We start from the raw sequence: 229,834 nt of genomic DNA, 5'->3' as shown, positions 1-229,834 counted from the left end.
GTTCACGTTCATGATTGCGATGATTCTGGAGAAGGTGAAGTACAAGAAGGTATATATGTATCTGGTGCTGTTTCCGATTTATCTGCTGTCGTGGTATCCCATCACGGTATACGCGTTCTTCACGCAGAACAACAAGCAGTGGAGCCATACGGAGCATACCCGGGTTGTGCGCCTTGAAGAAGTTCAGAGCAAACAAGGCTAATCCAAAGTTTTTATGCCATTTGTGTTGACAGATGTTAGGATGGCCTGTTATACTATTCTAGTCTGTTAAACAGAATATCTGATTGCAAGCAGAAGCGCCGCTTCTCACCTGACCGACATGCGTTGGCTGGTTTGATCACGAAATCAATGAATGGATTCAACTTCATTTGTGAGATGAGTATCAAATAGGGATGTCGGTGGTTAACCCGTCATCCCTTTATTTTTTGCAAACAGGAACAACAAGTAATTTGGAGGTGGAGGACTATCAGTAAGGAACATATGATCAATGACGAGATTCGGGCCAAGGAAGTACGTTTGGTTGGTGCCGAAGGTGAGCAAATCGGGATCAAGCCGATTCGTGAAGCACTGCAAATGGCAATTGATCTCAATCTGGATCTGGTGAACGTGGCCCCTCAGGCGAAACCGCCGGTATGCCGCATCATGGACTACGGTAAATTCCGCTATGAGCAGCAGAAGAAAGAGAAGGAAGCACGGAAGAACCAGAAAATTGTGGACATCAAAGAAGTATGGTTCCGAGCCAACATTGAGGAGCATGATTATCAAACCAAGCTTCGCAATGTCGTTAAGTTTTTGAAAGACGGCGATAAAGTGAAATGCTCCGTGCGTTTCCGCGGCCGTGAAATCACCCATGCTAACATCGGTCAGAAGATTTTGGAGCGCGTGAAAACGGAAGTGGCGGATCTCTGCGTCATTGAGCGTCAGCCGAAATTGGAAGGCCGCAGCATGATTATGATTTTGGCTCCAAAAGCCTAAGAGAAATTAGAGGAGGAAGTACTACAATGCCTAAAATGAAAACACATAGCAGCCTGAAAGGCCGCTTCAAAATTACTGGTACTGGTAAAGTTAAACGTTATAAAGCTTACAAAAACCACTTGCTTTCCCACAAATCCAAGCGTGCGAAGCGCGTATTGTCCAATAGCCCTGTCATGGCGCCTGGAGATGTTAAACGTTTGAAGCAAGGTCTGGCTAACTTGAAATAGTAAACAACAATTATTGGGAGGTCTTTTGATATGGCACGAGTTAAAGGCGGATTTGTCGTTCGTCGTCGACATAAAAAAGTATTGAAGCTTGCGAAAGGTTATTTCGGTTCCAAACACCGCATTTTTAAAACAGCGAACGAGCAGGTTATGAAATCCCTCGTTTATGCATACCGCGATCGTCGCAATACGAAGCGTAACTTCCGCAAATTGTGGATCGTTCGTATCAACGCGGCTGCTCGTCAAAACGGTCTGTCCTACAGCAAATTGATGCATGGACTGAAGCTTGCTGGCGTGGACATCAACCGCAAAATGCTGGCTGATCTGGCTGTGAACGACCTGAACGCGTTCAATTCCTTGGCTACTGTAGCTAAAGAAAAAGTGAACGCTTAATTATACGTGTATGAAAAAACCGCCGTAATATTACGGCGGTTTTTTTTATTTTGCGTCCCCGCGCTATCATGCATCATTTCGGCGGCACGGGTGCTCGGCTCATGGAGAGAGTCGCCTATCTTTTGCTGTCGTAAGGGCCATGAAACAAGCAAGGGAACTCCTTCCGGAATAAATTGAAATGTATATTACCTGAGGAGGGATCTTATGCACAAGCCTGTCAGCAAGGCGAAGGTGAAATCATACGTGGGCAAAGAGATCGTGGCGTATAAGAAAAACGGAACTATGGTGACGGGCAAGCTGGTACGCGTCTCCGGCAACCGCCTTTATGTGGAACCGGCAACCAAGGGGAAAAAGGTGAAAACCAAGGCGATTATTCCGCTCGCATTGTTTGATCTTCTTGCCATTGGTACGGCACCTTATGCATATGGCGGCGGGTTTGGAGGCTACCCTGGCGGCTTTGGACCGGGTTACGGCGGTTTCGGGCCGGGCTTTGGACCAGGCTTTGGACCAGGATTCGGGCCAGGCTTCTTCTGGTAATTAGAGGAACCAAATCTTTTCCAACTCATAACATCGGCTGGGTTCGATCATTCTGGTCACCGTATAGCCAAGATTTCGGTAAAAATGAAGACCGGTGTGGTTGCCGATGTCCACCATGACTTTGGCACGTTTGCATCCGCGGGATACAGCGAAACGTTCGGCATGTTCCATCAAACGGACACCCCACCGTTTTCGCTGTGCGGTGGATGCGACGGCCAGCATATCGATATACAGCAGCTCGCCGTGCATCATGAAATGGATAAAAGCAACGATTTTTTCGTTATCCTGAGGCGAAGCGACAAGGGTCACGCCGCGCCGTAAACGAGAGGGAATATCCTTGCGGATGAGGTCCAGCTCTTTTTTGGTCATATGGGAAAGCGGGACGAGTTGGGACTCGATGAGCTGCAGAATCATCGGATCATCCTGGTCCGGTTTTCGGTAACGGATCATCGTGTTGTTTCCTCCCTTCACCGCGGTTAAGTCTGCTCCATTTATCATATGTAGCAGGGTTTCATAGGGTGTTTTGCTTCAAGGCGGCGGAGGAATTGCGCCCATTGTGAATGAAAACCTTTCATCGGAAGTAAAATAAATGTGTTGACTTCTGGATTGAATGAATCATATAATGTTTCTAAACATTTTAACGAATATATCCAATCGGCAATGATGAGGACGAAGTTTAAAGGGCTCTTTTGCTCAGAGAGTGGATGGATCAGCTGAAACCACCACCAAAACCCCTTTTATACGAGCTCACCTCGGAGCTGTTTCCCTGAAAGATGCTACGCTATGACTTTATCGCATTAAGTCGTAACAGCGTTTATTAGGGGGAATCGTCTTAGTCCGCGTTACGGACTGCAGATATTGAAGAGCTGTGTTCATGCGTTCTTCATACCTGCTGAGGCTCTGCACTGCGAGGTGTAGGGCAAATATGGGTGGTACCACGGAAGCTAAACCTTTCGTCCCTCACACGGAGATACTCCGGGTGTGGCGACGGAAGGTTTTTTTGTTGCTTGAATCATGGATGAAAGAGAAGAGTGCCAATATTTGAGAGGAGGATGACTGATGAGCGCGCAAACTCCAGAAGTGCGGTCTACAGAACAATTACGAGAGAAATGGTTGAAGCCTGAAGTGATTACCGGTTCGGAAATCTTGCTTCGGAGTCTTCTGCTCGAAGGTGTCGAGTGCGTCTTCGGATATCCGGGCGGAGCCGTCCTGTATATCTACGATGCGATGTATGGTTTTAAGGATTTCAACCATGTCTTGACCCGACACGAGCAAGGTGCCATTCATGCCGCTGACGGTTACGCCCGCGCAAGCGGCAAAGTCGGCGTATGCATAGCAACTTCAGGACCGGGGGCAACGAACCTTGTGACCGGTATCGCAACAGCTTACATGGATTCCGTTCCGCTCGTTGTTATTACCGGTAACGTTGCAACAACCCTGATCGGTACGGATGCTTTCCAGGAAGCGGATATTACAGGCATCACGATGCCGATTACGAAACACAGCTATCTGGTAAGGGACGTTAAGGATCTGCCAAGGGTGATTCATGAGGCCTTCCATATCGCCTCAACCGGTCGCAAAGGACCGGTGCTGATCGACATTCCGAAGGATGTATCCGCGGCAACCACGCTGTTCCAGCCGGAAGAGCGAATCCAGCTGAGAGGATATAATCCTCGGACGGTGCCGAACAAACTTCAGTTGGATAAACTGGCCCGCGCGATCGAGGAGGCCGAGCGTCCGATGATTCTTGCCGGCGGCGGCGTGATTTACTCCGGTGCTCACGAAGGACTGCACGAATTCGTGAACAAAACCGGGATTCCGATCACGACAACGCTTCTCGGCCTTGGCGCCTTCCCCACAGGCAACGATCTGTGGACAGGAATGCCGGGCATGCACGGAACCTACACATCGAACCATGGTATTCAGCAGTCGGATCTGCTGATCAACATCGGGGCAAGATTTGATGACAGGGTTACCGGCAAGCTTGACGGATTCGCGCCTCACGCGAAGATCGTTCATATCGACATTGACCCGGCCGAGATCGGCAAGAACGTGCCGACCGATATTCCGATTGTCGGTGACGTGAAGACGGTGCTTGAGATGCTGAACCCGATCGTTTCGTACGCTGCGAAAGCCGATGCGTGGAGAGACCAGATCCGCAAATGGAAAGCCGAGTATCCGTTCCGTTACGTCGATTCGGATACGGTGCTGAAGCCGCAATGGGTTATCGAAATGCTGAACGATACCACGAAGGGCGAAGCCATTGTAACGACTGACGTTGGTCAGCACCAAATGTGGGCCGCGCAGTATTACAAGTTCAACCAGCCGCGTTCCTGGATCACCTCCGGCGGACTCGGAACGATGGGCTTCGGATTCCCGTCCGCGATCGGGGCACAGATGGCGCATCCGGATCGCCTGGTCATTTCGATCAACGGAGACGGCGGCATGCAGATGTGTTCGCAAGAACTGGCCATCTGCGCCATCAACAACATTCCGGTGAAGATCGTTGTCATCAACAACCAAGTGCTCGGCATGGTTCGTCAATGGCAGGAGCTGATTTACGATAACCGTTACAGCCACATCGATCTGGCAGGCAGCCCTGATTTCGTCAAGCTGGCCGAAGCTTACGGTGTCAAAGGACTTCGCGCCACGACGAAAGAAGAAGCTCAGCGTGCTTGGGCCGAAGCGATGGAAACGCCGGGACCCGTCCTCGTTGAATTCGTTGTTGAGAAGGGCGAGAACGTGTATCCGATGGTGACGCAAGGGTCGACAATCGATCAAATGCTGATGGGGGATGCGTAAGATGAGTACAAAACATACCATTGCCGTACTAGTGAACGACCAGCCGGGTGTCCTGCAGCGCGTATCCGGATTATTCGGACGCCGGGGCTTTAACATCGAGAGCATTACCGTGGGGCAGTCGGAGGAAATCGGCTTGTCCCGGATGGTTATCGTAACCACTGGAGACGAAACGACGCTGGAGCAGGTAGAGAAGCAGCTTTACAAGCTGATCGATGTCATTAAAGTCATCAATCTGAGCTCGAAGCCGATGGTTGCCCGGGAGCTCGCCCTGATCAAAGTAAAAGCCGAGCCGTCGGCAAGACCGGAAATTATGGGCGTTGTCGAGACCTTCCGCGCATCCGTCGTGGATATCGGCACGACCAACCTGATGGTTCAGGTTGTCGGCGATACCGTCAAAATCGATGCGATGATCGAGCTGCTTAAGCCTTATGGCATCCAGGAGCTTTCCCGTACCGGGGTTACCGCGATGATTCGCGGTAACGCGTAATGATGTAACATTATTCTTTTTATCCGGATGACAAAGTTATTGCAATATAAGCGTTAGACACCTGCATGGCATGAGCGGGTGTCTCAGCAGATCGGGTAAGCAGCGGTCTATTGAGATACCCGCTCATCATGAAGGGTCTTTAAAATCAAAGGAGGACTTATACAAATGGCAATTACTACTTATTATGAACAAGATGCAGAACTCAGCGTGCTGAAAGACAAAACAATCGCGGTTATCGGCTACGGAAGCCAAGGTCATGCCCAAGCGCAAAACCTGCGCGACAGCGGACTTCAGGTTGTCATTGGTCTTCGTGAAGGCAAATCGTTCGACAAAGCGAAAAACGACGGTTTCGAAGTACTCCCTGTAGCGGAAGCCGTTAGCCGTGCGGATGTAGTACAAATCCTGATGCCGGACGAAACGCAAGCAGCGGTGTACAAAAACGATATCGAGCCAAACCTGAAAAAAGGCGCGGCACTGATGTTCTCCCACGGTTTCAACGTTCATTTCGGTCAAATCGTAGCTCCTAAGGACAACGACGTTCTTCTGGTTGCTCCTAAATCCCCGGGTCACATGGTTCGCCGTACGTACGTTGAAGGCTTTGGCGTACCTGGATTGATCGCAATCGAGAAAGACGCGACTGGACAAGCTAAGGCGATCGGTCTTGCTTATGCAAAAGGCATCGGCTGTACTCGCGCAGGCGTTATCGAGACTTCCTTCCGCGAAGAAACCGAAACAGACTTGTTCGGTGAGCAAGCGGTATTGTGCGGCGGTGTATCCGCATTGGTCAAAGCAGGTTTCGAAACGTTGACCGAGGCTGGATATGCGCCGGAAATGGCATACTTCGAGTGCCTGCATGAACTGAAGCTGATCGTGGACATGATCTATGAAGGCGGTCTTGCAAGCATGCGCGACTCCATCAGCAACACGGCGGAGTATGGCGACTATGTAACAGGCCCTCGCGTGGTAACCGAAGATACCAAGAAGGCAATGAAAGAAGTCCTGTCTGATATTCAACAAGGTAAATTCGCCCGCGACTTTATCCTTGAGAACCAATCGGGACGCGCTTTCCTGACAGCTACTCGCCGCAACGAGTCCGAGCATCCGATCGAAGTGGTGGGTGCAGAGCTTCGCGAAATGATGCATTGGATCAAAAAATAAGAATATATAGAATTCATAAGGAATTCTTCGGGGTTTGGGGCAGTCCGGCATGAGATGATGATGCTGCTGCCCGGACCCGTCAGATTAAGCAGCCGGCGGCAGGGGATTCTATCAACTGCCGCCGGATGTTTACGTCATGAGATAAACTTCAAGGAGGTGCCGACATGCGAAAGATTTATGTCTTTGATACAACGCTGAGAGATGGTGAGCAGTCTCCTGGCGTGAATTTGAACACTCGGGAAAAGGTGGAAATCGCCCTTCAGCTCGAAAAGTTGAAAATCGACCGCATGGAAGCAGGGTTTCCAGCGGCGTCACCCGGTGACCTTGCAGCTGTGAATGCAGTGGCACGCGCGGTTAAGGACGTTACGGTCATTGGATTGTCACGCTCCAGAGAAAATGACATCGATGCGGTTCGCGAAGCGCTTCAAGGCGCCCAGGACCCGTGCATTCACGTGTTCCTGGCCACTTCGCCGATTCACCGCAAGTTCAAGCTGCGGATGGAGAAGCAGCAGGTGCTGGAAACGGCGCAGGCTTCGATCCGTTACGCCAAGAAGTACTTTTCCAAAGTGGAATTTTCCCTGGAGGATGCGGGCCGGACCGAGCTTGATTTCATGGCCGAGGTCGTCGCCATGGCAGTGCGCGAAGGCGCCAATGTCGTGAACATTCCGGATACCGTGGGATATTTGAACCCTTCGGAATACGGGGCCATCTTCAAATACTTGAAGGAAAATGTTCCGGATATCGAGAAGGTTCAGCTGAGTGCGCACTGCCATAACGATCTGGGCATGGCCACGGCGAACACCCTTGCCGCCATTCTGAACGGGGCCGATCAGATCGAAGGTACGATCAACGGAATCGGTGAACGTGCAGGCAATACCGCGATCGAGGAAATTGCGATGGCGCTCGAGACGCGTTCCGAATTCTTTGGAGCGAAGACGGGGCTGGCCTTAACCGAAATCGCCCGCACGAGCCGCCTTGTGAGCAAGCTGACCGGCATGGTCGTGCCAGGCAACAAAGCGATTGTCGGCGCGAACGCGTTCGCCCATGAATCCGGCATTCACCAGGACGGTATGCTGAAGGAGAAGACAACCTACGAAATTATGACCCCCGAGTCCATCGGACTCAAAGAAAGTAAGCTGGTATTAGGCAAACATTCCGGCCGCCATGCTTTCCGGGAGAAGCTGCTGGATCTGGGTTATGAGCTGACCGAAGAACAGGTGAATGACGCATTCGCCAAATTCAAAGTGCTGGCCGACAAGAAGAAGGAAGTATCCGATGAGGATCTGCTGGCTCTGCTGGAGGAGAAACTGATCGATACGCCGGAGGTCTTCAAGCTGGAAACGATCTTTGTTGCTTACGGCAATGAATCAACGCCGACGGCGCGGGTGCGCATTGCAACAGAAGATCAGACGATTGAAGAAGAGGCCGAGGGCAACGGTTCCGTGGACGCGATCTATAACGCGATCGACAAGGTGACCGGAGAAGAGGTTACGCTTGCGGACTATTCCATCAAGTCGGTAACGCACGGCAAGGATGCCCAAGGTGAAGTGCATGTCGTGCTGTCCCAAAACGACGTGGCCGCGCAAGGCCGCGGCTTGAGCACCGACATTCTGGAAGCGAGCGCACGTGCCTACGTCGATGCGGTGAACGTCCTGATCGAGAAACGCAAAACGTTTAGCCGGCGCGAGCGCGCTACGCTGTAATCCATACTTGGCGTGGCGGGAGATCTGCTCTCCGCATGAGCGCTGAAGGTGAATGCCATAAAAAAAGAGGGGCCGCCATTGAAGCGGCTCCTCTTTTATTTGCTTTATTAAACAGTTGGCCAGACGTGGAATGCAGATATCAAGACACTAGCATCGAGCCTTAAACGGCCTCATAGCAGAGGGCCGATACCGGATTGATGCAGCTGATCAACGAGATAAGACAGGGTTTCGTTAAGGCGTCGATGCGGAGCCCGGATCTTACCAGGCGTAGGCCTGCGGGGCGGCGCCGCCCGGACCCGGGAATATTTCATCCAAGCGCTTCATCACGGAATCATCGAGTTCGATCTCAAGCGAGCGCAGGGAGCTTTCGAATTGCTCCAGCGTGCGCGGCCCAATAATCGGTCCGGTAACGGCCGGGTTCTTCAGCACCCAGGCAAGAGCGACGTTATCCTGCGGTTCGCCCAGCTCTTGGCAGAGAGCGGCAAACTGTTCCAGCTGCGCGCGGTGCTTCTCTACGCGCTCCGCATTGCCTCCGCTGCGCGAGCCTTCGATTTTTTTAAGGGCATTGCGTCCCAGCAGTCCCCCGTCCAGCGGACTCCATGGAATCACGCCGAGACCCAGCTGCTGCGAAGCGGGGAGCACTTCGAGTTCCGGCAATCGGCAGGTCAGGCTGTATTTGTGCTGCTCGGAAACGAGACCGAGGAAGTGACGGCTCTGGGCCGCGGCCTGCGCAACCGCAATCTGCCAGCCGGCAAAGTTGCTGGATCCGACATATCCGATTTTTCCTTGATTGACCGCAACCTCAAAAGCGCCCCACAGCTCGTCCCAAGTGACGGAAGGATCGACGTGATGCATTTGGTACAGCTCGATATGGTCGGTCTGCAGACGTTTCTGCGACCCTTCGAGATGACGGCGAAGTTTATAGCTCGACAGCCCGGCTTCATTGTTGGGGCCATCCAGAGGATCACTCATGGAACCGTAGAATTTAGTAGCCAAAACGACTTTTTCGCGGCGGCCCCCGCCTTGGTTAAACCAGCGTCCGATGATGGTTTCGGTCAGGCCCGAATTCTCGCCCCAGCCGTAGATGTTCGCCGTATCAAAGAAATTGACGCCGGCATCAAGCGCTGCATCCATGATGCGGAAGGCTTCCTTTTCATCCGTGGCAGGACCGAAATTCATCGTCCCCAAACACAGACGACTTACTTTCATGCCGGATTTACCTAGAGCTGCGTACTTCATAATCGATGATCACTCCTTGGTCGTTTAGGGTATAAGGCAAATTCACCCCTATTGTAGCGTATTGGCAGAAAAATGTAACTAACGGCGTTCGGAAACGTTGCACTGAAATCCGACTTGCGGCTCAGCTGTTCACGTCATTCGCCAAATTTAAAGAGCAAGAGCAGGGAGCAGAGAGTAGGGAGTAGTACCAAGTAGCAGAAGCAAGTAATAGGGATAACGGCGTAAGTAACTGAAGTATGAAGTTGAAGCAAGAAGCTAAGAAGCCGAAGCAAGAAGCAAGAGCAGAAGCAAGAAGCAGAAGCAAGAAGCAGAAGCAAGAAGCCGAAACAAGACAAGAAGCGGAAGCAAGAAGCAGAAGTAAGAAGCCGAAGCAAGAAGCAAGAAGCCGAAGCAGGAAGCCGAAGCAAGAAGCAGGAAGCGCAAGACCAGGAACAACCAAGAATCTCTTGAAGTCGTTACATTCAAGTGTTACCTACAAAAGCAAGAGCCGCCCTATTTTTATGCATAGGGTGGCTCTTCATCTCCCATCACCCTTGTGGTCAGGGAGATGTGCTCTCCTCCGGTGACATGGCAATTCATTAGCATCGAAGCAGTGGAGAGGACGAATCGATTCCGGAAAAGCGGAGCGGTCGCCTTTGGAGCCGAATTTCATCCCCTGACATACAATCCAGAAATTCGGCGACAACAGCGATTGGAGGAACGATACGTACTTGGAGCTTCCCACATTAACTCTTCGAAGCCCTCGCATAAACTGCTCTCGCATAAACTGCTCTCGCGAAATTAGCTCTTCGAGCTTCTGCACAACTTCTTTGACGCCGTCTCCCTGATCACATTCCCCCTACTTATAGGCAAAACGAATTAAGTTCATAGTTTCTATATCTTGGTCAATCGAGGGGGAAGTATGTTACAACAGTAACTAGATGATTAAATACGACCAGTGTATATATAAATAAGGAGTGACGAAGGATGGCAGAAACGAAAAAAATCGCGGTAATCGCGGGAGACGGCATCGGTCCTGAGGTAGTGGCGGAAGCGGAGAAAATCATTAAACGTACCGAAGAGGTATTCGGACTTTCATTCACGACGGAACATGCGTTGTTTGGCGGCATTGCGATCGACGAGAAAGGAACGCCGCTCCCGGAAGAAACGCTGAACGTATGCAAAAGCGCCGATGCGGTATTGCTTGGTGCGGTAGGCGGACCGAAATGGGACAACAACGCGAAGGAGCTTCGCCCGGAAACCGGATTACTCGGCATCCGCAAAGAGCTTGGCCTGTTCTCGAACCTGCGTCCGGCCGTCATTTTTGACTGCTTAAAGGATGCATCCACACTGAAGCCCGAGGTTCTGGAAGGAACTGACTTGATGGTTGTTCGTGAACTGACGGGAGGCATATACTTTGGCGAGAAGTTCAGACGCGAAGGTGCAGGCGGAGAAGAAGCGGTAGATACCTGCGTATACAATACCGCCGAGGTAGAGCGCATCGTGCATCAAGCCTTCGAGATTGCACAGAAGCGCCGGAAGAAGCTGGCTTCCGTCGATAAAGCGAACGTGCTGGAAACGTCCCGCTTGTGGCGCGAAACCGTAAACCGCATCGCCCCTGAATACCCGGACGTCGAGCTGGAGCACGTGCTGGTAGACAACTGCGCGATGCAGCTTCTGCGCCGCCCGTCCAGCTTTGATGTCATCGTAACCGAGAATATGTTCGGTGACATTCTGAGCGACGAAGCAGCCATGCTGACAGGATCCATCGGCATGCTGGCATCCGCATCCATGGGCGAAGGAGCTTTCGGTCTGTACGAGCCGGTACACGGTTCGGCTCCGGACATTGCCGGCCAAGGCTTGGCGAACCCGATCGCAACGATTCTTTCCGTAGCGCTTATGTATCGCCTCACGTTCGGATACGAGGATGCGGCTGACGCCATAGAACGCGCAGTTGCCGAGGTGCTTGATGCCGGACACCGGACGGCAGACATTGCCGTTGATAAGAGCAAGGCGCTCAGCACCACGGAGATGGGCGATTTGATTGCCGCGGCTATCCGTTAATAGAAGAAGCGTACGTTCAAGAAAACTTCTTATTTATAATAATTATAATAAAGTAACGTCTACAATCTTGACTTTGATTAGCCTCGATGATAACATTTCTATTAAATGTTCATAGAACATACCATGTAGAAAATACACGTATTTTCTTACATATGTTAAGGAGGAATTCAATCATGGCAGAACGTTTGGTTGGTAAAGCGGCTCCTGATTTCACGATGGAAACTGTATCAGGTGACGGTAAAGATTTTGGCAAAGTCAGCCTGTCCGACTACCGCGGCAAATGGCTCGTATTCTTCTTCTATCCGCTGGATTTCACTTTTGTATGCCCAACTGAAATCACGGCTCTCAGCGATGCTTACGATCAATTCAAAGCATTGGATACGGAAATCCTGGGTGTGAGCGTTGACTCGATTCACAGCCACAAAGCTTGGATCAACACAGCTAAAGAAGCTAACGGTCTGGGAGCATTGAACTTCCCGCTGGCTTCCGACATCACCAAGAACGTAGCTAGAGACTACGGCGTTCTGATCGAAGAAGAAGGCGTTGCTCTGCGCGGCCTGTACATCATCGATCCAGAAGGCGAATTGAAATATCAAGTTGTTAACCATAACGACGTTGGCCGCAGCGTAGAAGAAACGCTTCGCGTTCTTCAAGCACTGCAATCCGGCGGATTGTGCGCAATGAACTGGAAGCCAGGCGATAGCAACCTGTAATTCCATTTCATGAATAGCAACCCTCATTACCTGACGTTACGTCCAGGTAATGGGGGTTTTTTCACTCTTGGTTTTATTGGATGAAATAGGGGAAGACTTTTGTTTAGGAAACCGCGCTTGCGTTAATATATAATTAAATAAATAGGTTGGCCGGCTTATGATTAGGAAATCATGCCAAAATTTTAAATCAAGGTTTTTTTCATGAAGGAATTAGCCTGCCTGAAAGCGAATACAATATTGAAACGATTGAGAATCCACACAAGGAGGGTGAACGATATGAGTTTTTGCTGTGGGGCTAGTATGATGGGTACAAAGGGTACACTGAAGCATTATCGCACTCAAGTACATAATGTTCCCCTACTGTCTTGTCCGGTCTGCCATCGCGTCGAGGTTCATCATCGGGTTGAGAATGAGTATGAGATATTGGCTGAATATGCCCATGGTGACGGTGCATCCCAAGTGGATTTTCAGGATTACGTGATGGAAGATGAGGATGCCATTTTTGAGAATGTGGTCAATCGGGAGTCGGAGGATCCGCTCACGGTTGTTCAGAGTCAGATTGATATGTCGCTGGATCTCCTGGTGGTTGCCAAATGGATGGAGGACGAGAAGTGGCAGGGCGAACTGAAAAGACGGCTTGCCGTGATGAGCCAGCGCAGGCTCCGACTCCAGAAGCAGCCTTAATTAGGGATTAATAAAGCCTCGTGAATGCCCGGGGCTTTTTTAATGTTTCAAATCAAGCGGGTTTGGGTAATCATTTGCATTAGCTGTGCAATGACGGGTGTCATATCAATTACATAAACCCCAATACATAAGTAATGACAATGGTATTTTTATGCAATTATCCATTTTTCGACAGGATTTCTGATTGACGTTTCTTTGTTTCGATGACTATCATGGAAGGAAGCAGATTCGGGCTGCTTCTGATTCAGAGGCGGACAAGCTCATTTTTTTCGCATGTTTTTTGTCGGTTTGGTGAGTTCAACTTTTCAAGAAAAGGGGGAGCCATCTTGTTGAGTCAAATCCGTGAATCTGAGCTGCAGGCAATTCGTTCATTTCATTCCAGTCAGCTTATTAGAAACAAGTATGAGAACATACTGGAGAATCTCGACAGCGGGATTATCCTCTTTGATAGTGATGGAGTGTTGGCATTTGTTAACGTGCAGATGGCAAAACTGTTAGGCGTATCCCGTAAATCGCTGACAGGCTGTACGCTGACCCAGCTATTGCGTCATCCCCAGCTCTCCAGATTCAAGAAGAAAAAAATACTTCGCATTTTTCGGGAAACGGTATTCCATCGCCGAAGATTCCATGAATTGGTTGATGAATTCGGCAGATCGTGGCTGATCACGATGACGTATGGGGACCAAATGGAAGGCGACTTCCTGATCAGCGTGAAGGATGTATCGGATTTCAAACGAATTGAGCAAACCGCTTATCAGAACGATAAACTGGCCATGCTGGGAAAAATCTCGGCTTCCATTGCCCATGAAATCCGAAACCCGCTGACATCCATTCGAGGCTTTATCCAGCTGCTGCGTCCGCATCTCGTAAGTTTGGGAAAGGACGAGTATGCCAGAATCATACTAACGGAGATCGATCGCGCAAACGATATTATATACGAATTTCTCAATTCCTCCAAACCCTCGGCTCCAGAGACCAAGATTGTATCCGTATCCTCATTATTGAAGGAAGTTGTTCTATTAACAGAGAGCGAAGCCTTGATGAAGGGATGCCAGATCAATCTGCATACCGATAAGACCCCACCTGCGTTTATTTCCGTTGATGTCAAGCAGATCAAACAGGTGATTCTGAATATTATTAAAAATGCCCTCGACGCCATAAATGAGCATCATGACGAGAACATTACCGGGATGATTGATATTTCAGCCCGTGACACGGGGAAACATATTAACATTTGCATTTCGGATAACGGGGGCGGCATGGATCAGAATACGCTGAACCACCTATTTAATCCCTTTTTTACAACGAAAGAGAGCGGGACGGGACTTGGTTTGTCCGTGAGCTACAGCATCATCCGAAACCATGGCGGCACCATTGCCGTGGATAGCCAGATTGGGGCCGGGACCGAGTTTGTGATCACGTTTCCCAAGCTGGACGTGTCGGAAGTCTAAGAGGATATGCAACCGATTTGAATACAAGAGCAGCTGTTCCAATGGAATGGCTTTTTCTTTTTTAGGAGGAGAAGAGACATGAAATGGACATTTGAAAGCAATTTAACAGCCGGGCAAGTACAAGCGGATGCCATCATCGTTCCCGTTACTAAAAAACAAGCGAAGGAGGGCGGCATTTCCGCGGCCTGGGACCCGTTATTAAAGCAGTTAGCGGAGAACCGGCTGTTCGACGGCACCGCCAACCGGTCATTCGTATGGCCGGAGAGCATTTCGAGCGGATCGCGCCTGTTAATGTGGGTAGGCCGTCCCGAAGGTATCCTGACATCCGAGCAGCTGCGTTTGGTTGCAGCTCAAGCGGCGAAGGCGGCCGTAAAATCGGGAATACGCAGCGCGGCCATTCAAATTCCGCATACGATGGTCAGCTTCACCGCCGAACAGACGCCCCGCGACGCGGCTCAGGCTTTAACCGAAGGTTTTATCCTGGGAAGCTACCGGAAACCGCATTATAAACGAGATGCTTCCGAACATACGGATTTAGAAGAAATCCTCTATTATATAGAAGGAAATGCGGAAGCGGAATTTGAAGCCGCGTGGAAGGAAGGCATGTCGCTGGGCCAAGCGATTGGAGAAGCAACCTGCCTGGCACGAGATTTGACGAACCTTCCCGGCAATAAACTGTTACCGGAAGACTTGGCCCAGAAGGCGCTTCAGCTGGCGAAGCGGTACGGCTTCGAAGCACAGGTCCTGGATGAGGAAGCCATGGTCGAGAAAGGAATGGGCGGTCTCTTGGCCGTAGGGAAAGGCAGCATACATCCGCCGCGCATGATTACGATCCGTTATCAGGGACGGGAGACATGGGACGATGTGATCGGCCTGGTCGGCAAGGGAATCACGTTTGATACCGGCGGCGTTTCGCTGAAGAGGGCAGCCGGGATGGAGGATATGATCAGCGATATGGGCGGGGCGGCTACAGTGCTGGGCGTTATGGAGGCTCTCGGGCGTATTCGCCCCAAGGCGAATGTCGTGATGGTGATCCCGTCTGCGGAGAACGTGATGAGCGGCGGCGCCTTTAAACCAGGCGATATCGTGACGACGATGAGCGGCCGTACCGTCGAAGTGCTGAACACGGATGCCGAGGGCCGCATCGTGCTCGCGGATGGATTAACCCATGCCAAACAGCTCGGCGCTTCGCGCCTGATTGATGTGGCCACGTTGACCGGGGCCGTCGTTTCGGCGCTTGGGGATATCGCCACCGGGGCCGTAACCAATGACGAAACCTTTTTGCAGGAGCTTATCGCTTCTTCCCGTAGGGCCGGCGAAAAAATATGGCCGCTCCCATCCTATCCGGAGTTTTGGGATAAATTGAAGAGCGAGGTGGCGGATTTGCGAAATCAAACCGGGCGAGAAGGCGGGACGATCACGGGCGGTCTTTTTGTGGGCACGTTTGCTGACGGGCTGCCTTGGGTTCATTTCGACATTGCAGGTACGGCTTACTTGTCCAAGGAGCGGGGCGTGGATCCCAGAGGGGCAACCGGCGTGCTCGTCCGAACCATCAGCGACTGGATACTCCGAGAGGCCGAGGCCGTCAAGGATTGATGCACATGTTATGCTTTACTTTTCAACCGGCATTCAAGTATGATGAAGAGAAAATTGCCGAGAGGAGTTTAGCTTAGAATGATTAAGAGTAGTCAGACAAAGATTGTAGACTGTACCATTCGCGATGGCGGATTGGTGAACAACTGGGATTTTAGCGTAGAATTCGTGCAAAATTTATATGCAGGCCTGAATGAGGCTGGCGTGGACTATATGGAAATCGGTTATAAAAATTCGCCTAAGCTGCTAAAAGGCGCTGATCAAGCCGGCCCTTGGCGTTTTTTGGATGATGAATTCCTTCGAGAAGTTATTCCCCATAAAGGTAAAACCAAACTGTCCGCACTGGTCGATATCGGCCGGGTGGATGAGGATGATATTTTGCCGCGCGAGGAGAGCCTGCTGGATCTCATCCGGGTTGCATGTTACATCAAAGACGTGGATAAGGCGCTTGCGCTGGTTCAGACCTTCCATGATCGCGGTTACGAGACGACGCTGAACATTATGGCCCTCTCCAACGTGATGGAGAATGAGCTGCTGGAAGCCTTTGAGATGATCAGGGAGAGCGTCGTGGATGTGGTGTACATCGTCGATTCTTACGGAAGCCTGGATCATAAAGACATGGAATACCTGGTAAATAAGTTCAAGACGCATCTGCCGAACAAACGTCTTGGCGTTCATACCCATAACAATATGCAGCTGGCGTTCTCCAACACGCTGGTAGCCGCCGACCTCGGCGTTGAGCTTCTGGATGCGTCCGTGTACGGCATGGGCCGCGCGGCCGGCAACTGTCCGACCGAGCTTTTGGTTACCCACTTGAAAGGCACGAAGTACGAGCTGCGCCCGGTACTGGACATTATTGAGCGCTTCATGATCCCTCTTCGCGAAAAAGAGGAGTGGGGTTACATCATGCCCTACATGATTACAGGCACCCTGGACGAACATCCGCGCTCCGCAATGGCACTTCGCGCTTCGGACGATAAAGACAAAATAGTGGATTTTTACGATAAATTGACGACGCCGGAAGTGACGTTCGACAAAAAGAAGTAAGGATGGCTAGGGCGTCCTTGCATCTTATATCAGTGTATGAAAGAGCAGCATCTTTCCCCATTCGGAAGGGTGCTGCTTGCTTTCTAGTGCCTATGATACATTTTCCATAAAATACATGTTGAAATTGCGTGTCACGCATGGTATATTTATTTTTGTCTTCAAAAGACAATATGTTGATTATCGGGACGTAGCTCAGCTTGGTAGAGCACCTGGTTTGGGACCAGGGGGTCGCATGTTCAAATCGTGTCGTCCCGATTCGCTTATGATTTAGGACCTCGCAAATAGTAATCGGCATATGCTCCAAAGCATAGCGTCACTTTTGTAGGTGGATATGCGGGTGTAGTTCAATGGTAGAACTCCAGCCTTCCAAGCTGGTAGCGTGGGTTCGATTCCCATCACCCGCTTTTGCATTTGTAACACCTGAAACCCTTGCACCACAAGGGTTTTTCTTTTACCCTTTTTTCGACAAACGACTGACTCCATTGGTATCGTGGGGCAACTCATGGGGCAATTTGCTGCCTTTTGGGGCGCAACCCCTCTAAACGATCGGCTGCCTCTCTACTAATCGATTCTGATTCATGGGTATAGATATCTGCAGTCGTTCCGATCTTGGTATGTCTCAGTCTTTCCTGGATCGTTTTTAGATCGGCTCCACTTTCACGGAGCAGCATCCCTGCAGTATGCCGTAGACCATGAAGCTTTACGTGTGGCAACTTATGTTTGGCCAAAAAGCGCCTCCAGGTCAATGTCGGAGTAGACGGGTAATACATAATGCCTTGGCCACTGTGAAAGATATATTGTTTATTCTCGCCAAGCCATTTTTTGCAAGACAGCTTTTCTTTCTTCCATATCCGTTCGTAGCGCTTCAGGTCCTCCATGTACCACTGAGGCATGTAAACCCATCCTTCTGATTCCTCTGTTTTTACCTCGGTTTCGATCTTGTTCCCCTCTTCATCAAAAGTGATTTGGTCTTCAATCCATATAGCTCCACGCTCATAATCAACATCAGACCATTCCACGGCCAAAAATTCGCCTCTTCTGTAGCCTCCAAGCATAACGCCAGTGAAATAGAGCCTCCACCGGCTAGGAAGGGCGTACAGGGCTGTCAGGAGCGTCTCAACCTCTGTACGTGTGTAAACTTTCTTAACCGATCGCATTGCCTTCTTCTCTTTTTTTCCTGCAGAAGGTCGCTGGACACCTTCTATAGGATTCTCGGGTATTAGCTTCCAGTCAAAGGCAGCATCAAAAATGGACTTAGCGGCTTTATAAATGTTCAGTTTTGTATTGGTCGCCATAGGGCTTCCGTCTTTTTTTGCTAAGTCTGCAAAGAAAGTAACAAGGTGTAAAGGGCGGATTTGATCGAGCCGACTTTGGCCAAACTCAGGTATGAGATAAGAGTTAACATATCCCATTACATTTCGGATCGTATTTCCCCCCATGTTCTGATTTGCGTAACCCTGCTTCCATTTAGGCACGAAATCAATAAACCTCATTCTTTCCGGTTTTATAACATGTCCTGATTCAACCTGATCTGCCCATTTCGCCAGCTCCAAAGTGAGCCATTGCTCCGTTTTTCTAACTGACTTTGCAATGTCGAGAGGCACCTCGACTACATGCGATTTTTTAGGTCTTGAGATCTTTGAGGGATCACGGGCGACGAGCTTGTACTTATTGCCACCTAGATGTTCCTTCCAAGCCATTTTTTTCATCACTCCAAACATATGTTCTATTTTTATGTATAATGAACAGCCTTGCAGCTGGAAAGCGCAAAGATTACCTAGTAAAAACAATGAAATTCTTTAGGTATGTTGCAACGTAAAAGAAACTCTTCTTTGGTTTCGTATGGGAAAGGGCAGTTTTCACCTATTAACAGATGGACAGCGAAACGGTTAGCTTCCCGCTCATACCTGTTAATTGAGAATAAAGTGCCCCGCCTTAAAAACGGCATGTTTATCTTTGGGTGAAGCTCAGTATGTCCTAATTCATGACCGCATGTGAACCTGGCTAAAAACTCGTTAAGTCTGTTGTTTATGTGGATACTAGAAATTCTATTTGATTTATAAAAATAGCCATAGATATTACCCAAGTCTTCGTGAATGACAACGATGTTTTTGGCTCTAGATATCTCAAAAGGATCATTGCTCCCTAGACGTTGGATTAGCTTACTTGCATGCAATCGAGGCAAGTCCATGATATATCCTCCAAGGTTAGTTTCGGAATTTTTTAGGAGTGAATTTCTTCTTCGCCATCTCTTTAGACATTCTCAAGGTGTTTTCTAGCGAAATTCTAAGCAGCTCCCGATCTTCTTCATCCATTGGTTCACCCATGAAGGCAAGTGTGCTTTCACTTTCTAGGTCAGACATTAATCTATTTAATTCTTCAGCAATATCACGCTTATCTTTTTCGTTAAGAGAAAAATAGTTTTCTTGAACTTTATTCTCCGATCTACCTAATAGATAGTCTGTAGTTGTGTTAAGTATATCGGCTATCATTTGAAGATCTGCACTTGATGGAGTAACTCTATCATTTTCGATGTGTCCAAAATTCGAGCTCCCCATGCCCAATTGTTCAGCTACTTGTTTCTGAGTGAATTTTGCCTTCTTACGTAAGGTTCTTATTCTTTGTCCAAGAGACATTGGGACAATCCTCCTAAAAAAAATGTATTGTAAATACAATAAAACGGGTTGACTGTATTTAAAATACGATTTATACTAGGGTCATATCGGAGGTGATGCTTATGAAACGAGCGGCATTAAAAGAAGCAAGGGTATCATTAGGCCTTACCCAAATCAAAGCCGCTGAGTCTTTGGGTGTTCACGTAGAACACATTCGTAGTCTTGAATATGGCCGGGTCAATCCGAGCCTGAAATTAATGTTCAAGATATGCAATTTCTACAAAGACTCCCCCGAAAAATTGTTCCCTGATTTGAATAAATAGTATTATCAATACGACAATTGTATAATAACGTATTTTAATTAGGGTGTCAATTAAATCGGGCCATATTTTTTTACGATAAAACCGTATTTTAAATACGATTTTGTTAGGAGGACTTATATTGGAGACAACCGCATTTATTGAGGCTATCAGAAATGATATAGCAGCAGAGCTAAAGCAGGAGATATTGGCCGAGTTACAGCCAGAAATAGAGCGTAGGTTGTATGCAAATATCTTTGAATTCAAAGAAGCGATGCAATACTTAAAAGTATCTGACAGCACCTTGCGAAAAATGGTGAAGGAGGGACAAGTCCCATACTTCAGGCAAAGAGGAAACATTTATTTTAGACAGATTGAGCTTGATAAAAATATCGATTCTATTATGCATTCTAAAATAAGTTAGGAGGCATGGTATGTCACCTGAACGCTTAGAGCAACGCCGTATTGTAAATGCCCGTTTGAATGAGATCCACAAGGTATTGAGTAGAGCGCATTTCTTAGATGATGTTGGCTTTAACTTGATGAGTAATGAAGCCGCTCGGCTAGAAGCAGAACTTCGGAGAAAGGAGGGTGAGGACCTTATACAGATTGATCCAGGAGAAGAAATTCAGCTGTGTGATACAGAGGCTAAAAATGAACAAAGATCACGTCTGGGAAACGTGATCTAAGTCGGAACATTAAAAAATATTGTTTGCTCGATTATACCAAATTTGAGATGGCTCAACAAGTCATCATAGTTGGATTCAGGGTTTTTGGATCAACGTCACGCTTATGTCACGCGTGACGTTGCCGTGACAACAAGAGCATGTCACAGATACATGCAACATAAGCCGGGAGGAGGTCACGTTTTGGCGTGGATTGAAAGTCACCAGGCATTGGCCCAACATCCCAAAACTAAAAGGTGTGCACGTAAATTAGGTATCACTATACCAACAATGATTGGGCACCTTCACATGCTTTGGTGGTGGGCGTTGGAATACGCCCCAGATGGTGAATTATCAAAGTTTGAACACGACGATATTGCTGATGCAATGCAGTGGGACGGTGATCCAGACATGCTGATTCAAATGCTCATTGATGCAAGATTCGTTGATCAGGTGGGCAATGAGCTGAATATCCATGATTGGTTTGAATATGGCGGACGGCTCTTTGATAAAAGGGAGAAAAACAACGAGCGGAAGAAAAAGTCACGCGAAAAATTAAAGCAATTAAAAGAAAGTCACGATAATGTCACGCGTGACACATCTGTGACTGATGATAGTGTCACAGGGCTACAAGACAAACACAACATACACAACAATACAGAACATAACCAACATAACCATACAGAACAACAACCAACAGAACCAAACCCGATCAATCCAGTCGGTAGTAGTCGTCCTGAATTTGAGACGAATCCTTATAGGATGTTTGAAAATGAAGGATTCGGGACCATTAGTCCAGTGATCAAAGATCAGATCGATGACATGTTGATAACCTACGGTGGACGTTGGATTTGTGAGGCAATGAAGCGAGCTGTAGTAGCCGGTAAACGAAAGATATCCTACGTTGAAGGCATTTTGAAAAACTGGAAAGCCGAAGGCATTGACGAACCTTGGACAAAGGAGCAGCCAAAGAAACGGACAGGCTCTCAAAGTAGATCAGGGAAACCCTCAATCCCTATCACGACTAACGAGCCACCATCCGACACGAAAGTAACTGATGAACAAATGGCTGAGATGATGGAGTTTGCACGCCAGATGTCGGATAAACCAGATGCGTAAATATTGGCTTAATAAAATACAGGCAAAAGAATCCGGTATGCCTTGTCTGATCCCTCGACAGATCGAGATTAACGGTGAGTGGAAATGGGAAGGCAAATGGGCGGGTGCGCCTGAACCTGTCGCTGATATACTGCTGCCGTATAAGCGCTGCTCTCAACTTGGTTGCCCGGTAGGCGTGAAGGAAAGGCCTTCAGCATACGTATACTGTTCCGGTGAACTGAGCAGTTACCGTTATGTGCCGCTGTGGTCGAGGTTTATAGAGCAGATCGATGTGAGTAAAGTGAATGATTTGGAACTACGTGTATTGAACCGCCGGAGAGGCGATGGAGTAAGAGATAAATCGAAAGGGTGAAGTGAGATGGAACAAGCAGTGAAGAAGCTGCAAGACGAAATCACGAGCAGCCAAAGCAACCCCTATATCCAGGTTATCGGTAACTTTTTGATACAGCATGTACAAGCCAATCCAGACTGTGCACACAAGGTCATAGATAAAGACAAGAGTATTTCCAAGAGTCTGGAAGCGATGAAGAAAGAGGCCATGAAAAAGCAATCAAACGGTATGGCCATGTTAACGGATGCGGAAGGATATGCGATTGTCTTGAAATACTTCGGGATCGAGGGAAAGCCTGTCAAAACTGTACAAGTCATTCAACCAGAACCTGAAGTTTCAAGATTCGATGTAAAACTTGATGAGTTCTTGTGAGGTGAGCGTGATGAACTATGAAGAATTCAAAATGCATTTTCCTACTCAGGTCAGTAAGCGATTGGTTCGATATGTGACAGACACCGTTTTAAAAGATAGTCGGTATTTGTTTTACAAAACAGTAGTAGGCGTTCAATTTGCTTACTGCACTCATTGCAAAAAGCGGCATAGGTCTGAATCGAAGTTGAAGCATAAGCAATTGGTATTAGCAACCTGCCCACACTGCAAGTCCAAGTGTAAGGTAAGGTCATCAGGCATGGGGAGAAAAAAAGTGCACGATGAGGCCGTACTGGTTTGGTACGAAAAATCAAAGGTCAACCCACAAGCTATTACGGCAAGAATCATTTCAGTGGTCCGAGATTACAGTGGAGATTACAGAGAGGTTCAAACCCAGTACAACATCAGTTACATGTACTTGTTTGAACCAGGTAGAAGCATCATGTTTTCAGGCTATTCGAAACTTAAAGGTAAGAATGTCTATTCAGGATTTGATATTTCGTTTTCGTCTAGATTCTGGAGCAAGCATGTATCGAAGGACAACATTAAACAGGCAGTTAAAGGAACCCCATTTCAGTATTGTACTTGGGAAAAATATACGAGATATCCGAATTATCGATACATCTCGGACATGACAGAATTTTTTGACCTAGCATCCAGATATCCATGTATTGAATACCTGACCAAGACGGGATTTGAGAACTTGGTATTTGCGAAGCTAATGAGAGATCAGACTTATGGAGCGATTCACTGGAATGGTAAAAACATCTTTGAAGTTCTTCGGTTGAATAAGTCGGAACTGAATGAAATTAGAAAGTCAAAAATGAAGCTTAAGCCTATAGAGCTTAGATACTACCAAAAGTCAAAAAAGAAAAATCTTGAATTAAGTATTCAAGAGGCTGTGATGCTTTCAGAATTAGAGACACCAATATTCAAAGAATACATGGATGATATTCAAAAATTAACATCAGAAAAGAAAGCTGTGAAGTACATTCTAAAGCAGCTTCGGACCGATCAGTATAGGCATGGTTATAACGTAGTTGTGGATTGGAAGGATTATATGTCCCAATGCAGAGAGTTTAGGATTGATCTTTCAGAAGAGAAAAATCTATTTCCTAACAATCTCCATAGCGCCCATACCAAATTAACTGCTCGTATGAAAATGAAAAAAGACAAGGTTATAAACAAAAAAATCATGGATAGAACGGAAGCATTAAGAGGGTACTGTTTTGAGAAAAACGGTCTTTTGATAAGACCGGCAGAATCAACAGCAGAGTTATTCATTGAAGGTAGGTATTTACAGCATTGTGTTGGACAATACGCGGATCAGCACGCCTCTGGAAGAACCGCAATATTTTTTATACGAAGATGTGAAGAACCGGACAAACCATTCTACACATTGGAATTGCGGGGAAATCAAATTGTACAGTGCCAAGGATATAAACGTGTTGCAATGACACCAGAGGTTGAGAACTTTGTGAATCTATTCAAACAAGAAAAGCTTATGTCAAACAAGAAAAAAATGGAGGTTGCCGTATGACAACACAAATCATATTACGTTCACCCGAGGTTATCGCCGCTGAAATAAGATCCATCGACCAACAAGCAAGGCAGTATGTACTTCAATCTGCTATTGATATTGGCAAAAAGTTAAAGGAAGCAAAAGAACTTGTTACCCACGGAGAATGGGGCGGCTGGCTCCAAGACAATGTAAATTACAGCCAGTCAACGGCCAATAATTTCATGCGGGTGTCGGAAGAGTACGAGAATTCCCAAACGCTTGCGAATTTAAGTTATACGCAAGCTGTCGCGTTACTCTCCATTCCTGCCGAAGAACGGGAAACCTTTGCGGAAAAGAACAAGGTAGAAGATTTGTCAACGAGAGAATTGCAAACCCTCATAAAAGAAAAAAAGGCACTGGAAAAACAATTAAAGAAGGCAAATGAGCAGACTGAATATGAACGACTGGAACGCGAAAAGCTGGAAAGCAGCCTGACCGAAATGCAACAGCAGAACGGCATGAACTATGAGCTTGCTGAACGTTACAAGGCCGATCTGGAAGCAGCTCAAAAAAGTGGAGATGTCGAGCAGGTTAATGAGATTCAAGCCAAACTGAACGAAAAAGAATCTGAGCTTGTGGACACCAAGAAGAAAATAAAGGAACTTGAAAAACAGCTCAAGGCCAAGCCGATTGACATCCCGACAGCTGAAGTTATCGAAAAGGTTCCTGAAGATGTGGAGAAAGAGTTGGCCCAGCTGCGAGAGCAAGTGAAGCGAAACGAAAACAAAGCCATGGCCAAATTCGCTGTGATTTTCGAAACGGTAGTCAAGGACTTTGATAATCTACTTGGTGCACTATATGAGATCAAAACGACAGCTCCTGATGAACACACTAAATATCTGAATGCAGTCACTGGCCTGCTTGGACGAATGTCAGATAAAGCGAAATGAGTACCCTTATCCCAAAAGCAGCTCAAATGGTCGATGACGCACTAAGTCCATTGATTCGTAAAGGTTGCAGGATTGAGAATTTGAAGCTGGTGGTTTGCCCATCAGCTCCGATTTCTCAAAAAAAGACGATAGATACTAGGTTCGGAGTATTACGGGTAGAACCTGGCATGTATGTTCCAAAAGGGGTGGCTTACTTAATTGAAGATCCACTCCGGAAAGGATTTGGATTTGCTTGGGTTTCAAAGAGGAAAGAAATCAAGGAGGCGTGACATGAGAATCGAAAAATTAAAAACTGGCCGAACATACGTGTATCGTAATGGATTGTTGCGCCGGTTAGAAAAACTAGAAGAAAAAGACGGTACTTTCTCGGCTGGCTTTATACCGATAGATCGAAAAGGAAACGAAGGGCAGCTGCGATGGTCGAAAGCCGAAACGTTCGCTCATCGAGCGTTGGGCGAGGCGAAAGCATAATTATGAATGAAAGGAGCCAACTATGGGGGCAGCGGTGGTTCAAATGGAAATATACCCAAGCGTGACGGAATCCGAGCGAAAAACGGTGAAAAAACTATTGACCAATTATCCAAAGCTTTCCCGTCAGGTTAATGATGTGAGGCGGAGAGATCCAGAAACCCTAACGCCCCAGCAGCAAAAGGTACTAAATGAGGGCGGTCGGATATTAGATGAAATAAATGTTGCTGTTGGGCTGATTATAGATGAGGAAGTAAAGAAAATTTTTGAACATAGATACATCAAAGGTGTTAAATATTCTGGAACGATAGACGCATTCTGGTCAGAGCGTGGCCGTAGTGAAAAAACGATTGACCGCCGAATCGGGGTCGGGGTAGATACCATTGCGGAACATTTGAAGTTATGTGGAATCATTGGGAAAAGTGACGGTAAACTGACGCTGGAATGACGGCGGTTTGACGCCAAAGTGGCGGTGGATTAGTTATACAGTAGGCACATAGAGAGGAACTCAACCTCTCCGGTGTGCCTACTGCCCGTTATCGCGGTAGGAACTCGGCCGCGCTGTGGGATGGAACGATTCATCCTTAGACGTTCATCGTCAAGGGTTCGGTGTGAGGTGGGGTTTGATGCCCCGAATCCGCTCCATCCGGGCGGGATAGAAATACGGATTTTTTCATGGCCTTCAGGTTTAGGTAGGTTCGAATCCTATCAAGGCCAACTAACAAAGGTTTCATAACCTTCTCCTATAGCTGCCCTTTCGGGGGCAGCAATTTTATTTACAAATGATGAATAAAACATTTGCATAGTGATATCATATATGATATCATAAAGATATAGGAGGTGAGCAATGGCTAGGATTGATAAGTTAGTCGAAAAAATGAAAAACCGCCCTAACGGGATACGGTTTGAGGAATTAGTGAAGGTACTCGACCATTACGGATACATACTGATACGAACCAGAGGTTCACATCACATCTTCCGAAATGAGAGTGGCGACACGTTTCCCATACCAAGGCAAAGTCCCGTTAAAGCGGTGTACGTCATAGACGTACTGGAGAAAATAGGGGAGTGACAGCTCCCCTGCTTCTCCAATTCTCATTTTATCCTAGCCTAAATTGAATGGCAAACCAGTCCAATAGCAAAAAAGATTTAGCGTATTACTTGGCACTTCCTTACACCATGCAGATTAGACACACAGTTGATGAAAGTGGATCTTACTATGTGGCTTCTGTTCTGGAATTGGATGGATGTAAAAGCCATGGAAATACGCCGGAGGAAGCATTGGCCATGGTGAAAGATGCTATGGTGGGTTATTTGGAAGTAAAACTAGAATTCGGTGATAAGATTCCAGAGCCGGTTGAAGAACATGCATATAGTGGGAAGTGGCTACAACGGGCTCCAAAATCTTTACACAAGCAGCTGATGGATGAAGCTGCAGCGGAAGGGGTTTCCTTCAATCAATACTGCTTGTATAAATTAAGTCGCTGATAAGCGGCTTTTTTTATTTCATTTGAAAGGGGATGGAAGAGTCATAATGCTTGAGGATTTTCGATGTAGTAAATGTAATAAACTTCTTGGTAAGATAGAGGGCAAAGCGGAGATTGTATGCACACGATGCAAAGTGCTCAATGCTTTCGATACATCATCTCAACAATGTAAGGAATCAAGGGCTAGGTGGTATGATGAACGGTGGGCAATAACCAGAAAGAGAAAGGTAGATGCAGATAGCTGCTCACAATGCAATTCATTATCCAATGACGGCACTCATGATCGATGTAAGCTGTACGGTAATGCTATCATCCTTGATGTAAATGAAAAGAACTGTGAGCAAAGTGTTCGATGAACCAGAGACCCAAGAGGCCCAGTGTTCAGTTAGCCAATTCCATGGCTACTGAGCGCTGGGCTTTTTTTATTTCCACTATTATTCCCGAGGTATTGGGAAATCGAAATGAGGCGGTGATATGAAATTTGTTCAGCCGGTCCGAGACCAGGAGGTCTTAGAGGACATCAAGGATTTTCTAAGAGCAACCAACATGAGGAATTACATTATGTTTTCGATTGGCATAAACACAGGCTTTCGGATCAGTGACATCTTGCGATTACGTGTAAGGGATGTCATGGGTTCGCATATCTCCATTACAGAGAAGAAGACGGGCAAGGGAAAGCGTGCACTCATTCAGCCGGATTTGAAACGGGACTTGAATGACTACATTGCCGGGAAGGCTCCGAACGAATACCTGATTAAAAGCCGGGAAGGGTGGAACCGTCCGATTAGCCGATCCATGGCCTATAAGATCATGCGGACCATTGGCGATGAATTCGGCCTTTCGGAAATAGGTTGTCATACACTTCGAAAAACGTTCGGATACATCTTCTATTATGAGACGACCGACAAGGATATCGGAATGCTGATGAACTATTTCAACCACTCTTCTGAGAAGGTCACCTTACGTTATATCGGGGTCGAGCAGGACAGCATGGATGCAGCGTTAAAACGGCACAGGGCTTGATCAGTTCTCCATATTAAGGATAGGTGGAATTCATTTGACTGAACAGGTTCAAAGGCTTACAGGGCAAGGTAGAGCGGTTAGATAACGAGTTACACACAATGTACAGTATGAGTAATTCAAAAGGGACATTATGTAACCCTTGAGAGGGTGATTTCAGGTGGGGTTATCGCCTAAAAAACCATGCAAGAAACCTGGATGCGGTGAGCTGACCAGAACGGGTTTTTGTTCCAAACACAGTGCATTAGAAAGAAGATACGACCAAGAACGCGAGTCATCGGCAAAGCGTGGTTATGGTCATCAGTGGCGTATAGCTCGGGTGAACTTCTTAGCAAAGAATCCGCTGTGCGTGCTGTGCCATCAGGCTGGACATGTTACAGCTGCCACGGTAGTGGACCACATCACGGCCCACAAGGGAGACATGAAACTATTCTGGAATCCCGAGAACTGGCAGGCGCTGTGCAAGTTCTGTCATGACGCTAAGACTGTTAGAGAAGATGGAGGGTTTGGGAATGGACGAGTTTAATTTTCCGTTGATTCAGAAAATCAGTTACCTAGATCAGCTGACTAAGCTTCTGAATGCTGATTGTTTAAGTGCTTTAGGGCAAGCAAGTTTCCTTGGGAGAGTCGAAAAAGTGTGTGACTCAATTGAGGAAGAGCTAGGTCTGGCAGAGGCCCCCCAGGGGTCAGAAAAAAATAATTAAATCCCTATAGACCGCGGCCCCCTCAAATGCAAAAAAATGTCCCCGTAGTGAAATCGGGAAAAAAGGAGGGAGAACATTGGCGAATCCAATTGTGAATTTCAATCATATGCAAGTGGGGAAGAAAGGCGGCGGAAAAAACTGGACCAAAAAGGAAGTGGAGGCCAGAGAGGAAGCGGCGAAGAAATTCAATCGAAAGAAGAAGCTCAAGCTGCGTATTCCTGAATGGTTGGATGACTCTGCTCGAAAGGTATGGAGAAAAACGGTGAAGGACATGGAGGAATTCGGTGTCCTGGATAAAGTGGATGAGGATGTACTGGGCATTTACTGTGATGCCGTGTCCAAGGTCCAAGAAGCGAACCGGCTTATTGATGAGCATGGCTATACCGAAACCAATAAATCAGGCATCCAGGTTCCAAATGCGTATGTCCAAATGTCGCAACGTTATGCAGGCATCGCCCTATCCTATTCTAATAAACTGGGATTGAATGCAGAGTCTAGGGCGCGGCTTGCAAAACGCCAGGTGGATGGGGAGGATGATCAAAATGCAGAACTCTTCGATTGATTGGGAGGATCTGCATCCAACACATCAATACGCCGCCGAGGTTGTTTTAGGTAAACGTCTGAGCTGTGAGATGGAGCGCCTTGCTTGTCAGCGTCATTTAAACGATCTGCAGCGGCAAGCAACGCCTGACTTTCCTTACGTTTTTGATGAGAGCCGAGCCGACCGTATTTTTGATTGGTTCGAACGCTGCTGCCGTCATGTACGAGGGCCATTTAGCGGGGACCTTATTCAGTTGCTTCCTTTCCAGAAATTTGATTTGGGCAGTGTGTACGGCTGGGTACATATGGATTCAGGCAAACGCCGGTTTCGTAAAGCGTTCCACATGCGGGCAAGGGGGAATGTAAAGTCCACGGAAATGAGCGGACTGGCTCTGTATGGCATGATGGGCGATTGTATTTATCCGCCTGGCGATCCTACGAATAAGCGGTACGAAGATAGCCCGGAAGTTGAATGTGCGGCTGTCGATAAGCAGCAGGCGAAACGGGTTTGGTTGGATGCAGCAAAGATGGGGGAGAACAGCCCGGACATTGCCAAGCGCCTGAACATCAAAAAAACCTACGTGGAACACCGCTCCCGTGGCGGCTGGATGCGACCGTTATCCAAAGATACCAAGAACAAGGACTCCGGCGCTCCGTGCCTGGTCATCATCGATGAATATCACGCACACCCGACCTCTGAAATCGTGGATGTCTCCTATTCCGGGTTCGGGAAACGGCTTCAATCGCTCATGCAGATCATCAGCACAGCGGGAAAAGACGCTGAAAACAGTCCATGCAAAAAGGAATACGATTTTTTATGCATGATGATGCGCGGCAACCGACCCATGAATGAAACCTATTTTTGTATGATTCGGGAGCTGGACAAGGAAGATGACCCGCATAATGAGGCATTATGGCCCAAAGCGAACCCGATTTTGCAGGAAGAAAACGAATATTCAGAAGAATTACTGAAGCAAATCCGTGTAGAGCATGACGAGGCGTACCATTCCAATGATCCGACGAAAATTAGGGAGTGGTTAACCAAACGCGTGAACCGCTGGCAGTCTGACAGCGATCAGAAATACATGACCAGTGAGAATATGAACAAATGGAAGTCCCTTGCCGTGTCGCAAGCGGACTTTTTTAAGTTGGTGCGCGGCGTGGAGGTTTGGAGCGGTCTGGACTTATCGAAGACGACCGACTTAACCGCCGCTGGTTATGTGTTCCGCTTACCCGAAGGACGTTACGCCGTTACAGCTCATGGATTCATGCCAGAGCAACGGGCAACGCAGCATGAACACAGTGACCGGGTACCCTATCGCCAGTGGGCAGAAGAAGGGTGGTGTACCCTGACGCCTGGTGAGGTGGTGGACTATAGCTTCATTCAGTCCCATATGCAGAAAATGGAGCAGGATGAATTCTGGTTTGTGAAGGAAGTTTGTTACGACCCCTACAATGCCACGCACTTTACGCAGCAATTGGAGGCGGAAGGGTACGAGCGGGTCGAGATCCGCCAGGGCGTACAGACGCTTTCGGAGCCGACCAAGTTTTTCCGTGAATTGATCCTGCAGGGCAAGATTGTTCACGATGGAAGTCCACTCTTAACCTGGTGCCTGGCCAATGCTATTGAGGTTATCGACAACAACGGCAATATCAAGCTAAGTAAAAAGCATAAAGACGACAGTCAGCGTATTGATTTGGTCGCGGCGATCATCAACGCCATGGTTCGGGCGATGGTTGGCGGTGGCCGCATCGATTTGAACGCCCATATCATGGATGAAGACTTCTCGTTCTAGGGAAGGGGGTGAAAAACCAATGAAAAAAGGCGTCTTCCGCCGCTGGCGTGAACGGCGTTCAGATGATGATTCGCTGCTAAATCCAAAGCAATGGCTTTTGGATCTCTTTGGCGTGTCCAACACGACCAGCGGGGAGAGAATCACCAATGACAAGGCGCTGCTGAACAGCAACGTCTATACTTGCGCGTCCATTTTGGGCGGGGATATCGGAAAGCTGCCTTTCCAGGTTTTTAAAAAGAAAGGAAGCGGGATCGAAAAGGACACATCCCATCCGGCATCCCAGTTGCTTGGCGCACGCTCGAATCCATATATGAGCGCCTATATCTTTAAAGAGCTGATGCAAGTCCATGTGACGGTATGGGGCAATGGATATGCCAATATCGAATGGGAAACCAGCGGAAGCAATAACGGTCGGCCAAAAGCGCTATGGCCCCTTGACCCTTCCAAGACGGATGTTCATGTGGACAATGTGACCGGGGAAGTTTGGTATGTGACTACACTCCCGAGCGGTGAAATGCACAAGCTCCGGCATACCGATGTTTTACACTTCCGATCCATCAGCAAAAGCGGATTGAAGGGGATTACACCCATCTCGGTCATTCGGGAGGAATTGGGCGTACAGCAAGCACAGCGTAAGTTTCTAGGCTCCTTCTATGCAAATGGAACAGCCACACGCGGCATATTGCGGCTACCTCAAGGAACTTCCCTGGACAAGCCTGCCAAGGATAAGGCGCGGGATGAATGGCAAAAGGCGAATTCCGGACTGAATAACGCGCACCGCATCGCGATTTTGGATGCTGGGATGGAGTACCAAAATTTAGGCATGCCCCTCAACGATGCACAGTTTATTGAGACAAGCAAATTCGGCATTAGTGAAGTCGCTAAGATTTACAAGGTGCCAGGTTACAAGCTGGGCCTGACGGACGTCAAGTTTTCCAATATGGAAAACCAATCTTTGGAGTATGTGAAAAGCACCCTGCAGCCGATCATCACGAATTGGGAACAGGAGTGTGATTTTAAGCTGTTCACGGAACAAGAGCGCCGGAGGTATTACACGAAATTCAACGTTGCCGGGGAACTCCGAGGCGACAGCGCCAGCCGGGCCGCTTATTACAAAGAAATGATTGCCATGGGTGCCTACAGCATTAATGAAGTCCGTGAGTTGGAAGAGCGGGACAACATCGGGGAGATGGGCGACCGTCATTTTGTCAGCCTGAACTATGTCAGTCTGGAAAAGATGGACCAATATCAAGCGCTGAAAGCCGGTCTGAAAACCGAGAAAGGAGGTGAGTAGATGGATGAACAGGTAAAGCTGTTTATACCAGCGGATAAAATTGAAATTCGAAGCACCGAAAATGAGGGAGGCGCTACAACCCGAACCGTCGTCGGTTATGTCGTCAAGTTCAATCAGCGGAGTCAGCTGATTTGGGGCGAATTTTATGAACGGGTGGCGAAAGGAGCTTTTGCACGCAGCCTGCAAGAAAATACGATTAAATCATTTTGGAATCATCGGAGCGATTTTGTTCTCGGTTCTACCAAAAATGGAACGTTGCGGTTATGGGAGGACGAGGTAGGCCTAGCCTTTGAACTGGACTTGCCGAATAACAGTTGGGGAAATGATGCCTACGAGTCCATTCAGCGTGGGGATGTAGATGGGGTTAGCTTTGGATTCTATGTTCGAAGTGATTCATGGCAGTATCTGAAAGATGAAGATGTGTATGAGCGAACTTTGCTTGATGTGAACTTATTCGAAGTTTCTCCCACTCCTTTTGCCGCATATCCAGACAGCGAAGTCAATAAGCGAAGTGTTGAGCAGCTGGGCATTACAACCAAAGAACAGCGAAAGCATGAAAAAGAAAAATTGTTACTGGAACTTGACCTGTTAGCTATCGTCTAACGGGTCTTTTTTATATCCAAATCCAATATACGGAGGTACCACCATGGACGAAAAAGAACGCGAATTACGCCAGAAGCTGGCACAGAAATTGGAAGAAGCCCGCAGCCTGGCAGGCGAGGGGAAATTGGATGAGGCCAGAGCAGCGAAAGATGCGGCCCAGGAGCTTAGAAAGCAAATTGAATTGCTGGTTGAAATCCGTGAGAGCGACACGACAGCCGTAACAACTCCGATTGTCGAGCCGGAAACACGGACCGAAGGCCAGGACAAGTCCGCACAGTATCGAAACGCCTTCCTCAAAACCCTTCGAAACAAACAATTGACTTCGGAAGAACGAACATTGATTGAGGAAGGTTTGGAAGAAGTCCGCGCCGGCATGCAAGGGGGGACGGATGAGGATGGCGGTTTGCTTGTGCCAAAAGACATCAGTACCCTCATTAATGAAAAGAAAAGGGATTTAATTTCCTTGGAAACTTATATTACCGTGGAGCCGGTTTCCACGCGAAGCGGTTCCCGTGTGATTGAGAAAAACGCAGATATCACCGGATTTACCGAAATTACGGAACTGACGGATTTGGACGACATGGACAATCCGAAATTCGCACCGCTTTCTTACAACATCAAGGACCGCGGGGGGATTCTTCCACTCAGTAATAGCTTGCTGCAGGACACGGACCAAAACCTGATGTCCTATTTGGCACGCTGGATTGCCAAAAAATCGGTCGTGACCCGGAATCAACTGATTCTGACTCTACTGAACACTAAAACGAAGGTTCCGCTTGCGAGTCTGGATGATATCAAACATGTATTGAATGTGGATCTGGACCCAGCGATTAGCCAGGGAGCTATCATCCTGACGAATCAGGACGGGTTCCACTATCTTGATACACAAAAAGACAGTGACGGCCGCGATCTGCTGCAGCCAAATCCTTTGAATCCGACTCAAAAAATGTACAAGGGAAAACCAATCGTTGTCATGGCGAACCGTTTCTTGCCAAGCGCAGGCACGACCACCAAACTGGCGCCTATGATCATCGGGGATCTGAAAGAAGCTGTCGTCTTGTTTGATCGGCAGCAATATTCCATCGCATCCACGAACGTCGGCGGGAAGTCCTTTGCCCGTAATTCGACAGACGTCCGTGCCATTCAGCGTGAAGATGTAAAGGAGTTTGACTTAGACGCCGTGGTGTACGGTCAATTGACGATTAACTAAAGGATGAGGGGCCTAGCCCCTCGATTGGAGGGATAGCATGTACGCAACCAAAAACTATAAGGAGCCCGGCGGTCAACGCTGGGTGATTCAGGGTGAACTTGCTTTGGAAGGCGAGGGGAAAATCACAAGGGACGGAAAGGCACTTGTCCTCGGCGCTGACGGCTCGACAGGACCGAAAGGGGCGGAAGGACCCTCTGCCTACGATATCGCCGTAAAACAGGGATATAGCGGCTCTGAGAAGGAATGGCTTGCTTCTCTCATTGGACCTGCAGGGGAAACGGGTCCGCAAGGTGAGAAAGGCGAAAAAGGGGAGCCAGGAGCCAAAGGTCCGGCAGGCCCTAAAGGAGATCCGGGATTCCCGACAGAAGCCCAGTGGAATGAGTTAGTTGGTCGTGTGGCTGCACTTGAGGCATTGCAAGGGGGCAAGGGTTAATGTTGACCACATTACCCCGTCTGAAAGGAATGTTAGGCTCAGTGGCCGATACGTGGGGGGATGACATGCTGACGCTGCAAATTGCGTCAGCCTCTGCTTCCATTGAAAACCGCTGCAAACGACAATTCAAAAAACAGCGTTACACGGAACAGATTAGCGGGGATGGGAGATCCAAGTACATCAACCTTCGGAATTATCCGATTCATAGCGTCGAATTCCCAAGCGATTGGGATTATCGGTTGCTGGATGATGGCAGGGTGTACCGTGAAGCGGGGTGGCCGACAGGTGACCATAATATCCAAGTCAACTATATCGGTGGGTATGTGCTTCCAGGCGATGCTACGACCGAAGAGCCGCGCACGCTCCCGGAACCATTGGAGCTGGCTTGTTTGCTTTTCGCGCAGCTGCTGCTTCGAGATCCGGGTATCCGGTCGGAACGGGTGGGAAATATCAACGTCACCTATGCAGATACGGAAGCAGATGGGCGCTTGCCTTCGGCGGTCGAGTCGTTAATTTTGCCTTACGTGGGGCTCTGGGTATGAGCAGAAGGAGACGCACTCGCTATAGACGCGCGAATGTCGAGGTTACCCAGTTCATGAGTCCCCTTGATTTGATTGATCGGTTCATGCCCCTGGTGTCCAAGGAAGTCCATATAGGAATGCAGGGAGATGAAGAGCTTGCGCTCATCGCTGGCGTGCATGAATATGGGTCCGTCAAAATGAACATTCCTGCCCGTTCTTTTGTGGGAACTGGGAAAAAGAAAGGCCAGGTGCCCATAGGCAAGCTGGTCCGTAAATCGTTAACTGACATTGCCCTAGGCAAAATGAGAGCAGAAAGGTTACTGCAGGAAATAGGGGAGCTGGGTCTGGATCGGATGCAAAAGAATTTCGACCGGATCAAGCAGCCCGGCCTATCCCCTATTTACGCACGCCGTAAGAGCGGCAAGAAACTGCTGATTGAAGATCAGGACCTACGAAACGCCTTAACCTTTGAAGTGACAAGAAAAAGGAGGTAGACATGCGCTTTCGCTTTAGTCGCATCCTGCGAAAATACGAATTGCCATATACCCTCATCCGCCAGGTTGAGGGCCATTATGATTCCGTGGGGGTCTATGTGCCACCACAAGATATCAAGCTGCCCCTGAGAGGTTCGGTGCAGCCGATGGGGGATTCATTTCTGCAGGAAGATGGTGGGAAGTACAACGAGGACGACCGCATGTTGTTTTCCTCATACCACCACCAGAACGGGGATGTCATTGAGTTTGAAGGGCGACAGTACACCATCCACATGGATGATAACTGGTCCGCCTATGATGACGTATCCGAATACAAAATGAAACGGGTGAGTACGCATGATCCAGTTTGAGTTGATTCGCCAGGTTCTTATAGAGGGCTTGAACACTCATTTGGGTGTACCGGTCATTGAGTTGGATGGCAAGGGAAAGCCGCCCCCGTTTCCATTTATGACGTATAGCTTTACCGATGAGGGAAGCCCCATTGGTCATATGGCGGTAACAGCTGAAGGGGATAGGCTTATTCATTCCGGCACGGCCACGCTCAGTGTGGCCTTCCAAAGTTACGCCAAAAGCCGTCTGGAGAGTGTGAACCAGGCCAACCGCGCCCGTGATTGGCTCATGACGGACGGACATTGGCTCCTGAAGGATATGGCGGGCGCGGTTATCACCGAGGTGGGAGCCACCCAAAATAATGATCTGCAGATTGGGGAGGAATGGGAGCGCCGGAATGGATTTGAACTCAATTTACGCGCGCCAAACGTCATTGTCCAAGCTTTACAACCAATAGAAACAGCGAATTTGAAAGGAGTAGATACACATGGCTAAAGATGTAACGGTCATTATTGACATCGAGCGCCCAACGCCAAAGCTTGGATTTGGTAAGCCCCTCATCCTGGGTACAAGTATGACGGGTTCCGCATACAAAACCTATGCGGACCTGGAAGGGGTGAAAGTCGATTTTAACGAGTCTACCGAAGAGTACAAGGCCGCGAAGGCGTTACTGAGCCAGGGGGATGATTCCCCGGCCGAGATTGCGATTATGTGCCGGAAGACCGATCAGCCACTATCGGAAGTTTTACCGGGGGCGTTTGACCAAGATTGGTATTTCCTCATTGCCACCACAACAGATATCGACAATGTGGGCGACATTGCGGAAGCCATCGAGCAAAACAATTCACGACAATTCTTTATCCGGTCGTCCGATCTGATGGATGTGGGTGTGCTGGCCGGGACGGATCACAGCCGCAGCACGGTCCTTTATCACAAAGACATCACCAATTACCCGGAAGCCGCTTGGGTGGGCCGGGCCGGTTCTGCTGACGTGGGTTCCTTGACCTGGAAGTTTAAAGGACTGACGGGCATTGCACCCATGCAAGTATCAGACACAGAGCTGCTTGCGATTCATGCAGCCGGAGCGAACACCTATGTAACCAAGGCCGGGAAGAACCAGACGAGTGAAGGCAAGACACTCAGCGGGGAGTATATCGACATCATTCATGCGAAAGATTACGTCAAGTTCAGCATCGAGCATGGTGTTCAGACGCTATTAAACAATGCGCCGAAGATCAGTTTTGACGATACCGGTATTGCTCAAATTGAGGGTGTGGTACGGACGGTGCTGCAGCGTGCGTTTAACCAGGGCATTATTGCAGCGGATAAAGATGGCCAAGCGCTGTATGGAACCAATTTCAAAGGCCGGGCCGAAGTAGATCCAGCAGACCGCGCCGCACGGAAATACACGGGCGGGGAATTCTGGTTTGAGCTGGCCGGAGCGATCCACGAAACAACCATTCGCGGCCAAATCAGACTATAAGGGAGGATGAAATAAGATGCCACAAGCTACAACTTTTGATGCCAAGTCCGTCACGGTGACGGTTGGCGGTGTGTTTCTGACGGGGTTCGCTGAATCCATGGTCGAAATCGAAAAGGATGAAGACAACTACGAGGTCAAGGTAGGGGCGCAAGGCGATACCGTGCGGACAAAGGTAAATAATCCACTCGGTACCATCACGGTAACGCTGCTGCAGACAAGCCCGCAAGTGGCGTATCTGGACAAGCTGGCCAACACCGGTGAGCTGGTGCCGGTATCGGTCATCAATGCCGGACCGCCTAAAGAGACGGTGACGGTTTCGGAGGCGTTCATTAAAAAGCCTGCATCCCGCAGTTATGGCAGTGAAGCGGAGGACCGCGAGTTTGAATTCCAGTGCATGGACATGTTGTTCAACTAATCAAATACAAAATCTAAATTAGAAGAGGATGATTATCAATGGCAAACTTCAAACAAAAGAAATTCACAGCTAAAAACGGAACCGTATATACCTTCCAGCATCCGGGAGTACGGAACGTCACGAAGATTACGGACCGGGTGAAGAACAAACACGGCGTCCCGTTGGATGAAAGGCTGGCTGATGAAATGTTGACACATGTGGTGGTCGAACCGAAGGTGCGCATGGAAGACTTTGAATCCTACACCGATTTGACCGAAGTGGTAAGTGAGGCCTTTGCCTTTATTACCGGCAGAGAACAGGAAGCAGCCGATGACGATCAGCAAGCAGGAAGCTAAAGAACGGGCAAGCCGAAACTGGCTGCAGTGGCGTTTGCTGCTTAGTGATATGTCCATCACTTACAGTGATTTAGATCTGATGGACGATGACGATATCTTAGAAGCAAATGCAGCGCTGGATTTGTATATGGAACAGCAAAAGAAAATGGAAAAACGGAAATAGACGTCCATCATCGGGCGTCTTTTTTGCTGTTTCGGGAGGTGATACCACATGGCTGGCGGAATCATCGGGAATTTGATGTATGCCGTAGGCTTTAAGGTCAATACGAATGGGCTAGGCGATGCAGAGAAAAAAACGTCCATGCTGACCAAAAGTGTGGTCGGACTTGGCCTGGCTGCATCGGTAGCAGCTGCAGGGATTGGGATTGCCGGTATAGCAGCCGCTAGTGATTTTGAAAAATCGATGTCTCACATCCAAATGGCCACGGGCGCTGCTGCAGAGCAGATGGAAGAGACGCGCGAAATCGCAAAAGACCTTTATGCGCAAAACTTCGGATCGGATTGGCAGGATCTAGGCAGCTCGATTGCAAGCGTGCAACAGATTACCGGAGAGACCGGGGATGAGCTGGAAAGCACAACCCGGAATGCATTGCTGCTCCGGGATGCTTTTGGCATTGAGGTGAACGAGTCCGCGCGTGCTGCCAAGACGATGATGGAGAACTTCGGCATCTCATCCGAAGAAGCGTTTAACCTGGTAGCTCAAGGGACACAGAAGGGTCTTGATTTCTCGGGTGAGCTTATCGATACCATCAATGAATATTCGTTGCAGTTCAAGGCGCTTGGTTTTGATGCTAACGAAATGTTTGATACGTTGGCAGCGGGATCAGCAGAGGGCGCATTTAATTTAGATAAAGTAGCGGATGCCGTCAAAGAATTCGGTATCCGGTCCAAGGATGCCGGAGACAAAGGCGCGATTGAAGCGTTCGAAATGCTCGGACTTAATGCGGATCAAATGATGCGCACCTTTGCTGCTGGCGGACCAGCTGCGAAAGATGCATTTACGCAGATTACCCAAATGATTGGGGATATTGAAGATCCCGTAGCACAAAACACCGTAGCGGTGGGTTTATTCGGGACCCAGTTCGAAGACCTGCAGAAAGATGTCATTACGGCTATGGGGTATGTGGATAGTCAGTTTGATATGACCAAAAACAGCATGGCCGAGCTGAATAAAATCAAGTTCAACAAGCCGGGTGAGGCTTTTGCTATGTTCGGCAGGCAATTAGAAACCGGTATCCTTATCCCGATTGGGGAAAAGATGCTGCCGTTTCTGAATCAGTTTGGCCAATGGATGTCCGATCACAAACCGCAAATTGAAGCGATCGGGAATGCGATCGGGGATACCATCGGGAATGCGATTACGTTTGTCGCGGATAAGGCGAAAGCGATATATGAATTTATCAGTGGCAATTGGGAAACGATCCGGGAAACGGTCATGGATTTGGGCATTGCCATGATTGCCCTAAAGGGAACCTTTGTGGCTATGAAGATTGTCAAAACGATTACGGTACTCATGAAGGCATTCCGCGCCGGTACGCTGGTGGCCACAGCGGCCCAGCTAGGTCTGAATGTGGCGATGCTGGCAAATCCCATGACCTGGATTGCTGTCGGGATTGCCGCCGTCATTGTCGGCATTGTGTTATTGATCCGGCATTGGGATAAGGTCAAAGCAGTCATGGGCCGGGTTTGGAACTGGACGAAATCGGTATTTGGTGTGATTGGTTCCTGGTTTAAAGCGCGTTTCAATGAAGCTTATACCGGCATTGTCGGTGCCTTTGGCAAGGTGGGTTCTTGGTTTAAAGGCATTTGGGAAGGGATTAAAGCTGTCTTTGCGAGTGTTGGTTCTTGGTTCGGTGGAATCTTTACTGGAGCCTACCAAGCCATAGTCAATGCATTTGGGGCTATTGGCGGCTGGTTTAGATCCAATTGGGAATCCACCAAAATGGTCTTTTCCACGGTCGGGACCTTTTTCGGCAATATCTTCACGGGTGCGTATGAATCTATCAAAACCGCATTCGGCGGTGTCAAAGATTGGTTCGGTAGTCTATGGGAAGGCATCAAAGGTGGTTTCACGGGCTTTATTAACACCATGATTAGTGGCATTAATAGACTCATCAATGGACTCAACAAGATCCAGATTTCCCTTCCGGACTGGGCAGGCGGTCAAGAGTTTGGTATTAACATTCCGAACATTCCGATGTTGGCCAAAGGCGGCATCGCCACCGGGCCGACACTGGCCATGATCGGGGAAGGAGCCGAGAGCGAGGCAGTATTACCACTCTCCAAATTGGAGGGCTTGCTGCAGCAGCCGCGAGCGCCAAAAGAAGCACGCCTGGAACCGGCCGCGCCAGCTCGTTATACGCCGACTACTGCCGCGATGCCACCGATTGAAATTACGATCAACGTTCCAGCAGGTTCCGGTAATGGCGGAACGGCAGCTGCAGAACATACGGCACAGGTGATTGCCGCCGAAGTGAAACGCCAGGTACAAGAAATCTTTGAAAGTGCCGGGCGCATCTTGAACGTACAGGGGGCGGCGATCCATGGCAACAATTAACGGGCAGTACATTTTGATTGAAACCGAGGACCCGGTGTATGCCAACGAGGTAACCGAGCAGCCGGTGGAAAAAGGGGTTGCTATCTCGGACCATGTGCAGCGGCTTGGCCGCTCGATGGCGCTTACTGGGTATGTGGTAGGTCCGAATGCATCGAAGATCCGCGCAGACCTCATTAACCTGTCAGACAAGGGCAAGCTGGTCAGTTATGTTGGCCGGAATGCGTTTGTTGGGGTAATCACGGATTTATCTACCAGTCACACCTACCAGGTAGCCAATGGGTACGCGATTTCCTTCACGTTAAAGGAGATTCGCGTGGCCGAAACATCTGCTGCAGGCAAACTGCCTGCCCCTGTTCGTTCCCAGGCTGCACCGATTATCAATTCAGGTACCAAAAAGAAAAAATCGAAGGCCAAGAGCAAATCCGGTAAAAAAAGCACGTCCAAGAGCAAGAAAGAGAAGGAAGTAACGCAGAAGGTCAAATTTAAACCGGGAAGCAAGTGGGGGTGATTGGGGATATGGAGTATGTGGACATTGAAAAGGAATTAATTCCGTACCGGTTTGACATCGACATTGCCGAAGAGACGTATACCTTTGAGGTCCAATACAATGCAGAGCATGACTTTTTCACGGTCGATCTTGAACAAGATGCCGAAGTGCTGGCGGTCGGGGTCAAGCTGGTCTATGGTGTGCCGTTATTTGGAGATATCCAGGATTCCCGATTCCCCGCCTATCCGCTGCTGCCGCTGGATTTGGCCGGAGAAAGCCAAGCGGTTACCTGGGAAACATTGTCCGAGCGCGTATTTCTGTATGTGATTGATGAGGGGGCGGTGAGTGATGGCTAATTTCGGTCGTGTGGTGGAAGTGATGGTAGCCGGGATGACCTTTTCCATGGACAAGTTCAACATAGAAGGCACCGTCCCTTTTGATGATGATACCTTGCCTAATGAGTCCGAGATTAAAATATGGAACCTCACAGCCGAGACCATTAATAAAATCAAGCGTGGCGACACGCTGATGATAAATGCCGGTTATGTTGGGGATGTGGGTGTCATTCTCCATGGATTTGTTTCAGCCGTGCGCAGTCGCCGGGAGGGCGTAGACAAGGTGACATCCATCTATGTCATAGATAGTGAGGATCTGAGCAAGCGCACCCTGAAAGACGTCAGTTACAAAGAGGGGACGTTGGCCAGCTACATTATCAAGGACATGGCTGGCCAGATTGGATTGCCGATTGCTCAATTTGAGCTGGTGAGGGATTACCGGTATATGGACGGTTACACTGCATCCGGTGAGGTAACCGGCATTATTGCCAAAGTGGCGGAAGACTGCAAAACTGCTGTGTATATCAATAAAGGTCGTTTATATATCCGTAACCTCAAGCGTGGTGCTGACAACCGTTTCAAACTCTCTGCAGACACGGGGTTAATTGGTGTGCCGGAATATCAGGAGGATGACGAAACCAAGGGCTATCAAATTACCTCACAGCTGCAGTACCGAATTACAACCGCATCCGTGGTAGACCTGACCAGTCAAACCTTCACAGGTCGTTTGTATGTTCGCAGCGGCGCCCATACGTTTTCAAGAACCGGAGACTTTACCACCGCTATGGAGACCATCTTATGAGCCGGAACGACCCAGCGGGGACGCTGGCCCGGCTCCTTAACGGTCATACAGGTAAACAGTCAGGCGGTATTCACGTTGCGGCCATCTGCCGCGTGCTGTCCTTTGATTCATCGACCTGCAGGGCAACGGTGCAGCCGCTGATTCGCAGCGGCAAGGATGATCCCGCCCCGATTACGAATGTGCCTGCAGTCGGTCACCGGTATTCGGTCAATGGCGGAACCGAGCAGGTATACAAGCCTGTTCTTCACACAGGAGATGTGGTACTGGTGGTGTATGCCGATCAAGAGATTAAAAACGGATTGGCCGGACAAGTGGCCAGCCCGGACAGCTTGCGCCAGCATGATAAAAATGATGCGGTGATAGTCGGGATTTTCCCTGGATCACTGTAGGGGGGAAAGCGATGCAATCATTACTGCTATCTGCAGGGGATTTGGTTCTGGACGGGGATGAATTTGTCTTGGTGGATGGAGCTGCAGAACAGGCCCAATGTGTTCGGATTACATTGAGTACGAATAAAGAGGAATGGTTTCTTGATCCTGACTTGGGGATTCGTTTTGAAACATTTTTAGGTAAGGGGCTAAGTCAGGAAGAAATGATTGAGGAACTTCGTCAAGGTATCCACCAATTGGATTTTATCGATACGGTGGATGAGATTTCAATAAACCAAGATCCGAAAACGCGCAAGCAGCTCATTACGTTCACGGCCACCACCACAGATGGCAAAACATTGAATCAGGAGGTGGAACTTGATGGCATTGGATCGAACAGGCTTTAAGCGTGAGCGCTTCGAAGATGTGTTTTCCAGTATGGAAGAAAAGGCCCGCGAAACCTTCGGGGAAACGATTAATACATCAGCACGGTCACCGCTGGGTATCATTTTGCGTATTGTGGCCTGGGTGATAGCCAGGCTTTGGCAGGATACGGAAGACGTTTATAACAGCGCCTACGTTAACACGGCGGAAGGGACCAGCCTGGACCGGCTTGGACCGTATGTGGGCGTAACCCGAATTATGAATCAATATGCCGTAGGGAAAGTGGAGCTAACCGGAACGCCGGGATATATCGTGCAGGCCGGGTTTCGGGTGGCTGCAGGCGAACGGTATTTTGAAACCGATGATTCCGTAACCATCGGCAGTAATGGAAAGGTCATGACCAACATCACAGCGATTGAACCAGGGCAAACAGGCAATGTTGCTGCAGGTATGATTACCGAAATCGTGAATCCGAATGCCGATGTCACAGCGGTTACGAATCCGGCTGCAACCGGGGGCGGACGTGAGAAGGAAACCGACCAGGAGTTCCGGGACCGCTTTTCCCTTTCCGTTGCTTCGGGGGGGTCAGGTACCGTGGATAGTATTCGCGGAGTTCTCTTATCGGTTCCGGGTGTGCGTGCTGCAGCAGTTATTGAGAATACGGCCAAAACACCGGATGCGGAGGGAAGGCCGGGGAAGTCATTTGAAGCATACGTTTTGGGCGGTCAACCGGAGGATGTCGGGGCCGCAATCTTTTCCAAAAAAGCAGCTGGCATTGAACCTTATGGAACAGAGAGTGTTACGGTGACGGACCTCGCGGGTTATCCGCATGAGGTCCGTTTTTCGTATGCCCGCGTGGAGCCGGTGAGGCTTCGGGTGACGGTGACCAAAAACAGCAGCTATCCCCTTGACGGTGCGGCCATGTTGAAGACGGCCATGATTAAATATATTGGCGGTGAAGACGCGGACGGCCAGCTGTATTCCGGCCTTTCTATGGGGGCACCGGTCATTCATGCACGACTGGTGGCCACCGCTTTAACCATTCCTGGTGTGTCTGATGCTACCGTAGAAGTTTCTACGGATGCCGGTGTGACATGGCAGGAGGACAACATACCTATTTTGCGCCAATCCGTGGCCCAGGTGGATGCAGAGTTCATAACGGTGGTGGAATCATGATTAAAGAATTATTATCCCGCCTGACGGACGTGTATCGCAAGGATACCCAAAGCAATATCGGAAAGCTGATGGCTATCTTTGCCCATGAACTGGAACGCCTGCAGGCCACGCAGCAGCGTGTCAAAGCATGGCGTGATATTGACTTGGCCGAAGGGACCACACTGGACCGGATCGGGGCCAATGTCGTGCAGTCGCGGGGCGTGGCCACCGATGAAATTTACCGGATCTTGATCAAGTCCAAAATCGCCCGGAATCTATCCCAAGGGGATATCAATACAATCATTCGGGTATTAGCAACGGCGTTAAATGTACCACCATCTGAAATCAAGATAGCCGAAAAGTACAATGACCCGAATGATCCAGAACCCGCCGCAATTAGCATTATTCAGCTACCACTTGCGCGAATCAATGCAGTGGGGATGAGCGCTTACCAATTTGCCCGGATCGTACAACGAACGGTGGCGGCTGGCGTGCGGGTGGGCATTATCGAGCTTACAGGAACCTTTGCGTTTTCATCGTTGCCGGATGAAATTGAAGTCGATGACAAGGCCGGGTTTAGTGACCTATCCGGGAGTATAGGCGGTTATTTGGGTGCCATGTATGATCCGGCAGACGATGTTGATTTGCCGATTTAAGGAGGGATACCATGAGTTTCAATGAAAAGTTACCCGAATGGGGTAATACCGGCACGGAGCCACCTGCCAATAAAAAGCAAGCCGGATTTTTACCCGGAGAGAAGCCACCAGCGGATTGGTTTAACTGGTTGTTCCATCGAGGATATAAAGTCCTGGAAGAAATCAGAAATAAAGTGGAGCTTATTGGCAATAAAGGGAAGCCAGGCGGGTATGCAAGTCTGGACGGCAGCGGCAAGGTGCCTGTCGATCAGATACCGGTAAATGAAGTGTTAGAAAACACGGTCGCACAACATACAGAAGAAATTAACCAATTAGAGGACCGCCTGGATACCGAGCAGCGCCAGGACGTCGTACTTAACGCTGGGCTGCAGATCCTTAACGCACAACGGCGCGCGGCCTTTTCGCTGAGCGGGATTAAAGGACGCACGTTGGTAAATATGTTGGGTCGAATGGGCGAATTAGATAGCGTTACAAATTTGGGTGAGTTTCAAGCAGACCTAGCTATTGAAACTACTGATAAAGTACAAGGAACTGGAAGCTTAAAAGTTACAATAGAAACAGGAAATCCAAACGGTGCTGGATTTATTGGACAAGTTAGTTTTTTATCAGGGAAATATTATATTATAGCCGCTGATATTAAAAATATAAGTGCAGCCAATGGATGTGCTATTACTCTTTCAGGCGGGGGAACTTCAAGCGGTTATATTACGGATAAAACAAAATGGACAACCGCATTTGTTAGATATACTAGTGCAGTAGATATCAAAATTAATTTAGATTTTGCAGTTTGGGGAGCTGGTGGAGAATCTGGATTATTTGATGCTGCTCGCGTTTATGAGATTTCAAAAGCAGCGTATGACGAAATTCCTAATATGACTCGTGAACAAGTCGCTGCGAAGTATCCATACGTCAATAGTGTTCAGCCTGTACGAAATCCGTACTCGATCCGTTACGGGCAGAATTTGGCTCCTACACTATTTGAGGGTACTACTACTAATTTGAGTATAGTGTCGGCTCATTCTGCCTTAGTTAAATCAACGGGATCAACGGTAGTGAACTATAGTTCCAGCCTCATACCTGTTATGCCTAATACTACCTATACACTCCAGGCGAAAATCTATCAAAATGGTGTAGAAAGATACGACCAAATTTACGTTGATGTATTAGGGCTCGACGAGACAGGCGTGTCTGTATTAGACACAATCGGAACTGCAATTGGTGGTGGTGGAACAAGTAATGGGATAGATACATTCTCTACTCCGGCTAATGTCAAAACTATGACAGTTCGTATTGTATCGCCCGATAGTGCCGCTGTCAGTGAGTATGTTGTCGAAAATATAATGCTCACACACAGCTCGACGCCTAAGCCGTTCAAACCGCGTGAAGACTCTATGCTAGCATTGCAAACGGACTTATATGCTAATCCGCTGACAGGCGCAAATGCTGACGAAGTGTTCGAGAAAGACGGTCAGTATTTCAAGCTGGCGAAGTGGAAGAAAGTCGTTTTGGATGGTTCGATAAATTGGGAATATACTAGTTTCTATTCTGGCTTTAAAGGAGTTAGGTATGTCCATAATTATTCGAATTTTTTAGAGCGACAGGCATTAGGCGTTAAATTTGACGGAAAAATAATTCCTGATTATCAAAGCGTTCAGGCCCCTGATAAACAAACTGTAGACGGATTGCACACATATGTATGGATTTCTAACACAGACAGCGGATGGGGCGATAACTACTCGCCGACAGCCGACGAGATCAAGGCGTATTTTATGGGCTGGGTCATGTATGACGGCTCACTTGCAAATGGGAACGCTGGGCCGGATAGTCCGCCAGGAAATGTATATAACGGTACTGGCTCGAAAGCTTGGTGTTATCGCTCTGATGGAGTGTCCCGAACCTTCACAGGACCAACAGCAACGTTGCCAACAACCCAAGCTCCAAACTGGACGCCTTACCAACTCGTATATCCGCTTGCAACGCCAACGGTCGAGCCTATCGTTTCCGAAGGTATGCTGACGTTTAACGAAGGCGACAACCAGATTGAGGTTGGAACGGGGATTGTGGTTCGGGAGGGTGCGAAGTTCGTTTGGAATGGGTCGGGTTCCTTCACTTTTAATTCCAACGTGCTGGGCGCGGCGTATGCAAGATTCAAAGTTAAGGATTTTATTGAGGTTTTTGAAAACAACAAGCGAAAATATGGAACCGTTAGCACAGTACGGACGATCAGTAATGGAACAACTCTTGATATACCTGATGCGATTTATGACAAAGCTGCCGCATACACCGTCACATACTTGATGCTGGACAAGTCACCTATCGTCCCATTCACCGGATCGTACGCCGCCAACGAAAAGGCCATACTCCAAGAGTTGACCGATACCGTGCAGCAGAATGCAACGGCTGTATCTGTGCTGATGAATAAGAAAGTGGATAAGGGCCAACCTGGATGGATTGCGCCGACGTTGTTGAACGGGTGGGTGAACTTTGGGTCAGGCTACAACCAGGCCGGATATCAAAAAAATTCAGAGGGGATTGTCCGATTCCGGGGAGTGATTAGGAACGGCACAGTCGGGCAAACACTATTTGTCTTACCTCCAGGATACCGCCCGTTAAACCCTATAATTCTTGATGCAATATCCCATAATAACTCAACATATATTGCATCGGGAATTAAGATTTACCCTGACGGAAGGGCTGTGCTAGAGGTCGGCTCATTTTATCACTTATCCCTCGAAAGCATAAATCCGTTTCCAGCTGAACTATAAAGGAGGTATCACATGAAAGCCGTACCTAAAGTAAATACAATCGGCCTCTATTTAGAGGACACGCTCATGGACGATGCCTTTTCCGGTGTCGTCCCTTTTTACGCGCAGATCGAGCCGCAGCCGCCCACCGATCCGGACGAAGCCGAGCAGGAGCCAGCGCCAGAAGTAGAGCAGCCAGCGGAAACGCCGGAACCTATCCTCGCCGGATATATTGTCGGAATCCCGGTAACTCCCGGCTTATATCGTCCGCGCTTCGATCTTGTGGCGTGGGAGGCGTATCAGGACGCAGAAAGCGCCGCGAAAGCGGCGTACAAGGCGGAGTATGATCGTTGGACAGCGTTACCCGAGGAAGAACGCGGGGAAGCGCCAGTCTATCAGGCTCCGGCGCAACCGACGTTATGGTTCGAAGGATTAACGCCAGAAGAGCTCGAGGAAATCACACGACCGCAGCCGCAGGAGACAACCGAGGTGGATCTTTTGAAAGAGCGATTAGCGGCCGCCGAAGCTCGAAATGAGCAGCTGGGCGAAGAAAGTACAATTAACCAACTGGCGTTAATGGAACTACACATGATGATTCTTGAGTTGAAGGAAGGGGGGAGCACCATATGATTAGTGTTTACGTGAACATGATTGTAAAGGGCGTCATTCAGTTGGAAGACGTTCCGGATGCTTGCCGGGAGGACGTGGGTCATGCGCTCAATCAGGAGTAGGCTGGCCAAGCTACTTATCCAGTGGTCGGCATATCTCTTGAAGGGAGGTGATACCATGTTGGCAGTATACGTAATGATGATTCACAAAGGCGTAATTACAATTGATGCAGTTCCAGTGGCAAGCCGCGAAAAGGTGCGTGAAGCCCTGGAAATCGGCGGTATGGACGTTAACGGAAATATCATTTAACTGGCACGCTAAACCGAGCGTGTCTTTTTTTATGCCCCTGGGTGGTCCGGGGGCTATTCTATTAGAGATACAGGGGGAAGGACGATGGAGAATGAAGTCGTTAAATACTTTCTAACACAAGGACCATTTGCCTTGCTGTTTGTATGGCTGCTAATTTATGTGATGCGAGCCAACAAGGAACGAGAGGGTAGATTACAGGATTTGTTGGACAAGTTTAGTGATAAATATGACGTGATTATCGGAGAACTTCGAGACATCAAAGATCGATTTCCAAGGCACTGATAAATAAAAATTTGAGAGGTTGTGTGAAATATGGAGTGGAACATGATTTTTGAATTGATCGATCCACGGCTGCTTATTGTTGTGGCCGCATGTTGGGTTATTGGTTGGGTTCTGAAGAAAACACCAAAGGTTGCGGATTGGAGCATCGTATACATTGTGATAATCGTTGCTGTCTGGTTGACGATCGGTCTGCTTGGATGGTCGGTTGAAGCGATCATTCAGGGAATCCTTGCAGGGTCCTTTGCTGTATTTGGACACCAGGCAATCAAGCAAACGAAAGAAGGGATTAAGTCATGAGGAAGGTATGGCTCGATGGCGGCCATGGTGGTAAAGATCCGGGAGCTGGCGGTAATGGTCTTCAAGAAAAGAACATTGTTCTAACACTTTCACTCGAAATCAAAAAGCAGCTGGAACGTGATTATGAGGGCGTTGAAGTGCTACTCTCTCGGTCAACGAATGTATTCCTTGAGTTGTCCGAGCGGACAAATGCAGCAAATAAAGCAGGCGCAGATATCCTGGTATCGCTCCATTGTAATGCAGGTGGTGGAGATGGAGGGTTTGAGTCTTTCCGTTATACTAGTGCTTCGACTGCTTCACGTTCTCTGCAAAACGTTCTTCATACCGAGATTGTGGCAGCTTTGAGGCCTTATAACATAATTGATCGTGGACAGAAAGCAGCGAACTTACACATGTGCCGTGAATCTAAGATGCCAGCAGTCTTAACCGAAAACCTGTTTATCGATGTTACAACCGATGCGGCAAAGCTTAAACGTCAGGATGTCATTGAGGCATTGATTAAAGGTCATATCGTTGGGATTGCAAAGTACTTAGGACTGAAGAAAAAGGAGGGCACGGCAGGGGTGAGTGATAAGGTGAATGTCGTAGTGGACGGAAAGCAGATCAAGGACGGAAAGCTAGTGGACGGTGTAACCTATGTACCACTCCGGGCGGTAAGCGAGGCGCTCGGTGCAAAAATAGATTGGGATAACAAGAGCAAAACGGCCACGATTACAACTATTTGAGTATTTACAAATTGTCCCAAATGAAATAAAATGATTCTAACATTAACGGTAGCACCGTGGTGTAAACCGATGGCATCGGTAAAAGAAACCTCGTTAGCGCTTAGGCTGACGAGGTTTCTTTTTTGTGTTATACTTTTGGGGCAACATGGGAACGCCTGATCTTATTGAATAATGAATACGAATTGGTCTTTAGTGGAGAGGTATTTTCTGCTTGTATTAATCTCGATAACTACTAAAATAAGGGTAGTTAAAACAATTGGCTTATATAAAAAAAGTAGGTGGCCAAGATGCAGATTATAGATGCTGTGAGACCTATTCAAGGTGTAAATAATGGGGTTACAAGACCTTTTGTAATTCAGTGTAATGACGGGAATTATTATTACACAAAATTCAAAGAGAACCCTGAAGGAACAAGAGTATTAGCAAATGAATATGTATGTGCTAAGATAGCTGAAAAATTTGAGCTTCCACTTGCTTCACCGACGTTAATTAGAGTAAGTGAAGAGTTCATCCATGATTTCGGTAATGTAGTTTCAGAACACATACTCGCTGAACAAATATCAGAGGGCATTCATTTTGGTACACAAAAGGTTAATAAAGCTTTTCCTATATTAAATTCGAAAATGCTTGAACCTGCTCGAAACATCCATATTGTCCCTGAACTTATCATATTTGATCAGTTGATTTGTAATACAGATCGTGACAGCAATGGGGGGAACCTAATTTTCGATCAAGTCAACATGGAAATTGTTGTGATTGATCACTCCCATGTTTTTGAAATCGGCGCTCTATGGAATGCGCAACAGTTATCCTTAAGATGTGGCGATAAGTTTATTCCATTTACCTCAAATGGATATATTTTCAGGAAACTAGTGCCTTTTGTTAGAGGGAATAATCCTTTTGATTCAATATTGAATAAAATGTCAAGAATGACAGATGAGGATTTATGGCATATTATTAGTACAATACCTGATGAGTGGTTGATCTCAGAAGAGGATAAGGCAGCATTACATACATACCTTTGCGATCGTCTGCATAGGATAAGTGAGTGCTTGCCTATATTAAGTCCGATATTACCTTATTGGAAAGGAGGGAACTAGCCGTGAATAACCTTTGCAAATATGCTGTACTTAGATATGTCCCGGATGAGAATAGAGAAGAATTTATAAATATTGGGATCGTTCTTCATTCGCCAGAAGAGAGGCATATAGATTGTTTAATCACAAATAATTTTTCTAGAGTTTCAACATTTGATGACGAAATCGATATCCCATTCTTGAAAATCATACTGAGTGGGGTTAAAGAAGATTTTTCGAAAAGTTCAACGGTTAGTGGTCCATCCTTTGAGGCATTAGCGGACTTGTATTATTTAGATAAGGCAACATCAATATACGCAAACCAATTACAATTTTCTAAGATACATCAAATCAGGTCTTCCGATTTTGAAACTGATTTACATGATTTATTTAAAGTATATGTTCATTATGAGGTGCATAAAAAATCAAGACTTACAGAGCAAGAAGTAAAATCAATAATGAACCGAGTTATAAGAAATAAAACAAATTATCTTGGAACGGCACTAGCTAGAAATATACAATTTGATATAGGTGCTGAATTAATCGAATTAGATTATGCTTATAAAGCAAAAAATGACAGGATAAAAGTTATTAAGACATTTTCCTTTGATTACACTGATCGTGGGAGTAAACAAGCACCTCAATTAGCAAAAGAATGGGCATATAATTTCAATAAGTTGAAATCAAAAGGGAAGAGAAATGATCTTGGTGAAATCGATCTAACAACACTCATTTATGTTAATAAATTAACTAAAAACATAAAAGTGGCACTGGATATTATTAAGGAAGAAGCTACCACCTACGAAGCTAATAATCAACACCAAATTGAGTTATTTGCTGATAGAATGATTCAAGATATTGATCAAGAGAACATTAAAATAAACTCATAAAACTAAGCCTTATAAGCCCTTCCAACTTGGAAGGGCTTATATTTTTCACAAATCCCCTCTATAATACAAACATACATTCGCATAAGGGGAGGGGTAAAAAATGCTCCCGGATTCTGAGCGTAAATTACTTCGAATATTGATCAATTACCCGAGTCCAGTACACAAAAGCCGTATGCCTGATTTTAAGCGGTTAGAGGCGATGACCGGACGGAGGCGTCAGGAAATACTGAGGGGGCTTCAGTACCTCGACGATAACGGATATATTGAGTGGCCGGATAAGAGCACGACAGAGGGGATCGAGGTCATCAAAAATGATGTTGAACATGCTCCGAAGCCGCGCCGGAACAACATTGCCTATTGGACACACTATTGAAATATTCCCAAGCGATTGAGAATATGAAAAGGACCCTGCCAATGATAGCAGGGTCTTCCTATTACTTAGCTTCTAACTCCCATATTGCTGGGTCCCCACCTAATGATGCAAGCGCCTCATAATGTAATTCCCATGTACCATCTTGTACCGGAACATCAAAGAATATTGCTCCCTTTGCTTTCTTCCCCCCTGGCAGATCGGAAGACAATTTTTCCTCTTCTCCTGGTAGAGCTGTGCCAAGCTCAAATCCATCAGTGTCATATAATTTGAATTCCATTGAATCAACGAAGACATTATCTGTATTTGTGTTTTCAACAATTACATTTATTTTTACGGCGTGATCTTCTTTTAGAGGTTCAAACTGATTCATTCTCCCCTCAAATTTTGCAATATCTACAACGGTAATCTTTACGCCGTCTACATTCAATGTCTCTCCGACTTTCGCTTTAGTTACTTCTTCCTTAACCGGTTCTTCTACTGGTTCTTCCTTAGTCTCTGGTACAGCCTCCGATTTATCGGTTGTTGATGCGCTGTCTAGTTTAGCTTGTACCTCGGGGCTTGCTTCTTCCTTTACTACGGTTTGTTCCGTACATGCTGTTAATAATAAACTGCCTAGAACCAATACAGATCCCCACTTGATAAAAAGTTTCAAAATTACTCCCCCTATAATATTACAAAATATAACAATGAGTATATCAAATGTAGGTAGTATTTACCATGACTAAATACCCCATGGTCATATGATTAGAATTATTTAGCTTAAGTACCGAGGCTACAGTGCTGACTTACGGACGAAGGTGAATTAAACAAAAAAGCCGAATAGTAGATACCATTCGGCTTTTTGCTATTTAACTAAAATGGGGCAAAAATGGGGCAAACTATTTATTTCTATTTAAATTATATAAACAACTAAAAACTACTTAAAAGTTCTGACATCCCTTTTATTGCTGGATATCTAACGCTATAAACTGTTATGAACTAAGCTTGAAACCAGCCTTCCAAGCTGGTAGCGTGGGTTCGATTCCCATCACCCGCTTATAGTTAGACGGGAACCCTTGGTACCAAGGGTTTTTTTGTTGCTTCATTGCATAACTGGCTGCAGAAGCTGCTTGTTATCTTAGACGGGGCAAAGTAGTAAATCCTTGAGATATCAAGGATCTCTGGCTGTTATAGGATGCAGGCTCCGCAGATAGTCCTTTTACATTTTAGAAATATCTGTTATAATGGCCATAATTTCATTCCAAGAATGCGAGGTAACCTAGTCCAATGAAGTAAGACACCCTTTTCTCTAAAACAACTGCATGTAGTTTTGCAGGCGTTTCTCTACGGCGGTAGAGGGAGAGATTTGGCGTGTCTGAACAATGTGACTGGGGTGCCTCTTTTTGTTATGTCTGAAACGGTACTCTGAACCAATACCAATCACATATACGGAACGGATAGCTGCTTTTGTTGACGGGCGAAGGTAAGGACCTTTCATCTCAATACCCGTCAGGGCTGGCCTGGAATGAACAGCCGAAGAATTGAGCAGTGGCGCGCATTCGTCCCGTTATTCAGATCCAAGCGAATCCTCTCTCATAACAACCGCCGCAGGCCATCGCCTGCGGTTTTTGATGTTTTTCACAGAGAGAGGATGAGGCGATATGACAATGATTCTAAAAGCGAAGGATATAAGCATGGAACTTCAAGGAAAGCCGCTGTTTGAAGGCATTCAGCTGGAAGTGGCCGAAGGAGAGCGAATCGCGCTGTATGGGCGTAACGGTACCGGCAAAACAACGCTCCTCTCCATCCTGGCCGGTGAGCTTGAGCCGACCTCCGGCGTTGTGGAGGCGATCCTTCCAAGAGAGCGCTGGGGTTGGTTGAGACAGCAGGATGAACCGGAGGAAGGCGATATGAGTGCGATCGATACGGTGCGCAGCCGCAGTCATCCAACGTTATGGGAGCTGAAGCTTCGGCTTGCGGGAGTCGAGCAGCGAATGAACGGCGGCAGCGCTGCGGAAATGGAGCAGCTGCTTGAGTTATATGGCAATCTGCTGGAGCGTTATGAATCCCGGAACGGTTTCCAGTGGGAGACCGAGGTGGAGAAAGCGATGACGATGCTGGGCATCGGGCCGGAGGTGTGGCCGGTGTCCTATCGCGAGCTGAGCGGAGGCCAGAAGACGAAGGTGATGCTGTCTGCGCTCCTGGTGTCGGCCCCGAAATTTCTGCTGCTTGACGAGCCGACGAACCATCTGGACAGTGAAAGCCTGGTCTGGCTGGAGCAGTGGCTGGTGTCGACCTATAAAGGAACGGTGCTGTTTGTATCTCATGATCGGGAATTCATTGATCGGGTGGCGACCGCCGTCTGTGAGCTGACGTCGGAGGAACTCCGGCGTTACCGGGGAGGATACACGGATTACCGGCGCGAAAAGGAACGCGAGCTGCGCGAGCAGGAGACGCTTTATCGCAAGCAGGAGCTGGCCCGCAAGGCGCTTGAGGAGTCGATCCGAAGATACGAGGAATGGTTCCATAAAGCGCATAACGCGGCCGGGGACGTGAATGAAGTCAAGATCACCGCCAGTTTCTACAAGGCCAAAGCGAAGAAGAACATCTCCAGATACCATGCCAAGGAAAAAGCGCTGGAACGGCTGGAAGCCGAGCGGGTGGATAAGCCGCGCAGCGGGCCCAAGCTGAACATGGAGCTGGAAGGGGAGGCATTCGGCGGCCGAACCCTGGTCCAAGTGAAGGACATCTGTTTTGGATACGGAGATCAACAGCTTTTTAATAAGCTCACCTTCTATTTGAACCGCGGCGACCGGCTGGCCGTAAGAGGCCCCAACGGAAGCGGAAAAACGACGCTGCTCAAGCTGCTGCTGGGGGAGATCGTTCCGCAGGAGGGCCGGATTACCCGGAATCCTTCCGTCAAGATCGGCTATTTTTCGCAGGAGCTTGAGGGGCTTGAACCGGAAACCACGCTGCTGGACAGCCTTCTTGTCATTCCCGGCATGACGGAGAGCCGTGCGCGTACCCTGCTGGGCTCGTTTCTCTTCAGGAGAGACGACGTGTTTAAGAAGATGGGACAGCTCAGCATGGGGGAGAAGTGCAGAACGGCTTTTCTCAAGCTGTATTTCAGCGGGGCGCATCTCCTTGTACTGGATGAACCCTCGAATTACCTGGACGTGGACACCCGAGAGGTGATTGAACAGGTGCTCGTAAGCTTTCCGGGCGCAATCGCGCTTGTATCGCATGACCGGTATCTGGTGCGCAAAATCGCGAACCGGCTGCTTACGCTGAAGCCCGGGGAAGCTCCCGCATGGTTCGAGGGAAGCGTTGGCGAGGAGGAGGAACAGGCTGCGCGAACCGGGGTGATCAAGGGAGATACCGAGAAGGACAATCGCCGAATGGCGCTCGAGTACCGGATTCAGGAATTGCTGGGGTTATCCGCTGATGGACTTGAGGCCGGGGACGAGGCGAGCTGGCTCGCCGAAATTAGGGAGCTGCGGGCCGAGCTTGCCGGGCTTTTGTCGGATTGAGCCCAAGGATCCCGATTAAAATCGGTCCGATGAGGTTAAAATGGGGAAATGAAACTTGCCATATGCCGAAAGGTTGCATATAATAAACCCTATATATTTGCATAAGTTCTAAATGCATGGATGGAGAAAAGTAGCCAGTGCCTCTTTACAGGGAAGGGATGCCGTGGATTGAGAGTGTCCCTCAAAGAATCAGGCTGGTGAAGTTCGCTCCGGAGCAGTTCCCTGAACACGGCAGCCCGCCGGTTGAGTAGGGGATAACGGGTCCGATTCGTTACGTCGGTCAAGTGAGCATGATGAGGCATACTCGTGCCCAAGGCTTTTACCGTCTTGGTTAGGGTATGATGCATGTTAACAAGGGTGGTACCACGGTCTCTTCGTCCCTTTTCGGGAGGAGAGGCCTTTTTTGTTTTCAGAACAATGATGGAGTTTACAAAGGGGTGTGCGAATAGCCATGAAGGAAAAATTGGAAGCTTTAAAGCAGGAAGCATTGGCGCAATTGCAGGATGTTACCGATCCGCAGCAGCTGAATGATTTGCGGGTGAAATACCTTGGCAAAAAAGGGGCCCTGACGGAAATCCTGCGCGGCATGGGAGCACTCAGCGCAGAGGAGCGTCCCGTTATCGGCCAGGTGGCCAATGACGTTCGCGGCGCGATCGAGGAAGTCATTTCCGGCAAGCAGGAAGCGTTCCTGCAGCAGGAAACCGAAGAGCGTCTGCGCGCAGAGAAAGTGGACGTGACCCTTCCGGGTCGCAAGCTCAGCCAAGGTGCGGTTCATCCGCTCAGCAAGGTGATCCAGGATATCGAGGATATTTTCATCGGGATGGGATACCGCGTAGCGGAAGGACCCGAGGTGGAGACGGACTATTTCAATTTCGAGGCGCTCAATCTGCCGAAGAACCACCCGGCACGCGACATGCAGGATTCCTTCTATTTGACGGAAGATCTGCTGATGCGGACCCAGACTTCCCCGGTGCAAGCCCGGACGATGCTGTCGATGCAAGGAAAAGCTCCGGTCAAAATCATCTGTCCCGGACGCGTATTCCGCCGGGACGACGACGACGCGACCCATTCGTTCCAGTTCCATCAAATCGAGGGCCTCGTGATCGGCGAGAACATTCGCATGAGCGATTTGAAAGGGACGCTGCTGCAATTCGTTCAGGAAATGTTCGGCGATAACACGCAGATCCGTCTGCGTCCAAGCTTCTTCCCATTCACGGAGCCCAGCGCGGAAGTGGACGTATCCTGCGTCAAATGCGGCGGCAGCGGCTGCCGCGTATGCAAGGAAACGGGCTGGCTGGAGATTTTAGGCTGCGGCATGGTTCATCCGAAGGTGCTCGAAATGGGCGGCTATGACCCTGAGAAGTACAGCGGATTTGCTTTCGGTATGGGGGTTGAGCGGATTGCCATGCTGAAATACGGCGTGGATGACATCCGCCACTTCTTCAACAACGATACGGCATTCTTGAATCAGTTCACGCGGATCTAATTTTAACGATAAAGGGAAGTGAATAGACAATGAGAGTTTCAACCGATTGGTTGTCCGATTATATTTCGCTCGAAGGCGTAACCTCAGAGGATTTGGCTAGCCGCATTACATCGGCCGGCATTGAAATCGATGTGATCGAGAAACGGAATCAAGGCATTAACAACGTGGTCGTAGGCTACGTCAAGAGCAAGGAGAAGCATCCCGATGCCGATAAGCTGAACGTGTGCGTCGTCGATGCGGGCCAGGAAGAAGATCTCCAGATCGTATGCGGAGCAAAAAACGTGGATGCTGGCCAGAAGGTGCCGGTAGCGCTTGTGGGCGCGAAGCTGCCGGGCGGGCTGGATATCAAGAAAGCCAAGCTGCGCGGCGTGCTGTCCCAAGGCATGATTTGCTCAGCCAAGGAACTGGGCATGAATGACAAACTGCTGCCCAAAGAGCTGCAGGAGGGGATTTTGGTGCTCCCGGCTGACACGGAGATCGGGAAACCGATTGTGGATGTGCTGGGCCTGAACGATGAAATTCTGGAGCTGGACCTGACGCCGAACCGTTCCGACTGCCTCAGCATGCTGGGCACGGCTTACGAAGTGAGCGCCATCCTCGGCCGCGAGCTGAGCCTGCCGAACCCGGAGAAGGAAATGCTGGAGGTTCATGATGCAGCAGCCGATCATATCTCGGTTACGATCGGCGCGGATGAGCAGTGCAGCCATTATGCTGCACGCTATATCACGGGGGTAACGATCGCTCCTTCCCCGCTGTGGATGCAGAACCGGTTGATGGCAGCCGGCGTGCGTCCGATCAATAACATTGTGGATATTACCAATTATGTGATGCTGGAATACGGCCAGCCGCTGCATGCTTTTGATGCGGATCAGCTGAAAGACGGGGCGGTTCACGTACGCTTGGCTGAGGCCGGCGAGACGATGGTGACGCTGGATGGCGCGGAGCGGCGTCTGGAGCCGCATATGCTGGTAATTACGGCAGGCGGCAAGCCGGTGGCCTTGGCTGGCGTTATGGGCGGTCTGGACTCCGAAGTAACGGACGGAACGGTGAATATTTTCCTGGAGTCGGCTAAATTCGATGGCGGCACCGTCCGCAAAACCTCCCGTCAGCTGGGACTTCGCTCAGAGGCAAGCTCCCGCTTCGAGAAGGAAGTGGATCCCGCCGCAGTGATCCCTGCTTTGAACCGAGCGGCTGCACTGATGGCGAAATATGCCGGCGGGTCCGTGCATCAAGGAATCGTCGAAGCAGGAAGTGCGCAAACCGAGCCGTCCGTGATTACGTTGTCGCTGGAGAAGCTCAATCGTTATCTGGGCACGGAGCTGTCTTTGCTTGAGGTCAAAACGATCTTCTCCCGACTGCATTTCCCTAGCGGGGATGCGGGCCAGGGATTGGTGGATATCCAAGTGCCTTCCCGCCGCGGCGATATTACGCTCGATGTAGACCTGATCGAAGAGGTTGCCCGCCTGTATGGCTATGACAACATTCCGACCACGGCGATTGAAGGACCGACGACGCCGGGGTCGTTGACGGAAGCGCAGGCCATCCGCCGCTCGCTTCGCCGTCTGCTGACGCACAGCGGATTCCAGGAGGTTCTGGGTTACTCCTTCATTCATCCGCAGCAAGCGGAAGTGTTCACTTCCCTATCGGAAGGCGGGAAGGCGGTTAAGCTGGCGATGCCGATGAGCGAGGACCGCAGCGTGCTGCGTACCAGCTTGCTGCCGCAGCTGCTGGATATCGCGGTGTATAACCATAACCGCAAGCAGCCGGACCTGGCCCTGTTTGAAATAGGGAACCTGTTCCACACGCAGGAGGAGACGTTGACAAAGCAGCCGCAGGAGCGTCCGGTTCTCGGTCTGCTGCTGTCAGGACGCAAAGGCAGCAAGCAGTGGAACGTCCAGCCGGCCAAAGTGGATTTCTTCGATTTGAAGGGTGCGCTTGAAACGGTGCTCGATTATCTCGGCATTCGCGCTGACGACATTTCTTATGAAGCGAACGGGCCGGCAGGCTTCCATCCGGGACGTTCCGCTTCCGTTTACGTAGGTCAGGCCGAGAACAAACATCTAATCGGCGTGCTCGGACAAATTCATCCAAAGACGCAGCAGGAGCTGGATTTGGAAGATACCTATGCCGCCGAGATCCTGCTTGAGCCGCTCTATGATCTGACCAATGCCCGCGTCGCTTACCGCGATCTGCCTAGATTCCCTGGCATGGAGCGTGATCTTGCCATCGTGGTGAATGAGGAAGTAGAAGCCGGTTCCCTGATGCAAGTCATCAGAGAGAACGCCGGAGAGCTTCTGCAGCAGATCCAGGTGTTTGACGTCTTCACGGGCAGCAAGCTGGGAGAAGGCAAGAAGAGTGTTGCGATCTCCTTGACGTACCGCCATCAGGAGCGGACGCTGACCGATGAAGAGGTTGCCGGGGTTACGGAAAAAGCAGTCGCCGCCCTTCAGCAAACTTTTGGCGCAGAATTAAGAAAATAGCAGGAATTGTGAACGTCCGCATCGAATCCATTACATCAGAGATTCGATGCGGGCTTTTTTGCTCTAAATTGAACTGGGATTTGCATCGGAAGGCCCGCAGGGTTCATAATTATAAGCACAAAACTGTGTTATCATATACCACACTTCGGTCTGTACTCTAGAGGTTCGTCTGTAGATGTTATCTCATATATAATGGATGCAGAGGATAGACCATTTCAGACATCATAGAATTTACACATAATAGAAGGAGGGCACAATTTTGACTACATCTGACCGTAAAAGCGTTACCGTAGACATCTACGGAACTTCCTATAAACTCGTTGGAAACAGCAGTGATTATACCAGACAGGTAGCCAATTACGTGGATGATCGCATGCGTACCATCTCCAAGGCGCACTCCCGATTGGATACCCCGCGCATTGCCGTCCTTGCCGCGGTACATATGGCTGAAGAAGCTTTGCAGAAGCTGGAGTATCAGAACGAGGCCAAGCAGATGACGGCCGAGCGGAATGAGCTGAGAACGGAACTGGCCAAGGTGCAGGGACTTCAAATCGAGCAGCAGGAGAGACATCGTCAGCAGCTGGAGCAGCTGGAACGCAAGCTGGCGGAGCAGACAACGCTGGCTGAAGAATACAGGAAATCCAAGGAGAACCTGACGGCGGAGTCGGAGCGTACGAAGGAGCTGCTCCAGAAGGAATCGGACCGCGTGGCGGAACTTCTGAAGGAGAAGCAGCAGCTTGAGGTGCGTCTTAAGGAGCAGCGCGAGAAGCTGGAGAGCGGCCACAAGCAGGCGATGGAAGATATGAAGCGCCGTTATGAAGGGCAAATTTCACAGTCGGCGCTCACGCATAAGCAGGCCGTCGAGAAGCTGGAACAGAGTTTGCGGACTTCAGCGAAGCAGGCTGAAGAGAAGCTGGCGGAGCAGTTGAAGAAACAGGAGAGCACTTATAAACAAGAGGCGCTTCTGAAAGAACAGCAGCACTCGAAGACCGTGCAGGATCTGAAGCAGCAGAATTCGAAGACGGTGCAGGATCTGAAGCTGGAGCACTCGAAAACCTTGCAGGATTTGGAGCAGCAGAACTCGAAGACCGTGCAGGATCTGGAGAAACAGCTCGCCGAGCAGCGCAATCGCGGCGGCCAGCTGCACTCGCGGTTAACGACCGCGGAGAAGGAACTGAACACGGTAAAAGCGGAATCGGACAAGCTGAAGGAAGAGCTCCATTCGTCCAAGCAGCAAGCTGAAGCTTCCTCGCAGGAATTGCGTTCCTTCCGTACGAAGGCGGAAGGGCTGGCGAAGGAACTCGAGGCCCTGAAGCAGGAATCCGGCAAGTCGGAGGAAGAGCGCAGACGTCTGCAGAAGCTTGTGGTGGATGCGAATCAGACCTCCCGCAAGCAGCAGGAAGAGCTGCAGCGTCTAAGCAGCGAGCTGCAATCCTGGCGGACGCTGGCGGATCAGCGCAAGGAGGAGACCGGCGAGCTCGAGATGAGAATCGTCGAGCTGATGGAATTGAACGAAAGCCTGGAAGAGGGAATGAAGGGGCTTCAGGATGAAATCCATGTGATGAAGGACGAAGCGGACCGGATCCTTTCCGAGCGGCGAAGCGCCCAGGAGGAATTGAAGGAGCTCCAGCTCCGCAACGAAGAGCTGGAGAAACTCACCCAGGACGCGGGAATCCGCGAGGAAGAGACCGGCAAACTCTACGCCATGCTGGAAGAAGAATACGATACGGTGTCGAATCAGCTCGATGAGCTTCGCAAGAAGGCGACCGCCAGCGAAGAGCGTGCAAGCGAACTTGCCGAGCAGCTGAGGGAGTCCGAAGAGCGCGCCGTTCATTGGCAGGACCAATACCAGCAATGGATGGCGGAACGGGAACAGCTGGCTGCAGACAGCGAGAAGCTCGCCGCAGAGCGCGATGAGTGGAAACGAACCAAGCTTGCGCTGGAAGAAGAGCTTCAGTCCTGGCAGCAGGAGATTGCATCCGCGCGTCAGGTCTGCGACCGTCTGGAAGGCGAGAAAAGCCAAGCGGCACAGCAGTATTCCGAGCTTGGCGAACAGTACGAGCTGGTTATGCACCAGTATCGGCTGCTGCAGGCAGAACAGGAATTGAAGGCGGAGCAGGCCGCGCAGCTTGAAGAAGAACACCGCAAGCTGAAGGAAGAGTATGCGAAGCTCCAAGTTGAATATAATGAATGGATCGAGTTGATTGAGCAGGATCAGCGTTAGGCCATGACGAAGATGTGAACCTGAAAAAACCTCCGGATCAGAGAGAGGAAACTCTGGCGATCCGGAGGTTTTCATTTTGCATAGCAGGCCCTGCTATTCTTCGACGATCAGTTTGGATATCATTTTGCTGTGACCGGCTCCGCACATAATGGAACACGAAACCTCGAATTCTCCTGCCTTGTCAGGCGTAACGACGGTTGAGTTGTTCTTTCGGTCCAGCTGCAGGCCAAGCGCAGGAATCATAACGCCGTGGTTGCCGTCTTCGTTCTCGTAAGTAATCTTGACGGGCACCCCTTTTTTGAGGTGATATTCGGCTTGGTCAAATTGGAAGTTGGAGCCTTTAATCACGAGTTCTGCTTCCGGTGCCACGCCGGTATCCGTGATCCCCGAATTGCCCTCGGACTCTTGTTGGTTTCCGCCGCAGGCCGCCAATACAAAAAGGAGCATACATGAAACAAGTAGTGCTATGCCTTTTTTCACTATAATCTCTCCTGACTATGAAATAATTGTGAAAATTAATTTCCAATCTTTATGATAGCTCAGAACGGGAGTCGACGCACATGCCTGTTATGAAAAATTGGTGAACGTGAAGCGTTTGCAACGAATTTTATGGATTTACGTTATAATGAAGGGGAAACATAGTCAAAGAGGACGGGAACTTGCTCGAACACGGACAACCCCCTGTCATATAGCAACAGGGGGCAGTTGTGGGGAATGCATCGATGGATTTAACCGCGAACCGGGATCGTTCAGGAAGAGCTCCGTCAGGATCCTTTGACAGAAGCGGGCGGCCTTCTATCTTATTCTTTGCGGTTTTTGCCTGCTTCAAACGGGGTGGAGATCGGAATGAACAGATCGATGATCCCGATGACCAGTGCAGCAAGCAGAGCACCCAGAATGGAGACGCTAACGCCTCCGACGATGAACTGGGCCAGGTAAATGACAAGCGCGCTCACAATGAAGCCCACGATGCCGCGCCCAAACGGCGTGACTTTTTTGCCGAAGATGCCCTCGATAGCCCAGCCAAACAGGGCGATGACGAGTGCAAGCAGCAGGGCGCTTCCGAATCCGCCGACGGAGAATTGAGGGACGATCCATCCGACGACCATAAGGACGAGAGCCGCTACGATAAATCGAACGACATGCCCGAGAAATTGCATGGTACCTGCCTCCTTAGAATAAGACTGGAATGTTACGCAGAATTTATTTTGTTCAATCGGACGTTAGGTTATGTGTGGAAGGATTTTGGATTCCATGGCGATTTCGCATGGCGTTCGATATAATATAGGCATTGATTGAGAGGAGTTGTGAACTTCTTGAACGACAAGATTTTGCACACTTTAGAATACCGGAAAATTTTAAATACATTGACGCAATATACCCAAACCTCCATGGGAAGTTTGAGGGCTGAAAGGTTAATGCCAGAGACCGACCTCGAAGCCGTGAAGGATCTGCTCGCGGCCACCGACCAGGCTTACACCGTAGACAGGCTTAAGGGCAACCCGTCCTTCCGCGGCATTACCGACATCAACGATGCTTTGAAGCGGGCTCGAATCGGAGGCACGCTGAATCCGCATGAATTGCTTGCCACGTCGAACACGATTCACGGGTCGCGACGAATCAAACGGTTTATCGCTGCGATTCATGAGGATGAGAAGATTGATATTCTCTTTAATTTAAGCGATCTTATTTCGGAGCAGAAGCCGCTGGAGGATGCCATTCGGCTCTGCATCGATGAAACGGCCGAGGTGCTGGACTCCGCAAGCGCGGAGCTGTCGCAAATTCGGAGGGAGCTGCGAGGCGGAGAGGTACGCATCCGCGAGAAGCTGGAATCCATGATCCGTTCGCAATCGGTGGCGAAAATGCTGCAGGACCAGCTGATTACGATTCGCGGCGACCGATTCGTCATTCCCGTCAAAGCGGAGTATCGCTCCCACTTTGGCGGTATCGTACACGACCAGTCCGGCTCGGGCGCGACACTGTTCATCGAACCGGAGTCCATCGTGGCGATGAACAACAAGCTGCGCGAGACCCGGATGCGGGAAGAACGGGAGATTGAAGTGATTCTGCAGAAGCTGACCGCCCAGGTCGGCGAACAGGCTGAACTGCTGTCCATCGACGTCGATCTGATCGGGCAGCTCGATTTTATTTTTGCCAAAGCCCGTTTAGCTCATGTGATGAAGGCTTCGCTCCCGCGGATGAACGACAGAGGATATATTAAGCTGCGCAGAGGCAGACATCCGCTCATACCGACGGACCAGGTCGTGCCGCTGGACGTGGAATTGGGCAATTCCTATACCTCCATCATCGTCACGGGCCCGAATACCGGCGGTAAGACGGTTACGCTCAAAACGATCGGTTTATTAAACCTGATGGCGATGTCCGGACTGTTTATTCCGGCCGAAGAAGGCAGCCAGATGTGCGTGTTCGATGCGATCTACGCGGATATTGGCGATGAGCAAAGCATTGAGCAGAGCCTGAGTACCTTCTCCAGCCATATGACCAACATCATTCGCATTTTAAGCCAGATGACGCCGAAGAGCCTGGTCCTGCTCGATGAAGTGGGGGCGGGGACCGACCCGGCGGAAGGTTCGGCTCTGGCGATTTCCATTCTGGAGCATATCCACCGCATGGGCTGCCGCATGATCGCGACGACGCACTATTCCGAATTGAAGGCATACGCCTATGAACGCAAAGGCGTGATCAATGCCAGCATGGAGTTCGATATCAATACCCTAAGTCCGACTTATCGGCTGCTGGTGGGCGTTCCTGGACGAAGTAACGCGTTTGCTATTGCAGAACGTCTGGGATTGCCGGGATCCATTCTGGAATTCGCCCGCGGGGAAGTGAAGGAAGAGGATCAGCGGGTGGAGCATATGATTGCGTCCCTCGAGGAGAACCGGCATACCGCTGAAGTGGAGCGTGAGAAGGCGGAACAGGTCCGGAAGGAAATGGAGGAACTGCGTCAACGTCACCAGCAGGAGCTTCAGAAGCTCGAGGAGCAGAAAGACAAACTCGTTGATAAGGCTCGGGCGGAAGCAAGACAGATCGTGGACAAGGCGCGGAGCGAAGCCGAGGAGATCATTGCGGACCTGCGCAAGATTGCCCAGGAGGAAGGGGCTTCCGTTAAGGAGCACAAGCTGATCGCGGCCAGAAAGCGCCTGGATGACGCCGAGCCGCAGCAGGGCAAGAAAACGGGCGGCCAGCGTTCTGCGATGCAGCAGCGCAGCATCGAGCCCGGGGATGAGGTTCGGGTATACAGCCTGAATCAGAAGGGGCATGTCGTGGAGATGTCCGGCTCGAAGGAAGCCGTCGTTCAGCTTGGCATTATGAAGATGAAGGTCGCGCTGGACGATTTGGAGCTGCTGTCGAATCAAGCCGCCAATGCCAAGCAGGCACCGAAACAGCATGCCACCGTCCTGAAGCGGACCCGCGATGCCAACATCCGGAATGAGCTGGATTTAAGGGGAGCGAACCTGGAAGAAGCCTTGATCGAGGTGGACCGGTTCATTGATGAGGCGTTTTTGGGGAATCTGGGACAGATCTACATCATTCACGGCAAGGGAACCGGCATTTTGCGAACCGGCATTCAGGATTATTTGCGCAAGCACAAACATGTCAAGAGCCATCGTTTAGGCAATTACGGCGAAGGCGGCAATGGCGTTACGATTGCCGAGTTGAAATAAGAAATCAGGAACCGTTTTCTCCTTCAATCGTATAACATATCATCAATAGGGTTCAAAACGATGGGATGCGAAAGGTGCCGCATCCCGTTTATCAGGGAGGAAATAAGGGAATGACGGAAGCGATTGATCATTTGCTGACCCATCCGCTTGGGGTGCTCGTCGGCTATTTCTCGGTTGCGATACTTGCACTTATTGTTTACTTGTATTGCTTTGAATTGGTTACCAAGTACAATTGCTGGGATGAAATACGCAAAGGAAATGTTGCCGCGGCCATGGCGACCGGCGGCAAGGTCTTTGGCATTTGTAACGTGATGCGGTATAGCATCACGGCGAATACGTCCATTTACGGCATGATTAAATGGTCGTTCTTCGGGTTTATACTGCTTTTATTGGCTTATTGGCTGCTTGAATTCTTGACGCCTGTGTTTTCGGTCGATGAAGAGATTGGCAAGGATAATCGGGCAGTGGGCCTGATCGTGCTTCTTATCACCGTATCTTTGTCTTACATTATTGGAGCGAGCATTACTTAAGGGCTTCGGGAGGAAAAGAACGATGAAATATTTACCGCGGATATTGTTTGCGGCAGCCATGATTTTTTTCGTGGCAGGTATTGTATACTTAATGTCTCAATAAAAATAACGTAAACAGGGCCATTCATGGCCGTTTGAATAAAGAAAGGGATGAATGACCGATGGAACCGACGGTTTGCCCATGGTGCCAAAGTGAGATTGTATGGGATGAGGAGATAGGTCCCGAGGATACCTGTCCTCACTGCGCGAATGAGCTTAAAGGCTACCGCACACTGAATATCGCATTGCAAGATGAAGATGAAGAGGACGGCGGGGAGGAATATGAAGAGGCTTATGAGCCTTCCGACGAGGAGGCGCGCGATCTTCATCGCATCTGGGGCTCCGACCATGAATCGCTGTCATCGCTTCGCACCGTGGATAAGTACGGGGAAGATCACGATCTTTTTGCATTCGAGGAGACGGTGGAGGGGATCCTGGACCAACAAGAGGAAGTGCCCGAGTGTCTGCATTGCCGAGAGTATATGCTCCATGCAGGAACGCAGCGCGTGAGCGGAGAAGGCTTCCAGCCGGTTCACGCACCCTTGATCCAAGCTCCCATTCTGCAGCCTCCGTATGATCTGAACGTTTATGTATGTCCCGGATGCTTCCATGTGCAGTACAATTTGGCAGAGAACGACCGGCTTCGGATGATCAAGAGTTTTATCCATAAAAAGGAATAGAGTTGCGGAGCGGCGCTGTTGCCGATCCCGCGGATGACTTAAGGAAACTGCCGGCGGCGGTTTCCTTTTTTTTGTTCATGAAGTGGAGCGCGAAGGGGTAAAATACCTTGGACTTCAAGTGAAAGGGCAAGGGAGGAACTGTATATGAAGTTGACAAAGGACCCCCAGGCTATGCTTCTGTTATCGGTTCATGGGTTGTTTATTCTATCGAGCGCATTGTCGGGTACGTTCCTCAACGTATACTTATGGAAAAGCCGCCAAGATTACACCATGCTCGGCTGGTTCACGATTGCGCAGCAGGTGGCGCTTGGCCTGACGTTCTGGGCCGCCGGCAAATGGGTGAAGGAGCATAACAAAATGAATGCGCTTCGCCTGGGAATTGCCGTGTCCGGCTTGTTTTATCTATGCGTGCTGTGGGCAGGGAGGGACGCCGTCCATTACATTTGGCCGCTCGGCCTGCTGTTCGGTGTGTCTTTAGGATTGTTCTGGTTGGCCTTTAATGTGGTTTACTTCGAGGTGTCGAGTGCGGAGAACCGGGACTGGTTTAATGGCTGGATCGGGCTCTTGGGCTCCATAACGGGGATTATCGGTCCGTGGCTGGCAGGCTGGATCATCACGCTGATGCATGGCGATCAGGGCTATCGGTTTATTTTTACCGTGTCGATGGCCATCTTCGCCGTAACGGTGGTCATGAGCTTTTTTCTGCGCAAAAGGCCGGTTCAAAGCGATTATCACTGGCTGGAAGGGGTAAGCCGCCTCAAGGAGGGCGGTGTTTGGAAATACGCGGTATTAGGCTTGGCTGTTCAGGGAATCCGGGAGGGCGTGTTCTCCTTTCTCATCACGCTGCTTGTTTTCGTGGCGACGGATCAGGAGTCCAAGCTGGGGCAATTCGCGTTGATTACTTCGGCCGTTTCACTGGTCAGCTACTGGGCCTGCGGGAAATGGTTCAAGCCCAAATTCCGTAAAACCGGCATGCTGGTTGGTTCCGTATTGATGCTGCTTGTCATCATGCCGCTGCTATTTACGGTCAACTACACTACGCTGCTGGTGCTGGGAATCGGGACGTCGCTCTTCATTCCGCTGTACATGATGCCGGCTATATCGGCCAGCTTCGATCTCATGGGCGTGAATCAGGAAAACGTGGAGAAGCGGGTGGAGCTGGTCGTGCTCCGGGAACTCAGTCTGACGATAGGCCGAATCACGGGCTTGCTTGTTTTCATTCTTGTACTGTCATTCAGGCAGGATACGTTAACGATAACATTGCTGCTGCTGTTTCTGGGGGCATCCCCCATCGGATCTTGGCTGTTCATACGAAAGCTGTTTCCTAGCAAAGGACAAGCCGCCTGAGCCTGATGGCATCGATGTGAGACATGGAGATCATGCAATGAGCGAAAGTTGGATAACGCAGGTCAGCGACGTTCTTTTAAAATAGAAGGCCGCGACGCGGAGGCAAATCGTACAAACGCAAAGAAGGTATCTCCAAGGCCGCAGGGCCTGTTAGGGGATACCTTCTTAATTTATGTGAAGTTCAGGTCGATCGGACGCCTCAGCGAGAACCATTTCAGTTCTTCGGGCTCTCTGCCGGCAATCGTCTCGGCCAGGAGGTCGGCGGCGATCATGCTGTAAACCATACCGTTTCCGCCATAAACCTCGATGAAGTAGCTGTGCGGATACTGCGGATGTCTGCCGATCAGCGGGATGCCGTCTTTGGTGGAGGCAAACACGCCAGCCCAGCTGCACGCCATTTTCACGTCCGTCATCGTAGGGAACAGCTTATGAATTTCATTCAGCAGTCTCTGGCTTCTTGGCTCGGCGTATTCCTCCGGTTTGCCTGAAGGAGGCAGCGGCTCATCCAGTCCACCGGCCATGATCCGCCGGTCCGGCGTTGTCCGGAAATAGAGATATGGACGGTCGGTCTCCCATATAAGAGCCCGCTCATACCACGAAGACAGATCGTGAACAGGCTCGGTCATAATGGCATAGGTATTGAGGAGATCCACTTGATAATCCGGCTTCCATTCTTGGGTGCTGTACCCGGTAGCCCAGATCACGTGTTTGGCTGAAACGCTTCCCAGATCCGTCATGACGGTGACATCGTTGTGTGTATACCTGGTTTCTTTCACTTCGCTGTTTTCATAAATTCGCAGCCCCTGATCGCCGGCATCTTGAAGAAGATGATGTCCGAGACGGTAGGGATTGACTTCGGCATCGCCGCGGGTATAGATGGCGGCTTCCTTTGAGAACGGAAATTTAGCCTTCACATCATCGCGGTTCCAGTACTGCACGTCGAAGCCCTTGCGTTTGAGGAGGTCATACTCATGACGAATCAAGCCGATATCTTGAGGGTTGCTGGCATAGTAGAGGCTGCTTCGAGAGATCAACCCGGAATCCCTTGACAACGTATTCGCGATTTCAGTGATCCGACGTATGGCATTTCTGCACATCATGTAGAAAGCGGTACCCCGGTCCTCGCCAAAATGTTGAATCAAATTCGAAAGGGGACAGTCGTTGGAGATTTGCAGCAGTCCCGTATTGGCGGAAGTGCTGCCCTCGCATACTCGATTTTTCTCCAGGAGAATGGCGTCGACGCCTTGCACGCTCAGGACATAGGCCATCAGGGCACCGCTGATACCGCCTCCGACGACCAGCACGTCGCAGCTAAGCCGGTCCGAGAGCACGGGATATTTTTTTACCGGTTCGGTGTTTAAATATTTCCAGGGCGTTGTTCCGCCGGTCAGTAACATGATCCATCCCCTCCCATCGTCACATCGCAATTAGTTTGGTCGTTCCTTCCGCATTTCATGACATCTTGCGACATAGATTTGTACAACGGTGGCATACTAGGTCCTGTCAACCTAAATGGAAAGGGGAACAACGAACCGTATGACACCCAATCAGCAATTACAGCCTCTCACTTCAAAAGAGCTGGATTATATCGTGGACTGCATCTCCAACGAGACCATGCTGGCCAAGCATTGCGCCGCTACGGCTGCAGCCAGTCAGAACCCTGCCATTCAGCAGGCACTGCTCGGATTCGTCAAGCGACATGAGCAGCATCTTGATATGTTGGTGAACTCCCTTCAGACCCACAGCAGCGTTGCGCCCAACCAGCCGCAGTAAGCAGACAGTGCATAACCTACAACCCCAAGGAGGAACTACGATGGCAACCCCTAACGGATCTTCATTCCTGCCCGAAGAGGATTTGCTCAGCCCGATACTGGGAGAGCTGAAACGGGCCGTTCGAGAATATACGACAGCCACGACGGAAGCCACTTGCCCTGACGTGCGTCAAATGTTTACCCATTTGACCACGGATACGCTGAGTCTGCAAGGCGAATTCTTTAATATGATGAAGCAGCAGAACATGTACACCGCAGGCACGCATGCGCTGAAATACGACGTGGACAAGCAGCATAAACAAGCGCAGCAGTCCGTACAAAAAACTCGGGAAACGATAAATCAAAAAACTTCAAGCATGGGCGCGTATGCGCACAATCCGAACGTTGAGCCCCATGCAACCAATGTATCCCCTGCTTCTTATATGTAATGTAACCCAACCATCTATGGTTAACGCAACGATTTCGCCGATGACACCTCCAGCATTCGCTGCGGGCATGCATCGGTTTTTTTCTTTTGCACATCCCGTGTAAGTTATTGTAATATAAGTATTAATCTCTGTTCCGACAAAACCGTGTGTCACGAGCGGTTATTCGGAATAAGTGCTGGAGGATACGTACATGGAAGAGCTAAGCGAATTGAAACTGAAGGTGCTTGACCTGCTGAAAGAGGACGCGAGAAGATCGCCGGCTCTACTCTCTACTCTACTCGGTGTAGAAGAGGAAGAAGTAAAGACCTCCATTGCGGAGCTTGAACGAGATCACGTCATTGTCAAGTACGCCACCGTTGTCAATTGGGGCAAGGTGGAGGACGAGAAGGTTACGGCGCTGATCGAGGTTCAGATAACGCCTGAGCGCGGAAGAGGCTTTGAAGGAATCGCGGAACGGATTTATTTGTTCCCGCAGGTGAAGTCGGTTTATTTGATGTCAGGCGCCTACGACCTGCTGGTCGAAGTGGAAGGCGGTAACCTGCGTGAGGTGGCCAATTTTGTTTCCGAGAAACTGTCGCCTATTGATTCTGTATTATCGACCAAAACGAATTTCATTTTGAAAAAATATAAACAAGACGGGATTATTTTTGAAGAACGTCAAGAAGACAATCGTCTCCTGATCTCGCCGTAAAGGAAGCGTGTGCTATGATTTTGAACGAACAGCAGCTTGCAGAAAATAACAGGAAATCGATGAGCTCCTATTTGGCGCCTAGAGTCAGGGATATTCAACCCTCCGGAATCCGGAAATTTTTCGATCTCGTCAGCGGAAACAAGGATATTATCACGCTAGGCGTCGGGGAGCCTGATTTCGTTACGCCGTGGCATGTACGAGAAGCGTGCGTATATTCATTGGAACGCGGGTTTACGGGCTATACGTCCAATGCCGGCATGCCGGAGCTGAGGGAAGCGATCGCGGAATATTTGAACGACAGCTTCCATGTGACCTATAATCCTGCGAATGAAATCATCGTAACCGTGGGCGGCAGTGAAGCGATTGATCTGGCGCTGCGGGCCTTGATTGTTCCCGGAGATGAAATTCTGATTCCGGAACCGTGTTACATTTCGTACTCGCCGATCGCTTCAATCGGCGGCGGCGTGCCCGTCGGCATCGAAACGACGGCGGAGCATCATTTCAAACTGACGGCCGAGGCGCTGGAAGCGCAAATCACGCCCAAATCAAAGATTCTGATTCTCTGCTATCCGAGCAATCCGACAGGGGCGATCATGACCTACGAGGATTGGCTTCCGATTGCGGAAGTGGTGGAAAAGCACGATCTGATTGTGATATCCGATGAAATTTATGCCGAACTCACGTATGAAGGCAAGCATGTCAGCTTTGCCTCGATGCCCGGCATGATGGACCGCACCATACTGGTGAGCGGCTTTTCGAAGGCGTTTGCTATGACCGGCTGGCGTATGGGATATGTGTGCGCCCATACGGATCTCATTGCCGCCATGCTGAAAATTCATCAGTATACGGTCATGTGTGCACCGGCCATGGGGCAAGTCGCAGCGCTTGAAGCATTGCGTAACGGCATGGGGGAGAAGGACCGAATGGTTGAATCCTATAACCAACGGCGCAGACTCGTTGTGCAGGGGCTGCGGGAGATCGGTCTGGATTGCCACGAACCCCAGGGAGCGTTTTACGCCTTCCCAAGCATCAAGGGAACGGGACTCGGCTCGGAAGAATTCGCTCAGCGATTGCTGACCGAAGCCAAAGTGGCCGCAGTGCCGGGCACTGCCTTCGGGCTTGGCGGGGAAGGTTTCATTCGCTGTTCTTATGCTACATCCATTGCTCAACTGAATGAGGCATTGGAGCGAATGGGCAATTTTGTTGAAAAAATAAAGTAGGCAAGGAATTCGTTGAACTTTTTCCTTGAATTAACAAAAGATTCACTTTTCATTGACGAAAATTATGTTATAATTTTATTTTGGGGGCAGAATTTTACTTTCCAAGGAGGGATCACCAGTGTTTTGTGATTATGAATTGTCAAACTACCGTGGTGATTATACGGCTGAAGACAATAATCACGGTAAATGGTCAATTAAATCAGCCAAATCCACTCCTCAGGAAATTACCTTGGAAGACGAAATTCACATGCTCCGCCGGAAGATGGAGCAAATATTTCTGGAAGAGCAGTCCTTCACGTCGGAAATTGTGATCGAGATCAGCAGTTTGCTGGATCTGAAGATCAACGAATATATGAAGGCCCATCCCAAAAAGAAACTCTAAAATATTTCACCATTAAATAATACAAGGCTGTTCCTAGAGTGAGAATACTCGTGGTTCAGCCTTGTTTGTGTTTAAAACCAAACGCAACCTAAAGCACTTCCCTCTAGGCGTTATCGGCCTTGGGTTTATTCGGCCGCAGCGGGAACGTGATCCGAAATTATGCTATAGTGAGCATAATAAGATGTTATGGTGTTCGTTCTAGATATGAAATGGAGGAAGATGTGATGAAGGTATATACAAGAACGGGAGATGCGGGGGAGACTTCGATTATTGGCGGTCGCGTGCCCAAGGATGATCCGCGCATCGAAGCGTACGGCACGATCGATGAATTGAACAGCTTTGTCGGTCAGGCCGTGTGCTTGGCCAAGGAAGCCGATTTTGAGGAGCTGTATCTTCAGCTCGTTCAAATCCAGCATGAACTGTTCGATTGCGGCTCGGATCTGGCTTATGCGAGGCCGCGGGAGGATAAACTCAAGGTCGGTGCCGAGCTTGTGGATCGTCTGGAGGCGTGGCTGGATGCATTCGAAGAGAAGAACCCTCCGCTTGAGCGCTTTATTCTGCCGGGCGGAAGCGCCTTGTCTTCTTCGCTGCATGTATGCCGGACCGTATGCCGCCGCGCAGAAAGGTTGACCGTTACGCTGCAGCGAACCACCGAGATCAATCCGGAGGTCCGCCGGTACTTGAACCGGTTGTCCGATTATTTCTTTGTTGCCGCACGGGCAGCCAATGTGCATGCCGGGATACCTGATGTTGAATATGAGCGAAGCGGAAAGGTGTTCCGGTAATAGATGAGTCTGTACTATCCGCCAATCCGCTATGTCGTGCCTTCACACGAAGACGGCATGCTGCTTAAGACCATTTTGCAAAAAAGAATGGGGGTATCCCGCAAGCTGCTCTCCCGCCTCAAATTGACGGAGCAGGGCATTATGCTGAACGGGACCCGCGTATATATTAGCGTTAAAGTGCAAGCGGGCGATTTGGTCGAAATTCGGATGGAGCAGGAACGTTCCAACGATATGCTGCCCCAGCCCATGGAACTTCATATTCTGTACGAGGATGAGCATCTGCTTGTCTTGAACAAGCCGGCAGGGGTCATCGTGCATCCCACGCATGGGCATTACACCGACACGCTGGCCAACGGCGTCGTTCATTATTGGCAGGAGAAGGGCTGGAATTACCGGTTCAGAGCGGTTCACCGGCTCGATCAGGAGACTTCCGGCGTACTGGTAATCGCGAAGAATGCGTATATTCATCAGCATGTTTCCGAACAAATGATTGCCGGCACCGTCGATAAGAGGTATGTCGCTTTTGTGCATGGAAGACCTTCTTCGCAGACAGGCGATATTGACGGTCCGATTGATCGGGATCCGTTGGAGCCCCACCGGCGCATCGTAACTCCGGAAGGATATCCTTCGCTTACGCGGTATAGGGTATGCGAAACATACCCCTCCGCATCTTTGGTTGAATTGAAGCTCGAAACAGGCCGGACGCATCAAATTCGGGTGCATATGCTAAGCATCGGTTGTCCATTGATCGGAGATCAGATGTACAGGCATCCCGTATACAGCGATCAGGAATTGTTATCGAATGCGCCGGAGAGGGATGAGGATTCCCATGGGGCCGTCGGGTCATTGGATCCGTTAGCCGCAACGATCATGAGGCTGGACGGCTATATGGACAGGCAGGCGCTGCATGCGGCAAGCCTGACGCTGATGCATCCGATAGAGGGGAAGACGATGGTATTCACGGCCCCGCTACCTGAGGACATGAAATCATTGAGATTAGCGCTCGCGCAAGAAGCTGTCACTTCATTATGTAACACTACAACATTAGAGGGAGAACCTATTGAATGAGCAAACTGAAAGTATATCAATATCCGAAATGCGGGACTTGCCGCAACGCCGTGAAATGGCTGCAGAACGAAGGACATGAGCTGGAGCTTCAACATATTTTCGAACAACCGCCAAAGAAGGACGAGTTAGCCGACCTGATCGCCAAGAGCGGACTGGAGCTAAAGAAATTTTTCAATACGAGCGGCGAGGTATACAAGGAAATGAACCTGAAAGACAAGCTGCCCGGCCTTTCCGATGAGGAGAAGATCGAACTGTTGTCTTCCAACGGAAGATTGATCAAGCGTCCGATCGTGACCGACGGCGACAAAGTAACCGTTGGCTTCAAAGCGGAGCAATATCAGGAGGCATGGCAGAAGTAACGGTCGTTTTTGGGATATGACAGACACAAAAGACAACCTGCGACAGTGATTGATTACGAGAGTCACGGAATCGGTTTGCCGAAGGGCAGCCATTCGCCGGTAACGATGTCGTCCTGCTGATGAAGGCAGAGCATTCCATGGTCTTTCGACCATCGGAATGTTCTTTTTTTGTGAGCAGCCCGCGATAGGAAATTCAAAGAAATACCCTGTGACAAGCCCAAGTCCATATAAGGATATGGTATAATGACAAGGTATATTTTAAGGTTATACCAGAGAAGTTAAAGTTAGGAGCGATTATGACCGTGATACCCAATCCACAACCATCCTTAATGCTCGTCGACGGGATGGCTTTATTATTTCGTGCTTATTATGCAACCGCGTCCAGCGGTTATATCCGTCGTACCAAAGCGGGTGTGCCGACCAACGCGATTTACGGTTTCCTGCGGTATATGTGGGATGCCATCGATAAATTTCAGCCTACCCATGTGGCTTGCTGCTGGGATATGGGCTCAAAAACATTCCGCACGGAGCAATTCGCCTCGTATAAAGGCAATCGTCCGGAAGCGCCGGATGACTTGGTTCCGCAGTTCTCGCTGGTTCGCGACGTGACGGAATGCCTCGGGATCCCGAATCTGGGCGTTGTGGGTTATGAGGCCGATGACTGCATCGGTACGCTTGCCAGACGGTTCGGAGATAGCATGAACGTCATGATCCTGTCGGGCGACCACGATTTGCTTCAGCTCGTGAACGATTCGACTTCGGTCATCATTATGAAAAAGGGGCATGGCAATTATATGCACTATACACCGGAGACGCTTTATGCCGAAAAGGGTCTTTCTCCAAGACAGGTAATCGATGTAAAAGGCCTGATGGGAGATACGAGCGACAATTATCCGGGCGTACGCGGGATCGGCGAGAAGACGGCTGTCAAGCTGATCCAGGAATATGAATCCGTGGAAGGCATCCTTGCCAATCTTGATTCATTGACCAAAGGGGTTCGCACCAAGATCGAAGCGGATTTGGAGATGCTGCATCTGTCCCGGGCCCTGGCCGAAATTCATTGCGAGGTTCCAATGGAATGCGAGCTCGATTTGTGCCGCCTGAGCGTGGATCACGAACGTGCGTTAACCAAACTGGAGGAGCTGGAAATGAAGAGTCTTGGCCATCTTTTTGGGGTGGCGGTGGTTTCCTAGCCGCTTCAGTCGAAGGTGTCGTACCGGAGACATCCGCAGCAGGCCGAGGCACTTCTTCAATTCACCAGGAAGCCTGAAATCAGCGGCGTCTTCATGGTGGCTGGATCGTGTTTGTGGAGCCGTCGTCGTGACCATGACGAAAATGATCGGCTCGGGTTGCCGGAATGGCAGTCGATAAAAACATCACTGCGGTCCAGCATCAGTGCCTTTATACTGGAATCAGCGGCGGCACGCTGGATGTCCCGGCGCGCGTTTGTCGGCAGAACGGCCGGCGAAACGCCGCGGCTCGGAACGGGCAGAGGCAGAGAAAGAGGCAGGCAGACTTGACGGGAGCACAATGTTTACATATGCTTCGAATAGAGCTTGTTAGCAACCATATAGAGAACAAGGCACAGCACATCGTGGAGAGGATGGAAGAAGCATGAGTTTACTTGGAGCAATTGAAGCAGGAGGAACCAAGTTCGTTTGCGGCGTGGGTACGGAGGATGGAACGGTTGTGGAGCGAGTGAGCTTTCCGACGACAACCCCTGAAGAAACCATGGCAAACGTCTTTAACTTTTTTGCGGATAAGGATATAGAGGCGATCGGAGTCGGTTCGTTCGGACCGATTGACCCGGTGAAAGGCAGCCCGACCTACGGCTGCATTACAACGACGCCGAAGCCGCATTGGAGCAATTACAATATCGTCAAAGCATTGGAAGAGCGTTTTGACGTTCCGATCGGATTTGATACGGATGTAAACGGAGCTGCTCTTGGAGAATATACGTGGGGGGCGGCCCAGGGACTGGACAGCTGTCTTTATATCACCATCGGAACGGGAGTGGGAGCAGGCGCCGTGGTATCCGGCGAACTGATTCACGGCCTGTCCCATCCGGAGATGGGGCATATTTACGTCCGCCGTCATCCGGAAGACAAATATGAGGGGACCTGTCCTTATCATGCAGACTGTTTGGAGGGGCTTGCTGCGGGACCGTCTCTTGGCAAACGCTGGGGTGTTCCCGGCGTGGAATTGACGCCGGATCATCCGGCTTGGGAGATGGAAGCTTATTATCTCGCTCAAGCGCTGATGAATTATGTCCTCATCTTGTCCCCTCAGCGGATCGTGATGGGTGGAGGCGTGATGAAGCAGGAGCAGCTGTTCCCGCTGATCCGCACGAAGCTTCAAGAGCTGCTGGCAGGATATGTTCAGCATCCAAGCCTTCATGACGGGATCGATCAATTCATCGTTCCGCCGATGCTCGGCGATAATGCGGGTCTCTGCGGCGCATTGGCATTGGCCAAGCTGGCAGTGGATGAAGCCAAGAGCATTCAAGCTTAGCCTGATTTCTTATATAGGGCAAGTTCAAAATGGATTGGATTCTATTACAGATTATGGTATTATAGTTTCAACAGTATAATGTATGGAACGAAGGAAGCACCTTTCTTGCCGCTGCGCGGAGGAGAGGTGCTTTTTTGCGTTGTCCGCCTTTATGCTGATTGCGTAAACGGGAGGTTATCGAGGGATGCAAATTGTGTTCATGAATCGGATGAGCGGAGCGGATGAGTCAGGTCATCTCCGTTCGGCCCAAGTATGGATCGGCGAGGAAGAAGGAGGATGGCGACTCGGCTGGCGGAATATGGAACCGGACGGTGAAGTTTCCGATGACGAATGGTATGAAGGCAACTCATGGAATGAGCTGCTATGCGTGTATCGGCACCAGCTTGCGAAGAAGCTCGGAGAAGGCTTCCGCCCGCTAATCGAAGGGGTATTCCATGAACCTGGGGAGACCGGGAGCAAGAATCTCGGCACTCAGAAGCTGCAGTGTTACAGCGAGCTGTACGGATCGGAGGAGCTGTACACGGAGCTGTGCGCCTGGCGCAGGAGAAAGGCAGCATCCGGAAGAAAAGCGCCCTATTTCATTGCCAGCAACCGGGTGCTGCGTATGATCAGCGCTTTTGTTCCCCAGAGTGAGGAAGAGCTGCTGCAGCTTCCGGGAATCGGGGTTAGCAAGGCTTCGGAGCACGGGGTGGAATGGCTGGAGATTACGACGAAAACCGAGCGAACCACCACGTTTCCACTGGATTGGGTGTATACGCAGCTGCCGGAAGAGGAGTTCTTGTCCTGGCTGTATAAACAGAAGGAACAGAGATTTCAGCAGGAGCTTGAACGCTTCCGAACCCGCCGTGCGATGCTGATTGGCATAGCCGAGGGCGCTTCGCTGACCGAGCTTGAAGCGCGTACCTCGCTGTCGCGCCGGGATTTGGTCGAGGAATTGGAAGGGCTTGAGAAGGAAGGCTATGATACGGAGCAGCTGCTCCAGGTCGAATTGAACACGATGACGGCTGCGGAGCAGGAAAACGTATGGAAGGCGTTTGAAGAGTTGGGCGATACGTTTCTTAAACCTGTGTTACAGCGGGTATACGGACAGGGACAAGCGGAGAACGCAGAAGCAGAAGAGCTGGGCGGAACGGAGAGGCTGTATGAGCGGCTTCGTCTCATACGGATCCGCTTTCGGCGCGATCAGCCCGGCAAAGCGAATGCCGGTTAATCTGCCTTAAACGAAGTCAGGACGGATTCTCCCGGTTGCAGGGAGATCCGTCCTGATGCTAATTCGCCGTGCTTGTAGATTGAGTTTGAATTGCGGCCGTTCGTATGAACCGTTGTGATCCGGCCAGTACTCTCCCCTTTGACCAGGGTGCCTCATATCCAATCTTTTTTACGGAACAGGTAAAACATGAGCGCGCCGGCAAAAACCATGATGCCGATAACCACATAATAGGAATATCTCCAATGAAGTTCCGGCATATACTCAAAGTTCATACCGTAGATGCCCGTAATCAGCGTCAATGGAATAAAGATCGTTGTAATAGCGGTAAACACGCGCATGATTTCATTGGCCCGATTGGCGATACTGGATTGGTAAGCTTCCCGAAGGTTCCCCATGAGATCCCGATAGGTCTCGAACGTTTCGGAAATTTTAACGGCATTTTCATAGATATCGCTGAAGTATTTCTGCAGCTGGTCATCGATCAGCCGAAGATCTTTTTTGTTGAGCGTATTGATAACTTCCTTCTGAGGTCCAAGCACCTTCTTCAACCAAAGAATCTCGCTTCGCAGACCGATGATCTCGCTGAGATGGGATTTTTTGGTATGCATCAGAATGTCTTCCTCCAGCTTTTCAATCCGCGCTTCAATTCGGTCCCCTACGGAGAAGTAGTTGTCCGTGACGAGGTCGATCAAGAGATAGAGGAAGCGGTCAGGCGTGCTGACTTCATCCTCCCAGAGTAGCGGTTTGACGGTGCGGAGCTCATGGATCTTTTGCTTGGTCACCGTAATAATAAAATGCCTGCCCAGGAAAACATTCAATGCCCGAAGGAAAATCTCTTCGTCGTCAAACCGGATGCTGTTCACGACGATAAAATAGTGGTTCTCGTATATTTCAATTTTGGGACGCTGCTCCTCTTCGCTGAGGCAATCCTCAACGGCAAGATCATGCAGGGAGAAGAGGGGCTGCAGTTCGGCTAAATCATCCACGTCCGCATCCAGCCAGTAGAAGCCGCTGGCCGGAGCTGTCAGCGTCATTTCGATGTCATCAACAGGGGTAAATACGCCCGAATCGACCAACCGGATTTTCATCTGATATCACTCCTTTGTCTAATCCAAGCTGCTTAAGTCAAGCAGTTAAGGCACAGGATATCAGCCCACCGGTGTACGGGCATAAATCGAGGAAGGTTAGAATACGATAAAAAGCGCATGAAAAATAACGCTGCCCTCTGCCGGTAAGCTGATCTTGATCCTATGCGGTTGTGCGTCTTGTGCATCCAGTTTCTGGCTCGGGTCACCGTCCATCTTCCATGTCACCTCTTTCATACTCGGTTTTAAACAGCACTTGTCTAGTATAACGCCGGGTGTAGGACCTTTCAAGTGAAATCCGGAGCAGTCCAAGGGCCATGATATAGGGTATGGAAACCTTTGGTGAAGTGTGACAAACTCATGAAAAGGTTCTTGACGAAAAATTGAGGATGATTTAAAGTAGGTATCAATTACGAAACAATTCCAAACAACTGAATAAAGCGAAATCTTATCAAGAGCAGGTGGAGGGACTAGCCCTATGAAACCCGGCAACCGGCGGCAACATCGCACGGTGCTAATTCTTGCAGGAGATACGACGATTGTATAAGCCGTTGTATAGCCTGACAGATGAGAGAGGCGCATTGTGATACGTATATGATGACCTTTCTCTACTTCGAGAAAGGTCTTCTTGCGTTTATACAGTCTAACGCTCTTTCTCACAGCTTTATGGATGTATCATTTCATATTTCGAAGGAGTGAGCCGAGATGCCAATTAAAATTCCGGATGCCCTGCCGGCAAAGGAAGTTCTGGCTGGAGAAAACATTTTTGTCATGGATGAGAGTCACGCGTTTCATCAGGATATCCGCCCGCTGCGGATTGCGATCCTGAATTTGATGCCAACCAAGGAAACGACGGAGACCCAGCTGCTGCGATTGATCGGCAACTCCCCGCTCCAGGTGGATGTCGTCCTTCTTCACCCGAGTTCCCACGTATCGAAGAATACGTCGGCCGAGCATTTGAAATCATTTTACAAAACCTTTGAAGAAGTGAAGAACCGTCGTTTTGACGGCATGATCATTACAGGAGCTCCGGTCGAGCAGCTGGAGTTCGAAGAAGTGAATTACTGGGATGAGCTTACTGAAATTTTTGAATGGACCAAGACCCATGTAACCTCCACGCTCCATATCTGCTGGGCGTCGCAAGCCGGGCTTTATTATCATTACGGCGTGCCGAAATACAGCCTCGAGGAAAAGTGCTTTGGCGTATTTCCGCATACGATCAATGAAGCGTGTACCAAGCTGCTCCGCGGATTTGACGAAATGTTCTTTGTTCCGCATTCCCGTCATACGGAAGTTCGGCGCGAAGACATAACAGGCGTGGATGATTTGGTCATCCTGTCCGAGTCCGAGGAAGCAGGGATTTATTTGGTATCCAGCCGGGACGGCAAGCAGATTTTTGCCACAGGGCATTCCGAGTATGATGCGGACTCCCTGAAATGGGAGTATGACCGGGACGTTGCCAAAGGCATGGACATCGCGCTGCCGCGCAACTATTACCCGAACGACGATCCAACAAGAACCCCTCCGTCCATATGGCGCGCGCATGCAAACTTATTATTCACTAATTGGCTCAATTACTATGTATATCAGGAAACGCCATATGATATCGGTCCGCAAATTTAAAAGCGTACGGGAGGAGAGTTTGTGATGGAGAAGAAACCTTTGAATATAGAGAGCCGGCTGGCACAGATCGGATCGGTGCAGGAACCGGTAACGGGAGCAGTGAATTTTCCGATTTATCAGGCTACGGCATACCGCCATCCTAAATTAGGCCAGAGCACGGGGTTTGATTATGCCCGCACCAAGAATCCGACCCGTTCGGTACTCGAGGATGCTTGCGCCGAGCTGGAATCCGGTGACGCCGGCTTTGCCTGCAGCTCGGGCATGGCGGCCCTTCAGACGATTTTTGCGCTGTTCGGTCAAGGCGATCACCTGATTGTGTCGCTCGATCTGTACGGAGGGACGTATCGGCTGCTGGAGCGGATCATGTCCAAGTTCGGGGTAACGGCAACCTACGTGGATACGAACGACTTGGATGCGCTGGAAGGATCCAGACGACCGAACACGAAGGCCGTATTTATCGAAACGCCGACCAATCCGCTCATGATGGTTACGGATATCGAAGCCGTCTGTACGTGGGCAAGACGCCATCAATTGATCAGCATCGTGGATAATACGCTGCTAACCCCGTATTTCCAGAGACCCATCGAGCTTGGGGCGGATATCGTCATACATAGCGCCACCAAGTATCTGGGAGGGCATAACGATGTGCTGGCAGGCATCATCGTGACGAAGGGCAAGGAATTATCCGAGGAGATGGCCTTCCTTCATAACTCCATCGGGGCGGTGCTGAGTCCTTCCGATTCCTATCAGTTAATGAGGGGAATGAAGACACTCGCGCTTCGCATGGACCGGCACGAATCGAATGCAACCGCGGTGGCAACCTTTTTGACAACCCACCCGGCGATCGGCGAGGTGTATTACCCTGCTCTGCCGGATCATCCGGGGCATGAGATCCAGAATCGCCAATCCAGCGGCAACACGGGCATCTTCTCCTTCAAGGTGAAGGACGCCCGCTATGTCGAGCCGGTGCTGCGGCACATCAAACTGATTGCATTCGCAGAAAGCCTCGGAGGCGTCGAGTCCCTGATGACATACCCGGCGGTCCAGACCCATGCGGACATCCCGCTTGAGATTCGGGAAGCGATCGGCGTGGACGACCGCTTGCTTCGGTTCTCGGTCGGCATCGAGCATGCGGATGACCTGATCGCGGATTTGGATGCTGCGCTGGGCGCGGCTATGGCAGAAGTGGAAGGGAGCACGGGAGCATGAGCATCGATAAAGGTCTATCCGGCTTGGGAACGGAAACCAAGCAGGTATCAGTAAAACAGGGACACCAAGAAGAACTTCGTTTCGAGACGAAACTATTGCATTTCGGCGGGGAAATCGACCGGGCAACCGGCGCCTCAAGCGTTCCGATCTATCAAGCCTCGACGTTTCATCATGAAGACGTCTTTAACCCGCCGCTGCACGATTACAGCCGTTCCGGCAATCCGACGCGGCAAGCGCTGGAAGATTATATCGCCCTCTTGGAAGGAGGCGTGCGCGGCTTCGCTTATGCATCCGGCATGGCGGCGATCTCCAGCTCGTTCATGCTGCTGTCCGCGGGCGATCACATGATCGTGACGGAGGACGTATACGGCGGAACCTACCGCCTGCTGACCAGCATACTGAGCCGTATGGGCATCGAGAGCACCTTCGTCGACATGACCGATCTGGAGCAGGTGAAGGCGGCCCTCAAACCGAATACAAAAGCGGTTTATATGGAAACCCCTTCGAACCCGACCTTGAAAATTACCGACATCGGCGCCGTCACGGATTGGGCGAAGGAGCAAGGCCTGCTTACCCTGCTGGACAATACGTTCATGACGCCGTTCTATCAGCGCCCGATCGAGTTCGGCGTGGATATCGTCATCCACAGCGCAACCAAATTCCTTGGCGGACACAGCGATGTGCTGGCAGGTCTCGCCGTAGCCAGAACCCAGGAGCTGGGAGACCAGTTGAAACAGCTGCAAAATGGTTTGGGCACGGTGCTTGGAGTGCAGGATTCCTGGCTCCTTATGCGGGGCATGAAGACGCTCGGCACTCGGATGGCCCACTCCGAGCAAAGCGCGGCCAAGCTGGCGGCCTGGCTGCAAGGGAGAAGCGACATTGAGCAAGTGTATTACCCCGGCCTCTTGAATCATCCGGGACGGGAAGTCCATGAGAAGCAATCGAGCGGTTACGGCGCGGTCATCTCCTTTGACGTCGGCTCAGGCGAGCGTGCGAAGCAGGTGCTGAACCGCGTGAAGCTGCCGCTGGTAGCCGTCAGCCTGGGAGCAGTGGAAAGCATCCTGTCGTATCCGGCGATGATGTCCCATGCGGCCATGGGCGAGAAGGTTCGGCATGAGCGCGGCATTACCGACGGTTTGCTCCGCTTCTCGGTCGGACTGGAGGATGTGGATGACCTGATTGCCGATTTGGACCAGGCCTTTTCTGCCAGCAACTAAAGATTTTTATGAAGCAATGAACCTCATTTGAAGATTTGCCAAATCATAGAATTCGGCATCCTGTCACGGACGGGATGTCGTTTTTAATGGCGGAATGTGGTAGGATGGGATAGATGAAGTTTTACTGGCGATTTGTATTTTGTTTTAAGTAGGGAGGCTGCAAGAATGAGTGCGGTAAACCGTATATTGGATAAAGCTTTACGCGGTGAGCGTTTAAATTTGGAAGATACCGTGACCCTTTTTGAGAGTGATGAGATCGAGAAGATTGGCCATGCGGCGGATGTGATGACCAAGCGCCTGCATCCGGATCCCATCACGACGTTTGTTATCGGCCGGAATATCAACTACACCAACATATGTGATGTATTCTGCCGTTTCTGTGCTTTTTATCGCAGACCCGGCTCTTCCGAGGGCTATGTTCTGCCGGATGAGACGATCTTCCAGAAGATTCAGGAAACCGAGGACGTCAACGGTACTGAAATTTTGATGCAGGGCGGAGTCAATCCGGATTTGCCTTTCAATTATTATACGGATCTGCTTCGTAATATTAAGAAGCGGTTCCCTAACATTACGATGCATTCCTTCTCCCCGGCGGAAATCATGAAGATGGTGGAGATCTCCGGGCTCACACTCGAAGAGGTGATGCGCGAGCTTCACAGCGCCGGTCTGGATTCGCTGCCTGGCGGCGGCGCGGAGATTCTGGATGATCGCATCCGCAAAAAAGTCAGCCGTTTGAAAGGTACATGGCGGCAATGGATGGATGTCATGCAGACGGCCCATAAGGTCGGCATGAACACGACGGCTACCATGGTGATCGGTCTGGGCGAAACGATGGAAGAGCGTGCGCTACATATGCTTCGCGTGCGTGACGCACAGGATGAATGCATCCAGAACGGGTATGACTCCAAAGGCTTCCTTGCCTTCATTCCGTTTACCTTCCAGCCGGACAACACGAACCTCAAGCGCGAGCGCGAAACGCCGGAAGCGTACCTGAAGACGGTAGCCATCGGCCGGCTTGCGATCGACAACGTGCCGAACCTGCAATCGTCCTGGGTAACGATGGGGCCTGAGATCGGCAAGCTGTCGCTCAGTTACGGCTGCAACGACTTCGGCAGCACGATGATGGAGGAGAACGTGGTGTCTTCCGCAGGCGCCGTGTACAAGGTCAACATTGAATCGATTATTCAATTAATCCGCGAGACCGGCAACATTCCGGCTCAGCGCAACACCCGGTATGATATCCTTCGCGTGTTCGAGGATAACAGCACCGTGGAGCGCGACTTCGTAATGCAGAACTAATCGCATAATTTATAATCCGCAAGACGGGCCGACTCGGCCCGTTTTTTATTTAGATATCAGAAAGTATACACTCAAAAAGCATGAACCTTCCTGATATCGCAATAAAAAATTACAGAAAAGAGCGGCAGGCCCTTCATGGAACGTGCGTTGATAAACATTTTTAATATGCGCGCCGGGACTTGCTTGTTTTTCCAAGCAGGAGTTCCGTATATACCCGAGCGGGTCCCCATATACTGAAAAGGGAACTCGAAAGGAGTGATTCCATGGAACTGTTCAGCATTTCTGTCGGTACGCGGACGGAAGACGAGAAAAAGGCGTTCCACCGCATATTGTCAGACAAGCAGAAAGAGCTACATAAACAGTGCAAGCCGCTCAAATTCACATTCAGCGCTTCGAATGACCGCGTGATTTGGACGTGCTCCGGCAAGCTTCCGCTGTCTTCGTGGACCGCATCGGCCGACACGCTGCGCCGGCTTGCTGCCGAAGCGGTCACGGCTTACATTCTGGAGGAGAAGGAGCAGGAGATTGCTGCACGGTTAATGTTCTCGGAATTCGAGTTTGATGATGAGGAAGAAGCAGGGCGGATTTTGCAGTGGTTTTTGATGCTCCTGCAAAAAGAAGAAGGCCCGTCCGGGGATTTCTGGCAGAGCCGCAAGCGCAAGCTGTACGAAGGCATATATCAATGCCTTAACGAGGCGCCGGAGCTCAATCTGGACGGTTTCATGACCTTCAGGCTCCAGTCCTATGAACAGGAGCTTCGCGAGATGGCCGAGTACGCGGTGGATGAGTTCATGCTTGATCAGCAGTATGAGGAGTTCGTAAGCCTGCTGAAATATTTCGTTTATTTTCAGGAGCCGAAAATGCCGCTGGTTCACGTCATTCATAAAGGGGAAGAGGACTTTTTGCTGCTGGACGGCAATCTTCGCCCGATCGAACGCCCTCGTGACGACGGACTGGTTATGGAAAGGCTGGACCAGGAGATGGAGATTGAGGATATGGTCGTCAGCACGCTGATTTCGGTATCTCCGGCCCGCATGATTATCCACACGAGACAGCCGGAGCTTCCCGTCATCGCAACATTGGCCCATATCTTTGATAACCGAGCCGAAGTATGCTGCAGCTGTCCGGAATGCAGCGCGCTTCTGGGAAGCGGACGAATGATGACTTGACGCACCGAAGCGGTCAGGATTATAATTACTGATAAATTCACGTAAAAGCTCTGACAAAGACATGAATCAATCCGGATCCGACCGCTCAGAGAGAGGAAACCTCGGCTGCAATTTCCTCCGGTTCGCCATTGATTTACCCCTTTGTAGCTGTGTCGTCGAACCCGCAAGTCATCAAGAATGCGGATGAGTAGGCTTCACCGGTTCATGACCGTTACTCAATGCTGATGAAGGATCTTAATCGATTATGTACCGGGTACATAAGAGGATGGAGAGATCGAATTAGGGTGGAACCACGGGTATAACACTCGTCCCTTCGCGGGACGGGTGTTTTTTGCATGTTCCGGTATCCTTCGCTGAAGTCCAGGCGGGCTTGTGAACAGCCCAAGGCCTTGCTTCACGGGGAGACTAACGCGTCCTTCATATATGGAAGAAACGTGAAAACTTTTTTGGGGAGGAATACAAGGTGGCTATTAGCATTAAACTGCCTGACGGCTCCGTACGGGAGTATGAGGCCGGCAGCAATATCGAGGATGTGGCTGCGTCGATCAGCAGCGGACTGAGAAAGAATGCCGTTGCGGGAAAAATGGACGGGATCGTCGTGGATCTATCCACTCCGCTTCAGGACGGTGCGTTGATCGAGATCGTTACGCAGGATACGCCCGAAGGGCTTGAGGTGATGCGCCACAGTACAGCGCATTTGCTGGCTCAGGCAACCAAGCGTTTGTATGGACAGAAAGAAGTCAAGCTTGGCGTCGGGCCGGTCATCGAAGACGGCTTCTATTACGACATGGACCTGGAAGAGCCTTTGAATCCGGAGGATCTGCAGAAGATCGAGAAGGAAATGGAACGCATCATCGGCGAGAATCTGCCGATCGTCCGCAAGGAAGTGAGCCGTGCGGAAGCGCTGCGCATTTTCGGCGAGCTTGGCGATCCATACAAACTGGAGCTGATCAACGCCCTGCCGGAGGACAGCATCATCACGATTTACGAGCAGGGCGAATTCTTCGACCTTTGCCGAGGACCGCACGTCCCTTCAACCGGCAAGATCAAGGTGTTCAAGCTGATGAACGTGGCAGGCGCATACTGGCGCGGCGACAGCAAGAACAAAATGCTTCAGCGTGTTTACGGTACGGCGTTTGTGAAAAAAGCGCAGCTCGACGAGCATCTTCGCCTGCTGGAGGAAGCCAAAAAGCGCGACCATCGCAAACTGGGCAAGGAATTGCAAATGTTTACGTTCTCTCAGCTCGTTGGACAAGGCTTGCCGATCTGGCTGCCTAACGGCGCGAAGCTGCGCCGTACCCTGGAGCGTTATATCGTGGACATGGAGGAACGCCTGGGTTACCAGCACGTGTACACCCCTGTACTCGGAAACGTGGAACTGTACAAAACCTCCGGTCACTGGGAGCACTATCAGGAAGACATGTTCCCGAAAATGGAAATGGACAACGAGGAGCTTGTTCTGCGTCCGATGAACTGCCCTCACCATATGATGGTGTATAAGAGCGATATGCACAGCTACCGGGATCTGCCGATCCGCATTGCGGAGCTTGGCATGCAGCACCGCTACGAGATGTCCGGCGCGCTGACCGGCCTGCATCGCGTGCGCGCGATGACGCTGAACGACTCGCATATTTTCTGCCGTCCGGATCAGATCAAGGAAGAGTTTGCCCGGGTCATTCAGCTGATCATGACGGTCTACAAGGACTTCGGCATTCACGACTATCGCTTCCGTCTGTCTTACCGGGATCCGCAGGATACCGAGAAGTACTTCCAGAACGACGAAATGTGGGAAATGTCCCAGCGCATGCTGCGTGAAGTAGTGGAGAGCCTGGACATGCCGTTCTATGAAGCCGAAGGCGAAGCTGCCTTCTACGGACCGAAGCTTGACGTTCAGATCCGCACGGCACTGGGCAAGGAAGAAACGCTGTCCACGGTCCAGCTCGACTTCCTGCTGCCTGAGCGCTTTGAGCTGGAATATGTCGGCGACGATGGCCAGAAGCACCGTCCTGTCGTAATCCACCGCGGGATTCTGGGCACCATGGAACGCTTTACGGCATTCTTGCTTGAGAATTTTGCAGGGGCGCTGCCGTTGTGGCTTTCCCCGGTACAGGTCAAAGTCATTCCGGTATCCAACGCCTTTGAAGACTACGCGAAGGAAGTGGCCGAGAAGCTTCAATTCTCCGGTATTTCCGTAGAGCCGGATCTTCGCAACGAGAAGCTGGGCTACAAGATTCGCGAAGCACAGCTCGAGAAGATTCCATACATGTTCATCGTTGGCGAGAACGAGAAAAATGCCGGAGCGGTTTCCGTCCGCAAGCGCGGCGAAGGGGACATCGGGGCCCAGCCGCTGGACGAAATCATCCTCAAGCTGCGTGAAGAAATTAACACCCATGTGGTTTAGTTTAGCCGTAAAAGATAAGTAACCGAGGAAACAAACAGACCTCTGCCATGACGTATATTCTATTCGGGAAGTGGGAACCCTCGCTAGTAAGGGGGAGGTATTCACATGATCCAATGGAAAACATGGCAGAGGTTTTTTGCTGGTTTTATTTTATCAGCCATCTTGTTCAGCGCAGGCTCTACGGCAGTAGAGGCCCGCAATTTGATTCTAAGCGAATCCTACGAATCGACGGACACCCGAAATGTGTATGATCCATCAGAGGAAATACATGGCTCCGATTACGTTGAAATGTCTCGCTTCTATGCGCTGCGCGTGGTAGGTTTTAGTGATATGAATAGATATTTGGAGGTTCCAAGTACGGGGCCGAAGACCAGCGAGCCCGGCAAGAAACGCGAGTCCATGCCGGTGCTTGCCCCGAGGGAGGACCAGGTGCTGCATACGGTGAAGGTAACCGCTACGGGATACACGGCAGGTTACGAGTCGACCGGGAAGAAGCCGGGACATCCCCAGTATGGAATCACCTACTCCGGGGTGAAGGTCAAGCGGGATCGAAATACGCTGTCTACGATTGCCGCGGATCCTGATGTGTTTCCGCTCGGCAGCATTCTCTATATCCCCGGCTATGGTTATGGAATCGTAGCGGATATCGGGTCAGCCATCAAGGGCCAGAAGATTGACCTCTATTTCTCCACCACCAAGCAGGTGTTTAAGGAGTGGGGGAAAAAGGAAGTTGAGGTGCAGGTCATTAAAACCGGAAGCGGCAAATGCACGGAAGCCATGCTGAGAACCTTGGAGGACGCGATTGAGACCTATCGTTTCCTGCCTTCATCCGTGCTGGAGGAAGCCATTTAGGGTAATTTTGCTGCGCGTCTTTGGCAGTAAACATTTAAGAATAATGACACCCTGTTCATCACATACTACTTTTCGGGGGCCAAACCCCTGAAGAGGATGATGGTATCGCAAATGAACAGGGAGGTGAATATTGTGGCTAAAAAGAACAAGGTGCAAGAGAACTTTAAAACACCTAACGAAAAGTTTAACGCTGAGTTTGCTGAAGAGACCAGCATCGCCAGCAACCCAAAAGGGAACTCCAAAGTACAGGAGAACTACAAAAAACCGAACGAGAAGTTTGACGCTGAGTTTGGCGATCTGAACACACCAGGGGACCATTCTGCAAACCGTTAAGGTGTAGATGTCAACGCCCGTTCGTGCAGCAATAAGACCTCCGCTTAAAGCGGAGGTCTTTTATTATGGAATCATATCCATTTATATCCAGTGACTCGGTCTCGAGACCGAGATCAACTTCATTCCACCGCCGCTAACCCGTTCATCGCAATATGTTGTACACTGTAATTAAGAAAAAATAGAACTGGAAGGCTAGGGGATGACCATGAGTAGAAAAGGATGGAGCCAGCTTAGCAACGGATTGCTGCTCATCGGCATTGGTGTGGTGTTTCTTCTCAATCAGCTCGATATTATACATGTGGACCTTGGTTATATATTCTCGACATTTTGGCCGGTGTTCATCATCTGGTTCGGGCTGCAAAGCTTGATTTATGCCCGTGGCGGAGCATTGTGGGGCTCGATCGTACCGATCGTGATCGGATCGTACTTTCTCGGAAGAAATCTGGACATGGTCCATTTCTCTTTCGGCGATTTGATCAAATACGCGATTCCGATCATCCTGATCGGGTACGGATTGCAGGTTATTTTCAAACCGAAGGATCATACGCCGCCGCCATCACCGCCAAGTCCGGATGATTTCGGCTCGCATCGTCGGGACGATTACGATATCCCGGAGCCGCCTGAAGCGCGTCCGCTGGAATCCTCCCTGGACGAAGAATTTGAGCGAAGATTCGGCAAGCCAGACAAGGCTGACAAGGCTTATGAAGAGCCGGAGTTCGAATCAAGAGACTCGCACGATTCAAGCAAAGGGTACCGCTGGCAGGGACAGCAGCATGAGCGCCCGCGCCAGGAACGTCCGGATCGCAGCAAGTTCAGAGTTCATGTGGATTTTGACGATAACGGCAAAAGCTACGGCGACGGATCGGAATATAAGGATGAACACCACCATCATCAACATCATCATCACCAATCTTGGCATAGCCATGATACGGTGAACAAGTCCTCTTTTATCGGGGACGTGCACATGGGGAAGGATTATTTCCAGCTGAAGCCGACGAATATTTCGCAGTTCATCGGTGATACGGTACTGGACCTGACCAAAGCTCAAATTCCTTACGGCGAAACGAAAATCAATATCTCGGCGTTTATCGGGGATGTCAAGGTGTTCGTTCCGAACGATTCGGACGTCGGCATTCATGTCACGACCAATTCCTTCATCGGCGATATGAAGGTGCTGGAGGAGTCCCGAAGCGGCTTTATGAGCAATGCCGGCCTGGAAAGCCCGCATTACAGGGAAGCGGGCAAGAAAATTCGAATTACCGTGAGCGTATTTATCGGTGACGTCAAAGTGAATAGGGTAGGTTAATCGTTATGATGGGGATATTGAAAAATACCAAATGGGTGATATTGTTTTATTTTCTGTTGATCGGAGCCGGAGTTGCTGTTTTCCTGTACACAGCAAACCAATCTGGCTACATACATATTGAAGATAACCGGCTGTGGGTGTATTACACGGTCGGTGTACTTCTGTTTACGGGGATTGCGGGATACATCGCGGGACAGCGCATCCAGCGGCCGCTGGATCTGCTTCATCTGAACATGCTGCAGGTTGCCAAAGGAAATCTGAACGTGCGGCTGCCTGCCATGGAAGACGGGTCTTTTGCCAGAGTATACGATGAGTTTAACGGGATGACGGAAGCGCTGGAGAAGAAAATGAAGCTGCTGCAGCGCCTCGGCGAGCAGGATGTCATTGAGAAGGAGATTGCCGCGGAAGCCGCGGTCCTCGAGGAACGGCGCCGGATGGCAAGGGATCTGCACGATACGGTCAGTCAGCAGCTGTTCGCGATCCACATGTCGGCTTCATCCCTCCCGGCGGTACTGAAGCGGAATCCGGAGCAGGGGGACAAAGTGCTCGGCCAGTTGATCGAAATGTCCCATGTGGCGCAGAAGCAGATGCGGGCGCTGATTGCGCAGCTTCGGCCCGTGGAGCTGGAAGGCAGAACCCTTGAAGAAGCACTGGAACGGTGGTTTCCGGATTACTGCCGCCAAAACGGCCTGAAGGGCATGAAGGATGTCGAGCTCTACGGCGGGGTGTCGGATGCCATTGAGCATCAGCTCTTCCTGATCATCCAGGAAGCGGTGGCTAATATCGTGAAGCATGCCGGTGCAGGCCTTGTCAGCATGTCGCTTCGCGAGGACCAGAAACGCGTGATTTTAAGCATCAGCGACGACGGTGTCGGCTTTGACGAGGTGGCAGGCAAGCAGGGATCGTACGGGCTGTCGACGATGCGCGAACGGGCCGAAAAGCTTGGCGGACAGGTCGATATTATAAGCAAGAAGGGCGCGGGAACGACGGTGCGAGTAAATATCCCGTTATTTGAGGCCGAGGGCAATACCGGAGCGGCGGAGGAAGAGAACAAGGATGAGGAAGTGCTGGCTGAGCCAGTGGAATAGAGAGGGGACAACAATCATTATGGGTACGATTCGGATATTGCTGGCTGATGATCATGATATGGTTCGCATGGGGTTAAAAACATATTTATCGTTGGATCCGGGGTTTGAAGTGATCGGAGAAGCAGCGAATGGCCAAGAGGTCGTCGATATGCTGAGAAACGGGGAGGAGGCCGACCGGCCGGATCTCATTCTAATGGACCTGATGATGCCGGTGATGAACGGGGCGGAGACCACGCGCGCGGTTATGTCCGAATTCCCGGATCAGAAGATCGTGATTCTGACCAGCTTTCTAGAAGATGAGCTTGTGGTCGAGTGTATTGAAGCGGGGGCAGTCAGCTACGTGCTTAAGACGGTTTCGGCTGACGAGCTCATTTACGCCCTTCAGGGAGCGTTCCGGGGCATGCCGGTCATGACCAAAGACGTCTCGGAAGCACTCACCAGGGGAATCCGCCGGCATATGGTGAACGGGGATGAATCCGGGCTTACCGAGCGGGAGAAGGAAGTGCTGCTCCTGATTGCCGAAGGCAAGAGCAACAAAGAGATCGGCGAAGAGCTGCATATCAGCATCAAGACGGTCAAAACCCATGTCAGCAATCTGCTGATGAAGTGCGAGTTGGAGGACCGTACGCAATTGGCGATTTATGCCCACCGGAAGGGCTGGGTCAAAATATAGCAATATGTTCTTTTGGTGAGGTATGACCGGGAAGCGTCCCGGTTTTCTTTTTATCTGCCTTTTAATTGTTTTTAAGGTACTATTAAGGTTTATAGTACACAATAAGAACAGTTAATCAATTAGACCACTTGGAAGCAAGTGATTTTAATAGGAGGTAGACCAATGGACGACCAAAGAAAGCGTTACGGGTATCCGGATGATGAGGGAATGAACAGCGAAGCGAATAACAATGAAGCAACGAGACGTGAGGAAGCATCCACGGAGAATTCTTCTTATTACTATTCTTACGGACCGTTCCAGTCCATATCGAATAACCGCGACGATGAGAAAACGGAACGGCCTTACCAGAGCCGGGAACCCCAGGAAGTGGAGGTTACCGCTCCGCAGCCCGTTAAACCGATTCCATCTTCCGGCTTCTCGCAGGCCCATTCCTCCGGAAGCCAGGGTGGCGGCGGGCCTGTGGATTCCATGAAAAGAAACAAAGAGTGGAACTACAGCCAGAAGCCCAAAAATTCCGTCAAGACCGTGCTATTGTCTTTCTTGGCAGGCGTCCTCGTCATTTCGAGCCTGATGTTTGCCGCTGACCGAACGAATCTGTTTACGCCGGATGCGGCGTACTCATCAGAGCCAGCCCAAGAAACTTCGGCTAACGTCCAGGATAACGGCGGAGCTACTACCGCATCAGCGATGATTCCATCGAATCCTGGCGACGTATCGGCAGTGGTGGATCAGGCGAGTCCGGCCGTCGTGCTGATCGAGACGCTTGTAAACAGCAGCAATAGACAAAGCACGAATCCGAACATGAACGATCCGTTCTGGTACTTCTTCGGCGGCGGTCAATCGAGCCAGGAAGGCAATGGCGGAAACAGCGGAAACGGTGGAAGCAGCAACAACGGAGGTCAGGAATCCCAGCTTCAGCCTTCAGGCATCGGCTCGGGTTTCATCTTTGAGAAGTCGGGATACATCTTGACGAATGAGCATGTAATCCATGGCGCAGATGTGATTCAAGTGACGGTACAGGGTACCAAAAAGCCTTATGAAGCGAAGCTGCTCGGTTCCAGCTATGAGCTCGATTTAGCCGTTTTGAAAATCGAAGGGGCGGATTTCCCATCAGTACAGCTAGGTGACTCCGACTCGCTGAAGGTTGGTGAATGGCTTGTTGCCATCGGCAACCCGCACGGTTTTGAACACACGGTAACCGCTGGTGTACTTAGCTCGAAGGAACGCGAGATCGATATTCAAGGCACGAACGGCGAACAAGACCGCAATTATGAGCACCTTCTCCAGACCGATGCTTCGATTAATCCTGGCAACTCCGGCGGACCGCTCCTCAATCTGAAGGGCGAGGTTATCGGAATGAACGTAGCCGTCAGCGCGGAAGCGCAAGGGATCGGATTTGCGATTCCGTCCAGCACGATCAAGGAAGTTGTGGAATACCTGAAGAACAATGAGGAAATTCCTAAAGAGCCTGTTCCGTTTATAGGGGCAACCTTGGGAACGGTCACTCCGCAAATTGCTCAGTCCCTGGGCACCGACGTAACGGAAGGTTCTTATGTTGACGGTGTCGTATTCCGATCGCCGGCTTATGAAGCGGACCTGCGTCAATATGACATCATTGTGGGCGTAGACGGGACGAAATATCCGACCTCAAAGGATCTGACCGAATTCATACAGTCGAAGAAGGTTGGAGATAAAATTACGCTGAATGTGGTTCGTAACGGCAAGAATATGGATTTGCCGTTGACGATTGGGGACCGTAATAAGTTTGATCTTACCCAACAGCAGCAACAACAGCAACCGTAACCCTGGATAGGCGTGACAACAAGCGGAAGGGACCGTTCCCTTCCGCTTGTCTTGTCCTTGAAGCGACCGATATAATGGGATTGTAACGTCGTACTAAATATAACGCTAAGAATATAGAGGAGATGCCGCTATGCGATCCCGGGTATTGATTGTAGATGATGATGAGAAGATTATTTCCATGCTGCGCAGAGGGCTTGCGTTTGAGGGCTATGACGTCCTGACCGCATCCAACGGAGCAGAAGGATTGAAAGTGATATTGAGCGAGGACCCGGATGTCGTCGTTCTGGACGTGATGATGCCTCAGGTCGATGGATTTGAAGCGCTGCGCAGACTCCGGGAGGGCGGAAGCACGATACCGGTGCTGATGCTGACGGCAAAGGATGAAGTGGAGAACCGGGTAAAGGGGCTGGATACCGGAGCGGATGATTATCTGGTCAAACCCTTTGCGCTGGAGGAACTGCTTGCCCGCGTCCGGGCTTTGCTGCGCCGTAAAACCGGAGATGATACTTCTAACCACCGACTGACCTTCGAGGATCTCGTGATGGATACCGATGCGAGGGAGGTCATTCGCGGCGGGCAGAGACTGGAGCTCACTGCCAAGGAATTCGAGCTGCTGCATCTGTTTATGCAAAACCCGAAGCGGGTGCTGTCCCGCGATTTGATTATGGATAAAATATGGGGCTATGACTACAGCGGGGAGTCGAACGTGCTGGAGGTTTATATCGCCATGCTCCGGCAGAAGACCGAGGAACATGGAGGTAAACGGCTGATCCAGACGATCCGCGGAGCCGGCTATATTTTAAGAGGAGATAACTAGCATGTCCATTCGGTTAAGATTGACAGCATGGTATACCGGCATTTTGTTCGTGACACTGCTGATATTCAGCTCGGCGGTGTATGGGTTTGTCCATTTGTATACGTATGAGGAGTTAAAGCAGCGGATTGTCCAAGAAGTCAATAAAATTGGTGTGACATCTGATGCAGTGTCATTACTACCTGACCGTTCTTCCACTATAAATATGGAAGCAGCTGACTTATACGTACAGCTGTATACGTTCTATAATGGAGCTGTTTGGAGATCGGGAAATATGGAGTTTAGCGGCTTGAGGTTTGAGAATCCAACCGTTGAAAGAGCCTTAAATACTACGAAAAACGAATTTAAGCGGTTTACGGTAAAGGGTAATTCATTCCTATTATTTGAGGCACCCGTATTTGAAGAAAGGACGGGTAAACTTTACGGTTGGCTACAGGTCGGGGCAAATACACGCACAATTGAGGAAACCCTGGACCGGCTTCAATCCATCCTCATCATGGGCTCGGCAGCGACACTCGTGATCGCTTCAACCCTAGGATTATTCTTAGCCCGGAAATCCATGAAACCGATCGGCAAGGTCACGGAGGCAGCGGAGCAGATCCAAAAAGGCACCGACCTTAGCGTACGGATCGAATACGACGGGCCTCAGGACGAGATCGGTCAGTTAATCGGCACGTTTAACGGGATGCTTGAGAGGACGGAGAGCTTCTATAAAGAGCTTGAGGATGCCTATGCGGCGCAGCGGCGCTTCGTATCGGACGCTTCCCATGAACTTCGGACCCCGCTGACCACCATTCGGGGGAATGTGGATCTTCTGCAGAAAATGTGGACGGTAGCTCCCGGCGAGAGAGCGGATATGGACGAGGAAATGATCAAACAGATCTCGGTCGAAGCGGTAGGCGATATATCCGATGAAGCGAAGCGGATGAGCCGGCTGGTGAACGATATGCTGTCCTTGGCTCGGGCCGATACCGGCCAGACGTTTGAGCTGGACCCGGTGCCGCTCCAGCCGTTGGTTGAAGAGGTTGCACGGCGCGCTCATTTCCTGGAGAAAACCGCAGAATGGCATGTCGGAGAGCTGTCTGTCCTGAACGGTGTTTATGTGGAAGGAAATAAGGATTATTTACAGCAGATGCTGTTCATTTTTATCGAGAATGCGTTCAAGTACACGCCTGAGGGTGAGGTTAGTCTGGATGTTGTTCTATACAAAGGTCAGGTAGGCTTGCGGATTTCGGATACGGGAATCGGTATGGATAAGGATGAGGTTCCGTTCATATTCGAACGATTCTACCGCGCGGATCAGTCGAGAGGCATCACGAGCGGAACCGGACTCGGGCTGTCCATCGCCAAATGGATCATCGATGAGCATAAGGGCTCTGTCGAGGTCGTTACCCGAAGAGGGGAAGGCAGCACCTTTATCGTCTGGCTCCCCGTCGTCTTTGCTCCTCCCCTGGAATAGGGTATAATAGACTAGATCGCTTATGTATTACTACGGAAAGCAGGTGGGGATCATCGAAGTCTTGAAAATATCACCGAGAGGTTATTGTTACGGTGTCGTCGACGCCATGGTCTTGGCGCGTCAGGCGGCGCAGAATCTGGACCTTCCTCGGCCTATTTATATATTGGGCATGATTGTGCATAACAGTCATGTCACGCAATCCTTTGAGGACGAAGGCATCATTACCCTGGACGGTCCGAATCGGATGGAAATCCTGAGCCAGGTGGAGAGCGGGACCGTTATTTTTACCGCACACGGGGTCTCTCCCGAAGTACGCAAGCTTGCGCGGGATAAAGGGCTGACCACGCTCGACGCCACTTGCCCGGATGTGACGAAAACCCATGATCTGATCCGAGATAAGGTAGCCGACGGATATGAGATCATTTACATCGGGAAGAAGGGGCATCCCGAGCCGGAAGGGGCGATCGGGATCGCACCGGAACACGTGCATCTGATCGAGAAGGAAGAAGAAATTGAACAGCTTCAGGTAAAAACATCCCGAATCATCATCACGAACCAGACCACGATGAGTCAATGGGACATCAAGCATATCATGAAGAGCCTGCTCGATAAATTCCCGGGAGCGGAGATTCATAATGAAATTTGTCTTGCAACGCAGGTGCGTCAGGAAGCGGTAGCCGAACAAGCCGGTCAGGCGGATTTAGTGATCGTGGTAGGAGATCCTCGCAGCAATAACTCGAACCGTCTTGCGCAGGTATCCGAAGAGATAGCAGGAGTACCGGCCCACCGTATTGGCGATGTGACGGAACTCAAACGCGAATGGCTTGAAGGAGTAGGCAAAGTGGCAGTTACATCAGGGGCATCAACACCGACTCCGATCACGAAGGAAGTCATCGCCTATTTGGAACAGTATGAACATGATCAGCCGGAAACTTGGGAGATCAAGCGTACGGTGAATATGAGTAAATTGCTTCCGCCTGTTCGGGTGAAGAGCAAATCATAGTTAATGCCATCACAAGCTTATTTTTCAGACCCATCGCAATGATGTTTGCGGTGGGTCTTTTTACGTTTATGGAAAAGAATCGCACCCAGCATTTCACCCTCGCAAATATTCCATGCCGTGTAAGCGTTTCAATTCTCGATTGAATACTATCATTTTTCGTTGAATAGGCAAATGTTTATATTCGATCGTTTATTCTACAATGTTAGACATCAGGTAAACTTCATGGCATAGAACACACGGGGGGTTGGACATGGCGCAAATATCCGTAGAACAGGAACCTGTTCCGAAACGGAAGAAGGAAAGCTTATTGCTTCGCTTTGCTAAACAATGGGATATACAGTTAATGGTGCTTCCTGCACTGGCACTCGTTTTTGTGTTTAGCTACATACCGATGTACGGTATTTTAATGGCTTTCCAAGACTTTAACATTTTCAAGGGGATGGGCGACAGCCCGTGGGCCGGATTCAAGCATTTCGAAATGTTTTTTGAATCGCCGGAATTCATGACGGTCATGAGAAACACGATTGTCATCAGTTTGCTAAAGTTTCTTATTGGTTTCCCGGCACCGATTCTGCTGGCTCTTATGCTAAATGAAGTTCGACATATGTTCTTCAAGAGACTGGTGCAAACGGTCAGTTATCTTCCACACTTTCTGTCCTGGGTTATCGTCTCAGGCTTTGCGATTTCGCTCTTATCAACGGATAACGGCAGCGTGAACATTTTGCTGCAGAAGCTGAATTTGATCGAAGAGCCGATCAACTTCCTGTCGCTACCGGAATATTTCTGGGGAATTCTCGTAACGACAGGGGTTTGGAAAGAGATTGGATTCTCCTCCATCGTATACTTGGCGGCGGTTGCCGGGGTTGACCCGCACATGTATGAAGCGGCTGACATGGATGGTGCAAGCAAATTCAGGCAGATCTTCACGATTACGCTTCCATCGATCATGCCGGTCGTCGTTATTTTCATGATTCTTGCCATTGGTAACTTACTGACTGCAGGCTTCGAAGACATCTTGCTCTTGGCTAAGAACCCGGTATTGCGAGAGGTATCCGACGTTATCGACACATATGTCTATCGAATAGGTATCGAAAACTCCCGATTCTCATATGCAACGGCCGTAGGCTTGTTTAAAGCGGTGATCAGCGTCATGCTTCTGACGATTGCCAACTTGATTGCACGCAAATCAGGAAACAGCTTATGGTAAGAGATCATTATGAGGAAGGGAGCGGGTAATAGTGGTACGTCTAGCATTTGGTGACAAAGTGATGATGGTCATCATTTATATCTTCTTGGCATTCTTGGCCTTTGTAACGTTTTATCCGTTTTGGAACGGACTAGTCATTTCATTTAACTCAGGTTCAGATACGGCAATGGGGGGCGTTACCTTCTGGCCCCGTGATTTTACGCTTGAGAATTACGGCATCGTGTTTCAGGATAACCGGTTGCTGAACGGTTTCAAGATTTCGGTGCTTCGTACCGTAATCGGAACGATTTCCTCCATTCTGGTAACCTCCATCTTCGCATACGGGATGACCAAGCGGGAGCTGATCGGCCGCAAATACTACATGATTATGTGTATCGTTACGATGTATTTCGGCGGCGGCTTGATCCCGACGTTCATGCTCGTTCGCGGTTTGGGGCTGATGGATTCCTTCTGGGTGTTCATTATCCCGAGTTTGGTAAGCGTGTGGAATATGATCATCTTTCGGACATTCTTCAACGGCCTCCCAAGCGGTCTTGAAGAGTCCGCCAAAATCGACGGCTGCGGCAACTGGGGCATTTTCTTTAAGATCATTCTGCCTCTGTCCGGTCCGGTCATCGCAACATTATCGTTGTTTACGGCGGTTTCCCATTGGAATGAATGGTTCTTGCCGAGTATCTACATCAATAACGAGAACTTGCTTCCGATTCAGACCATGCTTCGTCAAATATTGAACTCCAATATTATGTCTGAACAGATGAGCAACCTGGATTCCGCTTCGCAGGCGGTGCTCTCCCGGATGCAAAGCGTAACCTCCAAGTCGTTGTCCATGGCAACCATGATGGTGGCAACGCTTCCGATTATTATGGTGTATCCATTCGTACAGAAGCACTTCGTTAAAGGTGTTCTGGTAGGTTCCCTGAAAGAGTAGGGAAAACAAAGCGTGTTGTTTGAAGCCTTAAGCTTTAGACATAAATATCAAGTGTAAAAACGAAAGGGGAAATTAGAGAATGAGGTTGAGAAAGAAATCGCTGACCACGTCCATGACGGCTTTGCTTGCGGCAGCGCTGATGCTTTCTGCATGCGGCGGCGGCGGTGGAACCAAGACTGCTGATCCTTCGCCTGCAGGCGAAAACGGAACCAGCACGCCTCCAACGGAGGCATCCGACAAGTTTGTGCTTGGCGAAACACCGCTTGAGTTCAGTTTCTACGGCCATTATAACGAGTACACCATGCCGCCATGGGGACAAGACGAATCTTCGAAATGGATTAAAGAGAACAAGAAGGTAACCGTCAACGCGATCCATTCGCAAGGTAACGCCCAGCAAAAATTCAATACCATGATCGCATCCACGGAGCTTCCGGATGTGATGTGGATGGACCGTGGTCCGGACGTAGAGAAGCTGCGTCAAGCCGATATGCTCGTACCTTTCGATGAATATCTTGATAAATATCCTAACCTGAAAGAGTGGATGGGCGACGAAGGTCTGAACATGCTTCGCTCTCCGGACGGCAAGCTGTATCAGTTCCCGAACTGGTATACGAACCAACCGAACGGTAATGCAGGTTATGTTGTAAACAAGAAGATCTACAAAGAGCTTGGCGAGCCGAAGCTGGAAACGACGGATGATCTGTATGAATACCTGAAAGCCGTCAAAGCGAAATACGGCGATCAAGTGGTTCCTTATGAGCCGCACGTACAAGGTCAAGGTATCGAGGTGCTGTACTCTGCATTCGCAGAAAACGCTCTGACTCGTTGGATCAGCATCCGCGGTGTGCCTAACGGCGATAAGCTGACTTCGATCTTTACGGATCCGATTTTCCGCGAGTCGATGCAGTATTCCGCGAAGCTGTTCCGCGAGAAATTGATTTCTCAGGATGCCATGACCCAAACGGCTGACCAAGTAAAAGAAAAAGTGAACACGGGACGCGTTGCTGTGTATGCCGCTTCGAGCCCGACGGAAAATGCAATGAACGCCCACGCTGAATTGACGGCGAAGGATCCGGAAGCCGGTTACTTCATGATCTGGCCGATTCACAAGGAAGGCCTTGACAAGAACAAGATCTTCCCTGGTACTTATACGCAATTGGGTTGGAACGTAAGCGTCATTACGAAATCCGCTAAAGATCCCGAAGCGATTTTCGCATTCTTGGATTGGTACACTGGTCCTGAAGGCCAAAGCGTTCTCATGTGGGGGCCTCCAGGAGGATATTGGGACGGATTTGAAGAGGATGGCGTAACACCGAAGTTCACCGAGAAATATGTAACGGATGCTGCCGGTCTCGGCAAGCTGCAAGCCATCACAACGAATCTTCACTGGAATGGTAACACCGTGTTTGTTGATACAGCGAAAGCGAAATACGAGAGCACGTTGCCGGAAGAGCAGCGCAACTGGTCCACTCGCTGGCAATATGAAGTCACTTGGAAAACTCAAGCCAATGCTACGGAGTACATTAACCTCGATCCGGCTCCGGACAGCGAGGAAGGAATTATTCGTCAACGCGTAGAAGATATTTTTACGGAATCCAGAGCGAAAGCCCTGTACGCGAAGGATGATGCCGAAGTGTTGGCAATCCTCGACAAGGCTGAAGCCGATGCTCAAGCTGCAGGATACGATAAGCTGCTTGCATTCAAAACAACGAAATGGCAAGAGAACGTTGCTAAAATGAAAGGCCAATAATTAATTTTTGCTTAAACCAAGAAGGGTATGCTGCTTATGCAGTATACCCTTATCGGAATTTATGGGGGAGATGATACCCGTGTATAAAGTGCTGCTGGCAGACGACGAAATACTGGACCTAGAGGGCATGAAAAGCTTTATTCCATGGGAAGATCTCGGAATGAAAGTGATCGATTCGGTCAATAACGGCTTTGCTGCTTGTGAGGTGCTCGAAAGTGAGAAGGTCGACATCCTCGTTACCGATGTACGCATGCCGAACATGACCGGGCTTGAGCTAGCTCAGCGGGCACTGAAATTGCAGGAGGAGCTCCGGATTATCTTCGTAAGCGGTTACCAGGACTTTGGTTACGTGAAGCAGGCGATTGCTTTGAACGCATGCAGTTATGTGTTAAAGCCGATGGAGGACCAGGAGCTGATCGATGCATTAACGAAGGTTAGAATGGAGCTGGATCGTCTTCATGAACGCAAGGAGACGGAGGAAGCTTACCAGCAGATGATCCCCATCCTCAAAAATCAGTATCTCCTGCAAATCCTTCAGCGGCCCTATGACGGAGCCATCCTGGACATTATCAAGCGGGAGTACCGGCTGACAGAGCTTCATTGGCCGGTCTGCGTCATTCTGCTGGAGCTTGATAATGTGAGCACCTGGCGAACCGGCTCGCTCGATTCCGAGGAAAAGCTGAGTGCCATAGAGGAGTATTTCACGAGACTGCATAAACGGCTTGAACAGCGCGGCTTTGAATATATATGCAAGGTAACCGATCAGCGAACGGCCGTACTCCTTAACGGGGGCCGGGGCAAGGAAGAGATTCAAGCCCTGCTGGAGGAATTAAAACGGGAATATAACTATTCGATGACGGTCGGGGAAGGCAGGGCCGTCCATCAGCTGGAGCAGCTTCACACGTCGTACATGGAGGCTTTGGACGCGCTGGATTATAAGATGTTCCGGGGCAAGGGCAAATGGATCCTGTACAGCGAGGTGCCGACCGAGGACCGGGAAGACGTAAAAAGCCTCGACATCCGTCTGGATGCTTTATTTACAGCCATGACGGAGTATGATATCGTTCGTATCTATGACGAACTGGAAGCGATTCAACTGCTGGCATCCAGCATCCGATCCAAGTTCACCATACGCAATTTGGCCGTGTATATCATGGTGAAGCTGGAAGGACATCTGCAAGCGATGAACGAAGAGTTATATCGCATGGCAGGACTGGAGCTCAAAAACCTGGATATTCTGCTTCAATTCGAAACGATGGATGATATTTTCTCATGGCTCCGCATGAAGGCAATGGAAATTTCGGAAATGCTCAAGAACCGCAAATCAACCAAGAATGGCAGGCTGGTCGAAGAGATTATAGAGAATATCCAGGCTCGCATGCACGAGAATATTACGCTGCGGGATATGGCGAACCGGTTTTCTTTTTCACCGAATTATCTCGGGGTGCTCTTCAAGGAAGAAACCGGGCACAACTTTAGCGATTATGTAATCAAGCTCCGGATGGAGCGCGCCAGGGATCTCCTCAAGACGACCAAGCTCAAAATATATGAAATTGCATCACAGACAGGTTATCAGTATCTGCCTTATTTCAGCAGGCAGTTTAAGGAAATGTATGGAATGACGCCTCTGGAATACCGGCGCAAGCACTCGTAACTAGCAAAATTCAGATTAGATATGGGGTCAAACAGGCTATGGCGGGGAAATTCGAACGAATACGGGTCAAGATACCTTTCGGATACAAGTTAATGTTTTCGTACTGCGTATTTATCATTATACCGGTGCTGCTTGTCGGTCAGATTGCGAATCAGGTCTTCGTGAAGTCCACCCGAGAGCAGACGTATAACAACATTCAGGGCACGCTTCATCAGATGAGCGAGAACATATCATATAAGATGGAGGACATGATCCGGATATCGGATATGCTTTATTTTGATACGACCTTTAACAGCCGTCTGCGTTTTACCGAAAGCGCTTGGATAAGCTATGACACCACGATCAACGTGCTGATTCCGAAGCTGGAGACCGCGGTAAGCACGGCGAACCGAAGGATCTGGTTATCGATCTACCTGCGCAACGACGACCTTAGGGAGATCTATGACAGTTATACGTATACGGACCCGCTGGACTCCAACAAACGTCTGTTTGATATTTATCAATATGATAGGCTGGAGGAACGGTCCTGGTATAAATTATATCCGAAGGAAGAAAATTACGGCGTAACCCTGCAGTGGAAGCAGATTGAGGACGATGTGAGCAACGGACGCATATCCTTGCTGCGGCGGCTTGTGGATATCAGTTCGACCATCAAACCGCAGGAGATCGGGTTCATGCGGATGAACGTCAGTATGACGGACCTGTTTGAAAGCATGGATTACAAGAAGATCGGTGACGGGACCGCATTGTATTTATCGGATGCACAGGGCCGGGTCGTTCTTTCATCAGGGGGAAAATCCACAAACGTTTTCAAGGAGAAGGAACTTCGCAAGAACGGGGACCTTCTGATTCGGAAGCCCATTCCCCAGCTCGGCTGGGATTTGATTGCCGTCGTGCCTGCTCAAATCGTGGAAAAAGACACGGTCAAAATACGTAATCTAACCTATCTGATCTGTCTGATCTGCATCGGTATCTTCTTCGTGGTCAGCATCGTGGTCTCCAGATATTTCAGCCGCCGGGTGTCCAAAATCGTATCCGTGCTGGACTCGTTCCAGGAAGGCGAATTCCATAAACGGGTATCCTTTAAGGGGAATGATGAATTTACGCATATTTCCTCAGCCTTGAACGATATGGGCAGCAACATCGGCAAACTGATCAATGAGGTGTATCTGGCCGACCTGCAGAAAAAGGAAGCAGAGCTGGAGTCGCTGCACGCGCAGATTAATCCGCATTTCTTATACAATACCCTATCCTCCATCAGCCGCCTCGCGCGGTTCGGGATGCTGGATAAACTGCAGCGCATGGTAATGGACCTGGCGAAGTTTTATCGTTTGTCGCTCAACGACGGCCGGAACATCATATCCGTGAAGAATGAATTGGAACAGGCCCAAGCTTACGTGGACATTCAAAAGATTAAATACGACGACCGGATGCAGGTTACTTATGATTTTGAGCCCGAGGTGGTCCGGTATGAAACCGTGAAATTGATTTTGCAGCCGTTTATCGAGAATGTGCTCGAGCATGCGTGGACCGGAGACTATATTCATATCCGGATAACGGCCAGATTGCTGGAAGATGCTTTGGAATTCAAAATCATCGATAATGGCGTCGGTTTCCCGCCCGGCCGCGTGCTGGATAATACAGGGGGACAGGATCTGACCAATGCGGGTTACGGCATACGAAACGTAGATCAACGGATCAAGCTTCACTACGGCAGCGAGTATGGGGTCACATTATTCAGCCGCGCCGGTATCGGGACAACGGTAAGAATTGTCATACCGCTGGTGAAGCGAACCGTAGCGGAAGGACGCAACAAAACGCTGATGTAACAGGCGAGGAATATCTCCCGATCGTGATGGCCTGAAGAATGGGCTTGACGAGGGGAGATTTTTTCTGTATATTTACTTTATCGATTAAAAGCATAAAAGCTTAAAAGCGAACAAGTGCGAAAGTGATTATCCATGGATTGAAATCAACATCGAAATTGGAATTCATTCAGAAAGAAGGTTTATTTATGATCGTCATTACATCCAATCAAATATCAGAGGAACAAGTTCAGCATATCGTTACCGAAATTGAGAAGGAAGGGCTCCAGGCTCACGTATCGAAGGGGGCGGATCGCACGGTGATCGGCCTGATTGGCAGCGTGAACCCGAAGCTTGCGGAGCATCTTCGCCAAATGAAGGGCGTAGAGAATGTAGTTAAGATCTCCAAGTCCTACAAGCTTGCCAGCCGTGATTTCCATCCGGATGATACGGTGATCGATATTAAGGGAACCAAGATTGGCGGCGGCAATCTGGTTGTCATGGGCGGCCCATGTGCCGTCGAATCCGCGCAGCAGATTGATGAAATTGCGCAGCTGGTGAAAGCAGCAGGCGGACAAGTGCTAAGAGGGGGCGCATTTAAGCCTCGTACGGGTCCTTACAGCTTTCAGGGCGTTGGCGTCGAAGGTCTGATCATGATGGCGGAAGCCGGGCAAAAGCATGGCCTGTTGACCATTACAGAGGTGATGACGCCCGAATACGTCGATATCTGCGCGGAGTACGCCGATATTCTGCAAGTGGGCACCCGCAACATGCAAAATTTCGATCTGCTTCGGAAACTTGGCACCTGCGGCAAACCGGTTCTGCTGAAAAGAGGCTTCAGTGCAACTTATGACGAATTCCTGAATGCAGCGGAATACATCCTGGCCGGGGGCAATCCGAATGTCATGCTCTGCGAACGCGGAATCCGAACATTCGAAACTTATACCCGCAATACGCTGGATTTATCTGCCATTCCTGTTTTGCAAGGATTGAGCCACCTTCCGGTCATCTCAGACCCGAGTCACGGAACGGGCCGGCGCGAGCTGGTCGAACCGATGTCCAAGGCATCCGTCGCGGCCGGAGCCGACGGTCTTATCATTGAAATGCATACGGATCCGGACAACTCGATGACAGGCGACGGGGTCCAATCCCTGTTCCCGGACCAATTCGCCGCACTGCTTAAAGACTTGGAGAAGCTGGCTCCATTGGTGGGGAAGAGCTTTGCCACGGCCAAAGCGCCTGCTTCTGAATTCGCGCGCGTATAACACGTGTTACATGCTATAATGATATATTCGAGCATAGCGGTAAGAACACAATGAATGGCTTCGCCATCCCCTAATTTATAGTAGAAGGCACCTGCATTTTTACCGCAGGTGCCTTTTTGCTGCATTTACTTTAATTGGTTTTTCGTGTCAGATAACATGACACTGTTTTAAAAAATACCTTACATAGGTATTGACGTCAGGTTATCTCCCGGCATATAATGACGAAAAGAAATCGAAAGATTATGAACATTGTTAAGCTGTTTAAGTCTTAATGTTCGGAAATTGGGAGGAAGAGACATGTCGGTAGAGAAAGTATTGCAAACCATTAAAGAGAACAATATTGAGTGGGTCGATTTTCGTTTTGTAGACTTGTCGGGACGGGTGCATCACATTAGCTTGCCGGCTTCAGAAGTAGACGAAGAAACTTTCGTGAACGGGGTAGCGTTTGATGGATCTTCTATTCCAGGATTCCGCGGCATTGAAGAATCGGATATGGTCATGATGCCTGATCCGGAGTCTTGCTATATTGATCCGTTTACTGCACACCCTACACTTAACATTATGAGCAACATCTATACTCCGGAAGGCGATGCTTATGAGCGTGACCCGCGCGGAATCGCGGCTCGTGCCGAGCAATACCTTCAAGAAGCCGGCATCGGAACGGCAGCCTTCTTCGCACCGGAATCCGAGTTCTTTCTATTCGATGAAGTCCGCTATGAAAGCTCCATGAACAGCTCCAGCTACTTCGTAGACTCCGAGGAAGCACAGTGGAATACGAACCGCAAGGAAGAAGGCGGCAACCTGGGTTTCAAAGTAGGGGTTAAGGGCGGATATGTTCCTGTAGCGCCAGTGGATACTCAACAGGATATCCGCAGCGAAATGTGCCGTCTCCTCGACGAAGCAGGTCTTCGCGTTGAGCGTCACCACCATGAGGTGGCAACTGCCGGCCAGGCCGAAATCAATTTCCGTTTCGATACATTGAAGAAAACAGCTGACAATTTGTTGATCTATAAATATATCGTGCATAACACAGCCCGCCAATACGGCAAAACGGCTACGTTCATGCCGAAGCCATTGTTCGGGGATAACGGTAGCGGCATGCACGTTCACCAATCCATTTTCGACGGCGACACTCCGCTGTTCTACGAAAAAGGCGCTTATGCGAACCTGAGTGAAACGGCGCTGCACTACATCGGCGGTATTCTGTACCATGCGCCTGCCTTGATCGCTTTGACGAATCCGAGCACCAACTCCTTCAAACGTCTGGTACCAGGCTATGAAGCACCGGTTAACCTCGTATTCTCCAAGGGCAACCGTTCTGCCGCAGTACGGATTCCGGTTGCTGCCGTAACGCCTAAAGGCTGCCGCATCGAGTTCCGCACACCGGACTCCACTGCGAACCCTTATCTTGCGTTCTCTGCTATGCTGATGGCCGGTCTGGACGGGATCAAGCGCAAAATCGATCCTACCGCGCTCGGTTACGGACCATTCGATAAAAACATTTACGAACTATCCGACGCCGAGAAGAAGGAAATCCGCAGCGTACCGGGTTCCCTGGACGAGGCATTGGATGCACTTCAAGCAGACTATGAGTTCTTGACAGAGGGCGGCGTATTCACGCAAGAATTCCTCGAGAACTTCATCGACTTCAAGCGTGCCGAAGCCAAAGCGGTTAACATCCGCGTTCATCCGCACGAGTACTCCCTGTACTACGATATCTAATCAACAGGATTATAAAAGAGCCTGGGGCATCATGCCCCAGGCTCTTTTTGGCGGTATACACTCGTGATTGGAACCAATCCTAAGATGGCTCTGAAAGGCAAGGGGCTCATTAAGAGCCTAGTGCCCTGGCTGCCCCTTTGCCCGGATGTTTATCCGAAATACCCGTAGTGATGCGTGTTGCTCCCGCAAGATTCGCGGACGATGAGCTCGGGCTCGACGACAAAGGAACTGACGGGGGACTGTTTATGGATGAGGTCGTAGAGCATGAGTGCCGCCAAGCGGCCGATTTTCTCTTTGTTTTGCCGAATCGTCGTTAGTTTAGGCGTTGTGTACTTGCAAGCCTCGATATCGTCGCAGCCGATGATCGACATGTCGTCAGGGACATTCAGACCATGTTCTTGAAGCGCTTGGATGGCGCCGATGGCAATCTGATCCGAGGCCGCAAAAATGGCGCGGGGGAGGGATCCTGCCTTAATCAGCCGTGTCATCGCTTTATATCCGCTGGCCTCATAGAAATCATCCCCGTTCAGGAACCACTCCGCGCGGGCCGGAAGGCCGAAGCTTTCCATGGCGTTGCGATAACCCGCCTCTCGCATATTGGAGATTTCGGACTCCTTGCTGCCGCCAATGAAGCCCAAGTCTCGGAAGCCCTGGAGATAAAAATGCTCCACGACCTTCGAGGACATCTTGTAATTGTCGGACATGATATGACCCGACATTTCGCCGAACAGCTCAATATCCACCCCGATGCAGGGAATATCGCTCTCATCCAGCTCCTTAATCGAGGGCTCGATTTCCTCGCCGGATATAATGACGCAGCCGTCTACCTGATAATGGCGGCACCGTCCGAGATAGTCGGCATCCTCCCCTTGGAATTTCTCGTTCGAAAAAAACAGCAGATCATAGCCGAGAACGCCCATCTGCTTCTTAAAAGAATTCAGCACCTCAACAAAAAACGGGTGGGTAAAATCAACGTTCAGCTTTCCCGCAAAGATGACGCCGATTAGATTGGATTTTTTGGTTGCTAACGTTTTTGCGGAATTGGAAGGGGTATATCCCGTTTCTCTCATAATTTCCAACACGCGAGCTTTGGTCTCATCGGATACATCACTGTAGTTGTTGATAATTTTGGAGACGGTCGATACGGAGACCCCTGCCATTTTAGCGATTGTTTTGATGTTTAACGCCATGCGAAACGCCCCTTATTCTGTTTATAATGTCATTTCATTATTTTCGTTGATTTTCGATAATGTTTATCATGAATTTCCTTTATGCGTAATGTTTAGGGACAGAAAAGTTATGAGATACGTGTTTTCTGTCTAACTAAGGAGTGTGTTTTGAACGAATTTCCCATGATCCAATGAAATGATGACGGTTCACCTATGCATAAGGGCTTGTCCAAGCCAAGGTTTACCATCCGGATGCCATGTTATACCACACGGGTTCGAAACAGTTTCGTAACTCAGTGTATCTGCTTTAGCGAGGTAAGTCAATGAAAGAGAACAGGCATAAGGCTTGTCAGAGCAAGAAAAAAGGATTGTCTCTGTTCGGTGAGAGAAAAGTATCGGGAACGATAAAAAAAGCTTTGACAAACAAAATATTATGCGTAATAATAGGCCTTACGAAACCGCTTTCGGTATAATTCGCTCAATTACGAAAATTAATAATTATAGTTTCGTAGCATCAAGATTGTACAGGCCAAGAAAAAGCGGAAACATGAATCCGGTTTCATAATGAATTGCAATTTAATTTCAGGGGGTAACGAACAAATGATTAAGAAGTTATCAGCATTACTTTTGGCTGGCGCTCTAACCTTCTCGCTGGCAGCTTGCGGAAGCAGCGATTCAGCCGATCAAGGCGCACCTGCCAAAGGCGATAAAAAGGTCATCAAAATTTTACACTGGAAACAAGATAACATCAATAAAGCGATTGAAGAGATCAATAAGAAATTTGAAGAGAAGTATCCCGAGTATACGGTAGAGTATACCACTACGGGTCCGGATGACGAATACAAGCAGGCGCAGAGAGCAAGAATCACCGCCAATGACGTGGACGTCCTGGCCGATTTGTCGGGAATGAGACTCTCCCCGCAGGAATGGACGCCGGGCGCTAAAGTACCCGATTGGCAGCAATGGATCGATACCGGATTGATTGCGGATTTATCCGACCAAGCCTTCATTAAGAATTATAACGCAAACGATATCGAAAAAGCCGGAACTTATAACGATAAAGTATATGCCGTTCCTACAGGCAAGGTTGCGATGTCCGGTCTCTTCTACAATAAAGAAATCTTCGAGCAGAACGGCTTAAGCGTTCCGAAAACGTGGTCGGAGTTCATGAAGCTGAACGATGACTTGAAAGCCAAAGGCATCACACCGATTGTTGTAGCAGGTAAAGACGTATGGCCTTTGAAACTTCCGGTGTTCGCCCTGCAGGCCAAAATCCTGGGCGGCGGAGACCAGCAGAAATGGATCGAGGGCGTGTGGAAAGGCGAGACGGCTTATAACGATGAAGAAGCCATCGAGGTTTTGGAAAAAATGAAGACGCTTCAAGACAATTACATGATCGACGGCTTCATGGGGATCGATTATGCAACGGCGCCTTCCTATTTTGCAACAGGAAAAGCTGCGATGCTGGCTGACGGCTCTTGGGATGCCCCAACCGTTGCGGCAGCTAATCCAGAGTTGAAATTCGGTTACTTCCCGCTTCCGGCCACCGAGGATGCAGCGAAGAACGCCTCCTTTGTCGGCAAGTATGACGTAACATGGTACGCGGCCGAGAAAGGTCCGAACAAAGAAGGAGCCCTGAAGTGGCTTGAATTCTTCTCGGAGCCGGAAAATTACACGACATTCGTGAAGGCAGCCGGATTCATTCCGACGCAGGACAACATTCAGACGGAAAGCGACTTCATTGACAATGAACTGACTCCTTATCTCGGCGAGTTCGAATTGGCGTACGAAATCATGATGATCAACCGCCAGAATATCGGCGAGCATCTGGCTGCAGAAGGCGTTCACACGGAATTCCTGGCACCGGGCGGACCTTATAAAACGGCAAAAGAGCTGGCTGACATTCAGCAAAAAGAATGGGAAGCTGCCGCTCCGAAATAAAACTTCTTCTATTATAAAGAGACTTGTATAGAAAGAACCATACTGTAATCGGGGTCTGTGCAGCAGGCCCCGACATGCATTGAAATGGATTTGCGAGGTGAGAGAGATGTATCCATTTGGAAAAGGGTTTAACCGCTTCATACCGTTATTGCTGCTATTGATACCGATGGCGTTATACATCGTTTTTTATTTCGGGCCTTCGATCCTGACGGTCATCTATTCCTTTACCGATGTGAAGAACCTGCCGGGCAGCACCTATCAATTCGTCGGGCTTGATAATTACAGGGAGCTCTTCTTCTCAGGGAACTCGGGCGAGCGGTGGCGCTCGATCGTAAATACCCTGATCTTCATGTTCGTCGTGACGATTGTGCAAAACGGGGTCGCCCTGTTTATCGCCGTTATCATTAACCAGCGGCTGAAAGGCGATTACTTCTACCGCGCGGTATTCTTCCTGCCGGTCGTACTGGGCGTAGCCGTGGTTGCGCTGATCTGGGGCATGATGTTCGATCCGTTGAACGGACCGGTCAACCGCCTTTATGACGCTCTTTTCGGCTATCAGGACATGTTCTTCGGCAGCTTTACCCATGCGTTCGGTTATATTATTTTCGTTCAGATCTGGATGTACATGGGCTACTCCATGCTGATCTTTCTGGCTGGCCTCCAATCCGTTCCGAAGGATTTATACGAGGCGGGTCATATTGACGGCACCAACAAGTGGCAGTCTTTCCGCCATATCACCTTCCCCCTGATCGCTCCGTCCTTCACGGTGAATATGCTGTTATCCATTATCGGCGCCATGTCGACGTTCGATATCATATTGGCGACAACGGACGGTCGTTTCAATACTAGGACGATGGCTTACGACGTGTACAAGGAAACGTTCCGGGGTAGCTTGGAAATGGGCCTTCCTTCGGCACTGTCCGTGATCCAGTTCCTGATTATTCTCCTGTTTGTCGTCGTAGCCGTCAGGCAGACGCGTAAGAGAGAGGTGGAATATTGATGCGAAATTCCAAAACCACGCAAATTCTCTCTTATGCCGTCATAGGTTTGCTGCTGATTCTGTACGTCGTTCCGCTTCTGCTCGTCTTCAATGTATCGCTCAAATCCTTCAACGAATACTTGCTCAACCCGATCGGAATCGTGAAGAACATCGAATGGGGCAACTATTCCCAGGCATGGTCCGAAGGCAATTTCGCGGGTTATTTTGCGAACAGCCTGATCTATACGGTGACGGCGACGGTGCTGACCATCATCGTATCGTTGTTTGCGGCGTTTCCGGTCGCACGCGGTTACGTGATGTGGAGCGGCTTTATCTACATGTTCTTTTTGCTGTCCCAGTTCCTTCCGAACCCGATGGTTGCGCAGTATAAATTGATGCTGTCCTTCAAGGAAAGCGTTTCGTTCTTCGGGTATGATACCAAGCTCGGCTATATCCTGCTGAAAACGACGGGGACGGGCGTGGTGTTCATGATGTTCGTCGGTTACATCAAGTCGATCAGCCGCGATTTGGATGAGGCGGCAGGCATGGATGGCTCCGGCTATATCCGTTACTTGTTCCAGATCATTCTGCCGCTGATGAAGCCGGTGATCGCAACGGGCGTCATTCTGACCGCGATCGGAATCTGGAACGATTTTGTCGGGCCGATCATGTACCTGCCGAGTCCATCCAACTATCCCATTACGTTCGGCCTGAAAGAATTCAGAGGGCAGTACGGGAATAACTGGCCGCTGCTTGCATGCGGAATTACGATCGTGGCCGCACCATTGATCATTCTGTATACGTTCATACAGAAGTATCTGGTGGACGGTGCCCTGGCGGGAGCTGTCAAATCCTAAGGCATAGAGGGGAAGAAAAAGCGATATGAAATCAACGGGATGGAAGTTCGAGGGGGATCAGGGCGTCTTTACGCTGCGTCATCCTGAACTTCATAACTATTTATATTTTCCTTTGGTCAACGAGGCGGGCATGATGTCGGCCATCACGCCGAATCTTCACGGCGAAATGACCAGCAGCCACAATACGTTTTTGATGTCGCCGGTATCGGTGGAGGATCTTCATAATTCCAAGTCCGCGCGCAACTTTTGGGTGCACATCGACGGGCATGGCGCATGGTCCGTATCCGGAAACTCCGCCAAGCAGAATGCGAACCGGTTCATGCATCAGGAAGAAGAGGGCCAATTGGAAGCCGGGTTCCTATGGCACAAGCTGAAGCGGATGAACGGGGAGGCCGGGCTGCAAACGGAAGTTACCAGCTTCGTGCCGGTGACGGATGACCAGATCGAGTTAATGAAAGTAACGCTGACCAATGTAGGCCAGCAGACGCTTAAATTGACCCCTACCGCGGCTGTTCCGCTGTATGGCCGTTCGGCGGATGATCTGCGGGACCATCGTCATGTGACATCCCTGCTGCATCGGATTTATGTCCATCGGGAAGGGGTCGAAGTGCAGCCCGTGCTCTCGTTTGACGAACGGGGTCACCGTATCAATCGCGTATCCTACAGCGTGCTGGGTGCGGAGGGGGACGGCTCAGCCCCAATCGGTCATTTCCCGGTGCTCGAGGAATACATCGGGGAGGGCGGAGCTCTCGATTGGCCTGAGGCCGTCATTGCCAATAAGCCGGCATATGCGCAGGCCGGAGACTCCATGGAAGGGTACGAGGCCCTTGGCGGCCTGCGGTTCGCGGAGGCGGAGCTGCGGCCCGGTGAATCCAAAGCCTATGTTATGGCAATGGTCATAGCGAAGGATCGCGCAGACATCGAAAGGCTGTCCGAAACGTATTTATCGGAGAAGCGGTTTGATGAGCTGCTTGCGCAGAACGAAGCCTATTGGAATGAGAAACTGAATACGGTATTCTTCCAGACCGGTGATCCGCAGCAGGATCTATGGATGAAATGGGTTACCCTGCAGCCGATCCTGCGCCGTTTATACGGGAATTCCTTTCTTCCTTATCATGATTACGGCCGAGGTGGCCGCGGATGGCGCGACCTGTGGCAGGATTGCCTGGCCTTGATGATTATGGAGCCTGCCGAGGTTCGGTATCTGCTGCTCAATAACTATGCGGGCGTCCGGATTGACGGAAGCAATGCTACGATCATCGGCACGAAGCCGGGCGAATTCGTTGCTGATCGGAACAACATTCCGCGCGTATGGATGGATCACGGCGCTTGGCCTTTCATGACCACGCTGCTTTACATCGATCAGAGCGGGGATATGGATTTCCTGAAGCAGCCGCAGACCTATTTCCGCGACGTATTCGTAAAACGCTGCCAGGAGAAGGACGCCGGGTGGCTGCCTGAGCACGGGAATCGACTCTTGACCGTCAGCGGCGAGGTATACGAAGGTACGGTCCTGGAGCATATGCTGCTTCAAAATCTGGTGCCGTTCTTTAACGTCGGCGAACACAACAACATCAAACTCGAGGGAGCCGACTGGAACGACGGTCTGGACCTTGCTCCGGGCAGAGGGGAGAGCGTGGCCTTCACGGCGTTTTATGCCAGCAATTTGATGCAGCTTGGCGATCTGCTGCTGGCGTGGCAGGATACGGAAGGCGTCGAGCATGTGGAAATAGCGGAGGAAATGGCGGTGCTTCTCGATTCGGTGACGGCTCCCGTCTCGTACGAGGACGTACAGGGCAAGCTGAATTTGCTGGATAGCTATTATGAGGCCGTCAAGGCGTCCGTGACCGGGAACAAACGGAAATTCAGCATTGCGGACGTTGTGCAGGATTTGAAGCTGAAGGCGGATTGGCTCATTCAGCATTTGCGCTGCAACGAATGGATCACGAGCCAAGAAGGGTACTCCTGGTTTAACGGGTATTACAATAATGACGGCGCCCGCGTGGAAGGCGATCATCCCCTGGGCGTGCGCATGACGCTAACAGGCCAGGTCTTTGCCGTCATGGGCGGAATTGCGGACGATGAACAGGTAGGGCACATCACGAAATCGGTTGACCGTTACTTAAAAGACCCTAGCATCGGTTACCGCCTCAATTCGAACTTTGGCGAGATCCAACAAAACCTCGGGCGGGCATTCGGCTTCGCGTTCGGACATAAAGAGAATGGGGCCATGTTTAGCCATATGAGCGTCATGTACGCCAATGCGCTTTATAAGAGAGGTTTTGTCCAAGAGGGCTACGAGGTATTGCGTTCGATTTATGATCTGAGCCAGGATTTTGAACGCAGCCGCATGTATCCGGGCATTCCCGAGTACATTAACGAGAAGGGAAGGGGGATGTATCCCTACCTTACCGGGTCGGCAAGCTGGCTGCTGCTCACCATGCTGACCGAGGTGTTTGGAGTGAAAGGGAACCGTGGACATCTTCGCCTGGAACCGAAACTAAGGTCTGCTCAATTCGATGCCGACGGCCACGCCACGGTCACTACCGGGTTTGCCGGAAAACAGCTTCAAATCGTATACGGCAATCCAAACCGGTTGGATTACGGAAGCTATGCGATTCAATCGGTTACGCTGAACGGTGAAAAGATACAGCTGCGCAGTCAAGATCCCGGGGCAGTCGACCTGGATCGCAGCATGCTGTCCTCGTTATCCGGCAGCGAACGGGCTTTGATACACGTCGAGCTTGCCTGATCCGCACTTATAAAAATTTCGGAAGCCCTGGCAGACAAGTCGGCCGGGGCTTCTTCATCATGAATGGAGCGATGGTTTGTGGGACATCAACTAGCGAACGGACGATTGGAAGTCGAAATAGCGAAAGTCGGACGTTATCAAGGCACGCGTTTTGACCGCACGGGTTTCATCACCCAGGTGAAATTGACCGAGAGCGGCCATACCTTCTGTGTTCATGAGTTTGCGGAAGGGTTTAACCCGCAGGCCGGGTCCGGGTTATGCAACGAGTTCGGACTCCATGAAGGGATGGGGTACGCGGAGGCCGAAGTTGGAGATTGGTTTCCTAAATTAGGGGTGGGCCTTCTTAAACGGGTCAGCGAGGCCCCGTATAACTTTCAGTATGCGTATCCGGCGGAGCCTTTCGATGTGGATGTCATTTCGGGTGAGTCGAACATCTCCTATACGGTTCGTTCCAGGAGTATAAACGGCTATGCAGCAAGATTGGTGAAGAAGATCTCGATTGAAGATACCGTATTAACGATAGATTACGAGCTTATTAACGAAGGAAGCCGAAGGATCGATACGGAGGAGTATGTCCATAATTTCATAGGGATCAACGAGGAAGCGGTAGGACCCGAGTATAAGCTGAAGCTGCCGGTCCCTGTCCGGTTTACGGAGGTCGAATCTGACTATACCTCGGACTTGCTGTCTGTCCAGGATAACGAGATAGGCTGGACCGCCAGACCGCATAAGCCCTTCTATGGAAGAATGAAAGGCTTCAACGGCGGCGATTATCCATATTCATGGGAGCTGACGCACAGTGCCTGCAGGGCGGGGGTAAGGGAGATCAGCGATTTTCCGGTTGCGCATATGGCCCTGTGGGGGACCGGACACGTTATTTCGCCGGAAGTGTTTGTTCGATTAAGCCTGGCCCCCGGAGAAAAGAGATCTTGGAGCAGAAAGTACCAATTCTTCTGCTGGTAACCGGAACAATTTAATGTGAATAATTACACTTGAAGGTCTATGGGATTGTTGCTATGATTAGCGTTAATTAGCATTCATAGTAGAGAAAGGGTGGAGAGTCTTTTGAGCAAGAGAGCATACAATTTTAACGCAGGACCTGCTGCATTGCCGCTTGAAGTGTTGGAGCGCGCCCAGGCCGAATTCGTCAATTACGGAAATACCGGCATGTCGATTATGGAAATGTCTCATCGCGGCGCCGTTTATGAAGCCGTTCATAACGAAGCGCAGGAGCGCCTGCTGTCCCTGCTGGGGAATCCATCCGGTTACAAGGTATTGTTCATCCAGGGCGGCGCAAGCACGCAATTCGCCATGATTCCGATGAACTTCCTGGGTCAAGGCCAGGTTGCGAACTACGTGATGACGGGAAGCTGGGCGGACAAGGCTATCAAAGAAGCCAAGCTGATCGGCGATACCCATGTGGCGGCATCTTCCGAAGAGAGCAAATACATGACTCTGCCCCGCATTCAAGACATTAAGCTGTCGGACAATGCAGCTTATCTCCATCTGACTTCCAATGAAACCATTGAAGGCACCCAGTTTAAGGAATTCCCGGATACCGGTTCCGTTCCGCTCATCGGTGATATGTCAAGCGATATTCTCAGCCGTCCATTCGATATGAACCAGTTCGCGATGGTGTATGCGGGTGCGCAGAAGAACCTTGGACCATCCGGCGTGGCGGTCGTGATCGTCAGAGAGGACATGATTACAGATTCTCCTAAACATCTGCCGACTATGCTTCGCTACAATACGTATTTGAAAAATAACTCGCTGTACAACACGCCGCCTTCTTTCGGCATTTACATGATCAACGAAGTGCTGAAGTGGATTGAGGAGAAGGGCGGCCTCCAAGGTGTTCAAGCGTTGAATCGCAAGAAAGCGGGTCTGATCTATGATGCCATCGACAGCAGCGAAGGCTTCTACCGCGGTTGCGTGAACGCAGAGGTGCGTTCCGATATGAACATTACGTTCCGTCTTGCCTCCGAGGAGCTGGAGAAGGAATTCGTGAAGGCTTCGGAGCAAGCAGGCTTTGTAGGCCTCAAGGGCCACCGCAGCGTCGGCGGTTTGCGGGCTTCCGCGTATAATGCCGTTCCTTACGAGAGCGCTCAGGCCCTCGTGGAATTCATGCAGGAGTTCAAGAACAGCCACAGCTAATTTCATGAGATCAGACGACGATAACCTTCCGCCAAGCTGGCGGAAGGTTATTTCTGGATATCCCGGGAATTCGGAATGGAATCGGTTATAATAAGAATAAAATAAAACAGAAGAAAAGGTGGACTTATCAACATGGCATTACACATCGTACTAGTCGAACCGGAAATTCCAGCGAATACGGGCAATATCGCCAGAACCTGTGCCGCCACGGGCACGCAACTGCACCTGGTCCGTCCGCTCGGCTTTAATACAGACGACAAGACGTTGAAACGGGCCGGACTGGATTACTGGTACGCCGTACATATTGAATATCACGATTCCTTTGAGGAATTGCAGGCGCTCTATCCGGAAGGGCGTTATTTCTACGCTACGACGAAGGCTACCAAGCGTTACATGGACATCGAATATCAGGATGGGGATTTTTTGGTGTTCGGCAAAGAAACCAAGGGATTGCCTCCGGAACTGCTGGCCGCAAATGCCGAGCATTGCATCCGCATGCCGATGACGGATAAGGTCCGATCGTTGAATCTGTCCAACTCCGCGGCGATTATGGTATATGAGGCACTACGCCAGCTGGATTTCCCGGGTATGGAATAAGAACAGCTGAAAAATCGCGCATTTTTGGGGAAAATCATCCAGTATACCTAGTTGATGTTGAAAAAAACTAAGAAATTCTTAACATCCAGCAGGATTCGACAACTTTTTATCGAACTATTATACTAGGCCCTTGTTATCAGTTCTGGAACTGTGGTGTCAGAAATCACTTGTTGAAAATGAAAGAGGTGTACAATCGTTATGAAACCTGCTGGTGTTGTCCGTAAAGTTGATCAGCTGGGAAGAATCGTTCTGCCTAAGTCTCTGCGCAAGAGATATCAAATGAACGAGGGGGATCCCGTAGAAATCCTTGTACAGGGGGACCATATTATATTGGAGCGCTATCGCCCGAAATGCGTCTTCTGTGGCTCCATGGACGGCGTAAGCGAGTTTAAGGAGCGCTATATCTGTTCGCAATGCATGTCCGAAATGCAGCAGCTTCCTAAACATGCCTAATGTCCTTATATGTGAACGATGAAATTCCTTTTGAGCATCGCTGATGAGCGGTGCCTTTTTTGTCCGAAAAAAAATAAAACTCCCCCGATATACGAGGGAGTCGCCTTACAGGCCTTTGGTTTTGTCATCGTTGTATGCCGCGGTCCAAATGCCAACCATATAAAGGGCGAATACGAGCATGACGATCCAAAATGTTAATGAGAACGACATTCATGCCACCTCCTGCTAAGCTAACTTTATTATAACCACCTTGGGCCAAAAAATAAACGAGAATATGAGTGCCGACTCTATCATTTGAAAAACAAGAAGTGCGTGGGTACCGGCCGCAGACTGCCGTCCGACGGCTTGTTCACGACGCGTCCGTTCAGAACAAGGGATGCGGAACCGCCGCCATCCAGGTTATAGGCGTCGATCACGCCCATTTTTTTCAGTTTGGTTTGCAGCTCTTGCAGCGTGGCTCCCGATTTCCCCTTCTCATCATATCCTTCGGTAACGAGGATGAGCAGCTGATCGTCCTTGTAATTGCCGATGACCGTGCGTGGTGCCCGACCGGGAGTCGTTTTCCATTTGTCCGGGATCGTCGTTTTTCTGCCGTTTTGGAGCAGCACCGGCACAAAGGTGGCCCCGAACATCGGATCGAGCCGGTCAAGGTCGCTCTGGCTGTAGAACTTGCCGCCGATCAGCTTGCCGGATTTGCTTAGGCCGACAAAGGCCAGATCCTTAAAGCTCGGTTGAAATCCCGAGACGTATTTGCCGTCGTAAAAGGTCGTGCTCAGCGGATGTCTGCCCCCGTTCCCGTCAGCGTATCCGCCGGCATTAATCCCCGCAACGGCGCCATGCCGGCTTACGGCGCGCATCGTGGTTTCGACGGATCCGGGTCTGCCGCTTTCGCTGCCGAGCGACATCTTCATTGCGGAAGGGTCCTTCAGTTTGACCTTCATCGCATAGCCATGATAGGTGCCCGGATTGATCTTGTACAATTCGATTCGAATCCGGTCGCTGTTGACCGTCTCGATCGGGACACCCAGTTTGGCTGTAATCCGGCGATTATAGATTTGCTCCGGCCGCGCGGCCTGTGATTCCGCTGTTTGCAGAATGGTTCCTACCGTAGCGGTCGTCTGCCGATAGAGCTTGGCCGTTTTTTCAATGGAGGATATCGTCTGTTCTGCTGAGACTGCAGCTTGATCCAGATCCTGCTTGATCACGGCGGATTGTTCCGATATGCTGCCCGACGGTATGTACTCCGCGGTTTCGTGCGACAGGCGCGGCGGCTCGGTAATTAACCACATGCACAGCAGCATCCCGATAAATGGTGCAATGGCAAGCATAAACGTGCGGTTTAACTGTTTAGGACGGATATACTTCAGTTTTCTCACTTCAGCAGCTCCATCTTGCGTTCCAGCTCTTTCAGCTGTTTCTCGACTTGGCTTAATTGACTGTACAGTTTGTTGCTGTTGTCCGTCTTGCCGCTAGCCTGATCCTTGGTAAAGGTCAGAAGCTCATTAAACGACTGAACCTTGCTCTGCATCTCGTCCATTTCCTGAACCAGCTCGTTAAACCTTTGATCGTACTCCGCTTTGAATGCCGCCATCTCCTGGCGCGTATCCTGCTGCAGCTGCACCACGACTTGCTCTTTCAAATGATTGCTATATAGGTAGGCTGCGGTGGTACCCAGCCCGATCAGCACAATCCAAAATACCCAGAACCATTTGGCGGATGGCCCCTTTTGATGCACTTCCTCACGGGATTTATAGGGGGTATTGTTTTCCGGCTCCAACATTGGCATTTCATCACCCCTCAAAATCTATCATTTTTTCCAGGTATCATTCTATCATGTCAGGATTACTTTCGCAAAGACGAACCAATAGCACTTGTTTTTATGAAAAAGAGATTGCTTAGAAAGTTAGAGTGGGATACAATCTGTATAGATTTGATTATCAATTAGGATACATATAAGACATTCGCCATGCATGCCGTCATAATCCCTGCGCCTATAGGATTAATTAACCTTTTTTCTATGCGAATAACGGCTGGAATTTGCGTCTGTCCATATCTGCAAACAACGGGAATTCGCATGACGGTAACGCAAGGAATTGACGGCGCTTACTTAATAGAGATGCTAGAGAGCCAAGTTTGTTGATACAGGAGGTCTATTAGAAAATGAATCAGGTTTGGCGGGTAGTTATCGTCGGAAGTCAACCTACAAGCATGCTGGGAACGAAATTGATTTTGGAAGAGCAGCAGGATCTGCTCGTAGAGGGAATGACATCCTCGGGTTCGGAAGGGCTTCGAATGGTCGAGGATTTGCTTCCTGACTTGGTACTATTGGATTATCATTTGTCGGATCATACGTCCGAAGCGGTGTTGGAGCAGATGAAGCTGCTGTCACCGAAGACCCATGTCGTCATTATGACCGATAATGACGGGCTTCCCTTGCTCCAGTCTTTGATCAGTCGCGGCGCGAGCGGTCTGTTGTCCAAGCAGGCATCCACTTTCCAGCTCATACATATGATTACCGGACTACGGGAGGGCGTTGCCTCGCTGCCGCTCGACTGGGTAAGGCAAGGCATCTGGCCGCTGACGGCCTCTGCGATGAACGAAGGCGGGCTCCAGCTCTCCGAGACGGAGGCTTTTATAATGGAACGGATCGTCCAGGGCATTACGTACGACAAAATCGCCATGGAAATTCAGGTAAGCCGCCGCTCGATCGACAACTACCTTCGCAAAATATACGTGAAGCTCGGGGTTTCCACCCGTGCGCAGGCCATCGAGAAGTATGCCCTGTACACCCGCCAAGGCAGGCAAATTTATGCCTAATGCAGGATTAAGGTTATAATATATAAATATCAGGAATACCTTTTAGAGGTTATATAAGAGGCTCCTGAATACAAAACCGAGGTTTTGATAACGGTTAGAGGGGGGACTTCCATGCAGTATTCCTTTGCTTCCCGTGCACAGACCCTTTTGTCATCCCCGCTGCGCGATATCAGGGAACTTGCGAAGCGGGATTCTTTTATTTCCTTGGCGGAAGAGCTGCCGGCCGAAGAGTTATTCCCTTTGCATTCTCTGGCGGAGGCGGCGACATCGGTGCTGTCCGAGGACCCGCTGGCCCTGCAGTACGGTGAGGCGGAAGGCTATGGGCCGCTCCGCGAGTGGCTGAGCGAGGACTTCTCCCGGCGGAAAGGCCTGAGCGTCCAGCCCCAGCATATTTTGCTGACGACAGGCACCCAGCAGGCCATCGATTTGCTGGTCAGGGTGTACGTGGACCCTGGGGATCCGGTGCTGGTGGAGAACCCGACCTCCCCCGGACTGCTTCAGGTGCTGCGTCTTCAAGGTGCCGTCATCGTTCCTGTCGAGGGAGATCATGACGGGATGCTGCCCGAGCATCTGGAGGCCATGATCCGGCAGCATAAGCCGAAGCTGCTTATGGCCGCGCCTAATTTTACCAATCCGACCGGCGTCATGTGGAGTTTGGAACGGCGTCAGCAGGTGCTGAAGCTATGCGTCTCGCATGGGCTTCTTGTCGTGGAGGATGATTCGTACGGCGACCTTCATTTCGCGGATGCCAAGAATGCGAAGCCCCGCATTCCTTCCATCTTCTCGCTCGAAGAGCCGCAGGGAGGACATGTTCTGTATGTAGGCTCTTTCAGCAAAACCGTAGCCCCCGCGCTTCGAACGGGATGGGCCGCCGGGAGCCGGCGATTGATCGAGATGATGACGGCCGTGAAGCAGATGGCCGACTGGCAATCCAGCATGCTCAACCAGCGGATGCTGCACCATCTGCTGGAATCGAAGCATTTTAAGCTGGAGGATCATATCGGCATGCTTAATCGGGAATATGCAACGAGGCTCAAGCTGATGGTGGAGCTGCTGAAACGCAGCGCATGGAAGGATTCGAGGTACGCGGTACCGCCCGGCGGGATGTTTCTCTGGGTGCAGCTGCCCCCAGGATTGGACGGGGATGCGCTCCTAAGGGCGGCCTTGCTGAAGGGAGCGGCATTCCTTCCGGGCTCGATGTGCTCGGCGGCAGATCGAACGAGGGAGTGCATCCGGCTGAATTTTACGCATCCCGGGCGGGATGAGCTGCTGCTCGGCATGAATCTTATCAGCGAAGCCGTGATGGAATTTACGGCCCGGAATTAGACATGGAAGATTTCCTTTTACGAACGCATTGAACATAGCAAAGCTGCAGATCGAGCCAGGCTGATAGGCTCAATCCGCAGCTTTTTTTCATGGGCGGATTTGTATGGGTTTCAAGATCCGGTCTATATTCAGTCATTATGATTTCAATACGGTGGCATAGTCTGCCAAGGCCTGCACGCCTGCCGGCGTCAGCACGTAGCGTCCGCGGCTCACCCGGCGGAACCAGCCGTAGTAGTTGCGCTGCAGAATGTCTGCCGCCGAACCCACGCCGCTCCGATCCCGCACAGCCGCGGGAGAAATGCCGGGCGGCACTGCAGGGACAGCTTTTTCTTGGAGCTCACGCCCATCGGGAGCCGCTTCGTGCATGCTGCGCTGCTCCGCTTCCGCTGCATTCATGGCAGCAGCAACGCGCAGCGTTTTCTCGCGGTAAGCCGTCACCAGCTTGGCCCTCGTCACTCCGCCCGTGTTGTAATCACCGCTGCGCTCCCGAAACTCGTACAGCAGGCGTTCCTTGCGCCTAATGGCGGTGCGGCCCTTCTGCACGGCCATCTCCGGCTCGCAGAGCACCTCGACGAAGGGCGCCTTGGTTTTGTAGAAGGTGACCGTGATGAGCCCCAATCCCAGTCGTCCGCAAAGCCCCGTCAGCTCCGACCAGCGCTGGTTGACCGCTCCTTTCTTCGCCCGGCTCTTCTCGACGGCCAGGTATACGTACGGGGTCAGCTTCAGCCGCTCAATGCCCTGGAGCAGCAGGGCCAGATTGAACGTTTTTTTCAGCTCCACGATCAGCGGTTCATCGGCGCCGTCTTTCATGCCGACCAGATCGCAATTTCGTACCTCGCCTTTGACTTCATATCCGTTTAATTCAAAAAAGGCCTTCAGGGGAGCGTACAGCTCGGCTTCATGCTTTATCGCCATGATGACTCTCCTTTTAATCGAAAGTTGCTAATGTTACGTCAATGTAATTTCAGTATAGCATGGGGACTGCTTTCGCGGCGTACCCGAGTGTAGAATGAACCGGTGGTTAGATAAAAAAGCATCCGCGTGACTTCGAAAATAAGGTCAACTATTCCAAGCAAGCCGCATAGGTATGTAATACACTTTTTCGATAATGGAATGTTTTCTAATGACGCTGTGGAATGGAAGCCAATCCCCATAAACAGACTCATAGGAGGTAGCGATATGGATATTTTCGAACGCATAGCATCGTATCGGGCAGAAGGCGACCGTTTGGCGTGGAGCGGCACATTCAGGGAATACATTGAAATACTTAAGAAGGATCCCTCTCCAGCCATGACGGCCCATGCCCGTGTATATGACATGATCGAATCCTACGGTTTCGAAGAGAGCGGGGGCCAGAAAAAATATAAGTTTTTTGAACAGGAAATCTTCGGCCTCGACCGGGCTGTCGAGAAACTCGTGGAGGAGTACTTCCATTCTGCAGCCCGCAGGCTCGATGTGCGCAAACGCATACTGCTGCTTATGGGACCTGTCAGCGGCGGCAAATCCACGCTTGTCACGATGCTGAAGCGCGGCCTCGAGAAGCATTCCCGCACCGACCGGGGAGCGGTATACGCGATCGCCGGCTGCCCGATGCAGGAAGAGCCGCTGCATTTGATTCCGATGGAGCTAAGACCGGAGATCGAGAAGGAGCTCGGCGTCCGAATCGAGGGGAATTTGTGCCCGGCCTGCCAGCTTCGTCTTAAAACCGAGTACGGCGGCGATATCGAAAAGGTTGAAGTCGAGCGGATATTAATCTCCGAGGAGAACCGGGTCGGCATCGGCACGTTCAGTCCGTCGGATCCCAAGTCGCAGGATATTGCCGATTTGACCGGCAGCATCGATTTCTCCACCATCACGGAATACGGCTCCGAATCGGATCCGCGCGCCTACCGGTTCGACGGCGAGTTAAACAAAGCGAACCGCGGTTTGATGGAATTCCAGGAGATGCTGAAATGCGACGAAAAATTTCTATGGAACTTGCTCTCCCTGACCCAGGAAGGGAACTTTAAGGCGGGCCGGTTCGCGCTGATAAGCGCGGATGAGCTGATCGTGGCCCATACCAACGAATCCGAGTATAAGGCGTTCATTGCCAATAAGAAAAACGAGGCCCTGCAATCCCGGATGATCGTCATGCCGATCCCGTATAATCTGCGAGTCAGCGACGAGGAGAAGATTTACTCGAAGCTGATCGGCCAAAGCGACATGAAGCATATCCACATCGCGCCGCACGCGCTTCGATCTGCCGCGATATTCTCCGTCTTGACGCGTCTGAAGGAAACGAAGAAGCAGGGCATGGATCTGATCAAGAAGATGCGCATGTACGACGGGGTGGAGGTTGAAGGTTATAAGGAAGCGGACCTGAAGGAGATGCAGAACGAATATCTGGAGGAAGGCATGTCCGGCATCGATCCGCGTTATGTCATCAACCGGATATCCAGTGCTTTGATTAAGCAGGATCTTCAGTGCATTAACGCGCTGGATATGCTGCGGGCGATCAAGGATGGGCTGGATCAGCATGCGTCCATTGCCAAGGAGGAGCGGGAACGCTACCTGAATTTCATTGCCGCCGCTCGCAAGGAGTATGACGATCTGGCCAAGAAGGAAGTCCAGAAGGCTTTTGTGTATTCCTTCGAGGAGTCCGCCAAGACGCTGTTCGAGAATTATTTGGATAACATCGAAGCGTTCTGCAACTGGACGAAAATCCGCGATCCGTTGACCGACGAGGAGATGGATCCGGACGAAAGATTAATGCGCTCAATCGAGGAGCAGATCGGCGTCTCGGAGAACGCAAAGAAGGCGTTCCGGGAGGAAATCATGATTCGTATCTCGGCTTATTCCCGCAAGGGCAAAAAGTTCGAGTACCATAATCATGAGCGCCTTCGGGAAGCGATTGAGAAGAAGCTGTTCACGGACCTCAAGGACATCGTCAAAATTACGACCTCGACCAAAACGCCGGATGCCGTGCAGCTGAAACGGATCAACGAGGTAAGCTCCAGGCTGATCGAGGAGCACGGGTACTGCCCGGTATGCGCCAATGAGCTGCTGCGTTACGTGGGCAGCCTGTTAAACCGGTAAGACCGAATAAGGAATAGCATAAGCGGAATGTCTGGAGAAGCCGCCCGTGGAACCGGGTGGCTTCTCCTCGTTTGGAGGGGATTGCCCGATTGTATGTGCAAATCTACACACAATTAGGACTTTGGGATTATGCCGAGGTGGTAAATATAGGCTATAATGGACCCTAAGTACTTGAACCTGTGATATGGATCACCTATTTAGGAGTGGATTTTTCGAAATGATTGATGTTTCCCCGAAAAGACGCCAGCAGTTGGAGTATATCGGATTGGACGAGCAGGGATTGGAGCTTCTCGCAAATCATCGTGAGGTATTTGCGAAGGTGGTTGAAGAGGTCGTGGACCGGTTTTACGCGCAGATCGGAACGCAGCCGCAGCTGATGCAGATTATCGGACTTACCTCGACCGTGGAACGGCTTAAGGAGACCCAGCGGGTGTATTGGATGTCGCTTGCTTCAGGAAGAGTGGACGATGCTTATATTGCCGAACGGATTAAGATCGGACAAGTTCACTCCAGAATCGGCCTGACCACGGACTATTACCTTGGAAGCTACATGGTTTATTTGGATATTGCCGCCGATTTATTGAAGAAGCTCGTACCGGATCAATGGATTCAAGTGGTGCATGCCCTGAGCAAAATGTTTAACCTGGATTCCCAGCTCGTATTGGAAGCTTACGAAATGAAAGAGAAAGAGAAAATCAGCAACCTGGCTTCGGATCAGCAAAAAATGTTGGAAGCGATTACAACCGCGGTTCAAGAATTGACGGCCATGATCGTGGAACTGGATCAGAGTGCGGCGCTGATGGCCGACAACGCCATGAAAACGGCGGAGGCGCAGGATAAGGCGCATACGCTGACTTCCGAGCTGGGCGAAGAAATTTTGCATATCGAGCAGATGGGAAGTTTGATACGGGAAATTTCGGATCAGAGCCACCTGCTTGGCTTGAACGCGGCGATCGAGGCTGCCCATGCCGGGGAGTTAGGCAGAGGCTTCGAGGTGGTTGCCGGCGAAGTGCGGAAGCTGGCCACCAACTCCAAGAAGGCGATGGATGAGATTCAGGACAAGGTCAGCGGCATTATTCGCAAGCTGGGGCTCGTGGAGCAGGAATCGGAGAAAACGTCCATGAACGCGCGTAATCAGGCAGCAAGCTCGCAGGAATTGGCCGCCTTCGTGAAAATGATGGAGAAGCTGGCCGATGATTTGGAATCGCTTCAACACGAATATGATATTCGGAAGCACGATATCGAGATCGAAACCTCATCCGAGAAGGTCAGCGTATAACAGGGGTCAAGAAGCGAACGGTTGATGTGCCTATATGTAAACGAACAGCAGCACCCGCGAATGGAGCAATCCTACTCATCGCGGGTGCTGCTGTGATTATACCGTTGTTTTGCTGCTTCAACCGCCGTTAAATAAACCGTCGATGCAGCTTCTTGCCGTCATAGGAGAACAGAATCGGTTTGCCTTCGATGATGCTGTGCAGATGCACGGGTTTGCCCCAGAGCCGGTAAACATAAGGGATGGTGCGCTCCATATACTTCAGGTCGAGCTCAATGCCCTCGTACAGATGCTTGATCATCAGCTCGCCGGAACGGAGATGATCGCCGTCGGTCACGACGAGGAACGGCGAGCCGCCGTTTACGCGGGAGACGACCAGCTGATCGCGGATGTTCTCCCATGCCTTGTCGGTGATTTTCCACTCCGGGCCTTTTTTCTCGAAGACATAGAGGTCCAGGTCCTCCACGAGTTCCTTTGTTAAATAATTGCGCAGGAAGGAAATATCGGAATCGTATTCGCGTACATCAAACATCTTCTCCCGATCCCAGCGGCGCTCGATATCCTCGAAGATTTTCAGTCCGAGGTAGTAGGGATTCAGGCTGTGGCGCGACGGCTGCACGACCGAGGCGTTGAGCTTGGCGAACTCCACCGTTTCCTCGCTGGTCAGGTCCATTTCCCGCAGGATGCGCTGATGCCAATACGAAGCCCAGCCCTCGTTCATGATTTTGGTTTCCATCTGCGGCCAGAAGTACAGCATCTCCTCGCGCAGCATGCTCATAATGTCCCGCTGCCAATCCTCCAGAATGTCGGAGTGCTCCTGAATGAACCACATGATGTCTTTTTCCGGCTCGGGCGGGAAGCGCTTGGGCGCCGCCGGCGATTTATCGGTTTGTTTGTCGCCGTCTTCGTCCATTTCCCATAAATCGTCATACCGGCCGGGAGGCTTCTGCCGCTTGGCTTCCTCCTTCTGCTCCTGCATCCGCCGTGCCGTGTAGCGCTGTTTATCGAGTTTATCGGGCCTCACGATATGGGGATCCACATGCTCCTGAATCGCCAGCACGGCGTCGATGAACTGCTCAACCGCCTCCGTGCCGTGTTCGATCTCATAGCGGGAGATGCGCTCCGCCGTGGCGGACATGCTCTCGACCATATTGCGGTTGGAGACGGAGAAGCGGGCGTTGTTTTTGAAAAAATCGCAGTGTGCAAGGACGTGGGCGACAATGAGTTTATTCTGGATCAGGGAGTTGCCGTCCAGGAGAAACGCATAACACGGATTGGAGTTGATCACGAGCTCGTAGATTTTGCTTAGGCCGAAGTCGTACTGCATCTTCATTTTATTGAAGGTTTTACCGAAGCTCCAGTGGCTGAACCGGGTAGGCATGCCGTAGGCGCCGAAGGTGTATATGATGTCTGCCGGGCAGATCTCATATCGCATAGGGTAAAAATCAAGGCCGAAGCCTGTAGCGATCTCGGTAATCTCCGCAATGGAACGTTCCAGTTCCGCGATCTCGTCTTGGTGCACGAGAATCCCCCCTTCGTCATTAAAAACATGGTTCTTATCATTTATATGGAATCCTGCAGCAGATATGCGGGCAGAAGAGGGGGCGCCGGGAATATATACAGGCCTCTGTCAAAATTTGTGCATCATCTCGGTCTGCAGACTTAGTAACCTGCCCGACTATGTAACGGTGACCCCCAGAATGCTTTGCGTTATAATGGGAATAATCCAGCGGTTTGGAAGAGTTACCCATTTATTAACCGATGGATAATAAGATGAGGTCAGGGAGGCAAATGAATGATCGATTTTCCTAAGCCCGATGTGGAGCAATTTTTTCAAACGTATGGCATTCGTACCTTCGGAATCAGTGCAGACGAGTCACGGCTTGTATTCAGCAGCAGTCTAAACGGAAAGTTCAATTTATGGGCCATGGAGTTAGAAGGGGAGACGTCCTACCCTTATCCGCTTACATACAATGACCAGATCGCAAGCTTCATTAAGCTGGACCCGGAAGGGCGGCATATCTTGACGGCGTTTGACCGCGACGGGAATGAGAATTATCAGTTTCATGCGCTGCGCTGGAACGGCGGCGAGCCGATGCCTTTGTTCGAAGGGGCGGATGCGGAGGACAAACATTATTTCGTGCATCTGTCAGAGGACGGCAAGCGACTGTATTATGTCACGTCGAAGGGGAATCCGTCCTTCCTGAATTCGCGCGTGTATCATCTGGACACCAAGGAGGATCATTTGCTGCATGAGGGCGAGGCGACATCGACCGAAATGTGTGCCGTGAGCCCCGACGAGAAAACCATCGCGTATACGAAAATGTATGCCAACACCTACTATGTTAGTTACGTGAAGCGAGAGGGCGAAGAGCCGCTGTGCTTGACGCCTACGCCTGAACAGGTGCATATTTCGGGGGATGTGCTGTTTGTCAGCAATGACCAGGTCATTTTTGCAACAGACTATGAATCCGAATTTTCTTACGTGGCCCGTTACGACATCCCGCAGCGGAAGTTTGAACCCCTGTGCCGCATCGACCGGGAGAGCATCCAGCTCTTGCGCTTCCATAAGGATTCACGAACCCTGTACATCGTTACGGAAAAAGGGGTAGAGGATCGACTATATGCCTATTCCCTCGACGGCGGTGAGTTAACCCCCATTCCTCTTCCATCGGACATCGTGGAGCAGCTGAACGTCACGAAGTCCGGCAATCTGTACCTGCTCGCCCGGGGTGCGGTGAAGCCGCTTAACATTTACCGTTATGCAGGTGGCTCATGGAGCCCGATCACAAAGAACGTGCTGACAGGGTTGACCGATGAGGACTTAGTGACGCCGGATGTCGTGACGTATCCATCTTTTGACGGAATGGAGATCGAGGCCCTCCTGTTCCGCGCCAAAGACAACGTGGCCAACGGTTATACGGTGTTTTGGCCGCATGGCGGCCCGCAAGCCTCGGAGCGCAAGCAGTTCCGCTCCATGTTCCAGTATATCCTGGCCAAAGGGTATCACATCTTCTGCCCGAACTTCCGGGGAAGCACCGGTTACGGCAGCTCCTTCGTGAAATTGGTGGAGCAGGATTGGGGCGAGGGACCGCGCAAGGACTGCTTGGCAGGCATGGATTGGCTGTTCGAGCAAGGGATTTCGAGCCGCGAGAAGCTCTTCGTGATGGGCGGAAGCTACGGCGGTTATATGACCCTGCTGCTGGCGGGCCGGAATCCGGATTATTTCAAGGCGGCCATCGACATCGTCGGGGTCAGCAACCTGTTTACCTTCTACGATTCGGTGCCGGAACACTGGAAACCGATTATGGAGCGCTGGATAGGCGATCCGGAACGGGATAAAGAACGCTTCATCAAGGATTCGCCGATTACGTATCTGGATGATATGGTGAACCCGATGCTCATCATCCAGGGAGCCAACGATCCGCGCGTCGTTAAAGAGGAGTCCGACCAAATCGTCGAGGCCTTGAGAGCCAAGGGCCGTGACGTGGAGTATCTTGTGTTCGAAGACGAGGGGCATGGGATTACGAAGAAGGCCAACGAAAAGATCGCTTATGCACGGATGGTCGAATTCCTGAAGCGCAATCATTAAGCATCGCATAAAAAAAGAGGCATGCCCGAGGTCCAAACGGACCCTGAGGCATGCCTCTTCCTTATTGACCCGGATGATCCAGATCCTCTCTTGGATTCCAGAGCTTGATTCCGTCGTCCTCCAGTATGCCCAAGGTCACGTCCGAGATGTTCGGATCCTGGGTCAACAGGGCGTTGATTCTCATTTTGGATTGCCCGGCCTCGGCAAGGGTCATCCCTTTTTTCAGCTCAATGTAGGCTTCCACATGATAATTACGGCCTTCCTGCAGAATACGCAGACGATTGATGTCACGAACATCCGGATCGGCAAGAATGATTCCGGAGATTTTCTCTTCCACGTCCTTCGGAGCGGCCACCCCGATTAAACCGACCATGTTGTCATATCCGACCTTAAAGGCTACGCCCACCATCAGACAGCCGATCAGGATCGTGGCGATTCCGTCCAGGATGAGGAAATTGAAGAAATGCGCGAACACGATGGCGATCAGCGCGAAGAGGGCACCAAGCGTTGCAACAATATCTTCATAGAACACAAGCCGTGTCGGCGGGGCGGCGCGGCCGGCATTTTTGAAAGCGGCGGGCAGCAAGGAAAGTCCCGATGCTTCGGCGCGGGTTTCCTTCATAATTTCTTTCATGGCTTTAACCAGGATGGAACCGTCAATGATAACAGCAATGGCCAGCACAATGAAATTGAGCCAGAAATTCGTGGCTTCTTCCGGATGTTTTAACAGCTTGAAGCCCTTCAGTATCGTTTCATAGGCCATGATGGTGACCACGATCACCGCGACCATGCAGACCAGGTTAATGACCCTGCCAAAGCCCGTGGGGAACTTCTTGGTCGGCTTCCGCTCGGCCAGGACGCTGCCTACGAATACGAATCCTTGATTCACGGCATCGGCCACCGAATGCATGGCGGAGGCAAACATCGTCCCGCTGCCGCTGATGGAAGCGGCAATCCCCTTGATGATGGCCAATCCCGTATTGCCCAGTGCGGCAATGGCGGATGAGGTATTTCCTTTCTTAATGAGCTGCCATGTGTTATTCAATCCAAACCCTCCGTCTATAATGTCGATTTTTAGTGGAATCCGAAGTATATATTATCATATCATGCCAAATTAAGGATATCCCTCTCTTTTTTAGATGAGATAAGATTACACAAAAATTACTTAACATGTTTTTTGTTACATTAAACATGATTTACTCATATCTTTATTTCTTGCCCAATACATTAAGAATATAGTGGAAAATAAAGGATGGGTGAAGCGTAGGAGGTTGGTTAGCGGTCTTTGGCATGAAGTGGAGAATCGTTTGTAACCCCTTGATAATCAAGCGGGAACTGCCTTGCAGCAAAGTGAATAAACATGAGGAGGAAATGTTATGAAAGCGTTAACAAGTCCGGAGGCAGCCAAAGGCAAGGCGAACGAGGAATGGGGCCTGATCATATGCTCCAGATGCGATGAGATGGTGGACACGATTCCAACCGACGGAGTGAAAATCATTTATGGATTTTGCGGAAAAGGGGAATGCAAGGGCACGGACTTTCAGAACTGAGTGATCGTGGCGATTAGCGGAATGAATAACGAGCATGCTTAAGGGAGGAATTTTCCTGAAAGCATGCTTTTTTTTGGATTTATAACCTTTTTTGATGGGTATAACAAAAATTATTGATACTTTATTATGCATTTTTAGACGAAAATATGTTGCATATATATTATATATGACGTATTATATCGGCAAGTAGAGGAAATGCACGCAGGAGGGATCACTATCGAACTGACGACAAGGCAGCAGGATATCGTCGATATCGTAAAAAAACATGCACCCATTACAGGAGATCAGATTGCGGAGATGCTGAATGTCAGCCGTGCCACCCTTCGCACCGATTTATCCAAGCTTGTGGTTCTGGATTATATTGATGCCAAGCCCAAGGTCGGGTATTTTCTGGGAAAGCGGGGAACGCGCGACCGGGAGGAAAAGTTTCGCCTTCTCAAAATGAAGGTCGGCGATCTGCACGGCGTTCCGGTGATAGTGCGTGAGACCACGACGATTCACGAAGCCGTTGTATCCTTGTTTCTGGAGAACGTGGGAAATCTGATCGTTACCGATGCCGACGGCCATTTGGCCGGTATCGTGTCCCGTAAGGATCTGCTCAAGGTAACGCTTGGCAACCCGACGGCCTCCTCCATGCCGGTAAGCCTGATCATGACCCGCCGGGCCAACGTAACAACGGTCCAGCCGGAAGACACGGTGCTGGATGCCGCACGAAAAATCATTAATCATCAAATCGATAGCCTGCCGGTGGTCGTTCCATCCACCACGGGAAATCCGGGGGAGCACTGGAAGGTTGTCGGCCGGATCACAAAAACGAATATTATCAAAATGCTGCTCGACATGGTAGCCGAGGAATAATGGGAGGAATCGGATGAATCAGGCATTAACTCATTTCATAGCAATCTGTTCGGACTCCATCGGGGAGACGGCTGAAGCGGTTGTTCAAGCCACCCTGCGCCAATTCGAGCTTCCGAATACAGAGGTTAAACGTTATATGAACGTTCGCGACGAGGAAGAATTGACCGAATTGATGGAGGAGGTGGCAAGGCGCGGAGGATTTGTGGCTTATACGCTCGTTCAGCCGGAGCTTCGCGAGGTCATGCGGGAAGAAGCCGTCCGGCTCAACATTCGCACAGTGGATATCATGGGGCCGATGATGCAGGCCTTTGCCGACACGTTCAACGACTATCCCAAGCGGCTGCCGGGCCTGCTGCACCGCTTGGACGACAGCTATTTCCGGCGGGTGGACGCGATGGAATTCGCCGTCCAGTATGACGATGGCAAGGATGTCAGCGCCATTTTGAAGGCGGACATCATCCTGCTGGGCGTATCCAGGATCTCGAAGACGCCGCTGTCGATGTTTCTCGCACATAAAGGGTACAAAACGGTCAATTTCCCGATCGTGCCGGAGATGTCGCCGCCTTCCCAGCTCAGAGAGGTCACGAACGGCACGATCATCGGGCTTACGATCGAGCCGGAGCATCTTCTCAAAATCCGCAGCGAGCGCTTAAAGGTCATGGGACTGCCGCATCAGGTGCAGTATGCAGCCCTAGAGCGGATCCAGGAGGAGCTGGATTACGCCTTGTCGCTGTACGAGGAGCTCGGGTGTCCCGTCATCGACGTCACGGATAAGGCGATTGAGGAATCCGCAGGACTGATTATGAATTATCTGAAATAAGCAGCATCGGTTAGGAAAATAGCAAAAGGAGGGATTCAATCATGGAGAGTTCATTAGCATTGGAGCTTGTAAGAGTGACGGAGGAAGCAGCGCTGCAATCCGCCCGCTGGACAGGAAGAGGTGACAAGAACAGTGCTGATGAAGCCGCAACGGTAGCGATGCGCAAGCATTTTGATTCCGCAGCGATGGATGGGGTCGTGGTCATAGGGGAAGGCGAGATGGATGAAGCGCCGATGCTGTATATCGGAGAGCGCGTAGGGAATCGCAAAGGTCCGAAGATGGACGTGGCGGTGGATCCGCTCGAAGGAACGGAAACGGTGGCGAACGGGCTGAACAATGCGTTGTCCGTGATTGCCGCGGCTCCACGGGGAACCCTGCTGCACGCGCCCGATATTTATATGCATAAACTTGCGGTCGGCCCCGAGCTTGCGGGCAAGCTGAGTTTGAATGACCCGATTGAGGTTACTCTTCGAAAAGCATCGGAGATCTTATCCAAGCCGCTGTCGGAGATGACCGTGTCCATTCTCGACCGCGAGCGTCACAGCACGATGATCAGGGCTTTGCGAGAATCCGGGGTAAGGATCAAGCTGCTGAGCCACGGCGATGTCATGGGAGCGATCGAGACCTGCACGGACAGTGAGGTCGATCTCTACGTGGGCTCCGGAGGGGCACCGGAAGGCGTTCTGGCCGCAGCCGCCTTGAAATGCCTGGGCGGAGAAATCCAGGGACGGCTTATACCGGAGACGCCGGAGGATTTCGTCCGATGCCAGGGCATGGGATTGAAGCATCCCGAGCAGCTGCTGACGATGGAGGATATGGTGGGACGGGAAGGCGTGCTGTTCGTAGCCACCGGCGTGACGGCCGGAGATTTCCTGCGCGGGGTTAAATATATGCCGGGTCAGCGGGCCGAAACGCATTCGGTCATGATGTACTCCGGCACGAGAACCGTCCGTTATATCCGCAGCGTCCATCATCTGTTCCAAAGCAATGAAACCTTAGCCGCCGCTGCATCTTCTTGATGGATATGGGCGGCATCCGCTAAATAAAAGGCACTCCAAGGTTAGTCGACCTTCGGAGTGCCTTTATGCGTTGTTAACGGTTTGGCAAATCGTGCGCTCACCCGTGCCTCTTACGCCCGAGCATCAGCCAAGCTCCTCCAAGCACAAGCAGCACAGCGATGACAGGCTGAACGACCGAGAGGTAATTGAGTACGGGTCCGATCGAGAATACCACGAAGAACAGCAGCGACAGGACGGTCAGAATGTTAATCGGGATGAGCAGCCACTTGTTACGCGAACCGAACCAGTAGAACTCGAACAATCCGGCCGCAACGGCAAGAATAAAGCCGGGCCACATCGACCCCCAAGAGTCGAACAAGGAAGCGATTTGGCTGACAATACCGGCTGTGAGCAGAATGCCGCCCGGTATCAACAGCCCGATTCCCTGACGTCCGACCAGCGAGAAGTACATCCAATGAAAAAACAGGCCTAACGGGATCACGAACAGGGTAGGCCAGAACGTGGCAAAGATAGAACCGGCGCCTACGGTACCGCCTTGGTTCAAGAGCAAGTATGCGCCAAGCAGGATGAGCAGAGGTGCTAAGATTGTACGTTTCGTCATACAAACTTCGTTCCTTTCCTTATATAGATTGATTATTCCAAGAATACCATGCAAGGGATGGGGTGTCCTCGGTCCTTCGGGGAATGTTTCACCTAGACTTTAGTCTAGGATGGACATGTGTAACCTATTGGCAGCTCGTTTAATAAGTTCCTAAACGTTCTGCTTAGACGAAGGACAGAAAAGACAGTCCTGCAGAAGAGAACAACAAAGCAGAACTGTCGTCGGATATAAACAATTTTATGATGGCTTCTTGGTATACATCAGTCCGACGGTTTGAGGACCGCAGTGGCTGCAAATGACGCAGCCGGCCGTAGAAATGCTGACCTGTCGTGCGCCTGTCTTTTCCTGCAGTTCCTTCTGCAGGAAACGGGCTTCCTCCTCGGCCATGGTATGTACAACAACGATCAGATCATTGTCCATCTTATCCACTTGAGCCAGTGCATTCTGAATCATTTGATCCAGCGCCTTTTCTTTTTTGCCGCGTACCTTGTAAGCCGGGATCATGCCGCCGTCCACGACTTTGATCACCGGACGGATTTTGAGCAGGCTGCCAATGATGTTTTGCATGCCGGAACAGCGTCCGCCCTTATACAAATAATCCAGCGTATCGACAACGAATTCGCACTCCACTTCGTTTACGGTACGGCTTAATAGCTCCACAATTTGCGGTATGGACGAGCCTTCATTGGCCGCGTGAACAGCCTTCATCACAAGCAGTCCGATACCGGAGGAAAGATTGCGCGAATCAAACACGGTAACCCGCCCTTCGGGCAGCTCGCCTGCAGCTATCAACGCATTTTGGTAGGTGGAAGAAAGCTCTGACGAAATGCTGAGGAACAGGATATCCTCACCCTGCTCAATCGAAGGCGAGAAGGCCGCAATGAAGTCGGACGGAGAAGGTGCCGCTGTTTTGGGCAGGCTGCCGATCTGATCGACTTTGGCATACAGCTGTTCCGGTGTAATGTCGACTCCATCCCGTAAGGATTGTTCTCCGAATACGACGTAGAGCGGAACGATGCCGATATTATATTCGTCTATCCACGAAGGTGGTAAGTCGCAGGTGCTGTCAGCAAAAATTCTAATTTTACCAGGCATGAACATCTCCCTTTATCAACTATTTGAGTCTGTATTACTACTAGAATACCTTGTTTGATCAGAAAAGGAAATGCTCTTGTCGTTTTGAACGCGAATGCGAAGGAATCGCCCAAAAAGCGGGAATTGCGCAACATTAACCCCAGGATTCCCGTTAATCATAATGGAGGTGGTTATATGGCAAAGCAAAAGCGTTGGAGCAAAATAATCACAGCAGCTGCCGCAGCTATGCTGCTCATGGCAATGACGGCATGCAGCGGCGAAGGCCCGACTTCTCAGCCGCCGGCGGATCCGAATCCGGTCGAGGAGCCCAAGTATGAGATTAAGCAAGGAACCGGTACTTACGTAGGTCAAATCGACAACAATTCGATCGAAATCGAGACGGCCGATGGTCCGACCGCATTCCGGCTGGGCGAGGGGATGGATCAGATCATATCCAAACTTCAGGGAGAAGAGTCCGTCTCCTATGAGTATAGGGAACAGCCGGTTGAAGGCGAGGAAGATTTGAAGCAGTTGATCCTCATCAAATTGACGGTGGACGACGAAGGCGGCGGCTCGAGTTCCGAGAACGCGCAGCTTCCGGAAACCAAGGATTTCGAGCTGGAGCTGGAGGGCATGAAAGAAACCAAAACAGCCAAACTGGCCGAGGGTGACGGCTACGCGCTGTATATTTTCGATATTTTTTCCTTCGATGCAAAAACCAACAGGCTGACCATGAATGTGGACCAGGATTATTACGTCGAGCTTACGAGGCTGCCTTCGGATTACAATGCGGACATACTCAAGCTTGAGGCGGAGAAGGAGCTTGCGGAGGTTGGCAAAGTCCATGAAGCTGAGGGCAGTGAAAGGCACAAAGTCTTGAAGGATGCATCCGTGTATATGATAGGCGAAGGCGAGGGCCTCACGAAGATGTACATTGTGGATGAGTTTGACGGACAGGGTTATATTTTCCGCGTAAATAACCCTCACCGCGAACCTTCCGAAGGATTTGCTACACATGCTTTTACATCCTTGAGCTCGATTGTTAATCGATAATGTCATGCAAACAGCCCCTGTCGTTTGGCCATAAGGCCAAGCAGCAGGGGCTGTATCGATATTCGAGGGGGTCCGACGTTACTTGGACGTCTCTAAGTATTGCTTAATGAATCGCAGTGCATTCGCATCGCGTTCCGTGCCTTCGCGAATCCCCGCAAACATTTCTTTCTTCAGGACGGGCAGTTCTTCGCCAAGCGGGCTGCCCATAATATCCACGGCATACACATGCTCCGCGCCGTCTTCCTCATTTGTACCCTTCACCAGCATTTCCGGGGTAAGCAGTTCCTTCAGCTCGCCTTCGACTTCCGCTTCGAGCGGGCGTACCATGCCTTGATTGCCAATCCAATCAAAGGCGGTTTGATCCATGATATACAGGTCGGGACGTTCGGTGGACAGCACCAGCAGTGCCTTTTGCAGCATGGCGGCATCCTGCGGATTGTTGGAATCCAGGGGAGGCACGTAGTTAATGTTAACGGTTACGCGTTTCCAATCGGGAAATTGGGCCAAAATCGCGTCTTCGATCGGTTTAAGGTCCTGTCCGCCATCCTGGCTCATATAAGAACCGAGGAACATGACTTCCAGGTCAACCGGGGGCAGGCTGGCCAGCCGTTCCTTCTCTGCCTGATGGTTGAAAATGCTGATCACGATATAAATGAGAACGCCCACCAGGGCAATGCCGCCGAGCACGTGGAATTTATAATAACGGAAGAAATGGTCGGTTTTCTCCGCCGTCCCGGCAAACCTCTTGTATTTGCCGTACCGTTTCTGATTCATCTCTTCCAAAGCTTTGCGGTTCTCTTCTTCCAGGATGAATTTATAGGCTTTGGTGATTTCGGCAAACTCGGCTTCGATCTCTTCCGCCCGGTCCGGCTCCCGCCTTTGATGCGAACGGGTTTGGCGCATGAGCAGCGTATATCGGTCGTCAAGCTGTTCCTTGGTTGCATCCTCCGGCAGACCGAGCCGCTCATAGGCTTCTTTCAGTTGGTCCATTCATGTCACCTCTTCTATACTGTGAGAGTTTCCTAGTTACCAGTATATAGCGTAGAGGCAGCAGGTTACAAACGTTTATGAGATGTTTCGACGCTTCTCGGCTTGCTATGGGGCAAACTGTCATCCATAAGAGGAAACCATCCAATTTTGCAGCTTGCCAGGATGGTAAATCATTCATCGATTTTCTGAATGATTGTGAATGTTTTTGAAAGTTTTAGATTGTTTTTTGAGACGAATATGATACTATAAACTGTAGAGGGGGATTCATTATGCTGACGGAAGAAAGATACCGAATCATATTAGAGCGCTTACAACAGCGCGGTGTCGTGAAGCTGCAGGAATTGGTAGAACTCCTTGAAGCTTCGGAATCGACGGTAAGGCGAGATTTGATCGACCTTGAAGAACGTCAATTGCTAAAGCGTATTCATGGCGGAGCCGCTCTGCCGAGCCCAAAGATACATGAACCTGGAATTGAGGAAAAAACGTTCAAAAACATTCAACAGAAAAACGCGGTTGCCCGGTTGGCTGCTGCACAGGTTGAGGATGGAGAAAGCATTTACCTGGATGCGGGTACGACCACGCTAGCCATGATTCCGTTCATCGACGCCAAAGACGTCACGGTTGTCACGAACGGTTTATCCCATATCGAAGCGTTGGTCAGCAAGCGGATCAAAAGCTATCTGCTGGGCGGCATGATGAAGATTCATACCAAAGCCGTCATCGGAAGCATCGCGCTGCAAAATATGGACAACTTCCGTTTTGACCGGTGCTTTCTGGGCACGAACGGCGTGGATGCGGAGATGGGCTACACCACCCCCGATCCGGAAGAAGCCTTGATCAAGCGGCGGGCCCACCAGCTGTCCGCTTCCAGTTACGTCCTTGCGGATTCCAGCAAAATCGGAGAGGTTTCCTTCGCCAAATTGCTGGACCTGAGCGAAGCGACGCTGATTACGGAGTCCTTGCCGGAATCATGGAAGAAGGTCATTTCACAGAAAACCAAAATAATTGAGGGATCATGATGATATATACGGTTACACTGAATCCTTCCATTGATTACATCGTGGAAGTTGAGCATATCGAGCTTGGCGGATTGAACAGAATGACCCGGGACATGAAGTTTCCGGGCGGGAAAGGAATTAACGTATCGCGTGTGCTGAACCAGCTGGGAGCCGATAATACGGCAATCGGTTTTCTTGGCGGTTTCACCGGCCGTTATATCGACGAGATGCTCGGCAAGGAAGGAATCCGCACGGATTTCGTGAACATCTCGGACGATACCCGCATCAACGTTAAGCTGAAGCATGGCGGAGAGACCGAGATCAACGGCTTGGGACCCGATATCCGGGAAGAGGAAACGAAAGAGCTGCTCCGTAAGCTGTCACAGCTTGAAGCCGGCGATATCGTTGTGCTGTCAGGCAGCGTGCCGCCTTCGCTGGGTTCGGACTTTTATGGCCGTCTGATCGAAGCGTGCCGAAAGGGCGGCGCCGAATTCGTCATGGATACCACCGGTGAGGCTCTAATGAGGGCATTGGCCTATAAGCCGCTCCTTGTGAAACCGAACCACCACGAGTTGGCCGAGTTGTTCGGCGTCGTCATTGACTCAAGGGAGCAGCTTGTGGAGTACGGACGGAAACTGCTTGAGAAGGGTGCTCAGCATGTCCTGATTTCCATGGCCGGAGAAGGGGCGCTGTTCATCACGGCCGATCGGGTCTATCACGCCCATGTTCCGCCGGGTACCGTCCGCAATTCGGTCGGTGCCGGAGATTCGATGATTGCCGGATTCGTCGGCACGCTTGCGAAGGGCCAGGGCCCGATCGAGGCATTCCGGACGGGGGTCGCCTCTGGAAGCGCTACGGCGTTCTCGGACGACTTGGCGGCAAGGGAAGCGATTGATGAGCTGCTTCCTCTGGTTAGGATCACGGAGTGGTGAGCCGCTTCACATCGAATAACCGGTAATGGGCGGTTATGGCGCGGTTATCACCACGAAGATTTCAAGGGAGTGTGAGTCACATGAGAATTACGGATTTAATGATACAAGAAACGATGATCATGGATCTGAAGGCGGTCACGAAGGAGGCTGCCATCGATGAACTGATCGGGAGTCTGTCCGCCAGCGGGCAGATCAACGATCCGGTTTTGTTTAAAGAGATGATCCTGAAGCGTGAAGCCGAATCCAGTACGGGGATCGGCGGCGGCATTGCGATGCCCCACGCCAAGACGAAAGCGGTTAACGAGCCGACCGTCGTGTTTGCCAAGAGCAGCGGGGGCGTGGATTTCGAAGCGCTGGACGGTGAGGCGGCGCATGTTTTTTTCATGATCGCCGCCCCCGAGGGAGCGGGGAATACGCATCTTCGTACCCTTGCAGCGTTATCGAGGCTGTTGATCGATGCGGAATTCATCGCGCAGTTGATGAAGGCGGAGACGCCGGCGGAGGTAACGGCTTTATTCGACTCCAAGCAGGCGGTTGAAGAAGCCGCCAAGGCTGAGAGGGAAGCGGCCAAAAAAAGGGAAGCCGCACAAAAGGAAGCGGAGAACAAGCATCGGGAATCCGGCATTGCAGCCCAAGCTGACCAACGGGATGTTTCTGCCGTGGCCTCGACTCCGTTTGTGGTTGCCGTAACGGCTTGCCCGACCGGCATTGCCCATACGTTTATGGCCGAAGACGCCCTTAAGAAGAAAGCCCAGGAGATGGGCGTCGAAATCCGGGTGGAGACGAACGGCTCGGAGGGCGCGCAGAACGTATTGACGGAAGAGGAAATACGCAGGGCCTCAGGCGTCATCATTGCCGCCGACAAAAACGTGGAGATGGCCCGCTTTAACGGAAAACCCGTTCTCCAGCGTCCTGTCAGCGACGGCATCCGCAAATCGGAGGAGCTGATCCGCAAGGCGATGGGCGGCGAGGCGCCGATCTACCGCAGCGATGGCGGCGGTGAGCCGAAGGCGAAGGACGCGGAGAAGGGCAGCATAGGCACGAAAGTATACAAGGACCTGATGAATGGTATTTCGCACATGCTGCCGTTTGTCGTGGGCGGGGGCATTCTTCTGGCCATCTCCTTCCTGATCGAGCAGCTCGCCGGCGAGGATCATCCGCTCTTCCAGCTGCTGCAAACGATCGGCGGAGGAGACGGTGCCTTCCACTTCCTGATTCCGGTTCTGGCGGGCTTCATAGCGCTCAGCATAGGCGATCGTCCGGCGTTGATGCCCGGCATGGTCGGAGGCCTGATGGCCCTCAATTCCAATTCGGGGTTCCTTGGCGGTCTTGCGGCAGGTTTCTTGGCCGGTTACGTGGTTATCCTGCTGCGCAAAGCGTTTGCGGGGCTGCCCCGAGCGCTTGACGGCTTAAAGCCGATTCTGTTGTACCCGGTCGTCAGCCTGCTGATTACCGGAACGATCATGTTCTACTTGTTCGATCCGTTCTTTAGCTGGATCAATCTCGGCCTGATTGATATTCTTAACAATTTGGGCACCGGCAACGCGGTGATTCTCGGTCTGATTCTGGGCGGGATGATGTCGATTGATATGGGCGGTCCCTTCAATAAAGCGGCGTATGCATTTGCGATCGGCGTATTCACATCCAGCGGCAACACGAACGGAGCCATGATGGCTGCGGTCATGGCCGGCGGGATGGTGCCTCCGCTGGCCATTGCTCTGGCCACGACGTTCTTCAAGCATAAGTTCACGGAGCAGGAACGCAAATCGGGCGTGACCAACTATGTGATGGGCCTTTCCTTCATAACGGAGGGGGCGATCCCGTTCGCCGCGGCCGACCCGCTGCGCGTACTGACATCCTGTATTCTCGGTTCCGCGGTGGCAGGCGGGCTGACGCAGCTGTGGAGCATCAACGTTCCGGCCCCGCACGGGGGAATCTTTGTCGCTGCTCTTGCCAATCATGCGCTCCTGTTCCTGTTCTCGGTTCTCATTGGTTCGGCGATCTCGGGTGTGCTGCTTGGCGTTTGGAAGAAGCCGCTTGAACGAAAATAGACTCAATTACACGGGTTCAGGGTGAGCCATTAACTTACCTTCGACCCGTTTTTTCTTATGACGGCAGGCCCTGATTTTCTGATATGAGAACGCTTAGGAATGGTGTGCCGAGCGGGAATCAACGGAGGATCCGCGATTCTCTTGGGGAACAGAATCTATGAACATCCGGATTTCTACTGGGTACGTCATGGTATAATCGAGTCATGTTAGGAACAGGAAGGAGAGAGGACAGAGATGAGAGAACAGAACAGCAGCAGCCGGGGGCCGGAGCAGCTGATCGATGAAATCAACCGGACGTCTACAACCGATGGGATGGCGGCCGTTTGGTTTTTGGGTCAGGAGAGCGTTGTCCTGAAGGGCGGGGAGGTCGTCATCTATATCGACCCTTATATGTCAGCCGACCTGGAACGCAAAGCGGGATTTCAGCGCGCGTTTCCGGCTCCGCTGCAGCCGGAGCATATTACGAATGCAAACATGGTCCTGATCACCCATGAGCACGATGATCATATGGATCTCGGAACGATTGCGGTCATCGCCAAACAGAATCCGGAAACAGCGTTTGTTGCGCCGGCATGCTGCCATGAAGCGATGCGCGGTGCCGGCGTGGCGCCGGAGCGGCTGTTTGCGGCCGTATGCGATGAATGGCAACAGTTTGACGGCTTTCGTCTGATGGCGATTCCGGCTGCCCACGAGACCTTGGATGAGCATGAAGAGTTTGGACACCGATTTGTCGGTTACCTGGTGGACATCCAGGGCGTGTTGATCTACCATGCGGGAGATACCGTAGTCTATCCCGGATTGGTGGAAAGGCTGCAGGCGCACTCCATTGATATCGGGATGGTGCCGATCAATGGGGGAGATGCCTTCCGCCGGAAGGACGGCATCGTCGGGAACATGGGCTTCCGGGAAGCCGCAGAACTTGCCGCAGCGTCGGCATTCGATTTGACCATTCCGATGCATTACGATATTTTTCCATGGAATGGAGAGAAGCCGGGGTACTTCGTGGATTATTGCTATGAGAATCATCCGTATATGAAAACCAAAGTGATGGCGCGCACCGAGCGTTTGCTTTATGTAAAAGCCGAATAAGCGATAGACATTCCGATGGAATTTTTTTTCAAATGCGGGACAGCGAGTTCGCAATTTTTCGAAATGACAAGCATATGAATAAGACATGCCTTTATAAATGGAGATGTGGGATATGCTGTCATTTCGAAAACATGTCATTATCGTGATCGGAAGCTTTCTGATCGCGATGGGGACCAATTTTTTTCTTGTCCCGCATAAAGTTCTGGATGGCGGAGTTATCGGGATTGCTCTGATCGCCAACTACGTGTTTGACCTACATATCGGATTCGTAATCATTTTGTGCAGCATCCCCATGTTTATCGCCGCCTGGATGTTAAATCGCGAAATCTTTTACAATAGTCTGTCAGGCATGCTGATATCTTCGTTTGTCATCGATTTGCTCTCCCCGTTGCAAACGGATTTTTTGCGTTTTTTTGCTCCCCATGTGATTATCAGCGCGCCCATAGGCGGTGCGTTGATCGGGGCCGGGCTAGGATTGATGCTGAGGAATGATGCAAGCACGGGCGGAACGGATCTGTTGGCTCATTTTCTGGCAAGGTATTTGCCATTGAATGTAGGCGTCATTATTTTGCTGATGGATGCCGTCATCATCGGATTCGGAGGCGTTCTGCTCTCGGGAAGCACCTTGGTGTACTCCATTCTGACGATTGTTGCAGGCGGTTTTACAACGGGCATGATTACACAGAAACGATGGTTCGGAAAGAGAAGGATCTAATAACAGACAAGCCTATCAAGATCGACTTGATAGGCTTGTCTGTTATTTATGAAGATGAACATGCAGCGAACGCCATCTATGAACTACTACGGCATGTGCATAAAGATTATTTATGGGAGGTTTGAGCTTCCTTAAAGGCGTGGATATAAGCACGGGCCTTCTCCGTAATCAAATTGAAGTCTCCGCTCTTAAGCGCGTCTTTGGTCAGATCGGACCCGATTCCGACCGCGAATGCCCCGGCCTTGATCCATTCATGCAGATTGTCCAGATTCACGCCTCCGGTCGGCATGATATTGGCCTGCGGCAGCGGGCCCTTCAGAGACGGTATGACGGACGGAGAGTACAGATTACCCGGGAAGAGCTTAACGACATCGACGCCAAGCTCAAGCGAGGCCACGATATCATGGACGGTAACGGCACCCGGCATGACCGGAATGCGATATCGGTTGCAGAGCATAATCGTATCGCGGTCGAACCCTGGGGAGACCACGAACTCGGCACCGGCCAGGATCGTGATTCTGGCCGTTTCTGCATCCAGAACCGTACCGGCTCCGATGATGGCATAGTTGTCCGCTTGCGGGTCTTTGGAAGAGTACATTTTGGATAACGTCGTAATGGCTTCCGTAGCGAACGGTACGGTCATGGTCACCTCGATGACCTTGATCCCGCCTTCAATCGCGCGTTTGGCAATCTCTACAACCTCATCGGGAGAATCGCCGCGCAGGACCGCGACAACGCCAGCCTGATGGATCTGTTCGATCAGTTTCAATTTTTTCATGTTATACACTCCTTCTTAATCTATGCATTCTATTAGATGATGGCTTGATATCCAATCATAGCGGGTCAACGTTCGATATGGGCGGCATTTCCTCGCCGCTGTTGAACTTCCTCCCAGGTCGGAAGCGCTTCCCAGTCACCTGGGGCTTGGATGACCAGGGATCCGGTTAATCCGCCTAGGGACAAGGCCTCTTCCGGTGTCCAGCCTTTGGCGATGCCTGCCAGGAAGCCTGCGCAGAAGCCGTCTCCCGCGCCTACGGTATCCACTACGTTATCCACACGCTCAAAAGGAAGGGAGTAGGTCCCGTTTTCCAGAACAATAACGTTGTTTCCGTCGAAACTCTTGATCACGGACATGCCGGGGAGCTGACGCAGACGGTCCAGGATCACCTGCTCGTCCTCCGTTTCGAACAACAGCTTGCATTCATCATAGCCAGGGAGGAAATAATCACAGCTTTCGGCAAGCTCCAGCAATACGGGGCGAGCCTCCTCAATGTTCCACAGCTTCAGCCTGAGGTTCGGATCAAAGCTGATCTGGACGCCATGCGTTTTGCATACGGAAATGACATGCCGTATCGTCTCCAGGCAGCTGCTGCTTAAGGCGGCGGTGATGCCCGTGAAATGAAGGATGCGGGCCTTGGCTATGTATTCGGAGTCTACATGGTCCGGCGTCATTTGGCTGGCGGCAGAGCCTTTGCGGTAGTAATAGACGGAGGATTGACCGCGAACGTTCTGTCTCAGCATAAGACCGGTCGGTGCCGCATCCGTTTGTCTGGCGCTGGAAACATCGACCCCTTCACCTCGAAGCGTTTTCAAAATGCCGGTTCCGATCGGATCGTAGCCGAGCTGGCCGAACCATCCGCTGCTGCAGCCAAGCCTGGAAAGCCCGATGGCGAGGTTGCTTTCGGCGCCGCCGAAGGACTGGGCCATGGTTCCTCCCTGGCCAATGCCCCGTGTGCCTTCGGGATATAATAATCCCATCGATTCACCGAACGTGATGACATCGATAGGACGCATACCATTATTCATAGAATTACCCCCTTATATTCAGTCTCCGTTATTAACACTTTACCCTGATGGTGATGATAACTCAAATAAAAAATAACACAATGTAAATAACCTCCTATCCGGGAAAGATAGGAGGCATGCATGGGCTTTCAGCATAGGAGAAAGCAAAAAAACAATGCTTAGAAACCTTTATACTGCGGCTCTTCCTGTTCAAGCTGCTGAACCCGCTGGGCTACTTGGTCTACGACTTGCTGCGTTTGTTGTGCCGCGGTAGTGAACAGATCCTTGGCATTTTGATCTTGCGTAGACAGCGCAAATTGCTCAAGGCTGGCCTGAGCGCTTTTTAAGGATGAGAGGCATGTTTTCACATCGGAAGCTACGGTCATTGGTTTTTATCACTCCTTTCATGCGTATTAATGTACGCATTTTGGAGAAGAACATGCATGAAGCATGGAAGGAAAATAATGGTGTGATTTCAATTAGGATATTTGACAATAATCTATATAGTGATTGCTATGTCATTACATCGAAAGGAAGGTCGTTGTTGTGCCTCAATGGTTAGAAATCGTACTTAGAACCTTATGCGCTGTGGTTGTGTTGTTTCTGATGACGAAAGTGCTGGGCAAGCGGCAGGTTTCGCAACTTTCTTTTTTTGAATATTTAACGGGAATTACGATCGGTAGCTTGGCCGCCTATATCTCCTTGGATCATGAAGCGAACTGGTATTTGGGATTAATTGGGCTGGGCGTATGGGTAGGCTGTTCATTACTTATTGAATTCCTGCAACTCAAGAGCAAGAAGGCCAGGGACTTTATCGATTTTAAGGCGACCGTGCTCATTAAGGACGGCAAGATATTAGAAGACAATTTAAAGAAAGAAAGGCTGACTTCCGATGAGTTAATGGAGCAGCTGCGGAAAAAAGACGTGTTTCAGGTCGCCGACGTGGAATTTGCCATCATGGAGTCCAGCGGTGAGATCAATGTCCTGCAGAAGCGTGAAAGTTTGCCTTTGACTCCCAAGGATCTAGGTATACAGGTAGCGGCGGAAAAAGCCACACAGGTTGTGGTTATGGATGGTAAAGTTATGGATGAGCCGCTGCGCGTAATGGGGTTCAATCAGGGATGGCTGGTCGAAGAGCTTGACAAACAGGGCGCTAAGATCAAGGATGTATATCTTGCCCAGGTAGACACTTATGGACAGCTGACCGTCGATTTGTATGATGATCAGATCCAGGTACCCCAAAACGAGGAGCGGAAGCTCTTGTATGCAAACTTAAAGAAATGCCATGCGGATTTGGAATTGTTCAGTCTCAGCACGAAAAGTAAGAAAGCCAAGAAAATGTATGAGGAGAGCTCCAAACGGATGGAGAAAATTTTAGCGGATGTTCAGCCGATTCTGAAGACGTAATGGATGTCGCCGAGTCATAAATCCGCAAAAACCGGAATAGGATATTTTTGTGTATCACAAAAGGAGCCGGTTGCCGCCGACTCCTCGTACAGCAGATCTTCGCCCGCAAGGTGGATATTTGCTTGCAACCAGACGTAAGAAATAGATTCATCTGTTCCAGGACGGGTCTATTTCTTATTATGGAAGGCAAGGATCGAAACGACCAGAGTGGCGAACGAGATCATTAAAGCCAAAGCTTCATTCACGCCCATGCCGATCACCTCCTGCTGCCACCCTTGCTTAGCTGGTCTACTGTACTATATAATATGCCAATTGCTTACAATAAAAGAACCTTTTTGTAGGAAGCGCTTACATAAAATGTTGGTTTTTTGACGAGATCAGAAAGCATAAACATCGGTTAGGTATCATACTTTCTGAGAAAATTTCTCCTTAACCATGTTGATCCATAAGATGGGAGCGGCTGACGGCCGCTCTTTTTCATGTTGAATTTCAAAGACGAACAGGATGGAAGGGGGGGGATTACAAGTTCTAGACTCTCAAGCGGTTTTTTGGTCAGGCTTTGGTCTTGATTTTGGTTTACGCTTACGTTTACGGAACAGGGAGGCAATCCAATAGAAAATCGGGATTAACTCCATGAGAATGAAAAATACCGCCATCCCGAAGGAATTGAAGTCTTGCTGAAAAAGGATCGGATTTTGCGAATACTGGTACGCAATTACGATAGCGGTTCCCCCAATGATCGCGATCAGGGGACCATCCATTTGCTTCAGGTTAAGGAGTTTCGCCATACACCTTACGCTCACGTGGATAAGAAAGGCACTGTGGAAGAACATCGAGCTGCTCCATAACCCAATGATCAGCGGATCGGAATTGCCGAGGAACCCGCTGGCTGCACGCATTAATTCGACGAGCGGATACTGCATCTCGCGCCCTAGATAGGGGCCGAAATTCAGCAATGCCGATGCCCATTGGAGCATTACGCCTATGGTGACCAACAGTCCTGCCGCAGCAAGGTTGCGAAAGGATTTCTTGTTGAATTGGATATAAGGAGCGAGAAAGAGGAACACGATCCATTCCGCGAAGAATGAAAGACAGAACAAACTGTCCTTGATCGCCGACTCATAATTGTGATGCCTGACCATCGCGATCATCATATCCCAATGCGCTTCCTTGAAGAAAAACATATTCATGGCAACAATGGCAACAACGATGACAAGAAACAGCCCGTCGGAAATATAAATCATCGTCTCCATGCCCCACCTGGCGGTAACCATAACGACCAGGCCCACAATCAGGAGGATGAACCACTGGGGAGATTCCCGCATGTAATTGGTATCGAAGAATAACGTGAAACCTTCGATATCCATCCCTATGTAATTGATAGACCAGAAGAATACCAAAGCGACGATCGGGAAGTGAATCCATTTGCTGACCAGGGCACTGCCAAAATTGATCCAGGGTTTCCGAGGATCCCACAGCCCGAGTTTCAACATAAACCACAAGAAGACCAAACTCATCGCATAACCACCCAAAATCGCAGCCCATCCCAAATATGCCGAGTTCCACAAGAGAGGAGTGACTAGAAATCCCGTAGGTATGGCGTTTAGATAGACAAATCCGAAACGAAACAGCTGCCAGGGAGTATTTCGCATGTTGGGTTCGTACATCCTTTCCGATTTTAAGTTCTTATAACTTATCCAGCCAACCGAACAGCAGCATAATCAGATGGTTGGGGGTCAGCCACTCGCGAGAGAACAAGGCGAATATATTCCAAACGGTACATGCAAGGATCAGGATGAGCATCGTCCACTTTTCGCGGGATCCCTTTGCCTTTTTCTTCGCGACATACCATTCCGCCAAGGCGTATACGAGAAACAGAAGAGCGAGCATCGGTCTGCCTCCTTATTTCAGTTTCGATTTGAGTATGGCCCCGAAGTTCCGTACCTTGATGTCGGCATCCACCTGGATCTCCACTTCGTTTTTGTAATAGTCGGGCCAGTTGGAGCGAACCTGATGCCAATGATCCGGATAGTTCCAGTCCACCAGCATCCCGAGCTGCAGAATGTCTGCTCCTACTCGTTGCGAAGTATGAAGGGCCTTTCTTAGATGACTTGCTATTTGATCATTGAGCTCATGCTCTATGATCTCTTTCGCCTGGAGGGTATCCAACTGCTTTTGATTTTTTTTGTATACGACATCTCCCGTTCCTTTTAACTTTATTGTGAACACTGGATGGCCAGAAACCATGCGCACGGATTTGCTAGAACTGGTTGAAATCAGGAAAACGCTGGCCTTCCCTTTTTCATTCCATGAAACGGTATATAGGGGGGCTTTTAATTCGTTCACTCCCCAGCTGACGGCAAGCGACTCCTCCATAGGAAGGGTGGCAACCAGCTTATGATTACGGAACAGCGCCGTGCCTTGAATTCCCGTCCACGGCTTCAGCTTCTCTTGGTCAGCGACCATGGGTTTCATGCCTGCCGCCAAATAGGTCAGGGCATACCCTTGATTGCCCGACTCGGCATAGAGGCAATCCTTCAGGTTCGTGGTGATCATGTTGTGCTGGTCCGCAAACCGGATGAGCACCTCCGAAGGCATCTGTTCAAAAACCGGCGTCAGCTCGGCGACTTTTTTCGCGTCTCCGGGCGCAACCATGATGTAAATGCTCATATTCGTTGTGGGTTCCCGTTGGAGCCAATCCATCAGATCCTCTAATCCGGCTTCCGCGTAGCTCTTGCCAACGACAACAACCTTAGTGTGGCTGAAGTCGAAACGCCGTGAAAGATCCCGTTGGATCAGGTGGAGGGCATCCTGCACGGTGGTGGAGGATTTGGTTACCATGGCATACGGATCTCCGCCGCCCTTTCCGCCTGCTTGACGCCCGGATGTGAGCCGATTCGGCAAGGGAGCGCTGATCGTCACTTCCACGCTATCGTCTTGCGGACCCTTATTCACGTACATGGCAAAAACGAAGGTTTGTTCATTGATCTCAACCTTGGTCATATTGAAGCCGCAGCCTGTCAACAACGATAATGGCAGCAGAATTTTCAACCATTTGAGTAGAAGCATTATCGTTTTCGTCTCCTTAAATTGTTGGATGATGCATAGGTTTTAGGCCTGTTCTTCATCAGCATGGACGGCGCCCGCACGAAGGTGTCCTTCCATTCCGATAAGACAAGGGGGGCAACGGGCTGCAGATACGGCGTATTGAACGACTTCAGGGAAGCCATATGTCCATACACCAGGAAGGCGGCCGTAAACACGCCGATCAGACCGAGCGTTCCTCCAAGTATGAGGATAGGAAAGCGCAGCAAGCGGAACGCCAGCCCCAGCTCGAAGTGCGGAATGATGTAAGAAGCGATGCCCGTTATCGAAACCACGATGACCATGGGGTTCGATACGATCCCCGCTTCCACCGCGGCCTGTCCGATGACAATGGCGCCGATGATGGATATCGTCTGCCCGACGGGCTGCGGGATACGGGTCCCGGCTTCCCGCAGCGCTTCAAAGGTCAGTTCCATGATCAGCGCCTCCGCTAAGGCGGAGAATGGTATGTTTTCACGCGATGCGGCTAAGGTGATCAGCAAATCGGTTGGTATGATGGATGGCTGAAAAGTTGTGATAGCGACATACAGGGCAGGCATCAATAATGAAATTATCGCGAACATGAACCGGACGATCCGAATCCAGCTGGAGGAGAAGAAGCTGAGATAATAATCCTCGGACGACTGCAGCAGGGAAAATAGGGTGACGGGCACGATCAGCGCCGACGGCGTTCCGTCCTGCATGATGCCGACCCGGCCTTCGAGCAGGGACGCGGCAACGGAATCGGGTCGCTCCGTGTATTGAAACTGAGGAAAGGGGGATTTTACGCCTTCCTTCATTTGCTCGGACAAGGTGCTGATCCCAAACGTCCCGTCGATGGACATGCTGCTCAGCTGCCGGTCCACTTGAGCAACGATTTCAGGTTTGCACAAACCGTCGACATACACCATGTACACGGCGGTCTTGGAGTAGTCGCCGATCTGGTAGCGCACGGTTTTGAGATCCGTATGTTTGATTTTGTGCCGGAGCAGCGATAGATTTGTTCCGATGTCTTCGATAAACGCTTCCTGCGGTCCGTTCACGACCAGCTCGTTCTGAGATTCCGAAACCGCCCGCTTCTGATACAAGACGATGTCGAACAAATAAGCCTCCGCCAATTGTTCCACAATCACAACGGCTCTGCCTTCAACGATCATATCGGCAATATACTCGGCCGAGGAAGAACGCTCGAACGGAACCGACAGCATGTCTCCGCGATCCATGCGGTCAATGAAATTAAGAAAATCATGCTGAACCTTCGCAGCTTCTTTAATCAACGGTTTGACGATGTATTCATGCAGGGTGCTGATATCCACGATAGGTTCAATGTAGATGACGGTACACGTTGATCCATGGAGACGCAAGGATTGGTAGATGACATCTTCGCAATGTTCCAGCCGCATTTTAACAGGATCGAGCAGCGCGGGCCGTACCTTCGATTTCATTGACACTTCCCTCCTTTGCCGGTATATAGTAAGGCTCATCCTCTTTAGAATGCCGTACTTTTAGCAACTTATACCGAATTTTCCAGAGATAACAGCTCATAGCTGAAGGGGAAATCACGAATAGACCGAGACAATTGAGTTTGAACGGTATAAAAAAAAGCGCCCGGAATAGAATTCCGGGCGCTTTTACAGGGGGAGCTTCGGGCTAATGCTTCGATTTTCCTCTGCGAATGGATTCTTTGATCTTGTGGAGCAAGGGTTTGCGGTAGACGGAGAGCATGATTCGCAGCAGAATGTAAAGAATCAGCGTAGAAAGAACGCTGTTGATCAAGGCGCCGACGAGAAAGTTAACGCCCATGTCGCCCAACCTGCCGAAATGGTCCGTTTCAACGATATAATCCGTCTCCGGAACGGGAACCGTGAGCGCATCTTCGATTTCGAAGGTCGCCGGAAACGTAGTGAACAGGTGCACAAACACGCCGATTCTATAGTTTAGATAGAACAGGATCGGCCACAAGACGGAGCCTGCGGAGGCCGCAAGGAAGGCGGAGGGGATGTTCCCCCTTACCATGCGAGCCAGCAGCGGAGCCAGCAGCAGATCGATGCCAAAGGTGGGATACCAGCAAGGGAAGAAGCCGACGGCAAAGCCGAGAGCGATCCGATGGTCGCTATTTTGCATGCGAAGGGTCCGGAGAATATAGTATTTCAGACGTCGAATGTATTTATGAAGCAAAACCGTTTCCTCCTGCGGGTACTGATGGGATATAGATATACTGGGGTCTCTTGCGCAGCATTCTATGGGATCCTATTTATAATAGGAAGAACTTTCAAGAATTATATAGTAGACGCTCGCAAACCGTCAATCCAAAGAAGATCGCAAAGGAATATATGCGTGGAATATTACTTTGACATGCATAGTAATGTGCGTTATATTATACCCATTCCATCCGTTAGGAGGTTCGGGTATTTGATTGAACCCTTACATAACAGTGACTTGATACGCGGCAATATTGATACCTTTATTTTGCATGTGCTATCAGACGGAGACAATTACGGCTATCAGATCATTAAGGAGATCGCGATTCGAAGCGGGAATCGATTTGAACTGAAGGAGCCTACATTGTATTCAAGTCTGAGGAGGCTGGAGAAGCAGGGATTGATACGCTCCTATTGGGGAGAAGAAACCCAGGGCGGGAGACGTAAATATTACAATCTCAGCCAGGAGGGAATGAAGCGCTTGCTGCGCAACCAAGAAGAATGGAAGGCGGCACGCGAGATTATCGATGTTCTGATTGGAAACGGGAAGGAGCTGAAGTAGCAATGACCAACAGGCATGACCTCGAGATTTTTGTGGATCGCCTATTCGCGAATCAACGCAAAACCAAGGAAGTTGTCGATCTGAAGAACGAGGTTCTCAGCAATTTGGAGGCGCGGGTCACGGATTATATGGAGAACGGCATAGCATATCAGTCGGCGATCAGTCTGGCGATCGAAAATATGGAAGACATCGAATCTCTGATTGACGACAACCAGAAAATTTACAGCTACCGTTTCCGTCATGACCTCCTTCAGAGCGCCCTTATTTATTCCTTGCTGGCCTGGATCGCTACCATTCCGGCCCGGTTTTTGCCAAACGGGATATGGGTGAACACGCTCCTCCTCTGTTTGGCTGTATTAACCGGTGCGGCGTATCTTTCCATGTCACGGCATCTGAAACGGTATGAAAAGCAAACAGCCGTCATCAATGCACGCAAATTGAACCAATGGAGCAAGTGGGCATGGTGGCTGTGGTCGATATTTATCGTGGTTATCTCTATGTATACCTTCGTGATTCAATACGGCAGCGATTTATGGTTTGGGCGAGAACTGTCGGTCGATGGGCCTTATTCGTTCTACGTGACCGTCATGCGGTATGTTATCCCGATGACGTCGGTCATCATTCCGCTGCTGGTCCAAAAAGCTTATAAACTAACGTTTCAACTTGAGGTGAATGAACCATGAGCAGAAAGAATTGGCTGATCGTTGTCCTGCTGCTTATCGGCATCGGGGGCATGGTGGCGCTGGAGGGATACATTAAGCCCAAGGCAAATGAACAAGCGGTTCAGTATGAAGCGGAGCAAAATGATCCGTTGACGCACGATATACGGAATTCGCTGAACTTCGCCAGCCCATATATGGGCAATGCCGGGAACCTGATCAATTTGAATGCTTCGCTTCCCATGCGTGACATTGAGCGCACATTTCAGCTGTATCCGGAGGAATTGACGGCCGAGCTTCGGTTCAAGTCCAGGGTCGGCGATCTGAAAGAGGACATGCTGAAGCAGACGCTGGTCTATAATTCCACTGCGAATTTTGCCATGATTGATAATTTGGATACACTGATCTTCAAGTTTGAAGACCGGTCCTTCACCATCCGTCGGGATGAGGTGGAGGCATGGTATGGCATCGGGACGGGTCTTGCGTCCTTGCGGGAAGCCGTGACATGGGAGAAGGAAGTTCAAACCCGTCTTCACGATAACAAGTATGTCAGTGAATACGTAGATAATCTCATCGAGATCAAGAATCTATAGAGCTAGACCGGAGGGGAGTGAACGTGATGGGTTCAGATCAACGCCAATTCATCCTGGGCGCTTTTCTGATGAATTACGGCCATCATATCGCTGCATGGCGGCATGCCGATTCGGCAGGAGTCGGGGCGATGGACTACGATTTCTATAAACGCTGCGCCCAAGCAGCCGAACGCGGAAAATTCGATATGGTATTCCTTGCGGACAACAACTCGATCCCGTTGATCGAGGATTTACGGACGAATGTCAGTTTTCTGCAGCCTGAAGCGCTCACCATGTTGAGCGGCCTCGCCGGGGTGACGGAACGTATTGGATTAGCCGGAACGGCATCTACAACCTTCAACGAGCCGTACGGATTGGCCAGGCGTCTGTCTACGCTGGATCATATCAGCGGCGGCAGGGCCGCCTGGAATGTGGTGACCTCCACGAAGGATGCGGAGGCACGCAATTTTGGATCGGCGGAATTAATGGAGCACGAAAAACGGTATGAAAGGGCGGAGGAATTTCTACGAGTCGTGACCGGATTATGGGACGGCTGGGAGGACGATGCCCTTGTATTGGATCGGCAAAAGGCGGTCTTTGCCGATACGGCACGGATTCATCGGGCGCATCATGAAGGTGAGTACTTCAGGGTGGAAGGGCCCTTAAACATGCCGAGATCTCCGCAGGGGAGGCCTGTCATCATTGAAGCGGGAACCTCGGCTGCCGGAAGAAGGCTGGCGGCTCGAACGGCTGATGTCGTGTTCACGGCCTGCGAGAGTAAGGAGGATGCGATCAAGTATTACCGCGAGTTTAAGGACTTGCTCATGGAGTATGGACGGGAGAGGGAAGAGGTAAAGGTTCTGCCGGGACTGCAGATCTTCCTTGGGGACAGCGAAGCCGAAGCCATGGCATATCACCGGACATTCAGCGAGCTCATTCTGCCGGAGGCAGGGGTGAAGTATGTGTCCCAGCTGCTGAATGCGGATTTGACGGGATATCCGGTAGACGGCCCGCTGCCCGATTTGCCGCGGGAAGGAAACAGCAGCCGGGCGATCATGATTATGGATATGACCGCGAAGTCAGGGATGAGCATTCTGGAGCTCGGCCGGCATTACGCGGTGTCGAGGGGACACATGACGATGGTTGGCACTGCGCGGCAAGTTGCCGATATGATGGAGGATTGGTTCCGCAGCTTGGCTTGCGATGGATTCAACATAATGGCCCCTCTGCTCCCGAGCGGGCTCGAACAGTTTGTGGAGCGCGTAGTCCCGCTGCTTCAGCAGCGGGGGCTGTTTCGCGAGGAATATGCGGGCAGGACGTTACGAGATCACCTCGGGCTGATCCGGCCGCAAACCCAACATGAAAAATAATTGACGACAAAATTAGACGGTGTTATAATCCTACTTAACATATCGGAAATGATAGAATTAGATGCTTTGTTTATCTACCTAACCAACGGAGATGAACGAGACGTTCGATTCTAAGGGCTTCATGATATTTATAACGCTAATATGATTGATGCACATTCTACCGGACAACCGGAGATGCATCCTTGGATAAGTTGTGATCCGAGGGGTGTCTCCGGTTGTTTTTTTATGAATCTAGCAAAGTGAGGGGTTGTCATTATGCAGTATAGAACACTGGGCAGAACCGGGGTTCAAGTGTCGGAGGTAAGTCTCGGGACGATGTCTTTCGGGCGCTGGATCGATGAGAGGGCTTCGGCCGCCGTATTGGATCAAGCGCTTGGTTCCGGCATCAATCTGATCGATACGGCTGACGTGTACGGCACGGGCATGGATAACGGAAACGTCAATCAGCTCGGGGAATCGGAAGAAATTCTGGGCAGGCTGCTGAAGGAGCGAAGACAGGACATTCTCCTGGCAACCAAGCTGCATAATCGCATCGGACCCGGCATCAATGACCAGGGCCAAAGCCGCTATCATATTTACCGTGCGCTGGAGAACAGTCTTGCCCGGCTCCAAACGGATTATATCGATCTCTATCAAGTACATCGGTTTGATGAGTTAACCCCGCTGGACGAGACGCTTGAGGCGCTTACGGATCTTGTACGGCAGGGGAAAGTGCGTTACATTGGCTGCTCGAACTACGCGGCTTGGCAGCTAGCCAAAGCCCACGGCATCAGTGCGCTGCATGGCCTTCGCCGGTTCGAGAGCGTACAGCCGGAATACAGCCTCATTACTAGAGAGATTGAACGCGAGCTGATTCCCTTTGCCCAGTCCGAGCAGGTCGGGGTTATCGTGTACAGTCCGCTCGGACGGGGCATATTGTCCGGCAAATATCGGGCGGGCGAAGCTCCCCCAACGGACTCGCGCCTAGCTGCAGGCGAGCAGCGGTTACGATTGCTGCTGAACCAGCGGCATGCGCTTTCCATCGTGGAAGGGATCCGGCCGCTGGCCGAGCAGCGGGGATGGACGCTTCCGCAGTTCGCCCTGAATTGGGTGCTCAGCCGCCCTGGCATCACGTCAGCCATTGTCGGGGCATCGAAGCCTGAACACATCGCGGATACGCTGAAGCATTCGGATGAACGGCTGACAGAGGAAGAACTGCAGGAGATCGACCGCCTGACGGAGGAATTCCGCGGATAAAGCAGATATAACGCCAGTACCTATTCGGCATGATCATGATCAACCATAACCAATATGGATCAGGAAGGTGACACAACCATGAGTTCAAAACGTCGTCAATTGCATCTTGGATTGTTCTTATTCGGGACGGGCTATCATCCCGCGGGCTGGAGGCTGCCCGAAGGCAAAACGGACGGGGCTTACGATCCCCAGTTCCTGAAGGAGGTCGCCCAGAAGCTTGAAAAGGCCAAGTTCGATTTCTTTTTTCTGGGGGACCGATTGGCCACGAGCGCGGATATGCAGCATTTATTCCCTTCCCAAATGACGCGGCTGGAGCCGTTCACCATGCTGTCCTATCTCGCAGCGGCAACGGATAAAATCGGTTTGATCGGCACGGTGAACACCACCTATGCCGAGCCTTACAACATCGCACGCTTCACGGCATCGCTGGATCATCTCAGCCGGGGCCGGGCCTCATGGAATGTCGTGACAGGCTCCGATACGCGGGCTGCGCTGAATTTCAGCCGGGAGAAGCATTGGGATAACGCCAAACGATACGACTACGCCGAGGAATTCATTGAAATCGTCAGCGGGCTGTGGGACACCTGGGAGGATGACTCCCTTCCGCGGGACAAAGCAAGCGGCGTGTTCGCCGACGGCAGCAAGGTGCATGCCCTGGACCATGTCGGCGAGCACTTCTCCGTCGCCGGGCCGCTGAACATTCTGCGTCCGATACAGGGACAGCTTCCGCTGATCACGGCAGGAACCTCCCTGCGCAGCCAAATGCTGGCGGCCCAATATTCCGACATGGTCTTCACCGGAACGAACGTCAAAGAAGTCGCCGTGAAATTTTACAAGGAAGTGAAAGGGCGCCTGCCGGCGTATGGAAGGGAAGCTTCGGATTTGAAGGTCCTTCCGGGGCTGGTTCCGATCGTGGGCCGGACGGAGGAAGAAGCACGGGCCAAATATGCGGAGCTGAACGAACTGGTGGTGACCGATTTCGATCTGGGTCCCCTTTCGGATAAGATCGGAATCGACCTGAGGGGATATTCGCTGGAGGATCCGCTGCCTGACCTATCCGCTTCGGAAGCCGCGCTGCACTGGGCCGACTTGGCCAGAGGGGCGAACGGACGCGAGGATATTACGATCAGGGACCTGTTCTATTTCTTCACCGTCACGGTCCGCGGGCATCTGCTCGTGGTCGGCAGCGCGCAGCAGGTAGCGGATATCATCGAAGAGTGGTTCCGGGATGAAGCGGCCGACGGGTTCAATGTTTGCCCTCCCTATATGCCTGGCGGTTTGGATCTGTTCCTGGAGCTGGTTGTGCCGGAGCTTCAGCGCAGAGGCTTGTTCCGCACCGAGTATGAAGGCAGCACCTTCCGGGAGCATTTGGGACTGAGCCGCCCAAGGAACCGTTATGACCTGATTGCAAAGGGGTGAGCCGGATGGGAACGAGGAATGCCAAGAAATTCCCCGGCATCTGGGCAGGTCAGGGGGCATTGCTGCTGGTCATACTGGGGATCTGCGAGGTTCTGGTTCGCACGGAGACCGTCAGCAGCTTGTATCTGCCTGCGCCTTCCCAAGTATTCCGCGAACTGTTCAAGCTGTTCGGTGACGGGGAGATCTGGAAGCACCTGTACGTCACATTGGGCGAGTTCGTTGCGGGCTACGGCATTGCGGCCATTGGCGGGCTCGCCGTCGGCATGGCTCTGGTGCTGATCCCATGGGCGGAGCGGTTCTTCCGGCCGTACCTTTCGGCGCTGATGGCGATTCCGAAGGTGACGATCGTCCCGCTGCTGGCGCTCTGGCTCGGGATCGGGATCACGCATAAAATATCGATTGTTTTCCTGTTTTGTTTCTTTACGATCACGGTCAATACGATGACCGGAATCAAACAGACGGCGGACAACCATCTGAAGGTCGCCAAAGTATTCGAGGCGACGCGCTATCAGACCATCATGAAGGTGATATTGCCATCGGCTGCGCCCACCATTTTTGCCGCTCTCCGAATTTCGGCCGCTACCGGACTGGTCGGGGCGCTGTTCGGGGAGATGCTGGCGTCGAAGGATGGCCTTGGCAATATTCTCGTGAAGGCGACATCGCTGTACAATACCGCACAGGCTTTTGCCATTGTAGCGCTGGTTACCGTCGTATCCGTACTTATCATTTCATTGATCGATTTGTTGGAACGCAGCGTTTTTTTGAAATGGAAATCATCATAGACCATCGGGCAAAAGCACCACTACCAGGGGGAGAGAACCATATGAACAGAAGAGGAATACGTCCATACCTAATAGCACTTGCGGCGCTATGGCTGATCGCCATGACGGCCGGCTGCGCAAGCGGTCAAGATAACGGGAAGGAAGCGGCACCGTCCGCCGGGGACGGAGAGAGCGCGGCAGGCGCCAAGCTGGAGAAGATCCGGTATGCGCCGCTTAGCGGGGTCAGCGGACTGGCGGTGTCCTTCGGGGCGGAGAAGGGTTTCTTCGAGGAGGAAGGACTCGACGTCGAATTTATCACCACCAAGGACCCGATAGCCGGTCTGACCAGCAAGGACATTGACGTGGTCGACGTGGCCACGACGACGGCGATCGTGGCTGCGGGCAAGGGCGCTCCCGTCAAAATCGTCTCCTCCATGTTCCGGACCAAGGGGCCGTTCTACCTGATCGCTTCGCCGGAGATCCAGAAGGTGGAAGATCTGAAGGGCAAGAAGGTGGGCATCGCCGTGTTCGGCAGCGGCCTGGAGGTATATACGCAGGTCATCCTGAAGGAGCACGGATTGAGTCCGGACGATGTGACCTTCATTGCCAACAGCACGCATCAGGCGGCTTACGCGAGTCTGGAAACCGGACAGGTCGACGCCACCATCATTCATGAACCGTTCGCTTCTCTGGCTGAAAAGCAGGGAAAGGGCCATATCATCGCTACAGGCTGGGATTACCTGCCGACCTTCCACACCGGAGTGCTGGCGGCCCGCGACGGTATTCTGGAAGAGAAACCGGAATTGGTCGAGAAGCTGCTGCGGGCTTACTTCAAATCGCAGGAGTATGCGAAGAGCCATCCGGACGAATTTAAGGCTTACTATCTGAACAACATCGAGATCGATCCCGAGGTGCTGGATCTGGCGCTGAAGCGCGAAGAGGTGCTGTGGGAGAACAATCCGGACGTGGACATCAACGCGTTGAATGATACCCAGCAGATTCAGAAGGAGCTGGGCTTCCAGGATGAGATCTACAAGGTGGAGGATATTCTGGACCTCAGGTTTATTCCGAAAAAATAAAGTATGGCAGGAGGCGTTCCTATGTCCGGCTTTACGGTTGAAAATGTCTCGAAGGTCTATGGCGGCGATCTTCCAACAATCTCGCTTCAAAATATAAACCTGCAGGTGAGGGACGGCGAATTTCTGTGCATCCTCGGGCCGAGCGGCTGCGGAAAAAGCACGCTGCTGGAGCTGCTGGCGGGATTGCAGCTTCCGACGGAGGGCGACATTTTGCTGGATGGCAAGAAGGTTCAGGGGCCTACGCGGAGCTCTGGGGTCGTATTCCAGGATGCATCCCTGTACCCGTGGCGCACCATTTCGCAGAACGTCGGCCTTGGGCTGGAGCTTGCCGGCATGAAAAAAGCGGAGCGGCAAACGCTCGTGGACAAATATCTGAGCATGGTCGGCTTGGAGGGATTCGGCTCGAAATATCCACATCATTTATCGGGTGGCATGCGGCAGCGAGCAGGGATCGCAAGAGCGCTCGTGAGCAGTCCGAGCATCCTCCTGATGGACGAGCCGTTCGGCGCGGTGGACCATCTTACCCGGCTTCAGCTTCAGCAGGATCTGCTCCGCATATGGCAGGAGGAGCAGAAAACGGTGGTGTTTGTGACCCATGACGTATCCGAAGCCGTCTTTCTCGCAGACCGGGTCGTCCTGCTGTCCCCGCGCCCCGGGCGCATTCACCATATTTTCGATGTTCCCCATGAGCGTCCGCGCAAGCGGGAGGATGCCAGCCTCCTGAAGATTCAGAACGACATCTACGCTGCGATTTATGACGTCAAGACGGAAGAGGATTTGGAATTTACGATTTAAACGGCAGCTTGATATCAGAAGGGACGAGGAGCCTATGTCAAATATCGTAAGCAAGGAATGGGTGCTGGAACAGCTGCAGTCGAATCCGGGTCAGCTTGTCGTTGCGGACGTCCGATTCAGCCCGGGCGATGCGAATTACGGCTACGAGGTTTATCAGCGCGAGCATGTGCCCGGTGCCGTATTCGTTGATTTGAAGAAGGATTTGACGGATTCTCCAGGCGAGCACGGCGGCAGGAGCCCCTTGCCGCATACGGAGGAGCTGGCCCGGAGGCTCGGCAAGCACGGGATCGATGCGAGTACGCCCGTCGTTGTCTATGACGATGACCTTCGCCCGGAAGGTGCGCGGTTATGGTGGATTTTGAAATATCTGGGCCACGGTTCGGCATATATATTGGATGGAGGATTCGCCGGCTGGAAGTCGGCCGGATATCCGCTCACCTCGAAAAGAAGCGAGGCGGCTCCGCGCGTATTCCAGCCGAACGTGCGGGAGGAATGGCTGGCTGATGTGAATGAGGTGAGGGCAAAGATCGGCAAAACCGGCGTGACCCTGCTCGATTCAAGGGATTGGAAGCAGTTCACGGGAGAAACGGCACCACAGGATCCGGTGGCCGGACATATTTCGGGAGCGGCGCATGCCTATTGGAAGGACGGGATCGATGATGACGGGACGCTAAAGGGAGCCGAGCGGCAGCGGGAGCGTTTTGCCGGGTTGTCCTTCGATGACGAAGTGATTGTATATTGCGGATCTGGGTTGTCGGCTTGCCCGAACGTGCTGGCTTTGCGGGAAGCCGGGTACCGCAAGGTGAAGCTGTACGCAGGCAGCTGGAGCGATTGGATCAGCTACAAGGACCATGAGATTGCCGCAGGTGAAGATTGATCATGGATCATGCTGAGACTGCAGTTAAGGTGCTTCTCGCAGGTTATCCCGACTTGACGTAAGGTTTATCGACGGTATAGTTGAAATCATAACCGTTCGAAATCGACATGCGGCAAGGGGGATTAACAACCTTGATGGAATGTAAAAGTTTTATTGGCGCTCATGATGAACATTGGGAAGATGACGGCTTAAGAAGCCACCAGGAACTTGAGATTACGTTGATAATGGAAGGTAGCGGCCGCTTTTGCGCGCACGGCAGGGAAGCGAGAGTGGAATCCGGGAACGTGGTTCTCATTCCGTCCGAGGTTCCCCATTCGTTCCACGCGTTGTCTCCTATACGCTTCGGCGTGCTTTTGGCAGACCGCATTCCGTCTGAGGTGAAAGAGCTGTTCGACAGGCTTATTCAGGATGGCGGCACTCGTATCATCGCCCTGTCCCGTCTGGATCGGGAGCGTTATGAACGCTTGTTCCGCGAATGGCTGAGGATCCGTTCTGCTCCGTTGAAAGACCCGATACGGAATTATGCGGTCTGGGTGGAGCTGCTTTTATTGTTTCTTAACGAACACGCCCATTCCGGTCATCAGGCGCTGTCCATCTCGTTCATCGGCGACTACATCCGTCAGCATATCCGGGATCCAATGCATGTCTCTACCCTGGCGGAAATGGCGGGGCTGTCCGAGGATGGCTTCCGCAAGCAGTTCGCCAAAATATACGGCATGACCCCGAAGCAGTACCAGCAGCAATGCCGGCTTGCGGAAGCGAAGTGGCTCTTAAGCTCCTCCGATAAAGATCTCCAGTCGCTTGCCGAATCGGTTGGCTTCTCCCAGCTTCACTCGTTCTCGCTCTGGTTCAAAAAAATGGAGGGCTGCCCGCCATCGGAGTGGAGAAACCGGCAGCGCCTATATCATCACTAACGCGCTTACGATAGCCTACCGCGGATGCAGACGGGTTTTGCGTAAATTTGGTTCGGTTTTCGGTAACGACTTCCTCTTCCGGATCCACTAGGATAAGGATACTTGAAGCGTGAATGTTTCGCTTCAGGTTATCCTGACGGACAGAAAGGGAGGTTTGTTATGAAGGTGACCATCGGACAACGGGAACTGGAGTGGGGAGGTAAATACCTCACGGAATTAAGAGACTGCAATGACATGCTGGAGGATACGGTCGCGCTGCGAAACCGGCTGCGGGAGGATGGATATCTCCTGATTCGCGGTTTCCATAAGCGGGAACGGGTCTTGAACGCAAGAATGGAGTTCTTGAATAAACTCGGGGCCATGGGCAGATTGGATCCCCATGCCCTTGTCGAAGACGGGATCGTCGGACCGGAGAATAAGGGCGGAATGTGGGGCGGCAGTACCGAGGAATTGCAGCCGGATTTCCCCCAGTTTTTGGACGTTGTCAATTCGCCAGCGGTGCTGGACTTCTTTGGACGATTGCTGGGCGGAGCCGCGATGACATACGACTACAAGTGGCCGCGCGCCGTCGCTCGCGGAGGCAATACCGGCGCTCATTACGATGTTGTGTATATGGGTAGAGGCACGAAGGATTTGTACACTATGTGGACGCCGTTCGGGGATATCCCTCTTGAAATGGGAACGTTGGCGATGTGTCTCGGGTCCCAGCATTTTACGAAAATCAAGATGACCTACGGTGAAATGGACGTTGATCGTGACAATGTTGCCACGGGCTGGTTCTCCGAGGATCCCGTCGAGATTGTGGACCGTTACGGCGGGCAATGGGCGACGACCGCTTATGAAGCCGGAGACGCCATTATATTCGGAATGTACATGATGCACACCTCGCTGAACAACAGCACCAACCGTTACCGAATCAGCGCGGATACCCGTTATCAGCTTGCATCCGAACCGGTGGATGAGCGATGGATCGGCCGCAAACCCAAGGGTCATTATGCTTGGGGACGAACGCCGCAGAAGTCGGTAGCTGAAGCCCGAAAGGAATGGGGAGTATAAGCGATCCCATGGCTTAAGCTCGGATTGCGAGAGTAGAGTACATCTCAAAAAAAGAACGCAAAACTCGTCGACCAGATTACTGGAGGCATGGCCATGAAGCCGTGCCTCTTTGTTGTTTTTAAGCGGTGAAGGCAGGCGTATCATGCTCCGCATGTTGCATTTGGCAGGAAGCATTTTATTTGAGGCGGGAGGGATTTCATGTGAAGGAGATGGTCTTCGAGCATGCGAATATGAAGTACTGCATACCTTCGGACATGGAAAGAAAGGGCGGAATCTGGATTCTCCGTGCAGGCCGGAGTTTGGCCAGGCCCAACTACAGCGTCGGCCCCAAAATATCCGAGAACTATGCGCTGCATTTTGTCCTGAACGGGAAAATCTCGCTGGCATTCGGGGATAAGGTGGTTACGTTGTCGGCAGGGGATGCCTTTTGCCTGTTTCCTCAAACGAGGTACAGTTATTGGGAACCGAACGGCGATCCCGAACCCACGCTGCGCATGCAGTGGATCGTCTTGGACGGAGAAGCAGCGGAGAGCGCATTGACCCGAATCGGGCTGCACCCGTCCACGCCCTTTCTGCATAACGTGATGAAGGGCGGGCTGCAGGCGGTGCTGGATCAAATTTACGGGTGCGTGGATGACGATACCATCGGTCACGAGTTTGGACGGCAGAAATGGTTGTATCAGCTGTTTGAACTTTTGGCTGCCGCCCCGGCCAAAAGAGGAATTAAACCGAATTGGCTCGAACAAAGCGTGCATTACATGGATTCCCATTACATGGAAGGGATCACGGTGACGGATGTGGTCCATCAAGCCGGCGTGCACCGGACGCATCTGTACTGCGAATTCATTCGGGTGCATGGCATCAGTCCGAGCCATTATTTGATGAAGCTGCGGATGGAGCGGGCAGCGGTTCTGCTGACCGAAACCGACGTGTCCGTGACGGAGGTGGCGTTCTCGCTGGGATATTCCAATCTCCACACGTTTTCGAGAGCATTCGCTAAGTATTATCGCATATCGCCTACCTCGTATCGGCTGCAGCATGCGCTGGTTCCGAAATAGGTGAACGCAAAAAAGGCATGCCGCACAAGGCTGTGACAGGGAGTTACATGGAACCTGTTGCGGTCTTTTTTTGTTGGAACTAGAACCATAGGATGATTCACGCTTATTTGGCCGCATATATGCTAAAATGGGATTAGGTTAATTTCAGGAGGCGTTCGACATGAAAACAACAATCGTTCACGGGCAAACTTATATGGGGATTAGCGCATAATTGCCCTTAAACTGCGTGCTTCCCCGCCTATGAAAAGGGGAACAACGATTTGAAAACATGGATCTTACAGCAGTATGATTACCACGTATGGGCAAACCGGAAGGTTTGCGAATATTTGCAGGGGCTTTCGGAAGAGGTATACCGCAAGGAGATTGTCAGCGTCTTTCCATCCATTTATGACACGATGGTGCACATCTATGTCATTGATTTCGGCTGGCTGTCGTTCTTTAACGCGGGCGGAGTCACGGAGATGTCGCCTGCGTACTTGGAGAGTCTGAAGGATTCGATTGCTCGGCTGGTTGCGGAAACGGAAGGCAAACGAATCGAAGAATTGGGCCGGTTAATGGACGATCTGGCTGCACGCTTCCGGTTGTTTATCGAACAGCACGAGAATCTGCACACCATCTATCCGTCCGGAGCTTTTAGAGCCAGCTGCCTGGATTATATTCAGCATATGGTCAATCACGGGACCTATCATCGGGGGAACGTAACCGCCATGCTCCGGCAAATCGGACATCCCGGCACACCTACCGACTATGGCTATTATTTGTATACGATAAGCCATTAGGCGTTCATGATTCATAATGGGAAAGAGCCCGGAACATCGCGTTCCGGGCTCTTCTTTACGGGTCCGAATCACGCTTAGTCGATTGTTGCGGTTCGGATCACGGACACGCTCGATTCCCTGACAATAAGCCTCGGCTCGAATTGCACGCGCTCGAATTGCCCGGTCTTTTGCTCGCGAAGCCGCTTCAGCAGCAATTCCGTCGCAAGCCGGGCCACTTCATCGCCCATGATGGACACCGAACTGATCTGCGGCGTCGTGACGGTGGTCCATGCATTGTTATCGATGCCGACGACCGCCACATCGTCGGGAACCCGAACCTTCAGCTCCTTAAAACGGTTGACGATGCCGATGGCAACCATATCGTTAACCGCGTAGATGGCGTCCGGCATATGCCTCAGGCCATAGAAATAGTCCGCCGCGCGAACCCCTGTCTCAAACGAGAAGTCCTCCCCGAAATAGACAAGCGACGGATCGACTTTCTGCAGCGACTGTTCATAAGCCCAATAGCGCTCTTCGATTTTATCCTTGGGCGCACCGGCATAGGCGATTCGGCTTCGCCCGATTTTCAGCAGATGCTCCATGACAAGCCTGCCCTCCTGGCGCGCGAGGCCGACGATATCGGCTCTATACTCTTCACCCAGTTGTTTTCCGTAATTAATGATGGAGACGGGGAGGCTCGATTTGTTAATGAGGTCGCCAAGCGTTTTGGGATAGGCCAGCGGCATGATAATCAGGCCGTCCACGTGCAGTTTTTTGATATCCCTCACGATTTCCAGCTCGTTCCGTGCGTTCCCGGCCGTATTGATCTGAACGACCCGATAGCCGTGCTGTTTGGCGGTCTGTTCGACCGACCAGGCGATTTCCGGGATGATCGCATTCCGGATGTCGGGCACGGCGAGAGCGATTTGATTCGTCTGGCGGACCTTCAGGCTTTGAGCGGAGGTATCCGGACTGAAGCCGATTTCCTCGATCACCTGCATGATCCGCGCTTTCGTTTTCGGGCTGATGCCCTTGCTGTCGTTGATGGCTCGGGACACGGTTGCGATACCGACGCCCGCTTGTTTGGCGACATCTTCGATCGTTACTTTTCTGGGGTTCACCATATTCGATAAATTCCTCTCTATATCGGAAACGTTTCCTGTGTATGTGCGAATACAAGATGGGATTGAAGCCATTAACTATATTATAACATTAAGCTCGTCTCTCCATCACGGGATTCGCAGGTGGAACAAGCAAGCGATGCTGCATTTCCATGGCAAAGGCAGGGGAACGGCAGTCTGCAGTTGTCCATGACATTTCATACATTTTCGTGGAACGGGTTTGACAGATTGTCAAAACTGTGACATATTTGATTTCGGAAACGTTTCCTATTTCATTTTTATTTTTTCGAACCTATAAGGAGATGAAGACGATGCAAGCATTGCGCTGGCATGGAGTAAAGGACCTGCGTTTGGAGACGATCGCGGAGCCGCAAGCTACGAACGGAAAAGTGAAAATCAAGGTCGAGTGGTGCGGGATTTGTGGCAGTGATCTGCACGAATACGTGGCCGGGCCTATATTTATACCTGAGAATACGCCTCACGCCCTTACCGGAGAACAGGCTCCGGTGGTTATGGGCCATGAGTTTTCCGGCCAGGTTGTAGAGGTTGGCGAAGGCGTTACGAAATTCAAGGCTGGCGACCGCGTGGTTGTAGAGCCTGTCTTTGCATGCGGAACATGCGAAGCTTGCAGACAAGGGAAATACAATCTGTGCGACAAAATGGGCTTTCTCGGGCTCGCCGGCGGCGGCGGCGGTTTCTCCGAATATGTCGCTGCGGATGAGCACATGGTTCATAAAATCCCGGACAGCGTTTCTTATGAACAGGGAGCTCTGGTGGAACCTTCGGCAGTCGCGCTGTACGCCGTGCGCCAAAGCCAGCTGAAGGCTGGGGATCGGGCGGTCGTATTCGGTGCCGGGCCGATCGGCCTGCTTGTCATCGAAGCATTGAAGGCGGCGGGAGCATCCGAGATTTACGCCGTGGAGCTGTCCCCGGAACGCAAACAGAAAGCCGAGGAATTGGGGGCTATCGTCATTGATCCGAAGGCCTGCGATGTGGTAGAAGAGCTTCATCGCCGTACCGGTGCCGGAGTCGATGTGGCATTCGAGGTGACCGGGGTTCCGCCGGTTCTGACCCAAGCGATCAACTCGACGAAGATCGGCGGACAGATTATGATTGTCAGCATCTTCGAAACCTCCGCTCCGATCGTGCCGAATGACATCGTGATGAAGGAACGTAACATTACCGGAATCATCGGCTATCGCGACGTATTCCCGGCTGTGATCAGCCTGATGGAAAAAGGCTTCTTCCCGGCGGATAAGTTGGTCACCCAGCGGATCAAACTGGATGAGGTTATCGACCGGGGCTTTGAAGCCCTGCTTAAAGAGAAGAACCAAGTGAAGATCCTGGTGAGCGCTCACTAATATCGAAGCTGCATGGCTTATGAAAGACCGCGTAACGCGGTCTTTTTTTCTTTGGATGTTTATGCCAATAAGATATCAAACTAGTCAATGGCATTCCATGGATTCCATGAGATTACATATATAACCAAATCTGATATACTCATAGAGTATTTTATCCAGGTATAGACAAATAAATCGAGTGGAGGGATTGGATGAATCAGAAGAGTTTGTTATCGGTTCGCAATATCCACAAAACCTATGATGGAGACGGATTTAAAGTTCAAGCGCTAAAGAATGTTTCGTTTGGGCTGGCGGAGGGCGAATTGGTGGCGATTATGGGAACCAGCGGCTCCGGAAAAAGCACCCTGCTTAACATTATCAGCTCCTTGGACACCCCTAGCTCAGGCAGCATCGAGTTAAAGGGAGAGGTCATGGACCATATCTTCGTGGAACCTCATGCAACCCGCTACCGACGAGAAAATATCGGTTTTGTATTTCAATCTTTTCATTTATTGAATGATTTAAGCGTAGAAGAGAACATGGCGATTCCCTTGATCTTGCAAGGGGCATCGGAGGCGGAGATTCAGCACAAAGTCCAGGACATGCTCACTCTGCTTGGACTTGCGAGCTGGAGGAAGAAACGGCCTGTTCAGCTGTCAGGGGGACAGCAGCAGCGGGTAGCCATCGGCCGGGCGCTGATTACGAATCCGCCGCTGCTGCTGGCAGACGAGCCGACCGGCAATCTGGATTACAATACCTCAAAGGAAATTCTTGAAGCTTTGGTGGAGATGAGAAGCGCCTTCAATCAAAGCATGATTATAGTAACGCATGATCCGAATGTAGCGGTTTATGCCGATCGGGTGTTATTTTTCCATGACGGTCAAATCGTGGATCAGTATGAGAGCAGCGGAGAGCGAAAGATGGATCCGATATTGAACATATTCAAGAAGATGATGGAGTTATCCGCATGATTCATTCCCTACGAGGCATAGCTTTTCGTATACTGGCCCGTAACAAGTCGATTATGTCCTTTTCCGTGATTAGCATAAGTTTGGCCGTGTTTCTGATGATCACGATGTCTTCATTCATGGCGAATGCCGACCGTTCCATAGACCACGAAGTGAAGTTGCAGTATGGCGATGTCGATATGGTGGTGGGATACACTAACGAAGTGGATCATGAGACATCAAATCAACGCATTATGGATTTAATGCAGTCCACAGGCGGGGTACGACAGGCCTCTCCGGTCATGCTGTCCCGGATGTTCGTTAATGATCTAGCTGCACCTGTAGCCGTTGCCGGTATTGAGGATGACGCGTTGTCGATGAGCCGATATCATTTCACAGCATATCCGGGACGCGGGGAGTTGATTCTGAACGAGTCGCTTGCAGAGGAGTTACAACTGCGGGTGGGCAGTCGGATGAAGGTTGAAGGGAAAGCGTACACAGTCACGGAGATCATTGGCGATCCGGTTGCCGCTGCAGGTACCACATCGGATCTGCTGCTTATGAACCGGGAGGAAGTCAGGCAGATTAAGGCTGCAGGAGCCCAGCATGATGCGGTGTCAAGTTATGTGATGGTGCAGGCGGCGGATGATACCGACTTGCTGGTTCTGAGTGAGCAGTTACAAGAGCTGGAGCCCGGGCTAACGATCGAGATTGCCGCGTAGAATTCAACATTGAAGGCGGGCTTGTCTATCTTGGGCAATTACATCCTGGTCATCTCGGTCCTGATTGTTATGGTCATCTCCCTGTTGATCGTGTCCAATTTCGAAGGCATGCTGCATAAATACCGCTTCCAATTCGCCGTTCTCAGGTCTATGGGCGCGCAAACCGAACAGTTGTTTAAGATGGTGTTCATCCAATGCACGGTTACGAATGGGCTCGGTGTTCTGAGCGGCTTGCTGGTATCCCTACTAGGTTACACTTACATTATCCCATGGATATCCGGACTGTTTCTGGTTCCGCTGACGGATAGCCGTTTTGATGTTGGAGTTGCGATGATGGTAGCGGTGGCAAGCTTTATCATCCTGGAGTTATTTATGTTGATTCCTGCTTACAGAAGCACCAAGATACTGCCGCTTAAGATGCTGGAGATGAACCAGAATAACGATTTTAAAGGGCGAAAGGGACGAAAAACATTAGGGAAAGTGCTGATGGCGGCCTGCCTGTTTTTCATCCTCTTTGGGATCGCATTCTCGGGCACCCCGTCAGCTAACGCGGAGTTAAGCTTTTTAATGGGATTTCTATTGTTCGTATGGTCCGTGTTTACGATGGTTCCCGTATACCTTCCCGGTGTGTTGGCTAAGGTGTCGCCTGTGTTGAAGCTGCTAGGGGGGCGAGTTTCTTATGTTGCTGTCAAAAATCTTGTGCCGCAGGTCAAGAAAAACACCTTCGTTATTCTGACGATCAGCCTTGCCATGATGATTGCCGTCATCGGCTCGTCTCTTCTGAATACGATACAGCATAACGAACGGAATTATATCAAGACGCAGTATGCCACGGATATTCAGGTAGTCGACCGGCTGGAGAACTCGTCATCGATTGACCCTGAGCAATTAAAGCAGCGGATTTCTGAATTGGAGGGGATACAGGAAGTCAGCACCGTCAGCAGATTAAGCCCTGCCAAACAGGGACAAGACGGTAGGGTTATCGACTATGCGTTGGCTGATTTGGAAGCGTTGGCGGCTCAGCGGCTGCTGCCGAAAATTTCGGATGTAGGGAATGCCGTTATCGTATCCAACCGTTACGCTGATGAACATGGGTTAAGCATCGGCGACTCGATTGCTTTGTCGGTATACCAAGAAGAAGATCCAGAGAACTTCAAGAATGCGGGAACATTGACGGTAGCGGCCATTACGGAGCCATTCCAACAGGCGGATATGTATATCGATTGGTCGAATGCAGCCTTCCATACGAAGTTTACGATTTTTGGTACAGCTTATATAACACCAGTGAACGAGATTGCGGCATTAAATCAGCTGGAAGGCATCAAGGGGCAGTTCCCAACGGTGGATATCAGCAGTTATGCCCAAGCTCTGGAGAATTCAAGCAATATGTACACGCGGGTATGGTCTTTTTTCCTAAGTGCTATCATTGTGATTATGCTAAGCGTGACCATCGGCGTATTTAATTCCCTCATTAACAATATTTACAGCAAACGTAAGGAATATGCCGTATTACGGGCTATATCCGTGGACAAAAAGGGTCTCGTCGGGATCATTCTAACGCAGGTGCTGCTGTACCTCTGTATCGGCATGATTGTGGGGATTTCGCTCGGGATCGTTCTGCTGTATGCATTTAGGCTGATTGACCCGGCACCTGTCCATATTCATGCAACATTCGTAACTGCGATCATGGGAATCATGTTGACTCTGGTGTTAGCCGTATTCATTCCATATGCCAGGAGCCTTGCGAACAAAAAGGTTGCGTCCGAGCTGAATCATAGCCACGTATAGCGGTTGTACCAGCAATTGGCTGGGAGTAGGTCACACAGGCAATTTAATATTCAAGCTCAGACGCATGATACAAAACAACGGCGATTTCCTCCTGCATAGACCGGGAGGCGATCGCCGTCTTTTTTTGTTAAACCCATTCCACCTTAATCCTTGATCAACAAATAAATAAAGTAGGGTGCTCCGAGACAGGAAACGACCAAGCCGACCGGGATTTCGGAAGGGGCCATCAGGTTCTTGCCGATCATATCGGCCACAAGCAGCACCAGCGAGCCGAGAAGCGCGGAGACAGGCAGCATTCCTTGATGACGGGGACCCACCAGCTTGCGTGCCAAATGCGGAGCTACGAGTCCGAGGAACGCGATGCCGCCGCCAACGGCGACGCAGGCGCCCGCCAGGGCAACGGAGATGAACAGCAGCGTTCTTCGCTCGCGCTCGACCGTAACCCCAAGCCCCGCAGCCGTGTGGTCTCCCAGGTTAAGCACATTCAAATTTTGCGATTTATATACCGCCCAAGGAACCAGGAACAGGATCCACGGAAGGATCGCAACGACATACTCCCAGCTTGCCCCCCAGATGCTGCCGGACAGCCAGATGGTGGCCTGCATGAAATTGTTAGGGTCCATCATCAGCTGGAATACGATAATCAGCGCCCCGAAGGCCGCGTTGATGCCGATCCCCACAAGCACCAGCCGGATCGGCGTGACGCCTTGCTTCCAGGCCAGCGAATAGATGAGGAAGGCGGCAAGAAATGCACCGACTAGCGCGGCAAAAGGCATGATATAGACGGACCATATGCCGGAACTGAAAGAGCTTCCTTGAAAATAAAAAATATACAGTACGACGGCCAATCCTGCCCCGGAGTTGATGCCCAGAATGCCCGGGTCTGCCAGCGCGTTTCGCGAAACGCTTTGCAGTATGGCGCCGGAGACGGCGATTCCCGCGCCGATCAGGATGGCAATGACCATGCGGGGCAGGCGAAAGTGCATCAGGACGGTATAATTCTGTTCGGAACCTGTCCCGTTGAACGCTTTGACCACTTCGGCCAGCGGGATTTTCATCGTTCCCATATTCAGGCTGACCAGGAATACGGCAATGATAGCCAGCAGCAGGATCATGGATACGGAGATGATTTTTCTCGTTGTATTCATCGTTACAGCCCTCTCCCTTCGCGCCGTGCAAGATAGAGGAAGAAGGGAACGCCGATCATCGCCGTAATTGCGCCGACCGGCGTCTCGAACGGAGGATTGATCATCCGCGCACCCACATCGGCAAACACCAGCAGAAGTGCTCCCATGACGGCGGAGCAAGGGATGATCAGCCGATAGTCGGGTCCGACGATGAAGCGGACGATATGCGGGATGACGAGCCCCACGAATCCGATCGTTCCGCCTACAGCCACCGCTGCGCCTGTCAGCAGCAGCACAACGAGCGTGCCCAGGAACTTGACGGTTCCCGTTTTTTGGCCAAGCCCGGTAGCGACTTCCTCGCCCAGGCTCATGACGGTAATGGATCGGCTGAGCGCCAGCGCAATCAGCAGCCCGACGATGGCGACGGGGATCAGAAGTTTCACGTTCACCCATTGCACGCCCGACACGCCACCGGCATACCAGAAGCTGATATCCTTGGCAACGTTAAAGCGGATGGCAATGGCCGAGGATATCGAGCTCAGCAGAGCGGTAACGGCTGACCCGGCCAAGGCCAGCTTGACAGGCGTCAATCCCCGTTTGGATAACGAGCCGATCAGCAGCACAAGCCCGGCCCCCAGGCCGGCGCCTGCAAAAGATAACAGCATGAGCGCAGTAATGGATGGCGACTCCATAAAGGCAAACCCGATCGACATCATGAAGGAGGCACCGGCGGTGACGCCCATAATGGAAGGGGAGGCGAGCGCATTCCTTGTCATGCCCTGCATGATGGCTCCCGATACGGCCAAGGAACCGCCGATCAGCGCAGCTGCCAAGGCCCTTGGCATTCGAAGTCTCTGGATAATCTGATGCGGGGTGGAATCGGCATCGAAGCGGACAAACGCCTCCCATATGGTGGACAGTTTAATGTTCGACGCGCCATAGATAATCGAAGATGCCATTGCGGCAGCCAGCAGACCAAGCCCCAGGAGAATGACGGCCGCCGCTGTTTTGGGACGGTAAATGGATTTTGCGGTTGTTTTGTGATTGGGATGATTTGCCTGCATGTTCACCTAAACCTTTATGTTGATAAAAATATTGAAATAACGTATTGTAAATGAGAATGAATTTCATTATCATGGTTAGTGTTATTATATCACTTCATGCGTAGAATGCTAGTGATTGCGCCAAAAAAATATACATAGGGGGAAAGAAAAGATGAGTCTTTTCAAGAAAAAAATATGGATTATCGCAGGACTGCTGGCGGCTTTAACGCTGCTTGCAGCTTGCGGTAACAGCAAGGACGCAGCCGGTAACGAGCCGACGGGGACGCCAACGCCAAGCGAGCAGAACGAAGCCAAGCCGGAGGAAGGAAGCACGGAAGCGAAGACGGAACGAACGTTGACGGACGCCATGGGCCATGAAGTGAAAATTCCGGCTGAGCCGAAACGGGTGATCGCTTCTTACTTGGAGGATAACCTGGTGGCATTGGGCATTACCCCGATCGCGCAGTGGTCGGTCAAGGGCGGAAGCGTCCAGGATTACCTGCAGGATGCGTTAAAAGACGTGCCGACCATTGAGCATGATCTTCCTTTTGAAGCGGTAGCAAGCTTTCAGCCGGACCTGTTGATCATGGACTCCGCTTCTATGGTAGAAGGCAATAAATACAGCCAGTACAGCAAGATTGCTCCTACCTACGTCATCGGCAACGAAGTCAATAACGATTGGCGCGAAGAGCTGAAGAAAGTGGGCGAAATCTTTGGCATGGAGGAGGAAGCTCAAGCCGCGCTTGATCGTTACGAGCAGAAGGCCAAGGATGCCAGGGATCAAATCCAACAGGCGATCGGCGGTGAATCCGCTGCGGCTATATGGCTTGTCGGCGGCAAATTGTTCGTTGTCAGCGAGACGCTGTCCAGCGGCGCCGTTATGTACGGCGACTTGGGACTTACCGTACCGGGCGTGGTGAAGGAAATCTCGGCATCGGCTACCGGCAACTGGTCCTCCATTTCCCTCGAGAAATTGGCCGAGCTCGACGCGGATCATCTGTTCTTTATTAACAGCGACGGCGAAGGCGCCGAAGTGCTTCAGGATCCGCTCTGGGCGAATATTCCGGCCGTCAAGAACGGCAACATCTATGAATATGGAAAAGATACAAGCTGGCTCTATACCGGCACGATTGCCAACAGCCAGATCATTGATGACGTGCTGGAAAGTTTGGTGAAATAAACGCTGTCAGAGTGAACAAAGCAGCCGCCGCCCGATATTGTCGGGAGGCGGCTTTTTGGTATATGGATATGGATATGGGCTAAGATAACATGCAAACCTTGAGCAGGAAAACACGGGCACTCACAGAACTAGTTAGCGAGGTGGGAATCATGATGCCGAAGTATATGCCGGACTTATCCAACATCCAGACCAAGCTGCACCGATACTGCATGCGAATCTCGGGGGATCCATGGGAAGCGGAGGATCTGCTGCAGGATGTCATGATGAAGGTGATGCGGGCCGTTGAAACCGACCCTGGAAAACATCTGTCCAATGCCTATTTGTTTCGCATCGCAAGCAACGCGTGGAAGGACCGACTGAGGAAGGATAAGCCCGGGATGAGGGTTTCCGAGAATGTGTTAGGAGATAGGGCGGCCGTAGATGACGGCTTATCCACCAGGGAGCTTTTGGAGGTCTTAGCGGACCGGTTATCGCCACGTGCGATGGTGATTTTGCTGCTTATGGACGTATTGGATTTCACGGCCAGGGAGACGGCCGAATTTCTCTCCATGTCCGAAGGGACGGTTCAGGTGTCGCTCGGACGTGCGCGAGCCAGGCTGAAGAAGCTGCATCGCATGCAGCAAACAGGCGATGAACCTAAGCCGCAGGAGAGAGACCCAGCGGGTACATCCGCAGCACTGGATATGGATGCGCTTGTGATAGCTTTTCGAAGAAGAGATCCCCAAGCGATTTGTACTTCGTACCTTCAACTGACCAAGCTGCGCATCAGAATAAGCAAATTGAGCCGGGTTGGCGGAGTCCTTGCATTTTATATGGAAGATCCGGATGGAAACGTGTGGAAATTTACGGAATAAATTTGGACCCTGTTTGGTTTTAGCCCGAAATATCGTTTCTTATGTGTTGGAAGCTATTTAAGCTAATCAAAGAGGAGGAAGGTTTTTGAAAAAATCCCTATTGTACGGCGTTGGCATTTTCGTACCGGTGAGTGATCTAAAGCGTTCGACGGCCTGGTATACGGAAATGCTCGGATTTGAAGTGATTCACACGGATGAACCGAATGCGGTTGTCATGCGAATGAACGATGAGAAGGTATCCTTTTGCCTCGTGCGTTCCTATCAGGTGAAGCAGCCCGAATTTCCCAAGAATGATTATGGTGTGGGGCAATATTTCAACCTGCATACCACGAATGTGAGTGAAATCCATCAACGACTGGTTGCCAAGGGAGCCGACGTGACTGAAATTGAGGATTTTGGCGGGTTCAAAGGATTTTCCCTGACAGATCCGGACGGCAACCGCTTCGGGGTGACAGAGTAGCGACGGCGAGGAGCAGAATGGTTATAATCGACGAGCATTTTGTTCGTCCAGATGATCGTTTGGAAAAACACCCATCTCATTGCCTTGGCATGGATGGGTGTTTTTGCTGCGGTGATTATCGAATGGGCATCGACAGCCGTATCAATTCCATTATTCCTGATCCCGACAATGCTCTTCGGCCGCGGAGGTGAACTCCTCTTCGTTCTCGGAAGCCAGTTTGTCCCCGTATTGATCCAAACGTTCAGGGCTGCTGGAAGGGCCGTCGTTCTTAGGCTTGCTGTTTCTGCCAGTCATTTGCTGCACTCCTCCTTTCGTGGGATTCTCATCGATTGGGTGCGAAATGACCGCACTCCGTTTACGTTTATGTTGTTCCTGATTTGGGGCGGGATTATGCACGCAAGGCCTCATCTTATCGTTTCATGAAGTTATGATGAAAGGGGCGAAGCTTCTTGTTCGTTACACCCGTGACATGATACCATTATAGAATTTAGAAGATTCATAGATTCAACGCGCAAAACGATATGGATACCACGGAGGTTACGATATGAAGCTAGTATCATGGAACGTCAACGGATTGCGGGCCTGCGTTACGAAAGGCTTTATGGATTATTTTAATGAGGCGGATGCCGATATATTTTGCGTGCAGGAAACGAAACTGCAAGCGGGACAGATCGAGCTCGATCTGGGTCCGGAATATCAGCAGTATTGGAACTATGCGGAGAAGAAGGGATACTCGGGAACGGCGGTATTTACGAGAATCGCCCCATTGGCCGTTCGCTATGGCCTGGAGGAAGACAGCGAGCCCGAGGGCAGAGTGATCACGCTGGAGTTTGAGGACTTCTATCTCGTGAACGTATACACGCCGAACGCGAAGCGCGACCTGAGCCGGCTGGATTATCGGCTGGAGTGGGAGGAACGGTTCCGCACTTACCTGCTTCAGCTCGACGAACGCAAACCCGTGATCGTATGCGGGGACTTGAATGTGGCGCACCAGGAAATCGACCTGAAAAATGCCAAATCCAATCATGGGAATTCCGGCTTCACGCAGGAGGAGCGCGGTAAAATGACCGATCTGCTGGCAGCGGGCTTTATCGATTCCTTCCGCCACTTCTACCCCGACCGTACGGACGTATACAGCTGGTGGTCCTATATGGCCAAGGTGAGGGAGCGGAATATCGGCTGGCGCATCGATTATTTCCTGACGTCTGCCCGTTTAGCCGAGAAGCTGAAGGATGCCGAGATCGACTGCCATGTGCTCGGAAGCGATCATTGCCCGGTGAGTTTGACGCTTGAGTAATTCATTAACATAATTACGGAGCTTGTTAAAAAAGCCAACCGGCGAACGGGGAGACTGGTATAATGCCACGACCCTATTTGCCGGTTGGCTTTTCATTCGGCGAACCTAAGCCCCTTATCCAATCTGATGCTTCAGCTTGTCCAGAAAGATCGATGCCGGCTTCGACAGGTGGTGGGTTCCGGGCTGTACCCACCCGAAGGAGGAAGCGGCGAGGCCGGGGGGCATCTCCAGCTCCAGCGTCACGATGTTTCCCGAAGGAACGGAAGCGAAGCTGGTGAAGGACAAGTCGACCCCTACCGTAACCGCCACATTCTCTTCGACGAGCTTCTGTATGACCCTCGTCTGGTTGGTGGAGAATAACACATCCATGTCCCCGTACTGCTCCTGGAATACATCCATCAGCTTGAACAGATTGTCATCCTTATACAATACCAAGGGATATTCTCGGAGCTCATCGGGCGTGATCGATTGCCGCATGGCGAGAGGGGATTGGCGGCTGACCCCCACCACGAATTTGCTCTCGAGGAGCTTCCCGAAATGCAGGCCGCGATGCTGATGAATGATGGATTCATCAACGAAGATCAGACCGATATCCGCGTGATTCTGCTTAATATCCTCAATAATATCGAGCGTCGCTTTCTCCGTGATGTCGAGTTTGATTTGCGGAAAGTCTTTTTTGAACCGGATAATGGCATCGATGGACAGCGTTAAAGGCACCGGTACGGTAGCAATCCGCAATGACCCGCCAAGCAAATTAGAATAGCCTTCGGCCTCTGCCTTCAGCTCCTGAAATTGCTCCAAAATGGCATAAGCCTTCTGCAGGATCCGCTGACCTTCGGCCGTAGGTACGGCACCAAGCCGGGAACGGGTGAACAAAGAAAAACCGAACTCGGCTTCCAGGCTGGACACGGCTTGGCTCACCGCGGAAAGGGTGACGTTGCAATTCTGGGCTGCCTTGGTTAACGATCCTGTCTTGGCCGTCTCCACGATATATTCCAATTGTTCAAGATTCATATGGCTTTCATCCTTAAATAAAAGTTAAGTAACATTAATCATGTTTAAATTTACTTAAATATAACCCGGGATTACAATGAACACAAGGACATGGACACACAATGTTCAAATCATAACGCTATTTTACCCTAGGAGGTCATTGATAATGTCAGAACAACGTGTAGCGGTAATTACCGGTGGAGCGAGCGGAATCGGTCGCCAGGTCTCCCTTAAATTCGCAAGAAAAGGCGATCGTGTCGTCGTTGCCGATTTTAATGAAACTGCCGGGCAAGAGACCGTCGATATGATCAAAGCAGAAGGCGGCGAAGCTTCATTCGTTCAAGTCGACGTTTCCAAGCAAGAAAGCGTCGAGGCGCTTGTGGATAAAGCGGTTGAGCTCTACGGCCGCATCGACGTCATGCACAACAATGCCGGCATTGGCGGCGCCGGGCCGGTCCTTGAACAAAATATGGATCTTTACCATCGCACGATTAACGTGAATCAGCACGGGGTTGCCTACGGTATCATCGCGGCAGGCAGAAAAATGAAAGAACTGGGCATTAAAGGCGTTATCATCAACACGGCTTCCGTATTCGGCTTCTTGGCTTCGCCGGGAACATTTGCTTACCATGCGACAAAGGGTGCCGTCATCATGATGAGCAAATCCGCCGCGCTTGAACTGGCGCCATACGGCATTCGTGTCGTGGCTGTTGCTCCTGGAGCCGTCGATACACCGATCATCCAGGGCTATAAAGATTCCGGCATGCTGGATTCCATGAGAGCCAAAGTCATGGGCGGAGAATTGACGCAGCCCGAGGTGGTCGCCGATACCGTGTATCTCGTGTCGCTGGATGAAGCGGCTGCGATTACGGGCAGCGTGGTCATGGCCGACCAGGGCTATGCTTCATTCAAATAATCCGTTCAGTATTATATGGTAGCAGATATAGCGCATTAAACATAAAGAACCTCTCTTTGGAAGGAATGCAGGCTGAAGCCTCCGTCACACCAAAGGGAGGTTTTCTTGATTTTCCCGTCAAAACATTTCCTCTCTCCGCAAAAAACAGTTAAAATAGAGGGGAACTTGGCAGACCATACATAAGGTATGAAACGACGGATACGAAAAGAGAGGTATATAAATATGATCATTAAACCTAGAACACGCGGATTTATTTGCACGACATCCCATCCTGTAGGCTGCGAAGCCCAAGTGCAGGAGCAGATCCATTATGTACTGAAGCAGCCTGGAATCGAAGGGCCGCGCAATGTGCTGGTCATCGGCGCCTCCACGGGGTACGGCTTGTCGGCCAGAATAGCTGCCGCATTCGGCGCACGGGCGAATACCGTAGGCGTGTATCGTCCAAGTCAGGCCACCGAGAAACGGACCGCATCCGCGGGCTGGTACAATTCGGCCGCTTTCGAGAAGGCAGCGGATGCCGCCGGCTTGAAATCGTACAGCGTGACGGGAGATGCCTTCACGCAGGAGACCAAAGCCAAAACGGTTGAACTGATCCGCAAAGAGCTGGGCCGGGTCGATCTCGTGGTCTACAGCGTTGCGTCGGCTCGCCGCACGCTCCCTGAAACGGGCGAGACGGTCAGCTCGGTATTGAAGCCGATCGGACCGGCGTATACCAACAAAACGGTTAACTTCCACACCGGTGAAGTGACGGAGGTTACGATTGAACCGGCAACGGAAGAGGAAGTGATGAACACCGTTGAGGTCATGGGCGGCGACGATTGGGAATTGTGGATGAACGAGCTGGCGGAAGGCGGCGTATTGGCTCCTGACGTGACGACCATTGCGTTCTCTTATATCGGCTCCGAGATTACCAAGGCCATTTACCGGGACGGATCTATTGGACAAGCCAAGGATCACTTGGAGGCCACCGCGCTGAAACTGAACGAGAAGCTTGCCACCGGAGGCGGACGCGCATACGTTACGGTGAGCAAAGCGTTAGTGACTCAATCCAGCTCGGCGATTCCGGTCGTGCCGCTGTACGTATCGGCGCTGTACAAAGTCATGAAGGAAAAGGGGCTGCACGAGGGCTGCATTGAGCAGATTTACCGTCTGTTCTCCGATCGTCTCTATAACGGGCAAGAAACCCCGGTGGACGAGAAGGGCCGTATCCGTATCGACGATTGGGAGCTTCGCGAGGACGTTCAGGCCGAAGTAGCCGAATTGTGGAGCAAAGTGACCAGTGAAAATATCGAAGAATTGACCGACCTTGCCGGTTACCGCCGCGAGTTCTTCCAGCTGTTCGGCTTTGAAACCGACGGCGTGGATTATGATGCGGATGTAAATCCCGTGGTCGACAATCCGAAAGCCATTTAATCGAGCAAAGGCGAGCTCCGGAAAGGATCCGGGCTCGCTTTTTTATATCGCCAAGGGGTAAACCTGAATATGCGCATCCGCAGCGTACCATTTCCCGAAAGTGAAATTCCCTGATTCAGGTTATAGGGATGTAGATCTGGGTCTTCGAGGCATGCACCGAGGTTCTCAGCTCCAAGCTGTAGTGTTCGGGGTTCGGCATAAGTCCGCGTTGTTTCAGCAGCTGAAGAACATAGGAGTAGGACTGGTCGGTATCCTCCCGCTCGGAATGGCCCTCATGGGTGTACATCGCATACTCCTGCGTCGGCAGGGTTAAACTCACCATCCGCTCCGGCATATCCCGGATCGTGCTGACCTCGAACCCTGCTACATAATGATAGATCGGCTGCCGATTCAAAACAGCAGCAATAAACAAGGGGTTCGGCGTTTTATGGCGGATATAGGGAATCTCCTCCATCCGGTTTTGAAGCTCCTGCCACAGCCTGGGCTTGAGGGCCTGAGACATGTAATAGGCCGTGAAGGGGAGCTTCATCTCCAGGCCGACGATCAGCGTCCGCGGTTTGATGATCCGCTGAATGGTCTCGTTCGTCTGCTCGGATCGTTCCCGCTTCTGCCGAGAAGTCAGGATGGAATAGCCGCCATTCTTTCCTTCATTGGCGTATAAGGGAACGCCTAGCCGAGACAGTTCATGAAGATAGCGGAGCATCGTACGATACGAGACCGAGAATTCCTCGGCTAACTCGCCGACGGTGAAGTTCTGCCGTTCATACACTCGCTGCATGACGTTAAGGATCCGTTCGGTTTTGGGCATAAATCTGCTCCTTGAGTATTTTATATACTGTGACAGTTTCTGGCATAGTTCAAGTATATAATGAAACTAAAAAGAGGATAAAGGAGTATTTACCGATGAACATCGATCAACGAAATGAAGCAGCGGTTACGAGAAAGCCGGCATTTCAGGCGGTTGGATTGAAATGGGAGGGCACATTTACCGAGGCAGGCGCGGGCGGAATCCGGGCGGTGCAGCGGACGCTGCAAGAGCGGCTCGCGGAGATTCCTCACGCAATCCATGCGGACACCCTGCTGGGGTTATCTTACCACGCGGCTCCCGGGGGTGAAGGATTCATCCATTATGCCGTCGTCGAAGTGGAGCGGATTGAGGAAGTACCGGAAGGGATGGTTACGATATCCGTTCCCGCATTAACCTATGCCGCTTGTTCCCATCGCAAAGGGCAGAGCATCGACCAATCTTACAACAATATCTATGCCTGGATTGCGGAACAAGGCTACTCGGAATACAACCCGGATCATTTAACGCATTTCGAACAATATCCGATGAGTCAAGACCCGTATACGGATGACCCTGAGTTTATGATCATGATCCCCGTTCAAACGGAATAGCCGGATCTGACAGGAACACCGCAGGCATCAAAGGACGGACTTTCTAGCCTTATATACAAACTTATGCGAAAAGCCGCAAACCGCTCTGATGAAGAGCGGTTTTTTTTATATTTCCATCTTGATGCGCATGGAGGATATCTAGTTTATCCGCCTGCCGACGCGTTAATCAGTATAGAGTAAACGATTGATCATTTTGGGCCCTATCCGGCGCTCATCGGCACGGCGGCATTGTTAACGGCGGGATGGTTGGCGCTGGGGCTGTTTCATTTCGGCAGGAAAACATGATGGGGACTCACTGCACCATAGTCGGCCGTGATTTATGACTTTTGATGCGGTGAGCCCCTAAACATGTCTTCAGCAGCAATACTTATTGCGCCTTTCGAATGACAGGAATCCATAATTCGTTCTTATACTCGTCCGGGGGAAGATAGCATTCGATTGCAGGCAGCGGCGCTAGATCGTAGGCATGGGACGGGATCCACTCGGTATAAAGACGCTTCCACATCTCCGCAATACGGCTCGGATCTCCTTCCAGCTCGAATACCGCCCATGCAGCGGCAGGGAAATGCCGCAACACCATCGGTTCCGGAGGATTATGCGTCGATACGACGGACATGATGTAGTCGAAATACTCGTTCTTTCCGTAGTTGCCGTCTGCACAAACCCCGAGAATTCCCCGGATGGGATGGTCTTGCGCACGGTAGTTCCACAGCTTGTCGAAGATGCCTTCCGCATGGGCGTCTTTCCAGAGAAAAGGAACCTCTTCATAGGCGCGCTGCGTGCTTACTTGCTTCTTGAAACCGACAACGGAAAATGCCTTCATTTCTTCGATTCTGTAATTCATTTCGGCAGCCCCTCGCATGGAGAATTGAAAGGAGATGCGGGGATAGGCCTTCAGCTTGGTACCGGCTTGGCGGGCGGCCGTCGGCGTTGTGCCGTGCATGTTCTGGAATGCACGCGCGAACGCCTCCGGGGAATCATAGCCGTATTTAAGTGCAAGGTCGATGACCTTGATGTCGCTGTTTTGCAGCTCGTAAGCGGCCAGCGTCAATCTCCGTCTCCGTATGTATTCGGAGAGCGTGACATCCGTAATGAACGGAAACATGCGTTGAAAATGGTATGCGGAGCAGCAGGCGACCTTCGCCGCTTCAGCGTAATCGATCTCTTCGGTTATGTTCGCTTCTATATAGCCGATGGCTTCATTCATCCGCTGGACCCAATCCATCCGGTCATCATCCTTTCTAAGATCAATATATAAGAAGTCATAGCAGGTAGGCCTAGCCGTTTCTGCACGGATTTCGCTAGCCATGCTATGTCCCTGTATCCGCGAGCTGAGATTCCGTTGGAAACGCAAGCTGCAAATGCCGCTTAGCGGTCTGCGGCATTCGGATTCGGATGTCCATATTTTACGAGCACATGCCACAGCTGTTTGAGATGCTGAAAAGTTTCTTCATAGGTTCCCCAATCGCTCCAAGAGCTTGGATCATCCTCCAGGTGAGCAGCCGCTTTGCCGATGATGGCCGCATCCAGGACGCCTTTCGAGCCTGCGTAGCTCTGGTCGATCCGCTTGGCGAGCGGCGGCATGGCGGGTCCCCGGAAGTTATTGGGGACATCCTGCACGGCAAGAGAGAACCCCGGATGCCAGGACAGGGCAAGATGATATCGCTCACACAGCGCGTGGAGCAGGCGGCCGATCGGGGTATGCTTGTAGGACGGATCGGCAACCAGGGCCTCCGCATCGCTGGATAAGTCGATGGGACCATGGATCTGTGCTTCAATATAATCGTCCAAGGAGCGGCCGACCGGTCCGGTGGGACCGGTATGCGATGAAGGAAGATGAATCAGCCGCTCCAGCATAGCTGGAATATTTACATTCGGAGAACCCAGGGCCGAGCCGGTGGATTCCACTTGCTGCAAGAGCGCAGCGAGAATCGAATCCCACTGACGTATGGTGCCTACAAACTCGGGACCTGCGTGACTGTCACCGAATGTAAAGGTGCTGCGCTTCAATATGCCCGGGGACAGCACCAGAAAACAAGAACCGAAGCGGGGAGACCCCCCGTCAGCATAATTCATGAGATTGAGTGCGCCGTACTTCGGCCGCTCGTCATGGCGAACGCCGGGCTGCTGGTAGGCTCCGCCAAACAGGAGCCGTTCCCATTGGTCGCGGTCGCCGCCCGGGTAGGCCGTACGGCTTCCGTTGGTCACGCTCGTGATGAACTGGTTATGATATACGCCTTCCGTCAGGAGAGATTCGATAACGGAGCGGCCTGTAGGCAGTATCCGATCCGGATGGAAATTCAACGTGACCCGGGCATGCTTTTCGATGAGCTTTAACTGTCGGCGCATCGTCACGGATTCTTTTTCATGTTTTCGTAAAATATGCTCCGTCATGGCCGAGGTGCTCTTCCGTGCGTTCGCCGCTAACGATTCGACATGAAGAATCGCTTGTTGCTGCGCTTCGGTTAACCGTTCGCTCATTTTCGGCTCCTCCATACCTTCATACTAAAATACAACGATATGATATACCTCACTTCTATCCCTGATGAGTAGATTCCTCTATGGATGCGGATTTCGTGTTTCAGGAGTGTTGGACAGCCTTTGCTCTCAGAACATCCGAAATGATTGCCCGAGGCCAAGACGTCATGCTTTAATGTAACTACACAAACGAATCCAAGGTGATGGAGGTTACCATATGCAGCCCAATTTCAGCATTCAGGATAAAATCGCAATCGTGACGGGTGCCAGCAAAGGCATCGGTTACGGACTAGCCCAAGCGCTCGCAGCGGCAGGAGCCAAGGTTGCCGTTATGGCACGTAGCAAAGCGTCGCTGGATCGATTGGTTGAGGAAATCTCCAGGACGGGAGGCCAGGCCAAGGCCTATGAGCTGGATGTGCGCAATGTGGAGCAGATCCGATCCGTATTTGGACAGGTAGCCAAGGACTTTGGCCGGCTGGATATCGTGGTCAATAACGCGGGTTTGGGAGAGGGCATGCTCGCGGAAGACATCACGGAAGATTACTGGGACGAGATGATGGACGTTAATTTGAAGGGCGTATTTTTCTGCTGTCAGGCTGCCGGCCGCCTCATGCTGGAGCAGGGCTATGGAAAAATCATCAACGTCAGCTCGCAGGTCAGCATCGTCGGGATTACCGAAGGCGCTGCCTATTGCGCCTCCAAGGGCGGCGTTAACCAGCTGACGAAGGTGCTGGCGCTGGAGTGGTCCAGCCGGGGCGTCAACATCAATGCGGTCGGTCCCACCTTCATCCATACGCCGGGAACGGCCGAAAGATTGGACTCCCCCGAGTTCCGGGACGGCGTATTGGCACGGATCCCGGCAGGCCGGATCGGCACCATAGGCGATGTGGCCGGCGCCGTTATCTATTTGGCATCGCCGGCATCCGACCTCGTTACGGGCACCTTGCTGCTTGTGGATGGCGGCTGGACGGCACAATAGGGATGACGGAATAAGCCTGAGTGAGCTGAATCCGGCGGCCCGACAATTTTTTGATCGTTTGCCTACAGCCAACCAGCGCCGCTTGGCGCTGTCGATTGAAGGGGCCAAGACGATGGAGACGCGTCAGCGGCGAATCGATAAATCGGTCACGCTTCTGAACGGGGGACGTGCGCAGAAAGACGGTGAATTCCTTCCGGTCAAATCAAAGAACCCGGTTCTGCCTTGGCAATACCGGGTTCTTTTTATGGCGGGTTATTTTAACGGAACCTGCTTGGACAAGGCTTCGAATTGCTGCAGATGCGGAGCCATTTTGGTTTGAATGCTCTTGAAGTATCGGAGCGCGGCGTCGTTCTGACGCTGCTCGGCCGCGGAATTGGCCGGGAAGATCGAGTAACGATGGTTGACGGAACCATTCTTGTATTGAGCGCTGAACATCGTTCCGCTCGCCCAGTTTTTTTTCATGTTCTGATTGGTGCCCATAATCACGAGCAGTTCCTTGCCCTTCTTGTAGGTAAAGCTGTAGTCGGGATCGGCCACGGCATGAATCACATCGTATCCGCTTTGGAAGACGCCTGCCTTGAATATCCCTTTCTGGATCTGGTTCCAGCGGACGGACCCGTCCGGCAATGTCACCTTATGGGTCAGGATGCCTTCACCATCCATTTTGTCATGGTTCCAGCGTCCGCTGTACACCACCTTATGCGCTTCGCCGTCCAATTGGTATTCGTTAATGTATTTACCGCTCCCGGCACGCTTTCCGTCCATGAAATCGCCGGAATATTGTTTGCCGTTGCCCCACTTGATGGTGCCGCGTCCGTTAGGCTGGCCGTTAGCCGCTTCGCCGTAATAGGACGTCCGTTCGGAGATTTGTATCCATTCCTTGGCGGAGGCCGCGTCGGCAGAGGCCGGCTGCAGGGCCAGCGAAGAGATTGTAAGCGAAGCGGTGAGCGTTATGGTTACTGATAATGCCGTTCGTTTTTTCATGAACATGTAGGCTCCTTTGTTGATATGGTACTATTATACACTTCTCTGGAAACTTCTTCATTCCCCAATATGTCCTATATAATGAAGTGAAGGAGGATGCTGGGCTATCGTCCTGAAGCTCCCTTGCTTGTATTATCGGTAATTGTTGAATGCGCCGCCTAATGGAAGGGGATATGATTTAACGGGGGCGGATAGGGTGAAGTTTAGGATGGAAACGATAACGGGAGGGAACAGGATATGACATATGAAGATAACGCACCCGGCTGGGACGCGATTGACGATGCACTGCTGAAGTTATATGGAGAGCAGGAGCCGAAGCATTACGGAGCGTTGATTCCGTATGCGCTTGGAGGACCCGATCCGCTGAATGGAATCAGCGCTTATGTCTCGAATACGCCAATGCCGCATTGGCATATGGTTACCTATGGTTTTAGCGAGCTGTATGATAAAGAATCGGATCATCTGGAGGAGAGCGGTTACGGCTTCGAATTGACGTTCAGGCTGGCTAAGCCGAAGGATGAGGAAGAGCCGCCGGCGTGGGCGCTAAATCTGCTTCAGAATATGGGGAGATACGTGTTTAACAGCGGGAATATTTTTCGCTCGGGCGATTATTTGGATGCCAATGGACCGATCTGCCTGGGTGCCGATACGCAGCTGACCGCGCTCGCCTTTATCGAGGATCCCGAGCTGCCGGCCATGGATACGCCGAATGGGCGGGTCGAATTCCTGCAGATGATCGGCATTACCCGGGAAGAGCTTGAGGCGATGCAGACCTGGAATACGCTTGGCGTGCTGCAAGCCTGTGTAGAACATATGCCGCTTTACATAACGGATTTGAATCGGGATTCGTTTCTTAAGATACCTTCGATCTCGGAAACTGTGGATAGAGGAATGAAGGAGGAAGGCTCGAACACCGGATTTCTCTATGTGAGCCAGCTGGCTTTTGAACCGGGAAAAAAAGGCTGGTTAAGCAAAACCCCGGCTGCGCTCCAAATCGGCGCCAAACAGGCGGGCATCATCGGCAAGCTGCTGCAGGGGAGAATTCTGAAGGAGAAGAGCTTGAGCCTTGTAGGTCCGGAGGTTCGGGTCGTATTTGAGCCGGGGAACGAGAGCCGCTGGACCGCGGAGGATGGAGATGTTACGTTGATCATGGACGATCGGACGGCGGGTGAATTCTCAAGCCGTTTGGTTCCGCAGGTCAGCACCTTCGAGCTTTCCGGTTTACCTGGAATCCGAATTGAAATCGTGAAGACGGAAATCAAGGATCAGGAAGGAAACGTTGTTCAAGTTATCGGGTAGCAGGTGAAAATATGAATGACGCAGCTAGAAACAATTTCCTCTTCATATAAAATAGTTTACAATTAGTGTGATGTCTATATACTTATACTTTAAAGCAGTACATAAACATCATGTCAAAGCAAATGGACTGACAAAGGGAGGATAACATTGAACGCAACTATTAAAGTAGGGATCGTAGGTTATGGAAACTTGGGCAAGGGCGTGCAGAAAGCCATCGGGCAAAATCCGGATTTGGAGCTGGTAGCCATCTTCACGCGCAGAGACCCGCAGCAAATGCCGGCCAATTCCGGTGCGCGTTTCGAGCATATTTCAGTGGCAGAGCAATATATCGGGAAGATTGACGTGATGATTCTGTGCGGCGGTTCGGCTACCGATTTGCCGGAGCAAACACCACAGCTTGCCAGCATGTTCAATACGGTAGACAGCTTTGACACGCACGCAAAAATTCCCGAGTTTTTCCAGGAGGTCAACAAAGCGGCGATGGGCGGCGGCCATATCAGCGTCATCTCGACAGGCTGGGATCCGGGCTTGTTCTCCATGAACCGTCTGCTTGCCGAAGCGATTCTGCCGGAAGGTAAAGATTATACGTTCTGGGGCAAAGGCGTGAGCCAAGGCCACTCCGATGCGATCCGTCGCGTACCCGGAGTGAAAGCAGGCGTTCAATACACGGTTCCTGTAGAAGAGGTTATTAACCAGATCCGTTCCGGCGAGACACCGGAGCTTGCCACTCGCGAGAAGCACCGGAGAGATTGTTTCGTCGTTGCAGAAGAAGGCGCGGACCAAGAGCAAATCCGTCAGACGATTGTGTCGATGCCGAACTATTTCTCCGATTACGATACAACCGTTACCTTCATTACGCAAGAAGAGCTTGAGGCTGAGCATGCCGGAATGCCACACGGCGGATTTGTCATACGCAGCGGGGTTACCGGAAACGGAAGCAAGCAAATTGTTGAATTTGGCCTGAAGCTGGACAGCAACCCTGAATTTACGGCAAGCGTGCTCGTGTCTTATGCAAGAGCTGCGCATCGCTTGAGCAGAGAGGGACAGCAGGGCGCCAAGACGGTGTTTGACATTCCGCTCGGGTACCTGTCGCCAAAATCGGCCGAACAGCTCCGCAGCGAGCTCCTATAAGCTGCAAAAAGCCCTGCCGCATATGCGGCAGGGCTTTTTTTGTGTGATTTATACGATTCCTTGCGCGATCATGGCATCGGCCACTTTGATAAACCCTGCGATGTTGGCACCGGCCACAAGATTGCCTGCTACGCCATACTCTTCGGCAGCATCTACCGCACTGTTGTAAATGTTCTTCATGATTTGATGGAGCTTCGCATCCACCTCTTCAAACGTCCATGACATTCTCATGCTGTTTTGGCTCATCTCGAGTGCCGATACGGCAACTCCGCCTGCATTGGCGGCTTTAGCCGGTCCAAACAGTACGCCCTTGCTGATGAACAGCTCAATCGCCTCCAACGTGGAAGGCATGTTCGCTCCTTCGCCGATGGCCTTCACTCCATTCGAGATGAGGGTTTTGGCAGCGTCGGCGTCGAGCTCATTCTGCGTGGCGCAAGGGAGTGCGATATCGCATGGAAGCGACCAGATTCCCGTGCAGCCTTCGGTGTATACGGCATGCGGATGAATTTTCACATATTCGCTGATCCGAAGACGATCCCGCTCCTTGAGCAGCTTGACGGTTTCAAGGTTAATTCCTTCCGGATCATACAGATATCCGTTAGAGTCGCTGCAAGCGATGACGTGAGCACCGAGCTGCTGTGCCTTTTCGATGGCGTAGATGGAAACGTTGCCCGAACCGGACACCACGACGCGGCTGTCCTGGAAGCTAAGGCCCTTCGCAGCCAGCATCTCCTGTACGAAGTAGACGCAGCCGTATCCGGTTGCTTCCGTACGTGCCAGGCTTCCGCCATAAATGACGCCTTTGCCTGTCAGCACGCCGGCCTCATGTCCTCCGCGGATGCGTTTGTATTGACCGAACATATAACCGATCTCGCGAGCGCCCACGCCGATATCGCCGGCAGGCACATCGGAATCAGGTCCGATATGACGGTACAGCTCGGTCATGAAGCTCTGGGTAAAACGCATGACTTCCTGATCGGATTTGCCTTTCGGATCGAAGTCCGAACCGCCTTTGCCGCCGCCGATGGGCTGGCCGGTGAGCGAGTTTTTGAAGATTTGCTCAAAACCGAGGAACTTGACGATGCCGGCATAAACCGACGGATGGAACCGGATGCCGCCTTTGTACGGCCCAAGTGCGCTGTTAAACTGAACGCGGAATCCGCGGTTGACTTGCGTTTTGCCTTGATCATCCACCCAAGGTACGCGGAAGGTGACCATGCGCTCCGGCTCGACAAGGCGCTCCAGAATGCCGTGTTCCCGATATTTCGGGTGCTGGGCTAACACAGGGACGAGGGAATCCACAAATTCCCGGACGGCTTGGTGAAACTCGGACTCATGCGGATCGCGGGCTACAACTTGGTTATAGATGGATTCCACATATTCTTGCGCGGCAGTAAAGGGTGAAGTTACAGAAATATTCGTAGTCACTTTTGTGATGCACTCCTTCAAATCGTTAAAGTAGAATTGCGAGAAAAATCGTTGGTGTTTCAGAAAAGGGACGCCCGTCTTGAACCATTTGTACAAAACCATTAAAAGTTTGCACTCAGCATTTTTAAGTTAAAAAGAATTTTATAGAATCTTGCCTCGTATTACCAATAAAATGTTTTTTGCAAACTCATTAAATATTTCTATGAACCTGTCATTAGGTGTAAGTTAATCAGCCATTATCCCGTGTTTTATGTAGCGAAAATGCAAAAAATCATCCGATTTTGTCATGGAAAAATACAAATAAAAGGAACTTTGACATCAACTTTTTCGGCCATTTATTCGTCTGAGGTTATGGAAGAGTTGGAATCTTATTACAGGAGCTGAAGGCATGAAAAAGATATGGGCAGCGCTGTTCATGACAGCCCTATGTACCTTGACCGCATGCGCCGATTCGGAGAATGGGAAGGTCGAACCCCCGCCCGTTTCGAGCGTGGAGCCGGCCCTTGATGTAAAGGAAGACCTACCCTTGGTGATCCGGAATGTGGCTGCCTTACAGGAAGGGACCTTTGCATTTTCCGACGAAACGGGGCATAGGCTGCTCGTTAATCCGGATGCCGCGATTCAGGATGAAGAAGCCTCGCTGATTGCCATCGGCCAGGGCGGCGAGCCGCTTCCGGTCCAATATGCGGGTGAGCAGCAAGCGACGGAAGAAGATAACGGCAGGCAAACTTCGCAGAATTTCAGCCATCAGGCCGGGCAGCTGTACGAGGTGACGGAGGGGACGGCCGCCCCGAATGCAACGTACTTCATCATTCCAAAGCACCATGTTCCGAAAGAGGCGCTGTTGACCATCCAGCCGGCCAAGCCGGAGAAGGCCGATGGACAAGTACTGCAGGAGATCAAGGACAGCAAGGGGAGAGCGGTAGAGCAGGCATGGCCGCTTATTCAGCTTCCGGAGGGAGAGTCCCTCTATCTGGTGCAGTTCGTCAGAGAAGGTGACGATATGCTGGCCAGCTTGGCGCTGAAACGCGAGAGCGGCTGGCTGTATTACGATTATCCGGCGAAGTACGATCCGAGCTCGACGTGGAGAGTGGATGACCAAGGAGAGGTGCGCCCGGACATGTTCGCGTTTCTGTTTGCGGCAGAATCGGAGCTTGGTCTTGTGTTGGGCGTGCAGTGGATGGGCGCGGAAGGTGAGAATGTTTCGCTTCTGTCCGTATCGGACGATGCGATTACGGATCTCGGGCTGGAATATGGAAGATATATGTCCCCCTGATCCTTCGATGGAGCTGAGTTATTACGAAAAAAGATCGAAGCCCGCCTCAGCGATGGTTTCGATCTTTTTTAATCTAACGATAAGTTCGGCTTTACTTCGAAATATCAATAAACCCTTCCCCGAACACGTCACGTACGTCGTGGATGGTAACAAAGGCGTTTTTATCCTCGGCACGGACGATTTTTTTGAGCATGGAAACTTCCTGTTTGCTGATGACGATGTAGAGCACGTCTTTGGTTTGACCGGTGTAATATCCGTATCCCCGGAGCACGGTCACCCCACGGTCCATAATCTCCGTCACCCGAATGGCAATGCGGTCATGATGTGTCGAGATGATGGTAACGGCTTTTTTGGGGTTCAAGCCTTCAATTATGAATTCCATTGCCTTGGTGCCGATGTAGAGGATGACCACGGTGAACATCACCTTCTCGATTCCGATCACGAAGACGGACAGTCCGGCCACGATCAGGTCAAAGAACAGCAGGGCATAACTGATATTCCAATCCCAATATTTATTGGCCAGACGAGCCAGTATCACCGTGCCTGCCGTCGTTCCGCCCACCCGGACGATGAGTCCGATCCCGACACCGGCAAACAGACCGGCGAAAATGGCGTTGATCACCGGCTCATCCGACGCAATGCGCCAGTTCTCCGTCAAGTGCAGGAACAGGGAATGAAAGGCAACGGCGATGATGGTATATACCGTCGTTTTTTTATCCAGCAGCTTGTAGCCAATCATCAGCAATATCCCGTTAATCACAATGCCGACCAACGCCGGCGACCATTGCAGTACATAAAACAGAATGATCGATATCCCGGTCACACCGCCTTCGCCAAAATCGTTCGGAATGACGAATAAATTGACCGCCAGCGCAAAAATAAATGCCCCGATGAGCAGCATGATCATATCAAACGCTCTTTTTTTCATACGATATACCTCCATGACTTTCAACAAGCTCACAAAAAAAGCGATTAAAGGAAAAACTCATCCTTTAATCGCTTTATGCAAACATAGGTTGCGCAGCTCTTTTGATATACTCATTATAATAATCTTCACATGGAATGTAAATGATTTTTAATTTTCATAAGCTTGCAGGTCGGCGCTAATGCCCTGCATTCCAGCCCCCCTATCCAGGAGGGGCTTTTTTATGATGTTTGAAATCGAGCGGAGAACGGGAATAGGAGCGCAACATTTCAAAATGGGGGCTGTGATAAAACTGAAAGGGAAAGAAGAAGAGGAGATGATGAGAACATGAAAACATGGAATGGAACAACGGCTTTGGTTACGGGCTCCAGCCGGGGCATCGGACGTGCCATCGCGAACCGATTGGCGAAGGAAGGAGCCATGGTCGCCGTTCACTACGGCAAGAATAGGGAGGCTGCGGAAGAGGTCGTCCGCGAGATTGCGCAGGCCGGAGGGGAGGCTTTTGCGGTTGGGGCGGACCTCCGCTCCTTGGAGGGGGTAAATGCCCTGTTCGAGTCGCTGGATGAGGCGTTGAACGACCGGACGGGCAGCACGCAAATGGACATCCTGGTTAACAACGCAGGGATCGGCTTGGTGGAGACCATCGAGGAAACCACGGAGCAGAGCTTTGACGAAGTGATGCATATTAACGTGAAAGCGCCGTTCTTCCTGATTCAGCAAGCTCTTCCCCGCCTTCGGGACAATGGGCGCATCATCAATTTATCGTCTGCGGTCACCCGGATTTCCCTGCCCAATATTCCGGCGTACACGATGACGAAGGGGGCCATTAATGCGCTGACGCTCTCCTTGACGAGCCAGCTGGCATCCCGCGGAATCACGATCAATGCGATACTGCCCGGATTCGTAGCTACCGACATGAATGCCGGAATGCTGCAGGATCCTGACTCGTATCGGGTCGGGGCCGGCTATTCGATGTTCGGAAGGTGGGGGGAGCCGGCGGATATTGCGGATATCGCGGCGTTTCTGGCTTCTCCGGACAGCCGCTGGATCACCGGTCAATGCATCGATGCCAGCGGAGGAACCCATCTGTGACCGCCGCCGTTGCCGCAAATCCATGAACATAGAAAGACCTGATTCCCGCGGCATGATTTCTTTTTCCAGTATTTCCTTTATAATGTTTGAAGAAGTTGCGAGGAAGGAAGTATTGGGACGGAGGCAGGCGAAGATGTGGAATATCGATTTTGAGCACGCGTACGACATACGCGCGGGTGCCACCGAAGAACAAATTGCCCGTTTTGTTATGGTGTGGAATGCAGGGCTTTCCGTGCAGGAGATGGATGAAATCAAGGGGAGGCAAGTGAATCCTTTTCACAAAAGCTCCCCCTTTTACGATCAATATGTTCCGCTGGATCCTGCAGGCTGGAAGCTGCCTCGGCGAAACTTTCCCGCCAGCTATTTGGATTTATTGAAGTATTCCAACGGCGGGGAATTTCAACAGGGAGCACGTCTTTTCCAGTTCTTTAACACGGATGACCTGAGGGAGATGAACCTGGCCTACGAGCTGCCGGAGTATATGCCTTGTGCGGTGTCGTTTGCGATGGATGGAAGCGGAAACCATTATATGTTCGATATGAGGGAAGCGCCGACAAACGGCGAATATGCGATTTTGTTCGCCCATTCCGGCAACCTGGGGTATGAAGACTGCGAGCGTGTTGCGGATTCTTTGCCTGCGCTATGCACGGAGACTTGGGAGCTGTATTGAGCGTATCATGAGAGCTGGCAGGGGATCGTATAGCCTTGGAGCAAGAGCCCACGCGTGACGCGTGGGCTCTTGCATTTAGCGTTCGGCCGACGACGTATCGGATCTCGTGCGGACGAGGGAGCAAAAGGCAAAAGCCTAGACAGTACAACGCCCCGTGCCTAAATGCAAATCTAAAACGGAAGAATTGGCGGAATGGCTCTCCAAGAGGAAATGATGCATAGCAGAGCGCATCCCCGGGAGGAGAGTCAGGAGCCCATTTGCCTGCGATTCTGTTATAATGCTCGTTAGATTGATTACTACCCCCCTATTTTCAAACAAAAGGTGAACTTTTAATGCTTTCATTTACTAGACTAACCAAATGCAAACCCCCGATCCCGTAATTCCTTTGCCGGCAAACTAGAGATTTTCTGAATCGATAAGGGGGAGTTTGGCTGTGCAAAGAAAAATCTCAAAACCGTCACTGCTGTTGTTTATTGTTCTTGTGGGTTTCCCGCAAATAAGCGAAACGATATATACGCCTTCATTACCGGATATCGCCCATCATTTAGGGGCGAGCAATAATGCGATCCAGCTTACGCTCAGCATTTACTTTCTGGGCTTTGCCTTTGGCGTGTATTGCTGGGGGAGGCTGTCCGATTCCATCGGACGGCGCCCCGCCATGCTGTGGGGCATCCTGGTTTATGGGTTGGGCAGCCTGGGCTGCTATCTGTCCGGGTCTGTCGAATGGTTATTGGTCAGCCGGTTCATACAGGCTTTTGGTGCCAGCACGGGCTCTGTCGTCACGCAAACGATTTTGCGCGAGACCGTAGACGGAGCCAAACGCCATGCGGTGTTTGCCCAGATTTCGGCGGCGCTGGCGTTTACTCCTGCGATAGGGCCGCTGATTGGCGGATGGGTAGATCAATCGCTCGGCTTCCGGGCGGTTTTCTTCACGCTGGTAATATTGAGCGCAGCCGTATTGACCTACACCTGGATTTCCCTGCCCGAGACCAGAGTGCAGGCCGCCTCGAGGATTAACACGTTCTCGGTGGTCAAGCGCCTGCTCTTCGATCGCAGAGTATGGGGATTCGGTTTGCTTATTGGAGCGACCAACGGCATTTTGTTCAGTTATTATGCGGAGGCGCCCTTTATTTTTATTGAATTTTTTCAGATGAGACCTGCTGCGTTCGGCTTCTTCGGAATCTTTGTGGCGATGTCCTCGATTTTCGGCGCGCTGCTGTCGAAAAGGCTGCTGACCCGGCTCAAGGCAGAGCGCATTATCTTGCTCGGCACGTTCATTACGTCGGTGGGGGCCCTTTGCTTCACGGGCTTTGCCCTTAGCGGGATCAAAGCCACCGTGACGGATTTGGTGTTGATGGTATCCTGTATTTTTATTATTCTGCTCGGCACCGGAATGGCCATTCCCAACTGCCTCAGCCTGGCGCTGATCCATTACGGAGACGTGCTCGGGACGGCAGGGGCCATCTTCGGATTGGGTTATTACGTTGTCGTCAGCCTGATAACGAGCGGCATGAGCTTTCTTCACGACGGTTCGTTAGTCGCCATGCCTTTGTATTTTCTTGGGCTGGCCGCGGTCATGGTCTTCGTGAGCGGGATGCTCGCCCGTCAAGCACGAAGCAGTTCATAGAAAAGCATTAAACTAAACAAGTCGCAGAGTGCCGGCGGTTATGCCGGTACCCTGCGACTGTTTGACGTTGTCCGATCGGGAAGTTTTAGTTCATTGCGCTGCCTCGTCGGCAGATGGACCGTAGATGCCCGGCACCGGAATATCGAGAAGCCGCAGATATACCCCTAACTGAGCCCGATGATGAACCATGTGGCTGAAGCCGAAGGTGCGGAGCGCAATCGCCCGCGGCGCGCGGAGGATGATATGGTCGCCGTGGCGCAGCGTCCATTCCTCGCCGAGCGTTTTCTCGTCGCATTCGGCGAGCAGCTGCTCCAACTTGCCCACGTTCGCGTCGAATTCCTCCAGAACATCGGCGCGTTTTTCCAAAGCCTCCCGTCGCAGCGGCACACTCGAAAGATCGAACTCCGGATACTGAAAAATCGCGATTTGCCAGTTGAGCAGGTTAATCAGGTGCGTGGCCAACCCGCCGAGCGCCATCGATTTCTCGTGCGGCTTCCACGACATATGCTCCTCGGGCAAGCGTTCCAGAACGCGGCGCGTATGAGCCAGCTCCTGCGCTGCATCGCCGATGATCAGTTGTTTTACCATAATAATCCTCTCCCCTCTTATGGCTTAGCATACTATATTTTCCGGTTGGGAGGAAAGCTCTCTTTGACGCTTATGATCTAGTAGAGTTTTTAGAATTGGATTGAAGCTGTCCTCTTCGTCAACACGAAGAAGGACGACTTCTTCTCTTCTGTTGAAGTGGAAGATTTCCCCATATTTTGGTACTATATTAACTAGATTTAAGGCGGAGTGGAGGCTCCCGGATCAGTTCAAAGAATGGAGGCGAACGAAATGAGCGAGCCGTGGGCTGCATCGATGAGCGGTGCTCCCTGGAGCACGGACAAAATGCATAGTGCCGTTAAGCAGCTGAGAAACCGTGCAACCATCGGTTTTGTTGTCGGGGCAGACGATCCGGAAGATCTGCTGAAGCTGGACGAGCAGGTGTTTTCCAAGCGTCCGGACTTGATTCTGCATATTTATCATGCAGAAGCGAACGGAAGATATACCGATGAATTTCTGAAGACGCTCGCGGGATTGAAGTTTGTTGCTGCTTTACATTTGGATCTGAAACAGCGGCAGGATTTAACTAGGCTGGGCGCGATGGATCGAATGGAGTTTCTTAAGCTGCGCTCGCCCAAAACGCAAAGCATCGATTTTATCCGCAATTATAAGTTTCTAAAATACCTGGAACTCAGCGGTAAATTCGATGATCTAGCGCCGATTGCCGACTGCATTCGCCTGGATACGCTGGTCCTGAACTGCTCCATCGATCAACTGGATTTTGTCGCGGATTTCCCCTTGATGAAGTATTTGGCCCTAGACAGCTGTACCGTGAACGGTTCGCTTAACGTGTTGGCGGAATCGAATGTAAGCATGCTGAGGTTGTCCTCCGTCCGCAACCTGGTGAATATTGATGACCTGGCGGCATTGGATCATCTGGCCTTTCTGCACTTGTCGCTGCCGAAAGTCGAGCGCTTGTGCGATTTCTCGCATATGCGTAATCTTCGGCAGCTTGAACTGGATTACATGAAATCCTTGCAGGAGATCGGGAACCTGTGGACTGCGGACCGGTTGGAGGTTCTAATGCTGAAGGAGATTTCTACAAGGATCAAGGCGGAAGCCTTGGGCGGCTTAACAACAATGGAGTGCCTGCGCCAGCTCGACTTCCGGTTTATCGATTCCGGCAAGGGCCGAATTGCTGCTCTCCGCAAGCGGATGGCGGAAGCGGGCAAAGAGTCTCTGCTCTACGAGAATATCCCTGAGGAGAACCGGATACGCTCGATGGCTCTTGAGCATCTGTCAGGAATTTTAATGTAGGAAAGAATGCAGATGTACAACAAAATAATGAGAAGCCCGCTACCCTAGCGGGCTTTTCCCGATTTCAACCTAGTGATTCCGTCCCGGTCGCCACCGGGTTCTCCTCATAACTGATCCAATCGCTCCAGCTTGCGATCATGGCAGAAAGTGCCTACACAACAGGCCATGCGAGTTACGTAGGGGCATTGGTCCCAGAGCCGTCTTGGACCCAAACAGCCACATTGCTACGAGTGGTCTCCCTTTTGTAACCTTGCCAGAATACACCGCAAAGAGAGAGGACCTTCATGCAGCATCAGTCACATTAGCTATCCAAACAAGATTATGTCGGGGAATACACCGTATAAGCTATACCTGACCCGACAGACGTATCGCGACCAACAGCATCAACCTCTTGATATACACAGCATCACATCCACAATGTCCACATCTGCCCATGTACCTCGGGGCACTCTTCAGTTCCTCGCCAGCAAGCACCTCAGAAGACCATAAATAAGGATAAAAGCGAGATCAGCACTGCCATGGGTGTGACACGGGTACACAGTACCACGCCACATCTAGCAGTGTATGTAGGTGAGCGCGCGTGATTAACGTCTAGACAAAACGTGTGTAGGTGAAACTGATGTATCCACTATCGTTACCTCTTGTTTATACGGTGTGCGCAGGAATCTATGCCTCAAGGTTAGTTTCATTGGGACATGCTGTCCACTTGAACCCACTGTACCGGTAATTGCTTCGGTAATTCGATCTTCCACTTTGTCTAAGAAGTTTGGCGCTATACGATCCGTGCACGCCTTACCATCATAAAGAAGTTTATTTTTGAATTTAATGTTTATCATTAAATAATTATTGTTTTTCGTAAATGAATCAAGTAGTATATATTGTAAGTTCACATGAAAAGGAGATTGCGCATGAACGGAATTGAATTCAAAGCCAAACCTGGCTTCAAAAGAATGCACACTGCGCTTAAGATCGGATACTGGGGAGGAATCGGGCTGTTCATTGCAATCGTCTGTTTCAATCTATGGATCGGATTAAAGCCCCAGGAGCTGTTCTCTGCAGAGAAGGGAATCGCGCACTGGTTCTTTTCAGTACCGTTATCGGATACGGTGACGAAGAGCGTCATGGTGCCTTTCACTTATTTTCAACCGATCAATCCCGACATGTTCGATGCCAAGAACGCTTATCTGGTCGTCAGCTTGACCCAGGCCATGCTTGTACTCTTTGCTTACATCTACTCGATTTGCCAGATTCGCTATATAATAGGTAGCATACTTAGCGGAAGCAGCCCGTTTAGCCTGGCGAATGCCACCCGTCTGAGAAGGCTGGGAATCGTCGTTATCCTGTATTCTTTGCTGGCGAAGCTCGTTCTCAACATTCTGATCTGCCTGTTCGTTACTCGTATCTTCTCAATCAATCTGGGCGGTATCTCTTTAATCGGAATTATCATCGGCATATTAGTGCTGTTCGTCTCCGAGATTTTCAAATACGGCGCTTTTCTGCAGGAAGAGCATGATTCGATTTTATGAGAATGGAGACTGATGATAGTGCCGATTATTATACGTCTGGACCGAGTTCTGGCCGACAAAAAAATGAAATTGAATGACCTGGCCGACAAGGTAGGGATCTCGAACGTCAATCTGTCCAATCTGAAAACGGGGAAAGTGAAGGCGATCCGGTTCTCTACCTTGGAAGCGATCTGCGAAATTCTAGACTGTCAGCCGGGAGACATTCTGGAATTTGTTCCGGCCGATAGCGACAGCTGTGAAATTGATTGAAGGTGCCTATTCTTTTTGGCAAGCTCTCATGGGACTTTTTGTTGATCGAAAGTTGATTACTTTTGTCTGTTGTTGGCTCAGTGGGAGCCTTCGGGCTCCCTTTCTGCTATGTAAAGCATGTCAAGGCGACTACTTCATGGGAGGTATGCTCAAACAAAGTACACATGGATCAACCCTTCTTGTTGACTCCACGTTGACTCGGAATATCTCAGAGCATTGTGTACCGAGGGTACACCACCCTAGCCCCAACAAAAAGAACCCGCGCAGAGCGCGGGTTCTTGCAGGTTATTCTTCTCCGGTCGCCACCGGGTTCTCCTCATAACTGATCCAATCGCTCCAGCTGCCCGCGTACAGCTTTACGTTGCCGTACCCGGCTTCCTCCAGGGCTAGCACGTTCGGACAAGCGGTGACGCCGGAGCCGCAGTATACAATGATCTCGGCATCTTGCGGGATGTCCGAGAAATGCTCGCGGATCGATTCCGCATCCTTCCAATGTCCGGAATCATCTAGGACGCCTTTCCAGAAATAGTTCACAGCACCCGGAATATGCCCGGCTTTGGTGTCCATAGGCTCCTCCAATCCGGCATATCTGCGCGGCTCGCGGGAATCGATGAGCGTTTTGCTTCCCTGCTGCGAAGCCTTGCGTACTTCATCGACGCGGACCAGTTTATCCGGCTTAAGGTTGATGCCATATGTAACCGGAATGACGACCGGCTGTTCGTCCGTTACCGGATACGAAGCGTTCTTCCAAGCCGTAAACCCTTCATCCAATACATAAGCCTGCTCGTGGCCGGTATATTTCAGCAGCCACCATAGTCGGCTGGCCATGGCTCCGCCCTGGTCGTCGTAGATCACGACGCGGCTGCTGCTTTGAATGCCGGACTGGCCAAGACGTTGTGCAAGGTGATCCAGGTCGGGCAGGGGATGGCGACCGCCATGCTCGGTAATGGGGGAGGAGAGGTCCTTCTCCAGGTCGAGGTAAACCGCCCGCGGAATATGCGATTCCTCGTATAAGGCTCGGCCGCTTTCCGGCTTGCCGAGGGCAAAACGGCAGTCAACGATGACCAGATCCGGTTCATAGAGTCTAGCCAGCAGCCATTTCATTGTCACGATATTGTTCATATGAGGACACCGCCTTCTATTAAGAAATGATGAGATTAAGTATCCGAATTATATCATATTGCTGCTTGCGAATACGTATATAACTAAAAAGTCGACCTGTCTCATAGAATGATGAGATCAGGCCGACGATATGAGAATGAATGATGGCAAGAATCAGGACAATCCGTTTATTTCTTGATGGCTTGAAGCAGCATGGATGTGTAGGCCTCGGCACCTTCCGGCTCCAGATGGACGCCGTCGGACCGGAAGTATTCCGGATGATCCTTACTGGCCGAATACCAATCCACCAGCGTAACTTTCGGGTTCCGTTCGGCTGCTTTGGCGAGCATGACGTTAACGTTCTGTTCCCAATCGCGCGGAACGCGCGTATTGATAAGCAGAATCTGTTTGGCCGAATTCAGAGGGCCCAGCAGGGAATCGAGATCCTTTTGCGAGAAGGCCCCGTTGGTTCCGAGCCCGATGATGACAATACCGCCGTCAATCCGATTTTGGGATTTCAGGGCCGGAATCAGCTCATCGGCCTGGCGCATTTGGCGGCCAATCACCGCATCAATGTGAATGCCGGGCAGCGATTTTTCGAGATAAGGGGAGACCCCGAGCATAACCGAATCCCCGATGGCCGTGATGGCGGACTTGGTTACCGGTGGCTGCTCCGGCTTCGTCGTCGGCTTGGCAGGATCGTTCTTGCCGCCGGGAGTTCCGCTAGCCGGGTCCTTGGATGGATCCGGCTTATCGACCTGATCCCCATTCGGCTCGCCAGTCTTATCGTCATCCGGTTGATCCGGAATCGGTTTCCCGGAGTCGGCTTTATCCATAGGATCGCTTTCTCCGCCGATTTGCTTGTCTTGGACGTCTTGGTTGTTCTCTGCCGCTGGGTCCGGCACTTCGTTCTCATCAGCACCGGCGTCGTTATTTCCAGAGTCCGTCGCTCCATCCGAAAGCGGAGCCTTAGCCCCTTCATCCCTAGAATTCGGCTCCTTCACCGTATCCGGTTGTTTCGATGGCTCTTCGGCAGGAGGCGCTGCGTTGTCTCCGTTCGTGCCGACCGGTTGCGGCGGTTCGGCCGTAGCAGACTCGGTGCTTGGAGTCTGAGCCGCTTCCTCCGGAGCAGGGTCATCGATGTTCAGCATGGCAGCGATATCGCCCACCGTTCTTGCAGAGGACACGCTGCTCATCATCCCCGAACAGAATATGCCGATCAGCATAAGAGAGCTCAGGGACACGATCCAGCCTCTTAACGAAATCGAAGCCGGGCGGCGGCGAAGCGAGCGGGCTTTAAGCCATAATTTTTTAAGCCCGCCATGCCGTATCGGTTCTTCGACATACTTCCAGGATAGCGCGGCCAGCAGAACGCTTGCGGTGATTTGCAGCGCAGTCTGAAGCAAACTGAGATCGCTAGCGCCGGAATCAGGCGAGGTCAGGATCATGACCGGGTAATGCCATAAGTAGATGCCATAGGAACGAACGCCGATCCACAGCAGCGGCTTCCAGCTTAACAAGCGGCTGATGGAAGCCGCAGGGTGGGCCAGCACCGCTATGAGCACGGCAGCAGCCAAGGAAAAGAGGAACATGCCTCCTTGATACAGGAATGCGTCGTAACGTTCCACCTGCCACATCATGTAGAGAATGATAAGCATTGCCGCGGCGCCCGTCATGTTGAGTTTATAGCGGATGCCTCTTGAAGCGCGGGAGGACAGCTTCCAGCTGGGCCATACGATGGCCAGCCCCGCTCCGATCAGCAGGCCGAACGCCCGGGTATCCGTACCGTAGTAAACCCGGCTCGGATCGTCGCCCGGCTGATAGATCACGGCCATGAGGAGCGCGGAAATCGCGGCACCGGCGGCAATGAACGCAAAGAGCTGCCCTCGGCGGGGAAACAGCTTGAGCGCCGCCAGCATGATAACCGGCCACAGCAGGTAGAACTGTTCTTCCACTGCTAGCGACCAGAAATGCCCCAGCGGAGAAGGCGGGCCAAATGATTCAAAATAGGATTGCTGCTGAAAAATAAACTGCCAGTTGCTTATGTACGTAACCGCTCCAAGCACTTCGCTTCGAAGCGTAGCCAATCTTGACCGGTCGAACAGCGTTACCCATACCACAAGGATGAACAGCATGAGCAGCATCGCCGGCAGGAGACGCCGGAATCTCCGTATCCAAAAATCCTTGAGATCAATCCGTCTATGATGATGCCATTGCGAAGCCAAAATATCCGTAATGAGGTAACCGGACAATACGAAGAATAAACTTACCCCCAGAAACCCGCCGCCTGCAAAGCCAAAATTCCAGTGGTATCCCATCACACCGATCAATGCGAGGGCCCGCAGTCCATCAAGACCGGGCATGTAACGTGAGTGGGGTTTATCGGATATCGGCACGGAAGATCACTCCTCTCGAGGGATCTGCGCTCATGCCGCCCTGTAACAGCCGCTGCGATAATATGTAGGACATATTCTCAAACGTCTGGGTGCTGGATAGTCGATGTGTCATTTGGAACATGGTAAACCTTCCCTTTCCTTTATAGGAGGATATTTCATATGCAGGAGACCTTATCGAATCCTGTAATATCCTGCAACAAGATGTCATAGCTAATACTACCATCCTTGGAAAAACAGAAGGTGACAAAAAAATGAACCTACGGCTACATTGTGATGTCAATAATAAGACAGATTTTTCATTTGAAATGACAAGCCGTTATGCTTGACATATCCATTATTCGGCAACGGGCTGTTAGCCGTATCGCAGGAGGCCATAAGAAAGAGGAGGTCCCTGCCTCCTCCAGTGTCCAGGTCATCCGATATTTATTTTTTTCTTTCACTTATCAACTTTAAAATCAGGTAGCGGCTCCTTGCCGTTTCCGAAAAAAGGTCTTGAGCGCCTCGTACACTTCCCCTTTGTCCTTTATGACATGGTACATGAATTGGTCCAGCTTGATATTTTTATACGCCGACATCAGCGTGCTGCTGCGATTGTATTGATTGACCTCGCCGTAACCGAACATGTTGCTCACCTTCAGCAGCTCCCCGATGAGTTTGACGCAGCGTTCATTATCGGATGTGAGATTATCGCCGTCCGAGAAATGGAAGGGATAGATGTTGTATTTGGAAGGAGGGTACCGGTGATGAATGATATCCAGCGCCTTCTGATACGCGGATGAACATATCGTACCCCCGCTTTCGCCGCGCGTGAAGAACTCCTCTTCGGTCACTTCCTTCGCTTCGGTATGGTGGGCGATAAACACGATTTCCACCTTCTCGTACTGCTTGCGGAGGAAACGGGTCATCCAGAAGAAAAAGCTGCGCGCGCAGTATTTCTCGAAGGAACCCATGGAACCGGAAGTGTCCATCATGGCGATGATGACCGCATTGGATTCCGGTATGACGGTGTCGTCCCAGGTTTTGTAGCGCAGGTCGTCCGGACTGATGCCGTGGATGCCGGGCTTGCCGTCCCTCGCATTGCGGCGCAGATTCTCCAGGATGGTGCGTTTCTTATCGATGTTGGACATGATGCCTTTTTTGCGGATGTCGTTGAACACGATGGACTCCGTCTCGATCTGCTCTTTATCCTTGGGCTGCAGCAGCGGGAGCTCCAGCTCCTCAAACAGCATATTCTCCAGCTCTTCCAGGCTGACCTCGGTTTCCACAATATCCTGTCCCGCCTGGTCACCGGCCGATTCTCCTTTTCCGGGCTGGGCCGCTGAAGGGTCGCGTCCAAGGACGTCCCCAACCTGACTGTCACCGTCGCCTTGACCGACATGCTTTTGCTTCTGGTAATTGTAGATGAAACGGTATTCGTCAAGGCTTCGGATCGGAACTTTAATGATCTGCTTTCCGTCGGACAAAATAATGTTTTCCTCAGTAATAAGGTCGGGCAGGTTGCGTTTGATCACTTCGCGGATTTTATGCTGGTGACGTACCTGATCCTGATAGCCTTTGCGGTGCAGCGACCAGTCTTCACGGGATACGACAAACGACAGAGCGTCTTCATTTTGCACGGACAGTCACCTCCCAAGTGTAGCCTTGACACGGTTGCCGTCTTTTCGGCTGTAGTATCTCATTATATTCGGGAGAAAGAGCGATATGTGAGTGTGAATCCGTGTTTGCCATGAAAAAGACACTTAACCTGAAATGGATCAGGCAAGTGTCCTGGTACGTAATCCTTATGCGCTTAATACGAATAGGAAAAGGGCGCCGATGGTGACGATGACTACGCCGTTCACGATGGTGGCAATGACGGCGACGGCACGCTTGCGCGTATTAGAGAAGCAGCCGACAATGCCAAGCGCCAGGCCGACGATATTGATGATCATCACGAGAATGAAAACGGCCGCCAGCGTGGTCATCGCTTCAAGCGTTTCCTGCGTCGGCTCCAGGATCGGCCCGTTTTCCGTCATGTAAGGTTCAATCATCGTGGTGCCGAGCGCGCCGAGCAGAATATAACCAAGCAGCGTCACGATCGACAGAATGAATGATGCAATGCCGAAGCGGGAGTTCTTTCTGTCCTCGGGAGGAATGAAGGTGGTTTTTGGTTGCTTGGGCGAATCTTGCCCCTCGGATGGGGAGGAAGGTGATTGTTGATCCATGTACATAATCGCTCCTAACTTGAGATTCATTCTTAATGGGTCCATGCGGTTTCGAAATAAAAGACATCCTTATTAATCTTTCACAAAATGGCCCTGAAATCAAGTCCAAAGCGCTTGCACGCCGGTGGAAAAGCGTACGCGAATCCGTTAAACTTAACATGATTACATATGGACACGGGTGTCCGCTGACAAAAAGGGGTTGAAAAAAACATGAGTCGTGCTTTCATCGCATGGGGCTCGATCCTGATGGCATTGTCCGTCGCCATTGGAGCATTCGGCGCCCATATGCTGGAGGATATCATTTCGCCGGACGAGCTTGCCACCTATGAAACGGGCGTCCACTATCATATGATTCACGGACTGGCGGTCCTGATTACGGGGATTGTGGCCAAGGTGCTGGGCGAATCCCGGAAGCTGTTTTGGGCGGGGGCTTTATTCATCGCGGGAACCGTTATTTTTTCCGGCAGTCTCTACGTGTTAAGTATATCCGGCATCAAATGGCTGGGGGCGATTACGCCGATCGGCGGCGTATCCTTTATCGCAGGCTGGCTGATCCTGATGTCCTCGGCGCTGTCCCGTAAAAACTAGCACTCAAAAAAAACGGCTTCACCGATCCCTGATAAAGGGCGGTGATGCCGTTTTTACATACCTATGGTATGCTGCCGACTCAGCTCACGCTGAACTCGTCGATTTCATTGAGTTTGAAGGTATATACCTGCTTCTCATCGACATGATAGACGTTGACCAGGAAATTGCTTTCGTCATAGTTGAGTATGCGGCAGGGGAGACTTGTCTGCTTACCATGGCGGTTGGTTGTCAGGCGAACAAGGCGATTGTCCTTACTGTATACTTTAATCCATTCAAAGGGATCATTTCCGGCGAGTGGAGTTTGGACAGGAGGTGCGCTTGCAGCGATCTTTTTTTCCGGCGAGGATATCGCAGGCGGAGCAGGTTTCTCATGCTGAGTCGTGGAAGAAGCCATCTTCCGGGAGGCATTGCTAATAACGGAATCTTTCTTGGCTTGGACCAAGGTGTTGATAATTTCTCCAAGTTCCATTCCGGACTTAATCCGGAAATCGACGACTTCGGCCTTGTCGTTCAGCATTTCCAGCAAATATTGCAAAGCCAGTGCGTTGGAGGGACTCTTGACCAGAATATCAACGTTGAATAAAAAGCCGTTATCATCGGTGACAGGAATTGTGTTCATAGCTTTTATCATTCACCAGCTTTCACAGGTTTTCTTCTGAATCAAATATACCATAATTTTCGAATTTTCATAGTCCTAATGTCACGGATATTTCATTTTTATTCTATTAAATCGAGAGACGTTCGCACCATAAACATAAGGCGCCCTTGCGCAATATCAGAGACATTCGCACCATGTCGGTTCAAAGAGAATAAACATAATTCTAAGCCGATGTGAGGGGAGGTTTGTTTATATTGGTGACTTTACTGCCGATCGAGATTGAAGGACATACCGTTATGGGCGTCGAGGTCAAACTTCCGAAAACAACGCTGCTGGCTGTATACACTTCCCGCGGTTATATTATGTGCGGTGCCCTCGATGTGGGCCTACTAAACGAACAGCTTGCAGACCGCAAGATTATTGCCGGGAGAGCCGTTGGGGTTCGCACATTGGAGCAGCTGCTGGAGGCACCGCTGGAATCGGTAACCTTGGAGGCGGAGAAGTGGGGCATTCATCCCGGCCTCGCCGGCAAGGATGCGATCCTGCGGATGATCTGAGCCCAGCAGGCTTAAGCGGTACAAGAGTGATTCCGGTGCGGATCGCTCTTTTTTTAATGAGATAAGCGATGCTTTTGCTCAGCTTCACAGGGAAAAAATGCGCCGAAATGCCATCAAAGAGAACAAACGGACAATCGGCGGGGGCCTTTTGTCCGTTTGTTCGTTGATGGCGTGAAATCTTGCAGCGACTTACTCGAACAAGCTTTTCAAGCTCTCTTCGTAAGGTGCTTGCACGACGCCTTTTTCCGTTATGATCGCCGTCACGTATTCGTTCGGCGTAATGTCGAAGGCAGGGTTGTACACTTTAACGCCTTGCGGCGCGGTGCGCTTGCCGAAACCTTCCGTGATTTCTTCCGCCGGCCGCTCCTCGATCGGAATATCGGCACCCGTCTTCGTATTCAGGTCGATCGTGGACAACGGGCACGCCACATAAAAAGGTATGCCATGGGCTTTCGCCAGAACCGCGACCCCATACGTACCGATTTTGTTGGCGACATCTCCGTTTGCGGCTACGCGATCCGTACCGACGATAACCGCTTGTATCCAACCTTTGGACATGACCATGGCGGCCATGTTGTCAGCCAGCAGCGTGACGTCGATGCCGGCCTGCTGGAGTTCAAAGGCGGTTAGGCGGGCACCTTGCAGAACGGGTCTCGTCTCATCCGCGAACACCTTGATGTTCAGGCCCTGCTCATGGGCCAGATACATTGGCGCCAGGGCGGTCCCGTATTTGGCGGTCGCCAATCCCCCCGCATTGCAGTGGGTGAGCACGCCCATGCCGTCCCGGAAGAACGGCAGCGCGTTCTCGCCGATGCGGCGGCATACATCCTCGTCCTCGGCCCGGATGGCCTCGGCTTCGGCGAGCAGCGCCGCGTTCAGACCGGCCGTGTCGAGATCCGAAGCCGCCAGCTTCTCGGCTGCAAGCTTGATGCGGTCCAGCGCCCAGAACAGATTGACGGCCGTCGGTCTGGACGTTGCGAGATAAGCGCAGGTTTTTGCGACTTGCTGAAGCCAATCCTCGCGACCATCGGCTTCCACCTGCATTCCCCCGAGAACGGCGCCGAATGCTGCCGCGATGCCGATCGCCGGTGCGCCGCGGACTTTCATGGAGTGAATCCCTTCCCAGACTTCCTCTGGTGTATAGAGCTTAAGATAGACGATCTCTTCCGGGAGCAAGCGCTGATCCAGAAGGACCAGATGGTCTCCTCCCCAGTAAACCGAGCTTAGCGGTTCATAGGTGCTGGTATTGCCGGTAGTCATACCGCTCATATCGATACCTCATTTCCTTTGGATGCTTGCGTGATCAAGTTCAGTATGTCCTCGAAGGACTTGATGCTGCGGTGATGGCGCACGAGATTTTTGCCGATGGCGAGCGCTTTGCGCTGTGCGGTCTCTCTGGCCTTATCGTCCGCTATGGTATCGATGTCCGCAACATGGGACAATCCGACGATGCGCCGAATCATTTTGCAGCCCGCGAATCCTGCGGCATCCTTCAAAATCTGCGACACATAATGGTCCTGATAGCCTGGCGTGCGGGACATCTCGTCCAAGAGATCAGCGTTCCACAGCGAGCGGAAGTTGTTCTCGAAGTGGTTCCAAACGCCGCTCGCCATCTCGAGGAGTCGGGCTTCCCGGGCGGCCAGCGTCTGCTCGTCCCCGCTCCAGCCCGGCTGTGCCGCGTAGTTGAGCAGGAGGTTGCCGATCACCGCGCCGATATCGAATCCCATCGGGCCGAAATAAGCGAATTCCGGATCGATCACCTTGGTGGATTCCGGCGTGACGAAGATGCTGCCTGTATGCAGATCCCCGTGGAGCAGAGCTTGCGCATGGGTCAGAAACTTATGGCGCAGCAGCGCGACTTCGAAGTGAAGCGGCAGGTCGGCGCGAAGGGCTTCCGCTTCACCGGCAATGCTCTGTTCATAGTTGTTGTTGGCGGATTCGCGGTATGGATCCTCAAAGATTAAGTCCTCGGTAATTTTGCATAGATCCGGATTAACGAAACGGCCGGCAAGTTCCTTCTTCTTCTGCTGGTTCATGCCCAGATCCGACGTATAGAACAGGGTTCTGGCCAAAAACCGGCCGATATGCTCCGCGAACTTCGGATAGGCGATGCCTTCGATAAGGCCTTTGCGCATGATGGTGTATTCGCTTAAGTCTTCCATCACGGTGTAGGCGAGCTCATCCGAATAGCCGTATACTTTTGGCACGAGGTCAGGGCACAGGGAGTACTCCGTCTCCAGGGCGAGACGCTCGATGCGCGCGCGGTCGAGAGACAGCGGCCAGGATTCGCCTACGACTTTTGCATAAGGAACAGCTTGCTTGATAATGATACTATCAGCCGTATTTTTGGCGGTGACATGAAACACCAGATTGAGATTGCCGTCGCCGATTTCGCGGCATTCGAGTTCGGCATGGTCCGGGAACCGGCCCGGTATACTTTTAGCTAATTGTATCGCTTCGTCCGCGTTCAGCGGATGATATGCAGACATGGATGGTCACCCCCAAATATAATAGAAGAAAAACAAAGCCAACTTTTTTGCTTGGTATTACCTAGTATAACGTTTTTTCGCGAATTTTGTATAATTTTTTGGCAAGTCTCAAGGTTAGCCGAACCTGATTCGCTTCGCAGTCCTGAGGGTAAACTACAAATAGACGCCCAAGCACAGGATGTACTCATATATTAATGAAGGAATAGCATTAGCAGATGGTTCCAGTTACAATGGGGATACACCGATCTGCCGAATATTCCTTTGACGCAGTACAGGGTGCATTTCATATAGAAAAGGAAGGGATAAACCATGGCAAAAACTACATCTGGCAAAGCTGCAGGAAAAACGAAAAACGCAAGTCTGGAGCAATTGCTCAATCAGCAGGTTGCGAACTTCAACGTGCTCTACGTCAAGCTTCACAACTATCACTGGTATGTAACCGGAGAGCAGTTCTACTCCCTTCATGTTAAATTCGAAGAGCTGTATGACGAAATCACGCTTAAAATGGATGAGGTTGCGGAACGCCTGCTTTCGATCAAAGGCAAGCCGGCTGCAACGATGAAAGAATATCTGGAGCTTGCGACCGTTCAGGAGGCCTCCGGCAACGAGGATACCCGCGGCATGGTACAGGCCTTGGTCGAGGACTTTGCTACCGTGTCCGAGGAATTGGCGGAAGGCATCGAAATGGCCGAGGAAGCCGGAGATGCGCCGACAGCGGACATGTTCACCGGGTTCAAGGCCGATCTCGAGAAGCATATGTGGATGCTGCGTTCTTACCTTGGATAAAGCGTGATTCCAATAGAATGATTCCCAATTCATTCCGTATATTCGCTGCAGCTGAGACTCGTTAACGAGTCCTTATAGCTCTTGGTGCCCCCGACACCGTCTGACGACGCGCGGTTGACGCCGTTGCCTAGATGCCGTGACCGACACGGGGAGCCTCAGCATATACGGCGGATGAAAAGGGCAGAATGAAACAGGCTTGGCCGGTTAATCGGCCAAGCCTGTTTTTAATGGTTACAGTTGTCCGAATGTTGTCTCCAAAAGGCTTGTCCGGTTGAAATACGTCATTTTTTATTATAAAATGGCTTGAGAATCATTGATAATCAGTTTAGAATGATTATAAATAAAGAATCACTTTTTATTTTATGAAATCAGGGCGTACAATCCTGTTATCATATGGGACAACAAATACACTACCTATTCAACGGAGGGAATCTAATATGTCAACCAAGTTTGTCATTGAAGGATTGAAAGCAACAATCGAAGGCAAGGAGATCCTGAAGGGGATCAACCTTGAGATGAAGGGCGGAGAAGTTCATGCCATCATGGGACCAAACGGAACGGGTAAAAGTACGTTGGCTTCCGCGTTGATGGGTCATCCTAAATATGAAGTAACCGAAGGTAAAGTATTCCTCGACGATGAAGACGTGCTGGAGATGGAAGTAGACGAGCGCGCACGCGCAGGTCTGTTCCTGGCCATGCAATATCCGAGCGAAATCGCCGGCGTGACGAACTCCGATTTCCTGCGCAGCTCCATCAATGCACGCCGCGGCGAAGGCAACGAGATTTCCCTGATCAAGTTCATTCGTCAAATGGAAGGCAAAATGAAAGAGCTCGAGATGAATCCCGAGTTTGCTCACCGTTACCTGAACGAAGGCTTCTCCGGCGGTGAGAAGAAGCGTAATGAAATTCTGCAAATGATGATGCTGGATCCGAAAATCGTCGTGCTTGACGAAATCGACTCCGGTCTGGATATCGATGCTTTGAGAATCGTGGCGAACGGTGTAAATGCCATGAAGTCCGAAGAGCGCGGTTTCTTGATCATTACCCACTACCAGCGTTTGCTTAACTATATCACGCCAGATTACGTTCACGTTATGATGCAAGGGCGCATCGTGAAATCCGGCGGCCCTGAGCTGGCTGAGCGTCTGGAAGCGGAAGGTTACGACTGGATCAAGGAAGAGCTGGGCATTACCGATGAAACTGTAGGTCAAGACGCGTAAATAGACGGGAGGAGGAAACGATATGACTACACAAACCATTCTTCCGGTCAACGCTGAGGCTCTGAAGGCATTGTCCGAAAGTAAACAGGAGCCGGCCTGGCTTACAGACAGCCGTCTGGCAGCCCTGGAACTGGCCGGCCAGTTGGAACTGCCCAAGCTGGAGAAACAACGCATCGAGCGTTGGAACATCCACAGCTACGGTGAATATAAAGAGAGCAATAAACTCGCTTCCCTTGACGAATTGCCTGAGCATGTGGCCAAACTTGTCGAAGGTTCAAGGGAAGGCGGACTGGTTATTCAACGCAACTCCGGAACGGTATATACAAGTCTGGCTTCGGAACTTGCTGCCAAAGGCGTGATTTTTACGGATTTGGAAACAGCCGTGAGAAAGCATGAGGATCTGGTTAAACCTTACCTGCACCAAGCGCTTAAGAATGACGAGCACGCACTGGCTGCTCTCCATGCTGCGGTTTGGAACGGCGGAGTCTTTCTTTATGTTCCTAAGAATGTTGAGGTTGATGTTCCGCTTCAAGCGGTTATGCTGACTGATGATGCCGAAGCGACCTTCGCTCCGCACGTGCTGATTGTAGCCGAAGCTAACAGCCAAATCACATATGTAGACAACTATGTATCGGATTCTCTGGCTGCGCCGGTAACACATAACGGAGCGGTAGAGATCTTTGCCGAAAATGGTGCGAAAGTTCGTTATGCTTCCGTTCACCAGTTGACTGTAGAAACAACGGATGTTACGTTCCGCCGTGCAGTACTCGACAATGATGCTTCGATTGAATGGATCGTTGGCGAGATGAACGATGGCGATACAGCCAGCGATACCATGAGTATTCTGAAGGGCAACGGTTCGACATCCGATGCGAAAGTCATTGCTGTAGGTTCCGGGTCCCAAAAGATCAACTACACAACGCAAGCGAAGCATTATGGTAAGAGCTCTGCTTCCCAGATGATTACGCGTGCAGTTATGCGTGAAGAAGCACAAGCCATCATCAACGGCATTACCAAGATCGAGAAGGGTGCCACGAAGGCGGACGGACAGCAGACCGAACGCGTTCTGATGCTCAGCCCGAAAGCCCGCGGCGACGCGAACCCGATTCTGTTGATCGATGAGGACGACGTAACGGCCGGTCACGCAGCGTCCGTAGGACAAGTGAACCGGGAGCAAATTTACTACCTGATGTCCCGCGGCATCTCCCGTTCCGTTGCAGAATCCCTGATAATTTACGGCTTCTTGGCTCCGGTTGTCAGCGAAATTCCGCTCGAGGGACTTCGCGACCAGCTGCAGGGGCTCGTTGAAAGGAAGCTGGGACAATGATCGCCTCCGTCCGTGAGCAATTTCCCATTCTTCACCAGGAGATCAACGGACATCCTCTGGTATATCTCGACAATGCCGCGACATCGCAAAAGCCGCAGGTGGTCATAGATGCCGTCAAGCGGTACTACGAATGGGAGAACTCCAATGTGCACCGCGGAGTTCATACGCTCGGGAGCCGTGCTACCGATGCTTATGAAGGAGCCAGGGAGAAGGTTGCCCGTTTCATAAATGCCGAGAGTTCGGAGCAGATTATATTCACCCGCGGAACGACGACGGCCCTGAATCTGGTGGCTTCATCCTACGCACGCTCCGTTTGCGGTCCTGGGGATGAAATCGTCCTGACGGAAATGGAGCATCACAGCAATCTCATTCCGTGGCAGCAGGCGGCCATCGCCGTCGGCGCTACGCTGAAATATATTCCTCTGCAGCCTGACGGCACGATCCGTGTCGAAGATGTAGAGGAACTGGTTACCGAACGGACCAAAGTCGTAGCCATCGCATACGTGTCCAACGTCATGGGCGTCGTGCATCCCGTTAAACAAATCGCGGAAATCGCGCATCGGCACGGTGCCGTTATCGTGGTGGACGGGGCGCAAAGCACGCCGCACATGAAAGTGGACGTTCAGGACCTGGACTGCGATTTCTACGCTTTGTCCGGACACAAGATGTGTGCTCCAACAGGTATCGGCGCATTATACGGCAAGAAGGCGCTGCTGGAATCAATGGAGCCGATCGAATTCGGCGGAGAGATGATCAATGACGTCGGGTTGTACGAATCGAACTGGAAGGAGCTCCCTTGGAAGTTTGAGGGCGGCACGCCCATCATTGCAGGAGCTGTCGGACTTGGCGCCGCGATCGATTTCCTGGAGGAAATCGGAATGGACGCCATCGAACGGCATGAGGCTCAGCTTGCGAACTACGCCATGGACCGGATCTCCGAGATCGAAGGCATCTCCATTTACGGTCCCCATAAGCGTAAAGTGGGCCTTATCACATTCAATCTTGGAGACGTTCATCCGCATGACGTGGCAACCGTTCTGGATGCCCAGGGGATTGCGATTCGTGCAGGACATCATTGCTGTCAACCGCTTATGCGTTGGTTAAAAGTATCTTCCACGGCACGCGCGAGCTTTTATCTGTATAATACAGAAGAGGACGTTGATCGATTAGTTAGCGCCTTAATCCAGACAAAGGAGTATTTTGGCGATGCAACTTGACGATTTGTACAGACGTGTCATCATGGATCATTATAAGAACCCCCGCAATCGCGGCAAGTTTGAAGAAGATGCGGTAACCATCGATTTGAACAATCCGACTTGCGGAGATCGCATTTCCTTGCAGCTTAAGGTAGAGAACGGCGTGGTCGCCGATGCCAAATATACGGGGGAAGGCTGCTCCATCAGCATGTCTTCCGCTTCGATGATGACGGACGCCGTAAAAGGAAGAACGCTGGACGAAGCCATCAGTTTGGCGGACCGCTTTTCTTCCCTTATGAAAGGCGATGAAGTGGATTTTGACGAGTACGAGGATATTGAAGCCCTATCCGGTGTTAACAAGTTTCCTGCACGCATTAAATGCGCAACACTTGCTTGGAACGCACTCCGAAAAGGAATTGACGCGAAGTAAGCGAATGAACAGATCGATAGGGAGGTAAGTTAAATGGCTAAAAAAGCGCCAGAAATGGAAGAGTATAAATATGGTTTCCGTGACGAGCACAAGGCTATTTTCCAAACCGGTAAAGGTTTGACGCGTGAAGTCGTTACGGAAATATCCAAAATCAAGAACGAGCCGGAATGGATGCTGGAATTCCGTTTGAAGGCTCTGGAGCAGTTCGAGAAAATGCCGATGCCTCGTTGGGGCGGCGATCTCGACGAGCTGGATTTCAACGATATCCAGTATTATGTAAGACCTTCCGAGAAGCAAGGCAAGACGTGGGAGGAAGTACCGGCCGAGATCAAGGAAACCTTCGATAAGTTGGGTATTCCTGAAGCAGAGCAGAAGTTCCTGGCGGGCGTATCCGCGCAGTACGAATCCGAAGTGGTCTACCACAATATGCAAAAGGATCTAGAGGATCAAGGCGTTATCTTCATGGATACCGACACGGCTCTTAGAGAGCATCCGGAGATTCTGAAAGAGTACTTTGCAACGGTCGTACCTCCGACGGATAACAAATTCGCGGCTTTGAACAGTGCGGTATGGTCCGGGGGAAGCTTCATCTATGTGCCGAAAGGCGTACAGTGCGAAATTCCGCTGCAAGCCTACTTCCGGATCAACTCCGAGAACATGGGTCAGTTCGAACGCACGCTGATCATTGCCGACGAGGACAGCTTCGTGCATTACGTTGAAGGCTGTACGGCTCCGATCTACAGCACGAACTCGCTTCACAGCGCCGTGGTTGAGATCATCTGCAAAAAGAACGCGCGTGTTCGCTACACGACGATTCAGAACTGGGCACCAAACATCTACAACCTCGTAACAAAGCGCGCGGTTGCGGAAGAGAACGCAACGATGGAATGGGTGGATGGTAACATCGGCTCCAAGCTGACGATGAAATACCCTGCTGTCGTCCTGAAAGGACGCGGTGCCAAAGGTATGGTGCTTTCCATCGCGGTTGCGGGCAAAGGTCAGCATCAGGACGCTGGGGCGAAAATGCTCCACCTGGCGCCGGATACGACGTCCACGATCGTATCGAAATCGATCAGTAAGCATGGCGGTAAAGTAACATACCGCGGTCTCGCCTCGTTCGGCCGCAATGCGGAAGGCGCGAAAGCGAACATTAAGTGCGATACACTCATTCTTGATAACGAGTCGACGTCCGATACGATTCCTTACAACGAAATCAAGAACGACAACATTACGCTGGAGCATGAGGCGACCGTCTCCAAGGTATCCGAGGATCAGTTGTTCTACCTCATGAGCCGCGGACTTACGGAAGACGAAGCTACGCAGATGATCGTTATGGGCTTCATCGAGCCGTTCACCAAAGAACTTCCGATGGAGTATGCCGTTGAAATGAACCGCCTGATCAAGTTCGAAATGGAAGGTTCCATCGGCTAAGTAGTTCATATGAAGACAGGAGCGAATCACTCAGGGATGGGTGATTCGCTCTTTTTTTGTGCTTGAACGTTTATGGGAATGGCACCGAGACGCGGACGAAGACATTTATAGATTGCACAGGCCGGTTGGATACGTCTTCGATTTTGCCAAAATTCAATAAGATTTGATGTGAAAACCGTCACAAGGCAGACGCTAAAAACGCCAGCCTCAAGGCTGACGGCAATACTGGTTATTCGAGCAGGGAAGCAAGCGATTTAGCAGCTTCCGGATTATCTTTAGGAACACAGGTCACAACAGAATCTCTTGAATCTCGGTATGATATTCCTTGGAGAGGTCGATGAAACGATCATCGGTCTTTACAAGCGGACGGAAGTAATCCGAAGGATGGTTCATGACGATGATGCCGGATTCGCCCGTCGTCAGCAGAACCTTTTTGCCGATGAAATTCGGCAGCATTTGCTGAATGAAAGCGTGCGTCGGCTTGCCGTTCAGCTTCCCGAAGCTGAGACTGTACAGCTCGCGCAGAACGGTTAGCAGCTGCTGCTTGGACTGATAGACCCGGTTCGTTGTCATGGCGCTGTAGACATCGGCTACCGCGCAAATATGAGAGTACGGATGAATCTGGTCTGCATGGAGCGCTCGCGGATAGCCCGAACGGTCATCCCGTTCATGGTGCTGAAGCGCGACCATGGCGGTCACCTTGTCATCCATGGATTCGGCGATCATCTCGTAACCATAGATGGTGTGCAGCTTCACTTCCTCGAATTCCTCGGGGGTCAGCTTGCCGGGCTTGTCCAGGATATCCCTTGAAATCTTACTCTTGCCGATATCATGGAGATAGCCTGCCTTGCCGATTTCATAGGCTTCCTTGCCGGAGTAACCCATCCAATCCGCGATGTAGTAGGATAGCATCCCTACTTGAATGGAATGCCTGTAGGTATAATCGTCTGTTCCATTAAACAGCAGAAGCAGGGATACCACATCCGTATGCTCGTTCAGCGAGCCGACCAGTGGCTGGAAAACATCGTCTACAAGGGATTCATTGAACTTTCCGGATTGGGATGCTTCCGTAAATAAGGCGGAGCATCCGTCAAACGCAAGGTTAAAGTGAGGTTTAACCTTGTTGAACGAGTCCGAAATTTCAGATAACGGATCGAGGGATACGGACAGCGCGCGCGGCTGTATTTCTATGTAATCGATGCCGTGCTGCAATAGCTTGGATATATCCTCTGAACGTAGCAAAGCTCCTTTTTGCAGAACATGAACGCCGTTAGTGTTGTAAGCATCCTGCTGTATTTGATCACCGGGTTTCAGGTCCGTGACATGTACTCTCAAATCATTGCACCTCTTGCCCTTATATAAGTAAAAAGATCAAAACTATCTTAGCAAGAAAATTATGGTTTTACAATGATATAATCGAGACTTATTGCCTAGCCATTGGGTCCCAGGGTCCGGTCTGCGCCCCTTTCCACTCGGATCCATCGTCCCATATCTCCTTTTTCCAGATCGGAACGGATCGCTTCAACTGCTCGATGGCATATCGGCTTGCTTCGTAACATGTTTCCCGATGCGGTGAAGATACGGCGATAACGACGCTGGTTTCCCCGATTCCGACCGTACCGATACGGTGGGAAATCGCGCATTTCGTGCCGGGCCATCGGCCGTGGATGTCCATGCAGATTTGCTGCATTTCTTTCAGGGCCATCGGAATGTAAGCTTCATACTCCAGCGTTACCGTTCGCATCTGACCGGTTATCTCCCGCGTCGTGCCTACAAAGGAAAGCGTTGCGCCATGGTTATCATCATGCACTTTGGCGATGGTTTCTTCCACGGACAGCCGGTGGCAGGTGATGGTGCACGTTCCGTCTGACGAGGAACTGGAGTCTGTGTCCTGCAAGTTGGTTCCGTCTCCGCCGGACACAGGCGGAATCAGAGCCACCTCGTCCCCGCTCTGAATAAGCTGATCCGGCTGCGCATATTCTTGATTGACCGCAACGAAGGCCGTGGCAATCTGGGATTGGGCATCAGGATAAGCTTCGCTAAGAAGCAGCTTCAAATCCCCGGTCGTAAGGGGAAGGGCGGGTACGCTGAATGCAAGTGAAGCCGTGCCGATGCGATCGGCTAATCCGGCGAATAGCAGTATGGAAATGGTTGTCGACATTTTGATCACCTCGTAATTCTTATGGGCTACAATATACCATATTCTTCGCTAAAATGTTATGCTTGTAAGACCGGAAATTATCGTAAAAGTAACTTGGGAGGGGGCCGCCAGATGGGGCTTAAAAGCAATAAACAAAAGCTGACCATATTATATACCAACGATATACACAGCCATTTCGAGATGATGAGCAATGTGGCGGCACTTATTTCCCGGGAAAAGACGGCTGCCGGCGATAAGTCGATCGTGCTGGATATCGGAGACCATATGGATCGCGCATCGGTGGAAACCGAAGGCTCAATGGGGCAAGCGAATGTGGATGTCATTAATTTGACAGGATACGACGCGATTACGATCGGCAATAACGAAGGCCTGACCATTTCGTATGATGTTCTGGAGCATGTATATGCCGGACTGCAGTGCCCCGTCGTTTGCTGCAACATCAGGGAGACGGAGAGTGGCGGTCCTCCTTCATGGATGAAAAGGCATGTGATCCTGGAGCGGGATGGCATTTCGATCGGGCTCACCGGCGCGACGGCAGCTTTTGCAGGATTTTATCAATTGTTAGGCTGGGAAGCAGGAGACCCGGTGGAGGCCATCGCCGAACAGGTTCGAGCGCTTCAGGGTCAGTGTGATATCGTTATCGTTTTATCCCATTTAGGACTAACGATTGATAAAAGATTAGCAGAACATGTAGAAGGCATTGATGTCATACTTGGCGGCCATACCCATCACATCCTTGAGGAGCCGCTAATGATCGGGAAGACAGCCGTATGCGGCGCGGGCAAATTCGGACAATACGTAGGTCGCCTCGTTATGGAGCGAAATGACGTTGGTGAACGGTTTACATGCGTAGAGGGAACCTTACTGCCTGTGGATAAAAGCTTGATGGAGCCCATCGTGGAGCAGGCCATCCTGAAACATCATGAGCTGGCCAAGGAGAAGTTAACCGAAGCCGTGGCCGTAATCGACCGCAGCCTGCCGATCCATTATGAGGAGGAATCGCCGTTTGCGAACCTGTTGGCTCAAGCCGTGCTGCAGCACACGGGTGCCGAAATTGCGATCGTCAATTCCGGGCAGCTGCTGGGACCGCTGCCGGAGGGCGAAATCAGCACCGGGATGCTGCATGGTTTGTGCCCGTCACCGATTAATCCCTGTGTCGTGAAATTGCGGGGAGAACACATCTATCAGGCGCTTGAAGAGAGTCTGCTTCCGGAGTTTAGCGGGAAGAAGATCATGGGCTTCGGCTTCCGCGGGTATCTGTTAGGGGGCCTGGCCGTCGATGGATTAAAGATCCGATATGACAAGGCTGGAGAGCCTTACCGGAAGATCACGCAAATCTCCTTCAAGGGACAACCGCTGGAATGGCAGCGGGAATATCATGTAGGAACGCTCGACATGTTTACTTTTAAAATCGGATACGAGACCCTGGCGCTTGGAACGGATACGGTTTATATGCTGCCCGAGTTTATTCGAGACCTGCTGCGGAGCGAGCTTTCGCGTCCCGGATCGCTTGAAGAGTCCATGATTTCACGCTGGATATCCTGACAACCCCCGACTAACTTCCTTTGGCCGAGCATACATATGAGGAGGACAAAGGTAAGGGGAGGGGTAGGACATGGATTTTATCACATCCATCATACTGGGGATCGTGGAAGGACTAACCGAATTCATTCCGGTGTCTTCCACGGGCCACATGATTTTGACGACCAAGGTGCTCGGTTACGATGACCAAACACCGATCATGAAGACGTTTGAGGTTGTCATTCAGCTGGGAGCCATTTTGGCGATCGCGATTGTTTATTGGAATCGGATTTTGAATCTGCTCGGGTGGAGCCGAAGCGAGCCGTTGACCCGGAAAGTGCCTCGGAGGCGATTGAATCTGATGCATATATTTTTGGGGATTGCTCCGGCCCTGCTGGTTGCGTTTTTTGCGAGGGATTTCATCAAAAGCCTGTTCCATGCGCAGACGGTGCTGTTTGCGCTCGTTGCCGGCGGCATTTTTATGATTTTTGCGGAATGGTACAATAAGCATAAAGTCCAAGTGACCACGCATGATATGGATGATTTGACATATAAGCAGGCCTTTCTGATTGGGATCTACCAGATCATATCCGTCTTATGGCCGGGCTTTTCCCGTTCGGGGTCCACGATCTCCGGGGGTATGCTTAGCGGTGTGAGTTATAAGGCATCGGCCGATTTTTCGTTTATTATCGCAATTCCCATCATGTGTGCCGCATCGGGATATGAATTGCTGGATTCTTACCGATATTTTACTTTAGATACGATCGGCGTATTTCTAGCCGGTTTTATCGTTTCGTTTGTTGTCGCTTATTTTGTCGTCTTGGCCTTCATGAAACTCATACAGAAGATAAGGCTTACTCATTTTGCGATCTACCGTTTTGGTCTCGCCGCCGTTTTTTGGCTGTTCATCATGCATTAAGCAGGAGTAGACACAAGAAGGAGATCCGGCTTCTTCGTATCGTGATCCACTGAAGACTAGACGCTATATCCCACACAAGTTTCAGAATAGCAGAGGAAGTGACGGATTTTGCGTCTTATACCTATCAACGCGTTGAGGCCGGGCATGGTTCTTGGTAAGAAAATATACAATAGTGACGGTTTAATCCTGCTTGCCGAGGGCGTGGAACTGACAGCCGGGCTGATCCGCCGTCTGGGCACGCTGGAACTCGGGTATGTATACATCGAGGATCCGATGACGGAGGATATCGTGGTTCCGGAGCTGTTGACCGAAGAGACGCGGCTGCAGGCGATCCAATCGATTCGGACCAGCTTCAAGAACCTGGAGAGCCAGGCTGCTCTGAAAGGCAGCTTCCTTCATTTGGGCAAAACGTTCTCCGGGATGATGGAGTCCGTTATGGATGAAATTTCGGAGCATGATGAGGGCATGGTGCTGCTGACCGATATGAATACGAACGATTACAACCTGTACCGTCATTCTCTGAACGTATGCGTCTACTCGACGGTTCTTGGCGTGTCTTACGGGTATAACCGGGAAGAGCTGAGGGTGCTCGGCCTGGGGGCCCTGCTGCACGATATCGGCAAAACGCGGATAAGCCAGAAGCTGCTGAACCATCCAGGACGGCTTAGCGAGGAGGAATTTCGCGAGGTCCAGAAGCACACCGAGATCGGCTTCAAAATATTGAAGGACGAGCCCAACATTCCGCTGTTATCGGCGCATTGCGCCCTGTCACATCATGAGCGCCTGGATGGCAGCGGTTATCCCCGGTCTTTGAAGGGACCTGACATCCATGAATACGCCAAATGGATCGCGATTACGGATTCTTACGACGCGATGACCACGCAGCGGGTGTACAAGCCTGCATTGCTGCCGCACGAAGCGGTGGAGGTCATGTACGCCGGATCGGGAACGCTGTATGAACAATCATTCCTGGCCATGTTTCGGGATCGGGTAGCGATATATCCTCCCGGGATCACCGTGAAATTGCATACGGGTGAGAATGGAGTGGTATCCAGGATCCACGCGCATGTGCCGCATCGCCCCGTTGTCCGCGTATTGACGGATGCCGAGGGCACCCCGTTATCCGCGCCTTACGAAGTGGATTTATCTGAGACGCTGGCCGTTATGATCGCCGGCATCGGACAGAGCACCATAGATCAAACTGGAGCATAAGGAGGTTGACTCGTGAGACGTAACGGCCATGCAACATTGCTGCATACATGGGGGCGACTGATTTACCGCTACCGTAAAGCCATTGTTGTAACCTGGCTTATTTTGTTTTGCGTGCTGCTTCCGTTTGCGTTCAAGCTGCCGTCCATATTGCAGCATAACGGGTTTACGCCGAAGGATAGCCCGGCCCAGATCGGAATCAAGAAGCTGGAGGAAGGTCTGGGATTGTCGGCAGCCTCGCTGGATATCGTCGTTGTCAGTCGACACGATGAGAACCTGACGGCAGGGACGGCGCAGAGGCGGATACTGACGGAGCTTGCGCCTTTGCGGGACCGCCCATATGTCAAGGATATGTATATGAATATGGCAGCTCATAAGGCAGGCCAGGATCATATCGTATCCGTGACGGTGCTGCTGGATCTGGATTCCTCGAAAGCCCTGCAGCAGTTTGAAGAGATCAGAGACTCGGTTCCCGACATCACGGGAGCGGATACGTACATAACGGGAAATACCGCCATCTTCGCCGATATGAATCAAGCCGTTAAGAGCGATATTATCCATGCGGAAATGATAGGCATTCCTGCAGCCTTGCTCATCCTGGCGGTCGTATTCGGCACATTGACTGCCGCGCTTCTTCCTTTAATCGCCGGAATTGTCAGCGTGGTGGTCACGATGGGCATTCTGTATTTTGTCGCTTTGGCCGACGGCTCGATCAGCAATTTTCTTCCGAATGTCGTCACGATGCTGGGTCTGGCCGTAGGCATTGATTATGCCTTGCTGATCGTTAGCCGCTTCAAAGAAGAATTGCGGACACGGAGCGGGGATGTGGGATCCGCCCTGGCTATCACTTGCGCAACCGCTGGCAAAGCAGTGATGTTCTCGGGTGCTGCCGTGTTGATCGGTTTTGTGGCGATGAGTTTCATCGACCTGCCGATCTTCCGCTCTTTCAGCATAGGCGGCATTACCGTCGTACTGTTCTCGGTACTGGCCGGCAACACGCTTCTTCCGGCTTTATTGGGGATGCTGGGCCCCCGCATCGATGCGCTCCCTCTCTTTCCGGCCAAACTCCGGTCGCTTCGGGGCCGGCAGACCTCGGGTATGTGGAGAAGGATCTCCGGTTTTGTTATGGCCCATCCCGTGACCATCTCTGTAGCAGCGATCGGTTTGCTGCTGGTAGCGATCTATCCGGTCCGAAACATGAGCATTGCCATCCCCGCTGCCGAAGTGCTGCCCCCCGCCTATGAATCCCGTTATGGCCACGACCTGCTTACGCAGGCTTATGACGAACGCGAATTGAATTCGATCGTTGTGGCGGTGGAGCTTCCGTCCTCCTATGCGGATCCGCACAGCATCGAGCTGATGAAGGCGTACACGGATGAAATCAGGCTCATGCCAGGCGTGAAGCGGGTAGAGAGTTATCTGAGCGTTGGCAGGGGTTCGGTGGAGGAAGTATCAAACGTTCTGTCCCGCCAAGAGATCCGCCAGCAGCTGGAGCAGCATCGTTTTGTCAGAGGAAATATGGCAGCCGTTGCCGTGACTCCGGAGCATGAGGAATCCCATGCACTCACGATGCAGCTTGTCCAAGCGCTGCGGACCATGGATACGAATGAACTGAAGACCTATGTCACCGGCAGCCCCGCGTATAAACTGGACATCATGGAAGCCATCCAGCAGAACATTTCCTACGTCCTGGTATTTGTATTTGCGGTGACTTATATCATCCTCCTCTTCGCATTCCGGTCGATCGTGCTCCCCTTAAAGGCCAGCGTCATGAACATGCTCAGCCTGGGCGCCGGACTCGGTATCGTGGTGTGGGTATTTCAGGAGGGCATTGGTGCGGAGTGGCTGGGCGTTTCCTCTACAGGGTCCATCTTCGCGCTTTTGCCGGTCCTGATATTCTGCGTGGTGTTCGGCATATCGATGGACTATGAAGTCATGATGCTCTCGCGGATCATGGAGAACTATGAACGGACGGGGGATAACGAATTCAGCACGGCCGAGGGCTTGGAGAGTACGGGCGGTTTGATTACCAGCGCGGCTCTGATTCTGGCCGTCGTTGTGGGTGCCTTCGTATTTACGGACAATGAAGTGATGAAAGCGATCGGTTTAGGCCTGACAGCAGCCATTCTGCTGGACGCGACCGTGATTCGGGTGCTGCTTGTGCCTGCATTCATGAAGATGCTGGGCAGAGCGAATTGGTGGAGTCCCGCATGGATGTTTCCGGCATCTAAGCTTGCTTCCAAGGAACGTTCAGACAAACGGGGGGAAGCCGGATGATTTCCAGCCGAACCAAGCAGAAGCCTTCTGTTTGGGTATGTTATAATCATATAATGGACATTATCAAAACCGTAGAGTACATCCAAGCAAGTTGTACTGACTGAATCGGTAATTCAAAGAAATAAGGTGAGTGAACCATGAGTAATACAGCACAGCCGTTTCCATCAGCCGTAAGGCCTATTTCGCCGAGTTATGATCCGTGGGATCCGATAACTTCCCTGCGAGAGCATGGCCGCCACGTGCTGACCAGCGTGGAAATGACAGTGACGCATCTGTGCAATATGCGCTGCGAGCATTGCGCTGTCGGTGATATGCTCGTCATGAAGGAAGCCCCGATGCTGCCCGTGGGTACGATGCTGAAGCGGCTGGATGAGGTAGAGCATCTGCAGACGATCAGCTTGACGGGCGGTGAACCGGCGTTTTTGGGCAAAACGGTGGATAACGTGATTGTTCCCCTGCTCAAGTACGCCAAGGAACGGGGAATCCGGACTCAGATCAACTCCAATCTGACGCTGGATATCGGCAGGTACGAGAAGATGCTGCCCTATCTGGACGTTATGCATATTTCGTTCAATTACTTGAACGGGGACGACTTTTATGAGGTCGGATTTGCGAATAGCGCTCGCCCTGTCTCCAAGGAAACGGCATACAAGATGTACGACACGATGCTGGTCAATTCCGAGAAGCTGAGCGCGGCCGGCATGTACATATCCGCCGAATCAATGATTAACTACAGAACGCATACGAAACTGGGCGGCATTCATAAGCTGATCAAGGACATGGGCTGCAAGCGGCACGAGGTTCACCCGATGTATGCTTCGAACTTTGCATCCGCGCTGCCCGTCTTGTCTTTGGCCGATACGAAAGCCGCCATCCATCATTTGCTGGATGTCCGAGACAGGGACATGTGGATGCTGTTCGGAACGCTGCCGTTCTATGCCTGCAGCTCGGACGATCATGACCAGGAGATCATTCGCCGCTTGCGGCAAGAACCGAACGTAACGGTGCGGAACGATCCGGATGGCCGTAACCGGGTGAATGTGAATTTATTCTCGGGCGACGTGTACGTAACGGATTTTGCTGATATCCCGGCTTTTGGTAATATTAAGGAACAGAAGCTGGACGATATTTTTGACGCATGGTCTACAGGGCATCCGTTGAATCAAACGGTCAACTGTCACTGCGATGCAGTGAGCTGCTGCGGCCCGAACCTGTTGGTAGCCGACATGTACTATCGGGGTGTGGATTTCAAGTCGAGAAAAGCAAAGACAAACTAGAACCCTAGAAAGAAGGCGTGTCATCATGGCAGAGGAATTTGAGGTCGGGAAACTGATTTTGAATTTACTCTTGGTTTTCCTGCTCGTTTTGTTGAACGGCGTGTTTGTAGCCGCCGAATTTTCACTCGTGAAAATGCGCCAATCCAGGCTGACCCAGCTCGTTAGCGAAGGGCACCGGCTTGCCGGCATTGCGCTGAAAGTAAACCAAAAGCTGGATGCTTATTTATCCGCCACCCAACTCGGGATTACCCTGACTTCCCTGGGACTCGGCTGGATCGGGGAGCCCGCCATTTCCGAATTGCTGGTAGCTCCCATCATGCACAGCATCGGCTTTGCGGATGAGCGATTGATCAGCACGATATCGGTCGCGGTGGGCTTCTGTATTATCACCTTTTTGCATATTGTGTTAGGGGAGCTTGCACCGAAATCTTTGGCTATTCAGCGGACGGAGGGCACGGCACTGCTTCTGTCAGCCCCGCTTCTCTGGTTTTACCGCATTTTTCTGCCGGTGATCTGGGTGCTCAATGCTTCCGCTAACCGTATTCTGAAGCTGGTCGGCATCGAGCCCGCAAGCGAGGCCGAGGCAGCCCACTCCGAGGAAGAGATTCGGATTCTGATGACCGAGAGCGCACGGAGCGGTGTCATCGACGAGAACGAGATGAAATTGATGGACAACCTGTTCGATTTTTCCGATTTGAGAGCCAGGGAAATTATGCTGCCGAGGACGGATATGGACGTATTGTTCACCAATTTTACCTTGGAGGAGAACCTTCGGATCGTCAACGAGACGAAGCATTCCCGTTACCCGGTTGCCACGGACAACAAGGACCGCATCATCGGATTTGTCCACATTACGGATCTCCTTCTGGCAGAGCCGGAGAAACAGCGTGATCTGACATCCTTGGTGAGACCGATTATGGACGTATCGGAATCTATGGAGATCAGCCAGGTGCTGCGGAAGATGCAGGCGAGACATGAGCAGCTTGCGCTCGTGGTGGACGAATACGGAGGGACCGCCGGCATTCTCACGGCTGAGAAGATTCTGGAAGAGATTGTCGGGGACCTGTACGATGAGTTCGAAGACGAGCGGCCGGAAATCGAAGTGTATGATGAGTCCTTTTCGGTAGACGGGCGAATGCTCATCGAAGAAGTGAATGATTTGACCGGCTTGATGATTGATGAGCATGACGTCGATTCCATTGGCGGTTGGTTGTTCAAGGAGCTGGAAGGGAACCCGGCAGTCGGGAAGAAAACCACCTTTGACGGGGTGGTCTTTGAAGTTGAGGAGTCTACCCGGTTACGCGTAACCCGCGTCATGATTCATCAGAAGCTGGAAAGCAGCCTCACCCAGAACTAGCAAGACTCTATTGGTTAGGAAGTGGATTATGTCGATTAAGCAGCTGATCTTTATCGGTTTGGGGCTCCTGTTGCTGTACGGAATGTTTACAGTCGGAGCTCCGTTCCTGTTGGCTATCGTGATTGCTATTGCACTGGAGCCGTTAAATCGGCTCTTGATGAAAAGGCTCCGGCTAAACCGCATTGCGGCCGCAACCGTGACCAGCACGCTATTTCTTCTCTTGATGCTGCTTCTGGCTTATCTGATCGGGCTTCAGGTGTTTAACCAGCTGGTGGAATACTGGAGCAGGGCTCCGCAATATTTTGCGGGGGCCAATGAATTCCTTCAGCATACGATTATTCAGGCTCAGGACATGCTGAACGGCGTTTCGCCGGGCCTTGCCGACAGTCTTACCGAATTTATGTCGAATATTTCTTCCTATGTGCAGTCGCTGGTCAATTCGGTATCTTCAACCTTCCTGTCCTTTGCCAAAACGCTGCCTAACCTGTTTGTCACGTTCATCGTATTCTGCGTGGCGGTATACTTGTTTGCGTTCAGCCTCGATACGATGCGCGAAAAGGTATTGTCGCTGTTCGACGAGTCTTCCCAATCGCAGGTGAATGAAGTGCTGCTCAGCCTGAAAAAATCGATATTCGGCTTTTTGCGGGCCCAGCTGATCCTTAGTTTGTTCACGTACGTGATCACGCTGCTCGGCTTGCTGGTATTAGGTATCAATTACCCGCTTGCCATCGCCCTGCTTGTCACGATTGTCGACATCCTGCCGATCCTTGGCGTAGGCTCCGTACTGATCCCATGGTCCATTTACCTGCTCGCGGTAGGCGATATTTTTACCGGGATCGGCTTGATTTTCCTGTTCATCCTGATTACGGTGATCCGCCGCGTGCTGGAGCCGAAGGTCATTGGGGATGCCGTCGGCATCGGCGCATTACCGGCCCTGGTCAGCATGTATGTCGGATTTAAGCTGGTTGGCGTGATCGGATTTTTTATCGGCCCCTTGGTCGTCATTATCTATTCCGCCATGCGTAAAGCGGGCTTGTTCCAAATCAAGATCAAATTCTGAGGACAACTTGATGCGAACCCTTTTCCCGGGAATATTCCAGGGAAGAGGGTTTTTTTGTCATTTTAGAGTTCATTTTTCTGGGCGGAAGACATATGTTAAATACGAAGAGCCCTTGATAATGACGGATAGTAACGATAAGGAGGAATACCCTTGAAGGAAAACCCTGAGGTGCGCGTATACTCGGTATTTCATTCGCCATTTGATCCTTGCCCGCCCAAGCTCTACAGAACGTATGTGGTGCCGGTTAACCAGTATGTCGTGTTTCAACCGCCCGGCCTGCCGCAGTTTAGCCCCGCCGAGGCATTGAGACACGGAACGTTATGGCCGTCCTTGTATAGTCCGTATACCTCGCGAAAATTTAAAGGAGAGTGATCGGCCGTGAACGAAGCCAGACCCCAGGTTGGAGATCGGAAGTATTACGAAATGCTGGAGCAGCTTCAGGCCCTGGATTTTGTCCTGGTGGAGCTGAACCTGTATTTGGACACCCATCCGGATGATCTCAAGAGCATCGAGCAATTCAACAAGTTGACGCAGGAAAGGACGGTGCTCGCGAAGCAATTCCAGGAGCTGTATGGACCGCTGCAAAATTTTGGCCGTGCTTATTCCAGATATCCGTTCGAATGGGCCCAAGGCCCATGGCCTTGGCAGGTTTGACGGCGTTGGCCAGCGGGCTGCTGCTTGCTTCACCACCTGCATGCAGCCCTCACGAAGAGGAAAAGCGAGAACAAGGAGGCGGAAGAGCCCATGTGGGTATATGAAAAAAAACTTCAGTATCCGGTGCGCGTAAGTAAATGTGATCCGAGAATGGCAAAATTTTTGATGGAGCAATATGGAGGCGCTGACGGCGAGCTGGCCGCCGCGCTGCGTTATCTGAACCAGCGGTATACGATTCCAGACAAAGTGATCGGATTGCTCAACGATATCGGAACCGAGGAATTCGCACATCTCGAGATGATTGCCGCGATGGTGTACAAATTGACGAAGGATGCAAGCGTGGCGGAGCTGGAGGCAGCCGGATTGGGCGCGCACTATGCCAATCACGATCATGCGCTGTATTACGAGAATGCCGCTGGGGTTCCGTTCACGGCAACTTACATTCAGGCAAAAGGCGATCCGATTGC

Annotated in this window: 233 protein-coding genes, 2 tRNA genes and 1 riboswitch (2 of these 236 only partly in view); of the genes, 185 read left to right on the top strand and 50 right to left on the bottom strand. The window is 51.1% G+C overall.

Going from position 1 to position 229,834, the window contains the following annotated elements; genetic code table 11:
- The 5 genes from AC3RCL_RS25615 to AC3RCL_RS25595 form a co-directional block, all read left to right on the top strand.
- On the top strand, window positions 1-202 hold the end of the coding sequence (locus tag AC3RCL_RS25615; protein WP_009589322.1) for a glycosyltransferase family 2 protein. 1,037 nt of this gene lie to the left of the window's left edge; the window shows 202 of its 1,239 coding nt (coding positions 1,038-1,239); its start codon lies off the left edge, out of view; its stop codon occupies window positions 200-202.
- Between the two features lie 278 nt (window positions 203-480).
- The gene (gene infC, locus AC3RCL_RS25610; RefSeq protein WP_009589332.1) at window positions 481-975 is read left to right on the top strand and encodes a translation initiation factor IF-3; all 495 of its coding nucleotides are present in this window, start codon (window positions 481-483) and stop codon (window positions 973-975) included.
- Window positions 976-1,001: 26 nt separating this feature from the next.
- Entirely contained in the window at window positions 1,002-1,202 is a 201-nt protein-coding gene (gene rpmI / locus AC3RCL_RS25605; protein WP_007127239.1) for a 50S ribosomal protein L35, read from the top strand.
- 30 nt (window positions 1,203-1,232) lie between these two features.
- Window positions 1,233-1,592: a 50S ribosomal protein L20 gene (gene rplT / locus AC3RCL_RS25600; protein ID WP_006212255.1), complete on the top strand. Its 360-nt coding sequence runs from the start codon at window positions 1,233-1,235 to the stop codon at window positions 1,590-1,592.
- Between the two features lie 204 nt (window positions 1,593-1,796).
- Window positions 1,797-2,129: a hypothetical protein gene (locus tag AC3RCL_RS25595; protein ID WP_492532781.1), complete on the top strand. Its 333-nt coding sequence runs from the start codon at window positions 1,797-1,799 to the stop codon at window positions 2,127-2,129.
- Here AC3RCL_RS25595 and AC3RCL_RS25590 read toward each other — a convergent pair whose 3' ends face one another.
- A complete protein-coding gene (locus AC3RCL_RS25590; RefSeq protein ID WP_492532779.1) occupies window positions 2,130-2,579 on the bottom strand; it encodes a GNAT family N-acetyltransferase in 450 nt (149 codons plus the stop codon).
- A 609-nt stretch (window positions 2,580-3,188) separates the two neighbouring features.
- Between AC3RCL_RS25590 and ilvB the strand changes: the two genes are divergently transcribed.
- From ilvB to AC3RCL_RS25570, 4 genes are all read left to right on the top strand, one after another.
- Window positions 3,189-4,931: a biosynthetic-type acetolactate synthase large subunit gene (gene ilvB, locus AC3RCL_RS25585; protein WP_096776434.1), complete on the top strand. Its 1,743-nt coding sequence runs from the start codon at window positions 3,189-3,191 to the stop codon at window positions 4,929-4,931.
- Between the two features lies 1 nt (window position 4,932).
- Window positions 4,933-5,418 (top strand): acetolactate synthase small subunit, encoded by a 486-nt coding sequence (ilvN, locus tag AC3RCL_RS25580; protein WP_009589349.1) that lies wholly within the window; start codon window positions 4,933-4,935, stop codon window positions 5,416-5,418.
- Between the two features lie 165 nt (window positions 5,419-5,583).
- The gene (ilvC, locus tag AC3RCL_RS25575) at window positions 5,584-6,576 is read left to right on the top strand and encodes a ketol-acid reductoisomerase (RefSeq protein WP_009589347.1); all 993 of its coding nucleotides are present in this window, start codon (window positions 5,584-5,586) and stop codon (window positions 6,574-6,576) included.
- Window positions 6,577-6,740: 164 nt separating this feature from the next.
- Entirely contained in the window at window positions 6,741-8,279 is a 1,539-nt protein-coding gene (locus tag AC3RCL_RS25570) for a 2-isopropylmalate synthase (RefSeq protein WP_009589363.1), read from the top strand.
- Window positions 8,280-8,537: 258 nt separating this feature from the next.
- Here the strand turns inward: AC3RCL_RS25570 and AC3RCL_RS25565 are convergent, their stop codons facing one another.
- A complete protein-coding gene (locus AC3RCL_RS25565) occupies window positions 8,538-9,518 on the bottom strand; it encodes an aldo/keto reductase (protein ID WP_492532776.1) in 981 nt (326 codons plus the stop codon).
- 966 nt (window positions 9,519-10,484) lie between these two features.
- On the opposite strand from AC3RCL_RS25565, the gene leuB reads away from it, so the two are divergent.
- The 8 genes from leuB to AC3RCL_RS25525 all read left to right on the top strand — a co-directional run bounded on the left by leuB (window position 10,485) and on the right by AC3RCL_RS25525 (window position 17,453).
- Entirely contained in the window at window positions 10,485-11,561 is a 1,077-nt protein-coding gene (gene leuB / locus AC3RCL_RS25560) for a 3-isopropylmalate dehydrogenase (protein ID WP_096776430.1), read from the top strand.
- Between the two features lie 173 nt (window positions 11,562-11,734).
- Window positions 11,735-12,274 carry a peroxiredoxin gene (locus tag AC3RCL_RS25555; protein ID WP_009593058.1) on the top strand — a complete coding sequence of 180 codons (540 nt, stop codon included), beginning with the start codon at window positions 11,735-11,737 and terminating at the stop codon, window positions 12,272-12,274.
- Window positions 12,275-12,550: 276 nt separating this feature from the next.
- Window positions 12,551-12,958, top strand: a complete 408-nt coding sequence (locus AC3RCL_RS25550) for a hypothetical protein (RefSeq protein WP_015737147.1) — start codon at window positions 12,551-12,553, stop codon at window positions 12,956-12,958.
- A gap of 326 nt (window positions 12,959-13,284) precedes the next feature.
- Complete coding sequence (locus AC3RCL_RS25545) at window positions 13,285-14,409, top strand: ATP-binding protein (protein WP_192570746.1); 1,125 nt, start codon at window positions 13,285-13,287, stop codon at window positions 14,407-14,409.
- A gap of 78 nt (window positions 14,410-14,487) precedes the next feature.
- Window positions 14,488-16,005: a leucyl aminopeptidase gene (locus AC3RCL_RS25540; RefSeq protein ID WP_096776428.1), complete on the top strand. Its 1,518-nt coding sequence runs from the start codon at window positions 14,488-14,490 to the stop codon at window positions 16,003-16,005.
- 78 nt (window positions 16,006-16,083) lie between these two features.
- The gene (locus tag AC3RCL_RS25535; protein WP_009593056.1) at window positions 16,084-17,049 is read left to right on the top strand and encodes an aldolase catalytic domain-containing protein; all 966 of its coding nucleotides are present in this window, start codon (window positions 16,084-16,086) and stop codon (window positions 17,047-17,049) included.
- Between the two features lie 181 nt (window positions 17,050-17,230).
- A tRNA-Pro gene (locus AC3RCL_RS25530) sits at window positions 17,231-17,304 on the top strand.
- A gap of 78 nt (window positions 17,305-17,382) precedes the next feature.
- Window positions 17,383-17,453, top strand: a tRNA-Gly gene (locus AC3RCL_RS25525).
- A gap of 96 nt (window positions 17,454-17,549) precedes the next feature.
- Here the strand turns inward: AC3RCL_RS25525 and AC3RCL_RS25520 are convergent.
- The 3 genes from AC3RCL_RS25520 to AC3RCL_RS25510 form a co-directional block, all read right to left on the bottom strand.
- Entirely contained in the window at window positions 17,550-18,749 is a 1,200-nt protein-coding gene (locus tag AC3RCL_RS25520; protein WP_492532771.1) for a tyrosine-type recombinase/integrase, read from the bottom strand.
- Window positions 18,750-18,826: 77 nt separating this feature from the next.
- A complete protein-coding gene (locus tag AC3RCL_RS25515; protein ID WP_492532769.1) occupies window positions 18,827-19,240 on the bottom strand; it encodes an ImmA/IrrE family metallo-endopeptidase in 414 nt (137 codons plus the stop codon).
- Window positions 19,241-19,256: 16 nt separating this feature from the next.
- A complete protein-coding gene (locus AC3RCL_RS25510; RefSeq protein ID WP_492532767.1) occupies window positions 19,257-19,685 on the bottom strand; it encodes a helix-turn-helix domain-containing protein in 429 nt (142 codons plus the stop codon).
- A 101-nt stretch (window positions 19,686-19,786) separates the two neighbouring features.
- On the opposite strand from AC3RCL_RS25510, the gene AC3RCL_RS25505 reads away from it, so the two are divergent.
- The 48 genes from AC3RCL_RS25505 (at window position 19,787) to AC3RCL_RS25270 (ending at window position 52,080) form a co-directional block, all read left to right on the top strand.
- Entirely contained in the window at window positions 19,787-19,987 is a 201-nt protein-coding gene (locus tag AC3RCL_RS25505; RefSeq protein ID WP_492532765.1) for a helix-turn-helix transcriptional regulator, read from the top strand.
- A 118-nt stretch (window positions 19,988-20,105) separates the two neighbouring features.
- Window positions 20,106-20,387, top strand: a complete 282-nt coding sequence (locus AC3RCL_RS25500; protein ID WP_492532763.1) for a helix-turn-helix domain-containing protein — start codon at window positions 20,106-20,108, stop codon at window positions 20,385-20,387.
- A 10-nt stretch (window positions 20,388-20,397) separates the two neighbouring features.
- Entirely contained in the window at window positions 20,398-20,652 is a 255-nt protein-coding gene (locus AC3RCL_RS25495; RefSeq protein ID WP_492532761.1) for a hypothetical protein, read from the top strand.
- A 180-nt stretch (window positions 20,653-20,832) separates the two neighbouring features.
- Entirely contained in the window at window positions 20,833-21,747 is a 915-nt protein-coding gene (locus AC3RCL_RS25490; protein ID WP_492532759.1) for a DnaD domain-containing protein, read from the top strand.
- Window positions 21,740-22,099: a hypothetical protein gene (locus tag AC3RCL_RS25485; RefSeq protein WP_492532757.1), complete on the top strand. Its 360-nt coding sequence runs from the start codon at window positions 21,740-21,742 to the stop codon at window positions 22,097-22,099. The genes AC3RCL_RS25490 and AC3RCL_RS25485 overlap by 8 nt, the downstream gene beginning before the upstream one ends.
- A 6-nt stretch (window positions 22,100-22,105) precedes the next feature.
- Entirely contained in the window at window positions 22,106-22,450 is a 345-nt protein-coding gene (locus AC3RCL_RS25480; protein ID WP_492532756.1) for a hypothetical protein, read from the top strand.
- Between the two features lie 256 nt (window positions 22,451-22,706).
- Entirely contained in the window at window positions 22,707-23,987 is a 1,281-nt protein-coding gene (locus tag AC3RCL_RS25475; protein ID WP_492532754.1) for a PcfJ domain-containing protein, read from the top strand.
- The gene (locus tag AC3RCL_RS25470; protein WP_492532753.1) at window positions 23,984-24,898 is read left to right on the top strand and encodes a DUF3102 domain-containing protein; all 915 of its coding nucleotides are present in this window, start codon (window positions 23,984-23,986) and stop codon (window positions 24,896-24,898) included. The genes AC3RCL_RS25475 and AC3RCL_RS25470 overlap by 4 nt, the downstream gene beginning before the upstream one ends.
- 270 nt (window positions 24,899-25,168) lie before the next feature.
- On the top strand, window positions 25,169-25,369 hold the full coding sequence (locus AC3RCL_RS25465) for a hypothetical protein (protein ID WP_492532751.1): 201 nt from the start codon (window positions 25,169-25,171) through the stop codon (window positions 25,367-25,369).
- 22 nt (window positions 25,370-25,391) lie between these two features.
- Window positions 25,392-25,814, top strand: a complete 423-nt coding sequence (locus tag AC3RCL_RS25460; protein ID WP_466044700.1) for a hypothetical protein — start codon at window positions 25,392-25,394, stop codon at window positions 25,812-25,814.
- 399 nt (window positions 25,815-26,213) lie between these two features.
- Window positions 26,214-26,438 carry a type II toxin-antitoxin system HicA family toxin gene (locus AC3RCL_RS25455; RefSeq protein WP_113061613.1) on the top strand — a complete coding sequence of 75 codons (225 nt, stop codon included), beginning with the start codon at window positions 26,214-26,216 and terminating at the stop codon, window positions 26,436-26,438.
- A gap of 47 nt (window positions 26,439-26,485) precedes the next feature.
- A complete protein-coding gene (locus AC3RCL_RS25450; RefSeq protein WP_113061614.1) occupies window positions 26,486-26,854 on the top strand; it encodes a type II toxin-antitoxin system HicB family antitoxin in 369 nt (122 codons plus the stop codon).
- A 46-nt stretch (window positions 26,855-26,900) separates the two neighbouring features.
- Window positions 26,901-27,209: a Com family DNA-binding transcriptional regulator gene (locus AC3RCL_RS25445; protein WP_492532748.1), complete on the top strand. Its 309-nt coding sequence runs from the start codon at window positions 26,901-26,903 to the stop codon at window positions 27,207-27,209.
- Between the two features lie 118 nt (window positions 27,210-27,327).
- A complete protein-coding gene (locus tag AC3RCL_RS25440; protein ID WP_113061615.1) occupies window positions 27,328-27,876 on the top strand; it encodes a site-specific integrase in 549 nt (182 codons plus the stop codon).
- Between the two features lie 157 nt (window positions 27,877-28,033).
- Entirely contained in the window at window positions 28,034-28,399 is a 366-nt protein-coding gene (locus tag AC3RCL_RS25435) for an HNH endonuclease (protein WP_492532745.1), read from the top strand.
- Window positions 28,386-28,577: a hypothetical protein gene (locus tag AC3RCL_RS25430; RefSeq protein WP_492532743.1), complete on the top strand. Its 192-nt coding sequence runs from the start codon at window positions 28,386-28,388 to the stop codon at window positions 28,575-28,577. The genes AC3RCL_RS25435 and AC3RCL_RS25430 overlap by 14 nt, the downstream gene beginning before the upstream one ends.
- A 76-nt stretch (window positions 28,578-28,653) precedes the next feature.
- Entirely contained in the window at window positions 28,654-29,139 is a 486-nt protein-coding gene (locus AC3RCL_RS25425; protein WP_492532741.1) for a phage terminase small subunit P27 family, read from the top strand.
- Window positions 29,120-30,913, top strand: coding sequence for a terminase large subunit (locus tag AC3RCL_RS25420; protein WP_492532739.1), 1,794 nt, complete (start codon window positions 29,120-29,122; stop codon window positions 30,911-30,913). The genes AC3RCL_RS25425 and AC3RCL_RS25420 overlap by 20 nt, the downstream gene beginning before the upstream one ends.
- Before the next feature lie 19 nt (window positions 30,914-30,932).
- Complete coding sequence (locus AC3RCL_RS25415; RefSeq protein WP_492532737.1) at window positions 30,933-32,207, top strand: phage portal protein; 1,275 nt, start codon at window positions 30,933-30,935, stop codon at window positions 32,205-32,207.
- Window positions 32,208-32,810 (top strand): HK97 family phage prohead protease, encoded by a 603-nt coding sequence (locus AC3RCL_RS25410; RefSeq protein WP_492532735.1) that lies wholly within the window; start codon window positions 32,208-32,210, stop codon window positions 32,808-32,810.
- Window positions 32,811-32,853: 43 nt separating this feature from the next.
- A complete protein-coding gene (locus tag AC3RCL_RS25405) occupies window positions 32,854-34,020 on the top strand; it encodes a phage major capsid protein (RefSeq protein ID WP_492532733.1) in 1,167 nt (388 codons plus the stop codon).
- A gap of 37 nt (window positions 34,021-34,057) precedes the next feature.
- Window positions 34,058-34,453, top strand: a complete 396-nt coding sequence (locus AC3RCL_RS25400; protein WP_492532731.1) for a hypothetical protein — start codon at window positions 34,058-34,060, stop codon at window positions 34,451-34,453.
- On the top strand, window positions 34,453-34,995 hold the full coding sequence (locus AC3RCL_RS25395; RefSeq protein WP_492532729.1) for a phage gp6-like head-tail connector protein: 543 nt from the start codon (window positions 34,453-34,455) through the stop codon (window positions 34,993-34,995). Before AC3RCL_RS25400 ends, AC3RCL_RS25395 begins: the two co-directional genes overlap by 1 nt.
- A gap of 116 nt (window positions 34,996-35,111) precedes the next feature.
- Window positions 35,112-35,468, top strand: a complete 357-nt coding sequence (locus AC3RCL_RS25390; RefSeq protein ID WP_492532727.1) for a hypothetical protein — start codon at window positions 35,112-35,114, stop codon at window positions 35,466-35,468.
- A gap of 2 nt (window positions 35,469-35,470) precedes the next feature.
- Entirely contained in the window at window positions 35,471-35,818 is a 348-nt protein-coding gene (locus tag AC3RCL_RS25385) for a hypothetical protein (RefSeq protein WP_492532725.1), read from the top strand.
- A complete protein-coding gene (locus AC3RCL_RS25380) occupies window positions 35,805-36,293 on the top strand; it encodes a phage neck terminator protein (RefSeq protein WP_492532723.1) in 489 nt (162 codons plus the stop codon). Before AC3RCL_RS25385 ends, AC3RCL_RS25380 begins: the two co-directional genes overlap by 14 nt.
- Window positions 36,286-37,281: a DUF3383 family protein gene (locus tag AC3RCL_RS25375; RefSeq protein ID WP_492532721.1), complete on the top strand. Its 996-nt coding sequence runs from the start codon at window positions 36,286-36,288 to the stop codon at window positions 37,279-37,281. The genes AC3RCL_RS25380 and AC3RCL_RS25375 overlap by 8 nt, the downstream gene beginning before the upstream one ends.
- A gap of 16 nt (window positions 37,282-37,297) precedes the next feature.
- Complete coding sequence (locus tag AC3RCL_RS25370) at window positions 37,298-37,696, top strand: phage structural protein (RefSeq protein ID WP_113061630.1); 399 nt, start codon at window positions 37,298-37,300, stop codon at window positions 37,694-37,696.
- A gap of 38 nt (window positions 37,697-37,734) precedes the next feature.
- Complete coding sequence (locus AC3RCL_RS25365) at window positions 37,735-38,031, top strand: hypothetical protein (RefSeq protein ID WP_492532719.1); 297 nt, start codon at window positions 37,735-37,737, stop codon at window positions 38,029-38,031.
- The gene (locus AC3RCL_RS25360; RefSeq protein ID WP_492532717.1) at window positions 38,006-38,194 is read left to right on the top strand and encodes a hypothetical protein; all 189 of its coding nucleotides are present in this window, start codon (window positions 38,006-38,008) and stop codon (window positions 38,192-38,194) included. Before AC3RCL_RS25365 ends, AC3RCL_RS25360 begins: the two co-directional genes overlap by 26 nt.
- A gap of 48 nt (window positions 38,195-38,242) precedes the next feature.
- Window positions 38,243-40,588 (top strand): phage tail tape measure protein, encoded by a 2,346-nt coding sequence (locus tag AC3RCL_RS25355; protein WP_492532715.1) that lies wholly within the window; start codon window positions 38,243-38,245, stop codon window positions 40,586-40,588.
- Window positions 40,575-41,096: a phage baseplate protein gene (locus tag AC3RCL_RS25350; RefSeq protein WP_492532713.1), complete on the top strand. Its 522-nt coding sequence runs from the start codon at window positions 40,575-40,577 to the stop codon at window positions 41,094-41,096. The genes AC3RCL_RS25355 and AC3RCL_RS25350 overlap by 14 nt, the downstream gene beginning before the upstream one ends.
- 8 nt (window positions 41,097-41,104) lie before the next feature.
- Window positions 41,105-41,431 carry a phage baseplate plug family protein gene (locus AC3RCL_RS25345; protein WP_113061650.1) on the top strand — a complete coding sequence of 109 codons (327 nt, stop codon included), beginning with the start codon at window positions 41,105-41,107 and terminating at the stop codon, window positions 41,429-41,431.
- Complete coding sequence (locus AC3RCL_RS25340; protein ID WP_492532710.1) at window positions 41,424-42,212, top strand: phage protein; 789 nt, start codon at window positions 41,424-41,426, stop codon at window positions 42,210-42,212. Before AC3RCL_RS25345 ends, AC3RCL_RS25340 begins: the two co-directional genes overlap by 8 nt.
- Entirely contained in the window at window positions 42,209-42,601 is a 393-nt protein-coding gene (locus tag AC3RCL_RS25335; RefSeq protein WP_492532708.1) for a Gp138 family membrane-puncturing spike protein, read from the top strand. The genes AC3RCL_RS25340 and AC3RCL_RS25335 overlap by 4 nt, the downstream gene beginning before the upstream one ends.
- Before the next feature lie 11 nt (window positions 42,602-42,612).
- Window positions 42,613-42,987 carry a contractile injection system sheath initiator gene (locus tag AC3RCL_RS25330; protein WP_492532706.1) on the top strand — a complete coding sequence of 125 codons (375 nt, stop codon included), beginning with the start codon at window positions 42,613-42,615 and terminating at the stop codon, window positions 42,985-42,987.
- The gene (locus AC3RCL_RS25325) at window positions 42,962-44,140 is read left to right on the top strand and encodes a baseplate J/gp47 family protein (RefSeq protein ID WP_492532704.1); all 1,179 of its coding nucleotides are present in this window, start codon (window positions 42,962-42,964) and stop codon (window positions 44,138-44,140) included. The genes AC3RCL_RS25330 and AC3RCL_RS25325 overlap by 26 nt, the downstream gene beginning before the upstream one ends.
- Window positions 44,137-44,775, top strand: coding sequence for a hypothetical protein (locus AC3RCL_RS25320; protein WP_492532702.1), 639 nt, complete (start codon window positions 44,137-44,139; stop codon window positions 44,773-44,775). The genes AC3RCL_RS25325 and AC3RCL_RS25320 overlap by 4 nt, the downstream gene beginning before the upstream one ends.
- A gap of 11 nt (window positions 44,776-44,786) precedes the next feature.
- Entirely contained in the window at window positions 44,787-47,540 is a 2,754-nt protein-coding gene (locus AC3RCL_RS25315; protein WP_492532700.1) for a PspA/IM30 family protein, read from the top strand.
- Window positions 47,541-47,552: 12 nt separating this feature from the next.
- Window positions 47,553-48,149 (top strand): hypothetical protein, encoded by a 597-nt coding sequence (locus AC3RCL_RS25310; RefSeq protein WP_492532698.1) that lies wholly within the window; start codon window positions 47,553-47,555, stop codon window positions 48,147-48,149.
- Window positions 48,146-48,250: a CD1375 family protein gene (locus tag AC3RCL_RS25305; RefSeq protein ID WP_492532696.1), complete on the top strand. Its 105-nt coding sequence runs from the start codon at window positions 48,146-48,148 to the stop codon at window positions 48,248-48,250. The genes AC3RCL_RS25310 and AC3RCL_RS25305 overlap by 4 nt, the downstream gene beginning before the upstream one ends.
- A 55-nt stretch (window positions 48,251-48,305) precedes the next feature.
- Window positions 48,306-48,437: a hypothetical protein gene (locus AC3RCL_RS25300; RefSeq protein WP_492532694.1), complete on the top strand. Its 132-nt coding sequence runs from the start codon at window positions 48,306-48,308 to the stop codon at window positions 48,435-48,437.
- 84 nt (window positions 48,438-48,521) lie between these two features.
- Complete coding sequence (locus tag AC3RCL_RS25295; protein ID WP_053489275.1) at window positions 48,522-48,719, top strand: BhlA/UviB family holin-like peptide; 198 nt, start codon at window positions 48,522-48,524, stop codon at window positions 48,717-48,719.
- Window positions 48,720-48,749: 30 nt separating this feature from the next.
- The gene (locus AC3RCL_RS25290; protein WP_492532692.1) at window positions 48,750-49,016 is read left to right on the top strand and encodes a phage holin family protein; all 267 of its coding nucleotides are present in this window, start codon (window positions 48,750-48,752) and stop codon (window positions 49,014-49,016) included.
- The gene (locus AC3RCL_RS25285; protein WP_492532690.1) at window positions 49,013-49,741 is read left to right on the top strand and encodes an N-acetylmuramoyl-L-alanine amidase; all 729 of its coding nucleotides are present in this window, start codon (window positions 49,013-49,015) and stop codon (window positions 49,739-49,741) included. Before AC3RCL_RS25290 ends, AC3RCL_RS25285 begins: the two co-directional genes overlap by 4 nt.
- 287 nt (window positions 49,742-50,028) lie before the next feature.
- A complete protein-coding gene (locus AC3RCL_RS25280; RefSeq protein WP_492532688.1) occupies window positions 50,029-50,841 on the top strand; it encodes a HipA family kinase in 813 nt (270 codons plus the stop codon).
- 2 nt (window positions 50,842-50,843) lie between these two features.
- Window positions 50,844-51,707, top strand: coding sequence for a DUF3037 domain-containing protein (locus tag AC3RCL_RS25275; RefSeq protein WP_492532686.1), 864 nt, complete (start codon window positions 50,844-50,846; stop codon window positions 51,705-51,707).
- Window positions 51,708-51,807: 100 nt separating this feature from the next.
- On the top strand, window positions 51,808-52,080 hold the full coding sequence (locus AC3RCL_RS25270; protein WP_492532684.1) for a hypothetical protein: 273 nt from the start codon (window positions 51,808-51,810) through the stop codon (window positions 52,078-52,080).
- A gap of 61 nt (window positions 52,081-52,141) precedes the next feature.
- Here AC3RCL_RS25270 and AC3RCL_RS25265 read toward each other — a convergent pair whose 3' ends face one another.
- Complete coding sequence (locus tag AC3RCL_RS25265) at window positions 52,142-52,732, bottom strand: DUF4352 domain-containing protein (protein WP_492532682.1); 591 nt, start codon at window positions 52,730-52,732, stop codon at window positions 52,142-52,144.
- Window positions 52,733-53,720: 988 nt separating this feature from the next.
- On the opposite strand from AC3RCL_RS25265, the gene abc-f reads away from it, so the two are divergent.
- The 4 genes from abc-f (at window position 53,721) to AC3RCL_RS25245 (ending at window position 61,779) form a co-directional block, all read left to right on the top strand.
- Complete coding sequence (gene abc-f, locus AC3RCL_RS25260; RefSeq protein WP_192570747.1) at window positions 53,721-55,589, top strand: ribosomal protection-like ABC-F family protein; 1,869 nt, start codon at window positions 53,721-53,723, stop codon at window positions 55,587-55,589.
- Window positions 55,590-56,040: 451 nt separating this feature from the next.
- Entirely contained in the window at window positions 56,041-57,075 is a 1,035-nt protein-coding gene (pheS, locus tag AC3RCL_RS25255) for a phenylalanine--tRNA ligase subunit alpha (protein WP_492532680.1), read from the top strand.
- A gap of 29 nt (window positions 57,076-57,104) precedes the next feature.
- A complete protein-coding gene (pheT, locus tag AC3RCL_RS25250; protein ID WP_492532678.1) occupies window positions 57,105-59,555 on the top strand; it encodes a phenylalanine--tRNA ligase subunit beta in 2,451 nt (816 codons plus the stop codon).
- 259 nt (window positions 59,556-59,814) lie between these two features.
- The gene (locus AC3RCL_RS25245; protein ID WP_492532676.1) at window positions 59,815-61,779 is read left to right on the top strand and encodes a hypothetical protein; all 1,965 of its coding nucleotides are present in this window, start codon (window positions 59,815-59,817) and stop codon (window positions 61,777-61,779) included.
- A gap of 93 nt (window positions 61,780-61,872) precedes the next feature.
- On the opposite strand, the gene AC3RCL_RS25240 is transcribed toward AC3RCL_RS25245, so the two are convergent.
- Together AC3RCL_RS25240 and AC3RCL_RS25235 are read right to left on the bottom strand one after the other, a co-directional pair.
- A complete protein-coding gene (locus tag AC3RCL_RS25240) occupies window positions 61,873-62,259 on the bottom strand; it encodes a cupredoxin domain-containing protein (RefSeq protein ID WP_009593061.1) in 387 nt (128 codons plus the stop codon).
- A gap of 320 nt (window positions 62,260-62,579) precedes the next feature.
- Window positions 62,580-62,939 (bottom strand): phage holin family protein, encoded by a 360-nt coding sequence (locus AC3RCL_RS25235; protein ID WP_015737141.1) that lies wholly within the window; start codon window positions 62,937-62,939, stop codon window positions 62,580-62,582.
- Between the two features lie 156 nt (window positions 62,940-63,095).
- On the opposite strand from AC3RCL_RS25235, the gene AC3RCL_RS25230 reads away from it, so the two are divergent.
- The 4 genes from AC3RCL_RS25230 (at window position 63,096) to AC3RCL_RS25215 (ending at window position 68,061) form a co-directional block, all read left to right on the top strand.
- Window positions 63,096-65,465, top strand: a complete 2,370-nt coding sequence (locus AC3RCL_RS25230) for an endonuclease MutS2 (RefSeq protein ID WP_492532673.1) — start codon at window positions 63,096-63,098, stop codon at window positions 65,463-65,465.
- Between the two features lie 110 nt (window positions 65,466-65,575).
- Window positions 65,576-65,995, top strand: a complete 420-nt coding sequence (locus tag AC3RCL_RS25225) for a DUF350 domain-containing protein (protein WP_009590305.1) — start codon at window positions 65,576-65,578, stop codon at window positions 65,993-65,995.
- 161 nt (window positions 65,996-66,156) lie between these two features.
- A complete protein-coding gene (locus tag AC3RCL_RS25220; protein ID WP_096776423.1) occupies window positions 66,157-66,714 on the top strand; it encodes a hypothetical protein in 558 nt (185 codons plus the stop codon).
- 144 nt (window positions 66,715-66,858) lie between these two features.
- A complete protein-coding gene (locus AC3RCL_RS25215) occupies window positions 66,859-68,061 on the top strand; it encodes an MFS transporter (RefSeq protein WP_096776422.1) in 1,203 nt (400 codons plus the stop codon).
- A gap of 170 nt (window positions 68,062-68,231) precedes the next feature.
- On the opposite strand, the gene AC3RCL_RS25210 is transcribed toward AC3RCL_RS25215, so the two are convergent.
- Window positions 68,232-69,458, bottom strand: coding sequence for an NAD(P)/FAD-dependent oxidoreductase (locus AC3RCL_RS25210; protein WP_492532670.1), 1,227 nt, complete (start codon window positions 69,456-69,458; stop codon window positions 68,232-68,234).
- A 139-nt stretch (window positions 69,459-69,597) separates the two neighbouring features.
- Between AC3RCL_RS25210 and AC3RCL_RS25205 the strand changes: the two genes are divergently transcribed.
- The 12 genes from AC3RCL_RS25205 (at window position 69,598) to AC3RCL_RS25150 (ending at window position 78,487) form a co-directional block, all read left to right on the top strand.
- The gene (locus AC3RCL_RS25205) at window positions 69,598-69,834 is read left to right on the top strand and encodes a hypothetical protein (RefSeq protein WP_009590298.1); all 237 of its coding nucleotides are present in this window, start codon (window positions 69,598-69,600) and stop codon (window positions 69,832-69,834) included.
- Between the two features lie 40 nt (window positions 69,835-69,874).
- Window positions 69,875-70,261: a spore coat protein gene (locus tag AC3RCL_RS25200; protein ID WP_096776420.1), complete on the top strand. Its 387-nt coding sequence runs from the start codon at window positions 69,875-69,877 to the stop codon at window positions 70,259-70,261.
- A gap of 190 nt (window positions 70,262-70,451) precedes the next feature.
- Entirely contained in the window at window positions 70,452-70,952 is a 501-nt protein-coding gene (locus tag AC3RCL_RS25195; protein ID WP_009590307.1) for an Lrp/AsnC family transcriptional regulator, read from the top strand.
- Window positions 70,953-70,966: 14 nt separating this feature from the next.
- Entirely contained in the window at window positions 70,967-72,172 is a 1,206-nt protein-coding gene (locus AC3RCL_RS25190; RefSeq protein WP_015737134.1) for an aminotransferase class I/II-fold pyridoxal phosphate-dependent enzyme, read from the top strand.
- A 118-nt stretch (window positions 72,173-72,290) separates the two neighbouring features.
- The gene (locus AC3RCL_RS25185; RefSeq protein ID WP_009590300.1) at window positions 72,291-72,554 is read left to right on the top strand and encodes an aspartyl-phosphate phosphatase Spo0E family protein; all 264 of its coding nucleotides are present in this window, start codon (window positions 72,291-72,293) and stop codon (window positions 72,552-72,554) included.
- Window positions 72,555-72,778: 224 nt separating this feature from the next.
- The gene (locus AC3RCL_RS25180) at window positions 72,779-73,339 is read left to right on the top strand and encodes a cob(I)yrinic acid a,c-diamide adenosyltransferase (protein ID WP_036659974.1); all 561 of its coding nucleotides are present in this window, start codon (window positions 72,779-72,781) and stop codon (window positions 73,337-73,339) included.
- A 3-nt stretch (window positions 73,340-73,342) separates the two neighbouring features.
- Window positions 73,343-74,407: an RluA family pseudouridine synthase gene (locus AC3RCL_RS25175; RefSeq protein WP_192570753.1), complete on the top strand. Its 1,065-nt coding sequence runs from the start codon at window positions 73,343-73,345 to the stop codon at window positions 74,405-74,407.
- Complete coding sequence (locus AC3RCL_RS25170) at window positions 74,404-74,766, top strand: arsenate reductase family protein (protein WP_492532666.1); 363 nt, start codon at window positions 74,404-74,406, stop codon at window positions 74,764-74,766. Before AC3RCL_RS25175 ends, AC3RCL_RS25170 begins: the two co-directional genes overlap by 4 nt.
- A 296-nt stretch (window positions 74,767-75,062) precedes the next feature.
- Window positions 75,063-75,959, top strand: coding sequence for a 5'-3' exonuclease (locus AC3RCL_RS25165; protein ID WP_015737130.1), 897 nt, complete (start codon window positions 75,063-75,065; stop codon window positions 75,957-75,959).
- A 15-nt stretch (window positions 75,960-75,974) separates the two neighbouring features.
- The gene (locus AC3RCL_RS25160) at window positions 75,975-76,286 is read left to right on the top strand and encodes a hypothetical protein (RefSeq protein ID WP_492532663.1); all 312 of its coding nucleotides are present in this window, start codon (window positions 75,975-75,977) and stop codon (window positions 76,284-76,286) included.
- 94 nt (window positions 76,287-76,380) lie between these two features.
- Complete coding sequence (locus AC3RCL_RS25155; RefSeq protein WP_096776417.1) at window positions 76,381-77,277, top strand: ROK family protein; 897 nt, start codon at window positions 76,381-76,383, stop codon at window positions 77,275-77,277.
- Window positions 77,278-77,461: 184 nt separating this feature from the next.
- Window positions 77,462-78,487, top strand: a complete 1,026-nt coding sequence (locus tag AC3RCL_RS25150; protein WP_492532661.1) for an HRDC domain-containing protein — start codon at window positions 77,462-77,464, stop codon at window positions 78,485-78,487.
- Window positions 78,488-78,639: 152 nt separating this feature from the next.
- On the opposite strand, the gene corA is transcribed toward AC3RCL_RS25150, so the two are convergent.
- Window positions 78,640-79,575, bottom strand: coding sequence for a magnesium/cobalt transporter CorA (corA, locus tag AC3RCL_RS25145; protein WP_009594304.1), 936 nt, complete (start codon window positions 79,573-79,575; stop codon window positions 78,640-78,642).
- Between the two features lie 442 nt (window positions 79,576-80,017).
- Window positions 80,018-80,146: riboswitch (SAM riboswitch) on the top strand.
- Between the two features lie 131 nt (window positions 80,147-80,277).
- Here corA and metA point away from each other — a divergent pair.
- From metA to glnA, 22 genes are all read left to right on the top strand, one after another.
- A complete protein-coding gene (gene metA, locus AC3RCL_RS25140; RefSeq protein ID WP_015737127.1) occupies window positions 80,278-81,195 on the top strand; it encodes a homoserine O-acetyltransferase MetA in 918 nt (305 codons plus the stop codon).
- Between the two features lie 24 nt (window positions 81,196-81,219).
- Entirely contained in the window at window positions 81,220-82,404 is a 1,185-nt protein-coding gene (locus AC3RCL_RS25135) for a PLP-dependent transferase (protein ID WP_096776415.1), read from the top strand.
- Window positions 82,401-83,621 carry an aminotransferase class I/II-fold pyridoxal phosphate-dependent enzyme gene (locus AC3RCL_RS25130; RefSeq protein ID WP_255250641.1) on the top strand — a complete coding sequence of 407 codons (1,221 nt, stop codon included), beginning with the start codon at window positions 82,401-82,403 and terminating at the stop codon, window positions 83,619-83,621. The genes AC3RCL_RS25135 and AC3RCL_RS25130 overlap by 4 nt, the downstream gene beginning before the upstream one ends.
- A gap of 165 nt (window positions 83,622-83,786) precedes the next feature.
- Window positions 83,787-84,920 (top strand): cyclic dehypoxanthinyl futalosine synthase, encoded by a 1,134-nt coding sequence (mqnC, locus tag AC3RCL_RS25125; RefSeq protein ID WP_015737124.1) that lies wholly within the window; start codon window positions 83,787-83,789, stop codon window positions 84,918-84,920.
- Between the two features lie 263 nt (window positions 84,921-85,183).
- Complete coding sequence (locus AC3RCL_RS25120; RefSeq protein WP_492532657.1) at window positions 85,184-86,089, top strand: putative sporulation protein YtxC; 906 nt, start codon at window positions 85,184-85,186, stop codon at window positions 86,087-86,089.
- Between the two features lie 463 nt (window positions 86,090-86,552).
- The gene (thrS, locus tag AC3RCL_RS25115) at window positions 86,553-88,490 is read left to right on the top strand and encodes a threonine--tRNA ligase (protein WP_492532655.1); all 1,938 of its coding nucleotides are present in this window, start codon (window positions 86,553-86,555) and stop codon (window positions 88,488-88,490) included.
- A gap of 105 nt (window positions 88,491-88,595) precedes the next feature.
- Complete coding sequence (locus AC3RCL_RS25110; protein WP_492532653.1) at window positions 88,596-89,342, top strand: 3D domain-containing protein; 747 nt, start codon at window positions 88,596-88,598, stop codon at window positions 89,340-89,342.
- A gap of 132 nt (window positions 89,343-89,474) precedes the next feature.
- Complete coding sequence (locus tag AC3RCL_RS25105; RefSeq protein ID WP_009594314.1) at window positions 89,475-89,675, top strand: hypothetical protein; 201 nt, start codon at window positions 89,475-89,477, stop codon at window positions 89,673-89,675.
- Window positions 89,676-89,874: 199 nt separating this feature from the next.
- Window positions 89,875-90,981, top strand: a complete 1,107-nt coding sequence (gene liaF, locus AC3RCL_RS25100; protein ID WP_096776410.1) for a cell wall-active antibiotics response protein LiaF — start codon at window positions 89,875-89,877, stop codon at window positions 90,979-90,981.
- A gap of 5 nt (window positions 90,982-90,986) precedes the next feature.
- Window positions 90,987-92,069: a sensor histidine kinase gene (locus tag AC3RCL_RS25095; protein ID WP_015737119.1), complete on the top strand. Its 1,083-nt coding sequence runs from the start codon at window positions 90,987-90,989 to the stop codon at window positions 92,067-92,069.
- Between the two features lie 19 nt (window positions 92,070-92,088).
- Window positions 92,089-92,742, top strand: coding sequence for a response regulator (locus AC3RCL_RS25090; protein WP_009594299.1), 654 nt, complete (start codon window positions 92,089-92,091; stop codon window positions 92,740-92,742).
- A gap of 162 nt (window positions 92,743-92,904) precedes the next feature.
- Window positions 92,905-94,545 (top strand): S1C family serine protease, encoded by a 1,641-nt coding sequence (locus AC3RCL_RS25085; RefSeq protein ID WP_492532650.1) that lies wholly within the window; start codon window positions 92,905-92,907, stop codon window positions 94,543-94,545.
- Window positions 94,546-94,675: 130 nt separating this feature from the next.
- Window positions 94,676-95,362: a response regulator transcription factor gene (locus AC3RCL_RS25080; RefSeq protein WP_492532648.1), complete on the top strand. Its 687-nt coding sequence runs from the start codon at window positions 94,676-94,678 to the stop codon at window positions 95,360-95,362.
- Window position 95,363: 1 nt separating this feature from the next.
- On the top strand, window positions 95,364-96,818 hold the full coding sequence (locus tag AC3RCL_RS25075; RefSeq protein ID WP_492532646.1) for a sensor histidine kinase: 1,455 nt from the start codon (window positions 95,364-95,366) through the stop codon (window positions 96,816-96,818).
- Window positions 96,819-96,870: 52 nt separating this feature from the next.
- The gene (locus tag AC3RCL_RS25070; RefSeq protein WP_015737116.1) at window positions 96,871-97,821 is read left to right on the top strand and encodes a 4-hydroxy-3-methylbut-2-enyl diphosphate reductase; all 951 of its coding nucleotides are present in this window, start codon (window positions 96,871-96,873) and stop codon (window positions 97,819-97,821) included.
- 250 nt (window positions 97,822-98,071) lie between these two features.
- Window positions 98,072-99,028 carry an ABC transporter permease gene (locus AC3RCL_RS25065; protein ID WP_009594311.1) on the top strand — a complete coding sequence of 319 codons (957 nt, stop codon included), beginning with the start codon at window positions 98,072-98,074 and terminating at the stop codon, window positions 99,026-99,028.
- Window positions 99,029-99,059: 31 nt separating this feature from the next.
- A complete protein-coding gene (locus tag AC3RCL_RS25060; protein ID WP_009594306.1) occupies window positions 99,060-99,956 on the top strand; it encodes a carbohydrate ABC transporter permease in 897 nt (298 codons plus the stop codon).
- 79 nt (window positions 99,957-100,035) lie between these two features.
- Window positions 100,036-101,706: an extracellular solute-binding protein gene (locus AC3RCL_RS25055; protein WP_492532643.1), complete on the top strand. Its 1,671-nt coding sequence runs from the start codon at window positions 100,036-100,038 to the stop codon at window positions 101,704-101,706.
- 79 nt (window positions 101,707-101,785) lie between these two features.
- Window positions 101,786-103,360 carry a helix-turn-helix domain-containing protein gene (locus AC3RCL_RS25050; protein ID WP_096776407.1) on the top strand — a complete coding sequence of 525 codons (1,575 nt, stop codon included), beginning with the start codon at window positions 101,786-101,788 and terminating at the stop codon, window positions 103,358-103,360.
- 38 nt (window positions 103,361-103,398) lie between these two features.
- Window positions 103,399-105,189 carry a sensor histidine kinase gene (locus AC3RCL_RS25045; RefSeq protein WP_096776406.1) on the top strand — a complete coding sequence of 597 codons (1,791 nt, stop codon included), beginning with the start codon at window positions 103,399-103,401 and terminating at the stop codon, window positions 105,187-105,189.
- Between the two features lie 185 nt (window positions 105,190-105,374).
- On the top strand, window positions 105,375-106,430 hold the full coding sequence (gene aroF, locus AC3RCL_RS25040; protein WP_213579613.1) for a 3-deoxy-7-phosphoheptulonate synthase: 1,056 nt from the start codon (window positions 105,375-105,377) through the stop codon (window positions 106,428-106,430).
- 297 nt (window positions 106,431-106,727) lie between these two features.
- The gene (glnA, locus tag AC3RCL_RS25035) at window positions 106,728-108,152 is read left to right on the top strand and encodes a type I glutamate--ammonia ligase (RefSeq protein WP_009595727.1); all 1,425 of its coding nucleotides are present in this window, start codon (window positions 106,728-106,730) and stop codon (window positions 108,150-108,152) included.
- A gap of 149 nt (window positions 108,153-108,301) precedes the next feature.
- On the opposite strand, the gene AC3RCL_RS25030 is transcribed toward glnA, so the two are convergent.
- Window positions 108,302-109,342 carry a LacI family DNA-binding transcriptional regulator gene (locus tag AC3RCL_RS25030; RefSeq protein ID WP_009595772.1) on the bottom strand — a complete coding sequence of 347 codons (1,041 nt, stop codon included), beginning with the start codon at window positions 109,340-109,342 and terminating at the stop codon, window positions 108,302-108,304.
- Window positions 109,343-109,921: 579 nt separating this feature from the next.
- Here AC3RCL_RS25030 and AC3RCL_RS25025 point away from each other — a divergent pair.
- The 8 genes from AC3RCL_RS25025 to AC3RCL_RS24990 all read left to right on the top strand — a co-directional run bounded on the left by AC3RCL_RS25025 (window position 109,922) and on the right by AC3RCL_RS24990 (window position 119,054).
- Window positions 109,922-111,262, top strand: coding sequence for an ABC transporter substrate-binding protein (locus tag AC3RCL_RS25025; protein WP_009595768.1), 1,341 nt, complete (start codon window positions 109,922-109,924; stop codon window positions 111,260-111,262).
- Window positions 111,263-111,368: 106 nt separating this feature from the next.
- On the top strand, window positions 111,369-112,262 hold the full coding sequence (locus tag AC3RCL_RS25020; protein WP_009595691.1) for a carbohydrate ABC transporter permease: 894 nt from the start codon (window positions 111,369-111,371) through the stop codon (window positions 112,260-112,262).
- Window positions 112,262-113,098: a carbohydrate ABC transporter permease gene (locus tag AC3RCL_RS25015; RefSeq protein ID WP_009595751.1), complete on the top strand. Its 837-nt coding sequence runs from the start codon at window positions 112,262-112,264 to the stop codon at window positions 113,096-113,098. Before AC3RCL_RS25020 ends, AC3RCL_RS25015 begins: the two co-directional genes overlap by 1 nt.
- 25 nt (window positions 113,099-113,123) lie before the next feature.
- A complete protein-coding gene (locus AC3RCL_RS25010) occupies window positions 113,124-115,850 on the top strand; it encodes a GH36-type glycosyl hydrolase domain-containing protein (protein ID WP_213579611.1) in 2,727 nt (908 codons plus the stop codon).
- 78 nt (window positions 115,851-115,928) lie between these two features.
- The gene (locus AC3RCL_RS25005; protein ID WP_492532637.1) at window positions 115,929-116,813 is read left to right on the top strand and encodes a hypothetical protein; all 885 of its coding nucleotides are present in this window, start codon (window positions 115,929-115,931) and stop codon (window positions 116,811-116,813) included.
- Between the two features lie 102 nt (window positions 116,814-116,915).
- Window positions 116,916-118,004, top strand: a complete 1,089-nt coding sequence (gene serC, locus AC3RCL_RS25000; RefSeq protein WP_096776402.1) for a 3-phosphoserine/phosphohydroxythreonine transaminase — start codon at window positions 116,916-116,918, stop codon at window positions 118,002-118,004.
- Window positions 118,005-118,136: 132 nt separating this feature from the next.
- Window positions 118,137-118,601, top strand: a complete 465-nt coding sequence (gene trmL / locus AC3RCL_RS24995; RefSeq protein ID WP_492532635.1) for a tRNA (uridine(34)/cytosine(34)/5-carboxymethylaminomethyluridine(34)-2'-O)-methyltransferase TrmL — start codon at window positions 118,137-118,139, stop codon at window positions 118,599-118,601.
- A gap of 198 nt (window positions 118,602-118,799) precedes the next feature.
- Window positions 118,800-119,054 carry an AbrB/MazE/SpoVT family DNA-binding domain-containing protein gene (locus tag AC3RCL_RS24990; RefSeq protein WP_009595823.1) on the top strand — a complete coding sequence of 85 codons (255 nt, stop codon included), beginning with the start codon at window positions 118,800-118,802 and terminating at the stop codon, window positions 119,052-119,054.
- Between the two features lie 290 nt (window positions 119,055-119,344).
- Here the strand turns inward: AC3RCL_RS24990 and AC3RCL_RS24985 are convergent, their stop codons facing one another.
- Window positions 119,345-120,430 carry a phosphodiester glycosidase family protein gene (locus AC3RCL_RS24985; protein WP_015737103.1) on the bottom strand — a complete coding sequence of 362 codons (1,086 nt, stop codon included), beginning with the start codon at window positions 120,428-120,430 and terminating at the stop codon, window positions 119,345-119,347.
- Window positions 120,427-120,834 (bottom strand): hypothetical protein, encoded by a 408-nt coding sequence (locus tag AC3RCL_RS24980; protein WP_009595774.1) that lies wholly within the window; start codon window positions 120,832-120,834, stop codon window positions 120,427-120,429. Before AC3RCL_RS24980 ends, AC3RCL_RS24985 begins: the two co-directional genes overlap by 4 nt.
- 380 nt (window positions 120,835-121,214) lie before the next feature.
- On the opposite strand from AC3RCL_RS24980, the gene AC3RCL_RS24975 reads away from it, so the two are divergent.
- Together AC3RCL_RS24975 and AC3RCL_RS24970 are read left to right on the top strand one after the other, a co-directional pair.
- Window positions 121,215-121,871 carry a DNA-binding response regulator gene (locus tag AC3RCL_RS24975; protein ID WP_009595829.1) on the top strand — a complete coding sequence of 219 codons (657 nt, stop codon included), beginning with the start codon at window positions 121,215-121,217 and terminating at the stop codon, window positions 121,869-121,871.
- Between the two features lie 111 nt (window positions 121,872-121,982).
- The gene (locus AC3RCL_RS24970) at window positions 121,983-123,197 is read left to right on the top strand and encodes an aminotransferase-like domain-containing protein (RefSeq protein WP_492532632.1); all 1,215 of its coding nucleotides are present in this window, start codon (window positions 121,983-121,985) and stop codon (window positions 123,195-123,197) included.
- A gap of 135 nt (window positions 123,198-123,332) precedes the next feature.
- Here AC3RCL_RS24970 and AC3RCL_RS24965 read toward each other — a convergent pair whose 3' ends face one another.
- Window positions 123,333-124,112 (bottom strand): DUF2161 family putative PD-(D/E)XK-type phosphodiesterase, encoded by a 780-nt coding sequence (locus AC3RCL_RS24965; RefSeq protein WP_036659932.1) that lies wholly within the window; start codon window positions 124,110-124,112, stop codon window positions 123,333-123,335.
- Between the two features lie 264 nt (window positions 124,113-124,376).
- On the opposite strand from AC3RCL_RS24965, the gene AC3RCL_RS24960 reads away from it, so the two are divergent.
- Together AC3RCL_RS24960 and AC3RCL_RS24955 are read left to right on the top strand one after the other, a co-directional pair.
- Window positions 124,377-126,272 (top strand): PrkA family serine protein kinase, encoded by a 1,896-nt coding sequence (locus tag AC3RCL_RS24960; protein WP_096776399.1) that lies wholly within the window; start codon window positions 124,377-124,379, stop codon window positions 126,270-126,272.
- Between the two features lie 217 nt (window positions 126,273-126,489).
- Entirely contained in the window at window positions 126,490-127,551 is a 1,062-nt protein-coding gene (locus tag AC3RCL_RS24955; RefSeq protein WP_492532629.1) for a protoglobin domain-containing protein, read from the top strand.
- Window positions 127,552-127,678: 127 nt separating this feature from the next.
- On the opposite strand, the gene AC3RCL_RS24950 is transcribed toward AC3RCL_RS24955, so the two are convergent.
- On the bottom strand, window positions 127,679-129,070 hold the full coding sequence (locus tag AC3RCL_RS24950) for a SpoVR family protein (RefSeq protein WP_096776397.1): 1,392 nt from the start codon (window positions 129,068-129,070) through the stop codon (window positions 127,679-127,681).
- Between the two features lie 273 nt (window positions 129,071-129,343).
- Between AC3RCL_RS24950 and AC3RCL_RS24945 the strand changes: the two genes are divergently transcribed.
- Window positions 129,344-131,140, top strand: a complete 1,797-nt coding sequence (locus AC3RCL_RS24945; protein ID WP_096776396.1) for a S9 family peptidase — start codon at window positions 129,344-129,346, stop codon at window positions 131,138-131,140.
- Window positions 131,141-131,201: 61 nt separating this feature from the next.
- On the opposite strand, the gene AC3RCL_RS24940 is transcribed toward AC3RCL_RS24945, so the two are convergent.
- On the bottom strand, window positions 131,202-132,185 hold the full coding sequence (locus AC3RCL_RS24940; RefSeq protein WP_015737096.1) for a cation diffusion facilitator family transporter: 984 nt from the start codon (window positions 132,183-132,185) through the stop codon (window positions 131,202-131,204).
- A gap of 331 nt (window positions 132,186-132,516) precedes the next feature.
- Between AC3RCL_RS24940 and AC3RCL_RS24935 the strand changes: the two genes are divergently transcribed.
- The 4 genes from AC3RCL_RS24935 (at window position 132,517) to glpX (ending at window position 135,387) form a co-directional block, all read left to right on the top strand.
- Complete coding sequence (locus AC3RCL_RS24935) at window positions 132,517-132,690, top strand: GapA-binding peptide SR1P (protein WP_015737095.1); 174 nt, start codon at window positions 132,517-132,519, stop codon at window positions 132,688-132,690.
- Window positions 132,691-132,885: 195 nt separating this feature from the next.
- Window positions 132,886-133,548, top strand: coding sequence for a helix-turn-helix transcriptional regulator (locus AC3RCL_RS24930; protein ID WP_009595798.1), 663 nt, complete (start codon window positions 132,886-132,888; stop codon window positions 133,546-133,548).
- A gap of 13 nt (window positions 133,549-133,561) precedes the next feature.
- Complete coding sequence (locus AC3RCL_RS24925; protein ID WP_009595762.1) at window positions 133,562-134,368, top strand: pyruvate, water dikinase regulatory protein; 807 nt, start codon at window positions 133,562-133,564, stop codon at window positions 134,366-134,368.
- A gap of 41 nt (window positions 134,369-134,409) precedes the next feature.
- The gene (gene glpX / locus AC3RCL_RS24920; RefSeq protein WP_009595806.1) at window positions 134,410-135,387 is read left to right on the top strand and encodes a class II fructose-bisphosphatase; all 978 of its coding nucleotides are present in this window, start codon (window positions 134,410-134,412) and stop codon (window positions 135,385-135,387) included.
- A 97-nt stretch (window positions 135,388-135,484) separates the two neighbouring features.
- Here the strand turns inward: glpX and AC3RCL_RS24915 are convergent, their stop codons facing one another.
- Both AC3RCL_RS24915 and AC3RCL_RS24910 read right to left on the bottom strand, forming a co-directional pair.
- Window positions 135,485-135,988: a hypothetical protein gene (locus tag AC3RCL_RS24915; RefSeq protein ID WP_009595848.1), complete on the bottom strand. Its 504-nt coding sequence runs from the start codon at window positions 135,986-135,988 to the stop codon at window positions 135,485-135,487.
- 237 nt (window positions 135,989-136,225) lie between these two features.
- A complete protein-coding gene (locus AC3RCL_RS24910) occupies window positions 136,226-137,083 on the bottom strand; it encodes a DegV family protein (protein WP_015737093.1) in 858 nt (285 codons plus the stop codon).
- Between the two features lie 174 nt (window positions 137,084-137,257).
- Here AC3RCL_RS24910 and AC3RCL_RS24905 point away from each other — a divergent pair, with 174 nt between their 5' ends.
- The gene (locus tag AC3RCL_RS24905; protein ID WP_492532624.1) at window positions 137,258-138,115 is read left to right on the top strand and encodes a DUF8580 domain-containing lipoprotein; all 858 of its coding nucleotides are present in this window, start codon (window positions 137,258-137,260) and stop codon (window positions 138,113-138,115) included.
- 78 nt (window positions 138,116-138,193) lie between these two features.
- On the opposite strand, the gene AC3RCL_RS24900 is transcribed toward AC3RCL_RS24905, so the two are convergent.
- Window positions 138,194-139,105 (bottom strand): molecular chaperone DnaJ, encoded by a 912-nt coding sequence (locus AC3RCL_RS24900; RefSeq protein WP_036659924.1) that lies wholly within the window; start codon window positions 139,103-139,105, stop codon window positions 138,194-138,196.
- 269 nt (window positions 139,106-139,374) lie between these two features.
- On the opposite strand from AC3RCL_RS24900, the gene AC3RCL_RS24895 reads away from it, so the two are divergent.
- The 5 genes from AC3RCL_RS24895 (at window position 139,375) to AC3RCL_RS24875 (ending at window position 144,890) form a co-directional block, all read left to right on the top strand.
- A complete protein-coding gene (locus AC3RCL_RS24895; protein WP_492532622.1) occupies window positions 139,375-140,124 on the top strand; it encodes a DeoR/GlpR family DNA-binding transcription regulator in 750 nt (249 codons plus the stop codon).
- Window positions 140,124-141,035 (top strand): 1-phosphofructokinase, encoded by a 912-nt coding sequence (gene pfkB / locus AC3RCL_RS24890; protein WP_492536468.1) that lies wholly within the window; start codon window positions 140,124-140,126, stop codon window positions 141,033-141,035. Before AC3RCL_RS24895 ends, pfkB begins: the two co-directional genes overlap by 1 nt.
- A gap of 80 nt (window positions 141,036-141,115) precedes the next feature.
- The gene (locus AC3RCL_RS24885) at window positions 141,116-143,086 is read left to right on the top strand and encodes a PTS fructose transporter subunit IIABC (protein WP_492532620.1); all 1,971 of its coding nucleotides are present in this window, start codon (window positions 141,116-141,118) and stop codon (window positions 143,084-143,086) included.
- Between the two features lie 234 nt (window positions 143,087-143,320).
- A complete protein-coding gene (locus tag AC3RCL_RS24880) occupies window positions 143,321-144,175 on the top strand; it encodes an MBL fold metallo-hydrolase (RefSeq protein WP_096776390.1) in 855 nt (284 codons plus the stop codon).
- 112 nt (window positions 144,176-144,287) lie between these two features.
- Window positions 144,288-144,890 (top strand): YitT family protein, encoded by a 603-nt coding sequence (locus AC3RCL_RS24875; RefSeq protein WP_492532618.1) that lies wholly within the window; start codon window positions 144,288-144,290, stop codon window positions 144,888-144,890.
- A gap of 106 nt (window positions 144,891-144,996) precedes the next feature.
- On the opposite strand, the gene AC3RCL_RS24870 is transcribed toward AC3RCL_RS24875, so the two are convergent.
- The 3 genes from AC3RCL_RS24870 to AC3RCL_RS24860 all read right to left on the bottom strand — a co-directional run bounded on the left by AC3RCL_RS24870 (window position 144,997) and on the right by AC3RCL_RS24860 (window position 147,061).
- Window positions 144,997-145,668 carry a bifunctional 2-keto-4-hydroxyglutarate aldolase/2-keto-3-deoxy-6-phosphogluconate aldolase gene (locus AC3RCL_RS24870; protein ID WP_096776389.1) on the bottom strand — a complete coding sequence of 224 codons (672 nt, stop codon included), beginning with the start codon at window positions 145,666-145,668 and terminating at the stop codon, window positions 144,997-144,999.
- A 65-nt stretch (window positions 145,669-145,733) separates the two neighbouring features.
- A complete protein-coding gene (locus tag AC3RCL_RS24865) occupies window positions 145,734-146,696 on the bottom strand; it encodes a sugar kinase (protein ID WP_492532615.1) in 963 nt (320 codons plus the stop codon).
- 158 nt (window positions 146,697-146,854) lie between these two features.
- Window positions 146,855-147,061, bottom strand: coding sequence for a DUF1657 domain-containing protein (locus AC3RCL_RS24860; RefSeq protein WP_009595791.1), 207 nt, complete (start codon window positions 147,059-147,061; stop codon window positions 146,855-146,857).
- Window positions 147,062-147,221: 160 nt separating this feature from the next.
- Between AC3RCL_RS24860 and AC3RCL_RS24855 the strand changes: the two genes are divergently transcribed.
- The gene (locus AC3RCL_RS24855; protein WP_492532612.1) at window positions 147,222-148,082 is read left to right on the top strand and encodes a DUF421 domain-containing protein; all 861 of its coding nucleotides are present in this window, start codon (window positions 147,222-147,224) and stop codon (window positions 148,080-148,082) included.
- A 167-nt stretch (window positions 148,083-148,249) separates the two neighbouring features.
- On the opposite strand, the gene AC3RCL_RS24850 is transcribed toward AC3RCL_RS24855, so the two are convergent.
- The 6 genes from AC3RCL_RS24850 to AC3RCL_RS24825 form a co-directional block, all read right to left on the bottom strand.
- Complete coding sequence (locus tag AC3RCL_RS24850; RefSeq protein ID WP_411553898.1) at window positions 148,250-148,306, bottom strand: hypothetical protein; 57 nt, start codon at window positions 148,304-148,306, stop codon at window positions 148,250-148,252.
- A 312-nt stretch (window positions 148,307-148,618) separates the two neighbouring features.
- Complete coding sequence (locus AC3RCL_RS24845; RefSeq protein WP_015737082.1) at window positions 148,619-149,734, bottom strand: GerAB/ArcD/ProY family transporter; 1,116 nt, start codon at window positions 149,732-149,734, stop codon at window positions 148,619-148,621.
- A 34-nt stretch (window positions 149,735-149,768) separates the two neighbouring features.
- Window positions 149,769-149,972 carry a hypothetical protein gene (locus AC3RCL_RS24840; protein ID WP_015737081.1) on the bottom strand — a complete coding sequence of 68 codons (204 nt, stop codon included), beginning with the start codon at window positions 149,970-149,972 and terminating at the stop codon, window positions 149,769-149,771.
- Between the two features lie 12 nt (window positions 149,973-149,984).
- The gene (locus AC3RCL_RS24835; RefSeq protein WP_015737080.1) at window positions 149,985-151,151 is read right to left on the bottom strand and encodes a Ger(x)C family spore germination protein; all 1,167 of its coding nucleotides are present in this window, start codon (window positions 151,149-151,151) and stop codon (window positions 149,985-149,987) included.
- Window positions 151,151-152,611 (bottom strand): spore germination protein, encoded by a 1,461-nt coding sequence (locus tag AC3RCL_RS24830; RefSeq protein ID WP_492532609.1) that lies wholly within the window; start codon window positions 152,609-152,611, stop codon window positions 151,151-151,153. The genes AC3RCL_RS24835 and AC3RCL_RS24830 overlap by 1 nt, the downstream gene beginning before the upstream one ends.
- A 205-nt stretch (window positions 152,612-152,816) precedes the next feature.
- Complete coding sequence (locus AC3RCL_RS24825; protein WP_213579597.1) at window positions 152,817-153,344, bottom strand: DUF2062 domain-containing protein; 528 nt, start codon at window positions 153,342-153,344, stop codon at window positions 152,817-152,819.
- A 234-nt stretch (window positions 153,345-153,578) separates the two neighbouring features.
- On the opposite strand from AC3RCL_RS24825, the gene AC3RCL_RS24820 reads away from it, so the two are divergent.
- The 14 genes from AC3RCL_RS24820 (at window position 153,579) to AC3RCL_RS24755 (ending at window position 166,504) form a co-directional block, all read left to right on the top strand.
- On the top strand, window positions 153,579-153,929 hold the full coding sequence (locus AC3RCL_RS24820; protein WP_090909122.1) for a PadR family transcriptional regulator: 351 nt from the start codon (window positions 153,579-153,581) through the stop codon (window positions 153,927-153,929).
- Window positions 153,930-153,931: 2 nt separating this feature from the next.
- The gene (locus tag AC3RCL_RS24815; protein WP_492532607.1) at window positions 153,932-154,612 is read left to right on the top strand and encodes a permease prefix domain 1-containing protein; all 681 of its coding nucleotides are present in this window, start codon (window positions 153,932-153,934) and stop codon (window positions 154,610-154,612) included.
- Entirely contained in the window at window positions 154,609-155,181 is a 573-nt protein-coding gene (locus AC3RCL_RS24810; protein WP_492532605.1) for a DUF4825 domain-containing protein, read from the top strand. Before AC3RCL_RS24815 ends, AC3RCL_RS24810 begins: the two co-directional genes overlap by 4 nt.
- 26 nt (window positions 155,182-155,207) lie before the next feature.
- The gene (locus AC3RCL_RS24805; RefSeq protein ID WP_492532603.1) at window positions 155,208-156,530 is read left to right on the top strand and encodes an LLM class flavin-dependent oxidoreductase; all 1,323 of its coding nucleotides are present in this window, start codon (window positions 155,208-155,210) and stop codon (window positions 156,528-156,530) included.
- Between the two features lie 255 nt (window positions 156,531-156,785).
- Window positions 156,786-157,766 carry an aldo/keto reductase gene (locus AC3RCL_RS24800; RefSeq protein ID WP_492532601.1) on the top strand — a complete coding sequence of 327 codons (981 nt, stop codon included), beginning with the start codon at window positions 156,786-156,788 and terminating at the stop codon, window positions 157,764-157,766.
- A 78-nt stretch (window positions 157,767-157,844) separates the two neighbouring features.
- Window positions 157,845-159,185 carry an LLM class flavin-dependent oxidoreductase gene (locus AC3RCL_RS24795; RefSeq protein ID WP_015737074.1) on the top strand — a complete coding sequence of 447 codons (1,341 nt, stop codon included), beginning with the start codon at window positions 157,845-157,847 and terminating at the stop codon, window positions 159,183-159,185.
- Window positions 159,186-159,190: 5 nt separating this feature from the next.
- Window positions 159,191-159,967 carry an ABC transporter permease gene (locus AC3RCL_RS24790; RefSeq protein ID WP_492532599.1) on the top strand — a complete coding sequence of 259 codons (777 nt, stop codon included), beginning with the start codon at window positions 159,191-159,193 and terminating at the stop codon, window positions 159,965-159,967.
- Between the two features lie 41 nt (window positions 159,968-160,008).
- The gene (locus tag AC3RCL_RS24785) at window positions 160,009-161,025 is read left to right on the top strand and encodes an ABC transporter substrate-binding protein (protein ID WP_096776376.1); all 1,017 of its coding nucleotides are present in this window, start codon (window positions 160,009-160,011) and stop codon (window positions 161,023-161,025) included.
- Window positions 161,026-161,046: 21 nt separating this feature from the next.
- Window positions 161,047-161,820: an ABC transporter ATP-binding protein gene (locus AC3RCL_RS24780; RefSeq protein WP_192570793.1), complete on the top strand. Its 774-nt coding sequence runs from the start codon at window positions 161,047-161,049 to the stop codon at window positions 161,818-161,820.
- 34 nt (window positions 161,821-161,854) lie between these two features.
- The gene (locus tag AC3RCL_RS24775) at window positions 161,855-162,697 is read left to right on the top strand and encodes a sulfurtransferase (protein WP_492532596.1); all 843 of its coding nucleotides are present in this window, start codon (window positions 161,855-161,857) and stop codon (window positions 162,695-162,697) included.
- Window positions 162,698-162,831: 134 nt separating this feature from the next.
- Entirely contained in the window at window positions 162,832-163,611 is a 780-nt protein-coding gene (locus tag AC3RCL_RS24770; RefSeq protein WP_492536466.1) for a helix-turn-helix domain-containing protein, read from the top strand.
- 159 nt (window positions 163,612-163,770) lie between these two features.
- Window positions 163,771-164,667, top strand: a complete 897-nt coding sequence (locus tag AC3RCL_RS24765) for a phytanoyl-CoA dioxygenase family protein (RefSeq protein WP_492532594.1) — start codon at window positions 163,771-163,773, stop codon at window positions 164,665-164,667.
- A gap of 209 nt (window positions 164,668-164,876) precedes the next feature.
- Complete coding sequence (locus tag AC3RCL_RS24760) at window positions 164,877-165,725, top strand: AraC family transcriptional regulator (RefSeq protein ID WP_492536463.1); 849 nt, start codon at window positions 164,877-164,879, stop codon at window positions 165,723-165,725.
- A gap of 260 nt (window positions 165,726-165,985) precedes the next feature.
- Window positions 165,986-166,504: a DinB family protein gene (locus tag AC3RCL_RS24755; protein WP_492532592.1), complete on the top strand. Its 519-nt coding sequence runs from the start codon at window positions 165,986-165,988 to the stop codon at window positions 166,502-166,504.
- A 74-nt stretch (window positions 166,505-166,578) separates the two neighbouring features.
- Here AC3RCL_RS24755 and AC3RCL_RS24750 read toward each other — a convergent pair whose 3' ends face one another.
- The gene (locus tag AC3RCL_RS24750; RefSeq protein WP_096776369.1) at window positions 166,579-167,607 is read right to left on the bottom strand and encodes a LacI family DNA-binding transcriptional regulator; all 1,029 of its coding nucleotides are present in this window, start codon (window positions 167,605-167,607) and stop codon (window positions 166,579-166,581) included.
- A gap of 308 nt (window positions 167,608-167,915) precedes the next feature.
- On the opposite strand from AC3RCL_RS24750, the gene AC3RCL_RS24745 reads away from it, so the two are divergent.
- From AC3RCL_RS24745 to AC3RCL_RS24730, 4 genes are all read left to right on the top strand, one after another.
- Window positions 167,916-168,965, top strand: coding sequence for a 2,3-butanediol dehydrogenase (locus AC3RCL_RS24745; RefSeq protein WP_213579586.1), 1,050 nt, complete (start codon window positions 167,916-167,918; stop codon window positions 168,963-168,965).
- A gap of 191 nt (window positions 168,966-169,156) precedes the next feature.
- Window positions 169,157-169,915, top strand: coding sequence for an ABC transporter ATP-binding protein (locus AC3RCL_RS24740; protein WP_096776368.1), 759 nt, complete (start codon window positions 169,157-169,159; stop codon window positions 169,913-169,915).
- The gene (locus AC3RCL_RS24735; RefSeq protein WP_492532589.1) at window positions 169,912-170,613 is read left to right on the top strand and encodes an ABC transporter permease; all 702 of its coding nucleotides are present in this window, start codon (window positions 169,912-169,914) and stop codon (window positions 170,611-170,613) included. The genes AC3RCL_RS24740 and AC3RCL_RS24735 overlap by 4 nt, the downstream gene beginning before the upstream one ends.
- A 30-nt stretch (window positions 170,614-170,643) precedes the next feature.
- Window positions 170,644-172,401, top strand: coding sequence for an ABC transporter permease (locus AC3RCL_RS24730; protein WP_492532587.1), 1,758 nt, complete (start codon window positions 170,644-170,646; stop codon window positions 172,399-172,401).
- 143 nt (window positions 172,402-172,544) lie between these two features.
- Here AC3RCL_RS24730 and AC3RCL_RS24725 read toward each other — a convergent pair whose 3' ends face one another.
- Together AC3RCL_RS24725 and AC3RCL_RS24720 are read right to left on the bottom strand one after the other, a co-directional pair.
- Complete coding sequence (locus AC3RCL_RS24725; RefSeq protein ID WP_096776366.1) at window positions 172,545-173,549, bottom strand: FecCD family ABC transporter permease; 1,005 nt, start codon at window positions 173,547-173,549, stop codon at window positions 172,545-172,547.
- A 2-nt stretch (window positions 173,550-173,551) separates the two neighbouring features.
- Window positions 173,552-174,592 (bottom strand): FecCD family ABC transporter permease, encoded by a 1,041-nt coding sequence (locus AC3RCL_RS24720; protein WP_015737052.1) that lies wholly within the window; start codon window positions 174,590-174,592, stop codon window positions 173,552-173,554.
- Between the two features lie 151 nt (window positions 174,593-174,743).
- On the opposite strand from AC3RCL_RS24720, the gene AC3RCL_RS24715 reads away from it, so the two are divergent.
- From AC3RCL_RS24715 to AC3RCL_RS24705, 3 genes are all read left to right on the top strand, one after another.
- Window positions 174,744-175,751, top strand: coding sequence for an ABC transporter substrate-binding protein (locus tag AC3RCL_RS24715; protein WP_492532584.1), 1,008 nt, complete (start codon window positions 174,744-174,746; stop codon window positions 175,749-175,751).
- Window positions 175,752-175,900: 149 nt separating this feature from the next.
- The gene (locus AC3RCL_RS24710) at window positions 175,901-176,605 is read left to right on the top strand and encodes an RNA polymerase sigma factor (protein ID WP_452518276.1); all 705 of its coding nucleotides are present in this window, start codon (window positions 175,901-175,903) and stop codon (window positions 176,603-176,605) included.
- An 85-nt stretch (window positions 176,606-176,690) separates the two neighbouring features.
- Entirely contained in the window at window positions 176,691-177,065 is a 375-nt protein-coding gene (locus tag AC3RCL_RS24705; protein ID WP_192570807.1) for a VOC family protein, read from the top strand.
- A 150-nt stretch (window positions 177,066-177,215) separates the two neighbouring features.
- Here AC3RCL_RS24705 and AC3RCL_RS24700 read toward each other — a convergent pair whose 3' ends face one another.
- Entirely contained in the window at window positions 177,216-177,359 is a 144-nt protein-coding gene (locus AC3RCL_RS24700) for a hypothetical protein (protein ID WP_009595787.1), read from the bottom strand.
- A gap of 250 nt (window positions 177,360-177,609) precedes the next feature.
- On the opposite strand from AC3RCL_RS24700, the gene AC3RCL_RS24695 reads away from it, so the two are divergent.
- Window positions 177,610-178,362, top strand: a complete 753-nt coding sequence (locus tag AC3RCL_RS24695) for an exodeoxyribonuclease III (protein WP_492532581.1) — start codon at window positions 177,610-177,612, stop codon at window positions 178,360-178,362.
- A 114-nt stretch (window positions 178,363-178,476) separates the two neighbouring features.
- Here the strand turns inward: AC3RCL_RS24695 and AC3RCL_RS24690 are convergent, their stop codons facing one another.
- Window positions 178,477-179,376, bottom strand: a complete 900-nt coding sequence (locus AC3RCL_RS24690) for a LysR family transcriptional regulator (protein ID WP_492532579.1) — start codon at window positions 179,374-179,376, stop codon at window positions 178,477-178,479.
- 145 nt (window positions 179,377-179,521) lie between these two features.
- On the opposite strand from AC3RCL_RS24690, the gene AC3RCL_RS24685 reads away from it, so the two are divergent.
- Window positions 179,522-180,271: an SDR family NAD(P)-dependent oxidoreductase gene (locus tag AC3RCL_RS24685; protein ID WP_015737046.1), complete on the top strand. Its 750-nt coding sequence runs from the start codon at window positions 179,522-179,524 to the stop codon at window positions 180,269-180,271.
- Between the two features lie 222 nt (window positions 180,272-180,493).
- Window positions 180,494-181,684 carry an enoyl-ACP reductase FabV gene (gene fabV / locus AC3RCL_RS24680; protein ID WP_492532577.1) on the top strand — a complete coding sequence of 397 codons (1,191 nt, stop codon included), beginning with the start codon at window positions 180,494-180,496 and terminating at the stop codon, window positions 181,682-181,684.
- Between the two features lie 115 nt (window positions 181,685-181,799).
- Here the strand turns inward: fabV and AC3RCL_RS24675 are convergent, their stop codons facing one another.
- Window positions 181,800-182,492 carry a GyrI-like domain-containing protein gene (locus AC3RCL_RS24675; protein ID WP_213579579.1) on the bottom strand — a complete coding sequence of 231 codons (693 nt, stop codon included), beginning with the start codon at window positions 182,490-182,492 and terminating at the stop codon, window positions 181,800-181,802.
- A gap of 95 nt (window positions 182,493-182,587) precedes the next feature.
- Here AC3RCL_RS24675 and AC3RCL_RS24670 point away from each other — a divergent pair, with 95 nt between their 5' ends.
- Entirely contained in the window at window positions 182,588-183,082 is a 495-nt protein-coding gene (locus AC3RCL_RS24670; protein WP_492532574.1) for a GyrI-like domain-containing protein, read from the top strand.
- Between the two features lie 367 nt (window positions 183,083-183,449).
- Here the strand turns inward: AC3RCL_RS24670 and AC3RCL_RS24665 are convergent, their stop codons facing one another.
- Together AC3RCL_RS24665 and AC3RCL_RS24660 are read right to left on the bottom strand one after the other, a co-directional pair.
- Window positions 183,450-184,307 carry an AraC family transcriptional regulator gene (locus AC3RCL_RS24665; RefSeq protein ID WP_492532572.1) on the bottom strand — a complete coding sequence of 286 codons (858 nt, stop codon included), beginning with the start codon at window positions 184,305-184,307 and terminating at the stop codon, window positions 183,450-183,452.
- A 143-nt stretch (window positions 184,308-184,450) separates the two neighbouring features.
- Window positions 184,451-185,563: a DUF3626 domain-containing protein gene (locus tag AC3RCL_RS24660; protein WP_492532570.1), complete on the bottom strand. Its 1,113-nt coding sequence runs from the start codon at window positions 185,561-185,563 to the stop codon at window positions 184,451-184,453.
- 214 nt (window positions 185,564-185,777) lie between these two features.
- On the opposite strand from AC3RCL_RS24660, the gene AC3RCL_RS24655 reads away from it, so the two are divergent.
- Both AC3RCL_RS24655 and AC3RCL_RS24650 read left to right on the top strand, forming a co-directional pair.
- A complete protein-coding gene (locus tag AC3RCL_RS24655; RefSeq protein ID WP_492532568.1) occupies window positions 185,778-186,539 on the top strand; it encodes an SDR family NAD(P)-dependent oxidoreductase in 762 nt (253 codons plus the stop codon).
- Entirely contained in the window at window positions 186,445-186,858 is a 414-nt protein-coding gene (locus AC3RCL_RS24650; protein ID WP_492532566.1) for a YdeI/OmpD-associated family protein, read from the top strand. The genes AC3RCL_RS24655 and AC3RCL_RS24650 overlap by 95 nt, the downstream gene beginning before the upstream one ends.
- Here the strand turns inward: AC3RCL_RS24650 and AC3RCL_RS24645 are convergent.
- Window positions 186,792-187,523 (bottom strand): MORN repeat-containing protein, encoded by a 732-nt coding sequence (locus AC3RCL_RS24645; protein WP_492532564.1) that lies wholly within the window; start codon window positions 187,521-187,523, stop codon window positions 186,792-186,794. The two genes, AC3RCL_RS24650 and AC3RCL_RS24645, sit on opposite strands and share 67 nt — an antisense overlap.
- A gap of 237 nt (window positions 187,524-187,760) precedes the next feature.
- On the opposite strand from AC3RCL_RS24645, the gene AC3RCL_RS24640 reads away from it, so the two are divergent.
- Both AC3RCL_RS24640 and AC3RCL_RS24635 read left to right on the top strand, forming a co-directional pair.
- On the top strand, window positions 187,761-188,822 hold the full coding sequence (locus tag AC3RCL_RS24640) for a suppressor of fused domain protein (protein ID WP_015737037.1): 1,062 nt from the start codon (window positions 187,761-187,763) through the stop codon (window positions 188,820-188,822).
- Between the two features lie 147 nt (window positions 188,823-188,969).
- Complete coding sequence (locus tag AC3RCL_RS24635) at window positions 188,970-189,953, top strand: diaminopimelate dehydrogenase (protein WP_015737036.1); 984 nt, start codon at window positions 188,970-188,972, stop codon at window positions 189,951-189,953.
- A gap of 48 nt (window positions 189,954-190,001) precedes the next feature.
- Here the strand turns inward: AC3RCL_RS24635 and gdhA are convergent, their stop codons facing one another.
- Window positions 190,002-191,381: an NADP-specific glutamate dehydrogenase gene (gene gdhA / locus AC3RCL_RS24630; protein WP_041622052.1), complete on the bottom strand. Its 1,380-nt coding sequence runs from the start codon at window positions 191,379-191,381 to the stop codon at window positions 190,002-190,004.
- Between the two features lie 388 nt (window positions 191,382-191,769).
- On the opposite strand from gdhA, the gene AC3RCL_RS24625 reads away from it, so the two are divergent.
- Window positions 191,770-192,657 (top strand): hypothetical protein, encoded by an 888-nt coding sequence (locus tag AC3RCL_RS24625; RefSeq protein WP_015737034.1) that lies wholly within the window; start codon window positions 191,770-191,772, stop codon window positions 192,655-192,657.
- Between the two features lie 91 nt (window positions 192,658-192,748).
- Here AC3RCL_RS24625 and AC3RCL_RS24620 read toward each other — a convergent pair whose 3' ends face one another.
- Entirely contained in the window at window positions 192,749-193,585 is an 837-nt protein-coding gene (locus tag AC3RCL_RS24620) for a YitT family protein (protein WP_015737033.1), read from the bottom strand.
- A gap of 324 nt (window positions 193,586-193,909) precedes the next feature.
- Between AC3RCL_RS24620 and AC3RCL_RS24615 the strand changes: the two genes are divergently transcribed.
- The 3 genes from AC3RCL_RS24615 to AC3RCL_RS24605 all read left to right on the top strand — a co-directional run bounded on the left by AC3RCL_RS24615 (window position 193,910) and on the right by AC3RCL_RS24605 (window position 196,971).
- The gene (locus tag AC3RCL_RS24615; RefSeq protein WP_015737031.1) at window positions 193,910-194,674 is read left to right on the top strand and encodes an SDR family oxidoreductase; all 765 of its coding nucleotides are present in this window, start codon (window positions 193,910-193,912) and stop codon (window positions 194,672-194,674) included.
- 133 nt (window positions 194,675-194,807) lie between these two features.
- Complete coding sequence (locus tag AC3RCL_RS24610) at window positions 194,808-195,344, top strand: SMI1/KNR4 family protein (protein ID WP_015737030.1); 537 nt, start codon at window positions 194,808-194,810, stop codon at window positions 195,342-195,344.
- 433 nt (window positions 195,345-195,777) lie between these two features.
- Complete coding sequence (locus AC3RCL_RS24605; protein ID WP_015737029.1) at window positions 195,778-196,971, top strand: multidrug effflux MFS transporter; 1,194 nt, start codon at window positions 195,778-195,780, stop codon at window positions 196,969-196,971.
- A gap of 90 nt (window positions 196,972-197,061) precedes the next feature.
- Here the strand turns inward: AC3RCL_RS24605 and AC3RCL_RS24600 are convergent, their stop codons facing one another.
- A complete protein-coding gene (locus AC3RCL_RS24600; RefSeq protein ID WP_015737028.1) occupies window positions 197,062-197,559 on the bottom strand; it encodes a DinB family protein in 498 nt (165 codons plus the stop codon).
- Window positions 197,560-197,808: 249 nt separating this feature from the next.
- On the opposite strand from AC3RCL_RS24600, the gene AC3RCL_RS24595 reads away from it, so the two are divergent.
- From AC3RCL_RS24595 to AC3RCL_RS24585, 3 genes are all read left to right on the top strand, one after another.
- A complete protein-coding gene (locus tag AC3RCL_RS24595; protein WP_015737027.1) occupies window positions 197,809-198,834 on the top strand; it encodes a leucine-rich repeat domain-containing protein in 1,026 nt (341 codons plus the stop codon).
- Between the two features lie 908 nt (window positions 198,835-199,742).
- Entirely contained in the window at window positions 199,743-200,360 is a 618-nt protein-coding gene (locus AC3RCL_RS24590) for a DUF2975 domain-containing protein (protein WP_015737026.1), read from the top strand.
- Window positions 200,361-200,378: 18 nt separating this feature from the next.
- Window positions 200,379-200,609: a helix-turn-helix domain-containing protein gene (locus AC3RCL_RS24585; RefSeq protein WP_009595835.1), complete on the top strand. Its 231-nt coding sequence runs from the start codon at window positions 200,379-200,381 to the stop codon at window positions 200,607-200,609.
- 285 nt (window positions 200,610-200,894) lie between these two features.
- On the opposite strand, the gene AC3RCL_RS24580 is transcribed toward AC3RCL_RS24585, so the two are convergent.
- The 5 genes from AC3RCL_RS24580 to AC3RCL_RS24560 form a co-directional block, all read right to left on the bottom strand.
- Window positions 200,895-201,731: a sulfurtransferase gene (locus AC3RCL_RS24580; RefSeq protein ID WP_015737025.1), complete on the bottom strand. Its 837-nt coding sequence runs from the start codon at window positions 201,729-201,731 to the stop codon at window positions 200,895-200,897.
- A gap of 167 nt (window positions 201,732-201,898) precedes the next feature.
- Window positions 201,899-204,106, bottom strand: a complete 2,208-nt coding sequence (locus AC3RCL_RS24575) for an acyltransferase family protein (RefSeq protein WP_492532557.1) — start codon at window positions 204,104-204,106, stop codon at window positions 201,899-201,901.
- Window positions 204,090-204,227: a hypothetical protein gene (locus AC3RCL_RS24570; RefSeq protein WP_009595812.1), complete on the bottom strand. Its 138-nt coding sequence runs from the start codon at window positions 204,225-204,227 to the stop codon at window positions 204,090-204,092. The genes AC3RCL_RS24575 and AC3RCL_RS24570 overlap by 17 nt, the downstream gene beginning before the upstream one ends.
- Before the next feature lie 334 nt (window positions 204,228-204,561).
- On the bottom strand, window positions 204,562-205,722 hold the full coding sequence (gene yhbH / locus AC3RCL_RS24565; RefSeq protein WP_009595852.1) for a sporulation protein YhbH: 1,161 nt from the start codon (window positions 205,720-205,722) through the stop codon (window positions 204,562-204,564).
- A 165-nt stretch (window positions 205,723-205,887) separates the two neighbouring features.
- A complete protein-coding gene (locus tag AC3RCL_RS24560) occupies window positions 205,888-206,310 on the bottom strand; it encodes a hypothetical protein (protein ID WP_492532555.1) in 423 nt (140 codons plus the stop codon).
- Between the two features lie 210 nt (window positions 206,311-206,520).
- Here AC3RCL_RS24560 and AC3RCL_RS24555 point away from each other — a divergent pair, with 210 nt between their 5' ends.
- Window positions 206,521-206,898: a DUF423 domain-containing protein gene (locus AC3RCL_RS24555; protein ID WP_015737022.1), complete on the top strand. Its 378-nt coding sequence runs from the start codon at window positions 206,521-206,523 to the stop codon at window positions 206,896-206,898.
- 79 nt (window positions 206,899-206,977) lie between these two features.
- On the opposite strand, the gene AC3RCL_RS24550 is transcribed toward AC3RCL_RS24555, so the two are convergent.
- Window positions 206,978-207,517 (bottom strand): hypothetical protein, encoded by a 540-nt coding sequence (locus tag AC3RCL_RS24550; RefSeq protein ID WP_235201615.1) that lies wholly within the window; start codon window positions 207,515-207,517, stop codon window positions 206,978-206,980.
- Between the two features lie 233 nt (window positions 207,518-207,750).
- Here AC3RCL_RS24550 and AC3RCL_RS24545 point away from each other — a divergent pair, with 233 nt between their 5' ends.
- Window positions 207,751-208,053, top strand: coding sequence for a YunC family protein (locus AC3RCL_RS24545; RefSeq protein ID WP_009595810.1), 303 nt, complete (start codon window positions 207,751-207,753; stop codon window positions 208,051-208,053).
- A gap of 189 nt (window positions 208,054-208,242) precedes the next feature.
- Here AC3RCL_RS24545 and mtnA read toward each other — a convergent pair whose 3' ends face one another.
- The gene (gene mtnA / locus AC3RCL_RS24540) at window positions 208,243-209,322 is read right to left on the bottom strand and encodes an S-methyl-5-thioribose-1-phosphate isomerase (protein ID WP_251498124.1); all 1,080 of its coding nucleotides are present in this window, start codon (window positions 209,320-209,322) and stop codon (window positions 208,243-208,245) included.
- Complete coding sequence (gene mtnK, locus AC3RCL_RS24535) at window positions 209,319-210,542, bottom strand: S-methyl-5-thioribose kinase (RefSeq protein ID WP_492532551.1); 1,224 nt, start codon at window positions 210,540-210,542, stop codon at window positions 209,319-209,321. Before mtnK ends, mtnA begins: the two co-directional genes overlap by 4 nt.
- A gap of 309 nt (window positions 210,543-210,851) precedes the next feature.
- Between mtnK and AC3RCL_RS24530 the strand changes: the two genes are divergently transcribed.
- From AC3RCL_RS24530 to sufB, 6 genes are all read left to right on the top strand, one after another.
- The gene (locus AC3RCL_RS24530; RefSeq protein ID WP_009595811.1) at window positions 210,852-211,328 is read left to right on the top strand and encodes a Dps family protein; all 477 of its coding nucleotides are present in this window, start codon (window positions 210,852-210,854) and stop codon (window positions 211,326-211,328) included.
- Between the two features lie 437 nt (window positions 211,329-211,765).
- The gene (sufC, locus tag AC3RCL_RS24525) at window positions 211,766-212,548 is read left to right on the top strand and encodes a Fe-S cluster assembly ATPase SufC (RefSeq protein ID WP_015737018.1); all 783 of its coding nucleotides are present in this window, start codon (window positions 211,766-211,768) and stop codon (window positions 212,546-212,548) included.
- A 22-nt stretch (window positions 212,549-212,570) separates the two neighbouring features.
- The gene (gene sufD / locus AC3RCL_RS24520) at window positions 212,571-213,875 is read left to right on the top strand and encodes a Fe-S cluster assembly protein SufD (RefSeq protein ID WP_492532548.1); all 1,305 of its coding nucleotides are present in this window, start codon (window positions 212,571-212,573) and stop codon (window positions 213,873-213,875) included.
- Window positions 213,872-215,092: a cysteine desulfurase gene (locus AC3RCL_RS24515; RefSeq protein WP_492532546.1), complete on the top strand. Its 1,221-nt coding sequence runs from the start codon at window positions 213,872-213,874 to the stop codon at window positions 215,090-215,092. Before sufD ends, AC3RCL_RS24515 begins: the two co-directional genes overlap by 4 nt.
- Complete coding sequence (gene sufU / locus AC3RCL_RS24510) at window positions 215,082-215,501, top strand: Fe-S cluster assembly sulfur transfer protein SufU (protein ID WP_015737015.1); 420 nt, start codon at window positions 215,082-215,084, stop codon at window positions 215,499-215,501. Before AC3RCL_RS24515 ends, sufU begins: the two co-directional genes overlap by 11 nt.
- A 33-nt stretch (window positions 215,502-215,534) precedes the next feature.
- A complete protein-coding gene (sufB, locus tag AC3RCL_RS24505) occupies window positions 215,535-216,932 on the top strand; it encodes a Fe-S cluster assembly protein SufB (RefSeq protein ID WP_015737014.1) in 1,398 nt (465 codons plus the stop codon).
- A gap of 288 nt (window positions 216,933-217,220) precedes the next feature.
- Here sufB and AC3RCL_RS24500 read toward each other — a convergent pair whose 3' ends face one another.
- Together AC3RCL_RS24500 and moaD are read right to left on the bottom strand one after the other, a co-directional pair.
- Window positions 217,221-218,267 (bottom strand): HD-GYP domain-containing protein, encoded by a 1,047-nt coding sequence (locus tag AC3RCL_RS24500; RefSeq protein ID WP_096776336.1) that lies wholly within the window; start codon window positions 218,265-218,267, stop codon window positions 217,221-217,223.
- Between the two features lie 88 nt (window positions 218,268-218,355).
- A complete protein-coding gene (moaD, locus tag AC3RCL_RS24495; RefSeq protein ID WP_492532543.1) occupies window positions 218,356-219,093 on the bottom strand; it encodes a molybdopterin converting factor subunit 1 in 738 nt (245 codons plus the stop codon).
- 111 nt (window positions 219,094-219,204) lie between these two features.
- Between moaD and AC3RCL_RS24490 the strand changes: the two genes are divergently transcribed.
- The 10 genes from AC3RCL_RS24490 to AC3RCL_RS24445 all read left to right on the top strand — a co-directional run.
- Window positions 219,205-220,638: a bifunctional metallophosphatase/5'-nucleotidase gene (locus tag AC3RCL_RS24490; RefSeq protein ID WP_492532541.1), complete on the top strand. Its 1,434-nt coding sequence runs from the start codon at window positions 219,205-219,207 to the stop codon at window positions 220,636-220,638.
- A 70-nt stretch (window positions 220,639-220,708) separates the two neighbouring features.
- Window positions 220,709-221,533: an undecaprenyl-diphosphate phosphatase gene (locus AC3RCL_RS24485; RefSeq protein ID WP_492532539.1), complete on the top strand. Its 825-nt coding sequence runs from the start codon at window positions 220,709-220,711 to the stop codon at window positions 221,531-221,533.
- A 108-nt stretch (window positions 221,534-221,641) separates the two neighbouring features.
- Window positions 221,642-222,745: an HD-GYP domain-containing protein gene (locus AC3RCL_RS24480; protein WP_492532537.1), complete on the top strand. Its 1,104-nt coding sequence runs from the start codon at window positions 221,642-221,644 to the stop codon at window positions 222,743-222,745.
- A gap of 12 nt (window positions 222,746-222,757) precedes the next feature.
- Window positions 222,758-225,019 carry an MMPL family transporter gene (locus AC3RCL_RS24475; protein ID WP_492532535.1) on the top strand — a complete coding sequence of 754 codons (2,262 nt, stop codon included), beginning with the start codon at window positions 222,758-222,760 and terminating at the stop codon, window positions 225,017-225,019.
- Window positions 225,020-225,156: 137 nt separating this feature from the next.
- Entirely contained in the window at window positions 225,157-226,296 is a 1,140-nt protein-coding gene (gene yfkAB, locus AC3RCL_RS24470; RefSeq protein ID WP_492532533.1) for a radical SAM/CxCxxxxC motif protein YfkAB, read from the top strand.
- 25 nt (window positions 226,297-226,321) lie between these two features.
- Window positions 226,322-227,653 (top strand): hemolysin family protein, encoded by a 1,332-nt coding sequence (locus tag AC3RCL_RS24465; protein WP_492532531.1) that lies wholly within the window; start codon window positions 226,322-226,324, stop codon window positions 227,651-227,653.
- A 28-nt stretch (window positions 227,654-227,681) separates the two neighbouring features.
- Window positions 227,682-228,713, top strand: coding sequence for a sporulation integral membrane protein YtvI (ytvI, locus tag AC3RCL_RS24460; RefSeq protein ID WP_009595724.1), 1,032 nt, complete (start codon window positions 227,682-227,684; stop codon window positions 228,711-228,713).
- A gap of 150 nt (window positions 228,714-228,863) precedes the next feature.
- On the top strand, window positions 228,864-229,085 hold the full coding sequence (locus tag AC3RCL_RS24455; protein ID WP_492532529.1) for a spore coat associated protein CotJA: 222 nt from the start codon (window positions 228,864-228,866) through the stop codon (window positions 229,083-229,085).
- Between the two features lie 6 nt (window positions 229,086-229,091).
- The gene (locus AC3RCL_RS24450) at window positions 229,092-229,367 is read left to right on the top strand and encodes a spore coat protein CotJB (RefSeq protein WP_492532527.1); all 276 of its coding nucleotides are present in this window, start codon (window positions 229,092-229,094) and stop codon (window positions 229,365-229,367) included.
- Window positions 229,368-229,457: 90 nt separating this feature from the next.
- Window positions 229,458-229,834: the 5' portion of a manganese catalase family protein gene (locus AC3RCL_RS24445; protein ID WP_096776327.1), read on the top strand. Its footprint extends 193 nt past the window's final position; the window shows 377 of its 570 coding nt (coding positions 1-377); it begins with the start codon at window positions 229,458-229,460; its stop codon lies off the right edge, out of view.

The sequence above is a fragment of the Paenibacillus sp. MT86 genome (assembly GCF_058792535.1).
This window is presented reverse-complemented; position numbering and strand designations above follow the sequence as displayed.

What these genes read in the sequence shown, in the direction of transcription:
- infC (WP_009589332.1), top strand. Translation starts at nt 481, where the DNA reads ATGATCAATGACGAGATTCGGGCCAAGGAAGTACGTTTGGTTGGTGCC.
- rpmI (WP_007127239.1), top strand. Translation starts at nt 1,002, where the DNA reads ATGCCTAAAATGAAAACACATAGCAGCCTGAAAGGCCGCTTCAAAATT.
- rplT (WP_006212255.1), top strand. Translation starts at nt 1,233, where the DNA reads ATGGCACGAGTTAAAGGCGGATTTGTCGTTCGTCGTCGACATAAAAAA.
- AC3RCL_RS25595 (WP_492532781.1), top strand. Translation starts at nt 1,797, where the DNA reads ATGCACAAGCCTGTCAGCAAGGCGAAGGTGAAATCATACGTGGGCAAA.
- AC3RCL_RS25590 (WP_492532779.1), bottom strand. Translation starts at nt 2,579, where the DNA reads ATGATCCGTTACCGAAAACCGGACCAGGATGATCCGATGATTCTGCAG.
- ilvB (WP_096776434.1), top strand. Translation starts at nt 3,189, where the DNA reads ATGAGCGCGCAAACTCCAGAAGTGCGGTCTACAGAACAATTACGAGAG.
- ilvN (WP_009589349.1), top strand. Translation starts at nt 4,933, where the DNA reads ATGAGTACAAAACATACCATTGCCGTACTAGTGAACGACCAGCCGGGT.
- ilvC (WP_009589347.1), top strand. Translation starts at nt 5,584, where the DNA reads ATGGCAATTACTACTTATTATGAACAAGATGCAGAACTCAGCGTGCTG.
- AC3RCL_RS25570 (WP_009589363.1), top strand. Translation starts at nt 6,741, where the DNA reads ATGCGAAAGATTTATGTCTTTGATACAACGCTGAGAGATGGTGAGCAG.
- AC3RCL_RS25565 (WP_492532776.1), bottom strand. Translation starts at nt 9,518, where the DNA reads ATGAAGTACGCAGCTCTAGGTAAATCCGGCATGAAAGTAAGTCGTCTG.
- leuB (WP_096776430.1), top strand. Translation starts at nt 10,485, where the DNA reads ATGGCAGAAACGAAAAAAATCGCGGTAATCGCGGGAGACGGCATCGGT.
- AC3RCL_RS25555 (WP_009593058.1), top strand. Translation starts at nt 11,735, where the DNA reads ATGGCAGAACGTTTGGTTGGTAAAGCGGCTCCTGATTTCACGATGGAA.
- AC3RCL_RS25550 (WP_015737147.1), top strand. Translation starts at nt 12,551, where the DNA reads ATGAGTTTTTGCTGTGGGGCTAGTATGATGGGTACAAAGGGTACACTG.
- AC3RCL_RS25540 (WP_096776428.1), top strand. Translation starts at nt 14,488, where the DNA reads ATGAAATGGACATTTGAAAGCAATTTAACAGCCGGGCAAGTACAAGCG.
- AC3RCL_RS25535 (WP_009593056.1), top strand. Translation starts at nt 16,084, where the DNA reads ATGATTAAGAGTAGTCAGACAAAGATTGTAGACTGTACCATTCGCGAT.
- AC3RCL_RS25520 (WP_492532771.1), bottom strand. Translation starts at nt 18,749, where the DNA reads ATGGCTTGGAAGGAACATCTAGGTGGCAATAAGTACAAGCTCGTCGCC.
- AC3RCL_RS25515 (WP_492532769.1), bottom strand. Translation starts at nt 19,240, where the DNA reads ATGGACTTGCCTCGATTGCATGCAAGTAAGCTAATCCAACGTCTAGGG.
- AC3RCL_RS25510 (WP_492532767.1), bottom strand. Translation starts at nt 19,685, where the DNA reads ATGTCTCTTGGACAAAGAATAAGAACCTTACGTAAGAAGGCAAAATTC.
- AC3RCL_RS25505 (WP_492532765.1), top strand. Translation starts at nt 19,787, where the DNA reads ATGAAACGAGCGGCATTAAAAGAAGCAAGGGTATCATTAGGCCTTACC.
- AC3RCL_RS25495 (WP_492532761.1), top strand. Translation starts at nt 20,398, where the DNA reads ATGTCACCTGAACGCTTAGAGCAACGCCGTATTGTAAATGCCCGTTTG.
- AC3RCL_RS25485 (WP_492532757.1), top strand. Translation starts at nt 21,740, where the DNA reads ATGCGTAAATATTGGCTTAATAAAATACAGGCAAAAGAATCCGGTATG.
- AC3RCL_RS25480 (WP_492532756.1), top strand. Translation starts at nt 22,106, where the DNA reads ATGGAACAAGCAGTGAAGAAGCTGCAAGACGAAATCACGAGCAGCCAA.
- AC3RCL_RS25475 (WP_492532754.1), top strand. Translation starts at nt 22,707, where the DNA reads ATGGGGAGAAAAAAAGTGCACGATGAGGCCGTACTGGTTTGGTACGAA.
- AC3RCL_RS25470 (WP_492532753.1), top strand. Translation starts at nt 23,984, where the DNA reads ATGACAACACAAATCATATTACGTTCACCCGAGGTTATCGCCGCTGAA.
- AC3RCL_RS25465 (WP_492532751.1), top strand. Translation starts at nt 25,169, where the DNA reads ATGAGAATCGAAAAATTAAAAACTGGCCGAACATACGTGTATCGTAAT.
- AC3RCL_RS25460 (WP_466044700.1), top strand. Translation starts at nt 25,392, where the DNA reads ATGGGGGCAGCGGTGGTTCAAATGGAAATATACCCAAGCGTGACGGAA.
- AC3RCL_RS25455 (WP_113061613.1), top strand. Translation starts at nt 26,214, where the DNA reads ATGGCTAGGATTGATAAGTTAGTCGAAAAAATGAAAAACCGCCCTAAC.
- AC3RCL_RS25450 (WP_113061614.1), top strand. Translation starts at nt 26,486, where the DNA reads ATGGCAAACCAGTCCAATAGCAAAAAAGATTTAGCGTATTACTTGGCA.
- AC3RCL_RS25445 (WP_492532748.1), top strand. Translation starts at nt 26,901, where the DNA reads ATGCTTGAGGATTTTCGATGTAGTAAATGTAATAAACTTCTTGGTAAG.
- AC3RCL_RS25440 (WP_113061615.1), top strand. Translation starts at nt 27,328, where the DNA reads ATGAAATTTGTTCAGCCGGTCCGAGACCAGGAGGTCTTAGAGGACATC.
- AC3RCL_RS25430 (WP_492532743.1), top strand. Translation starts at nt 28,386, where the DNA reads ATGGACGAGTTTAATTTTCCGTTGATTCAGAAAATCAGTTACCTAGAT.
- AC3RCL_RS25420 (WP_492532739.1), top strand. Translation starts at nt 29,120, where the DNA reads ATGCAGAACTCTTCGATTGATTGGGAGGATCTGCATCCAACACATCAA.
- AC3RCL_RS25415 (WP_492532737.1), top strand. Translation starts at nt 30,933, where the DNA reads ATGAAAAAAGGCGTCTTCCGCCGCTGGCGTGAACGGCGTTCAGATGAT.
- AC3RCL_RS25410 (WP_492532735.1), top strand. Translation starts at nt 32,208, where the DNA reads ATGGATGAACAGGTAAAGCTGTTTATACCAGCGGATAAAATTGAAATT.
- AC3RCL_RS25405 (WP_492532733.1), top strand. Translation starts at nt 32,854, where the DNA reads ATGGACGAAAAAGAACGCGAATTACGCCAGAAGCTGGCACAGAAATTG.
- AC3RCL_RS25400 (WP_492532731.1), top strand. Translation starts at nt 34,058, where the DNA reads ATGTACGCAACCAAAAACTATAAGGAGCCCGGCGGTCAACGCTGGGTG.
- AC3RCL_RS25395 (WP_492532729.1), top strand. Translation starts at nt 34,453, where the DNA reads ATGTTGACCACATTACCCCGTCTGAAAGGAATGTTAGGCTCAGTGGCC.
- AC3RCL_RS25390 (WP_492532727.1), top strand. Translation starts at nt 35,112, where the DNA reads ATGCAGGGAGATGAAGAGCTTGCGCTCATCGCTGGCGTGCATGAATAT.
- AC3RCL_RS25385 (WP_492532725.1), top strand. Translation starts at nt 35,471, where the DNA reads ATGCGCTTTCGCTTTAGTCGCATCCTGCGAAAATACGAATTGCCATAT.
- AC3RCL_RS25380 (WP_492532723.1), top strand. Translation starts at nt 35,805, where the DNA reads ATGATCCAGTTTGAGTTGATTCGCCAGGTTCTTATAGAGGGCTTGAAC.
- AC3RCL_RS25375 (WP_492532721.1), top strand. Translation starts at nt 36,286, where the DNA reads ATGGCTAAAGATGTAACGGTCATTATTGACATCGAGCGCCCAACGCCA.
- AC3RCL_RS25370 (WP_113061630.1), top strand. Translation starts at nt 37,298, where the DNA reads ATGCCACAAGCTACAACTTTTGATGCCAAGTCCGTCACGGTGACGGTT.
- AC3RCL_RS25365 (WP_492532719.1), top strand. Translation starts at nt 37,735, where the DNA reads ATGGCAAACTTCAAACAAAAGAAATTCACAGCTAAAAACGGAACCGTA.
- AC3RCL_RS25360 (WP_492532717.1), top strand. Translation starts at nt 38,006, where the DNA reads ATGACGATCAGCAAGCAGGAAGCTAAAGAACGGGCAAGCCGAAACTGG.
- AC3RCL_RS25355 (WP_492532715.1), top strand. Translation starts at nt 38,243, where the DNA reads ATGGCTGGCGGAATCATCGGGAATTTGATGTATGCCGTAGGCTTTAAG.
- AC3RCL_RS25350 (WP_492532713.1), top strand. Translation starts at nt 40,575, where the DNA reads ATGGCAACAATTAACGGGCAGTACATTTTGATTGAAACCGAGGACCCG.
- AC3RCL_RS25345 (WP_113061650.1), top strand. Translation starts at nt 41,105, where the DNA reads ATGGAGTATGTGGACATTGAAAAGGAATTAATTCCGTACCGGTTTGAC.
- AC3RCL_RS25340 (WP_492532710.1), top strand. Translation starts at nt 41,424, where the DNA reads ATGGCTAATTTCGGTCGTGTGGTGGAAGTGATGGTAGCCGGGATGACC.
- AC3RCL_RS25335 (WP_492532708.1), top strand. Translation starts at nt 42,209, where the DNA reads ATGAGCCGGAACGACCCAGCGGGGACGCTGGCCCGGCTCCTTAACGGT.
- AC3RCL_RS25330 (WP_492532706.1), top strand. Translation starts at nt 42,613, where the DNA reads ATGCAATCATTACTGCTATCTGCAGGGGATTTGGTTCTGGACGGGGAT.
- AC3RCL_RS25325 (WP_492532704.1), top strand. Translation starts at nt 42,962, where the DNA reads ATGGCATTGGATCGAACAGGCTTTAAGCGTGAGCGCTTCGAAGATGTG.
- AC3RCL_RS25320 (WP_492532702.1), top strand. Translation starts at nt 44,137, where the DNA reads ATGATTAAAGAATTATTATCCCGCCTGACGGACGTGTATCGCAAGGAT.
- AC3RCL_RS25315 (WP_492532700.1), top strand. Translation starts at nt 44,787, where the DNA reads ATGAGTTTCAATGAAAAGTTACCCGAATGGGGTAATACCGGCACGGAG.
- AC3RCL_RS25310 (WP_492532698.1), top strand. Translation starts at nt 47,553, where the DNA reads ATGAAAGCCGTACCTAAAGTAAATACAATCGGCCTCTATTTAGAGGAC.
- AC3RCL_RS25305 (WP_492532696.1), top strand. Translation starts at nt 48,146, where the DNA reads ATGATTAGTGTTTACGTGAACATGATTGTAAAGGGCGTCATTCAGTTG.
- AC3RCL_RS25300 (WP_492532694.1), top strand. Translation starts at nt 48,306, where the DNA reads ATGTTGGCAGTATACGTAATGATGATTCACAAAGGCGTAATTACAATT.
- AC3RCL_RS25295 (WP_053489275.1), top strand. Translation starts at nt 48,522, where the DNA reads ATGGAGAATGAAGTCGTTAAATACTTTCTAACACAAGGACCATTTGCC.
- AC3RCL_RS25290 (WP_492532692.1), top strand. Translation starts at nt 48,750, where the DNA reads ATGGAGTGGAACATGATTTTTGAATTGATCGATCCACGGCTGCTTATT.
- AC3RCL_RS25285 (WP_492532690.1), top strand. Translation starts at nt 49,013, where the DNA reads ATGAGGAAGGTATGGCTCGATGGCGGCCATGGTGGTAAAGATCCGGGA.
- AC3RCL_RS25280 (WP_492532688.1), top strand. Translation starts at nt 50,029, where the DNA reads ATGCAGATTATAGATGCTGTGAGACCTATTCAAGGTGTAAATAATGGG.
- AC3RCL_RS25270 (WP_492532684.1), top strand. Translation starts at nt 51,808, where the DNA reads ATGCTCCCGGATTCTGAGCGTAAATTACTTCGAATATTGATCAATTAC.
- abc-f (WP_192570747.1), top strand. Translation starts at nt 53,721, where the DNA reads ATGACAATGATTCTAAAAGCGAAGGATATAAGCATGGAACTTCAAGGA.
- pheS (WP_492532680.1), top strand. Translation starts at nt 56,041, where the DNA reads ATGAAGGAAAAATTGGAAGCTTTAAAGCAGGAAGCATTGGCGCAATTG.
- pheT (WP_492532678.1), top strand. Translation starts at nt 57,105, where the DNA reads ATGAGAGTTTCAACCGATTGGTTGTCCGATTATATTTCGCTCGAAGGC.
- AC3RCL_RS25235 (WP_015737141.1), bottom strand. Translation starts at nt 62,939, where the DNA reads ATGCAATTTCTCGGGCATGTCGTTCGATTTATCGTAGCGGCTCTCGTC.
- AC3RCL_RS25225 (WP_009590305.1), top strand. Translation starts at nt 65,576, where the DNA reads ATGACGGAAGCGATTGATCATTTGCTGACCCATCCGCTTGGGGTGCTC.
- AC3RCL_RS25220 (WP_096776423.1), top strand. Translation starts at nt 66,157, where the DNA reads ATGGAACCGACGGTTTGCCCATGGTGCCAAAGTGAGATTGTATGGGAT.
- AC3RCL_RS25215 (WP_096776422.1), top strand. Translation starts at nt 66,859, where the DNA reads ATGAAGTTGACAAAGGACCCCCAGGCTATGCTTCTGTTATCGGTTCAT.
- AC3RCL_RS25210 (WP_492532670.1), bottom strand. Translation starts at nt 69,458, where the DNA reads ATGTTACTGACCGGCGGAACAACGCCCTGGAAATATTTAAACACCGAA.
- AC3RCL_RS25205 (WP_009590298.1), top strand. Translation starts at nt 69,598, where the DNA reads ATGACACCCAATCAGCAATTACAGCCTCTCACTTCAAAAGAGCTGGAT.
- AC3RCL_RS25200 (WP_096776420.1), top strand. Translation starts at nt 69,875, where the DNA reads ATGGCAACCCCTAACGGATCTTCATTCCTGCCCGAAGAGGATTTGCTC.
- AC3RCL_RS25195 (WP_009590307.1), top strand. Translation starts at nt 70,452, where the DNA reads ATGGAAGAGCTAAGCGAATTGAAACTGAAGGTGCTTGACCTGCTGAAA.
- AC3RCL_RS25190 (WP_015737134.1), top strand. Translation starts at nt 70,967, where the DNA reads ATGATTTTGAACGAACAGCAGCTTGCAGAAAATAACAGGAAATCGATG.
- AC3RCL_RS25180 (WP_036659974.1), top strand. Translation starts at nt 72,779, where the DNA reads ATGAAGGTATATACAAGAACGGGAGATGCGGGGGAGACTTCGATTATT.
- AC3RCL_RS25175 (WP_192570753.1), top strand. Translation starts at nt 73,343, where the DNA reads ATGAGTCTGTACTATCCGCCAATCCGCTATGTCGTGCCTTCACACGAA.
- AC3RCL_RS25170 (WP_492532666.1), top strand. Translation starts at nt 74,404, where the DNA reads ATGAGCAAACTGAAAGTATATCAATATCCGAAATGCGGGACTTGCCGC.
- AC3RCL_RS25165 (WP_015737130.1), top strand. Translation starts at nt 75,063, where the DNA reads ATGACCGTGATACCCAATCCACAACCATCCTTAATGCTCGTCGACGGG.
- AC3RCL_RS25155 (WP_096776417.1), top strand. Translation starts at nt 76,381, where the DNA reads ATGAGTTTACTTGGAGCAATTGAAGCAGGAGGAACCAAGTTCGTTTGC.
- AC3RCL_RS25150 (WP_492532661.1), top strand. Translation starts at nt 77,462, where the DNA reads ATGCAAATTGTGTTCATGAATCGGATGAGCGGAGCGGATGAGTCAGGT.
- corA (WP_009594304.1), bottom strand. Translation starts at nt 79,575, where the DNA reads ATGAAAATCCGGTTGGTCGATTCGGGCGTATTTACCCCTGTTGATGAC.
- metA (WP_015737127.1), top strand. Translation starts at nt 80,278, where the DNA reads ATGCCAATTAAAATTCCGGATGCCCTGCCGGCAAAGGAAGTTCTGGCT.
- AC3RCL_RS25135 (WP_096776415.1), top strand. Translation starts at nt 81,220, where the DNA reads ATGGAGAAGAAACCTTTGAATATAGAGAGCCGGCTGGCACAGATCGGA.
- AC3RCL_RS25130 (WP_255250641.1), top strand. Translation starts at nt 82,401, where the DNA reads ATGAGCATCGATAAAGGTCTATCCGGCTTGGGAACGGAAACCAAGCAG.
- mqnC (WP_015737124.1), top strand. Translation starts at nt 83,787, where the DNA reads ATGAGTGCGGTAAACCGTATATTGGATAAAGCTTTACGCGGTGAGCGT.
- AC3RCL_RS25120 (WP_492532657.1), top strand. Translation starts at nt 85,184, where the DNA reads ATGGAACTGTTCAGCATTTCTGTCGGTACGCGGACGGAAGACGAGAAA.
- AC3RCL_RS25110 (WP_492532653.1), top strand. Translation starts at nt 88,596, where the DNA reads ATGATCCAATGGAAAACATGGCAGAGGTTTTTTGCTGGTTTTATTTTA.
- liaF (WP_096776410.1), top strand. Translation starts at nt 89,875, where the DNA reads ATGACCATGAGTAGAAAAGGATGGAGCCAGCTTAGCAACGGATTGCTG.
- AC3RCL_RS25095 (WP_015737119.1), top strand. Translation starts at nt 90,987, where the DNA reads ATGATGGGGATATTGAAAAATACCAAATGGGTGATATTGTTTTATTTT.
- AC3RCL_RS25090 (WP_009594299.1), top strand. Translation starts at nt 92,089, where the DNA reads ATGGGTACGATTCGGATATTGCTGGCTGATGATCATGATATGGTTCGC.
- AC3RCL_RS25085 (WP_492532650.1), top strand. Translation starts at nt 92,905, where the DNA reads ATGGACGACCAAAGAAAGCGTTACGGGTATCCGGATGATGAGGGAATG.
- AC3RCL_RS25080 (WP_492532648.1), top strand. Translation starts at nt 94,676, where the DNA reads ATGCGATCCCGGGTATTGATTGTAGATGATGATGAGAAGATTATTTCC.
- AC3RCL_RS25075 (WP_492532646.1), top strand. Translation starts at nt 95,364, where the DNA reads ATGTCCATTCGGTTAAGATTGACAGCATGGTATACCGGCATTTTGTTC.
- AC3RCL_RS25065 (WP_009594311.1), top strand. Translation starts at nt 98,072, where the DNA reads ATGGCGCAAATATCCGTAGAACAGGAACCTGTTCCGAAACGGAAGAAG.
- AC3RCL_RS25055 (WP_492532643.1), top strand. Translation starts at nt 100,036, where the DNA reads ATGAGGTTGAGAAAGAAATCGCTGACCACGTCCATGACGGCTTTGCTT.
- AC3RCL_RS25045 (WP_096776406.1), top strand. Translation starts at nt 103,399, where the DNA reads ATGGCGGGGAAATTCGAACGAATACGGGTCAAGATACCTTTCGGATAC.
- aroF (WP_213579613.1), top strand. Translation starts at nt 105,375, where the DNA reads ATGATCGTCATTACATCCAATCAAATATCAGAGGAACAAGTTCAGCAT.
- glnA (WP_009595727.1), top strand. Translation starts at nt 106,728, where the DNA reads ATGTCGGTAGAGAAAGTATTGCAAACCATTAAAGAGAACAATATTGAG.
- AC3RCL_RS25030 (WP_009595772.1), bottom strand. Translation starts at nt 109,342, where the DNA reads ATGGCGTTAAACATCAAAACAATCGCTAAAATGGCAGGGGTCTCCGTA.
- AC3RCL_RS25025 (WP_009595768.1), top strand. Translation starts at nt 109,922, where the DNA reads ATGATTAAGAAGTTATCAGCATTACTTTTGGCTGGCGCTCTAACCTTC.
- AC3RCL_RS25020 (WP_009595691.1), top strand. Translation starts at nt 111,369, where the DNA reads ATGTATCCATTTGGAAAAGGGTTTAACCGCTTCATACCGTTATTGCTG.
- AC3RCL_RS25015 (WP_009595751.1), top strand. Translation starts at nt 112,262, where the DNA reads ATGCGAAATTCCAAAACCACGCAAATTCTCTCTTATGCCGTCATAGGT.
- AC3RCL_RS25010 (WP_213579611.1), top strand. Translation starts at nt 113,124, where the DNA reads ATGAAATCAACGGGATGGAAGTTCGAGGGGGATCAGGGCGTCTTTACG.
- trmL (WP_492532635.1), top strand. Translation starts at nt 118,137, where the DNA reads ATGGCATTACACATCGTACTAGTCGAACCGGAAATTCCAGCGAATACG.
- AC3RCL_RS24990 (WP_009595823.1), top strand. Translation starts at nt 118,800, where the DNA reads ATGAAACCTGCTGGTGTTGTCCGTAAAGTTGATCAGCTGGGAAGAATC.
- AC3RCL_RS24980 (WP_009595774.1), bottom strand. Translation starts at nt 120,834, where the DNA reads ATGTTGGAGCCGGAAAACAATACCCCCTATAAATCCCGTGAGGAAGTG.
- AC3RCL_RS24975 (WP_009595829.1), top strand. Translation starts at nt 121,215, where the DNA reads ATGAATCAGGTTTGGCGGGTAGTTATCGTCGGAAGTCAACCTACAAGC.
- AC3RCL_RS24970 (WP_492532632.1), top strand. Translation starts at nt 121,983, where the DNA reads ATGCAGTATTCCTTTGCTTCCCGTGCACAGACCCTTTTGTCATCCCCG.
- AC3RCL_RS24965 (WP_036659932.1), bottom strand. Translation starts at nt 124,112, where the DNA reads ATGGCGATAAAGCATGAAGCCGAGCTGTACGCTCCCCTGAAGGCCTTT.
- AC3RCL_RS24960 (WP_096776399.1), top strand. Translation starts at nt 124,377, where the DNA reads ATGGATATTTTCGAACGCATAGCATCGTATCGGGCAGAAGGCGACCGT.
- AC3RCL_RS24955 (WP_492532629.1), top strand. Translation starts at nt 126,490, where the DNA reads ATGATTGATGTTTCCCCGAAAAGACGCCAGCAGTTGGAGTATATCGGA.
- AC3RCL_RS24945 (WP_096776396.1), top strand. Translation starts at nt 129,344, where the DNA reads ATGATCGATTTTCCTAAGCCCGATGTGGAGCAATTTTTTCAAACGTAT.
- AC3RCL_RS24935 (WP_015737095.1), top strand. Translation starts at nt 132,517, where the DNA reads ATGAAAGCGTTAACAAGTCCGGAGGCAGCCAAAGGCAAGGCGAACGAG.
- AC3RCL_RS24930 (WP_009595798.1), top strand. Translation starts at nt 132,886, where the DNA reads ATGCACGCAGGAGGGATCACTATCGAACTGACGACAAGGCAGCAGGAT.
- AC3RCL_RS24925 (WP_009595762.1), top strand. Translation starts at nt 133,562, where the DNA reads ATGAATCAGGCATTAACTCATTTCATAGCAATCTGTTCGGACTCCATC.
- glpX (WP_009595806.1), top strand. Translation starts at nt 134,410, where the DNA reads ATGGAGAGTTCATTAGCATTGGAGCTTGTAAGAGTGACGGAGGAAGCA.
- AC3RCL_RS24915 (WP_009595848.1), bottom strand. Translation starts at nt 135,988, where the DNA reads ATGACGAAACGTACAATCTTAGCACCTCTGCTCATCCTGCTTGGCGCA.
- AC3RCL_RS24910 (WP_015737093.1), bottom strand. Translation starts at nt 137,083, where the DNA reads ATGCCTGGTAAAATTAGAATTTTTGCTGACAGCACCTGCGACTTACCA.
- AC3RCL_RS24905 (WP_492532624.1), top strand. Translation starts at nt 137,258, where the DNA reads ATGGCAAAGCAAAAGCGTTGGAGCAAAATAATCACAGCAGCTGCCGCA.
- AC3RCL_RS24900 (WP_036659924.1), bottom strand. Translation starts at nt 139,105, where the DNA reads ATGGACCAACTGAAAGAAGCCTATGAGCGGCTCGGTCTGCCGGAGGAT.
- AC3RCL_RS24895 (WP_492532622.1), top strand. Translation starts at nt 139,375, where the DNA reads ATGCTGACGGAAGAAAGATACCGAATCATATTAGAGCGCTTACAACAG.
- pfkB (WP_492536468.1), top strand. Translation starts at nt 140,124, where the DNA reads ATGATATATACGGTTACACTGAATCCTTCCATTGATTACATCGTGGAA.
- AC3RCL_RS24885 (WP_492532620.1), top strand. Translation starts at nt 141,116, where the DNA reads ATGAGAATTACGGATTTAATGATACAAGAAACGATGATCATGGATCTG.
- AC3RCL_RS24880 (WP_096776390.1), top strand. Translation starts at nt 143,321, where the DNA reads ATGAGAGAACAGAACAGCAGCAGCCGGGGGCCGGAGCAGCTGATCGAT.
- AC3RCL_RS24875 (WP_492532618.1), top strand. Translation starts at nt 144,288, where the DNA reads ATGCTGTCATTTCGAAAACATGTCATTATCGTGATCGGAAGCTTTCTG.
- AC3RCL_RS24870 (WP_096776389.1), bottom strand. Translation starts at nt 145,668, where the DNA reads ATGAAAAAATTGAAACTGATCGAACAGATCCATCAGGCTGGCGTTGTC.
- AC3RCL_RS24865 (WP_492532615.1), bottom strand. Translation starts at nt 146,696, where the DNA reads ATGAATAATGGTATGCGTCCTATCGATGTCATCACGTTCGGTGAATCG.
- AC3RCL_RS24860 (WP_009595791.1), bottom strand. Translation starts at nt 147,061, where the DNA reads ATGACCGTAGCTTCCGATGTGAAAACATGCCTCTCATCCTTAAAAAGC.
- AC3RCL_RS24845 (WP_015737082.1), bottom strand. Translation starts at nt 149,734, where the DNA reads ATGCGAAATACTCCCTGGCAGCTGTTTCGTTTCGGATTTGTCTATCTA.
- AC3RCL_RS24840 (WP_015737081.1), bottom strand. Translation starts at nt 149,972, where the DNA reads ATGCTCGCTCTTCTGTTTCTCGTATACGCCTTGGCGGAATGGTATGTC.
- AC3RCL_RS24835 (WP_015737080.1), bottom strand. Translation starts at nt 151,151, where the DNA reads ATGCTTCTACTCAAATGGTTGAAAATTCTGCTGCCATTATCGTTGTTG.
- AC3RCL_RS24830 (WP_492532609.1), bottom strand. Translation starts at nt 152,611, where the DNA reads ATGAAATCGAAGGTACGGCCCGCGCTGCTCGATCCTGTTAAAATGCGG.
- AC3RCL_RS24815 (WP_492532607.1), top strand. Translation starts at nt 153,932, where the DNA reads ATGACCAACAGGCATGACCTCGAGATTTTTGTGGATCGCCTATTCGCG.
- AC3RCL_RS24810 (WP_492532605.1), top strand. Translation starts at nt 154,609, where the DNA reads ATGAGCAGAAAGAATTGGCTGATCGTTGTCCTGCTGCTTATCGGCATC.
- AC3RCL_RS24805 (WP_492532603.1), top strand. Translation starts at nt 155,208, where the DNA reads ATGGGTTCAGATCAACGCCAATTCATCCTGGGCGCTTTTCTGATGAAT.
- AC3RCL_RS24800 (WP_492532601.1), top strand. Translation starts at nt 156,786, where the DNA reads ATGCAGTATAGAACACTGGGCAGAACCGGGGTTCAAGTGTCGGAGGTA.
- AC3RCL_RS24795 (WP_015737074.1), top strand. Translation starts at nt 157,845, where the DNA reads ATGAGTTCAAAACGTCGTCAATTGCATCTTGGATTGTTCTTATTCGGG.
- AC3RCL_RS24790 (WP_492532599.1), top strand. Translation starts at nt 159,191, where the DNA reads ATGGGAACGAGGAATGCCAAGAAATTCCCCGGCATCTGGGCAGGTCAG.
- AC3RCL_RS24785 (WP_096776376.1), top strand. Translation starts at nt 160,009, where the DNA reads ATGAACAGAAGAGGAATACGTCCATACCTAATAGCACTTGCGGCGCTA.
- AC3RCL_RS24780 (WP_192570793.1), top strand. Translation starts at nt 161,047, where the DNA reads ATGTCCGGCTTTACGGTTGAAAATGTCTCGAAGGTCTATGGCGGCGAT.
- AC3RCL_RS24775 (WP_492532596.1), top strand. Translation starts at nt 161,855, where the DNA reads ATGTCAAATATCGTAAGCAAGGAATGGGTGCTGGAACAGCTGCAGTCG.
- AC3RCL_RS24770 (WP_492536466.1), top strand. Translation starts at nt 162,832, where the DNA reads ATGGAATGTAAAAGTTTTATTGGCGCTCATGATGAACATTGGGAAGAT.
- AC3RCL_RS24765 (WP_492532594.1), top strand. Translation starts at nt 163,771, where the DNA reads ATGAAGGTGACCATCGGACAACGGGAACTGGAGTGGGGAGGTAAATAC.
- AC3RCL_RS24760 (WP_492536463.1), top strand. Translation starts at nt 164,877, where the DNA reads ATGGTCTTCGAGCATGCGAATATGAAGTACTGCATACCTTCGGACATG.
- AC3RCL_RS24750 (WP_096776369.1), bottom strand. Translation starts at nt 167,607, where the DNA reads ATGGTGAACCCCAGAAAAGTAACGATCGAAGATGTCGCCAAACAAGCG.
- AC3RCL_RS24745 (WP_213579586.1), top strand. Translation starts at nt 167,916, where the DNA reads ATGCAAGCATTGCGCTGGCATGGAGTAAAGGACCTGCGTTTGGAGACG.
- AC3RCL_RS24740 (WP_096776368.1), top strand. Translation starts at nt 169,157, where the DNA reads ATGAATCAGAAGAGTTTGTTATCGGTTCGCAATATCCACAAAACCTAT.
- AC3RCL_RS24735 (WP_492532589.1), top strand. Translation starts at nt 169,912, where the DNA reads ATGATTCATTCCCTACGAGGCATAGCTTTTCGTATACTGGCCCGTAAC.
- AC3RCL_RS24725 (WP_096776366.1), bottom strand. Translation starts at nt 173,549, where the DNA reads ATGAATACAACGAGAAAAATCATCTCCGTATCCATGATCCTGCTGCTG.
- AC3RCL_RS24720 (WP_015737052.1), bottom strand. Translation starts at nt 174,592, where the DNA reads ATGCAGGCAAATCATCCCAATCACAAAACAACCGCAAAATCCATTTAC.
- AC3RCL_RS24715 (WP_492532584.1), top strand. Translation starts at nt 174,744, where the DNA reads ATGAGTCTTTTCAAGAAAAAAATATGGATTATCGCAGGACTGCTGGCG.
- AC3RCL_RS24710 (WP_452518276.1), top strand. Translation starts at nt 175,901, where the DNA reads ATGATGCCGAAGTATATGCCGGACTTATCCAACATCCAGACCAAGCTG.
- AC3RCL_RS24700 (WP_009595787.1), bottom strand. Translation starts at nt 177,359, where the DNA reads ATGACTGGCAGAAACAGCAAGCCTAAGAACGACGGCCCTTCCAGCAGC.
- AC3RCL_RS24695 (WP_492532581.1), top strand. Translation starts at nt 177,610, where the DNA reads ATGAAGCTAGTATCATGGAACGTCAACGGATTGCGGGCCTGCGTTACG.
- AC3RCL_RS24690 (WP_492532579.1), bottom strand. Translation starts at nt 179,376, where the DNA reads ATGAATCTTGAACAATTGGAATATATCGTGGAGACGGCCAAGACAGGA.
- AC3RCL_RS24685 (WP_015737046.1), top strand. Translation starts at nt 179,522, where the DNA reads ATGTCAGAACAACGTGTAGCGGTAATTACCGGTGGAGCGAGCGGAATC.
- fabV (WP_492532577.1), top strand. Translation starts at nt 180,494, where the DNA reads ATGATCATTAAACCTAGAACACGCGGATTTATTTGCACGACATCCCAT.
- AC3RCL_RS24675 (WP_213579579.1), bottom strand. Translation starts at nt 182,492, where the DNA reads ATGCCCAAAACCGAACGGATCCTTAACGTCATGCAGCGAGTGTATGAA.
- AC3RCL_RS24670 (WP_492532574.1), top strand. Translation starts at nt 182,588, where the DNA reads ATGAACATCGATCAACGAAATGAAGCAGCGGTTACGAGAAAGCCGGCA.
- AC3RCL_RS24665 (WP_492532572.1), bottom strand. Translation starts at nt 184,307, where the DNA reads ATGGATTGGGTCCAGCGGATGAATGAAGCCATCGGCTATATAGAAGCG.
- AC3RCL_RS24660 (WP_492532570.1), bottom strand. Translation starts at nt 185,563, where the DNA reads ATGAGCGAACGGTTAACCGAAGCGCAGCAACAAGCGATTCTTCATGTC.
- AC3RCL_RS24655 (WP_492532568.1), top strand. Translation starts at nt 185,778, where the DNA reads ATGCAGCCCAATTTCAGCATTCAGGATAAAATCGCAATCGTGACGGGT.
- AC3RCL_RS24650 (WP_492532566.1), top strand. Translation starts at nt 186,445, where the DNA reads ATGTGGCCGGCGCCGTTATCTATTTGGCATCGCCGGCATCCGACCTCG.
- AC3RCL_RS24645 (WP_492532564.1), bottom strand. Translation starts at nt 187,523, where the DNA reads ATGAAAAAACGAACGGCATTATCAGTAACCATAACGCTCACCGCTTCG.
- AC3RCL_RS24640 (WP_015737037.1), top strand. Translation starts at nt 187,761, where the DNA reads ATGACATATGAAGATAACGCACCCGGCTGGGACGCGATTGACGATGCA.
- AC3RCL_RS24625 (WP_015737034.1), top strand. Translation starts at nt 191,770, where the DNA reads ATGAAAAAGATATGGGCAGCGCTGTTCATGACAGCCCTATGTACCTTG.
- AC3RCL_RS24620 (WP_015737033.1), bottom strand. Translation starts at nt 193,585, where the DNA reads ATGAAAAAAAGAGCGTTTGATATGATCATGCTGCTCATCGGGGCATTT.
- AC3RCL_RS24615 (WP_015737031.1), top strand. Translation starts at nt 193,910, where the DNA reads ATGAAAACATGGAATGGAACAACGGCTTTGGTTACGGGCTCCAGCCGG.
- AC3RCL_RS24610 (WP_015737030.1), top strand. Translation starts at nt 194,808, where the DNA reads ATGTGGAATATCGATTTTGAGCACGCGTACGACATACGCGCGGGTGCC.
- AC3RCL_RS24600 (WP_015737028.1), bottom strand. Translation starts at nt 197,559, where the DNA reads ATGGTAAAACAACTGATCATCGGCGATGCAGCGCAGGAGCTGGCTCAT.
- AC3RCL_RS24595 (WP_015737027.1), top strand. Translation starts at nt 197,809, where the DNA reads ATGAGCGAGCCGTGGGCTGCATCGATGAGCGGTGCTCCCTGGAGCACG.
- AC3RCL_RS24590 (WP_015737026.1), top strand. Translation starts at nt 199,743, where the DNA reads ATGAACGGAATTGAATTCAAAGCCAAACCTGGCTTCAAAAGAATGCAC.
- AC3RCL_RS24580 (WP_015737025.1), bottom strand. Translation starts at nt 201,731, where the DNA reads ATGAACAATATCGTGACAATGAAATGGCTGCTGGCTAGACTCTATGAA.
- AC3RCL_RS24570 (WP_009595812.1), bottom strand. Translation starts at nt 204,227, where the DNA reads ATGTTCCAAATGACACATCGACTATCCAGCACCCAGACGTTTGAGAAT.
- AC3RCL_RS24560 (WP_492532555.1), bottom strand. Translation starts at nt 206,310, where the DNA reads ATGGATCAACAATCACCTTCCTCCCCATCCGAGGGGCAAGATTCGCCC.
- AC3RCL_RS24555 (WP_015737022.1), top strand. Translation starts at nt 206,521, where the DNA reads ATGAGTCGTGCTTTCATCGCATGGGGCTCGATCCTGATGGCATTGTCC.
- AC3RCL_RS24550 (WP_235201615.1), bottom strand. Translation starts at nt 207,517, where the DNA reads ATGAACACAATTCCTGTCACCGATGATAACGGCTTTTTATTCAACGTT.
- mtnA (WP_251498124.1), bottom strand. Translation starts at nt 209,322, where the DNA reads ATGAGCGGTATGACTACCGGCAATACCAGCACCTATGAACCGCTAAGC.
- mtnK (WP_492532551.1), bottom strand. Translation starts at nt 210,542, where the DNA reads ATGTCTGCATATCATCCGCTGAACGCGGACGAAGCGATACAATTAGCT.
- AC3RCL_RS24530 (WP_009595811.1), top strand. Translation starts at nt 210,852, where the DNA reads ATGGCAAAAACTACATCTGGCAAAGCTGCAGGAAAAACGAAAAACGCA.
- sufC (WP_015737018.1), top strand. Translation starts at nt 211,766, where the DNA reads ATGTCAACCAAGTTTGTCATTGAAGGATTGAAAGCAACAATCGAAGGC.
- sufD (WP_492532548.1), top strand. Translation starts at nt 212,571, where the DNA reads ATGACTACACAAACCATTCTTCCGGTCAACGCTGAGGCTCTGAAGGCA.
- AC3RCL_RS24515 (WP_492532546.1), top strand. Translation starts at nt 213,872, where the DNA reads ATGATCGCCTCCGTCCGTGAGCAATTTCCCATTCTTCACCAGGAGATC.
- sufU (WP_015737015.1), top strand. Translation starts at nt 215,082, where the DNA reads ATGCAACTTGACGATTTGTACAGACGTGTCATCATGGATCATTATAAG.
- sufB (WP_015737014.1), top strand. Translation starts at nt 215,535, where the DNA reads ATGGCTAAAAAAGCGCCAGAAATGGAAGAGTATAAATATGGTTTCCGT.
- moaD (WP_492532543.1), bottom strand. Translation starts at nt 219,093, where the DNA reads ATGTCGACAACCATTTCCATACTGCTATTCGCCGGATTAGCCGATCGC.
- AC3RCL_RS24490 (WP_492532541.1), top strand. Translation starts at nt 219,205, where the DNA reads ATGGGGCTTAAAAGCAATAAACAAAAGCTGACCATATTATATACCAAC.
- AC3RCL_RS24485 (WP_492532539.1), top strand. Translation starts at nt 220,709, where the DNA reads ATGGATTTTATCACATCCATCATACTGGGGATCGTGGAAGGACTAACC.
- yfkAB (WP_492532533.1), top strand. Translation starts at nt 225,157, where the DNA reads ATGAGTAATACAGCACAGCCGTTTCCATCAGCCGTAAGGCCTATTTCG.
- AC3RCL_RS24465 (WP_492532531.1), top strand. Translation starts at nt 226,322, where the DNA reads ATGGCAGAGGAATTTGAGGTCGGGAAACTGATTTTGAATTTACTCTTG.
- ytvI (WP_009595724.1), top strand. Translation starts at nt 227,682, where the DNA reads ATGTCGATTAAGCAGCTGATCTTTATCGGTTTGGGGCTCCTGTTGCTG.